Origin of the sequence: Paenibacillus sp. FSL R10-2782, from assembly GCF_038592985.1 — a bacterium.
Classification (GTDB): Bacteria; Bacillota; Bacilli; order Paenibacillales; family Paenibacillaceae; genus Paenibacillus; species Paenibacillus terrae_C.
Window position 1 is genome coordinate 3,632,463 of record NZ_CP151951.1, and the last position, 230,686, is coordinate 3,863,148.

Sequence of the window (230,686 nt, forward strand, 5' to 3'; positions counted from 1 at the left end):
GCTCGGCAAACGGGCCGGATTAGACCGAAGCCCCCGCGCCCATTTTCAGCAAAAACATCTCCAGCCCCAGCACCTTGTCAACAATCCCGGTTTTCATACGGTAATCCAGCTCGCCTAAGTCGTAGAGAAGCTGTCGCAGCTGCTCAGGACGGAATCTCCGAGCCTGCTCACCGGCAACTTTCACCCCATATGGATGCAAACTAAGCTGACTTGCAATTTGCTGCTGGGAATAGCTTTGACCCATCAGTTCCTTGACCTGCAACATAATACGGAACTGTCGTGTGACCAAAGCTGCAATCTTGATCGGTTCCTCTTTTTGCTTAAGCAACTCATAAAAAATACTAAGCGCCTTATCCAGCCGCAAATTAGCCAAATCCTCGACCATCGCAAACACATTTTGTTCCGTACTACGAGGCACAAGCGATTCAATATCTGCAGTAGAGATGGTACCCTGCGCTCCCGCATACAGGCACAGCTTGTCTATCTCGGCAGCCAGTGATTGCAGCCCGGTCCCCGTATATTGAATGAGACTTTCAGCAGCTCCCGCCGCCAATTGGACTTCTCTTTCCGCTGCACGCTTATGAATCCATGCCACCAGATCATCTCCACCCAACGGAGTGAAGGCAATAACCGAGGCGTCACTTTTCAGCCTTTTAACAATCTTTTTCCGTTCATCCAGCTTTTCAGCCTGAACCGTAAAAATGATAATGCTATAGTCAGCCGGATTATCCATATAAGTCAGCAACGCTTCAATGCGGTGCTCCATCTTACCGCCATCCTTGCCTGCCGCAAATACACTGGTGTCCCGTACAATAATCAGCTTTTTTGGCACCAAAAAAGGCGCAGTCTCGGCTTCTTCCACGACTACCTCAATCGGCGTCTCGGTCAGATCGTAGGGAATAATGGCAAAGTCACGATGCTCCTCTTCCACCACTTTTTCCTTAAGCATATCGACAAACTGCTTCATTTGATATTTTTCGCTGCCGTAAAGCAAATACACTGGCGAAATATCGCCTTTGCGAATAGCCTTAGCGGCTGTTTTTGCATCCATTCACCGTACCCCCCATTCATTGATCGTACCCGACATCTGGTCGGAAGGCAAGTCATTATACAAACGAAAGGACCCTGCCAATAGGCAAGATCCCTTCACCACCATCTATATCAACACGGAAGCAGAAAGCTCTAGAAACTTTCGGCCGTCGGGATAAGACGTCGGTTCATACAATCTATTCTTTGCTTTTAAAAATGTGCCATCTTCATAGCAATTATTTGCCGGAACTACGCGGAACGGTATACGTATATTTACTTGCTGTACCATCCTGCTCCGTCTCATATATGAAGGTTTGGCTGTCTTCTGACCAGCTTCCTTTGACCCATGCGCCCTTCAGGGTACGTACTTCCAGCGTTGTCCGGTCTACACCATTTTCAGAAAGCTTATATACTTTCAGCTTTTTGCCCTCAATAACCACCGCATAGCTGCCATCAGGTGAATTAAGCTGATCTGTAGATGTCGCTTGGGCGCTAAAGGTGGAAGGATTACTGCTGTCCGGAGAGATCATCAAATTCGATGAAAGTCCTTCATTGCGTACTGGGTTTTGCGACACGGAGGGCTGTTGATCATTAGAAGCTGTATTGCTGCCCATATCCTCTGTCGTAGTCCCCAAATCCTTGGTAACCCCTTTGGAGGTCGTGTCTTTCGACGTATCATTTGAAACAATCCGATTCTGCATCATCATATCCTGATTGGCAGACGATGACGAATCATTAGTAGCCGTGCTGTTGTCATTACTGTCTTCAGTAGTGTCCGTACCCGCTATAGGTGCTTTTTCTACTTTTGGTTCTCCTTGCTGTTCAGGGGCAATCGTTTGTTGCTCGGATTTTCCCTGCTTTAACTGTTTGTCATCAGACTTAGGAGCATCCGCAGCAGAATCTTGCCCGACAGATTTTTCTTTTGACGTCTGTCGATCCTGATGGGAAGGATGCCCTGCTGGCATATGCTTCGTTGAATCTTGTTCACCCGTCCGTGGATCTTCATTTTGTGCAGCATTCTGTTTGGAAGGGTTCTTTTCAGCATCCGCACTGTTCACATCCAGTTTGCTCGGATCAGATTGCTCCCCTGTGAATGGCTGGGTTACGTTCGCTCCCTGATCCTGCTCTAACGGCTGCTTGGTCGAATCGGAGCCAATAGCTGCATCGCTGCCTCCGCTTCCATTCACCGTACTTGGAACTTCTGTCTGTTCCTGCTGACTCATCACTCCAGGCGATTGGGAATTAAGCAAGCCATCCGCATCCTGCACCGTTTTCGGTTCAAAATTGAATATCACAATGCCCAGTACTACAGCAGCGGCAGCCACGCCCATCGCGGCCCGCCCGCTCATCCGGTTCCACCAAGGAATAGGCTGGGTGCGCTGTCTTGGCCCCGGTCCAGGATCGGCAGCTACAGGCTGCATCTCCTGAAGCGCGCTTCCCTGCTCCTCACGTGCGCGGTCAATGGCATCTAGCTGAGGCATGATGGAATCCACCAGGCTGAACGCCGGGGAAACCGCAGGCAATTCCTCCAGCTCGCGGGAGAGCGTCTGAAGAATATGAAATTTTTCCGCACAGTCCGGGCAAGTCGCAATATGGTTCATTAATTGGGACGTCTCTTCTTCGCCCAGCTCATGATCCACATAACGCTGCATCCAATCCATCACCTCTTCCCCACACTTCATCCTGATACACCACCTTTCTGATATTCCTGAAGTAGCCCTTGCAATTGCTGTCTTGCACGATACAAGTATGACTTGACCGTATTAAGCGGCAAATCCAGAGAGTCGGCAATCTCGTTATAAGAGAAATCCTGCAGATATCTCAATACGATCACCGTCCGGTGGTGCTCTGGAAGCTGCTGTATAGCCTCACGAACATCCTGTGCCAAGTAAGATGTCAGGACCTCGGCCTCCACATTTTGGGGATCGTTGAATATCATGTCGTGCTCGTCAATGGATACCGAGGGCTTCGTCCTCCTGAATTTATCGATACATATGTTCGTTACAATACGTTGAACCCAGGTTTTGAACTGCGCCTTTTCCTCATAAGAGTTAATTTTGGAATAAATCCGTATGAGAGCTTCTTGTGAAGCATCCATGGCGTCCTGTTCATTGTTTAAAATGTAATATGCCGTACGGTACACATGCTGTTCTATCTCTCTTAATAGGGTAATGAGAGCGTCGCGATCGCCCGATTGAGCGGCTCGAATGAGTCCCTGCTCTACCACAAAGGATCCCCCTCTCCCTGCAATATTACAGACGTTTCCCCTTTGCAAATTGTTGCAGGATAGACGTCTGACGATAATTTTATTTTTTATAGTGTAAAAAATGTTACCAAAAAGCCCATTTTCCCCATTATAGCCTCCCTTAGAATAACAGAAAAAGGGAAGGTCGTCACCTTCCTTAGTCCTTACTCACAAAATCTGCTGGAATCTGTCGAATTGAACTTGCATATTGTTACTTCTTGGAAATCAGGAAATCCGATATGAGCTCTAACTGGTAATTCAGAGCAATCGGGTCCTGAAAATAAAAGTCGTCAATCGAATACTGATAAATTTTCCCTGCTTTAACAGAAGGAATATTTTTCCATACGCTTTTAGATTCAATATCTTTCCCCTGCTCTACTCCATCCCCCCTAATCCCCAGCATCAGGTAATCTGCATCGCCCAGCATCTCTGGTAAAGCCTCCATGGAAATACTGGCCCAGCCCTGTTTGAACGCCACCTTTTCTACCTTCGCCGGGGCATGAAGTCCCAACTCATCGTAAAGTACGGCTCCTCCCCGTCCATAGGACTTGCCATAGAGATATAATTCTTTGCCTGTTATCTCAAAAATAGCAATTTTTTTATCTGATTCAATAACATCAGACAAGGCCTGTTTCTTCTCAGCAATCCTGGACGCAAAATCAGCCAGGCATTTCTTCGCTTCCTGCTCCTTGTTCAACACCTTGCCCAATTCCATCAAACGGTCCTTATAATTATATGTACCATATGGAATAAATACAGTAGGCGCTATTTTTTTTAGATTTTCATAAGCTTTCTCATCATAGGTAATGATCAGATCCGGATTCAGGGTGGTCACCTTTTCAAGGGACAGTGCGGAGCTATTACCGATATTTTCAACACCATTTAAGTATTTTTTATAGTATGGAGCATCGAATACAGTGTCTGGAGCCCCTACAGGTGTAATCCCAAGTGCAAGAACATCGCCTACATAGTCGCCGACCGCTACAACGACACGCTGTGGATGTTCAGGAATAGTGACTGTACCTTTATCGCTTTCATATGTACGTGTGGCAATTTCATTTCCAGTAGATGCAGTTTTGGAATCAGCCGTTGTCCCATTATCCGTTGCCATTCCTCCTCCATTCGTAGCGCATGCGCTCAGTACCAGCATTAATGAAATAATCAACAGGCAAGCCAAAGTTCGGAATTTTAAATAGTTCACAATAGTCCTCTCATTAATAATGATTCTCATTTTCAATACTATTAGATTCTATCAAAGCTCTTAGGTTATGTCCATGCAGGTTGTGTTAATAGCAAAAAGCCCACTCCTTAGAGTGAGCATATGTTTTAGTGTTTTACCTGAGTCGCTCTTGTGCTTATTGATCCAAAGTGTCCAATTGGGCATCAGCATATCGGCTGCCATGCACCTTATTTTTGGGACTCACGGCTTCGATGAGAGCTAAATCTTCTGTGGTCAGTTCAACATCCACGGATGTTGCATTTTCCTCCAAATATTTTACACGTTTGGTTCCTGGAATTGGCAATGCGCCATTCGCTATGGTCCATGCTAATGCTAATTGGGAAGGAGTGCAATTCTTCTCTTGGGCAACTTCTTTAATCTTATCGACAAGATCAACATTTTTCTGGAAATTATCACCTTGGAAGCGCGGCATATATCTGCGAACATCACTAGCTTCAAGATCCTCAAATTTACGCAACTCGCCGGAAATAAAGCCTCTGCTCAAAGGGCTGTAACCCACAAGCGTGATTCCCAATTCTTTTATCACAGGCAGGATTTCATCCTCAATCTCCCGACTCCACAGAGAATATTCGGTTTGTAAAGCAGAGATGGGATGTACCGCATGTGCGCGACGAACTGTAGCAGCAGATGCCTCTGACAAGCCGAGATAACGAACTTTCCCGGTCTTTACAAGCTCAGCCATAGCCCCTACGGTTTCCTCAATAGGAACATTCGGATCTACCCGGTGCTGGTAATAAAGATCAATATAGTCCACACCTAACCGACGAAGACTTTCGTCTGCTGCCTTTTTTACATAATCCGGATGACCATTAATGCCTTCAAAATTAGGGCCAAAAGCAAACTTTGTAGCAATAACGGCTTGTTCCCTGCGGCCTTTTAAAGCTCGTCCCAGTAGCTCCTCATTATGTCCATTACCATATACATCCGCAGTATCCAGCAAGGTGACACCTAACTCTAAAGCGCGATGAATCGTCCGAATCGATTCGTCATCATTAGTTTCACCGTATATTCCAGGAGACATGCCCATTAAACCCAAACCAAGAGATGAAACGACCAAATCACTATTGCCCAGGTTACGTGTTTTCATGTAGTTGACCTCTCTTCCAAATCTTCATTTTTTAACTTCGAGATTCATCATAGCACATCAAAAAACACAATTCAAACAAAATATACGTTTTTTGTCTATATAGTTTTTGGGGTGTATAATATATATTCCATTATGGATATCAGTTATAATAAAGCAGGATTGGAGGCTAATGATGTGACCGACGATAGCAAGGTAATAGATAAAAAAAACGAGACATGCATTAAACTCAGCATGAAGCTGGCTCCCTATGTAAAAAAACACGGATTTCAGACATTACGTATGGATGAAATCGCAAAAATTATGGATATAAGTAGAGCAACCTTATATAAATACTTTTCAACGAAAGAAGAAGTTATAGAATACGTTGTGAACAATTTTATTGAGTTTATCAACGAATTGGTTATGGATTCATTGGATACAGATCAATTGTACGGGACTCGGTTTCAGCAGCTTTTTGAAAAATCAATTTTACTTGCTGTATATATTACAGACATTTTTTTAAATGAACTGGAGCACATATATCCTGAGAAGTATGATCGCTTAAGGATAGCGTTGCAGTTCCAAGAACAGCAATTGTTAGAATTTTATGAAGAGGGCATACAAAAAGGGGTGTTCAACCAAGTCAATGGCAAACTATTAATATTGCAGGATGAGCTATTGCGGTCCATGACTGATATTAAATACTTAATGTTAAACCACTTGACGATTTATCAGGTCTTGTATGACTTCTACCAATTAAAAAAGGTTCAATTATTTAAGCCTGAGAAAATTCAAAGCGTAGATGACGCATCGATGATACCTAGAATTGAGCATCTGGCCCAAAAAATCTCCAAGGAACTATACTAAATTCATTGAGAATTAGGTCCATTCCGGTCAAGTTAAAAGCAGGCTGCCACAGCGCCTGCTTGTTTGTATTTGAGAATTTTTCAAACTCTTCATTTTTTGTGCCGCACACTCAATTTGCCTTGGTGCGCACGGATTTGCACCTCTCCCATCGTATCTGTCCGATATATAGCAGAATCAACCGCCGATAAACGACCCAATACCGCTTCATTTGGATGCCCATACGTGTTGCTCGCTCCGACTGAAATGACGGATACCTTCGGTCGCCAGTAGGATAACCATTCTTCCGAGGTGGAATGCTTGCTACCGTGATGTGCTATTTTCATGACGTCTACCACTTGCCTTACAGCCACCGTTTCCCCTTTTGCTTCGGTATGGAATGGAGAATGAGTTAACTCGGAGAGCAACAACGATTCTGCTGCATCATCCATATCTCCTGTGAACAAAAAGGAAGCCCCCTCCATCTCCAATATCATTGCAACGGAATAATGATTTTGTTCCTTCACAACGGGCAAACTTCCGGTTTCGTCCTCCTGCAACGGAAGCGGATGAATAAAGCGGATTTTCGTATCCTGATCCGGTCTCCACTCCATACCATAATGCGCACCGTACAGCTTGACCTGCTTGTTTACAGCCGTGTTCAATAGCTTGCGGAAAGGTGCCTTGTCTGTCAGGGTGCCGTTCAAAACCAAGGCCGATACTGGAATCTGGTCAAGCACAGCCTGCAATCCCCCAGCGTGGTCATGATCTCCATGCGTTAAAATGACAGCATCCAGCCGATGTACACCGCGCTGCTTCAATAAGGGCACAATCGTATCCTCACCTACCTCGTAGGGGTCTTTTCGCTTACGCCAAGCATTTTTTCCTGTCGTAAAATCCATCGTGCCCCCACCATCCACCAAAATGTGTTTACCACTCGGCGTTGTAATCAAAATGCTGTCGCCTTGGCCCACATCCAGGTATTGAACCATTCCCGTATTCCCATCACCTGGAGTTATATAACCTATACACAGAATGCCAAGCCAGGCAATACCGCTTACGGCCAGCGCCAAATGACTATAACCATTCCACTGTCGACGTGCATATTTGCCTGCTCCTTCAGGCTCACGCTCTGTCTGCAATATAGCTGCCCACTCCGCAGATGCCGCTAATCCTGTATGTATGGGTGATGGCATGGGGACGGATGTGCTTTGTCCCACCAAATTGCGTCCGGCTGAAAGCCTCCCCTTGTCCTTATCCAGCGCTACCTCCAAGCCCAGAGATTCATCTGTTCGCCTTCGAGATATCATCCATGTTCTGAGCCAGTACAGAATACTGTACAAAGCAGCATAATACGCTATGACCCACAGAATGGAGGAAGACGGCCAAATACTCACATAAGCGTCATCCACGTTCATCCATTTTACAAGCCAAAAGGTCAGCTCGTTCAGCTGCTCTGCTGGCCATGCCAGGATACGTCCCCCGTCCTTCCATAGAAAGGCGATTCCCATCGCCACCGTACCCAGTGGAAGCACGATATACGTAATAAGTGGAACAAGCACAAAATTAGCCGCAAACGATAGCAGCGAAAACTGATTAAAGTAGAAGACTGTCATCGGAAACGAAACAAGCTGTGCTGTGATCGTAATCGCAATTTCGCCGCCGATCAGAAGAGGCCATTTGGCGAAAAACGGCTTCATCAGCGGCATATAAATGAGCAGTCCGGCTGTTACCAGAAAAGAAAGCTGAAAACTGACACTAAGCAGGTAATACGGATTCCAAAGCAACATCAATAACGCAGACACACTTAAAATGCTAAGTCCGTCCTTAAGCATTCCCCGTCTGGCTGCAAACAGGCCGATCATAGCCATTATCCCCGCCCTCACAACAGAGGGAGAAGCACCTGTCAGCAGTACATAAGCCGGAATAAGCACCATCACGACCGTAAGAGACGTCTCACGACTCACTCGCAATAGCTTGAACAAATACAGTAGTGTAGCTGCATATACCGCCACATGCATACCGGATATCGCTAAAATATGCGTTAATCCAAGCTGCGTAAATTCGTTATACGTTGCCGGGTCCAGCTCATCCGTAACTCCTAGTACAAGTCCTTTCATGTATCCTGCGTGATGAAGAGAACCAAATGCCGATTCCATCCGTTGCCCTAATTGCTCCCTAAGCTGATCATTCCACCTGAACAAGGTGTAACGGTTCCACTGCGAAGCTTGCTGCTTCTGTAGCGAAGCGGCCCCATTCCCTTTGAAAAGCCAGTGAATCTCCTGTGTATGCAGGTATTCATTGTAATCAAAGCCGCCAAAGTTCCCCGCTTTTGCAGGAGCCTTTAAGCTGCCACGCAGTTGAACTGCATCTCCACGCTGCCATCCTGCCGCCAGTTGCTGTTCCTGTTTGGCAGCCAGCTTGATGTGTACGATAACCTGTTCAGAAATAGCTTCGCTCTTTCCAACCCCGCCCTGAAAAGTGTCACTTTGAGAATCACTTCCCATATTGCTTATTGCAGTAACCCTCATCTCAAACTGTGCCCGGTCACCGTCTACCTGCACCTCGGAAGCGATAAATCCCGAAGCTTGAACAGGCATATCTTCCAGCTTGGAAACCGATACATGAAGGGCATCGGGAATGTGGCTCACATTATGGGTATCATGCCAAGCCCAATGGAATCCACCCCCGCTCAAGGCAAGCCATAGCAACACTACGTGCCGGACTGGAATTTTCATCAATAGAGCTATAAGAGGAAAAATCAGCGTGACACCCGCCCAGAGCAACAGAAGCATACTTCCAGAATACAAACAAGCTCCTGCACTTCCCGTAATCCAGCATACAGTAAGGGTCAAGATAGGTCTGCTTAAAACAAGTTTGGCTTGAATACAACCACCTCCCGGTAGCAAAATACTGTTCTGTGTCCAAACAGCAAAACAAAAAGAACCCCTGACAAAATAGCATTCGTCAGAGGTTCTTCCTCGGTTACTCTTAAATTCATCAAGTCTTAATTCATACATTTTAATTCATAACATCCATCAGCGTTTCTTTCGGTGGATGATAGTTATCCAGCATACGAAAGGCAATCCCTTTTTGCTCCATCATGCCACGAACCTTGTCGGCATCCTTTGGGTAAGGTCGGTGGTATACGATTTCCACAATGCCGCTGTTCGCCAGCATGTTGGCACACGTCCAGCACGGCTGGTCGGTCACATATACTGAGGACCCCTCACGATCAATGCGGTCGGTGAACAGCAGCAAGTTCTGCTCCGCATGAATCGTGCGGATACAGCGCTGCTTCTTAATCATTTCCTCCCGCCCCTCGCGATGCACGACCTCGTATTCCTCCGAAATCATACAGCCTGCCTCAGAGCAATCAGGTACCCCGGATGGTGCACCATTATAGGCTGTGCCCAAAAGCTTTTTGCCTTGTACAAGTACGGCTCCAACATGACGCCGCGAGCAGCGCGAACGGGTGGATACCATATAAGCGATATCCATAAAATAGGTGTCCCAGTCCTTGCGTACATCTGCACTCATATCCATCTCTCCCGTAAAAACAAGTTACAACGTAATATATCCGCTTAGCTATTCTGATAGCCTGCACATCGTCCACTTATGTAATTATAAGCTGACATAAGGCTTCATTTTCGCTAACATTTTCGCGCCAATGCCCTTCACATGATCCAAATCGCTCACACGTCTGAACGGCCCGTGCTGATTACGATAGTTTAAGATCGCTTCGGCCTTTTTAGCCCCAACCCCTGGCAGTTCCATTAACTCGGCAGCAGTCGCCGTATTAATGTTCACCTTTTTTTCACCGGAAGCGGATGAAGCAACCGGATCGCCTGCTGTATTCGACCTGTTCGTCGTGGCATTCGAGCTTTCAACGCCAGTAACGGAAGTAACGGAACTAGAATCCATCACCTCAGACTGCTTTATGGTACTGGAGCTTTCGCTTCCATCGACCGATGCACCAGCAGAATCCTGTACAGCATCACGCTTCACATGGCCAGCTCCTTCGCCACCCGAAATGCGTTCAGCTTTGCCTGAGGCTTCGGCTACAGCACTCTTTCCCTGAGTCTGGCCGCTATTGCTTCGTGACTCATTTTGCTCCGGCTCTACCGCTAAAGCCTGCTCCACCTTATGATTAAGCACCTGCCACTCTTCTTCCGGCTCTGGACGCTGCCCACCAGCAAACAGAATAAGCCCACTACCGATTAGGGAAAGCACTATTGCCGTTCCAGTCCATACGCGGTTCATTTCCATTTTGTCCCCTTCTCCACATAGATTTTAGGGAAAGTGAGCCACTCAATACAGCGTCTCAATCGAACAGAGCAAGCCTGTCCTATTCCCGTTAACCGGAGGATGTAAACAACCTCCATACGGTCTCGCTGTGAGCCATTTTCCAAAGAGAGGTACGACCTAGGGCACAATCTAACATGCTCAGACATAAAATTCGTCATGTCGGCCAAGACCGGGTGCATACACTAAGAAGAATGACAGCGTCTATACCGCAAAGTATGAAAGGAGGACGTTGAACGATGAAAGTTGGATTTATCGGGACTGGCAGCATGGGAAGTCTGCTGATTGAATCTTTTATTCATTCCAACGCACTTAAACCACAGCAAATATCAGCAAGCAATCGAACGTATTCCAAGGTAGCCGAGCTGGCCCGTCGTTATCCAGGATTACATGCAGCCCAAAGCAACCGTGAGACGGCAGCGGATAGCGATATCCTGTTTATCTGCGTGAAGCCGCTGGAATCAAAAGCCGTAACGGATGAAATACGCAACGCCATTACAGAAGAGCAAATCGTCGTTTCTATTACAAGTCCGGTACAGATACGCATCTTGGAGCATTCACTGAAAGCCAAAGTGTCCAAAATTATTCCTAGCATTACCCACCAGGTAGGCAGCGGAGCCTCACTATGCATCCATGGCAGCCGGATTACAGAGGAGGATCGCTCCCTTCTGGAAGAGCTTATGTCCCACATTAGCAGGCCGATTCGGGTTAAGGAATCCCATACGCGTATTACGTCGGATTTTTCCAGCTGTGGCCCTGCTTTCTTGGCCTTTTTTATGGATCAGTGGATTCATGCTGCGGTTCAGGCCACGGGTATAGACCGTACGGAGCTATGTGCCCTTGCTGGTGAAATGATTATTGGCACAGGTAAGCTGCTTACAGAGGGCGGAATGACACCAGCCGAGTTGCAGGCGAGGGTAGCAGTTCCCGGAGGTATTACCGCTGAAGCCCTCGCACTGCTGGACATCAGCCTGCACAGCGTCTTTCCAGAGCTGATACAGGCCACGCACAACAAGTACGAGGAGGACATGCAAAAGATAGATGCCTCCTTTGGCTTAAAGCCGATTAACCCGCAACAATATTGACCAGTTTGCCCGGTACTGCAATCACCTTGCGGACCGATTTACCGGCAAGCGCCTGCTGAACGTTGTCCAGCGACAGAGCGAACGCCTCCATCGCTTTGGTGTCAAGGTCCTTGGCTATCGTCGCACGCTGCACGATTTTACCGTTCACCTGCACCACAATTTCCACTTCGGCATCCACCGTCCATGTTTCATCATAAGCAGGCCAAGCCGCGTAAGTAATGCTTTCGTTGTGTCCCAGCAACTGCCACAGTTCCTCGGCCAAATGCGGTGCAAGCGGCGACAGCATCTGCACGAAGTTTTCCATTGCTGCACGCGGCAGACGGTCTGCTTTGTATGCATCGTTGGTGAAAATCATCAGTTGGCTGATCGCCGTATTGAAGCGCAGCGCATCCAGATCCTCGGTTACTTTTTTAAGCGTTTTATGCCAGGTCCGATTGAGCTCATCACTGCCGCCTTCATTTGTAATTTTATCGTTCAGGCTACCATCCTCGGAAACGAACAGACGCCATACACGGGACAGAAAACGATGCGCTCCCTCAACCCCGTTTTCGCTCCATGGCTTAGTCGCCTCCAGTGGCCCCATAAACATCTCATAAATACGCAACGTATCAGCGCCAAATGTATTCACAATATCGTCAGGGTTGATGACATTACCGCGTGATTTACTCATTTTTTCATTATTGTTGCCTAGAATCATACCCTGGTTGACCAGTTTGTAGAAAGGCTCTTTTGTTTCTACAACGCCGATATCATACAGCACCTTGTGCCAGAAACGGGCATACAGCAAGTGAAGAACCGCATGTTCCGCACCACCGATGTACAGATCCACAGGCAACCATTCACGCTGCTTCTCCTTGGATACAGGCTCTTTATCATTGTGCGGATCAATATAGCGCAGGTAATACCAGCAGCTTCCCGCCCATTGTGGCATGGTGTTTGTCTCGCGTCGTGCTTTCAAGCCCGTCTCGGGATCAATAGTTTCTACCCAATCCGTCGCATTCGCCAACGGGGACTCCCCTGTGCCTGAAGGCTTGATGTTATCCATTTCCGGCAGTACGAGCGGCAACTGATCCTCGGGAACTGTTTTGATCGTTCCATCTTCCAGATGAATCACCGGAATCGGCTCGCCCCAATAGCGTTGACGGCTGAACAGCCAGTCGCGCAAGCGGTACGTCACTTTTCCTTGCCCCTTACCCTCGGCTTCCAACCATTCAATCATCTTCGGAATGGCTTCCTCATTCGTAAGTCCATTCAGCGGACCTGAATTGACGTGCGGACCATCCTCGGTGTATGGCTCTTTAGCCACGTCCCCACCTTGGACAACCTCAATGATATTCAGCCCGAATTGCTTCGCAAATTCCCAGTCACGTGTGTCGTGACCTGGTACAGCCATGATCGCGCCTGTTCCGTAGCCAGCCAGCACATAGTCGGCGATCCAGATCGGCAGCTTTTCACCGTTCACCGGATTCACTGCATAAGCGCCTGTGAAGACACCCGTTTTATCCTTTGCCAAATCCGTGCGCTCCAGATCGCTTTTACGGGCAGCTTGTTCACGGTATTGATTTACGGCAGCCTTTTGCTCAGGTGTAGTGATAACATCCACCAATTCCTGCTCAGGAGCCAGCACACAGTAGCTTGCGCCGAACAGCGTATCCGGGCGGGTTGTAAATACCGTCAATTGCTTGTCATGGCCTTCAATTGGAAAATGAACCTCTGCCCCGGTAGACTTGCCAATCCAGTTCCGCTGCATATCCTTAATGCTTTCGGACCAATCCAGCTCCTCCAAATCGTCCAGCAGACGGTCCGCATATTCCGTAATTTTCAGCATCCATTGACGCATTGGTTTGCGGATAACCGGATGACCGCCACGCTCACTCTTGCCGTCAATAACTTCTTCATTGGCCAGCACCGTTCCCAATGCAGGACACCAGTTCACAGGCACTTCAGCTACATAAGCAAGACCGCGCTTGTACAGCTGGATGAAAATCCACTGTGTCCATTTGTAGTAATCGGGGTCTGTTGTGCTGATTTCACGATCCCAGTCGTATGAAAAGCCAAGCGATTTGATTTGACGGCGGAAGTTATTCACATTTTTCACCGTAATTTCACGTGGATGCTCTCCCGTATCCAGCGCATGTTGCTCGGCAGGCAGACCGAAGGCGTCCCAACCCATCGGATGCAGTACGTTGTAGCCGCGCATTCTTTTATAGCGTGAAACAATATCCGTTGCCGTGTAGCCTTCTGGGTGGCCTACATGCAGACCAGCTCCTGACGGGTACGGGAACATATCCAAAGCATAAAACTTCGGCTTACCCTGCTCTTCCCCGGTACGGAACGTTTTGTTCTCATCCCAATATTTCTGCCATTTTGGTTCAATACTTTGCGGTTGATAGCCGTGCTTCGGCTGTGTGTCTGTCATTATCAATTCCTCCTCAAACGGTATGCAACAAAAAAACCTCTGCATCCCGTAGCGTGTCAGCGCTAGGGACGAGAGGTTATATTCCCGTGGTACCACCCTAGTTAGCAGAAAGCGTTCTTCGCCTTCTACTCCCTTTGCACCTGATAACGGAGGTGATCCGATGCGGGTTAATAACAGGGTACAAGCACCTGTATAGGGCATTCCTGCGTTGGGCGCATATCTCCGAGGCGAGTTCACTTTGCACTGTCAACCGGCTTGCACCATCCGCCGGCTCTCTACATGTCCAGACAAAACTACTATTCCTCATCAGCGATTGTTTAACCGTTAATAATGGCACTATTATATTGAAAACCGCGAAAAAAGTCAAATAAGGACTGCATTTGGTGCTAAACACCAACTTCATTCGTTTGCTACATGACACACGGAGGCAAATGTTTTATAATTAGCCGAGCCAGATTGAGATGAGATGAGTTGAGAAAGGTGAGCTGAGACATGGCACAAATTAAAATTTACGGAATAAAAGAAGCCCTGAATCCGATCAAGGAGCAACTTTCAGATGTGATTCATTCCGCTGTGGTGGATGCGTTCCAATATCCCCCCGACAAAAGGTTTCATCGTTTTTTCCCTATGAATCAGGAAGACTTCGTATTTGCCCACGATCGCTCGGAGGCATACACCATTATTGAAATTAGTGTGTTTGAAGGCAGAACAACAGAGGCTAAAAAGCACCTCATCCAGCTGCTATTCCAAAAAATTAACGATTTAGGCATTGCCCCGCACGATCTTGAAATTACTATATTTGAGACGCCGAAACAGAATTGGGGCATTCGCGGTGTACCAGGTGATGAACTTCAACTGAACTATAAAGTAAATATATAATTTCGAAGCTCTTATGCAAAAAGACGCCTTTCATGTCATCATGAAAAGCGTCTTTCTTTTTCCTATATTAGCCTGATAAAGCTTCATTATTTTACAGCAACATAAAATAGTCTCGCTGCATCATCTACTGCTTCTACCCATTCAAAGTCCGCATATACCTTCACATCGCGAAAACCGGCTTTGGACAGTTCCGTTTTCATCCAGTCCGGGTCATAGGCACGTTGCACATGAATTTCCTCGAACCGCTGGTATACATCGCGCCCTTCATTTTCTGCTCTCGCAAAAATGCTGAGATGATGCTCAATTTCAGAGCGTGGAGCATCCAACGCACAAGTCCAGATATATGAAATGGAGCGCTCATCCAGTACAAAGGGCTGCTCTTCATCATAACGCACAAACGTCTGGGGATGATGTACATCGAACAGAAAGGTTCCGCCAGGCTTAAGACCGGCATACGTTCTGCGAAAAGTAGCAGCAATGTCCTCTTCCTCCAGCAAATAATTCAGACAATCGCAAAAAGAAATGACAGAATCCACAGGCTCCGGTAAATTCCATTCCCGCATATCCTGCTCTATCCAGCGAATGCTCCCCTCACGGAACAAACGCTGGCCTTGCGTAGTTGTTTCCATTTTGCGACGGGCTACCGCCAGCATATCTGAAGACAAGTCGATGCCAGCCACCTCGAAGCCCGAGTTGACCAGTGGAATCGTAATGGAGCCCGTCCCACAGCCCAGCTCTGCCACCGTATGCGGCATACCATGCTGATCCCAGGCCTGCCGAGCAAAACGCAGCCAGTCCGGGTACGGCATGTCCTGCATCAGCTCATCATACACATAGGCAAACTTCCGGTAAGAAGCCATTTTTTATTCCCCATTCCCGTCCTTCGGTTCAGGCATTTTCTCCACCAAGTAGGTCCAATTTTCCTTTTGTGTAACCAGTCCTTCCTTCATCAGCTTGCCCATCGCACGCTTGAAGGCGGATTTACTGATACCGAACCGTTGCTTAATAATATCCGGCGGCGTTGCGTCGGAATAAGGCATACCGCCACCCGGACGCTCTTTCAGAAAGGCAATGAGACGATCTGCATCCTCATCACGGCCCACTTCCTTGCGTGGCGACATCGCCAGATTCACCCGACCGTCTTCACGAACCAGTGTGACCCGTACCTTCACCTCTTCACCCAAACGAAGCATCCGGTTGCGTTCCGAGGAATGAATCATGCCAATCGCGCCAAAACCAAGCACGCCACCGTCCACCAGGACAAACGTACCCATCTGGAGCGGCTTGTACACCGTCGCCTGCACCCACGTATTGAGCCATGAATCAGGTGCATGGAAGGACAATGGAGCCAGTTCCTGCTCACCCGCCAGCTTAGCCCGCAACCTGCCCTGCTTATCATGCTCCATAATAGCATAGACGTAGTCACCCACCTGAGGGTGCAAATCCCGGTTCTCAGGCAACTCACGAATCGGCAGCAGCAATTGACGCCCCAATCCCATTTCCAAAAAACAACCCAGACGCGGATGCACATCCGCCACCTGAAGTTTGGCCAGTTCGCCCAGCGAGAGGAACGGCTTTTTCATAGTAGCGGCCAAACGGTCCTCTGTATCGTGAAAAATAAATACTTCCAGCCGTTCTCCAACCTCGATCTCACGTGTCAGCTCGGTATAATGAAGCAACACATCCTGATCGCCGACTGTGAGAAAGTAGCCGAAGGGGGATACCTCACGATCTACCATAATCGTGACATAAGTACCAGCAATCAGATTCATACCTTCTCCACAACCTTAGCGTCCGACCAAAGTCTTTCAATGTTATAATATTCACGCTCGTCGCGATGGAAGACATGCACTACGACATCTCCCAAGTCCATCAGAACCCAGCGACCCGAATCCATTCCTTCGATCCCTTTGATTGTTGTACCTTCATCATGAGCGCGTTTGCGAATTTCCGTCACAATCGCCTGTACCTGAGTATCCGAATTACCGTGGCAGATAACAAAGTAATCCGCTACAAGGGATACGCCCCGCAAGTCAAGGGCTACAATATTCATGGCCTTCTTATCTTCAGCGGCCTCAACCGTAATTTGCATTAATTTCTCATTAGTTATGGTCATTCATGAACCTCCGATTTTCTCTGTTTAAGTTGTTGGATCAGATCATTTCGCGACAGTACCGTCAACGGAAAAATAACCTTTTGCTTCTCCAGCAGCAGTGAAATCGTGGAATCAAATCCAGCGACAAGACCCTGCTCCAAACTTTTTTTCGCCTGTTTGCGGATATGATCTACCCCTGGGAAATCTCTTCCCGGCTCGATATAATCAGCGAGACACACGACTTTGTCTAGCAAACTCATGCCTACACGTCCTGAGGTATGCCAGCGAATGGCACTCCGTATTTCAGAGTCTTCCACCCCATAGTCTCTCGCTGCAACGCAATATCCTACCTCAGAATGCCACAGTTGCTTGTCATGTTGCAAAAGCTCTTGGTCACATTCGGGATGACTGCGAATCACTTCCTCCATCTGCTGAACGGGCCAATATTTCGCTACATCATGCAAAATAGCCGCTAATTCGGCCTTATCCGGGTCCGCGCCATACCGCTTGGCAAGCTCCACGGAGGTATGCATGACACCTAGTGTGTGCTTCCAGCGTTTTTCAGGCATTTGACCAGATACGGCCTCCATCAATTGCTCACGGCTGTACTTCATACAAACCGCCCCTTGTAATGTAATCATGCACACGATCAGGCACAAGATAGCGAATGGTGCGCCCTTCCGCAACACGTTCCCGAATATCCGTCGAGGAAATATCCACCACCGGCATATCCGCCAGCAGCACCTTGTTTTGCAAATAATGCGGCAGTTCATTCAGCGCAAGCTGGAAACCGGGACGCCGGACACCGATAAAACAAATCCGGTGCGCCAGCTCCTCAATCCCCTGCCAATGAGGTAAGTAATTCACCATATCCGCGCCAATGATAAAATAAAAATCAACAGCAGGATGCAGTTCCTGAAGCTTTTTGATCGTGTCAATAGTATAAGATACCCCGCCGCGAAGCACTTCAATATCCAACACTTCAAAAGCAGGATGGCCTGCCACCGCTTCACTCGTCATCTCCAGCCGCTCCGTGCCGCTCGCCCCCGCCTGATGCTTGTGCGGAGGGATATGGGAAGGCATGAACCATACATGGTCCAGCGCATAGGCATCCCTTGCCGCTTCTCCAGCCAGCAGATGTCCAATATGAATCGGGTCAAATGTACCGCCCATAATACCGATTTTCATAGTTTTCTCCCCGCTTGCTTATCCTCTAGGCAGTTCGATTTGCTTGTTATCACGGGATTCCTTGTACAAAATAATCGTGCTCCCGATGAGCTGCACAAGCTCGGAACCTGTTTCCGTAGCCAGCTCTTCCGCAATTTCATGCTTGTCATCCAAACAGTTGTTCAAAATCTGCACCTTCATTAGCTCGCGCTTTTCAATCGCATCGTTAATGTGGCGCATAAGATGCTCGTTCGTACCGTTTTTTCCTACTTGAAAAACCGGGTCCAGATGATGTGCCATCGAGCGCAAATACCTTTTTTGTTTACCTGTTAACATGTATAATTAACTCCTTCATAACCACATATGCCATGCGGCAATTCCATAATTTTAATGTAAAATCCGACTTACGACAGGCTTCTCAGCACCGCCGCTCTCATTTCGTCTACAGCAGGAGCTACGCCCATAAAATACTCAAAAGCCACCGCTCCCTGATACACGAACATGCCCAAGCCTCCATGCACGGTGCAGCCGCGCTGTTCACGGCTTTCGCGTAAAAATCTCGTTTCCAGCGGGTTGTAGATCAAATCACTCACAATGATTCCTTGCGGAATCAGACTCGTTTCCAGTGGAAGCTCATCGGATAGAGGAGACATTCCTACCGAGGTCGTATTGATCAGCACATCCACCGATGCAAGCACGCTCTCCGCTTCATCGTTAGAATAGCCCGTCACAGGGATCGCTTCCGTCGTCCACTCCAATGCCAGTTGCTCTGCCTTATCGCGTGTCCGATTCAGAATAATGACTGATTCGGGCTGTTCCTCCAGTAAAGCATGAATCACACCTCTGGCAGCACCTCCAGCTCCGAGGACTGCAATTTTTGTGCCTTTCAACTTAACCGAAGTCTCTTCTTTGAGCGAGCGTACGTAGCCGATCCCGTCCGTATTGTAACCCTTGAGCCGTCCGTTGTCGTTCACAATCGTGTTAACAGCACCGATGAGTCTGGCCCCTTCATCAATCTCATCCAAATATTTCATAACTTCAACTTTATGAGGAATCGTCACATTGACTCCGCGGAAATGCAGAGCACGAATCCCCTTCATGGCGTCCTCCAGCTGTTCCGGCTTAACATGAAGAGGAACAAAATCCCCCTCTATCCCCGCAGCCTTTAAAGCTACTTTATGCATGAGAGGCGATTTGGAGTGCTTGATCGGATCACCCAATACGCCCAATAATACAAGATCTTGTTCAGTCACTCCAGACTCCCCGCTGCTCATCGTTGTTCTCCCCCATATTGCAAAATATTAGGCTGCACAAATACATGAACGGCGGCAGGAACCTGAATATGTTCCTTGCCGCCCTATCACATGGTTTAACATCCGTTAAATCAACGAAGGCCGTAAAAGGACACGGATTCCCCGAGGAGCATGAACCGCTACCAAAGCCCCGTTCTCACTATTGACCCTGATCCATCCCAAACCAGAGATATAAATATCCGATTGAGATTTACGGGGAACGCGGAACTCATGTCTTGTCCATTCCGGCATCTCTGCCAACTGATCACGTGTCGGCGGTGACAGCAGTTCTCCGGCATGATCTTCGAACAGTTGATCCGCCCGCTCCAGCTTGGTGCGATGAATTTTAAGGCCGCCATTGATGTAGCATGTGAACGATTGGTGTTGCCCCTCTACAAAATCAAACCGTGCCATCCCACCGAAAAACAGCGTTTGTCCGGGATCTAGCTGATAAGCAGCTGGTTTCAGCGGCTTGTCCGGCATAATAGCGCCCAAATCCTGCCGGGACACGATTTCACTGAAACGCCAAGGATACACAATACCCGGTGTATCAATAATATGCTTGCCGTCGTCAAGCGGAATATTCACCATATCCAGCGTCGTTCCCGGGTAACGGGATGTTGTTAACTCCTGCTCCATATCGCTATGATCACGGATCAAGCGGTTAATGAGCGTGGATTTACCAACATTTGTTGCACCGACCACATACACATCCCGATTGCCGCGCAACTCGGATACTACATCCAGCAGACGATCAAAGCCTTGATTTTTTTTGGCCGAGCACAGAACGATATCTGCCGTGCGAAGTCCTTGCTCCTTAGCCTGCTTTTGCACCCAGTTGAGGACCTTGTTCCAGTTCGTTACCTTAGGCAACAAATCCGTCTTGTTCACAGCCAGTACAACCGGATTAGATCCTACGAAACGTTGCAAGCCGGAAATCAGACTGCCTTCAAAGTCGAAAATGTCCACAATGTGGATGACGAGTGCGTCCTTGTCCCCAATTTGGCTGAGCAGTTTCAGGAACTCATCCTGATCCACAGCTACCGAAGACGTTTCATTATAATTTTTAATCCGGAAACAACGCTGACAGATGACAGGCTCGCGTGTAAGCAATTTTTCAGGAATATATCCCGGAAGCTCCGGGCTAGTGGTCTGCATCGTGATACCGCACCCACTACATTTGACGGCAGTTCCGCCGTCAGGTCTTTCAGTCATTCTTCTTTTCCTCCTCAAGCCATAAGCCTTTCTTACGTAACCTTGTGAGCGCAATTCGCTCCAACCGCCGATTAAAGCGGGTCATGATTCCTTCATCATGGATGGATATGGGCAGCACCAGCACCGTGTGCAATCCCAGTCGGTTACCACCCAATACATCCGTCAACATTTGGTCCCCGACCATAATAGTCTCTTCCGGGGTAAGTCCCATCATACGGATGGCTCTGCGGAAGGACGAGTTGGAGGGCTTCCGTGCGGCATGTATAAATTCAATGTCCAAAGGCGTAGCGAACACAGATACACGTGCCATATTATTGTTGGACACGATGACAAGCTTAAAACCCGCCTGTTTGACCTTTTCAAACCAGGCCACCAGTTCGGGAGTCGCATTCGGAGCTTTTGCACCAACCAGCGTATTATCCAGATCCGTAATAATGCCGCGATATCCTTGAGCATGCAATCCTTCAAGATCAATATCAAAGACGGTATTCACCCGCAATTTGGGCATCAGCATTTCAAACAACGTCGGTCACCTCAGTTTCATACGACAAACTATACCATATTAATAGGGGTTAGTAAAAAGCTATCCACAACAAACGGACAGCTTTTTACAGAGCATATGATGAAGATTATAAATCGGCAGCTTTCGAGCCGAGTAAAAACGGTTTAGCCTTCGTCCTTCTAATCCGAAACGGTTTTTCGTTCGCTTCATTCGGTATGCCTTCTGGACTAACCTTTCTTATGCAACAGGGCCGCTTGCTGGCGGACCTTGCGCCAATCCTCGGCAGTTACCGAGGAAGGACTGTAGCGCGCTTGTTCAAACAGCTCCAGCAGTAGATGCAGAATTGGAGCGCGTTCCGGTGATTCAACTGACCATCTGCCGACCGATTCCCTCAGCGTCTCGTGGCTAGTACGGGCAAACCCCTTACTGCGCATGTACCGTAGCCAGCGCTCGGTTTCGACGATCACCTTTTCGTCCGGGGTCAACGGCTTTCCTTTACGCAGACGCAGCAGATAAAAATGAATATCTGCCCGATTACGCCATACGATATAAGCGCCCCACAGTACGATAACAGCCACTGCCGACACTATAATTACCGGATGAATCCTCGTCCCTTCCTCTGGATTGGCCTGCGGCGTCTGTGCAGACTGTTCCGACTCAGGCTGATCCTTCACTTCCGGAGTATCAGGCGTCTTCGAATCCTCCTGTTCCGTAAGCAACGGCATATCAAAGCCTGGTGTAGCTTCTACAGGAACCCATCCGTATTCACCCAGATACACTTCGGCCCAGGAATGTGCATCCGCATTGGTAACGGAGTAGGATGACATATTTTCATTATCATCGCCCGTCGTTGCATCATCCGAAAACGTCTGCTGACCTGGTGCATATCCTTTGACCCAACGCGCCGGAACACCGACGGAACGAGCCATCATAACCAGCGAAGTGGAATAATAATCGCAATAGCCTTCCCTAATCTCGAACAGAAAGGCATCCACAAAATCCTTGCTTTTTTTGCGGGAAAGATCCGGGTTGTTCGTATATGCATAATTTCGCTGTAAATATTGCTGTAGCAGTCCGACCTTTTCATAAGGCGTTTTGGCTGATGATGTTACATTTTGAGCCAAATCACGCACTCGCTTCGGCAGCTCATTAGGGATTTGCAAATAGGCTTCCTGCTTATTCTTTCCATACAGCTCATTAAACGTTTTTGTGCGAAGTTCTTTCTCCGGGATTACAGGCACATGTGACACCAGAGTATACGTTTTGGGATAAGTAGTTCTTCTGGAGGATGAACTCCATAGCAGTTCTGCCTGTTCCGGTTTCCAACGTAATCCGTCTGCCCGCGAGTCTCTGTCCACCGATTGAACACGATGTACCGAATAGGCACCGAACAAAACGGGGTAGCTCTGATCATTTTGCATCGTAATGGTCTGAACGACCTGCTCAGTGGAATGCCGCGTTTCTTGTGTATTTTCCAGCTCTGCCGTCATTGGCACATCATTCAGCGTTTGGTCGTCATTGTCTGCATCACTCCAGCCCGTACCGGAATACGTTCGCTTAGTCTCGCCCCGCCAATAGCTTCGCTGGTTCGTCGTGATGGTCATTACGGGAGAGTAGTCAAAATTAAATCCCCCACCCAGTCGATTATCCTGCCGACTATAGCCCGATGCTGTACTCATCCGCTGATTCATAGCCCCGGCTCCATTGTTAATACCAACGGTAGATGAGCTATTTCGCTGGGTCCAAGCCGTATAAGGATCCGTTAAGGTCGGCTGTATCTCTGGCATATTCACGCCAGCCATAATAATCAAAGCAAAAATGACCGCAATATTCGCTGCAATTTTGTACGGGTAACGGCGAATGTGCTTCCACCCTTGAGGATAGTGCTGTCGAAAATACTGCAAATGCTCAGTCACCAGCCAACCCATACCCGCAAACACCATCCAAGCGACTTCTTCCCATAGCACGGTTGGCGTGAACGAATCAAGCACTGCCAGCGCGGCAATATTAATGCCTACAAACACCAGAATGCGCTGCTTCGTCGTAACGATGAGTGGTAACATCTCAATGACTAGCCAAGCAATCAATGAAAACCAAATATACGGAGACATATTAGATATAAATTGATCCAGACGGTTTGCAAATCCCCCGAAAGGAATAATAATCGAGTAGGACACGAGCGTCCGGTACAAAATAAAAAATAACGTGGCCGCCTTGACGATAAATTCAATCCAAGGCCGAAGCGGCAGCAAGATTTTCACCAGAGCCAGCATCGTAACCGTCGCCAGTACAAGCGTTCTCGTCTCTTCAAGCCACAGGACTGAAGCAAAGGACACCCATTGCATGACAATAATAATAATCCATAAAAATGTAAAAGCCGCAGCCCAGGAGCCCTTCAGCGATTGAAGCCAGTTCTTCATAGCGTCCCTCCCCCCATTCTAGCTGGAAGCTCTTCAAGACTCGGAACATGATAACCCTGAATGCCTCTTGTACGAAGCATGCTCATCCATTCTTGGGCCTGTCCCTCACTTGATTCTTCTCCGATATAAATGTGGCACGGGGTCATCCCCCGTGTATCGGCCCAACGAAGAAGCTCCAACGCCTGATGATCCTTCAACGGACTAATCAGCACAAAATAGCAGCCTTGTGGAAATTGCCGAACACTGCTTTCTACAGCCGTCATAAGACTGCCTTGGGAAGTGGTGTGTATGTCTACCAAATGATGCATCATCCGTTGCCGTTCCATCATCTGCTCACTGGGCTGAAAAACAGTGCCTGTCTCCCCTGCCGTACAAAGACCTACCCCCATCCGCTCCCTTCCACCATATTCCAGCAATGAAGCGATTGAGGATACGGCCAGTTCAAACTGATTGGCATTTACATAATGCTTTGTGTGTATGTCCAGTACTAGCATCGTTTTCGGAACCGTCTCATGCTCAAATTCCTTAGATTTCCAGCTGCCTGTACGTGCGGTCGCATTCCAATGGATACGTGAAAAACGGTCCCCGTATACATAGTCCCGCACTCCGTTAATTTGCGTCGTTTCGCGCCGTGTTCGAGTCTGGACGGTCTGTGGGCCGGACATACGCGAGCGGCGGTCATTTAACTGCCAATAGGGAATGAATACCGTGCGGGGCAGTACCCGAAATTCACCAGGTGCGCTTAATCTGCCTTTATGCTCCAACAGACCGAAGATATCCTCGCTCACACACTCGGTTTCCGCAAAATAATAGCTTCCCCGCTCTAACGCAGGAGTCTGAAAGGCAAGCTGTCCGCTTCCTTTCATGCTGGGGATTACGCTGTCCTCAAACGACCAGGATTCGCCTGTATGACGCTTGAGCACCTCACGAACGATGATATACGGTAACGGCAGAAAGCCGGGAAGGCTCAAGCTCAGCTTTACATGCACCTGATCTCCGGCATGCAGTAGCTCCCCAAACTCTGAGCCTTGCGAAAGCTGCCTTGAACCCTGAACGCGGCGTACCCCGCTCAGCCCGACGATCCATAAATAAATACCCAGCAGCGTAACCATGGACAACAGCATAACTGACGTCTTGCCACCCTGAAACAACAGATATAGCAGACATACCACCCATATAGCCATCAGAAGCCAGATGCGGCCTGACAGCCGAAGGAGCCTGCGCTTCCTTTTAACCATCTTCATTCCTTATGGACGCTCCATTCGCACGGGTACGTTCACCTGCCGAAGGACAGCCTGAAGGACAGACTGGGCGTTGGAGCTGTCGAGACGCACCTCGGGACGAAGCAGCAAACGATGCGCCAGCACATAAGGCGCCAATATTTTCACATCATCAGGAAGCACGTAATCACGATTTTCCAGAAAAGCGTACGCCTTGGTGGCCATTACAAATGCAAGCGCTGCCCGCGGGCTGGCTCCCAGCAGTACCGAAGGATGCTCTCTCGTCGCACGGACGATATCAAGTAAATAGGACGTAACTGCTTCGTCCATATAAATTTCTCTGATTTCCTGCTGGATCGCAGCAATCTGTTCCATATGGGCTACCGCCTCTAGCCGATCTGCCGGCTGACCCTCCTGATGACGAAGCAGCATGTTTCGCTCAGTCTCCATATCGGGATAACCGAGACTGATTTTGAGCATAAAACGATCGAGCTGCGCTTCCGGCAGCATATAAGTCCCTTCAAAATCAATCGGATTTTGCGTAGCACACAGCATAAAAGGATGAGGCAGCATGTGCGTTTCTCCATCCACGGTTACACTGCGCTCCTCCATCACTTCCAGCAAAGCCGATTGGGTTTTCGTCGTGGCCCGGTTAATTTCATCTGCCAGTAAAATATGGGTCATCACGGGACCCGGACGGAAATAAAAGCGCTCATCCCGTGGATGAAATATGGAAACCCCTGTAATATCACTGGGGAGAATATCAGGATTACATTGAACACGGCGGTAATCACCGCGCATGGATTTGGCAAGAGCCTTGATCATTTGCGTTTTTCCCGTACCCGGAACGTCCTCGATCAGAATGTGCCCACCCGCCAGCATAGTCGTTAGCAGTAATTTTATTTCAAAGGATTTACCTAATATGCATGATTCCAGATTAGAACGGATTGCAGATACAATCTGCACAGATTTTTGACGCACGGGCATAGCCTGTAAACCTCCTAGATAGCAACATGTTTCCTATTATTGTACATGAAGGAGGGCATAGAGTACACTTGAGTCCTTTTCCAGATGTTCGAGCCAGCGCTACAGTTTGGCAGCATTTTGTATGCAGACATATAAAAAAGCCCTTCGGTCATTCAGATCCGAAGGGCTGATTTTTTATGCTTGTTCAAAGGTATGTTTTAATCTATAATGTGTTGCTTTTATGTGGTTATCCTTTTGGACGCACGACCAAGGCCGCCAAAAAGGAGAAAATAATCGCCGAGGAAATCCCTGCACTTGTCACACTAAAAATCCCTGTAATGACACCTAGCCATCCATCCTTTTCCAGCTCAGTCAATGCGCCGTGTACTAGTGAATTACCAAAACTTGTAATTGGAATGGTCGCACCCGCTCCTGCAAATTTAATTAGCGGATCATATATGCCCACAGCATCCGCAATCGCACCTGCCACCACCAACGTGCTCATCGTATGTGCCGGGGTCATTTTAATGACATCCATCATCAACTGGCCCACGACACAAATGGCACCGCCGACTAAAAAAGCCCATAGATATATCATATTGTTCCTCCCGCTTCGAAAGCTACAGCATGTGCAATGCAGGGAATACTTTCCCCTTGCTGTGCGGACAAAGGAGATAACAACGCTCCGGTCGCCACGACCAGTACCTTCTGAAGTTCTCCCTTTTCGATCCGCTTCAACAGATGTCCATAAGTTACAACAGCCGAGCATCCGCAACCACTGCCGCCTGCAATGACTTGCTTTTGCTTGTTCAGATCGTAAATCAGTAAACCACAATCATTAAATTCGGTCTGATTCATATCAATGCCTTGCTTTTTTAGCAGTTCCTTGGTAATCGGCAACCCTACCGAGGCCAAGTCCCCCGTTACAATGAGGTCATAATAGCCAGGGCCCCGACCCGTATCTCGAAAATGAGATAACAAGGTGTCCGCCGCCGCTGGAGCCATCGCCCCTCCCATGTTAAAAGGGTCTTTAATACCCATATCCATTACACGCCCAATGGTAGCGCAATCCACCACCGTACCTGACTTGGCATGTCCCACAACTACGGCGCCGGAGCCTGTGACGGTATACTGAGCCGTTGGCGGCTTCTGCGATCCATATTCCGTAGGATATCGGAACTGCCTTTCCACCGTACAGTTATGGCTTGTCGTACCCGCCATTACATAATCGCCCGCCTCTGAATCCACAATAAGCGCGGCTAAGGCCAGACTTTCCATCGACGTAGAGCAGGCTCCGAAAACACCCAAATAAGGAATCGCGAGCTTGCGCGCTGAAAAGGAGCTACTGATAATTTGATTCATCAGATCACCACTGATAAAAAACTGTACTTCCTCTTTGTTCAAATTGGCATTGATTAACGCCAGCTCTGTAGAGTGCTCGAACAATCTGCGTTCCGCTTTTTCCCATGTTTTTTCGTTAATTTCGAGATTGTCATAAATATAGTCAAAATCCGTGGACAACGGCCCCTCTCCTTCATCCGGGCCAACAACGGTTGCACTTCCCACGATACGCGGCCTGGATTCAAACTTCCAGGTTTGTCCTCCCTGTCTTCTCATAGGTGGTTGCCTCCCACTCCAAGAATGGCGTAGATGACACCCACAACGAATGCGGCAACAACCCCGAATACGATAACCGACCCTGCCAGCTTGAACATATTCGCGCCTACACCGAGCACCAGCCCCTCAGAACGATGCTCCAGTGCAGCCGAACACATCGAGTTGGCAAAGCCTGTAATCGGTACAGCGGTTCCCGCTCCCGCCCATTGGGCAAACTTGTCGTACACCCCGAAGCAGGTCAATATGACCGCCAGCAGGATCATCATGGATGAGGTCGGCGGTGCCGCCTCCTTGGCCGAAATGTGCATCCCTGCCATGAAGGCTTCCTGAATTGCCTGACCAATCACACAGATGCCGCCTCCAACCAGAAAAGCCCGCACACAGTTGGCAAAAACTTTTCTGGATGGTTCGTGCTTTTTGGAAATACTTTGATAGTCCTTCTCATTTATGGACAGCGGCGGCGTATTGGTACGAAAACCGCTTTGCCCTGATTTAGCTGGCATCATTCACCACCCCTTGTTCGTAAGTACCGCACTTTGCGGTTCGGATTCATGTGTCCTTATCATTATTAGCTTTATGGGGAATTGTTATGTCAGGAAAATGATATCGTGGACATTCCGTACAAATCCATTCATACTGGATGGATGACGACCACTGGTTAATTAATAAGGAGTGAGGTACATCATGGAATCAAAAACATTAGAACTGTTTAAAAACTTAACGGAGTTTCCTTCCATTCCCGGACACGAGCGAGAGCTGCGGGCATGGGTTAAAGAACGGATATCCGGTTATACGGACGAAATCGTGCAAGATCGTTTGGGTAGCCTTTTCGGCGTGCTGCGCGGGGAAGAGAACGGGCCACGTATAATGGTAGCAGGCCATCTGGATGAAGTCGGATTTATCGTTAATGGCATTACGGAAAATGGCATGATTCGTTTTCAGCCGGTTGGAGGCTGGTGGAGTCAGGCCATCATGTCACAGCGTCTTCAGGTACTGACTCCGAATGGTCCGGTGATCGGTGTCGTTGGCTCAGTCTCGCCCCATTTGCTGGATGAATCACAACGCAGCAAGCCTATGGACATCAAGCATATGTATCTGGATATCGGCGTGGACAGCCGTCAGGAGGCGCAAGATCTGGGCATCGTGCCGGGAACAGCCATTGCGCCGATTTGTGATTTTACTCCTCTGGCAAATCCGAAAAAAATCATGGCTAAAGCGTGGGATAACCGCTATGGTGTAGGCTTGGCTATTGAGCTGCTTGAAGCGTTACATAAGGAAAAGGACAAGCTGCCTAATACGCTGTATGCTGGGGCTACCGTTCAGGAGGAAGTAGGACTGCGCGGCGCTCGCACGGCAGCCAACCTGATTCAGCCAGACGTTTTCTTTGCACTAGATTGCAGTGCGGCCAACGATATGGGCGGCGATCCGAACGCTTATGGACATTTGGGTAAAGGCGCGCTGCTGCGGGTTTTTGATCCGGGTATGATTACCCATCGCGGGATTGTGGAATACGTGCAGGATATGGCGGAAACGCACAAGATCAAGTATCAGTATTTCATCTCCACAGGTGGAACAGATGCAGGTCAAGTCCATTTGAGCGGAATTGGAGTGCCATCCACCGTCATTGGCATTTGCGGACGATACATCCACACTTCCTCCTCCATTATTCACACTGACGATTACGATGCAGCCAAAGAGCTGATCATCAAGCTGGTGCAAAACTTGGATCGCACGACGCTAAATACGATAATTGAACGAGCTTAAGGTTTCTCAGAAAATTACAATCTATTAAAAACAGTCAAAACAGGTTATACATGTTTTGACTGTTTTTTTGATTTATTAGAGTTACAACATAGAACGCTTCATATCAAATGCTTATAACGAAGCAAGGCAATGATAACAAGTATAGCCGTCAAGGCAATGCAGATATTCTCTACCTGCTTCCCTTTGCGCGTTCCGGTACTCATCAGCCTAAATCGCAGCTTCCATTTGAACGGTGGCAATGGTTTAATCCCGTTATTCGTCAAGGAATCTGCCAACAAATGCAGCAGATACGCCAAACCGCCAGCCAGCCATATGCTGTCACCGTGCAGACGAGTTGTACCATACAGCAACGCAGCCCATGCGACTGTTCCGTACACCGTATGTGTCAATCCCCGGTGCGGGACAAGCGTACAGATAATCAGCAGGCATCCGGCAATGTAATTCCACGGCGCATATGCTTCCCCATACCAGGCCAAGCCAATCCCAAGCAAAAAAATAATAACCTTTCGCATGGATCGTGAAGGCATAAAGGAAGCGCTGATCATCAGCAAAGCCAGAACAAGATTCCACGGCGGCGGAGCCAGACGGGTGAAAAATACCCAGCCCGCAGCCCCAATCATCAGGAGCTGTACGAGTCTGAGCATTTTGGTAGGCAACGCACGACTCACGAGCATGGAGTTAGGCTCGTCAATATCCGGCAGCAGTGAACCGACTACAGCGGCAGCCACGGCAGCCGGAGTCACTTCGTATCCGTTCAAGGCTAATACCGACAGGGAGGCCCCGGTTCCAATAATCAAATGGGCTCTTCCCATCATGATGCATAACATCCTTTCTTTGCAGCATACAGCAGAGTTCGACATCACTCTATTTGAATCAGCATGATTCGATTGTATACGACAAACAAAAGGAGAACAATAGTTCGCTTATTCTATTTAAAGGATATCGGTCAAAAGTCCTGGTCAAAAATTCGCCTTAGAGTATTTTTTGGAACAAAGCGATAACTTCCTCTTTGGTTGGCTGAAACGGATTACCGGGCGCACACGCATCCTTCATGGCATTGTCGGCTAACAGATTCAGGTCCGGGTCCGTTACTCCCAGCTCAGACAAGCGTTTTGGGATTCCGACCTCCTGCGCCAGCCCACGGATGGCATCCACGACAAATTCAGCACACTCCTCATCCGTTCGCCCTCTGACCGAGAATCCAATCGCTTGAGCGATAGGTCTGAATTTACGAGGAACATGCTTCGCATTGGCCTCCTGTACATAGGGCAGCAGCATCGCATTACACACCCCATGAGGAAGATCATACACACCTCCAAGCTGATGAGCCATCGCATGCACATATCCCAACCCCGCATTGTTGAAGGCCAGCCCTCCCAGAAAAACAGCATACACAAGCTTTTCCCGAGCCTCAATATTTTGACCGTTCTCCACAGCATCAGGCAAATAACGGAATATCAGTTCGACAGCAGCCAGGGCAGTGGCATCGGTGACTGGATAAGCTCCCGGGGTAACCAGCGCCTCAATCGCATGAGTAAGCGCATCCATACCTGTCGCAGCAGTTAATTCGGCTGGCTTACCCACCATTAATTCGGGGTCATTTACAGAGATGGAAGCCAGGCTGTTTTTATCAACCATGACCATTTTGACCTTACGCTTCTCATCCGTAATGACATAGTTAATGGTGACCTCGCTGGAGGTGCCCGCCGTTGTATTCACTGCCACAATAGGAACGGACGGTCGTTTGGATTTGTGAACGCCTTCATATTCTGAAATATGTCCTCCATTGGTGACAATGATGCCAATGGCTTTGGCCGCATCCTGAGGCGACCCACCACCTACCGAGACGAGAACATCACATCCGTTATCCTGAAACACCTTGACTCCTTCGTGAACATTGTTACAGGTAGGGTTAGGTTGCACACCATCATATACAATATATGGAACTCCATGCTGCTCCAAAACAGCAATAACCCGGTCGGTGATCCCATTTCGACGCAGCCATTTATCCGTCACGATAAGCGCTTTCATAAATCCTCTCTCTTGCAACATCGGTCCCAGATCTCTAAGACATCCAATCCCCATCAAGTTCACTGGCGGTACATAAAAGATATTTCTCCCCATTCGTAAACCCCTCCTCTGTGTTAATCGTTCTCCAGTCATCTCTGCTATCTATTATCATGCATCTTCCTGATTCTACCATCAGATTGAGCAGACATCTGCGAAAAAAAGCACAGTTCTGCAATTCCCATAAAAACACGCAATAAGGCCTAGAAGCATGTTGACAAACTTATGCATTATTTTCTTTTTGCCTCAAAAGCCTATTGTACTATTTGAAATATTATGTAATATAGTGTTTATATTTACTATATGAATCTATTAAATGAACAAGGAGGAAATAATTATGCAAAAAAGCTCTGCGATTCGCAAGTTCAAAACGGTTGGTCTGGCATCATTGCTAAGTCTTGTTTTGTTCGCTCTCCCCGCTTCTGCTGCTTGGAATGATACATACACAGGTTATGCCACCTATACCGGATCTGGCTACTCAGGAGGAGCATTGCTGCTTGATCCAATCCCTTCCGATGCAAAAATTACGGCTCTTAACCGCACACAACTGAATTATAGCGGAATCAAAGCCGCATTGGCAGGAGCATATCTGGAAGTCCAAGGCCCCAAAGGGAAAACAACCGTCTATGTAACCGATCTTTATCCTGAAGGTCCAAGTGGCGCGCTCGACCTGTCCCCAAATGCTTTTAGCCAAGTTGGCAACCCAATTGATGGAAAAATCAATATCTCATGGAAAGTCGTCAAAGCCCCAGTTACTGGAAACGTCTCCTACCGCATTAAAGAAGGCAGCAGCCGGTGGTGGGCAGCTATTCAGGTACGCAATCATAAATATCCTGTCTTAAAACTGGAAGTCCAACAGAATGGACAGTGGACCAATCTCGAAAAACAGGACTACAACCACTTTCTGGGTACTAACTTAGGGAACCAGCCTCTTAAAATCCGGATTACAGACATTCGCGGTGTGGTGCTGAACGATACCCTCCCGGCTCTAGCAGAAAATGGAACGGGCGATGCCTATATTGTTAAAGGTAATGTGCAATTCCCTGACTGATTGCAGGTATCTTCTCACAGCTTGAGTCCTGTCAGGCACAAATAGGTGCTTCCTACCTATGTGCTGTCCAACTTGAGACAGGCTTTATGTAATCCCCAGGCTGGGAACCGACGCAAGCGATTTTGCGTATCGGGTTCCTGGCCTTTTTACGAAAAAGTCATTATTTTTCATAAAAAATTAGTTTGTTCACTGTCCTGTTCACAGGAAGGCACGTATAATGAATACATATTAGGGTGTATTTTGGCTATATGCACATAGACAGGAGACCTGCCCACATGAGCAATTTCAAAAAGCATCACAAGCTTCACAGCAAATTGATGATCAGTATCACGTTATGTATTACGCTGACGTTGCTGGTATCTACCACAGTGTATTATTTTTATTATATTCGGGTGGAGAAGGAGCAAGCATTCGAAGCCAATCATAGCAGCCTGGCACTGAGAAGCAGAGAGGTCATTAACATGACATCTATCGCCCAATCGTTGGCCTTCCAAATGTACCGCAGCAGCACTCTGACCAAGTTGTTGTATTATCCCAAACCCAATGTATATGATGTAACCGCTGCCATGTCTGAGCTGAACAATTATCTCAATTCTATGCCGTACATTGAATCCATCTATGTGTATAATCCGAAAAGCGACACCTTCTATATTGCATCCTCACGGGGGCAAAACGGGTTATATAGCAAAAGTGAACTGGCTGACACGGATATTATACGCGTGCTGGATCATTATCAGGATTATAAGCCATTTACACCTATTCCACGCACCTATCCGCTGCTGTCTGCGTCAGACTCCATGGCCGGAGCAGAGCAAGACAGCACAGAAATTGCCGCCTATACGTATTTATGCTACGACGCAATCAACTCGAACGAAGCGATGAATTCGGCTGTGATCGTCAATGTATCTGCGACTTGGATGAACAAGGAAATGGCGACGAATCCGAACTCAGGTGGAACAGCTTATATTTTGGACGATCAAGGCAGACTTTTATCCGGCGCGACACTGGCAGACGAAGCATTGAACGAAAAAGAACAGCTGTGGCTGCACACCCGAGTCAAAAAGCAGGAAACAGGATATTTTGTAGAAGATTTTCACAGTAAAAGATCACTCATTTCCTATACCTCCCAAGACGGATTGGGTTGGCAGTATATTAGTGTCACCCCGTATGAAAGCGTTGTCAAAATGGCGAGTGTTATCCGTAATGCCATGCTGCTGATTGCCGCCATCATTGCATTAGCAGGGTTCGTGGCTTCCTGGCTGCTGTCCAGAATGCTGTATACCCCCATTGGACAGATCGTTGTCCATATGAATTCATTAGAATCAGAGAAACGAAACAGCATGTATACGATCCGGCAAAACATTTTACAGAATATTATTCGGGGGGTTCAATTGCTTCCTGCCGGCGAGGAGCCGGAGCGGCTGCGTGAGCTTGGAATCACCTTCCAGTTCGACAAAGACTATCGGCTGGTGCTGCTGCGTATAGATGAATATGCCCGGTGGCAAAGCGAACGCGGTCCGGACCTGCTGCCCTATAAGTTTGCCATGATGAATATTGCTTCTGAAATATGCGGGCAGACGTACCAGGTGGAAGCCGTGGATATCGACGAAGACAGTGTCCTGTTGCTGCTCAACATTCTTGATCCTGCGGAGTATACGGATACCGTGCTGCTGGAAACCTTATTGCGCCAGATACGTGAAGCTTGCTTTGAATACTTGAAGTTAAGTGTATCTCTGACCTATAGTGCCATCGCAAGCCAGCCAGAACGGCTGCATCTGTTGTACCGTCAGGTACAGGAAGCGTCCATGCACCGATTTTTTCAAGGGTACGGCTGTATTATTGATGCGCAGAACACAATGAACTCAAATACTCAAAATGCCTACGTATATCCGTCGGATAAAGAGAAAAAATTGCTCGACGCGCTGTTATCTGGTCATACGGAGGAAGCTCATGGCATGTTCAAGGACTTGCTGATGCACATGGAAAAATATTCATTTTCCGTCGGACAGGCGGCTATATCCCGGCTGATGATGAGTGTGAATCATGCCATTCAGCATATGAGTGAGCGTAATGGATTTGCTGCCGGATCTATCCCTGAATTGCCATCCGCAGATCAGTTGGAGACGGCCCCGGAGCTTATCGAACAATATCAATTGGTCTTTGATCATGTCCGCTCCAACCTATCGGAAAAACGAAACACGAAACAAGAGCGGCTAGTACGGCAAATTAATGAGCGAATAGAGCAAGCCTATGCTGATCCGGATTTTTGCCTCAACCAGATCGCTGAAGAGCTGGATATGTCACCGATCTATGTCAGCAGACTATACAAGCAACAAACCATGTCTACCATCGTAGACGTCATTCAACAGCTACGCATTCGCAAAGCCTGCGAGCTGCTGGAGCAAACCGACTGGTCTGTAGCTGACGTGGCAGAACAAACCGGATTTGCGAGCAGCTCTTATTTTCACCGCATGTTCAAGCGTAGCATGGGCGTGACGCCTACAGATTTTCGTCGTTCCAAAACGAACGCGCAATAAGCAGGGCTATAGTCAGATGTCTTATGCGATTGCTCCGAGAACGGAACGTTGATGCCACAAAAAATAGACTGACACTAAAAAAGCAAGCCTCCAACTTCCTGGAGACCTGCTTTTATTTTTATCCCAACTGTTAAAATCTCTTTGCCTTGCTCAATTACTTAATACCTTTCTCCTTCACGTAGGTTTCCCATTGCTTGGTATATTCCGTCTGGATTTTCTCCAGGCCAGCCTGATTTGCTTTTTGCAAGAAGGTCTGCAAGCCTTGATCCACATTATCAATCAGTCCAGCTTGGAGCGGATAAAGATATTGCTTCTCAACCTGCTCCAAAGCCGCCTTTTCAGCCTGATAGGTTGTATAATCCTCGGCAAAGCCAGTGAACAGGTCAGGCTTCTGAATTTTATCCAGATCAGCAAAAATCTGCTTCACACGGTCAAAGCTTGAATCAAACAGCATGTATTCCGGGTTACGCCAAGCCCAACCGTTCATGCCTTCCCGTGGAAAACCGTTCGTGCTGGACGTACCTACCATTTGATAGTACCCGTCTTTGACTTCATAGTTTTTGCCTTCAATCCCGTATTGAGTGAGCAGATTATAACGTTTGTCCGTCACAAGCTTTTCATAAAAGGCCAGTGCCCGCGCAGGGTTAGGGCTACTTTTTGGAATCGCAAAGCCGTTATGAATCGGATGAACCGGAGTCGCATAACCCGTCGTCAGCGGGAAAGGATAGTAATCCAGCTTCCAATCAGGGTGAGCAGATTTGATCTTAATGACCATATCATTAAACCGGTTTGGATTGTCACCAAAAATACTCGCTGCTTTACCCGAAGTCACCTGATCCTGTAGCGTATCCTTTACATTCAGTACATTTTTAGGGATGAATCCTTTATCGGCCCAGCGTTTGTAAGTGTTCAGCTCTTCTTTTTGCTCATCTGACCCCCAATACTTGTAAACCTCTGTCGGCTTCTCATATTTAATGCCGATGCCATAAGGCAAAGCCCCTACACTCTTGGTTACCAATTCGGAATAGCGATCATGCAGGTTTCCTTTAATATCACTATTCAGCGAGATCGGTTTCATATTAGGCTCATGCTGACGGATACCTTCCATGTAAGCCTCGTAGCTCTTTATATCCGTAGGTTTAGGCAGATTATATTTCTCACGCAAATCCTCACGCCACACAAAACCGTCGGTCACATATTCTTTAAACGTGCTAGGAACGGTATAAATTTTGCCCCCGATTTTAACGCTATCCCACATACTTTGAGGCACAAATTTTTGCAGGGCAGGCGCAGCCTTCGGCAGCAGATCGTCAAGCGGCAGGAATGCGCCTTTCTTGGCGTAGGCCTGATACTGCGTCCAATCTGCAGTGAAGATCAGGTCAATCGGCTGGCCTGAAGAGAGCAGCAGCTTATACTTCTGATCCCAGTCCGTCCACGTCGTGTAGTTGAATTTGACGGTGGCATTCAGATCTTTTTCCGCCAATTTATTAATCTCTGCTTCAATGGCGGGCATATCCTTCGGAGCATCACCCAGCATATAAAATTGTAGCTGTACCTTCTGGGATTTGTCATCCGTTCCATCTGCTTTTTGTGCACTGCTTCCGCCACCGCCTCCACACCCGGCTAATAGCCCCATGATGACCATAACTGCAATCAGGATGGACATGCGTTGCTTTCTTTTCTTTGTAAATGTCATGTGAATCCTCCTTTTGAAGTGGTTGCTGGTTTAAAGCCATCTATCTTTTAAAAGCCTGGAGAGTGGACGAAAATCATTCGCTTGTACTCAGCCGCGCCTTTAAAATTTGTAGGAAACAAACATTACTGCCTTTAAATAAAACGCTTACAAAAAATGCTTTCAGAATGGCACAACGTCAGCACGCCATGCCATCTTAGCTGATGATCGTCTGCTTTAGCCTTTAACAGCACCAATGGTCAAGCCCTTGACGAAATAACGCTGAATGAACGGGTACAGCAGTAAAATCGGCCCGGTGACCACGATCGCCATTGCCATTTTGGTCGATTCGGTCGGCATATCGTTGGAGAGCGAAACGCCAGTACCTGCCCCCATTTGCGCGATAAATTGCATCGAGTTGATTACATTATACAGATAATATTGCAGCTGGTATTTATGTGGATCATTAATAAAGAGTGAGGACGAGAACCAGTCATTCCAGTATGCCAAGGCCAGAAACAAGCCTACGGTGGCAATGCCCGGGGTAGACAAAGGCAGCACAATCCGATAGTAGATTTTAAAATCACCCGCACCGTCAATTTTAGCAGACTCAAACAGCTCTTCCGGCATGGACGAACGAATGAAGTTTTTCATCAAAATGATCAGAAAAGGAGTCATCAGCCCCGGGAAAATAAGCACCGTATACGTATCGAGCAGTCCTAAATACTTCGTCAGCATAATGTACCAGGGTACCAAGCCGCCCCCGAACAACGTTGTAAAGTAAATATAGAACGAAAACGCGTTCCGGTATTTAAAATCTTTACGCGCCAGCACATATCCCGCCATCGTCATTAGGAACAGGCCCAACGTCGTACCTACTACAGTTGTAAAAATGGTCACCCCGTACGCTCTCAGCACCTCCTCAGGAAAGGTGAACACCGTCCGGTATCCTTCCAGCGAAAATTCCTGTGGAATAAAATGATATCCATCTCTGATAATCGACTCGTTACTGGTCAATGATGCCGAAATAATAAGTAGAAATGGTAGCAAACAAGCAATAGAAGCAATAATGATTATCGCATAAGAGAGAATTTGAAAAATTCGGGTGTATACATCCTCTTTGATCGCCATCCGTTTGGGTCCTCCTTTCTAGAACAGAGCATATTCGTCGTTCAGCTTGCGGATAATATAGTTCACAGTCATGATCAGTATAAAGCCGAACAAAGACTGGTACACGCCTGCCGCCGAAGCCATACCGACATCAAAGGTTACTTTCAGTGAACGGTACACATACGTGTCCAAAATATCCGTCGTATTGTACAGCACCCCATTGTTGCCGATTAATTGATAGAAGAGATCGAACTGTCCCTTCATAATACTGCCGAGCGCGAACAGCAGCAGCACGACGAACGTCGATTTGAGCATTGGCACGGTAATGTACCAGATCCGTTGAAAAATGTTGGCCCCGTCCATTTTCGCCGCCTCATAATACTCGTCGCTAATGCCTGTAATGGCCGCCAGATAAATCACCATACTGTAGCCGAGGTTTTTCCACAGGTAGAACAGGATAATCAGGAAAATCCATACCCACGGTTGGTTGTATACATCCACACGTTCACCGCCGATTTGCACTAGCAGCGTATTCAGAAAGCCGTTATCATAATTAAATATGTTATACACGATAACGCTTAGAATAACGAAAGAAACAAAATAAGGCAGGAACATCACAGATTGAGCGATCTTTTTAAAGTAACGCCCCCGCAGCTCGTTCAGCAAAATAGCAAGAACAATCGCTATCACATTGCCAAATAAAATAAATGCTGCGTTGTATCCGACCGTATTCAGGGTCAGCTTGGTCAACGTGCCGGATTGCCATAGAAATTGAAAATTCTGTAGTCCGACAAACTTGGCATCGAACAAGCTGGTATTGAAGTCAAACTGGGTAAATGCATAATAGATCCCCACCATAGGAATGTAAGAATTAATGAAGAAAAAGATCAGGGTCGGCAGCAGCATTAAAAATAATATCCGATTACGGATCAATTCATAGAAAAATCCGTTTTTCCTGCCGCTCGCCAGCCTCCTCCCGTTCAGGCGGGAATCTGTCGTGAGCATAGCGGAACTCTTAGGCACAGGCTGATTCAATGTGAGTCACTCCCCCTCTGTATACGTTACCAACAGCATGTTTTGCAGTCCGCCGTCGTATGACCTTATTTTATGTAAGCGCATTCAAAATGAAAAGTGAAGCCTTGCGTACTTCATGAACAAAGGAGTGTCCTAAGGAGTGAACAATTCGGATATTTGTGAAGTATTGTGTGATATAAGGCGCCTGATAGGCACCCAAGCCCCGCTTACAAAGCATAATTAAACGTTTGGGGTTGCCCTTCACTATCATGTAGCTCGAAGCACAGTTCACCGTCATTTTTGTTCTGACCGATAAACTTGATGCCATCTTCCCTGATCCTGTCAGTTGCTCAGGAGCTAATTGAAGCAACTCATACACCAAAAACGACTGATGGGCTTTAAGATTAAATAACATTAAAAAGCCCTCATCATTCGATCTGGCAAGAATAAATTCCTCGCCCATGCCTTCCACCGCAAAACTGTCCTTCAAACGACCAGAAAGCTTCCCCATATTCCATGTTTCTTTTACAGAGCCATTAGCGTCAATCAGACGAACGGTCTGTCCATCGTTCATGACTGCTTTACCATTATAAAGCTTGATATTGTTGGCATTAAAATTCCAATAATGAGCCTTTGCCTGACGAAGTACCTTTCCTTTCTGGACGAACAGCGTATAAAAATCGTCATTAACCATGGGCTCCCCATACGCTTGCCATACCGTAACCAAATCTGCATCCTCCGTAACCTTGGTCGAAATGATTTTCGTCATGCCAAAATAATCTTCTTTCAATTTGATATTTGTTGGACTGAGCGCGCGGATACGGCCGCCATCCTCTTTACGGTACAATACTCCGCTGCTTGCATCCAGCAAATAGCCTTTACTTTCCCCCGATTCCCCAACCAACTGAGGATAGCTTATTGCCATTCGTTCGTTTTTCTTCCATTCCAGCTTGCCTCCGACCACATCACTGATAAATGCCAAAGGGACATACAGCGTTCCGCGAATGTTACTGGCTGAAACGGTGTAAATAACCTTCTTGTTATGTACAAAGCCTATAAATGAATGGCTCTCCTTTGGGAAATGACATTATATTTCCGTTAAAATAAACACGGATACTTGCAGTCTCCTGTCCTTGCTTCACGGGTGCAGCACCCCCGGTCCGTTCCATTCTTCCTAAAAATTCGCTGTACAGGTGTTAAAATCCTCTAAAAAGGACCCTGCTACCTGCGCAGAGTCCTTACTTGTACCATACCTATTTTCAAGCTTGCTGTACTACTCTCGCTCTGCGATTCACCAAATAAATGCTAAGCCCGATTAATACCAGACCGATCAGCAAGAAAGCCGTAATCGCTTCGCGCAGCAGCAAGGAGCTGACAAACACCGAGATAACAGGCACCAAAAACGTATAAGACGCGACTTTGCTCGCATCCCCCGAGTTAACCAGTGTGAAATACAGCAGCCAAGACAGCGAAATACCCAACACGATGCCGAATACCAGCCCTGACACATAAGGAAAATTCCATACGATGTCTGACCAGCTTTCCGTCACTGTTCCGGCTCCCGTCAACACGATGCCTCCCAGCGTACATTGAAATGCGACCAGCCACAGCGAATCCACGCGCTGGTTTACCTTTTTCACGTAGACGGTGCCCAATGCCCAACTCACGGCTGTAATAATAGCGATAACTACACCTGCCACAGCCACATGCCCCGAAAATCCTCCGACACTTACAGCCGCCACACCCAGAAATCCGATGACCAATCCAGTCACCTTAAGCCCGGACATCGCTTCACCCAGCCACATCCATGCAAAAATGCCGACCAAAACTGGCTGGAGATATACCAGAACAGAAAACAGGCCGGATGGTACGTACATCAGCCCTACCGTTTGCAGACCATAAAACAGTACCACGTTAAAAACACTCGAAATTGCATAGACCCGCCAGTTCTCTTTCCAACGGATACGTTTCCATCTCGGCAGTAAAATCGCTCCTAACAGCAGACCTCCCAGCAACGTGCGCAACCCTGCAAACAAAAGTGGAGGCGTAAACTGCAACGCTACTTTATAAATGGGCCAAGATATGCCCCACAATACAACCAACAGCGCGATCATCATGATCCGCTTGGCTGTCGTTAACTCTCCCATGCTGCTTTCGCTCCTCTATAAAAAAAATGACTAGACCTTATATTTTACGCCTATAGGACAACTTTATCAAACAAAAAATATGCATGGGAAAGCACAACTCCAGACAGAGGAATCCTGTCATTTGCCTATGTTACAATATACCAAACCAAAAAGAAAAATAGAGATTAAAGGATAGGAGGATGTCTGCACTTGATTTATATCATCAAATTTTTATACAGCTTCGTGCTGCCTCCCGGTTTGTTTATCCTCGTGATGGCAGGGCTTGTAATCTGGCTGTGGAAGCGTGCGCGTAAACCTGCTGTCATTCTACTCGTTGTCACACTGCTGCTGTATGGTTCCTCTACCAATTGGGCCGGAGATTTGCTAATCAGCAGTCTGGAAAAGCAGTATCCGCAGCCTCGTACCGTTCAAGGCGATGTCATCGTCGTGCTTGGCGGCGGAGCTACAGAGGGAACACCCGACATCAACGGACAGGGTAATCTGCTTGGGTCAGCGGCCAATCGCCTGCTCACTGCGGCACGGTTACATGAAGCAACGGGCTTACCTATTCTGTTTTCCGGTGGACAGGTATTTGGCGACAGTGGCAACGAAGCGAATATTGCCCAAAGACAGCTTCTGGAACTCGGTATTCCCGCAAAAGATATTCTGATCGAAAACCGTTCCCTGAACACGCAGCAAAATGCCGTGTATACGTCCCAAATTTTGAAGCAGCATCAGCTCACCAAACCCATTTTGGTGACCTCTGCCTTCCATATGCCACGTGCGGCGGTGGAATTTCAGCGTGCAGGCATGCAGGCTGTACCTTATCCGACGGACTATCTGGCAAGTGAACATCCTTCACTATATGCCGCCAAGCTCTCCCCGTCTGCCGGAGCCATGGCTACTACTGGAACTGCCCTCAAGGAATATCTGGGGCTCCTTGCTTTGAAGCTTAAATAATGTGACGTATATCTAGCGTGTAGACCTTCATCACAAACAAGCGCCTTGGCAGCTCGCAGATGTAAACCTGTAAGCTGCCAAGGCGCTTGATTTTACCATGAGTCTTTCTTTCATGAGTATCGTAAGAGTTCAAAGTCCGTATTTTATCCCGACTCGCATGTCTTCCAACCCACTACATATCCCCGTGCAAGAAAATTTCCGACAATTGTTCCTCCGAAATCACCTTAAAGCCTTCCTTTTTCAACAAAGCCGAGGTTACGCCGTTACCTGCTATTTTCCGGTTTTCAAATGACCCGTTATAGATGGCGGCTGATCCGCAAGACGGACTGTTTTCTTTTAAAATAATGAGCGTAGCGTTAATCTCTTTAGCTATGTTCAGAGCTTCGTATGCACCTTTAATGTACATCTCACTGACATCGTTGCCCGAGGACTCAACCACCTTGGCTGTACCGTTCAGTACATCTTCCCCCGTCCCGCCCACAATTTCAGCAGGCGGTCTCGGCGTCATAAAGCCTCCCAACAGCTCAGGACAGATGGCCACAACCTTCTTTTCCTCAACCAACTTCTGAATATGTACGTCCAAGCTATCCGTCCCGTTATACCGGACCTTCATCCCTGCCAAACACGAACTTACCAAAATCATCTGCTTCCACCTCATATCATTGCTTTTCACAACTTAAGTGAATCAATGTCATAATACCCTCAGTAGCTTTAATAAAGAGTACATATAGATCAAAATGGTTTGATTTGTCTATATGAAGTATACATTTCGTTGGCTTAATCATTTATGAACTGGATTCAAGTAGTTTAAGTATAATCAAATTTTCTCATATAGTCATCGTACGAAAAATAAAACTTCCTTCTTCCATATCAATAATGTCGCTTCTTCTACCGTATGACATAAAAAATGAAGAAAGCGAGGCCGTCCCGTAAATAGGGATAACCTCACTCGATTTAAGATTGCCAAAACTGTTCTTTCTGTACCAACATAATGAACGTCTAATTTCTAGACCTCACTAATTCACTATAAATTTAACCCGCGTTCCATCCGGATAATCTTCCACTTGATGACTTACCCATGATCCTGCGCCACGATTATCACTAGGGCTTATATAACGAATGTCTGCCCCTGCCCCTCCCTCTGCACACATCGCCATCGGCCACTCGTCACGGTCATATCCTTTTTTGGTCGGATATCCCTTTAAGGACTCTCTGCGATTTTCCTCGGCCCCGTCTCGGTCAATCGTACAAACCGAAGAATGCCCGGTTGCAATTGCATCCTTAATATGCGCCCCGGTTTCCGGATAGCGAGAGGTTGGGAAGTTCAAGGTATACTCTGCTGCTGCCCTCTGCATGTTCACTACAGGTTCTGCATAAGCACTTTGCATGGATAAAATGGCAGCCAGCAAAAAAACAATAAGCCCTCTTATCATTGCACACCTCCATATTCTGTTATTTGTCTATAGAATACGATTTGAAATGTAGAGGTGTGTTAAATAAATTACAGCCCTAAATTGTTGCAAAACAGTTTTCGGAGTACAGGCACGGATGGGCACCTGCCCACATACAATAAACAGATCACAAGCCCGGTAAGTACCGTAGGCCGGCAAGTTCGCAACTACCTCAGGAGGTGTCACCCGTGCCCGGACTATTTAGCGCTATCGCTCTGTTCATCAAGGAATTGACGCTACTCGTCTCTTATGTGAAAAACAACGCCTTTCCGCAGCCATTGACTGAGAAAGAGGAAGCCCGACACCTAAAGCTGTTTGCCGAAGGCAATGCGCAATCCCGCAACACACTAATTGAGCATAATCTGCGGCTGGTGGCTCATATTGTGAAAAAGTTTGATAACACCGGTGAAGATTTGGAGGACCTCATATCCATCGGCACCATCGGACTGATCAAAGCCATTGAAAGCTTTCAGACCGGGAAAGGCACCAAATTAGCAACGTTTGCGGCCCGGTGTATTGAAAACGAAATTTTAATGCATCTTCGCTCATTGAAAAAAACACGTAAAGACGTATCTCTCCATGATCCTATTGGGACAGACAAAGAGGGCAACGAAATTACTTTAATTGATATCCTCGGCACCGAGGCGGACGATATTGTGGATAAGGTACAGCTCAAAATAGAGAAGAGTAAAATCTATCGCAACCTGGATATTTTGGATGAGCGTGAAAAAGAAGTGGTTATTGGTCGATTTGGCCTGGAAGCCGGAGGAGAAGAACGTACACAGCGGGAAATTGCCAGAGAGTTGGGGATTTCTCGTTCGTATGTATCCCGCATTGAGAAGCGTGCGTTAATGAAGCTGTACCATGAATTTTACAAGCAGAAGGGGTAATGAGCTCCGCTTCAATAATAACTATTTTGATATGTATTTTCATTTTAAACGCCAATAAAAGCCTGTAGTGGTTTTCTACACTACAGGCTAAAAATGCTTGATATTATTGGGTATTTTTACTTCGTCAGGACAAGCTCCTCCATTAGTTGGCTCTCTGAAATTGAATTTATTTTCCTACATACTCATCTAAAAAGCGATCTACTCTTTTGAAATATTCAGTGGGGTAATGGTTGATGGCATCGATGTGCTCCGTATTTTGCGGGTACCATACTTCTGCTTTTGGGTTATCTTTTAAGGACTCGTAAATAATTTCTGTATTTTTATAACTAATTTGCTGATCTCCAGTACCATGAATGAGCATAACTGGCTTGTCTTGCATCTTTTTTACCGCATCCATAGGAGATATGGAATCAAGATCAACCTTAAAGGCCCAATTTGCCATCCATGTCGATGTATAACTGAATGGAAACGCTGGTAAACCTGAAAAGAAGGGCAAACCCTCTCTCAGAAATAGACCAGCATTACGAAAAGGACTATCCGCAATTACGGCTTTAATGTCATCACTTTCACTTGCGGCTAGCAAAGAAGTAGCAGCACCCATTGAAAAGCCGATAACTCCAATGTTATCACCCGTATGTTCTCTGGATTTTAAATAGCTTACAGCTCCTAGCAAATCGTATTTTTCATTGAGGCCCAATGTAATCAAATCACCATCGGATTTACCTTGCGAGCTGAGGTCAAATGCCAATACATTGTAGCCCTTCGGAACGAAATGCTCTACTAACTTTGGGGTCCGCCCTTTGACTAAACGATTGCTCGTATATCCATGGACGACAATAATCGTCTTATTACTTGCTTTACCAGAAAGACCACTTGCAGGGAAGAAGGAACCTCTAATCGTATTATCATTTTTCAAACTCTTGAACTCGACCTCTTCGTAAGGAGTTTTATTGATATTCAATTCGTAGCTGACATTAGTGTCTCTAGGATGGTGCAACAAGGTGTCTACTACTTTATAAGATATAAAAAATACAAGAGCCATCACAAGCAAAAGCACGATCCCTAGGCTCCATAAAATTTTCTTCCGTTTTTTCACACGAACGTTAAATGTCAGATCAGGTTGTAATGATGTTTGACTCATTCAGACTCCTCCAGTTTTTCTTTAGGTTGTATGGGTGCGAACAAATAAAAGGCATGCCTCTTCAGATTTTCCCACTCGGGATGATGAATAATACTTTCTCCAAGAGTTAAGCCCACTCCATTAAAGAAAGAGATATAGGCACGAGAGATCATTGCTGGAGAAAAGCTTTTGTTGAATTCGCCCATTAACTGTCCCTTGGCATAGACGCATTCGATCGCATCTGTCATTACCTTTGTACTTTCAAGGACCTTCTGTGTAAGTTCAGGGAATCTTATTCGTTGTCCTAAGACAGATTGAACAAGCCGCAATTCATTTGTATATAAGTAGATATGGTTGAATTGTTCTGCCACCATGTTCTTAATCAATACGCCCGGCGTCCCCTCTTGTTGTAGACAAGCAAGCGATTTCGCCTGAATATCAGCAAGCGGCTCAAGGACAGCTGCGTAGTATAAAGCTTCTTTGCTAGGGAAATATTGAAAAATGGTTCCAGGAGTCACCCCCACACTCTGCGCAATAATAGCCGTTGTGGTATTCGAATAGCCACTTTCTGCGAACAGGATAACAGCTTCTTCTAGGATACGTTTACGCCGCTCCAGTCTTTTTTCTTCATTGATGGGTCTTGCCAAATGTATTCCCCTCTCTTTAAGCTAAACTTTCGTTAATTAATTAAATGATCAGTTATTTAATTAATAATATATCTTAAATTACGACTTATAGCAAGAGTGAATTTACTTACGAGCAGGATGAACCTCAACATATAAAAACAAGCCGGAGTGCTGCCCAACATGCGCCTCCGGCTTGTTTTTATCAGGTTATTTTGGATGAGTACATGTTCCGCCTTCCTTAACGGTGAAGATTTGGAGGACCTCATATCCTTCGTTACCATCGGGGATTACGCGTTCGTATGTGTCTCGCATTGAAAAGCGTGCGTTTAAGCACAAATATATGAACTGCATTAGGGTCCCAATAGGGGCCTTTTTCGTAATTATATCGCTTAAACTCTATCATAAAACCATGTAAACAATTGTTCCTTTTTAATGTTAGGAATACGCGGGGGTTGCTTATATTGTATGTGTCGTCATCAACAGCATTCTAGCAATAACTGTATATACAGCCTTGCGCTCATTTGCGAATTGAGGCAATCCAGTGCTTTATCTAACCCGGGTTTACTTCCGTCCATTTGAAGCTATGTAGACGACAATCTCTACCTGTTGAAGAGTATTGGTGTGTTTTTTCTGACAGTCGCAATATGTATTTTAGTATAAGGGAATACATTTATTGAGAGATTCATATCAATATACAATAATAATTTCAACAATGAATCCATTTCATAAATGATTAAGCCAACGAAATGCATACTACATATAGACAAACTAAACCATTTTGATCTATATGTACTCTTTATTAAAGCTACTGAGGGGTATTATGATATTGATTCCAATATTAAATAATTTAACTAATGGGGGAAATGCAACATGACAAAATTTAGTCAGAATCCAAACGATTATTCTTTTTCAATTGATCCTGTCGTTATAGCAGAAGAAAATGTTTCAACTAATGGTGATTCCAAAAATACTTTTCCAAAAAATATTTTAGTTGATAATAATCTTTCTTGGGAAAGCAGCTTGAGCGGTAGAGGTGGAGAAATTGTATTCAAATTAGATGAAGGCAAAACGATTAATGATATCCTCTTGGCTCAGCCAACCTTTAAAGCTTTTATCCTAACGTTTTCTCTTCATGGTTCTAACGACGGAGAAAACTGGTTTAGATTAGGTGCAGTAGAAGCAGTGCCAACTACTGCAAAAACGACTTATCAATTTAACAATGAGATTCCTTTTCAATATTATAAAATAACTGTACTTTCATCTGGCCTGAATAATACAACAACCTATTATGGTGTACGATATATTCAGTTAAGAACCGCTTCAATCAATGGCGTTCCAGCCTACAGAAATTCCAATTTAAATCCCGCTATTGCGGAATAAAAATCAATGTGAGCATACTGCATCAATTCCTATATGCACATATACAAAAGAGGGGCTGGCTAATGCCACCCCCTTCTTTTTATTGAATTTTTTGAATCATGTTATAAATCATTTCAGCCGCTTCGGCGCGTGTGATTTCCTGTTTTGCACGGAAGCTTCCATCTGGATATCCTTGTACTAAATTAATTTCGGTTAGACCCAGTACATCTTCTCTGGCCCATTCCACAATTTGAGAGGCATCTGAGTAGATGTTGCTTTCTTGTTGTGGCGTAGCCTTGATAACGTTGTTCACCATTTTAGCCGCCTGCTCCCGGTTAATAACGCGATCTGGAGCAAATACCTTATTACTAAATCCACGAGCGACCTGGTCTTTAATCGCTGTTTTTAGTAGATCAACATACCACGCTGATGGATTGATATCCTCGAAGCTTAAAGCCATATCCGTTTCGAGCGGTAATTTCAGGGAACGGACGAGCATCGAAGTGAACTCCATACGTGTTACAGGTCTGCTCGGCTCAAAAAGGGTTTGGGTCATACCCTTCACTACCCCCAAATCTGCAAGGGCATTAATCTTATCTTTGTTAAATGCCCGTTCAATGTCACTAAAGCGATTGGGCTTCGTTTCGACTGAAGGTGCTTGAACGATCGCTGTTTCAGTCAACTCCTCTACATCGGGCTGAATCGGCTTGATGATCCCCCCACCTCCTGCTCCACCGCCTGAGGCTGAGGCTTCAGTATTCCCTGTTGTTTTACCGTTGGCTTGTTTTGCAATGGTACGCTTTCCTTGGCTGTTTTCTGCCCATAGCTGAACTGCATACGATTGTTTCTCTTTAAGTTGACTCCAAATAAAGCTTCGATCCTTACCACGATATAATTCTGCTTGCCCTTCACTGGTGAGTACGAAAATATCATTTTTGTGTTCTGATTCCCAGTGGATCATAAACTCGCTATTCGTCGTCTCCGTTTTCGAAAACGCAAATTCTGGAGACGGTAACGTTTCTACCTCGCCTTCTGTCTGTTTACCTTCACCGCTTGTGTTAACCGGTTTGACCGTAATACGATACACCGTAGAGCTATCCAAACCATCTACTTTAAAATTAGAGTTTACTGTATGACCGATAAGCAGCCCATTTTGGTATACATGGTAGGTATCCGCACCAGGAGCTTCTTTCCACGTCACTACCAGATCGGTATCTGTTACATCTTTAAATGTCAGCTCATGATCTGGTATTTGACCTGGCAGCGCACGATACGTAAATGGAGTCCACTCACCTGCGCCCGTTGTATTGACAGCTTGAATGCCGAACGAGTACATCGTACCGGGTTGGATACCTGAAAGCTTGATACTAGTATCCTTGGTATTCACGATTTCACCAGTATCTTTCCGAATTACAGCATATTGATAAGCATTTTTGCTTTCATCCCAGTTCAGCAAAATCTGGCCATTCCCTAGCTCTGTGACTTTGACGTTTTGCACTTGAGGTGGAAGCGTGAGCAGCTCTTCCCGCACAGGCTGACTGAACCCACTACCATTACCGCTGCTCACCTGAAAATCGTATTTCTTTCCACCCTCTAATCCGGATACGACTACACGTGGTTCCGTGCTGTAATAATCCTGGCTATTGATTGATACTTTATATTTGGTCGCCCCATCGACTGGGTCCCAAACAATCGCGGCATCATGTTCCCGAACCTCTACCGCTATAAGTCGTACAACCGATGCGGGTAGTGTTAATTCGTTGATAGTTGTATCTTCACCTATACCACTTCGATTGTAGGCCCGGATTCGAATATTTGCATTCCTACCTGCGGGCAATCCATCAAAAGTATAGGCATGGCTTCCCCGGGGAAGCCGCACATCTGGCTCATCATTAACATTCAAGATGTATCCGTCAGCCCCCTGCACATCTTGCCAACCTACACTGACAGAATATACATCATTCTCCACACTCGCCAGCGTAGTTACCCGATCAGGTAATGTGATGACCCTCAAATGAGCATCATCTCCAAGGCCGGTTGCATTTTCAGCGGAAATGGAATAATCATACTCCGTTCCTGCCTGAAGTCCGTGATCAGCGAATTCAGTATACACATCCTTATAAACAGCTGCTTTGTCCCGCTCCAGAGCATAGTATGTCGCTGTAATTACACGATCCCATTTTAAGTCGATTCCATCGTCCTTCACGGTTACATTTTGGAATCCGCTTGGGCTATCTGGCAGGCTTAAAAAAGACACATGCTTGGCCGCACCCTCACCACTGGCATTCATTGCTGATACCGAAACATCGTAAAATTCACCCGGTTTCATCCCCGTAATTGGATTATACACATCCTGTGTAACAGTATCCTTAAATATGACTTCCCCCGTACTAACATCCATTGCTGTAATCTTATAGCTGTCAGCTGAAAGCACTGGCGTAAAATCAGCCATGATTTGTGCTGAAGTACGAGACATGGTTCGTAATCGGATCTGATCCGGGGCATCAGGTAACGTTAGCACACGAACTCGATTGGAATAAGCATTGCCTCCCACGTGATTACTGGAACGCACTTCATATTCGTATGGACGCCCTCCCTGTAGCCCTTTGTTTGTAAAAGAATTTGTCGGATGCGTAACATCCCAAATCTCATTCGTCGTTAAATTTCGGACGGTATAGACGTAACCATCATCAAGGCCCGATGGAAGAGTCCATTGCAGATCGACCTCTGTATTTCGTACGGATGACGCAGAAAGCTCAGCCGGCTGAGGTTGCTTCTGAATGCGAAGTGCTCTGCTGACCGTTTCAGAAATGTTACCCGCCTGATCTTTAACCTTGGCATGAACATACCATTCACCTTCATTTGAAAGGTTAATCTGAATTCCTGTATCAGCAGCTGTATCCCAATGTTCGGGTACATCAGGGCTGTTCGTGATTTTATACTGCATCGTCGCTGGTTCGATCCCCGAATGTTGGTCCGCATATCGTATCCCCACTTGGATGCTCGTATCCTTCCATTCACGCGAATCCGGTGTGAGCTGGATCGTCGGGGGTTCCAAATCAATGTAAGATGTTGCGGACACTGGATCACTCCGATTTCCAGCTGCATCCACAGCTTGAGCAGTCACTTTGACGATGCCAGAATTATTTAATACTCCCGATGAACCAGGAACATAATGGCCAGAGCCCATTTGATATTCGTAATGTACTGCTGAAATATCCGTTCCACCCGAAATAGCAAATTGTACTGGCTTATTGGTGTATCGGGTGGGCATCGTCACCTCGGAGAACGTAACTTCCGGGGGCGTTGGCCTAGTTCGATCAATCATGACCGATTGAGTCACGATTGGACTAGACACGTCCAGATTATTGATCGTCCGTGCTGATAGTTCGTACAGCCCTTCCGCGTTTAATGTAAAAACGCCATTGTATGTCTGCCACTCCCCTGCTGAACTCAAACGATACTGCGTCATCTTGATTCCATTTACAGGATCACTTCCTGAATCAATGGCAATATTCACATTGTTGATCGTTGGGCCCGCCTCGCTAGCTCGGATAGCAGGAGCAGTCGGACCCTTTTTATCAATAGTGACTTCCTTGCTTACTTCTTGGCTCACATTACCCACGTTGTCTATGGAGCGGGCATAAACCGTGCTTTTGCCATCTTGATTAACATGGAATGCTCCACCATAGTCTTGCCAACCTCGATTGACAACGCCCGTCACGCGAAATTGTGTATGGGCCAGCCCAGAATAGTCGTCCGCTCCTGGCTGCAATGTAATGGTATAGTCATTACTGTTGCCCGTTGCACTTATGATCGGTGGCGTCGGCGGCATTTGGTCTATCCTGACATTCCCGGAAGAAAGACCACTGTACTGGTTGTTCACGTCTACAGTCCGGGCATAGATTGTATTTACACCATGATCATATACAGTAAAGGGTCCTGTGTACTGTTGAAATGCTCCACCATTTAGGCTGTATTCATAGTATTTTAGCCCTTCAGGTGCCACATCCCCATTGATCCAAACCGTTACAGGTCCTTTGGTCCACCCCGTACTTGCTTGGCCCTCAGCCCCTGCATTAATCTGGGGTGATTTAGGCATCAAGTCTGATTTGGGAATGACACGGACTCCAAACCTGGATATTTCAGTACTTGTCTGCTGGTTAGTACCCATAGCTCTAAAATACCGAATATCTTTTAACGTAATAGAGTCTGTGATCTCTACCCATTTCCCTTGATAAGAGCTACTGGCATAAAATTTTGTGACATCGGTCCATGTATATAAATTCGTTCCATTAGGCTGCCAACTGTTACCCGCTGCTGCATTAGATACATATATATCAGTATGGTAAGACCCTTCGATATAAACAAAAATCTTATAATCTGATGTCTTAATAGATCTTCCAATATCAACAAAACGTTCTGTCGGCTGCACCACACCCTCACACTTATATCTTGCCGAGCCCATGCCGCTATAAACTTCAGTTGCTCCTATTCCATTTCCTGACCATAACCCCCAACTGTCACCCCCACCAGGTAAATTATTTTGGCAAAAAGGTCCTCCGATGATCTCTTGGGTAGCAGCTGATACCCTCTCTGGAAATATAGGGAGGGCGGTTAACATGATCATTACAGCTAAAAATCCATATACCCACTTGCTATATTTCCTTACCTTTCGCTTATTTTTTGGATACATACATTTCTCCCTTGCTTTATTTTATTTTCAAAGAGTTGTACAAACTCGTTTCGGCTAAAATAGAAAAAGCACCCCAAACGAAGGCGGTTAAGCCTAAGTTTGAGGTGCTTCCTCAAAGTAACGAGTATGTTTTGAAGTTATTATACTTCGTTCTAAACGTAATGTAAACAGCACGACATCATTTAAAATTCATAAATTCTTGTATTTCACATTATTCCACATCTCGGGGTCAGCCTCGAAGCCTTAATTAACGTGAACGCCCAAGTTCCGAAAAAAGGCGCGCAAGTTCTGACTGTAAGAGTCCTGCATAGCGGAAGATTCCTTAAGAATATTTTGCATACTGTTCATAAAAGCGGAAGCTGAAGTCGTATCAGCCTTGTCAAACCGGTTCTCTATTCGCGTGTTATTTAGCAACTCCGCAATCTCTCCTGTACGTTCCTTATATTTCTCAATCCATTTGGGGTTTTGAGGAGCCTTTTGTGCAAAATCTATCAACTGACTCAGTCCATTCCCTCCACCTTTAATGTCATTGATGAATGCAGTATATTTTTGGGGGTCAGCCTGCTTCATCAATTCCGACATTTTGACGTAATCCTCAGGGGCACCTATCGGACGGTCTATTGGAGTCGTGTAACTAATATCTCCAGTCTCTGGATCAATTGAACGTGTCAAAGCAATAGCAGCTATTTGGTTCATAGTTTCCAAAAACTCTTTGGCCTTGTCACCTTCCATATAGTGGTCTGCAATATACTTGGATTGGGAAACTCCCATCTCCAGTAGCACGGTTCGCTGGCTCTCATCTGTTACTGTTCCATTGACGATAAAATTGGATTCAATCATACTGTACACCGCATTGGACACTTCTTCTGGCTGACCTTCTAAAACTCGGTTTAATGCATCGTTGATCTGGGTTGTTCCGAAATACTTAGCAGACTGTGATACAATAGCTCCTTCAGCCAGTTGCCTACCAGTTTCGCTAATCTCTACGGAGTCTTGAATAACCAATTCGGAGCGTTTTCCTTCATAAAGCTGGGGGGATTGGGCTTGCTTAGCTTCCACATTTATCCGCAAGCTACTAGTATTAATAACGGCTCGTTGCATTCTAAGGGGCTCAAAATTCATTTGATTTCCTCCTGTCATTTGGTAACAGGCACTCTAAGTCGTATGTATAATGTAATGTGACCCTGTTTCTATATATATCGGACAAAGCACATATGGAATGAATACATGCTTTGTCCTAAAAATGAACAAATATTAAAGCAGTTAATCAACCGCCATAAATACTGTAAGCGAAGTGATATACAATATCTGTGTCTATAATCGAAGTTCCTCTAACCTGAGCAGCTACCCCTGAGAGATCAAAATAGTGTGTAAAACTGATTGCTCCGGACAAGTATTCCGCAATACTTCCAGTTGAATGAGGCAGGGAAACGGTAACACTAAAGGCCCCATTCTGATCCGTATATGCTGTGCCTGTACGAGTGCGATTGCCGCTGCCTTCAGTCCAGTTCTGATTCAACCATGTCATATCAACAGGCGCATTTGCAACAGGATAATTATCAGTTGTAGTAACGACACCCTTCACAGTAAAATCACTGGTTCCAGTAACACGGTAATGACGACCGTAAGAATAGGTTGGGTAATCATTAGGGCCATTTTTAGAAGAGTCGTAACCGTTAATTACAATTTTTCCAGCCCGAAGCACCGGTTTAAGTGTTAGTGTATACAAATGGTCAGCTGAGTACTGATTGGTTGTGTATACTCGTACATAGTAGGTTCCAGTATTTAAAGAAACATTGTGATTCGTTTGCGGGAGAAGCACCATCTGGTTGCCGCTGAGAGCTCCATAAACTTCCGCTTTGTAACCGTAGCTTTCCGAGGTACTATCCAGCTTTACATTTAATGCATCATAATTGCGGCTCGCAGGGATCGTGATTTGATACCAGTCGTTATCAATGCCTGAATGGATGGAACGTGAGTTAAGGGAAGATCCACCCGTACTAAAGGTAAAGTTATAAGCATGAAAAGCGCTCTCATCCGGCTCATATGCATCGTAGCTGGAACTTGTATCGACAGTTAGATAGAAAGGAGCATTAATGCTAGAGCCCTTCTTCGCATGAACTGCAATCGCATAAGCCTTTTCCGATCCGATAGCATTGCGCGCTCCTACGTTTTCGGGAAGTGATGCAGCCCCCTGTTCATAATTGTTAAAATAAGTACCGTAGGTAGAAGCGTCTATTGGATTGGGGTTGATGTCACCTGTCGTCATATCAAACTCGTATAAGTACAAGTCATAGTCAAGCTGTGCTGAAAATGGTCCGTCCAGCTGAGCCTGCAACAATTCGCCAGGCTGCAAATAGATCGGATATAAAAATTGTGTACCTCCCTCTTCCGTAATCGTACCGGAATACGTAGCAGAAGAAGCTGTGGCTGCCGCTGGGCTTGCTTTCAGCGAAGGAACAGTTTCTTTTTTCAATGAGGGTGTCTCTGGTGTCTTGAAGTTGAGATCTTCCTTCATGGCATATACCGAAGAAGTAATACTGTCAGGCTTGTCTGCCCGCATTAGCTGCTTAATGACGCTTTCATTTGCAGTTGTTAGCTGAACATCGGACTCCGCCTTAATCGCTTGGTCCGATACCCCATCTGTGCTTTGACTCGCATTCGCAGTCAACCCAAAAGCAAACAGGAGCATCGCGCTTAGCATAACTGCAATAGCCTTTTTGAACCTCTTCATACTGAAATCCCCTCTCAAATGGTTTAAGGAATTCCCGCTATTCCCCAGATAAACCAGGGTAACTTCTAGGCTGTATGGCTCTATCATAAAACACTTCTGGTTCTAATGGAAGATACTGTGCAAAAAAACATAAAGAGCCGCCTTTTTCGAAAATGGAAAGCCTCAGCAAGCCATTGCGAAAAAAAGCGACTCTTATGTATTACTCTACTACGTTAAAAAATGATTAATTTCTAATACTGTAAGCAAAAAGATAAATAATATCCGTTGCACTAATCGAGGTGCCGTCGACCTGAGCCGCTACCCCTGTAAGATCATAATAGTGTGTAGAACCAATGTCACTCAAATATTCTACATTTCTTCCTGTAGATTGTGGAAGGGATAGTGTCACACTGAATCTCCCGTAATCGTTCGTATACGTAGAAGCCGTTCTGGTACGATTACCGCTGCCCTCGCTCCAGTTCTGATCCAGCCAAGCGACAGTGACAGGCGCATTAGGAACCAGTTGACCATCCGTTGTTTTAACGACACCATTCACGATCAGGTTGCTGCCTCCGTTAATACGATAATGACGACCGTATGAGTAAGTTGGATAGTCATAATAGCCATTGGAGTTAAAGCTCGTAATTTCGATTTTACCAGCCTTGAGTACCGGTTTCATGGTTAGTGTATACAAATGGTCGGCTGAATACTGACTTGTGGTGTACACTCGCACATAGTAGGTTCCTGTATTCAGGGAAACGTTGTGATTCGTTTGCGGAAGAAGCACCATTTGGTTGCCAGTGAGCACCCCATAAACTTCCGCTTTATAGCCGTAGCTCTCCGAGGTACTATCCAGCCTTACATTTACAGCATCATAATTACGACCTGCTGGGATCGTGATTTGATACCAATCGTTATCTATTCCGGAATGGATGGAGCGTGAGTTAATTGAAGAACCTCCGTTGTTAATTGTAAAATTATAAGCATGAAAGGCGCTCTCATCCGGCTCATATGCATCATATTTGGAGCTTGTAGCCACAGTCAGATAGAAAAGATCATTAATACTTGACCCCTTCTTGGCATGGACTGCAATCGCATAAGCCTTTTCAGATCCAGTCGTGTTGCGGGCTCCTACATTTTCGGGAAGTGATGCAGACCCTTGCTCATAATTGTTAAAATAAGTACCGTAGATGGAATTGTCAATGGCATTGGGATTAATGTCACCTGTCGTCATATCAAACTCATATAAGTACAAGTCATAGTCAAGCTGTGCTGAAAACGGTCCGTCTAATTGAGCCTGCAACAATTCACCGGGCTGCAAGTAGATTGGATATAAAAACTGCGTACCTCCCTCTTCCGTAATCGTACCGGAATATGTAGCGGAGGACGCTGTAGCTGTGGCATTCGCTGATACTGACTTTGGACTTGCTTTCAGCGAAGGGGTAACTTTCTTTTTCAAAACAGATTTCTGTGGCGTTTGCAAGTTGATATTTTCCGTAATGGCATACACCGAATCTGTAATGCTTGCGGGCTTGTCTGCCCGTGTTAAATCTTTAATGACGCTTTCTTTTTCAGTTGTTAGCTGAAAACTGGACTCCGCTTTAATCGCCTGTTCCGTTTTACCCTCTGTGCTTTGACTCGCGTTCGCAGTCATCCCGAAAGAAAGCAGGAGCACCGTGCTTAGCAACAGCGAAGTTGCCTTTCTGAACCTGTTCATACTAAAAAATCCCCTCTCGAATGTTTTACTAAATTTCCGCTATTCCCCAGATACATCTGGAAAACTTCTATGCTGTCTATCCTCTATCATAAAGCAATTCTGGTTCTAATGGAAGATACTTCTTCAAATATTCTTATTTGTAATCCGTGATAATTTTGTCACCGCTTTTGGAACTATGCCTGAGGCAGTGGACAGAGCACTGGAAATCCTTGTCTACTTTTTTATCCTAAAAATCACGACGAATAAGGCTACCCTAATTAAAAGGGAGCCTTTTTTTGAGTTTCAAGCTAAAAAACTTGAACACATATCTTGAGCGCACATAATGTACCTTTCGTAAAACACGTAAAAAGTTATTGTGAGCGCTGTGCTTTAATATCGCATTCATGTAGAGTGCGACCCAAAGGAGAGATATACAGATGAACAGACTAGCAAAGATTTCAATCCACGCACTCATATAGAGTGCGACAGTGCAAAGATATTAACTGCTACAGTCAACAGTATATTTCAATCCACGCACTCATATAGAGTGCGACGAAATAAAAGCCAAAATAGCCCTAGACTGGGCAATTTCAATCCACGCACTCATATAGAGTGCGACAGTAATCTTATGTCCTATCTTCCTAGCTACTACATTTCAATCCACGCACTCATATAGAGTGCGACTCGAAAAACTGTGATTGCCCAAGAATCCCCCACTTCAGGATTTCAATCCACGCACTCATATAGAGTGCGACCTCTACGATCCTAGCTGTCTCTTCTGGATCTCCAGAATTTCAATCCACGCACTCATATAGAGTGCGACTCCTATGTTACCGCGAAACGTGCATCTGAAAAGCTGATTTCAATCCACGCACTCATATAGAGTGCGACGTTGACCGGATTCATGGTCAACACCACATTTCGCAATTTCAATCCACGCACTCATATAGAGTGCGACCTCACCAGCAGCCCCCAAGGCATCTACACTTAAACAAATTTCAATCCACGCACTCATATAGAGTGCGACAAAATACCTCAAGCAGATCGACGCAGCCAAGACAGGATTTCAATCCACGCACTCATATAGAGTGCGACTTTTGATTAAACCCGTGACTTTAGTTTTGTGAATAATTTCAATCCACGCACTCATATAGAGTGCGACGCCATAAAATCACCCCAATACCCGTATATGTGGTATTTCAATCCACGCACTCATATAGAGTGCGACAGCGAAAATGCAGTAATTCATACCCTAACGATATCAATTCCACACATTATCGTAAAAACTGATGCCAAATAAGCTTGAATCAACTATTGACTTTTAAGGTTAAATAGCCATCCCAACACTTTTCGACAAATTTCGAGGTGCGAAGGACCCGGGATTTTCATGTGCGCTTGGGGTTCGCACCGAAGCGCCTTCTATATGATACCCTATTTTTAATGAGTAGATCAATCAACTTAGTTTCGACACTATTTTACCATAAAAACCCTATCATTCTCTTATTTATACGATATAATAAAAGATATGGATAGTTCTTTTAGACTACAGTCACATCGAATTACCCATAACATACATAAAAAGGGGAATACAGATGAAAAAACTTAGCGTATTTATGTTAGTATTATGTTGCTTTTCTATTTTGGCAGCCTGCTCTACTGATCCTGTTAAAAAAGATTTAATTACGTATATCAATGATGGAATGCTTCCCTTGGCACAAGATGAAACAGCAGTAACTGACAAGTATGAGGCCGTGACTAAAGATGATAACGCAGATGATCTAACACTATATAATACTTTAAATGATGAAATCATCCCGGAATACAGCAAATTTGTCGATAAAGTAGAAGCTGTAAAAACGGAAACTCCTGAGGTAAGAGCCGTTCACGAAATCTACATCAAGGCCGTTAATATCCAAAATGAAGCCATGATTACGATGGTAGATGCGTTGGATAAACAGGATCTGAACTTAGTCAATGAAAGTAACGCCAAGCTCAGCGAGGGTAGAAAGCTAATCAGAGATTTTCAAGAACAACTCAACACACTTGCCAAAAAGCATGATGTGGAAATGAACAAGAATTAAGATTTAAAGCTCCCATCAGGGGAGCTTTTTCTATATCTCTTAGGAATACTCGAAGCAAATGACCGCTTTACCCAATTCTCTATCATAAAATAAATAGGCAGAATCCGCCCCGAACACTTGAAAATAATATCCGGTAATGGAACCCGATATAGGTAAACGTCTCGCCATTGGCACGTTTAGGTACATGAAGCAAGTTCGTCTGTTCGAACTAGAACAACTCTTAGATAGATTCACCATATTCCTTTATATAGCTTTGGGGCTCTTCGGACTGAAATGCGATATCATCCAATATACTGTTTACTTCAGGAAAACTCACTCCCCTACCACTGGATTTCTTTTCCTCAAAATCGCGGATGAGTTCTTCTACGGACTCTTTGGCATCAACTCTTTTTTCTTTTGCTGAATATCCACCTTATATATATGTCCTCCTCATATGATGTATGGTCTATACCCATTTCATTGAATGGTAACAAACGGGTTTGAAGTTCGCTATAAGTGGGCCGTCTACTTTCTGTTGTGTTGGTTCAATGCGATTAAGATGGTGACAATTAATCCGATCAACGCAACCAGCAGCGTACCGAACATCATCATTAATGTCAAAGCATCTTTAACCTCCACGGCCCTCACATCCTTTGCAGGAGACTAGCCAACTGCCCACCCAAGCCATTTTGTCGTCAGCGTTGCAACTACACCTATGGTTTGTTATGTACGGGCATACATTTCCTCTTCTACTCTTTCAATCGCTTGAATCAACGTCATGTGAGGGTCCTCATGCTTATACTGAATGGCCTGTTCGCCTGTACCGCCAGCATCACACCATTCCCAGTACATATGCACATCTACGGATTCCAGAAAATATACAGATAAGGCTTCGACCGGATTCATAGCATACATCGCCATAAAGGCTTCATTCGAGAGTTGCTTATAACGCAGGTATTCGTCTTTCATCAGGTAGAGCAGATGTTGGATTGCCTGTTCATTCACATTGATGATACGACGGATGAACGCATTGCGTCTTTCAACGGTATTCAGTATGATTTGCATAGCATGACGAATCTGCACAGCTTCAGGACTGATTTTGAGCAGGTGAATTAAATCATTAGTGGTTAAATTAGGGTTCCAGGGAGCTGGCTCAATAATCCGTGTCCATGCATCGTTATACCCTCTTTCAAAAACCTCAATCGCGTCCGAAACATTGACACCGATGGTTTGCCATTTCCGATGAAGTGCATCCACAATATGATAATAGTGTAGCTCTGCTGCTTCCTGCTCTCCCTTTTCCTGCTCCCACACCTGATTCATGCGTACAATATCCTTGATCCCTTGCACATTCGCTTTCCGTTTTTCAGTCACAGGTATCATCCTCCATTGAAATTCTGGTAAAATAGCAATAGCAAAGCTAAGGGTATGTTCGTTACATCCCTTTGGGTTGGTATTATATTCGCATTAGCGAATAAATCGTATATGCATTATATTATTCGCATAAATGAATAATGTCAATGAGTTTTTAGGAGGTTTCTTTTTCTTGCTAAAATTAAATATAAGGCTTAAAGAAGTGTTAAAAGACCGAAATATGACGCAAATGCAACTTTCTGAAAAATCAGGTGTTAATCAAGCAAGAATCTCACAGCTTTGTAAAAATGGAAGACAAGAAGTAAACTTGCTTATGCTTGAAAAGATCGCCTATGCTTTGGAGATCAAGGACATTTCCGTGCTAATGCAGTTTGAAGAAACGGAATAGCGTGGTTTATGCATGTTAAGCGTAGGAATAGATTAAGGAGTCTGTTTTAAAACGGGCTTCTTTTTTGGTGTTCAGCTTTTTAGGGTGGTAGTCCAAGCAGTTCCACGACTATAAAAAAGTTAGTTCATCAAGATGAGTCCATTGGCATTTTAACCAACACAAAAAAGGCTTGCCAAGTTCAAAGGCAAACCTTTTTTATGTTTCAAAGAAACATGAGGAACGTCATAGCTGTGCTACATGTGGGGTATGAGAAATACGTGTTTTCAATTCATGCTCCTACATAAGGAGCGACATGGGTCAAAGATGCAGCTTTCATGCGTTTAGCGATTATTTCAATCCACGCTCCTACATAAGGAGCGACTGGATGGTTTGGCGACTATGAGGTGCCGCTATGAGTATTTCAATCCACGCTCCTACATAAGGAGCGACAGCACGCGTTACAAAGCCTTACCCAGCAAGGCTTTGTAAAAGCTTTTTCGCAAATCTCTTTTTAACGTAGCAATAAATGTTGAAACCACACCCCAAAATCGCTGAATCCCTTGTCTGGCGCGGGGTGCGAATGTTCCGGGGATTTCATGTGCACTTGGGGTTCGCACTCAAGCCTATGAAACCCATGCCTTGTTCTGTTATAAATTCTTTTTCAACTCCTGATCCTTTTGTTGCTCACTCAAATGCTGTAGTTCCTTGCTGTCATACAATAGACTCAGTTGGGGCTCGAAATTATCACCTTGTAAATCAAGCAAAATTTCTGTATCTTCTGTCTCCCATGCTGCCTGATAATGCAATTCACCTGTCGCTACAGCCATTCCCCATTGGCTTGGTGTATCCTTGTATAACTCTCCCTTCCAAAGGGTATCATCACTGCTAGGCTTGCCGTATTTCTCCGTTAGGCTCTTTTTTAAGTCATTATAATTCTCAATATAATCATTCTTATTCGTATGTTTTTCTGTAACTAAATAACCTGCACGAACCAATTGATCATCCACAAAAAAGTACATGAGTCCGCTTTCCAGTCCCAATATCTTGGAATAATAGGCAATCGACTCTTGATCTTCTTCCTCAACCTTCATATCTTCAGATGCCTTTACTTGCTCTTTACTCATCCCCCAGCCTACGTTGCGAAATGATATTTTACCTTGATATCCCTTATTTTCAGTCGCTACCGTCTCATGTACAGTTGAACTGTCAGAGCCTCCTGATGCATTTGAACTTGTAGCACTCTCTGTACTTGTGGTACCGCTCTTGGAAGTAGTACAGCCCGATAGAACGACTCCTGCTACGCATAAACATAACAATACCTTTTTCATAAACTGACCCCTTTACCGAATATATACCAAAACTCTACCATGTCTTTGGTAATGGGTCTATAGTAATGATCATACAAACCATTTTTCAGCTATCTATTCCCCAACCATTACGTTATAATGATCTCAACTATTTTATTCCGATATGAAAAGGATGATATATATGAGTCAAGTTCCTGCCTCGATTCCCCGTCCGTTGGTCAGGACTAATCAATGGGTGATTGTGCTGTCTGTGGTCTTTACCTGGATTACAGGGGCGTATGGGGTGTTAGCTATTCCGCTGGTTGCGGGGTTGCTCGGTGTGCTTTTCAACTTCAATCCGGTGATGCGGGTAGCCAAGCTGTTTTTAAAGAAAAGCCCTTCCTCATATGTGCAGGAAGACCGGGGACAGCAAAGATTTAATCAACTCCTTGCCGTCTTTTTTCTGCTGGTGGCTCTGGCAGGATTTACGTTCCAATGGAGTGTTGTCGCTTATGTGTTCTCGGCGATGGTGCTGGTTGCGGCATTGGTGGCTATTCTGGGCTTTTGTGTCGGATGCTTTATTCTCTACCAATGGTCCCAATATCAATATCGGAGAAGAAATCACGTATAGATTGCCTCCCCTTCATCCTATTTTGCAACAATCGTATCCTCAAACACAAAAACAGAGATAGCTATATCTTCTTCCACCTTAATATCTGAAAAGAGGTGCAGCAGTCGGGAATCCATGTATTCCTCCAGTTCTTTGTTGAACTGTACGGGATAGATTTTCTGAACCATTTTGGTTCGGGCTGCATGCACCATCTCTTTCCCGGCAACCTCTTGTGCCAGAAACTTTTCAGAAGGGGTTAAATTACCGTACAGCATCGTGATGGCCATGTTATCTACAAAGGTTGTATGTATGCGTTCCGGGCCTTTTCCAAATAGCTCTTTACGTACTTTTCGAATAATTTCGTTAAAACCCGTTTCCTTTCTCATATCGCACCGCTCTCCTAAATCTACTAAAATCCTTGTTACTATTTCCATCATAACTGATTTCTCTCATATAAAACAGAGATTGAACGAAAGTGATTTTTGGAACATGCTTTGTGATATATGCCAAACATAAGAAAATAAAACACAGCCTGCCCCATCGGCAGACTGCGTAGGTTTCATACTCTATAGCGGGCTAATCCTTCACCAATCGGTTTGAAAGCATCAACATGATAAAAGAGAACAGAATGATGACGGCCACCCAGCTCCAGGAGAGTGCCATATTTCCGGCCTCGGACGCGGTGTAAATCGCCGTAGACAGGGTTTGGGTCTGTTCGGGAATATTACCCGCAAGCATCAGCGTAGCGCCAAATTCTCCTAATCCCCGGGCAAATCCAAGAATGTATCCCGAGATGAGCGGGCGATAGGCAAGAGGCATTGTAATGTAGCGAAATACTTGCCATTCGTTGGCACCTTGGGCACGTGCAGCCTGCTCTACCTCGGGATCGACGGCTTCAAAACCTGCCTTGATCGTCCGATAAGCCAGTGGAAAAGCCACAATTACAGAAGCCACCACCGCAGCTCCCCACGTAAATACAATCGTCTGCTGGAACAGGCTTTCGAAGGCTATACCGATCCAGCTTTTCCTCCCCAGCAAGATGAGCAAAATAAAGCCAACGACTGTGGGGGGCAAAACAAGTGGAAGAAGTAAGACCGTCTCGATCACGCTGGTTCCCCTCCGCAGCTTGCAGTTCGCCATCATCCGAGCCACCACAGTAGCTAACAGAAATACAAAGATGCTGGCGACGACGGCTACTTTGACGGATACGATAACCGGAGGAAGAAAAGCTGACCAATCCAACGGGACCCCCTCCTTTATAGATGGATGCTATTTTCCAGTCGTTTCTGTAGGAGCTGAAAATCCGTCCTTGCTGAATACGCCCATCGCTTCATCCGTACGCAGAAAATCGAGAAACTCACCAGCTTCCTTGCTGTGTTTCGTTGCTTTTACAATACCTTCCGGGTACAGAATCGGAGCATGAAGTTCCTCAGGCACTTCCAGTGCAACGACTGCTTTATCCGAAGATTTGGCATCCGTCAGGTAGACGAGTCCCGCATCGGCGTTGCCTGTTTCTACATAGTTTAATACCTGTCTTACGTCCTTGGCGAATACCAGCTTCGACTCCAGCTTGTCCCATAGTCCGGCCTTCGTCAGCGCTTCTTTGGAATACTGTCCAGCAGGAACGGTAGTTGGCTCCCCGACAGCTACTTTCAGAAAGGATGGGCTTGTCAGATCATGGAGTGTAATATTTTTGTTATCCGTGCTTTTCGACTTATCCTGTGGAACAACCACAACCAGTTTATTTTGGAGTAGTACACTATCCTTTTCTATTAAAGAAGCATCGGTCAATGCCTTCATTTGCTTCATACCTGCCGAAATAAATACGTCAGCGGGTGCGCCTTGCTCAATCTGTTTTTGCAATGTGCCAGATGAAGCATAGTTAAAGGTAAGTTTGATATCTGGATGCTGCTTTTCATACTGGTCCTTGAGCGTGTTGAGGCTATCTTGAAGACTCGCAGCGGCAGATACGATGATCTCCGTTTTTGGTGCAGATTGTGTCGACTGTACAGCAGCCGAAGACGAGCAACCAGCCAGCACCCATGCCAACAATCCAACCAACGTGAATATGTAGCCAAATTTCATTTTCAACTTACTCTTCCCCTGTCCTATAAATTCCGAAATGGGTATAACGATGTACACCTCATAACGGTTCAACTCTATTGGGTCAGCCCAAATATTTGTGAACAATAGATCTCGCCTCGGCGATGTCCTTCGTGCCATGGATCAGAACGCGTCCATCCTGAAATAGAACCAACCGATGCGCTCCAATCACAACGGATACCAGATATGGATTATGTTCTACTCTGCCTCCCTGGCGTGACAATAGACGTGCCGCTTCATTCAGATCGCGCACAGCACCGGAGGCCGGGCGGATTTGAACCGTATCACGTCCACACAAAACAGCCGACTTGGATTGATGCTCCGATTGTAAAAAAGGATACACCGGATGCTCGCCGCACGTTGGGCAGTCGGCTTTCTTCATCGCGCTGATCTGGATCGCCTGATGCTGATTGTTCCACAGATCAAAGGAAGTCAGTTTGCCTTGCAGCGCTGAGTCGTCCCCGGTGAGGAGCTTCAGTGCTTCGGCGCTTTGGTAGGCTGCCACCATCTGTACAGCCGGGCTAATCACACCGACCGTGTCGCAGGTCGCGCCGCCTAGCGGTACGGTTCCGAGCAGGCAATGCAGGCACGGTGTCTGTCCCGGCACGATGGTAAAGGTCGTCCCGTAACTCCCCACACAAGCCCCATAAATCCAGGGAATTTGGTGCTTGACCGCGTAATCGTTAATGAGCAGACGTGTATCAAAATTGTCGGTGGCATCTACGATGAGGTCCACACCTGCTGCGATATCGTCGATTTCTTCCAGTGATATGTCCCGAATTAGCGCGCGAATGTCCACGTCTGAATTGACTTGCTGCAATCGCTTCTGCGCTGCAATCGCCTTCGGCATATGATCACGAGCGTCCGCTTCATCATAGAGCTGTTGGCGTTGCAAATTGCTCCAATCTACATAATCTCGATCCACCAGCGTCAGCCGTCCGATGCCCGCTCGCACCAGCATGTCCGCATTGGCGGTACCCAGTGCTCCAGCCCCAATGATAAGCACGTGCTTGCTGCGGATATTTCGCTGTCCTGCTGGCCCAATTTTCGTAAACAACTCTTGCCTTGAATATCGGGCATGAGACGCGTGGGGCTGCGCTTCTACATCGGCATTCATGTTCTGATCCTTCTTCATTTCAGACATCGTTGTTTTACGCCCCATAAGGGTTCCAACCTCCTAGCTGATGCCCCTTCCATTCCGAGCCGTCCTCCCACACTTCCTTTTTCCAGATCGGCACGATTTGCTTCAAGCGTTCAATCGCATGGCGGCTGGCTTCGTAGCAAGTATCGCGGTGTGCAGAAGAAACAGCAATCACAACGCTCGTCTCTCCAATCCTCACCGTACCAAGCCGATGTGTAATCGCCGTACGTGTAGACGGCCAACGCTCTGCGATCTCGTCACCAATCTGCTTCATCGTGTTCATCGCCATCGGGACATACGCCTCATATTCCAGCAACACAGTACGCTGACCTTGTGTATATTCCCGAGTCGTTCCATTAAAGGTCAGGGAAGCTCCATGGGATGGGTCCTGCACCTTCGCGGTCACCTCATCAGCATCAATCGGATCGTACGTGATCGCAAACAAGCCACATGGCGAAATGACCGTTTCCATCCCTGGTGCGGATTGAAGAAGCGTGATTGTATCTGATGAACGGACGATTTCCTCTGGAGAAGCCAGTTTTTTATTATTCGTAAAAAAAGAACCTTGCAGCAGTGAAGCCGCTTCCGAATATTGCTCATTCAAGCTTTTTCGAATGTCTGCAACAGTCACCGTTTCCTGCGGAAGCTCCAGCGTGATCACGGATTGACCAAGCTGCTCCGCCATACCCGCGAATAGTTGAATACGGTATTGCATATGCATTTGACCCCCTTTGCACCTATCCTATCAAACTCGCTTAGCCTGTATCGAATTTACCCTCCTGAAACCGGGGGAATGATGGCAATTTCGTCAACTATACTCACCAGATCCTCCGGTGCGGCATAAGCCTGGTTTTTGGCAACAAAAGAACCCCGCAACTGCGCGGCTACTTCTGGAAAGCGCTCGGATAGCAGGTCTTTTAACGCGGCAATAGTCATCGTTTCCTGATCGGTGGGTACTGTGATAATAGGCCCTCCCATCTGCTCCGCAAGACCGGCAAATACTTGAATATGATATTTCATTTAAATGTTCACCCCCAGAAATGTTCACACTATATTTTAGATTCAACCAATTCCTCAATCCGCTGGGGATGCGTATATACATTCAGAGAATGATTTCGTATAAAGCCTACCGTAGTAATGCCCAGATCCTCAGCCAATTCAAGCGCAAGCTCTGTCGGAGCCGACTTGGACAACACTACTTCACAGCCAATCTTGGCGACCTTCAACAAAATTTCAGACGAAATGCGCCCGCTGAACACAATAATTTTATCTTGTAACACAATATCATGCTTGAGGCAATATCCATAGATTTTATCCAGCGCATTGTGGCGGCCAATATCCATTCTCGACAGGATGATTCCGTCCTTGTCGCACAGTGCGGCATTATGGACGCCTCCGGTCTCCTGAAACGTGTGCGCCGAATTTTGCATCAAGTTCATCAGGCGGAAGCAGTCGTCAAAAGACAGCATGACATGGGTGTCGTTCATTCTTTTTGCCACTTTGGCATCGTTCATAAAGTAGAAGCCCTGTCTACTTTTCCCACAGCAGGAGGTAATGTACCGTTTGGAATGAAAGTTTTGATAGAACTCATTCATCCGACGGGTTTTAATATGAACAAAGCCTTCTTTTTCCTGAACCCAAATATCTTCAATATCATCATACTGTTGAATGACACCTTCCGAGGCCAAAAAGCCTACTGCCATATCCTCCACATACTCCGGTGTACAAACCATGGTGGCAAATTCCTGCTGATTGATTTTGATCGTCACCGGATGCTCCGTCACCACAGTGTCCTCATCACGCTTGATTTGACCGTCACGATAACGGAGAATCTGGCGTTTGATCTCAGCCGGCTTTTCCATGTGCTCCACTCCCTTGTTTCTGGCAGGCTGGCTTTTCGGTTACCCGCCGATGTGTGACATTTCAATTTTGGATGCTAATTGCTGCGTATGGTTCAGCCGTTCCTCCGAATAGCGGTCTGTACGCCCTCTCCACACACGCTCAATGTAAGCCCTTATCTCATCATCGGACTGCTCAGAACGCAGCATCCCGCGCAGCTCGTACCCTTGAGAAGCAAATAAGCATGTATATAAGGAGCCTTCAGCGGAAATTCTGGCCCGTGTACAGGTGGAGCAAAAGGCATCCGTAACGGACGAAATAATGCCAATTTCCCCTTCGCCGTCCTGATACCTGTAACGCGTCGCTACCTCGCCTTTGTAGTGGGGCGGGACAGGCTCCAGCGGCATTTGCTTATGGATGGCTTCGATGATCTGCTGCTTGGAGACGACCTGATCCAATTTCCAGCCATTGGTGTTACCTACATCCATAAACTCAACAAACCGCAAAATATGTTTTTTCTTTTGAAAATAGTCGGCCATGGGCACAATATCCTGATCGTTGAAGCCCTTTTGTACGACCATATTGATTTTTACCTGCATCCCCGCTTGTGCTGCCGCATCAATACCATCCAGCACGGCTTGCACGCTGCTTCTTCCCCCGTTCATCCGGCGGAAGCGATCATCATCAAGCGAATCCAGACTGACCGTCACTCTCTTCAACCCTGCCTCTCGAAGCGCCGCTGCATATTTAGGAAGAAACACGCCGTTCGTCGTCATAGCCATATCTTCAACTCCTTCGAGTTGAGTTAACGAATGAATGAGCGAAGCCAAGTCCTTTCTTAGCAACGGCTCGCCGCCCGTAATGCGCAGCTTGGTAACCCCCAGAGAGACAAAAATACGGGAAAGCCGGGTAATTTCCTCAAAGGTCAATATTTTTTCTTTTGGCAAAAACGGATAGTCATGGCCAAAGATTTCTTCCGGCATACAATACCGGCACCGAAAATTACACCGGTCTATGACGGATATTCTCAAGTCCCGTAACGGACGATTCCATTGATCATCACTCCGGTTCGCCATCCCGCTCACCTCAATCCGTCTTCATTAATAAAACCCTTTAAACTCTATATTGATTCAGTATAAAATGAACTTGAAAATTCACATCAAAAGCGGAGCAAACGGAATGGTGCTGGACAAGCGATAGCGGTCGCCTGAAAGCTTTCCGGAGGAAAGCTCGCATCGTAAGCATAAACTGTCCTCCAGATTTCCACCATTGTTCGTTCATTCAGGAAATCTGGGGGCAACAGCGATGGGAAGCATCATCCGTTTGTGTAGTGGCACCGTGTGAACTTCAATTCATTTTATCCAGAACCAAAAAACCGACATCACAACAAATCCTTCGCCATCGAACACATCGAAGAATCTGCTAAATGCCGGTTAATTTATCTACATCAGGATTCTACGAATCCTCACATCATGTGATATAGAAAAATCAAACTAACAAGCGCTGCGACAAATAAAATATACGCGATTCCCCACGCACACTCCATTCACGAATGCTCTGCAATAGATTACATTCTTATTGTTAGCAATCCTCGAACGTTTGTCAATGATTTTTCGTTTCTCGAACGATAATCATTATCAATTAAAAATTTTAATAATGTACCGTTGAACTATCTTAAATTTTACGTTATAGTTACACCTGATGACATGCAGAAAATGACATATTCAGGTTATTGATATACAGGCGGTGTGTACCGTTTGTTATTAATACATACGCATATGGCGGATTGGCCTCCAGGACCTAGAGCTTGGTCACTACTCCACCATAAACACAAGTGCTTCCTCCCGAGCACTTGTGTTTATGGTGGAGTTTTTTTATTTCTAATTTTTACATTTCAAATCTGAAAGGAGCCTGAACCGTGATTCATAGTACGATCAAAATTACATTAAACGGACAGGAACTGAAAACCAAAGACAGCACAACGATTCTTGAAGTCATTAACGAAAATAATATCGCCCATCCCCAACTATGTTATGTTCCCGAGGTCGATCCGATCCGCACCTGTGATACCTGCATCGTGGAGGTCAACGGCAAGCTCGTTCGCTCCTGCTCGACACTTGCTGCGGACGGAATGAATATTCAATTAAACTCGGACCGCGCCAAAGCAGCCCAAACAGAAGCCATGGATCGGTTGCTGGAAAATCACCTCCTCTACTGCACCGTATGTGATAACAACAATGGTAATTGTTCCTTGCATAATACGGCAGAGCTTATGGAAATTGAGCATCAAAAATATCCATATCAGCCCAAGGTTGGTCCGACGGAAGTCGATATGTCCCATCCGTTTTACCGATATGACCCAAATCAGTGTATTGCCTGCGGCCAATGCGTAGAGGTATGTCAAAACCTTCAGGTCAATGAAACCCTCTCTCTCGACTGGGAAGCTGAACGCCCTCGCGTCATTTGGGATGATGGTGTTGCGATTAACGATTCCTCGTGCGTCAGCTGCGGTCAGTGTGTAACGGTCTGTCCTTGTAATGCCTTGATGGAGAAATCCATGCTGGGTGAAGCCGGCTTCATGAGCGGCATGGAGAAGGACTTGTTAAATCCGATGATAGATTTAATTAAGGAAGTGGAGCCAGGCTATAGCGGTATTTTTGCCATATCCGAAGCAGAAGCAGCCATGCGTGAAACCCGTACGAAAAAAACTAAAACCGTCTGCACCTTTTGCGGCGTAGGTTGCAGCTTTGAGGTTTGGACCAAGGGTCGCAAAATTTTGAAGGTACAGCCTACCTCTGAAGGACCTGTGAACGGCATCTCGACCTGCGTTAAAGGGAAATTCGGCTGGGATTTTGTGAACAGTGATCAACGTTTGACCACCCCTTTAATTCGTCAAGGTGACGAATTTGTGGAGGCGACCTGGGAAGAAGCACTAAGCCTGATGGCCAGCAAAATGGGTGCTATTAAAGAAACACACGGCGGCGAGGCGCTCGGCTTTATTTCCTCGTCCAAATTTACGAATGAAGAAAACTATCTGATGCAAAAGTTGGCGCGTCAGGTATTCCAAACGAATAATGTCGATAACTGTTCACGGTACTGCCAATCCCCCGCCTCATGGGGGCTGCAACACACCGGAGGCATTGGCGGCGACAGCGGTACGATTAAAGACATTGCCAAAGCAGGTCTGGTCATGCTGGTCGGCTGTGCGCCGGGAGAAGGACATCCGGTGCTGGCTACCCGTATTAAACGTGCGCATAAGCTGCACGGTCAAAAGCTGATCGCGGTCGATCTGCGCAAGCATGAAATGGCGGATCGTGCGGACCTGTTCATTCGTCCGAAGCAAGGTACAGATTATGTATGGTTATCCGCTGTAACCAAGTACATCATTGATCAAAACTGGCATGACGCAACATTCATTGAAGAACATGTAAACTTTTATCCCGAATATTTGAAGTTGCTGGAGAACTTTACATTGGAATTTGCAGAGCAGGAAACGGGCATTTCCAAAGAGACGCTGATTGAGGTAGCGACTATGGTCCATGAAGCCAATGGCACTGCCATTTGCTGGGGCATGGGTGTGACGCAAAACATCGCAGGCTCCTACACCTCTATTGCGATTGCCAACCTGCTGCTGGTGACCGGAAACTTTATGCGTCCAGGTGCAGGCGCGTATCCGCTTCGCGGACATAACAATGTTCAGGGTGCTGCTGACATGGGCACGATGCCGGATATTTTCCCGGGTTATCAGCCTGTCACCAACGATGACATTCGTGCCAAGTTCGAAGCGGCCTACGGGGTACACATTCCGGGCCAACGCGGACTGGACAATATCCAAATGCTGGAGGCCATTGAAACAGGTGAGCTAAAAGCGATGTATATCGCCGGAGAAGAAATGGCGTGGGTGGATGCGGACTCCAACCATACACAGGAAATGCTGGCGAACCTGGATTTCCTCGTCGTTCAGGATGTATTCCTGAGCAAAACAGCAGAATTCGCAGATGTCATTTTGCCCGCCGTACCTTCGCTCGAAAAAGACGGTACCTTTACGAACACCGAACGTCGCGTGCAGCGTTTATATGAGGCGCTCAAGCCTGTAGGAGACAGCAAACCGGACTGGTGGATTTTCAGCCAATTTGCCAAGCACATGGGATTTGATTGGAGCTACAGCCATCCAAGTGAAATTTTTGAGGAAATGGCGTCACTCACTCCATTTTTCTCCCAGTGTAATTATGACGTATTGGAAGGCTGGAACAGCTTCCACTGGGGATCGCCGGATGGCAGCAACACGCCGCTTTTACACACCAACGGCTTTAACTTCCCGGATAAAAAGGCACGTCTCGGTCTTTTCGAATATGTACCGCCTAAACAATATCCGGCTGAGTTCGATCTGACCTTAAACAACGGCAGACTGCTCGAACAATTCCATGAAGGAAATCTGACGACCAAATCACCGGGTATCCAGCTCAAGCTTCCAAGCGTATTTGTGGAGGTATCGCCGGAATTGGCCAAGGAACGCGGAATCAAGGACGGATCTCTGGTTCGACTGGAATCGCCATATGGTGCCGTGAAGCTGCGTGTTCTCATCACCGACCGGATGCAGGGAACCGATATCTACGTACCTATGCACTCCAGCAGCCATGACAGCGCCGTGAACCTGTTAACTGGTGGAGCATTCGATGTAATCACCAACACACCGGCTTATAAGCAAAACAAGGTACGAATGCACATTTTGGAGGTCGATGGTCAAAATCCGCTGCCACGTATCAACCCGCGCTATAAACAGCGTCATCCGCAAAATGGGGTTGAAGTGGAGCGGAAATGGAATCGTCCCGGTTACGTCGATCTGGTGGATCAAAAATAAAGGAGGTCAGACTCATGGCTAAGCCTATTTCAATCATACGAAAGCGTGTGTTGACAGAAGAAGAACGGCAAAAGCAATCGCTGGATCAGCTTACTGCTGATCTGGCAGACAACGGGGCCGCATTGCAGAAGACGCTCGAAATTGTGCGTGAGCTGCACGATAGCGGTCTTCTCGAAGCGGCTCAGTCTATGCTGAAAGCCAAGGAAAGCATCGCTAAAATTGCTGTAGGACAAGCGACGCGCAAGCCTGTGACGAACATCATCAACAATCTGATGGGAGCAGTCGGCATGCTGTCCGAGGTAGACCCCGAGCTAATGAAAAAGCTGGTGGGCAGCGTCACTTCAGGCCTGAACGAAGCCGAAGAGCATCTAAAACAGAACAAAAAGACCCGCCTGCGCGATCTCATGAAGGCTATGAATGATCCGGATGTAAACCGGGCGATGGGTTTTGGCATTCATTTTCTCAAAGGGCTGGGAAAAAGCTTGTCCGATAAGTAGCTGAATATAGCGTGGAGGTGGATACAGAGTTGCAAGATTATATTCGACGCTATCAGCAGGAGGACGATCAGGAATGCCTTCAGCTATTGCTGGAGCATTGTTGGCCATATGTGGAGACTTTGATTGGGGAGCTTGCCACAACAACGGAAATGAATGAAGACACGGTCAGGGAGCTTCGGCAAAAAGGAAAGACACGCTTCCCTGATATCATTAGTAAATACCAGTTGGAGGTCCTGCTTCCACTCCAAACATTCCTTTATAATACGTATCGGTTTTACTTTCGACAGGTGCTTAACGGCCAAGGGTAACAACAGTAAAAGAGAGCTGACCCACCGCAAACGGGTGTCAGCTCTTTTCATGTTCCCTTGATGCTTTGCCTACAATCGAACCTCCCTGCCTCGTCTCTCCGTCAAAAATTGCAACAGCCAAATACCATAATTGATAAAAACCAGCGTAAAGCTAATGACCGAAAACAGCGGAATTGTATGTAAAATGGTAGCATAAACGATCCAAATCAGCAGGATCACCAGCAGACAAACACGAAGGATTGCGTTGCTGTCTGTTTCCTTATGGAATAGCAACGTTTTCACTTTCATAGTATGATCGTTACGATGAAGCAAATGAGCGAAAATTAGGATATGGAGAATCAGATGAACAGCAAAAGCAATGAAGGCAAAAACGATACCCGTGGCAAATAGACCCAAGCCATTTTCCAAATCAGAAGATTCATGTGCCAACTCCGGCAACTGCCACATCCAGTACAACATGAACCCATGACAGGAAGCCAACGCAACGAGCATTGAAAATACATATAAAAATACTTTACTGACAGCAGTCTCCGTGTTCAATGTATGCTTCCTCCGTCTCAACCAACTTTTACTAGATTACACCACTCCAAAGCTATCACGCAAATTGGAAAGGCGAAAAAGGCTATTCGGACGCATACCGAACAACCTTTCTGAGGCTACAGCACTTTATAAAGTAACGCTATGATCTGCCTTTTATTTTTTGTCCACCTGCAAAAGCGTCACCATTCTGAGAGAAACAGCATCTTTTAATTGCTCCTCTGCGATGACCTTGAGTTTAAGCAAACTGGCAATCTTCGAAGTATCCGGTTTGGAAAACAAGCGCCATAGCTGCGGATCAGGCAGCGAATCATACAGCTTGGTATGATCGTATTCTTTGCGGTGCTGCTGCACAATTTTCACCCGGTAGCTGCCAATTTCCCATTCTGCCACTCCCTGCTGCGCACAATGAGCTGTAATGTCATTACGTAAATCAGTCAGTTCGCCTTCTATTTCTTTTTGCTTCTGCTTTAACTGATAGTAGCGACGCACCTTGTTCTCCAATTCCATCACGCTCCTCTGCTTACATATGTATGTTTGCGGAAGCGCTTTAGGACAAGTTTGTGGTGTCAGTATATGAGTTAGTTTCTGCAAAAGCATTTCCCGGGTAATGGAGAGGCTCAGAAAATGATCTGGAATAAGTCGATCCGGGATCATCCGAGCTTTATTTAGGCACATTCGCGCCAGGATTTACAGGCCCGGCTCCCCTGGATTCTCCTTTGCGTTTAACATAATTGGACCAGTAAGCTGTCAAAATGGGCACCAATATAGAGGTAACGATGACCGAAGCAGCTACTAACGCAGTTGCTGATTGCGCTACAGGCAGGAACTCTGGCTTCATATTCGCAACAATGACCGGATTGGCCACCGCCGCACCTGCCGTACTGGAGGCTGCAAGTCCTGCTGTACCGTTGCCACCGCCGATATATTTGTCCGCCAGGATCAGCGGAATGCCTGTAATAATAATGACGCCGATGCCCAATATAATACCAAGCAAGCCGGTTTGAACAATCACACTCAGATCGATGGAACAGCCCAGTGCAAAACCGAAAAATGGAATAAGCGCATGCGTGGCGCTACCAAAATATTTACGAAAATCATGATCCAGATTCCCCAGTATGAACCCGACCAGAAATGGTAATACCGCCCCCACAAAAGCCTGCGGCTCAAAAACAGCCAGTCCGGTACTGCCCAAAATGAGCATGGTCACTAACGGACCCGATTCCAAGGACATCAGCACGAATGCCCCTGCCTCTTCCTTGGAACCATATTGCTGCATAATGGAGGCGTATAGCCCACCATTCGTCATATCCATGGAGGAAATCAGCGCCAATACCGACAGTCCGGCAAAAAGCCCGCTTTCCACGCCACCGACGGGCAGCAGTTTAGACGCAATGATCGCCACCACCCAAGCGACTGCAATTTTAGTCAATACGAGTGTACCTGACTTACGCAATACGGTACCTGTAGCTCGTACATCAATCGAAGCACCCATACAAAAAAACCACACCGCCAAAATCGGTACTGTCCCAGTCATTAGCCCCTTGGTGAACGATCCAAAGTAATCCCCGGCCCAAGGCATAAAAGTATGAACCAATGCGCCTATAAACAGCGGCACCAGCATAATGCCCCCTGGAATTTTATCAATGTTTTGTTTGATTTTCATAACTTCATTCAACCCTTTCGTTTTTGCCAGCGCAAAAACAAGGCCGTTTTACTTGCGGCTCAAGCCTAGTTCGGGAATCAGTCTTGCGAAGGTGTCATGGCTTTCCTTCAACTGTCGTGCGAATGCTTCTGCATCCTTAACACGTAGCCCCAATCCATGCCTACGCATTTCTTCCCTGAATTCCTCATCTTTCGTCCCCTTGATCAGTGCGTCCGCCAGGGTTTGAGCAATCTCATCCGGCGTATCCTTGGGCACAGCCAGCCCTCTCCAAGTCCCGATAAAATGTACACGCAGCCCAGTAGCCTGCTGTAACGTCGGTACATTTGGAAACGCTTCCGAAACGGTGTCTGCCTGTATCGCCAGTATGCGCAGCTTCCCTTGGTCCACATCCTTTTTCACTTCCGCAGGACTGACCGGCACAGCATCCACGAAGCCGCTCAGCAACGCTGATACGGCTGGCCCTGCCCCCTCATAGGGGATATGGGTAAAGCGGACTCCGCTTTTTTGCTCCAGCATCGCAGCAGCGAGGTGCCAGATGCTACCCGTGCCTGCATTGCCCATTTTCAGCTTGCCGGGATGAGCATGAGCGTCCTCCAGAAATGCTTCGGCCGTCGTCCAGGGCGCATCCGCTCTAACCGTGATGGCAGAAGGGTCCATATTGGTTTGGACCAGAGGTTTAAAGCGCTCATAGGTGAGGGGCAGCAGTCCCAGATGTGGCAATGTGGTCAGCTCCGCAACCAGATAGGTTACAGTGTAGCCGTCCGCCTGCGCCTCAGCCCCTTCCATCAGTCCGACCGAACCGCCTCCACCCGTCCGGTTAACGACGATGATCGGCTGACCGAGATGCTTTTCGGCGGCTTTCGCTAATGCTCTTGCCGTGATATCCGTCCCGCCACCCGCCGCATATGGAACGACGAGGGTAATAGGCTTCACAGGAAATGCACCATTGTGGTCATGCAAGGCGTGTTGATCCACATATTCACTGATACTCAAGGCAGAAAGAAAAGCCACTCCCGCCGCAACCAGCACATATTTTTGCCATGGCTTGTTCTTCATTACGCTTCCTCTTTTCCGAAAAATGAACTGGGCCAGTCACGCACCCGTTTTCACCCCCAGACGTTTTCAGCCATGATTTTTGCGTTTACATGAAGTCAATGTACCGCAACGCAGGGGGGACAGCTATCGCTTAATCTTCGAATTTATCTTCCAAATCCCCAAAATGCCGACCTTTTGGCGGATCTGCATATCCATTGGAACATTTGCTTATTTCCCTAAATTTCCCAGGGGTCACCTGTTTATGCTTCCGAAATACACGGATAAAGCTGTTCTCATTCCGGTAGCCGACCTGATCAGCAATCTCTGCGATTTTCAGATGTGTTTCGCGCAATAGAACGCACGCCTTTTTCATTCGCAAACCAGTTAAGTAATCGTACACGGTACTGCCTGTCTCTTCCTTGAACATACTGCTCACCGATGACACGCTCATATGAACCTGATCTGCAATTTCCTGAAGCCCAATATTTAAATGCAAATGATGTTCCATATAATCCATCATCTCCTGTACACGTACAAACTCCTTGGACCGTCTGTGTCCAGAGAGTTTTTCTCCGATATCATCCACAATCGAAAACAATTGCTTCTCCAGATCTGGAAGATCAAGCGTCAGAATCTGGTTCCAGTGGTAATCGACCAGTTGATCCGGCGGCGTCACACTATGAGTCATGCACCATTTCAGCAATTTCCCCATCAGCTCATGAACAGACAAGTACACCTGCACCGGGGAGGTCCTGTGAAGACGAAGTTCTTCTCCCCATTGGCTGATCAGCTTTATACTTGCTCCGGCTTCCTGTGACTCTAGGGCACGAATGATTTCCACATTCCGGTTTCCCACCGCTGATGAGACGTGGGCGCCCTCCCCCATGCGGTCCGTACTCATATGCGAACGTCCATATCCCTCATACAAACGCAAACCAAGGGCTTCTCTCCCTGTTACAAAAGACTGACGTGCCTCATAGATATCCGAAAATACATGACCGATTCCTATAGAAATAGTGAGGGGAAGATGCTCACCTACAACCTGAATCAGCCTGTCTGCGCTTTTGCGAAGCAGAGCACTTTCTTTGACATTGGCTTTGGCATCGGCACCAGTCTCAATCCTAGTCCCATCTACAGCTTCATCCTCGCGCTCACTGAACTGTAGGAGTACAACGAACCCGCTTTGCTCCTCTGGCGCGCTTACCGCCTTCCAGTGAGGTTCAAGCCATTCCAGCAAAATATTGTTCAGCGCATATTTGAGCAGCATTTTATCCTCCACTGGAAAGCTTGCTGCCCAAGTAGAATACCGATCGATCGACACGATCATCACAGCCAAAGAGCTTCCGTCCCAATCGGAAAAATACTGCTCCCATTTCATGCGCATTTCCTGTATGCCCATTCTACGCTGGATGACATCTTCAATATATTTGGAACGTAGCTCCGGTAGGCTTCGTTCCACCACCAATGATTTGCGATGAAACTCTCCAACCAGCTTGCCAATGACCGACTCCAGATCATACAGTCCACCTTGACGCGTTCCTTTGTAGCCTAAATTCAGCAGGCTATTAATTCTTTTCATAGGGCGAAATGCGGCATAATTGTAATAATAGACCGCTGAGCAACCCGCCAGTATAGAAATAAAGGCCAACCACAGCATCATGTTGCGGGCCAGCTTAACATGCTTCAGCAGCTTGTCCATAGGGACAAGTGATACCAGACGCCAGCCCGTCACATCGGAAAAAGTCTGGTTCGCCATATACTCCATCCCCCCTACCACCACATAAGCATAGGGGCTCACATCCAATTCTTGCAAAACCCTGTCCATTTCGTTTAAGGGCACTGAAGATTTTAACTTGGGATAGATCAACTCCCCCTCCAGATCGTACACAAATTGCGAGTTGGATAAATGAATATACAGCTTGGAGAAAAAACGGTCATAATCCAGATTGACCAGCACTGCACCAATAACCCGTCCATCCTTTACCACGGGTCTAGCCAGCGAAAGCAGTTCTACTGTTCCATTTTCATGATTTGCGCCGTACCATCTTCGCTTAATCAGTAATGGCTTCCTTTGAATGTCCCGAATCCAGGGAACCCAAGTCGTATCCGGCGCTTGGTCCCAATCGGGCAAGTAGCCGTATTCGCTGGATACGAGAGCGTGATTTTCAAAAGAAATAACTTCAGCCGAATGAATCTCTTCATGTGAAGAAAGGGCTTTCAAGTATTTTTGAAGCCGTTTGATGACGGAAGCGTTGGATAGCGATTTTTCATCCGTTTGCAAACGTGCAAATGCCTCAACATCCCGGGAATAGGCCGCATCCAGCGCCTTATTATCGGACTCACGAAATGCCCTATTAGTCACATCCAGATTAATTTGCAGCAGTTCTATGTTTGGTGTGTTTAATTCAGTATCTAAGCCCTTGCGGTATCCCGAATACGATAGCAAGCCGATTACACTAATAATGAGTGATACGCTTAGTGTGAGCAGCAGAATCAGCCTTGCCTGTTTATTTTTCAGGATCAATCGAAGCTTTAATCGTAGCATTCCCGTAACTTCATCCTTCCGGACTTCGTTTTCCATGATCTCTTGCCAACAACGTATGGGCTAACATATACTCCCTAAATCTATTTGACGCAGGATGTGGAATTTCCTGCCTATTAACTCTACGGAGAGCAATAAAAGTTGGCTATTATTGTCAATAATTTGACACTTTTTACAAAAAAGAAGAAGCCTCCCTTCGTGGGTAAGACTTCTTCTATGGGTTTATCCTATATTCATCATCTAGCCAATAAATGTGTTAGTTTCATGTTACTTAGCCCGTTTTTTCCACCTGAAAGCGATTCAGCTCCCGTTGCATCTCCTCACGAATCTGACGAAGCTCTTTCACCTTCTCAGCCGATTCCTCAAAGGAACGCTTCTGCTCCACGGTAGAGGCGGTAATTTCTTCACTGCCTGCGGCGGATTGCTGGGTAATCGCGCTGATGTTCTCAATGGCTTGCTGTACCTGTACACTCAGTTCCCGAGATACATTCATATCCACCGACAGCTTGCTGACTTGGCTGGCAATTTGCTGAACTTTGCCGCTAATCTCAGTGAACGATTCCCCGGTAGACGAAGTTGCCTTCTCCTGCTCACGGAACAGCTCCTGACTTTGTGTCACAGAGGTCTTCACCTTATTCATTGCCTGCGTAATGCCCTCGACAGCGGTATAAATTTGCTTCACAGCCGACTCCGATTGATTCGCCAGTTTTTTGACTTCATTGGCAACGACAGCAAAGCCTTTTCCAGCCTCACCCGCGCGCGCAGCCTCAATTGAAGCGTTCAAGGACAGCAGCGACGTCTGACTGGCAATCTCGGATACATAGCCGGTCATGGTTGTAATCTCGGCTGCATTGGACTCCAGCTCCTTGACCGTCTGTTCCACCTCGGACATCGCTGAACGATTTTCGGCTACAATGCGTAGCTGATCGCTCATCACACGTGTACCTTGCTCAATGACACGCAATGCGTCTTCGCTATATGTAGAGGACTGCTTGGTCTCCAACAAATTCGCTTCAAACTTCTGCTGCATCTCATCCACAACGCCAACGGTGGTCGACAGATCCTCGGCAATCTTTTGACTACCAATCGCCAGTTCCTCTGTTGAGGTGCTAACTTGCGTCACGATTTCCTTCATGGCCTCATTATGCTGGTCAATATCCCGAGCCATCAGATCAACACGATTCCCCGACTGGTCAATAGAGAGCACAATGTTACGCAAGTTCCCGATCATGAACCGGAACGATTCATTGAGCTCGTCCAGCTCATCACGTCCCTTCGTTTGTGCGAGCTGCACCGTCAAATTCCCATCGGCAATTTGCTTCGCGGCATCCGTCAACTTGCGGGTTCTGAGGGCAAGTTGCCTGGATGTATATGTATTATATATCCCCACCGCCACCAGAAGCAGAACAGCACCTGCCAAGGCCAATTGCCAAGTAAAGCGGATACTCTTGGTCAATTCCTCTGTATATTCGTCATAACGCGCCTTCGTTAGAATATCCAGCATGAACACATCGTTCTGGATACCCTGTACACGCATCGCATTACGTTTGGATTCAGGGCTACTTCCCGTGCTCATCGCTTTATCCGTCGCAACCTTCAATTCGCTGAATTTTGTTTTAACGGTATTCAGGCGTTTTTGCTGCGCTTCGGTCTGCATCATGCCTTGCGAAAGCAAAGTGATTGTTTTTTCCGCCTGACCCATTTGGTTTTGCACATCCGTTTTATTGCTCTCTGTCATGGAAGAAGAGTAGTTTTGCAGCGCCTGTCCTGACTGAATCAAATAAGCATTGAGCTGCTGTACATTCAGCATAGCTGGAACGAGACTACTGCTTTGCGAGTTGATACGGATCAATTGAAAAATAATATAGGCCACTAAAGCCAGGCATGCGATCAGGGAAACCATCGCGTTAAGCACCAGTTTACCTTGCAGTTTCATCAGGAATCATCCTCCGTTTTACGAAAATTTATTGGGTGGGCACAGTAAGACTGCCGGACTTGACCTTTGCCTTCAAGTCATCCAGCAACTTTTGCTGATCCGGGTTCAATGTCAAAACACGAATAGGCGCCAAACCGATGCCTTCTTTCGCAAGACCGAACACCATATTCTGGTCCGTAAATTTTCTTTGATGATCTGCAAAGCTTTTGACTGCCGTGTAAATGGCGACATCCACATTTTTAATCATGGAGGTTACTACTGCTTTTTCCGCAATGAAAAACTGGTCGCTGTCGACCCCGATTGCGAACTTTTCCTGCTTTTGTGCCTCCTGTAACGCGCCTACACCTGTAAGACCCGCCGCCGCATAGATCACATCAATTCGATCCTGATTGATCATATCGCGTGCAATCTCCGTGCCCAGCTCCGGCTTGCCGAAATCTCCCGCATACGTAGCAGTAACCTGTGCATCAGGCTTAACAGAGCGAACCCCTTCCCGATATCCGGCCTCAAACTTTTTCAACAGCGGAGACTCCACTCCCCCAATAAAACCCACCTGATCGGTTCGGCTCGCCATTCCTGCAACGACCCCTGCCAAAAAGCTGCCCTCTTCTTCTTTAAAAGTAATGGAAGCCACATTCGGTAAATCGGATTTTTCATCTACAATTACAAATTTAATATCCGGATATTTTTTCGCAACGGTTTCCAAACTTTCTTTCACCATGTACCCCAGCCCGATAATCAAATCGGATTTTTCTTGAACAAGCTGTTCAAAAGCAGCATCATATGTTTTGGTCTCGGAAATTTCCCGATATTCAAAAACGATTTTCCCCTCATCCCGCGCCTTGACCAAGCCCCGAAAAGCCGCGTCACTGTAAGATTGGTCACCCAGACCAATATCTGACAATACTATTCCCACCTTAATCGGCTGCGCCTTGGTTTGTGCTACTGGCTGCCCGCATGCACACAGCAGTAAAGCAAAAATGGTGACAATGGGAACCCACCTCAATGTTAATAACTGAACCTGTTTCTTCATGACATATCACCTCAGCATAATTTGCAAATCCCCAACATCTTTATATCGGTTATAAAGTCTTTTTTTTTCATAAGATTTTCTGTAAATTCATTGTAATGGGAAAGTATAATGGGGTAATCCTTTCAGGACGCCATAAGTACCTGCCTCATATTAAAAATAAAGGGACTGACTACCAGGCTTTCATCTCGTCGCCCGGTAATTCAGTCCCTTTTATCATTTGCTCCTGCTCCATTTGGAGGCAATCACGTCGGTTTTGCTTTCTATTAGATCCATGACCTCCTCACGGCGTTTAGCCTTGAACCAATCAATCATGTCCACCAAGTCGTTGCGGTCCAATAGCTTAACTCCGTTGACAGAAGCGAGTGTTTTACAAGATTCCGTGTAGCGCCCGGAAGTGATGACGACAGACTTGTCAGCCGCATAATAACGCATGGAGGTATAAATTTCCTGCACAGCACCCAAACCGACCGGATTTTGTACAGCATAACGCTTGGCCTGAATCACAACTCTGACCCCTTCACGGTCTGTAAACACCAGATCCGCTCCAAAATCCCGGCTACTGGTCGTTTTGTAGATGTCCTTATAGCCGAGCGCAGATAACAACCGTTGCAGATAAAGCTCAAATTCTGAGCCATCCTCCATGCGGTCTATATCCTGAATCCCGATTTTTCGCGGGTCCAGATCACGTAAAATCCGATTTCTGCGCCGACGTATCAGTCCTCGGATGATGAGTACAAGTAACAGTAGTAGTACAATGAATCCTATTCCTAATTCCTTATATGCCGATAATTGCTCCAGCAGCATTCCTCTTCCCCTTTTCTACAATAGGCGTGCAGCGGTCGGTGTATTCCTTAGCAGGGCATTCCACATCTCACGCTGACACCGTGTTACACAAGGACAGCCCCGCCGGATTCGACGGGGCTGTCTTCATTTTGCCTCAAAGCTGCATTCTAAACTCCGCACTATTATTCCCTATTCAGCAGCGACTCTCCGGCAATACCCGGCTGAGTCATTTGATACGGGTCCAAAATAATGTCCAGCTCTTCCTCAGTCAGTACATTATACAACAGACACAACTCGCGTACCGATTTGCCAGTTGTAATCGCCTCACGGGCGATGCGTGATACGACCTCATATCCGAGGTGGGGATTGAGCGCGGTAATAATACCTACGCTGTTTTCAACATATTCACGACACCGCTCCACGTTCGCTTCAATTCCGTCCACACAATGAATGCGGAAGACATGAAAGCCCTGCTTCATAATTTCCAGCGATTGCAGCAGGTTGTAGACAAGCACAGGCTCCATCACATTCAACTCTAGCTGACCAGACTCGGAAGCCAGACAGATCGTATGATCATTCCCAATGACCTGAAAAGCAATCTGGTTGATGACCTCACACATTACCGGATTTACTTTACCCGGCATAATGGATGAACCCGGCTGACGGGCGGGCAGGCTCAGCTCTCCGAGACCAGCACGCGGCCCTGAGGCCATCAGACGGATGTCATTTGCCACTTTGGACATGTTCATCATGCAAATTTTTAACGCAGCAGACACTTCCGTATAGGCATCTGTGTTTTGAGTGGCATCGACGAGATTTTCGTCAGCCTCCACAGGGAAACCACTTACTTCCGCCAGCACCTCAGCGACACGCTGAATATAACGGCGATCCGCGTTCAAGCCCGTGCCAACTGCAGTTGCGCCCATATTGACTGTCAGCAAATGCTGCTTCGTAGCACGGACACGTCCAATATCACGCCCCAACACACGTGCATAAGCCTGAAACTCCTGTCCCAGACGGATCGGTACTGCATCCTGCAAGTGGGTTCGTCCCATTTTAATCACACTGTCAAACTCTTTTGCCTTACGGGAGAACGCCTCCTGAAGCTCGCTCATCGTGATCAACAGCTTGTCAATCATACTTAGAACAGCCAAATGGACTGCCGTAGGAAAAGCATCGTTTGTCGATTGTGCCATGTTGACATGGTTGTTGGGACTGATCTCCTGATAATCTCCACGCTGCTTGCCGATTAGCTCCAGCGCCCTGTTCGCAATCACTTCATTTGTATTCATATTAATGGACGTGCCTGCGCCGCCCTGAATCGGATCGACGATGAAATGGTCGTGCAACTGCCCTTGAATAACCTCGTCAGCTGCCTGAATAATGGCCTCCGCCTTGGGACGATGCAAGCGGGTCAGCTCCATGTTTACCGTTGCTGCGGCCTTTTTGACGATCGCCATGGCTTTAATCAGCTCAGGATGCAGCCGTTGACCGGTAATTGGAAAATTCTCCTTTGCCCTCAGTGTTTGCACACCGTAATAGGCGTCTGACGGCACTTCCTTGGTACCTAGAAAATCATGCTCCAGCCTCATATTCTTCGATTCCTCCGCTATATATACTTCGATCTTCAATCCAGACCAGCCGAATTGGCATCATGAGAACCTTTAGACGGTCTCCATTTCATTATACGTTCTCATTCCCTTACTTTTCCAGTCAAATAGTTAAAAAAGCAAATATAATTGTATAACAAGCTATTATTACCTGAATATATCCCCGTTATTCGTCAAATACTCAGCAACGGCTCAGGTACGGATTGAGTGGTTTGTAATAGAATCGGGTAGCGTGCAGGTGACCGTCAGCCGATTGGGCATACCCTGGAATCACGCCTGCTTCCACAAATCCGATAGATTCATATAGCTTATTGGAAGGATCACCTACCCGCGTATCCAGCACCAGTAGCGTTCTGCTCTGACGTAGCGCCTCCTCTTCTGCAGCCTGCATCAGTTGACGTGCAATCCCAAGCCTGCGCCCGGACGGATGCACCATAAGCTTCGCAATTTCCGCACGATGAGCGGCGTTGGCCTTTGTAGCCAGATGAAGCTGCACAGTCCCCACAGGCACGCCGTCCTTCTCCGCAATCCACAGAACTACACCGTCCTGAAGGACACTATTCCAATAAGCTACTGCTTCCTGATAAGCCAATGGCGGTAAAAATCCTATGGAGGCACCGTCCGCCACTACGTCGATCAACAACCGGGTCAGCGTATCTGTCAGTGCTTCGTTCAGAGCTTGAACAGGATAGACTGCTATTTCATTAGACATGGTGATTCCTCCCCGGTGATATTTGATAACAATAAGGAGCAAACCATCCTTTAAGGATCGCTTACTTTCCACGGTGTTACTTTAATTTCTGTATGTCTAGCTTTTGCTATATTCCCCTGCTACTTCTCCAACAAAAGATAACTTAACTACCGCAGGAAGTCAATCAATCTAACATTCCAATCATTATACTACCGTTCCCAATTCAGCTTATCCAGAGTTCGAGATAATACAGCCGCTGCTTCTGCCCTCGTCACCGATGCAGTTGGAGCAAAACGGCCTTTCCCGTCTCCCTCCATAATGCCTATGTTGGACAAAGTATTGACAGCCGGAACTGCCCATGTAGAAATGGCTTGTGCATCCGATAATGACGTTGAGACACTTCCTGCCGCTGTATCTTCCGCAGTCCCGGCGAAGTGCAGGACTCGCTCTACCATCACAGCCAGCTCCTCCCTCGATACCGAGGCATCAGGTTTGAAGCTGCCGTCTGCATAGCCATTGATCAGTCCAGCAGAGGCTGCGGTACGCACAGAACCCGCATACCACGATTCCGATTGTACATCGTCAAAGCCCGTCACCATGCGATCTGAATGCTCCAGTCCAAGCGTACGAACCAGCATCGCAGCCAGCTCCGAGCGTTGTACCTGACCATTCGGCACAAAGCGCACGTTCGATAAGCCCATCTCACCAGTCTCATTCGCGGTGGACGTTGATTGATTTGCCCCTGCCACAATCAGACGAGTTGCCAAGCGTGTAATGTCCTGCTGCGCCCAATGACCGGAAATATCGCTGAACGACCTGCTTACATTAGCTCCCCCGCCATCCAGCACGACATAGGTTCCTCCCGAACGTCCATACACAGTCAGTTCCTCACCAGAAGCGGTAAACGGAACCGGATGATAGGACAACTGTCCGACTTGGTTGGTGGATACCTTCACTACAGCAAGTTGACCCATGTCTACCGTTGCGGGAACACGTAGAAGATAACGTTCATACCCTTTACCGGAATTATCGCCACTTGCCAACGACTGCTTGCGTCCATCTTCGCTTCGTAACTCCGCCACAACATCAACAGCTCGCACCAGCTTGCGCTCTGCCGGAATATCTGTGCGATTAGCCAATCCTTCGTTCGGCGTAACCGTAAAGCTCAAGGAAATCTGTTGTACAGGCACCTGCCAGGTGTCAGCCAGCTTTTGAACAGACAAACGACCTGTTGTTACTTCATAGCCTCCCTGTGGCGTTTCTACTCGCAGGGTGTGAATACGGTCATTCAAAACAGCACCCAAAGCATCTCCGTTTAGATTCACTTCGAATAGCTTAGCATCCGTTTGCTCTCCTGCACGGATGACGAGCGTACCGTTCGCCCCGTTCCGAATCGCATTTTGTATGTCAGCGGCTGGTACCTGTGCGACTGCTCTTTTCAGTCCGTTTTGCTCTGTTACTATGGACTTGGCTTGCACCACATTAACGCCAGATGAACCGTTACCATTCTGCCCGCTATTCGCAGTCTCACCCTGTCCGTTATTCGTCGTTCCACTCGCGTTACCGCTACTATGGTTCCCAGTGTTATTGCTGCCATTACTCTCCTGCTGATCATCATCTTTATTCCGACCACTCCCGCCCTCTGTTGGCGGTTCCACTGTTTGGCGTGGCAAGTCAATTTGAGCAACCAATGGATCATGATCACTTACCCGCCCGTCCGCCGCGCTAAAATCCGCATTGATATGAACAATATCCAGCACGGATGATTTACTTATGGACGGACTGACCAGCAAATGATCCAGTGTTTGCGAATTCCCCTCATAAATATACGAATATCGCTCCTTCTCATCCAGCTTATCTACCAAATTCGTCAATTCCTGTCCCCGGACCAAAGCGAGCGTTTCGGAAAATTGAAAATCATTTAAATCTCCCAATACGACGATATTCGCCTGATGGTTTTGAGCCAGCACCGACTTCACAAAACCATTCACAATCGTTGCAATCTTCGCCCGCTGTATTTCGCTGCTTCGTACGGGTGGCTGAATCCCTCCGAATGGTGCTTGATCGCCCCCCTTGGAATTAAAATGGTTCGCAATCACAATCACCTGCTGACCGTCAAACTCAAATTCAGCGGCCAACGGCTTGCGTGAGTATTCAAATGCCGCATTCAGCGGATCAATACGACCGGGATTGAGCGAAAGCCCCTGCTCTCCATAGGTCACTGATGTAACCGAATTTCCCTTCGACTTATCCGTCAGCGTGACACGTTGCGGATTGTAGAGAAATCCGACCCGGATATTGCCGCCGGGAGCGCCGCCATCCTTATTATTTTCAGGTGCTATATCTGTAAAAGCATACTCCGGCCCTCCATGAGCACGAATCGCCTCAATCAACACCCGAAAGCTTTCTGAAGCATCTGTGGTGCCGTCATCCTTCTCACCGTTGTTGTCCTGAACCTCCAACAGCCCTACGATATCCGGGTGGTTCAAATTCACGGCGATGGCCTGTCCGAGCTGGTCAATTCGTTTTCCGTCACCGGGATCGAAATTTTCCACATTAAAGGAAGCGACCGTCAGCTTACGGTCATCCTGTACCAGACGTGTGTAGGCTGGCTGGAGACCCCCTGACACAATATCCGGCAGACGCTCCGGCAACAGCTTGAAATTGCTGAAGCTATAGCTCACAATTCCCGTGATGGGACCCGCAAAACGATCCCCTGTTTTCAACGGAACCGCAGGTTTGGCGTCGATCAAAATCCGCTGCGGATTCAGACTTTCTTCGGTCAGCATCAAGCCGCCTGCTTCGGTCAATACCTCGCCTGTGTTCGTCCCGTTGTCAATCCTGACCGGAATTTCATAACCATAAGGGCCGATGACTCGTGCATCCTTCAACTCTACACGCATGGCCTCCAGACTTTCAAAAAAGTCCAAACCATCCTCCTCTGGATCAAACACCGTCATTCCGTCATTATCCACAACAGATGTTGGCATCACACGCCCCTCTTTTCCAAGCAAAATCGGAGACGGCAGTGGACGGTCCTTGGCGATCACCGAAACTGAAGAAGCTACAATTTCCGTGGTCGTCAGGTCGACTGGCTTGCTGGCATAGGTTCTTTCTGTATATTCTTTCACAGAGCCGCTTACCCACACCTCATCCCCAACCTGCACACCGCTGCCGAGCTTGTACACTAAAATGGCCTCGGATGTTTTTTCATCCTGATCCACCTTATCGTCCGCCTCCTGGATAAAGAAGCTGCTTCCTTTCACCATCGTTACAATTCCTTCGACATCCGTTACCTTTTTCCCCTCATAAGGTGAACGATGGGCTGATCCCTGTATATCATGGATACGGAGCTTATCCGGCACATAGACATCTGCGTATACACTGGCCCCCACAGTCGTGGGTGATGATTGCACCTCCGTTTCTACTATAGGCGCTGGTTCGGCTGAAGCTTTTCCATCGGACAGTAGCCCCGGACCTCCACCCGACAGCACCAGTGCCGCACTGAGCCATGCTATTCCAAACCTTTTTAATTTCCTGGATAACGTTACTGCTATGTATTCTTGTTTCATCAAAAGACACACTCCTCCCAATTTTAGATATGATCACGCTTACAATATATATTCCATGTTTAAACATACCATAAATTAGTCAAACCAGTACCTGAATTATGTAAAATGAATGGTTCCCACCGTAGCATAATGAGATCAAATTATTGTAAACTTGTTCTAATACAGAAAAAGGTGGCACACACGCTATGGAGCACTTGCTTAACGATCAGGTTAAAAACATTCAAATCAGCGGCATTCGCAAGATTGCCAATAAAGTTGCCGCATTGCCCGGAACCCTGTCCTTAACAATTGGGCAGCCGGATTTCCCTACCCCTCCGCATATTATGGAAGCTGCCCACCAGGCGATTAACGAAGGACGCACCTCCTATACGCCTAATCCGGGACTGCCCGAGCTGCGGGAAGCGGCAGCGGCGTTTGTATCCCATAAATACGGACTGAATTACCGTGGACAGGATGAGGTTATCGTAACGAACGGAGCCAGCGAAGCGCTGGATATTGCCCTGCGTACCATTTTGTCACCTGGTGACGAGGTCATTTTGCCTGTGCCCATCTACCCCGGATATGAGCCATTGATTCGCTTGTCAGGTGGCGTACCCGTGCTGGCTGACACCCGCAACAGCGGCTTTAAGCTGACCGCAGAGGTGCTGGAGCCTTATTTGACCGAACGGACGAAAGCCGTCATCCTCGGATATCCTTCGAACCCAACCGGACGAGTGATGAGCCGCGAAGAGCTGAAAGCCGTCGCAGATTTGCTGAGGGACCGCGAGCTGTTTATCATTTCAGATGAAATATATAGCGAACTGATTTACGATGCACCACACGTGTCTATTGCAGCCCTTCCGGGCATGCAAGAGCGTACCATCGTCATCAACGGCTTATCCAAATCGCACTCCATGACGGGCTGGCGTATTGGTTTCACACTTGCACCTGCTGCAATTACACAGCACATGGTCAAGGTTCATCAATACAACGTGACCTGTGCCAGTTCGATTAGCCAATATGCTGCGCTGGAAGCCTTGACCGTCGGTGTCGACGATGCACTTCCGATGCGCGAGGAATACCGCAAGCGCCGTGATTATGTGCACGGAAGGCTAACCGACATGGGCATTCCGCTTGAAAAGCCGGAGGGGGCCTTTTATCTTTTTCCTTCCATCGCCCATTTTGGCTTAAGCTCAATGGATTTCACCGTAAAGCTGCTGGAAGAGCATGGAGTGGCTGTTGTGCCGGGAGATGCCTTTTCCTCCTATGGCGAAGGATACATTCGGTTGTCCTATGCTTACGGACAGGATGTGCTGGAGCAGGGATTGGATAAAATAGAGGGGTTTGTTAAAGGAATTGTGGGGAGTTAAGGTGGAAGGAGGCTTCGCGGGCCATTTGATCTTCCGATCGCTGTTGCTGAGGGGATTCTTGGATTGTATAAAACATTTAGTGGTAAGAATCCCTCAGCAAAGGCGAACGCTACCGCTTCTCCAGATTCAAATGGCCCGCTTCGCTACTACCCGCCTTAAAGTCACCAAATTCCTTTGAGCATGTGGGGCGCAGGGGAAAAGAAGTACCCCTCTCACCGCTTTGCACGGTGAGTAAACATAAAACAGGCCCTTGAACCACCTGTACAGGTGGTTCAAGGGCCTGTTCGTTCACCTACTACTCCCACATCGGCGTGGGATTCATTCGTGTGCTTTAAGCACGGCGCAGCGGAGGGGACGGAATGGTGCTGGACAAGCGTAAGCGGTCGCTTTTGTCCCCAGATTTCCCCCTAAACCCAGGCTTCATTCCGGAAATCCGGGGGCGGTGGCGATGGGAAGCACCATCCGCCCCCGCAGCGTCCTTTAAAGCTCAAACCTGAATCTACGCGCCCCCACCACTCTCTTACTTTAAATGCATTTTGAATTGCAGGAACAATTCATTGTAATGAGCCAGCATCCGCTTGCCGAGGTTGTCGTAGACCTCCAGCTTATCTGTAATCTCAGATGGAGGATAGAAGCGCTCGTCACCGGATATATCCTCTGGCAACAGCTTTTTTCCATCCGCGTTTGGTGTGGAGTAGCCTACAAACTCGGCATTTTGGGCGGCTACATCGGGCTGCATCATGAAATTGATGAACTTATGGGCCGCTTCCACATGGGTAGCGGTTTTCGGAATAACCATGTTATCAAACCACAGGTTGGAGCCTTCATCCGGCACGATGTAGTCCAGCTTGTCGTTCTGGTCCATGATTTCGGACGCATCGCCGGACCACACAACACCGGCAGCAGCCTCCTCGTTAGCCAGCAGCATTTTAATCTCATCACCAACAACGGCCTTGACATTGGGCGCTAATTTCTCCAGCTTCGCTAAAGCTTGCTGCAAATGCGCCTCATTCGTATCGTTCAAGGAATAGTTGAGACTGTTCAGCGACATACCCACGACTTCCCTCGCACCATCGACCAGCAGGAGGTTGTTACGCAGCTTTGGATTCCACAGACCGTCCCAGCTATGAAAATCAATGCCCTTCGTTAGCTCCGGGTTGAACACAATCCCAACCGTACCCCAAAAATACGGCACAGAGTATTGGTTTTTCGGGTCAAACGAAAGGTTCAGAAAATGAGCATCCACATGCTTCAAATTCGGCAGCTTGCTGTGGTCCAAAGGGAGCAACAGGTGCTCCTGCTTCATTTTAGCCAGAGCATACTCCGAAGGAACCGCTACATCAAACGATGTTCCTCCCTGCTCAATTTTCGTCAGCATCGCCTCGTTGGAGTCGAACGTCTGATAAATGACGGTAATCCCCGTCTCCTTCTGGAACCTTGCCAGCAGATCAGGGTCGATATAGTCTCCCCAGTTGTAGACCGTCAGCGTATTGCCACCGGAATAGCCTTGACTGGAATTGAGCCAGGCCGCCACCCCCATCAGACCGAACGAGATGATAAAAATCGACAGAAACACGCGCACAAGCGACTTCATCTAGGTACCCCCATTTCCGCCGCAGGCTCCTTTTTCCCATTCCGGTTCGCCTTGCGCATAATAAAGTAATAACCCACCACCAACAGCACGGTAAACAGGAAAATGAGCGTGGACAGCGCATTAATAGACAGGGAAACCCCTTGGCGGGCACGCGAGTAAATTTCCACCGATAAGGTAGAATAGCCGCTGCCTGTCACAAAAAAGGTCACCGCAAAATCGTCCAGCGAGTACGTTAACGCCATAAAGAAGCCTGCGTAAATCCCCGGCTTGATAAAAGGTAAAATCACCTTGGTCAGCACATCCATCCGACTGGCACCCAAATCCCGGGCCGCATCCACCAGTGATGGACTCATTTCCTGAAGCCGTGGCAAAATCATAATGACGGCAATCGGCACACTAAATGCAATATGGGACAACAACACCGAGTAAAAGCCCAGCTTGATCTCCACCATCGTGAACAAAATGAGGAAGGATGCGCCAATAATGACGTCCGGATTCACGATCAGCACATTGTTGAGCGACAACAGTGTATTTTTAACCCGACGGTTCTGCATCTGGTGAATAGCCAACGCTCCCATGATGCCAATAATCGTAGCCAGCGCAGACGATAACAACGCAATAACCAAGGTGTTAATGACAATGATGATCAAGCGGGTGTCGGCAAACACCTCTTTGTAGTATTGGAGCGTAAACCCTTCAAATTGGTGCATCGTCCCACCACTATTGAACGAATAATACATCAAGTACAAAATAGGTGCATACAACACAAGAAAGACGAGCACCAAATAAATATTCCCGAATCGGTTTTTATTTGCCATGCCGCACCCTCCGTTTCGCTCCCGAGGTAATCAGCATAAGAATCCCCATCGCCAAAATCAGGAACACCGCTACCGTAGAGCCCATGCCCCAATCCTGTGTGACCAGAAAATGCTGCTCAATCGCCGTCCCTAATGTAATGACACGGTTGCCCGCAATCAGACGGGTAATCATAAACAGCGATAGCGCCGGGATGAATACCGCCATACACCCGGATCGCACACCAGATAGCGTTAATGGGAAAATAACCCGGCGAAACGCCGTCCACTTGGAAGCGCCCAGATCACGCGCGGCATCCAGCAGTGAAGGATTCAACCCTTCCAGCGCATTATAGATGGGCAAAATCATAAACGGCACAAAAATATAAACCGATACAAACACAAAGCTGGAGCTGGTAAACAATAATTGCTGACCACCCCATCCGACCAAGCCCAACACAGCATTCACCGGACCATAAGTACCAAAAATCCCGATAAAAGCATATGTTTTAAGCAATAGGTTAATCCATGTCGGCAAAATAATGAGCAATAGCCACAGTTGCTTATGCTTGGTTCGGGTCAGCAAATACGCAGCCGGATAAGCGACGAGCAGCGAAAATACCGTAATCAAGAACGCATACCAAAATGAGCTAAACGTCATGCTCAAATAGACAGGGGTCAGAAATTGAGCATAGTTGCTGAACGTGAAATGACCGTCTACATCAAATAGCGAATAGTAAAATACAAGCACGACCGGGGCTGCTACGAACAGCACAATCCATAAATAGTAAGGCAGCAGATACGCTGCTCTTGTATTACCGGACATGCTGCTCCACCTCTTCATAGGCTTCCAGACGGCGATCAAATTCTTCCTCTGTTTCCCCGAACCGCATCACATGGATCGCTTCCGGGTCAAAATGGAGGCCGATTTCACTGCCCAGCTCCGCCTTTTTGGTAGAATGCACCAGCCACTCCTGACCTGAATCATCATAGCAGCTAATTTCATAGTGAACACCACGGAACAACTGGGTATCCACCTTTACTCGCAGCTTACCCTCTGTAACGGTTGTAATCTCCAAATCCTCGGGTCGAATGACAATTTCAATCGCTTCATTCGGGCGTAATCCTCCATCGACACATTCAAACTGCCGACCGTTAAACTCCACCTGATAATCCGCAATCATGCGTCCTGGAACAATGTTGGATTCCCCGATAAAATCGGCAACAAACCGATTGATCGGCTCATCATAAATATCATTCGGCGTACCGCTCTGCTCAATCTTCCCTTTGTTCATGACAAAAATCTCGTCCGACATCGCCAGCGCTTCCTCCTGATCATGCGTAACGAAAATAAAGGTGATCCCAAGACGCTGCTGCATTTCACGCAAAATATACTGCATTTCTGTTCGCAGCTTTAAATCCAGTGCAGACAGCGGCTCATCCAGCAGCAGAACGTCCGGCTCATTGACAATGGCCCGTGCAATGGCGACACGCTGGCGTTGCCCTCCGGACATTTCAGAAATTTCCCGTTCGTCGTAGCCCTCCAGATTGACAAAGGACAATGCCTGCGCAACCTTCTCCTGAATGGTCTTATTGTTCATCTTTTTGATCCGCAAACCGAAAGCCACATTTTCAAACACATTCAGATGTGGAAATAAGGCATAGTCCTGAAATACCGTATTAACCTGCCGTTCATTGGCCGGAACACGATTAATCAGCTTGTCATTCAAATAAATCGAGCCTTCCGTCGGCTCTGCAAAACCCGCAATCATACGCAAAATTGTCGTTTTACCGCAGCCGGAGGGCCCCAGCAGCGTATAGAATTTGCCTCGTTCAATCTCAAAGCTGACATCAGCCAGCACCGGTGGATCGTTGTCATATTGCTTGGTCACCCGTTCGAATCGGATGATGGTTTGCTCTCCCATAACACCCTCCCTCAACATTCGACTTCATTCCATTTCATTCACTTCATTAAACCTATTTATTCAGAACCTATCATTGAACCTTGAGATTTCCATGTAAAATAGTCTGTCAATACACGAATCGCCACACCAATGGCTTCCTCTGCAGGCTCCAGCTTGGCATGATGCAAACCATAAGGCGTATCAACGCCAAGCCAGAACATCAGACCCGGAATCCGCTCCAGAAAATATCCAAAATCCTCTCCGGTCATCGCTTCCGCGCATTCAATGAGCTGTACATCCTGCCGTTCACGGACCCAGTTCATAAATTCCTCTGTCACCTTGGCTTCATTGAACACTTGCAAGTAATTTGAGCCATAATGAATTTCTGCATGGCATTCAAACCCAGCTTCAACACCGCGCACCAGCGCTTCAATCCGTGATTTAACCAGTGTCATCGTATCGGCTGACAACGTTCGGATCGTACCCTCCAGACGGGCTGTTTCCGCAATAATGTTCTGCTTCGTACCGCCGCTGACCTTGCCAATCGTAATGACTGCTGAATCCAGCGGATTCACATTACGTGCTACAACTGTTTGCAATTGTCCAACCAACTGACAGGCCGCCACCACCATATCATTAGCCTTGTGCGGATATGCCGCATGTCCGCCTGTGCCCTTCAAGTCGATGAAAAGCTCCGACGTATTGGCAAATAGGATGCCCGGGCGAGTCGCAATCGTGCCAACAGGATATTCGGGTGCAACATGCAGCGCGACAATTTCATCTGGTAGCCAGTCTGCCAATTCTGCGCTGTCGCGCATCGGCAACGCTCCGCCCGGTCCTTCCTCGGCAGGCTGAAACAATACAACCAGGTCATCCTTGATCGGGTGGTTTGCAAAGTGAGAAACAATACCCAATCCAATCGTCATATGTAAATCGTGACCGCAAGCATGCATGTAGCCGGGATGGGTCGAACGAAATTCATAGCCCGTCTCCTCCACAATTGGCAAACCATCCATATCGCAGCGATATCCATAGCGGCGCGCAGGAGCCGTTCCATGAATCAACACCAGTACGCCAGTACGCCATGTACGAATATCCAGATGCTCCTGAGGGAGCGTTGCCAAATAACTCAGCAGATACTGCTGCGTTTTAAATTCCTCAAAGCCAGGCTCGGGAATTTGATGCAAATCCCTTCGTATTTGAACAAAAGAACGATAATCGACCGTACTCATTCCGCTAATCCGCCTCCTTTTCCTAACTTATCAGGTTTATCAGACAAAAGAACAAAAGGACAAAAGCCCGGCGCAGCCGCCGAGCCTTGTCCGTTGTGCTTCGTCCTTAAATTGTGCTGTCAATGCATCATGCCACTGACAAGGAATCGTTCACCTTTAGTACATTTAAAACTCTTTTTCAGTCTTACAGAACGCGCAGGTCCTTCAAGATTTCAGTTTTTGATTTGGTCTTATCGTCGACCTGTTTGATCACGCGTGCAGGTGTACCGGCAACTACGGAGTATTCAGGTACATCTTCGGTTACGACAGCTCCGGCTGCAACGACTGCACCTTTACCGATTCGCACGCCTTCCAATACGACTGCATTCGCACCGATCAATACATCGTCTTCTACCACAACAGGCTGTGCAGATGGAGGTTCAATAACACCCGCTAGGACCACGCCTGCACCGATGTGACACATGTTACCTACTTTAACACGGCCGCCCAGTACAGCATTCATATCAATCATTGTGCCTTCACCAATGGTGACACCGATGTTAATGACTGCACCCATCATAATGACTGCGTTATTACCGATACCAACCATATCGCGAATATACGCGCCTGGCTCGATGCGGGCATTGATGCCTTTCAGATCGAGCATAGGCACTGCGGAATTGCGGCGGTCGTTTTCCACCACATAGTCTTCTTCATTAGCATTAACACTGTCCAGAACAGGCTTGATGTCGGCCCAATCGCCAAATACAACGCCGCTGTCTCCGGAAATAAAAGCTTGAACATTCTCACCGAATGATGCGGAAGCCAAAGCCCCCTTTACATATACTTTAACAGGTGTCTTTTTCTTGCTGTTTTTAATCACGTTGATGACTTCTTGTGTGTTCATTTCGATGGACATAGTAAATCGAACAACTCCTTCATCGCTTCATACGACTTCGCAAGCCGGAATAATCTTATTCTCTCATCCTTTATAGCACAAAAGTACAGGTCTCGCAATTATGGATTCGGGTTACTTGTTCGCTTGTAGGCTGTCCAGCGATGTATATATGAAGGATTCGAAGCCCTCGGCAGACTCACCCTGAGGAATGTTTACCTTCACGATGAAGCCGCCAGTTTTATTTTCTACTACAATATATTGGCGTGTGACCTTCGAACCGTTCGCTTGCAGGAACAAACGGCTGCTGGTCAGAGCTTGAGGCACTTTGGCTTTATCTATTTTCACCGCTTTACCGATGGAAGCCAGATCCTTTTCGCCTTCTTTTTGAAGCTCGTCCAGATTAACATCGGAAGGCAGCTTCGTAATTTCAGCGTAATAGTTATCATCTACAGCCAAGGCTACGCGGTTTTGATCAGGAAACAGGGACATAGGGTCAAACACATACAGTGAATAACCCTCTCCTTTTGCCAATGTAGCTGTCTGCTTTTCTTTTTTTCCTTCAAGGCTAAGCTCAAAAGCTTGCGTTTTCGGGCGTTCACCCCCTACTGCTTGACCGGAGCTGCCGTTTTGCGTGCTGCCTGTTGAAGTTTCTGTTTTTTCAATTTTCGTCAAAATCAGTTGCTTGGCAACCGCGTCGCCTTCCACTGCTTTTTCGTTGTATTCAAATGCGACTGAATCGCCTTCCTCAAGTCCGGCCACCACCGTGTCCAGTCCGTCACCCAGTTGGAAAGATTGGGCTTCGCCATTGGTTTCAATTTCAACCGTGTGCGGGTCAGCGGCTCCGTTGTACACGCCTGTTCCCTTTTTGGCCTCCGACTCGGCGATCGGCTCCGGTTTCACTTGTGGCTGTTGCGTTTGCGGTTGGTCTGCCCCTTGAGGTGCGGTATTATTGGTTTGCGGTTTCGTTCCACAGGCTGACAGAGCCAGCACTGACACTACAGTTAACAGTATGATTGATAATGTGTTGCGTTTTTTCATAAAATCCACCTCCACTATGATAGACGAGTTTGTGCGGCAAAAGTTCTACGCAGCTCCATACTAAAATCCTTCTTCCTGCATCGCTTTTTATATTCCACGCAGATGTCAGGTACGGTATAATGGGCTGTATTAAACCTAATTTTCGAGATACCGATGGAAGGAATCGTACATGTATTATTCCTCTTCCGTACTGGATGGAGCTGTCACATGAATCAAGCGCACAAACCGTCATTTTCCTTTGAATTATTGTACATCATAGGTATTATCGCTATTTCGTTCTCCTCGATCTTCGTAAGATGGTCTGAAGCCGAGGTGTCCGTCATCGCTATGTACCGCTTGTACCTAACCAATCTCGTCATGCTGCCTCTGGTCTGGAAATACCGTACCGAGCTATTCAGCCTGAGCCGCAAGCAATGGATGCTGATCCTCTGGTCCGGTATTGCACTAGGGCTGCACTTCTTGCTCTGGATGGGCTCGCTGCGACTGACCACAGTTGCAAGCTCTACCGTTATTATGACACTGGAGCCGATCCTTGTCATGCTCGGTTCTTTTTTGTTTTTCCGTACAGGCACAAACCGCGCTATGCTCATCGGAATGGGCCTGGCTTTTGTTGGCTCGCTGGCGATCGGAGCCGGAGATTTTCATGCCTCGGGACAAGCCCTGCTCGGAGATGCACTGTCCTTCTTGGGTATGGTAGCCGTCTCTATCCATATGCTGATGGGCAAGCATTTGCGCGAGCATTTGAGCGCCTTTGTGTATAACTTTTGGGTATTCGCCATCGCGGCCACATCGCTTGCGCTGTATAATATGGTCAACGCCATTCCTTTTACCGGATATGCACCACGGGAATGGGGATTGTTCCTGTTGCTCGCCATAGTGCCCACACTGTTCGGCCATTACCTGTTTAACTGGCTGCTCAAATACATTAACGCCACAGCGGTGTCGATGGCAGTACTCGGCGAACCCGTTATTTCTTCCTTGCTAGCCTGGGTGTTGCTGGGAGAAAAACTTTCTGTTTTACAATTTGGCGCAGGCTTCTTCATCCTGTTCGGGGTATGGATTTTTATCCGATACGGAACAGATTTCAAGAAGCAAGTCGTCCACCAAAGTGAATTGCCCGACAACGAGCTTCCCCTTAAGACAGGTTCTTAACTTATTTACCCCATTTTCATGCATGGTACTCAATTGAATAATCTTAATGATAAAAAGGAAAGGCGGAATCCCTTATGAAATCCATCGTATCCAAACGCTGGCTGTTAGCTAGACTATATGAGCCAGATATCATCATCGCCGACTGCCGCTCCCTGCTCGGACAAGCCGGAGCGGGACGAACTCAATTTAATGAAGATCATATTCCAGGAGCTGTTCACTTCGATCTGGAGGAAGACCTCACCGCTCCTCTGGGGGAGCACGGCGGACGCCATCCTTTGCCCGATGCTGACACACTTGCCGCGCGCCTGAGTCGCGCCGGAATCAATGCAGCTTCACGCATCATTGCCTACGACGATCAAGGCGGCATGATGGCCTCCCGCTTCTGGTGGCTGCTGCGTTACTTGGGTCATAAGCAGGTGTATGTGCTGGAAGAAGGCTACAGCTCCTGGAAGGAAGCGAAGTTCCCGGTCACGGCAGACCAGCCGATTCGCATTCCCTCGACCTTTGTAGCGAAGGTACAGCCGCAAATGCTCGCAAGTATGGAAGAAGTGCGACGTGTTTCCGCAGGCTCGCTTCCTGTCGGCTCCTATACATTGATCGACTCAAGAGAGCGTCCGCGCTACCTTGGGTTGGAAGAGCCTATAGATACAGCAGCAGGGCATATCCCCGGTGCAGTGAATTTCTTTTGGAAAGAGGTATTGGACGAAAAAGGTATATTTAAAAATGTGGAACAACTGGAAAAGCACTTTGCCAGCCTTGACCGGAATGCAGAAATTACCGTGTATTGCGGTTCTGGCGTATCCGCCTGCCCGAATGTGCTGGCCTTAAATGAGGCAGGATTTAGTAAGGTGCGGTTATATCCAGGAAGCTGGAGCGATTGGATTTCTTACAGTGAGAATTCTATTGCGACTGGGGAAGAGTAGAAGCGGAAAGATGCATAGCAGTATGTAAAGTCTGAATACATCACCAAGCGGTTTGTATACCTTGGTGGTGTATTTTTTATGGTTCAAAAGGAGTCTGTAAAATAGATTTTGTAAACTCCCCAAACCATTAAAATGGTAATCAAAGAAAGGTTAAGGAGCGAACATGGGACTTTGGACGAAACAGCAACTGAGAGCGTAGCTCGTGTCAGTTAACTATACTAGAAAAATCAATACTATGAATACTAATCATAGTACACAACGCAGGGAAAACCGTTGAAATTGTTACTTTGTTGACGGGATAACTTAACTCTGTAAACAACGTATTCAACGAAGTGGTGTCTTTACTATGAGCAGGTATCGGATAACCTAGCTAGGTATACCGTGCCCTATGGGCATCGGCATACCTGTTTGCCGTGAGGCTCATTGTCAGAACGAATACGTTGTTTACATATCTCCATTGAAGGAAGCCTTTCATTCATGCTTGGTTAAAAAGCATTCAGATACTTTTCCGTTTATAAAGCAGGTTATCTGTCTTTTGACTTTCGGTAGAGGGAACACTCTCGCTTTTTCGACAAAAGTAACGGATGAGTAGCTTTTCAGCTCAAGGAAAAGACTTGGGTCGTCACTGTTCGGATTTCTTACTTTCCAGTGGTAGATCCATACTTTGTTTGGCGGATTGTTGCCGTTCTTAATAGGACAAAGCAATCTTCCGTTTTTGACTTCCCGTCCTGCCGGGAATGCGGATGACGGAGTTACTTTAAATTTGACAGCTACGCATGATCCCGCTGGAATACTGGGCGAGGGGAGCGCCCCGGTGCAGCGTTCGGTCTGATCGCTTTGTCTGAAAGGGGTCTTACGAATTTCGATAGGCGTGGCCGTAATAAGTTGGCGGAAAAGATGCCCCGTTTTCCTGTTGATGTTGTAGTGCAGTATCGTCACTTGTCCGTTAAACGTTCTCGAATCTAAACGAGCGGGAGAAACCAACACTCCGTCATGGACGGTAGCGGGTGCACCCATCGTTGTAAAATACAAGATACCGACACAATCTCCGGCTTTGATTATAGCCAATTGTTCCACCCCATTACCCGTATGATAATGTAATGTATGCAAATTGAAACGAAAGTCTTGTGCTTATGCCATCCCCTATGACGAGTAAGATCGATAAAGTCAAAATGCCCTTTTTCCCTAGTCCGGTAGGCAGGTGCCGTTGCGTGGTTTATCCCGATTCCATACCGTAAATGCAAATATAGGAAAGGGATGTAATGATGAAAATGAGCGTAAAAGCGGGGACGAAGGCAGCCGTAATGTCGTTGTTCCAAGCATCCAAGAGACGATTGCTTGCCAACGTTCGAAAGCTGAAAAATCCGAATGAGTACACATTTGTTTTTATGGGTGACAGCTGAGCGGGAGACGGTCAGACGAGTAATACCATTTTCGGATTAGCTCTTTCCGCAGTCCGTGCTCTGAAAACAAAACCTTTATTCATTATGCATAGCGGAGATGCCGTATTTACGGGTACTACTAAAGAATTTAAAACGGGAGGAACCTACACCGATAAACTTCCTGTGAAGAGCCTCCTGCAACTAATCCTGGACCCGAATAGAGGCGTGCCCGATATCCCATTTTTTATCGTACCGGGCAATCACGATCAAACCGGACTCAATGGTCCTCTAACCAAATTCAGAACGTTTATTGGTCCTACTCGTTTCGGTTTCAGCCTTCCCAGAATCAAAACGACGATCATCGGCCTGAATAATATTCAGCAATTGGGCCTGGACAAAAATAAACAGCCGATCTACGGGTTTCCCCCAACGGAATTAGCTTTTCTAAAAAAGAAACACGCTTTCGATTCATTGAAGTTTCAGGGGACTCACTATGTATTATCTGGAGGAGCAGGCGCTCCGCTCGTTAAACAAGGATTTTTGAAAGGAACACGAACCCCTATATTCCACATAGTGGAATTCAAAGTGAAAAACGGAGTTATAGTATAACGCCGAGTCATTCCTATTGGGTTTACGGCTTAAACACACTAAAAAACGGACCTCTATGTAAACATACGTGTTGGCAGATAATAAAATTGAGAAAAATGTAATTAACCGGCCTGGATTTCTGATGGTATGGGAGGGAGAGGGTTTAGTAAAGCACGAACCATTGAAACCCCGTTTTCTTGCTTTTTCCGTTACGGCTGTTGCGTGTCGTTTTGGCTTGGACTTCATGTTTCTCATAGCCCAGATGGGTATCCAGCTCGGCCTCCAACACCTCTTGCAAAGTTTCAGCAAATAACCCTTTTAAAGCCTTCTGTGCATCTTGAGCCGTCACTCTTTAGCAGGAGCAGTTGGATTTCATACAGTGAGAATTCTATTGCGACTGGGGAAGAGTAGAAGGCTTAAGCAGATATACAGTATGTAATTTGGAGTACATCGCTCATGTAACGATGTACTCCTTTGCGTTGTGCTCAGGAGTATCGAGGTCAACACGGAGTCAACGAATGGGGGTGAACGTACTTACAAAACGGTAATGTTGATTTGGGAAGCTTTGTATTCTACATTCTGGCCCCCACCTTTTGAAAGTTGAAAGACACTGTGATTTTGCTCGTGGTCCGGACGACCACCATCGTCATGCTGGAGCTGTATGTTGTCCTACAGTACCTCACGTACATGCGATTCCACTTGATTCACAACCTCACGCGCGAGAAACAGCGAGAACATCCCTCGAATGGTCCTAAAATCGGGAGAGTCGGCAAGGGTCTAATTCACTTCTTGATTCCCGATCGACTATTTCACTTGCAGCCAGATGCGCAATCAGCGGCGCCAGCGTAATCGCAGAATGCATCACCGCCAGATAAAGTCCCTTTATGTGATCTTGGAAGCCCACGATCGGATAGCCGTCTTCAGGCATGGGTCTCATCCCGACCTTTATGCTTTCCAGTTCCAGTTGATTCCCGTCCTTCAGACTGCGACGCAACGTGTCGAACGCTCGCTTACCGACCGCCTCTGGTCCGTTTTCCTCCGACTCGTCGATATAATCTTCCGCAGCCAGCAGCGTATAATCCGTCAGTTGACGCGCTTCAAATTGCGCATTTGAGATTAATGTACGTATCAGTTTATTTGCAGTTTTCATCCGAATCAGAATGGAAGGCGACGACGTTACCGGCACGTGACAACCTAACGGGTTGCAAAGTTCAGGTATGCCTGTACCTGCGGCCAATACCACGACATCCGACTCCAGAAAACCCTTGGACGTATGGACGCCGACCAGGCGGGAATCTTCTTGCTGCAGCTGTGTAACGTTGGTACCGAACTGAACCTTTGCTCCGTACTCCCGCGCTTTGCTCAACAACAGCTCCGTTAACCCTATGGGGTCTACAGCACCTTCTTCGCTGACAAACATCGCTTCATCCGGATATTCCTTCAGATTCGGCTCCAATGCCTCAAGCTGCTCCCGGTTTAATTTTTGAAAGTGGAGTTGCTCCCTTAGGGGCGGAGTGCCCCAAGTCAGCGCTCCATGCCAATGTATTTTCAGTTCGGACAGCTCTTGCTGAAGCGCATGATATTCTTCCAAAGCTGCATCGTACAAATGCCAGTATTCGGGAGCCACCCTATGAGTCGTATGTATCCAGGCAAAAGATTTATCTGTGACTTCACGCGCCGCGGCGGAGTGTCGTTCAATAACGGTTACATCTTGATTTCGTTTGGCCAGATGATAGGCCAGGGACGCCCCAACAATCCCTGCGCCAATAATCACAATTTTTTGTTTATTCAATAATGACTCCTCCTTTGTCACCCTATTGTAACATAGGCGTCATGATAATCAGACGTTATAACATATGAGGGCAGCTGGAGCGACTGGATCAGTTATGATGAGAATCCGGTGGCTACCGGGGAAGAGGTTTAAGTTTCGGTTTATAGGGAGCACAAAAAAATCGATTGACAGAAATGCCGCCTGTAATAACTTCAGGCGGCATTTTGCTTTGAAATTTTAAGTATGTCTACTCGTCAAGTAATGCTCTAAACGGGATTTTGTTGCTAGATGAGGCATATAAATCATGATTCGCTGATCTGGTTCATTTGGAAATTGAAGGGTAACATGCTCAAATTCAATAACTCCAAAAGCGGGGTGCAAAAGCCTCTTGTAGCCGTCAAGGGAGCTTGGTACTTCATGATACTGCCACATCCTTGTAAAATCAGCACTTGTCCTCTTCAGATCTTCGATTAAATTGTCGAATGAATCATCGTTCAGATAGCGTGCTCTTGACGTTCTAAACTCGGCAATCATTCTCCGTGAGACACTTTCCCAATCCTCCGAGCCTTCTTTCCACACAGGATCGGTAAATTGGCGCCACATCAAATTATAATCATGCGGAGGCGATAACCTATTAATCGTAAATACAGCATCTGCCGCTTTATTCCAAGCTAGAAAATCCCACTTTTTCCCGATTACATAGGCCGGATTAGGATTCAATTCATTCAGCATGTCCTGAATGGATGGGCTGATTTTCTCCTCAATAATAGTCGATTGAGGAGGCAGCGATTCTCCAGCAAGCAGAAAGAGATGTCTTCGCTCATTGGGTGTCAGCTTGAGCGCCGAAGCCAAGCTTTCCAGTACACCTACCGACGGACGGATATCGCGACCTTGCTCAAGGCGCGTATACCATGAGAGTCCTATGTTGACGATCCCAGCAACTTCTTCTCGCCGCAAGCCTCGTGTGCGGCGACGATTGCCAGGCAAAAGGCCGACATCAAGGGGGGAGAGAGAGGAACGTAAATCTCGTAAGAAATTACCTAGCGCTAAACGGCGCTCACTGTCGTTCAAGTAAAGCCCCCCTTATCCTATCACTTGCAAACCCACCATCAAGCAGGTTCTCGTGACCATTTAATAGTCAAAGTATACTTAAGGCAGTTGATGAGATCAACAATTCTAGGCAAGGAGAATGAATATGACAACCATTGCAGGACAAATGTTGGCAAGCAAGGTAGTGATGATTACAGGTGCGGGGCGAGGCATTGGAGCTGAGGCAGCAAGGCTGTTTGTACAACAAGGAGCTTCTGTAATGCTCGTTGCAAGAACAGATTCTGAGTTGCGCAAAGTCAGGGATGAAATTGTGACGTCGGGCGGAGATGCTGCATATTTCACAGCCGATCTGTCAGATGTAAGCAACGTTGAAGAAGCTGTTCAAGCTACAGTGGAACGATATGGTCGTCTTGATGCTGCTTTTAATAACGCAGGCGTCGGAGTCACTATATCATCGCTGGTGGATGAAAGAGAAGAAGACTTCGACCTGATTCAGTCAGTAAATTATAAAGGAGTCTGGCTGTGCATGAAAGCCCAGATTAAGGCTATGATGGAGACTTCAGGATCAGGCTCTATTGTTAACACCAGCAGCGTTGGTAGTCTGAAGGGAAATCCGGGATTGGGAGCGTACGGGGCATCTAAACGAGCGGTAAACAGTCTGACTCAAACGGCTGCGGTCGAATATGGGCCAGCGGGTATCCGTGTCAATGCAATTGCTCCGGGAACCACGATGACGGATATGATTCAGCAGTGGGTTTCTATTAACCCCGAAATCATTGAACAAATTAGTGCTAAGACACCTCTTCGACGTCCGGCTGAACCTGTTGAGATTGCTAACGCAGCCGCTTGGTTGCTTAGTGATTATTCCTCTTTCGTTACCGGGGTAGTTTTGCCTGTAGACGGTGGACTTAGTGTATAAATGAGCATTGATATGCTCAAGTGTGATAATGAGAGCAGGTAGAGTAAGCCACCCTCAACAGTTATCCACAACTGGAGCGACTGGATCAGTTATGAGGAGAATCGGGTGGCTACTGGAGAGGAATAGGCACTCTCAACGGATACACAGGTTCTAAAGCAAATAAACTGCCCAAGCAACTATAGCTCATGGCAGTTTTATTTGCTTTGTTTGAAAATCAACAAGGAATCAACTTGAGCTTAGTGAGAATGGTATCTTGAAATTGCAACCTTCTACAGAACTCCAAAGCTGACTTTTTTCTATGTTCTATTGGTTTGCCCCGATTGCATATAACGTTCCTGTATTCATGACGTCCGACAAAGTCGGATGTGTCTAGCTGCTCTCGCTTCCCTGAAATTCCTCGGCCAAACCAAGAGCATAGCCCGATGCGTGAATATTATGTTAGATGATGTATCGGCCTTCTTTGAGTTGCCTACAAATATCCTCTATTAAGCAAAGAACATCAAGCACTTTCTATACTCGATGTTCTTCTATCCATTGTTCAATATTCTCTTCTTTAATTGTTCCTTCTACCGTTTTTAATCCTAATTCAATTAGTTCTTTCTGTTCATATTTTATTGACAATCCATTTAAACGTAATAAAAATAAAATTGTCGCTACACCTATACGTTTATTCCCGTCAATAAATCCATGATTCTTTATTAACGCGTATCCAATTACAGATATTTTCCTTATCGTACCTTCGTAAAGCTCCTGTCCATCGAAGGTTGCTTCTGCTTTTCGTAATGCACTTTCAATCATTCCATGATCCCAACCGAACCACCTGTTGCCTTTACAATCTTAGTATGGAATTGAATAATTTGTTCTAAACTGATATTCTTCATTTGGCTAATTCCCTAAGTGCTTCAGCGTTTTCATTTATAATATCGTCCATTAGTGACTCCATTTGCTGATTACTTCGGTTCTTTAGAAATTCGATAAAATCAATCACACATACCTCCTGCACTTCTTTGTTTTCATTATACACCAAAGCATGATGGGACTTAACATTCGCCTTTAATGTTTTTATGGAGTTGCCGTTATTTCAGCTAACGTTTCTGTATTCATGAACCCATAGGGTTGTCTGCTGAAATGCCTCTCCGAAATTCATCTCGCAGACCAAGGCTCCGAAGGAGCCGTGCTTGAATTTATGTTATAGGATGTCAGTGCCTTCCCGAATTAGCTCACCATATTTCAAAAATCTATCTTATGAATTTTATAATGGTTATATATTTCATCATCTATTTCTATCTCTCCGACAAACTTAAAATCACTTTTTTGAATAACTCTATTCGATGCACCATTCTCTAGTAATACAATTGCATTTAATTCTTTGATCTCCGTGTTATCAAATAAATACTGAATTATTCCCTGAACTGCTTGAGTCGTATATCCCTTACTTCTATGGTCTTTTGAAATACCATACATGATTTCTCTGTTTGGTGCTGGAAGATCGTCTTTTATTCCTGAACAACACCAGCCAATAAATTTTCCGGTTTCTTTAAGTACGATCCCTAGCCTCAGTCTAAGATCACCAACATCCAGTCCTTCTTCGACAAGTTTAAGAAATTGATTGTTTTCTGGTATTTCATAATTCTTCAGCCAGTCTAGTCTGACTTCTTTTTCAACATTCCAACCTGGTAAGAACTCATAAATCTCCGGTTGCCATGTAAGTACTTGTAATTGATCTAAATCTTCTAATTGATATTCGCGAAGGATAATGTCTTTACATTCTATTGACAGGCTGTACGGGTTCTTTTCAGAGTGCATATAAATTCTCCTTTGTTTGTATTGATATTACGATGATTCGCAGTGATTTCCTATAACGTTTCTGTATTCACGATATTGATCTTCTTAGATAGTTCCCATCTTAGGAAGATCAACGTGTACGGCTGCTTCCACATCTCCGAAATCCTCCTGCCGGACCAAGAGCCGAATAGCCCAAAGCGTGAATATTATGTTATATGAGTTACACGCCTCCCTGCAATAAAATCACCAAGGTTCTTTAATTCATGTTTCTTTCCGAACAATTAATAATTCATCCGCCTGGAGATTCGAGAAAAATATTGACTCGTCGATAATTTGATAATAATTCATATTTCCTTTATTTATTATTGCAGCATCAAACATCCATATATTATCCAAGTCGTTCTGTATTAACGCTTCCCAAGGACGGCCATCAGTTGCTTCATTAGTAAAATACACACTAGATTGATTAGATAAATGTGATAATATTTTAATTAACTTCCAAATCACTAAACTATATTCTTCTCTTAATGCGTAATCAAAATAATATTGTACGATCTCCTCTGGCCAAAGGAAAAGGCTAACTTCAAGCCAAGGTTGTTGCAATTCTTTGATGCTTTTTGAAGTCCAGCCCATAACAAAAGGACGAATGTGTATAAGTTGTCCAGCGATCATAAGTTCTTTTGTTTCTTCTCCTCCATTCACACACACATAGCCATCCTCATCTATCTCCCATCCTAGTCCACTAAAAACAGAAATTATTTCAGCGTCTTTAATCCCACAATCATTTAATGTGATTATAAAGTCAAGCATGAGCTCTTTTATATTACTTTGATCGCACTTTATATTAGGTTTGGACTTGAGAATATTTTGGCATCTCATTCCCTCATTTCATCATTGCGTGTATTTCAACTAACATCTAATCTATGTACTTCGTAAGTACTGCACCTTCAAGTGAGTATCTGAACTACATATATGATAACTCACTCAGTTCCACTTGCGAAGAAAAAATTGATGAAAAAGGAATATTAAGCAGAGAGCTCAAGCTTCCATATCCACGTGATCCAGCAGGCTCTGAATACGCTGGATATTTTTCGTGCTGGCATGCTTATAGCGCTGCGTTATAATTACTACTAAATTAAGCGTTGAGTTTTTACTCTCCCCTACCTCTACGTTACAAAAAAAGAAGTTACATGGCCTAGTCTCGGACTAGTTCAGTAACTCCCTTTTCCAACTCTATTTCAATAGGTAGATTTATTATTCTTTTACCGCCCCGATCACGATCCCGGTCACAAAATAACGTTGCAGAAACGGATACACGAGCAGGATCGGCAGTGCACTGATAAAGATTTGCGAGGCCCGAATGGTTCGCTGGGACAGATTGGCGACGACTTCCGGGTCGAGCTTGGACATGTCGGCCTGAACGATAATCGTCTGCATAAATGTCGCCAGCGGAAGCTTTTCTGAATCTCGAATATAGATGATCCCATCAAAATAAGAGTTCCAATGTTCGACCATCATGAATAGGGAAACCGTGGCAACGACGGGTATGGAGACGGGCAAATATATTTTGATAAAAGTCTGCAAATGCCCTGCCCCATCAATAAAAGCGGCTTCCTCCAGATCCTTGGGTACGGTACGGAAGAAATTAAGCAGCAGAATAATGTTAAATACCGCAACCAATCCAGGCAGAATCAATGCCAGCAATGTATTCATCAGTCCAAGCTTCAGAATCAGAATGTAGCCCGGAATGAGACCACCGCTGAATAACATGGTGATGACAAAATACCAAAGGTAAACATTGCGTGCACGGAAGACTCGCGCCTCCTTGGAGAGCGCATACGCTGCAATCGTATTTACCACTAACGCAAGTCCCGTTCCAAGTACCGTCCGCTCCACAGACACCCACAAGGAGGAGAGGAAATTGGCATTATCAAACGTCTTGGCATAGGCTTCAAGCGTAAAACCAATCGGCCAGAACGTAACCAGTCCAGCATTGGCAGGTGCGGATGCGCTAAGAGATACCATGAGCAAGTGATATAAAGGCAGCAAGCAGAGCAGTGAAAGGATGGTCAGGAACACATTATTGAATATGCTGAAAACTTGATAAGGAATCGTTTTATGGTACATCGGCTCGTCATCCTTTCTAGAAAATTCTGTACCCCGCGAATCGGTAGGCCAGTCGGTATGAGATCACGATCAGGATTAAGCTAATAACCGATTTAAATAAATTCACGGCGGTAGCGAAGCTGAACTGCCCACTAAGCAGACCTTCCCTGTACACAAAGGTATCGATGATATCCGCTTGCTGATAGATTAATGGACTATATAAGTTAAAGATCTGATCGAAGTTTGCATTGAGCACATTGCCTAGTGCCAGGGTTGCGATCACGATCCCAATCGGAATAAGCGCCGGGATGGTAATATACATCGTCTGCTTCCAGCGCCCCGCCCCATCCACTTCAGCCGCTTCATAGAGTGACGGATTAATACCGGACAGTGCCGCCAGGAAAATGATCGTGTTGAAGCCAAACTCCTTCCAGACATCACTTGCAATGATCGTAAAGCGGAACCAGTTGCCATCCCCAAGGAAGAAAATCGGCTTGATGCCGAATACAGAGGAAAGGAATTGATTGATGATCCCTGTCTGGGCCAGAATATCGATCAGAATGCCTGATAGCGTAACCCAAGACAAAAAATGCGGAAGATACACGAGCGTTTGAATGGTTCTTTTGAGCGCCATCTTCCTGACCTCATTCAGCAATAAGGCGAAGATAAATGGAATAATCAGGTTCATTACCATTTTGGAACAGGCAAAAAACAGCGTATTCCACGTAATTTGCAGGAAATAATCATTCTCCCACATGTACCTGAAATGCTTCAGTCCGACCCATTCAGAATTGAAAAAACCCAGTGCAGGTTTATAGTCTTGAAATGCCATAAGAATCCCGGACATCGGAATATACGAAAAAATAAAAATCATAATGGCCGCCGGCAACACCATCAAGTGGAGAATCCATGGTTGTTTATAGACTTTCTTTTTTCTTCTATTCGGCTTGCTCCCACTGTTTGCCTGCGGCACCCGGTTAGCCTCCATATTAGCCTCCATAGCGCCCTCCTGTTCCCAAAAAAGTTTTTGTGTGTAATGGGAATCTCTGCTATAAATAGTATCAGGCACTCCTCAGGTCTGACTATATAACATTGTTAGGCTGGATATGGTTTTGTTAGGAATATCGATTGAAGGAGGCTTTTATGAATATATGGAAGCGCTTTATATTATTCCAAGGAACGGCTCGATCCCGGTTTAGTCTGTTTGCCAAAATAAACGGCTTAATCGTGGTTTTGTTCATCCCCATTATTATCATGTATACCTACTCGAACAATGTCACCTACGATGTCGTAAGCAAAGAGCTTCAAATATCCAATACCAAACAGCTCACGTTTTTATCCAGTCAGATCGATTCCCGCATTAATCAGATGATGGATTTCAGTCTTATTCTCTCTAGAGATCCCAATGTCAGAGCATTCAATGGTTTGAACATGTGGGATGATCTTTATGACCAGATGCAGACCCGATATGTCATTCAGGAAAAGATGATGCTTCAATCCGGAGTCACCGATATATGGCCCACCCGATATGCTGTGTATTCACAGCAGAACCAAGATGTCATCGCCAACTACAACAGATCATCAGGTTATGATGAGAATTACCTAAAAAGAAATATGAGTGGCCAATGGACATATGGTGATCATGGTGCGGAATCTCAAGAAGAGCTTCAATCCTTTTACTGGTTCTTTACTGATTCCTTGTCCCAGCCGGGGATGTTGACGGGAAGCAATCTGGTGATTGAAGCCAGCTTCAGTTACGAGAACATTCAGAACATGCTGGATACGTACAAGAAAGGTGGACAAGGCGATCCCTTCTTTTATCACAAAGGGAATTCGCCCATTCTGAACCGCAGTGCAGACAAGCAGCTATCCGAAGAACTCATTCGTTATCTGGATACTCACTCCTCGGAGGACACTACACAGGATGTCGTGAAGCTGAATGGGAAGAACTATCTGGTCAGTTCTGTAAAGTCTTCATATTTGGATTGGCATTTAGTAGATGTGGTCCCACTCTATCAGATCCTGCAACCCATTTCACTCAGTCGGAACCTGTTCTATCTCTCTATGATTCTGCTATTTGTTGTGGGCATTTCCGCTTCCATACTACTGTACAGAAACGTTCAATATCCGATCAAAAAGCTGATTCAGGGCTTACGGCGTGTGGAGTGGGGAGACTACTCCGTACGTCTGCATAGCAAGAATCAGAATGAGTTCTCATTTCTGTTTCAACGATTTAATGATATGTCTCATCAAATTCAAGATCTGATCGAGAATGTATTTCATGAAAAGATCAGAGCCCGGGAAGCTACGCTGAAGCAGCTGCAGGCGCAGATCAATCCCCATTTTCTGTATAACTGCCTTGGCTATATCATCAATATGGCCCAGATGAAGGATGAAGAAGCGGTCATCTCTATGGCTTATAACTTAAGTGCGTACTATCGCTATACCACCCGAGTGGAACGAGAAACGTCTTCTTTGAAGGAAGAAATCAAGCTGCTCGTCAACTATTTGGATATCCAAAAGCTGCGCAATGGGAGAATTGAATATCATATCGATATCCCTGAGCATATGCTTAGCCAGTCTGTTCCACGTTTAATGCTTCAACCGATTGTGGAAAATTCGGTCATTCACGGTGTAACGAAGTCATACTCATCTGGTGAAATTCGAATTAGCGGGGGAAGCTCGGACGGTTTCTGCAAAATTTACATTGATGACGACGGACCCGGCCTGAGCCCGGATCAGTTGGAAGCTCTGAATCGTAAAATGCAGCAGCCGCTGCAGGGGGAAATGGGCTGTGGTCTCTGGAATACGAACCAGCGGATCATGCATCTGTTCGGCAATCAGTCACGCCTTATTTTCAAGCCGTCCCCGCTCGGCGGATTCCGAACAGAGATCATCTGGGAGATTCCAACAGAGGAAGAAAATCATAACGATATAAGTTGAACTAAACATTTACACGATAACGGAGAGGGCAGATCTGGAGAAGCGAAGCGTTCGCCAAAAAGCTTTCTGAAAGAAAGCTACATCGGAAACATAGGCTTATCCCCGGATTTCCCCTTTTGTAAGGGATTCAAAAAATCTAGGGATAACAGCGATCAGAAGATGGTTCTGACCGCGCAGTGGTTCCGTGTAAAATCATTCGTTCAACTTATATACACAAACCAACAAGGAGACAAATAAGATGCAGATGATCATCGTAGACGATGAAGCACACTGGGTAGATAACCTTTCCATGACCAAACCCTGGCACACTCTGGGGATTGAACATGTGCATAAAGCTTACTCAGCACATGAAGCACTACAAATTATTGATACGCACCCCATTGATATTGTGATCTCGGATATTCAGATGCCCGAAATGACAGGGATTGAACTGATCGAACGGATCAGAGTCCGTGACAAAAAAATAAAGTGTATTCTTTTATCCGGATATTCCGAATTCGATTTCGCCAAAAAAGCCATCCAGTACGAGGCCGTTGATTACTTGCTGAAACCACCGACTGACGATGAATTGATGGGCGCCGTTCAAAAGGCTATTGATCAATTAAACACAGAATGGGAGCTCATAAGCTCACTTAAACGAACCCAGTTTACCCTTCGGGAGAATCTGCCCCATTTACGTGGTCGACTGCTCCTTGAGGCCTTACAGGGACATCGATTCGCAGCCGGCGAATGGGAACGGAAACTTGCGAATTACGATCTGCCCTTCCACGCCGGAGATTACGCGTTAATGCTTGTACGTATGGAAGAAGAATTTAGGCACTATGACAACAACGATCAAACCTTGATCGAATATGCAGTCATCAATATGGCTGAAGAGATTATGGGTGAGTTTATGGAAGTTTGGGGCGTGAAGGAGGAACATGGATATCTGGTGTTTCTGCTTCAACTTAAAGAGAACGATACCGACATTGGAAAAGAAACTATACTGGAGAAGCTTTCTGTGCAGCTTCAGTCTAAGGTCAAGCAGTTCCTGAAGGGTTCCCTCTCCATCGTCATCACCGAGTGGTTCCCGTTTCCAAAACAGCTACATGACCGCTTTCGGCAGGCCTCGGCTTATTTCCGGCAAATTGTCGGAGATGAGCGCGAATTCGTGATGCGGGTCAGTGACGTGGAAGCGCCCGCAGCGCAAGGCCCCCTGGATGTCCTGTATACTCCGCCCTCTTTCATTCATCTGTTGGAAAGCGGGCAATGGGATGCCGCAGAAGAAAAAATAGTAGCCGTCTGTGAGGAACTGGATGAGAAATGGTCGGAATCGTGGGAGCATTGTATGGAGGCAGGTTTTTTAATTACGGCTTCTTTCACCAATCTCGCACACCGAAATAGGCTTACTCTGGCTACCTTAATGGGTAGCGATATGGAGTGGCTGCAGAGCGGGAAAGCTTTCTCCACCATCAGTAAACTGCGAAAATGGTCGCTTAGTGTGCTCGGCAAACTCAAGGAAGGCACGTCAAACGAAATCAAAGACATACGTTCCGAGTATGTGAGAAAGATTCAGGATTTTACGGATAAAAACCTGCATCTAGATGTTTCCCTCCGTGTACTGGCCGACCATGTCAATCTGCATCCGACCCATTTGTCCAAGATTTATAAGATTGAAACTGGTGAAGGCATAAGTGATTATATCTCGCGCCTGCGCATGGATCGTGCCTGTCACAAGCTGAAAATGACCACCAAAAAAGTATATGAAATCAGCATGGAGATTGGATATATGGATCCTGCTTATTTTATCAAGGTGTTCAAACGCCAGTTTGGGGTCACGCCGCAGGAGTACAGAGACCATCATAAATAGCATGATAGAGTCCTATCGAAACTAAAAAACTCATATAGATGCCATCCCCGCCGACTTGATACAGTTACACTTGTAAAGATCATACACCGTAGGGGGATTGAAGAATGATCAAATTCAAAGCATGGTGGTCGCTGCTCATGGTCATCGCTCTTATCACAATTACAGCCTGTGGCAGTGGCGAAACATCCAATGAGAATGCCACGAACGATAATACGCTGGCGGCGGTCGGTTCACCCGAAGCAGAAGCTGCTTTTGCAAAAGGGAAATACGATCCACCCATTGAGTTCAGTTCGGTGTTGATGCCGAAGAAATACGTTCAAGGGGACACCAAAGAAAATAACGTTCACGATCGGTGGATGCTGGAAACGCTGGGCATGAAGCATAAAGATACCTGGTATCCAGCCAATGATGATCAATACAAACAAAAGCTTCAGTTGGCCATTGCCTCTGGCGAGAAGCTGCCTGATTTCGTTTCGGTACCCACCAATGCGGTATTGACCAATCAACTTATTGATTCCGGTCAATTCATTGCCATCAATGAGTTGTTCGACAAGTATGCAAATAAAATTCTGAAAGACCACGCGGCAGCGCATCCGGAGCTATGGTACCCTTTCACCAAGGACGGCAAGAAATACAATATGCCGATCCTAGAATACACAGATAATGACGACACGCTGCTGTGGTTCAGAGAAGATTGGATGGAAAAGCTGAATCTGGAAGCTCCCAAAACCATCGCGGATCTTGAAAATATCATGGATAAATTCAAGAACGAGAACCCGGATGGCTTAGCACCTAATGAAGTTTTTCCACTCGCAATTTCCTTGAAAAATAATACAAACACCTGGATGGGCTCACTCGATTGGTTATTCGGAGCATACGGTACGGTTCAGGAGCAGTGGAACAAAGACGCCCATGGCAATCTGGAGTACGGCTCCATTAATCCCGGTGCAAAGCAGGCACTCGTGAAGCTTAGTGAATGGATGGAAAAAGGCTATATTCATACCGACTCCGCCCTGTGGGATGAAGGTAAATCTGCGGAGAGCTGGACGAAAGGCGCCGCAGGCATTCTGCCCGGAGCCAACTGGATTCCAGACTGGCCAGCCCCCGATCTGTTGAAGAATGTGCCTGGAGCGAAAATTAAAGCTTATCCGGTTCCAACAGGTCCAGATGGACTCATCGGTACGAAATGGCAGAACGCCGGCGTCAACGCCAGTATTATGATTAACAAGGACGCGAAGCATCCTGAAGCCATTTTCCTGTACTATAACTATCTGCTCGATAACCTGGCTAACCCGGCCGCTGGCAGTGAATATGAATACGGCTTCGCCAAAGGCTACGATTGGGACATCGTGGACGGAGAACCGACCAGTGATAAAAAAAAGATTAAAGACTTCTCCAATGAGTTCCCTTTCCTGACAGGCCCGGCACGTATCCCGAATCTGTACATGAAGACACTCGTTAAACTGGCTGATGGGAAAACGCCAGAAACCCCTTATGAGAAACAAATGGCCGAGTTCCGCAAACCCGAAAACTGGGCCGCAGCCAAGGTAGTCATGTCACAATTAGACATTCGCAAGCAAAACTACTTCACCGGTGCTGCGACACCAACGATGGTATCCAAATGGAACCTGCTTCGCCAGTCCGAAATGGAAACCTTCAACAAAATCATCTACGGCAAGCTGCCGATCGATGCCTTTGACCAATTTGTAGCCAATTGGAAATCCAATGGCGGTGACCAGATTACGCAAGAAGTGAATGATTGGTTCAAGTCAGTGTCTGGGAAATAAGGGATAAAAATAAGAAACAAATATAAAAAGCCGAAGCGTGTGTTTTTGTCGTTTCGGCTTGCTTTGGTTTAGTTTAAGATCGCTACGCTTGATGGGCATTCGGCCTTTCGCTTTCGCCTTCTGTCCCTATAGACTGACTCAGCAAGGAAACCGTGAGCGGAATGCTATCCTGTAATCCTTGTAAGTATAATCTTTTCACTTGTATTAGTAGAAATTTTATAAACTCTTTTACCACCACCCCCTTCAATTAAGGCGGAGTGGATCGGTTACACTCTTCTAGACAGAAAAATTGTGGTCTAATATAGTAGACTACAGACCAACCTAGAAGGAGCAAATGGACGATGACTAAAAAAGAAAGACGTACCTTTAGCGCTGAATTTAAAGCACAAATGGTTCAACTCTATCAGAGTGGTAAACCGCGAAAGGATATCATTCAAGAGTATGATTTGAATCCTTCATCGTTAGATAAATGGGTGAAACAGAGTTCCACATCTGGATCCTTCAAAGAGAAAGACAACCGAACTCCAGAGGAATTAGAACTGATCGAGCTTCGAAAACAGAACAAGCAACTGCTCATGGAGAATGACATTTTAAAGCAAGCCGCGCTGATCATGGGACGAAAGTAAATGTCATTCGCCAGAATAAACATAAATACTCGGTATCAGCAATGTGCGACGTCCTAAAGCTCCCTAGAAGCACCTATTATTATGAAGAAAACAAAGTGGAAGTGACATCGGAGGATGAGCTTCCCTCCCTGATTATGGACATTTTTCAAAGCAGCCGACAAAACTATGGTACGCGTAAGATAAAAAAAGAGTTGCACCAACAAGGCTTTACGGTATCCAGGCGGAGAATAGGACGAATCATGAAAGAATATGGGCTGGTTTCCTCGTATACGATCGCTCAGTACAAGCCTCATCCCACGAAATGCAATGAAGCCAAGCAAGCGAATGTATTGGACCGGAAATTTGAGCAAGAGCAGGCGTTATCTGTCGTCGTAAGCGATCTGACGTACGTTAGAGTAGGTTCATATTGGAATTACGTATGCTTCTTTGTGGATCTGTTTAACCGCGAAATTATCGGTTACAGTGCGGGGGCACACAAGGATGCCAAGCTGGTTTACCGTGCTTTGGCTTCGATTAAGGGCAACCTGAATGACATTCAGCTCTTCCACACGGACCGAGGCAATGAATTCAAGAATAAGCTCATCGACGATGCGCTGGAGGCTTTTCAGATTGAGCGTTCCTTAAGCATGAAAGGCTGCCCCTATGACAACGCCGTTGCGGAAGCCACGTTTAAAATGTTCAAAACGGAGTTTGTGAAGAAACGTCATTTTGAAAGTCTAGCTGAGTTAACCACAGAATTACATGACTATGTGCACTGGTTCAACCATATTCGGATTCACGGTTCTCTGGAGTACTTGAGTCCGGCTGAGTTCAAACAGAGGCACCATAAAAAAGTTGTCTAGTTTAGTGTTGACAATCCAGTCTTTTGGACGAAGTTTATTGGATCCTCATCGAGTTTACCCAATATTATTTATTCTTTCATAAATTGATTTTTCAAGAACATACATCTCATCTTCTTCAGTAACAAAATCAATAAATACTTCTGTAATAATATTTTTCATTTTTAGTAGACGGTTCCTTATGTCTTGTTGCATTTGTTCGTCTGTGTTAATACCCAACAGTTGCTCTAACAGAAGTATGCTAGTAAATATAGAAAGTATAATTGTATCGTGAGATTTGCCCCGATGGTGAGGATTAAATTTGTCGTTACTTATGTAATGCTTAAAAACTAATATGTTTGGATGAGTAAATCTCGATAGTTTTTCATACAATTTATCAAATATTAAAATATCCTCTTTATAAGGACTTGCAGTGGCCATTGAATAATTAGAGATATGACCTATATATTGTTGCCCAGTTACTTTATCAACGATAGTCCTCTTATCAAACTTACCATTACTATGGGTTAAATATTCGTGAGTTCCTTCTTCCATACCGATTCTTGCTGCCACTAAATCATCTAATCTTTCGGGATATCGTAAAACATATATTATGTTAAGATAGTTTTCATAAACCGATCTTAACAAATTGAGCGAATCTTCAATCAGTCCGGCTTTTAATTGAACTTGAATAGATTTAAAGGTCTTAAACGATTTCGTGACACAAAACATAATAAAATCATTGTGAGTGAGCTTTATGCCCTCAATATTGCCATACTTTGCGATGATCATTCCAAACAAGTAGAGTGCAGATTCAAATTCTACCAGTAAACCATTTTTCTCACTTTCTGATACAGCTTCTTCAAATTGAAGTTCCTCATTCAAATCATAATACTCTGCCAAGGCACTACGCCATTCACTTAACTCTACATCAGTTAGATTCCCTTCATATTCTTTGACTACTAATCTGCCAGTCTTCTTATAGGCATGAATAAATGCTGGGTCTGTATTTATTTCTTCTAATAATTTCACCGTCATTTTTTCAACTTCATATTCATCCATTGGTGATACATATTGATCATAGAAGAAAAGGTCTTCGTCCTTTGGTTCTCTACCATATATCTCAACAAATCTGTTTTTATGTTCCTCCATAGCTGCAATCATATCTGGATCTTTGATTGGTATTGAACGTTTATAAATGCCATCATCATCTAAAATCCAACTGAAATTTTTATTTATACAACATTTTTTAAATTTCTTTTTACTTCCACATGGACATTCAGAATTTCGTGAAGGTATTTTTTTCATATTTTCTCTCCTCAATAAATTTCGTCAACGTTCCTGTATTCATAAACCCCGAAGGGTTGTCTGCTGAAATGCTTTCCTGAAATCCTTCTCGCAGACCAAGGCTCCAAAGGAGCCGCTGCTTGAATATTATGTTATACGACGGACTCGCTTTTCGAATCTGCCTTCAATATAGGTTTTCTTCAGGAACATATTCAATCAAATCCGATAATTTGCAGTTAAATGTATCGCATAGCTTGAACAAGGTTTCCAGCTTTGTTGTTTCCATATTCGTTTCCCTATACAGCTTGTTGATTGAATTCCGACTTAATCCCGATTTCGCCATCAATTCTGTTATATCATCTATTCGATGTTCTGCCATGAGTTCCCTTATATTACACTTGATTACGGCCTCCATTATTCTATCTTATCTCCCATATCAGTAATCATCAACGAAAAGCAAAGATTTAACTCTACAAAGTTATATAATAACTCTATAAAGTTAATAAAAAGAGGAACAACATATGATTAATGCATTAGAATCATTGACAGAACCACTTATAAGAATACGTTTAGAATTACTCTTTGCTGAGCTTCTGGAGTACCATACGGAGTACAATCAGCTTTCTTCGGAGACAGATCGATACTTTAGAACGCTTCGCGAAGCGTTACCCGATCAACTTCAACATACGGTTTTTCTGTACGAAGATGCTCAAATTTCTCTCCAATCCATCTTAGAAAGAAGCATCTACATACAAGGTTTCAAAGACGCTCTACAACTCTTTAGTGAATTGAAAAATTCTAACATCTAGAGGATCATATGATCCTCTTTCCTATTGTTTTTGATTCTGTCGTATAACGTTCCCGTATTCACGACGTCCCACCGACTAACTCCGCTGTGCAGTTAGTTGGTGCGGATGTGTCTTGAAATACTTCCTTGCTGCTAAAACGCCTCGTCAAATCAACATAAAACTTCTACCGCCGAGGGCGAATACCCGATGCGTGAATATTGTGTTATACGGCGATTCGGACTTCTCCGACATCACACCACCAGTATTGTTTTATGTACTGCAAATAATTAGAATATAGACATATAGAATAGAAAGGACTGATTTCTATTAAAAGTTTAATCGAAATCTATTTACACGATATATTAAACCCTCAACTTGTTAATCTTGGCGCAAATACAGTTTCAATCGCTAAGGTTAAAAATGATATCCGTAATAGATTAATATCAATCATTAGTCGTTGGAATCAACAAGAATTTCGAAAAACAATTCTACTAATAGGCTTAGAGGAAGCTCACTTCTATCAGCCTGAAGCTGATTTGAGTATCAAGTCTTTAGTTGTAGTAGCTATACGAAATAGTCTGATTGAAGATATGAAAAGTACAATACATGCAGCTAAAAAACTAGGGTTATCCAAACAGATTATTGATGACAGTACAATAAAAATTATTACTTATGATGCAATAAGATACTTCAGTGAATATGAGCTAAATCAAATAACCATTAACTTTACTTCACAAGAAGAAACATCTGACCCTTACTTCCACTTAAAAGAAAGATATCCGATTGCTTGGGAAGCAATGAAACATCTTAGCCAGTGTGCTAATTATATACAATATCCATCTCTTGAATGTGCTCCACCTAAATCAATAGTTACAATTAATCCCAATGAAAAATCAAGAACAATGACAGAAGTTCAAAGCGGAATTGATCCTAAAATTGATAATCAATTACAACAACTTCTTAATTTTGTTATTTCAGGCGGACAGCCTTTCTTCTATTGTGATTGCTTTAAAATGATAAGCAGGAATCCTGATAAGCTATTCAAAGTTATTGATATAGTATTGTCTTCAAACGCGCCTGTAGTAACTACTAATTATTATATAAGTAATGGATATGTCGCAAAGCGCTCAAAATTACTTCGTCCTGCACATGACACAGATGAGATCTTAATAAAACTTAAAGATACTTCTGGTTTGAGAAAATCACATTTAGAGATTTTAAAAATAATGAAAACTTCTATGGATAGCTAATGCTATATATTCCGAATTGTCGTATAACGTTTCTGTATTCACGACGCCCCACCGACATAAGGACCCATCAGGATTCGGTCGCTATGCGCTTAGTTGATGCGGATGTGTCCGCCTGATTTCGCTTCCCTGCCGATCACTTCGGGCAGACCGAGGAGCCGTATGCTTCGATGCGTGTATATAATGTTATACGACGTACTAACCCTCTATGAACTACGTGAAAGATATTTGGATTTTACTTTTTTCCATATTTTCAGCATCGAGCTATTACTCCTTTTGTTTTCTTTTTTTACTGAAGCAAATAATATCTTTGTGAACGAAAATAAAACTATCGACATTAATAAAGTTAATAGAGCAAAAGGTGTACTTAACCATTGAGATATTTCTTTACTAGGAAATTTTTGAATATACTCATTCCAAATAGAGATGTATAGATATAAACCAGCAAGAGCAAAAATGAACGTGGATAAATTGTGTGTTAGTATAAAAAACTCAATTATTATCTTAAAAAATATATTCTTCTTGTTTAAACTTCTAAATTGCAAATGGTCTTCGTAAATAATATCATGGGCTTCCCAGAATTCATTCTCTATACTGACATAGAAGTTATTTAAGTTATCAAAAAAAGTTTTTTCACTAACTCTTCCTGGATTATTCAAGTATTCAAAATAATTAATTTCCAATTTAAAAAATGCTTCCAAGTTATAACTTGTACCGATATACCTGATTTTAGTTTCATCTTCTTGATAATGCTCGAAAAATTCAGCTAAGAGATTGTTTTTCCTTTCTTGCTCTTTTTCACTAATTATTTTTTTCAATCTTATAAACATATGAGAATATACTTCGTGATAACTTTGTGATAATTCTTTTAAATAAACCTCCCTTTTTTTAGCTCGATAATTGAACTGGTATCCAACAAACGCTGTTATTATTGCCAAAATTACTACAGGTAATTGTAATCCCAAAAAGCTCATTTTTTTCAATCCTTTATTTGTTAGTATGTCGTATAACGTCTCTGTATTCACGAACCCAAGAGGATTAAGTGACCGTTGGGAACGGGTCGTAAGACTTAGCCTCGCAGGAGTTGTCCGGCTGAATCTACCCTCGGCACTTCTACATCGGTCCGGACCAAGGGCGTAAGCCCGCAGCGTGAATACGGTGTTATATGAGGGGATGACTTCTTGAGCTACTTACTAATTGTCCTTAATTCATCTATCATTCTTTCTTTTACTTGATCTAATTGAGTTTTTGTTTTATTTATTGGTTCTAACCATCCAAATCCATCATTCTTATACCTTGGAAATACATGCATGTGATAATGATCTAAATCATTAAATATTCCACCGTTTTGAATTATTGATATTCCATTTGGTTGATATATTGCTTTAAGTGCTTTAGAAATGATTACTGATGCACTCATGATGGAACTTAATGTTATCTCATCAATCTCTTCAAGATCTTTAAAACGTCTCTTCGTCAAGATCAAGGTATGCCCTTCATTAAGTGGATCAATATCTAAAATACAGGTAATGAATTTATCTTCATAAACAACATTTGTTTCAACTAATTAATTAGCAAGTTTGCAACCTAAACAAATCATGATTTAGATCCTTTCGTCATTAAAAATGTACTTCATCACTTTCATATAACGTTTCTGTATTCATGAACCCGAAGGGTTGTCTGCTGAAATGCTTTCCTGAAATCCTTCTCGCAGACCAAGGCTCCAAAGGAGCCGCTGCTTGAATATTATGTTAAGTGAAGTTCTATTCTTCCCTGATTAAGCTACTAAACATCTGCCAACTTCTTTAACGTAGGAGCTCAAAGTTCTCTAAATCAACATTGAATTTACCCTTTATTAATATATCTAACCCTAGTAATCCGTTAATGTTATGATATCTAAATGAAGTAAAGTCTATTGGGGTATCCCTTAAGATATATTCTCCTACCTGTATTCCCTCTATCGTTTTGGTAAATGCATGTTCTTTACCTCCGATTCCATAACTGGTTATAATATCATCTTCTAAGCCGACTCGAATTCCAATATCATCCACTTCATCCTGAGAAATCAATGTATGACTTGCTCCTGTATCAATAACTACATTATTTATTATTTTCTTCTGTCCATTATAATGAATCGTTATTTCCGTAAATAATAATCCATCTTTATACTCAATTTTCATTTATAGATATCTCCTTAGACCAACATTCTTCCTAACTTTCACTATAACCCGATCCTTAGAAGTATGATAAATCAAGGTCTTCTCTTTGCTATTCAATAATTCTTTTGTTGCTTCTTCATCACTCACAGGGCCAATTACAGCAACATCATCTATGAATTCTTGACTATCTCTCTCTTCAGAATGAATAATTTCGAACTTCACAAATTGATTCGGAAAGATCTGTTGTACTTCTTGCCACTTCACGATTAATCCCTCCAAACGTTTTTGATTGTATTATATCATTTATTTGGTCTAATGGTTTTCAATAGAATTTCACTTAACGTTTCCGTATTCACGATGTCCGCGAAGGCGGATGTGTCCGGCTGCCTCTGCTTCCCCGAAATTCTTCTGCCGGACCGAGGGCGTATGCCCGATACGTGAATATTATGTTATATGCAGTAAGGTGCCATCCTTGAGATACTTTCAGCCTTATTCCTATAGATTATTAATTTCGTTCAAAATATGAGGTATCTCTTCAAACGATTTTATCCAGATCACGTTCAGACCTAATTCAGTTGCATCCTGTTCTTCTAAGAAGTAAGCAAGAGTATCTACTTCCTCTTTGGATTGATTATAGATAATTGGTAGTTTCTTGATTATGTAGTGATTAAGTAATTTATCTGGATTCTTTCTTATAGAAACGTCTAACAATCGTCTCATATTAGGGTCAGTCAAACTTAAACCAATAAATAGACAAGTATTCTGGTTTAATTTGTTAAGTTGTATAAGGTTTGACCAACTGAAAGGTTCAATAAATTGACTATGATAGGAATCCTCACTAAAAACTATTTTCGACTCGTGAGGAATGTCCCCGAATCGTGGGAGATATCCATGAACATGATAGATGGGTATTTCATCTGATTTATGTTTAATACCCTCACAATATATTGGTTGGTTTTTGATATTATTATTATTCAAATTCTCTTCAATAAGAGAATCAAAATTAAAAGTAATAATTGAATCCAGTGATCGCTTATCTCTTTGAGGTCTTGCTAAATTTGTAATTGCATCAATTGTATCATTTAACGTAATATCACCCGAGTATAACGCTCTCCGTACTTCATCCTGAAATTCATTCCCCAAGTTATTTTTCAGGTATTTTCCAATAATTAGATTTGAATATTTAACATTGAAATCACTAGTGTTCTCAAAGTTGATATTTATATTATGATTGTTAGAAATCCTTTTCATCATTGCTTCCAATAGTTTATTTAGTAGTATGTTCCATGTTGGTACCCCCGCACTCACTGATATTCCAGCTCCACAAACCAATGTTAATCTTCCTTCAGATAAAGATCTTGCTAATATTTTTTTATCTTCAGTGTGAGCTTTCTCATAAAATTTATCATTATCGAGTGTAGATTGGTTGTTCTTCTTTTCTTCAGATAACCCACTAAGTAGTTCTCTTATTCCTTCATCAAAATTATTAGTTAGATTTATATACTTATAATTTGACAAATAACTTGGAACACTACTTTTGTCAATTACTATCGGCACAATCTTCCTATCTTCTCTTGAGAGGTCACCTAAGACCATCGCAGAAAACTCTCGAAATGTCCATTTAGAATTTAATGAACTATTACTTAAAATCATTATTATTGCATCTGCATCCTTAATGCCCTTATTAATTTTTTCTATAATGTTATCTCCAACGGCTATTTTCCATATAGCCATCCAAATATCATGGCCAGCATTCCTTAAAATGTCCCCAATTGAAACAGCAATTTCTTTGTCATTATGACTGTAACTAATAAAAACTTTCATCATAGCACCTGCCTACTTTTTTTATTCTGCACTTATTGCATATAACGTCTTATTTACGAACTTCCGAAAGAATGCTCTCTTCGTCATATTCACGAACTTCGTGAATCCTGCACTTTTCTCCTTATTCTCGCACTTTATGCACTTCAATCCTCCAGCCCGCCCATCCGATCCAACGGACTTTGAATCCGCCCAATGTCCCGTCTGCTCACATGTGTATACCGCTCCGTCGTTCGGACACTCTGATGCCCTAGCAGTTCCTGAATATGGCGAAGATCAATCCCATTCTCCAGCAAGTGGGTCGCAAAGGAATGCCTTAGCGAATGGATACTCACCTGTTTGCGAATGTCCGCTTCAGCCAGCGCTTTTTCAAACACTTTCTGCGCTGAACGTTCCGTCAGGTGGCGGCCTTCCCTCTGCCCTGGAAACAGCCAGTCTTCTGGCCGCTCCACCCCTATGTACTGCTCGACCACCGCAAAAGCCGCTTCGGAGAGTAGCGTTTGCCGATCCTTCCTGCCCTTTCCCTGACGGACTTTCAGCACTTTCCGTTCATGGTCGCAGTCTTCAGGACGCAACCTCATCACTTCGCTTACCCGCAGCCCGGATGTATACGTCAGGTACAGAATAGCCTTATGCTTTCGATTTTTCACTACTTTCAACAGACGCATGACCTCATTCAGGGACAGCACATCCGGTAGTTTACTCTCCTTTTTCGGACGAACATAGGCGGAGGATTTGGGCTGCTTTAGCACATGGCGAAAATAAAATTTCAACGCACTGATCGCTTGGTTAACATAAGCGTGCGAAAGACCTTTTTCGAGCAGCACCAGCGCATATTTTTGCACCACCGCATCATTTATGCTTGCTTCGGTCCCTTGCAATCCGGCAAAAAAGCGTTCCGTTTGCGATATGTATGCTTTTATCGTCTTGCTGCTGTACCCCCTTGCTACCAATGCATCGCGCAATTCTTGCCGCTGATCCGGATTCCATTCACCTCGTTCCGAAGAAGAGGGAACCGCATTAGCCTGCGTGTCCCGTCGATCCAGCCATTCCCGGATGTACGGTAGTTCTTTATTCAAGCGCTCGTCGTACTCGAACTTACAACTCCGATACGCTTCCAACAGGCTTTCTACAGCCGAGATACTGTACGGAATCGCCCAGATTTTTTCGTCTGGAACCCATTTCCTGCCTGGTATGGATCGAATCCCTTCCCGCTCCTTGACTCCGTATCGCTCCAAGCGTACGCTGATCGTTTTTTCATCCCGATAAAGTAGGTTTATCTTCATCTCACTTGCCTCCTTAGTATATCAGCCGTTCAAAAAATTGGAAATCTAATTTTGCACAAAAAAAGGGACTTAAGATGGATATTCATCTTAAGTCCCTGATTCTTTCAGAGTAAATTATTGATCCATTAAGTCCAATTTACATTATCATAAAATGTCTTACCTTTATTTGTCCAGTTCCTCCGTCACATCATCCCATAGCACTGCCGCCACCTTCTCCAACAGATACTCCAGCTTCAGGTTCAGTAGCTATCCAATTGGAACTCGCTCTACTCCCCACATAAACAAAAGATGAGCCTGATTATTTGTTTCTCATTTGTTAATACAATAAGGATAAGCCGTTAAAAAGCGCATTTTGTCGCCATTTTTTTCAGATAGACCGCTTGTATTACAATCATATATAAAGAACAACGAATTATATTTGCCATCTATTTTACTCAAATCATGTAATAGTGGAGATAAAAAAGAATCAACAAAGGAAACATCTTTTATACCATTATCTGCCCCATCCATCAGAAAAACTCCTTCAGCAAAATCTTCGTCAAAATCATCTATTTCATGGTCATTTAAAAAATCGCTAAAAACATCCTCATTCTCATCTTCCGGGTATTTAATCTCAACATATTCAAATAACTCATCATCAGAGGCAAAGTGACCGTACCAGACGGACACCATATTTTTTTCAAAGCAATTCATATCTTCACCCCGCTAAATTTCAGTTTATACGTTTAATCTATTTGTATCCCGCACCAGCTACCATGCCCTCTACCCCACAACAGCTGTTGAAGCTAAAAAGCCCGCGCTGATCGCGGGCTTTGCTGAATATTTAGTCAAAATCATGCCTAATAGACTTGTTACTCAACCTTGAACTGTCTTAATTCGTCTTGAAGCTTATTGGACAATTGACTTAATTGCTTGGATAGTTCAGCAACCTGCTCGATGCTGTCCGATTGTTCCTGTGTGCTGGCGCTCACCTCTTCAGTTGAAGCGGAATTCTCCTCCGTGGTGGAAGAGATGATCTCCAGCGCCTGCAAAATCTCATCTTTATGCTTGTGGACTTTGGAGGTATTGTTGCTAATCTGGATCATTCGCAATTTCAAATCTTCCAAATCCTTGTTAATGCTAAAGAATACTTGCTTGGTGTTATCCACCGATCTAGCATTTTCTTCTGCAATTTTCAGACCATGAGCCGTATGCTCAACCGATACACTTGTTTTTTCTTCAATCACACGTACCTTCTTGTAGATTTCCTGTGTCGCCAGTGCCGTCTGCTCAGCCAGCTTGCGAACCTCCCCGGCAACAACGGCAAACCCTTTGCCCTGTTCTCCTGCGCGTGCAGCTTCAATGGAAGCATTGAGCGCCAGCAGGTTGGTCTGTGTTGCAATTTGATTGACCGTGTCCACAATACCCGAAATTTCATGACGGCTCAGATCAATCTCCTGAATAATAGACGACATCGCTTGTGTGGAATTGTGATTTTCTTCCGCCCATTTGGATAACTGATCAACTACAGTCAGCCCCAGTCCGCTTTGTTCGACAGAGACTTGCACCATCGATTCTATGGCTTTGGCATCATAGACAATTTCGTCAATCTGGCCGGACAATGCCCCAGTTTTTTGTAAAATGTTCTCTGTTTCAATGGACTGGTAGTTCGTCGCATTGGCAATCTCATTAACTGCTGTCGCAGTATCGTTCATCGTTACCGCGGTTCTGGAAGAAATGGATTGCAAATCTTGAGAAGACTGATTCAAGACCTGAGCCGAGCTACCCACCATTTGGAGCATTCCTTGAATTTTTTGAACCATATGGTAAACTCCTTGAGAAATTTGCCCGATTTCGTTGTTGGAATGCGTATCAAACTGAACGGTTAAATCTCCATTTTCAATCAGCTTGATTTTTGCCAGCAATTTCGGTATTGATCTCAACAGATAACGGAGAGTTATATAACAAATCACAACCAGCAGGATTGTAGCTGCGGCAAATCCGCCAATGGTAAGCCAGGTAAAGGCTTTTAATTCTGAGAGCACCTCTCGTTGAGAAATAGTTAATCCCACGGACCACCCGGTATCTTTACTGGTTGCATACCCGATATAACGACGTTCTCCATTATCATTAAACAGTTGTACTCCAGACTCGCCGGAAATCATTTTCTTTCCGACCTCCCCAGGCTCACCTGGGATTTCGTTAATCTTTTCTTTCAGCACTTTAGTCTGATCGGGGTGATACAAAATATCACCTGTTTTGGATGCAAGAATTGAATAACCAGTGCTTCCGAGCGAATAGCTTTGCATAAGGGCAGGGATATCTTTGAAGGCAATATCAGCTGCGGCAAATCCAATTAATTGGTTACTGTTATCTTTGATCGGATAGAAAATACCCATGAGCACACTACCCGTAGCGACATCAATATAGGGATCCGAGTAGTATAAACCGTTTGCTTCAACAGCTGGCTTGAAGAACGGGCGTTTTTGGATATCGTAATCCGGTTTGGAAGCAGCACCATCATTCTGAAGAAAGAAGCCTTTGCCAGATATTCCTGCAATCCAGGCATCGGCAAAAGATGGCTCTGCCTTTACAATGGCTGCCAGAGTCGCTTCTGTTTCCGCAGCATATGGAGAAGTTTTCACCATTTCTGACGATTGAGTTGTTTCTATGTATTGCTGAAAAAGGTTGTTCGTTGACATTTGTTTGACAAGCGATCCCTTTTCCTTAAACAACGCATCGAACTGGCTGACGATGGCCTGCGTCTTGGTCTGAAGCATGGCCTCTTGCTGCTTGATAAGTATGCTTTGCGTGCTTGCAAACATAAATGTCCCCAAGGTTGCAAAGACGACAACGATAATGACTAACAACACAATCGCTAATGTGTTCGCAATGCTGGATGATCTGAATACGCGCTTTTTAATATTTTGTGACATGCTGCCATCTCCCCAAGGAATATTGAGCGAAAAGCTCTTAGATAATATGTCGGAAGTTTGCAGTTGTTTGAATAGGTTTTTAGTATACACAATTTAAAGTTTTGAAAGCTGATCACCTTCGGCAATGTCCCTGCCCCAGACTCCAACGCGAATTAGACAGCACCAAACATTTGATTGCATACTCTTATTCTCAATTCTCTGTATGCGCCTTACCCTGCTAATCTCTGCACTTGCCATAACAACAGCGCAAAGAGCCTGCGTCGGACGCAGACTCTCTTATTAATGAATTATAAGAACACACGTTTTCACGCACTTAGAGCGATCCAGCGATCAATACGTAAACTTCCATCCTCAGACATTAACCCAACTGCATCGTTGTGATACAAGTATCATTGTTCTCATATGTAGAGAATTCAGTTTCTGCCCTTTTTCCTTCATGATTCACGCTAATCCGGTATGTCTTATCCCTAGGCAGCCATAGATCAATAAAGCCATTGGATTGCGACTGCATGGCCACATTCTCCATGATGACATTCCCCTCGGAGTCGTGGACCGTAACACTGAACTCTCCATTTTTTATTTCACCCTGGCAGCCAGTTAGACTATGAGTTGCACAAGGGTGGGTCTGTTCCATATATGGCGCAATCGAAAGAAAAAACTCGTTGTCAGGCAAATCATAAGTCATGGTTTGGGTATCGTCCCCTGTGACAATCAACTGACTGGAATTAATGGAAGCAGACTGGGCTGTTGCTTTGCCTGCACTGAGATCATGCACCAATTGCCTGATATTTGTCTTCCCCTGGTTGTCCGCCCCTTCTCTCTGAATATTTCCTGCAAGCAGGTACGTCCCCAATGCGGCAACAACCAACCCTGAAGCGACCAAGATCCCTTTTTTCATCTGGAGTTCATCTCCTCGTCCGTTTTGTATTATTATAAGGGAGAACGCATCGTAATGGGCAAAATGCAGTGCTGAAGTCACCAGATATTCACATATCTGAATTGTGGTTCTGACATATTTGTATACCTATCCCTGTGTTAATAAATTCCTTTTGTACAAGAGAGGTGGGCCTTATATGATCTATATTGCATTGCTGCGGGGCATTAATGTGGGTGGCAACAACAAGATTAATATGAAAAAGCTCAAGGAAACGTTTGAGAAGGCAGGCATGAGCCATGTGACGACTTACATCAACTCCGGAAACATCATTTTTTCCAGTGAAGTTCAATCCAACGAGGAGCTGTCGCTCCAGCTGGAGCAGGCGATTCTTGAGGATTTTAGCTTACCGATCCGGGTTATCGTTCGCAATATGGCGGAAATCCAGGCCATTATGAAGGCATTGCCGGAGGAATGGTCTAATGATACTCAGATGAAAAGTGATGTATTGTTTCTGTGGGATGAAATTAACGATATTTCCGTTATGGAGAAACTTCCTTTGAAGCCGGGAATAGGCAGTATAATGTATACGCCTGGGGCCATTCTGTTTTCTGTCAGCAGAGAACATGTCACAAAAAGCGGGATGACCAAACTGGTCGGCTCCAGTCTGTATCAGAATATGACGGTGCGGAATGTGAACACGACCCGGCAGATTTATAAGCTGATGCAAACGGCTGAGCAGGAAGAGTTACGTGCTTTAGACTCCTGATTCAAGCCTCCGAGAGTCAACCGTAGAGGATAAAATCAAAAAGGGAGCCTGCTTACGGCTCCCCGGACTGACTTCGTTACATTTTAAAACCGTCAACCAGTTCATTTAATCGGGCAGCGATTTCCTTCACCTGATCAGATTGTTGCGCCACTTCAAGCGACCTTTCCGTCGATGAAACCATGTTCTCAGCAATGTGCTGGGTAGATACGGCAGACTGTTCGCTGGCTGTTGCAATCTCATGGATAGCCCTCACCATGGTTTGAATCGTTGCGTTCACCTGCTTAGAGGTGGCATTCAAATCATTGACTGTATTCGTATGCTCAACTACATCATTGTAATATTGTTCTGCCGTGTCCTCAAGCAGCTGATAATCCTTGCTCACCTGCCCTTGCAGGAAGTGTAGCAATTCTTCAGCATTGGTCGTCAAATGGGCTACAGATTGCACAACCTCTTGAGTAACACTCTGAATTTGGTCTACCGCCTGCTTGGAGCCATCTGCTAGCTTGCGAATCTCGTTAGCCACAACCGCAAATCCCCGCCCTGACTCACCGGCACGAGCCGCTTCAATGGAGGCATTTAGAGCCAGCAAATTGGTTTGCGCCGTAATTTCCAGAATAGACTGGGAGAGTATACGAATTTGGTCTACCGCCTTGGCTTGTTCCAGCGCTTCCGTCATCTTTTCACTAGCCTTCCGGTAAATCTCCTTGGACGCTTTATTGGACTCACTAGCCTCATGCTTCAACGCTTCGGCCCTTAGGCTTGTAGCATAGGCAGACTGAGCTTTTTCCTGAGTTTTAATCGAAATGTACTCTGCCGCCTGTTGCATTTCATCCGCGGAATGATTCATGTTTTCTGTATATGCCGAGGTCTCCTCCATCGCTGCTGACAGTTGTTCGACCGTAGCCGATACGTCCCTAATCCGCTCATTGAGATCAGTCATATTATGATTCGTCTGATCACTTAGCTGATTAATTTGGCGAGATTCATTGATAACCCCCGTAATAACCATTGAGGTCGAATCCGTCATTTGTTGAATGGCACGTGCAATGACAGCGATTTCGTTATTACCCTTGAGCAGGGTCGGATCAAGGGCTGCCGTTAAATTTCCTTGGGTAACCGCTTCACAGTATTTCGTAATGGTGCTCATTCGGGAACGGATATTCCGAATGGCCGAAAAGGAGATCATACTAAGAACAGCCAGCACTAGAGCCAGAATCACGATCAAAACAACTGTGCGCATTTTAATTTCATTTTGCGTATTTTGATATAGGTTGGCCGATTGTTCATTGTTGTAATCGGAAATATCGGTCAGTATCTTAACAATTGCCGTACTGGATGTATTAATCCGGCCTCTCTCTTCCTTGTCATACGTTCCGGTATTTTTTTTGACTGCCATAATCTGCTCAATATTCTGATAATAGGTGTCTATGCTGCCTCTTAATTCCTTGTACAATTTCTGTTCCTTCGGATCCAGATTCTTTTGCGAGAATTTATTTAACCCTGATGTAACGCTGTCTTTTCCCTTCTGTACCTGCTTATATTGTTTATCTGTGTACTCCTCATTATCGAGTACCTTGGTATAGTTGGCCCGCATGTTATAAAAATCACTTTTTACCTCCAGAATATTCGTTTGGTGTTGGAAACGATCCATATACAAAATACCTTGGCCCTCTTTTGCTTGATACATGCCGAAAACCCCTACCAACGATATAATGAGCAAACCAGCCAAGCTGATTAAGATCATGGAAACCATCGTTGTCGTGACCTTTAAATCTCTAAATCCTTTTACTTTTTTAGTGCTGTCTGATAGTTTTGTACTCATCAAAACTCCTCCAGTCGTCTATGTATAATAGATCACGTTGCTCCCATAATCACTATCCCCTAAACAATACGAAATTAAGAGATTACACCGTGATGATATATATATCGGAAGAAAGCGTTTAATATTGTAATAAAAATAACAATCCTGCTAAAATAAAGTATATTCATTCAAGGATAGTGAGCTTGAGGTTGAGAGTGAGATTGAGATTGGTAAATCAGGATTTTGCAAAATTCGATTCCAGTCGCTCCGAAGTGCAATATATAGACGAACTAGACCATTTCGATTTATATATTGTTCATGGGAAGCCGCTTATTGGATTTTTGCAAACTCCTCAAATATGACTATTATTTTAGGTGCTCAAGTATTAAGGTGCTACATAGGGATGCCTATTTTGTTGGCCATAGATTGGGATGTGTTTCCAAAAAATACCCCATCGCTTCTATTGAGCAATGGGGTACGCACCTTTTTAACGGTCCCGGTTAACCATATAATTCATTAAATGCTTCAGAAAAGCGATATTGCGGGGTATCTCTTTCAGCGCTTCCATAGCAAGGCAATAATGCTCCCACATTTCTTTACTGGCACCCTCCTGACCCAGGGTGGACATGAAATTCGAATTGTTGTTCTCAAAATCCTTGCCAACAGGTTTTCCCAGTAAGAGCAGATCTCCCTCCACATCAAGCAAATCATCTTTAATCTGAAAGAAAATCCCCGCATGATAAGCGAATTTCTTCAAAGCGGCAATTTCCGGCCCCTTGACCTGTGCGAGCATGGCAGGCATCACCAGACAAGCCTCAAATGCCACTCCGGTTTTGTAAAAGCACACCATATTCAACTGCTCCAGTGTCAATTGTTTTCCTTTGGAATCCAGATCCATCGCCTGTCCCATACACATATCTTCTGCCTTTTGAGCTGAGTATTGTATCAAAGCAAGTACATTCTCGGCATTGAACTGGCTAAGTGACGATTGTTCCCCAATCGCCTTCTGGATCAGATACAATCCGGTTAATTCCGCGGTAGCGCTATTGTGTACCTGATGCAAGGTTTGACGTCCTCTGCGGGTAGACGCATTATCCTGAGAAGGCAGATCATCGAAGATCAGGGATGCGGTATGCATATACTCCAATGATCTCAGAAGTGGTACGATTGCCGATGCGTTCAGTCCATATTCGTTCACACCCATCACCCAAGTCAATATAGGCCGTATTCGCTCCCATCCCCTTCGAGACTGTAATTTGCTGCATCAATAAGCTGTTCCTTCATCGCCTGAATCCCTTGAGGCTTGGTAATTTTCAGTTGGTTGTTAATCTGATGGCGGACTGTTTGGATCGTATTGAAAAAGTCCTTCTTTTCTCTGGAATCGTTTTTCAGACTGGTAATCATCTGGTCCCGAAGCAGTTTATCGAAGAAATCTACATCGTCCGCTTTTCGCACCATCTCTTGGATAAGTCGATTGAATTCTGGAATTCCGGATGCAAAAATCTCCATCATTTCGTTATACTTTTCTGTACCCACACGTTCTTTATAACGTTTGAGTCCATTCATGGCACGATCCAGTATCACCTCACAGGCCATGGCATCGGAATCATACACGTTATGGATCAAATAAGAGATGACTGCCCAGTACAATTCAAAGGGGTTGATAAGATCCGAACGCTGATCATGATATTTTAAATAGTAGGTATAGGGTGTTACCGCACCGTCTCTCATATCGTCAACCATATCTGCCAAAATCATCAGCCAACTGGTTATAGATACCATAAAAGAATGTTCGTTGCTCAAAGCCCTCATCCTCAGGAGCACCAATCACGGAACGGACGATCAATCGGGAAGAAGAAGATTTTAAAATGACAGGTATATAAAGCTCTTCATTGGTGTAATTAGCACGCGTTAGGTTCTTGAGACGGTCGATATCCTGAGAGTGGAAAAAAACATAGGACTGCTCGAAAAGTGTTTGCTGTGTGTCCGGCCGCTGATGTTCCTTAATGTACTCAAAAGCATTCGATAGCTCCGAATGCATGTATTGAATCAACTTCATGTTATTTCCGGTCCACTCGCCCAACTCAGGCACAGCTCCAGTGAGAAGCGCGGTACGTATCATACGGGAGTATTGTTCTTTCTCTTGAACGGTCAAAACCTGGGAATCGAGCAGATCGTCAATGAAAGGATAGGTTAGACCATAGGAATAACCAAGCCTGATGGCTTCATCCAGCCTGCAAGCGCGTTCCGCAGGTGATACTTTATCGTCCATTTCTTCTATCACATGCAGAATAACCCCGATTATGATCTTAATCAGTTTGCGCTGGGCTTGCTCGGCATCCATTTCTTTTGGAATATGGGAGGATACAGACCTAAGCTTGTTGATCACCCAGATTGTGGCGGTTTCTATGCCTTCCTTCTGCGCCCACCGATACACCCCGGCCAAATTCATAAATTCGGGCTGGTCTCCCTCGTTTGCATTGGTGGATTGAATCAAGTGTTTCTTTATGTCAGCAATGACACGCTTAATCCGGGTCTGTGTGTCAATAGAATTCAGAGCTTTGCCTAAATCCCTCATATAAATATAGGAGACGCTTCGATCCAGGTAATCATCCAATTTGCCTGTATAATTCAGCCATTGAATGTATCTATGATAATCCCGAGTATCAGGCTTTTTATTTCCCCGCGAAAAGAAGGATAGCCATGAAGGATGATGAATATGATTCCTTTTCCACATTTGTATATCTTCTGTCAGCGTAGTCACATAAGTCTTGTCTACGACCTGTGCATAAAGTGATGCAAAATACTGAACCGCCTTCTGCTCAGCCACCTGATACCCTGTATTGGCATGATTTATAAATTTCTCATTCATACGATGCGTTACCTCAACTTCTATTTTTGTTAAACATGGTTGCATTTCTTCCCTGACGGGAATGGGGCGGATCATGTTTTTATCTTTATACGGGAAAGAATCTGTGAGGTTACGAAATTATCCTGCTGCTTACCGAAATACACTTATTGGCTTCATCAAGCAGATGTACCTTTACTGACTGGTCTGATACCGTTCGAATTATATAGTATAATCGATTTTAAACCGTCTGTTGTTCTGCTTACCTAGTTATATTATGAATGTTATGAATAGGAGGTTGTGTGATTAATATGTGAAGGTCACTCATAAGGGCCTGAATTCCAAATAGATGGAGCCTATGACTGCCTTGGGAAGCTTAGTCGATGTAACAAGAGCAGAATGTACTGCTACGCATGTGTTAACTTATATTATTTCGAGGTGTTTTTATGGAGTGGCTGGAAACGATCAGATTATGGAACCAAACGCCGAGCCGGATTTGATTATACTGCCGGATTATCACGACAAAGCAACCTATGGACAGTACCAAAAAATTGCCCCAACTATTGCAGTAGCTTGGGGTGGTGATCCAGACGTGGTGAATACATTGCGGACGTTTGGCGACATTATGAATCGGAACACAGAAGCAGAATCCTGGATTTCCAAGTTTGAGAAAAAATTGCAGGGCATTCGGGCACAAACTCACATCCCTATTAAAGCAGATACTACCGCGATATCTTTCATTATTCACAAGGGAGAGGTACTGCTTGGAGGGGAGGGCGGTACGCTCGGAAAATTGATCTACCAAGATTTCGGTTTCCAAATGCCTGAGCAATTCAAACCCTATGCCGATGGCGGAACTGCTCTTTCCATGGAAGCTCTGGTTCATCGTCCGGCTGACTATTTCTTCACTCAAATGACAGATCAAGAGTTGAAGCAAACCATGCAGCTGTTCAGCGAGCCCGTGTATCAAACGATTCCCGCTGTGAAAAATAATCACATTATTAATGTTTCCCGTGATAAATGGAACTATGGCCCCTACCTGGTGGATGAGGCTGTCGATTCGTTGATCGAACAAATATCACAAATTCAGCCATAGGAATATACGAGCCAATAGCGAGAAGTCCAATACCATGGGCAGCTCGCTATTGGCTATGCTGCTCCCATGCAACATGGGTTATAAGAGCTCATTGTTTCTTTTTTCTTCTCTCATATCGAATATATAACTCATGAGTCGCTTCTAACCAACTCCTCCTGAATCCAGCTTCCTTTAGTAGACAGTTGCAGCAAATCGGCAGAGACCTGCTTGACCTGCTCTTGTAGCACATGTGGCTGATCCGTTCCTTCTAGGAAGCGACTCAAAAAATGAAGAAATACATCTACCTTCCTGAGCAGCATCAATACAGGCAACGCATCAATCTCAGTGCGGGACAGATGAACTCGACGGCAAAAGCCCCGGCAAAATTCCCGAACGGCCTGCGTCTCCTCCGGTTGTCCCAAAAAACCTGATAAGATGACCGCTGGTTCCATGGCCCGAACGTCTAGCGTACAAAATTCAAAATCAAGCAGTGCAGTCACCTGGCTATGATCGGAATCCTTTACTAACAAATTGGAAGCGTTCAAGTCCCCATGCACAAGCTGATGCGGCAATTCTTCCAATGCATGAAGCGAATCTGTAATCTCTTCATATACTTTTCCTATCCATCGCAGCTCGTCATGCAGAGCTTTCAGAGGCTCAGGCGGATTTAGGCAAACCTCTCGAACGATCTCTTGGTTGCACAATGGATAGGATTGCTGCAAGGCGTAATACGGTCGATAGACTGGAGTCAGTTCAAGCTTGAATGTCGCAAGCACAGCAGATAACACCCCCGTAACCTCGCCAAAAGAATAGGCAAAGCTTGAATCCTGCTCCAATGGTGATTTGCCTTCGATGTATTCGAAAAGACAGACATATTTGCCGCCTTCCATCTCAAGCTGAACGACGGTCTCTCCCGTTACCGTTCGCATTGGCATCGGTACCCTGAATGACAGAGAATGCTTACTTAGCGCCTGCAAAACCGTATGCTCAAATTCGATTTTGTCCCTGTCCCTATGGGTATCGTAAACACGCAGCACCCCGCTTCGCCTAGCGCTCTTTACAAAATAAGTCGTATTATTCCATCCCCCGGTTCGTTTCTGCAGTGTTCCGTTCCACTCCGGCCAGTGCCGTCTTAGTATTGCTTCCAATGATGTATCCTCCCTCTTGCCGGAAATAAAGGCATCCAGCAACCTATCATTTCATCAGCCTTGAGCTTATGAATTTGCAGCTATTATAACAAATATAGACGCCCGTTAGAATTGGACATCTATTACATCATAAAACAGTCATAGCGGTTATATGATCCTTCATTTCCTCAACTGTTTGTTGCGGATATTTTGCGGGGTAGCACCATATGCCGTTTTAAATTTTTTACAGAAAAATGATATCCAACCTGCTTAAATATCATTGCTAAGCTAAAATTTGCTTATCCCTATCTTCCTAGTCAAATTTTTGCTCAACTTTCTTTCCATCTCTCCGCATCCTTACCGCCAATATGAACTATTTATTTAACCTTCTGAGCTACAGGCTCTCTATTACCTTTTCCTTTTCTTACTCTCAACATAATGATAGCCATAACAGCTACCAAAACCGCTATGAGAGCAAAGGGAATGTATTTGTCTACCCGGTACAGGGTGGTCGTCAAAATAGGAGCAATGATCGCAGAAATGCCCTGAACAGCAGCCACTAAACCAGCGGCTCCCCCCTGCTGTTCTTTACTGACAGCAAGAGAAGCACCAGCCATAAATCCAGGCATCAGTAAGCCCGTACCTATACCAAACATAAAGAATGCTAAATAGTAGACTACCAAGCTGGTTGACATGAGAAATAACAGCATACCAGCAATAAGGAACAGAGAACCGAGCAAAATCATCGGCTTGGGTTGCCATTTAAGCCATTTCATCTGAACGATCTGTACGATTAACATGGCTGCCCCCGAAAACATCAGCCCAAAGGAAACGACTCTTGCTGTTTCTTCAGATGAAAGGCCTAATTGATCTTGAAAATAAAACCCGCCTATAACCTGGATAGTCACAATACTAATCATCGTAACCAAACCTGCAAACAAATACATCCGTAGTCCAGACTGAAATGGGTTAATCCGAGCCGGCTTTTGCTGAATAACAGGTTTTGCAGCGGGAATCGCCAGCAGAGCCACTACAAATGCAACAGCGGCAATCACGATCCCAAAATACAAGGGCCATAACAGCCCTATTAAAGTAAAGGTACCTGCAATAGCGGGCCCAAATACCAGTCCAAGCCCATTGGCTGCGCTAATGATAGCCATCCCAGTACCTCGATCTTCTCCCTCCGTCACATCTCCCATATAGGCTTGGGAAGATGACAATACCGCCGGGATAAACCCGCCTATCAAACCGCGTGTAATAATCAGCAGGACTAATAACAGCCACCCGCTGAGCCATCCATTTAACCCGCCAAAAAGAGTAAGCGTAAACAGCAAGCAACTTACACACATCCCTATGAACCCAATCAGGATTACAGGTTTGCGTCCTTTTGCATCACTCAGATTTCCCCATACTGGAGCCATTAAGGCCATGGTAATGGAACCTAGCGAAATGATTAACCCGGAATGACTTTCCCTTAATCCTAATTCACGAATAAGGGACGGCATAATTGGAGCAATGAGCATGAGCCCTAGCATAGCCACAAATACACTAAAAAAGATGCTCCCTTTTATTCTATTCATCCTCGTACACTCCTCTGTTATAGATTCTCTCTATGCAGAAGTATACGAGTCATAGCACAACCCTACTGCCTATATACGGATTATTCTACGGTTAAACGGATTTTTATTTTAAAATACTTTCTTTATGGATGATGGCTTCACTCCGTATTCGCGGAAAAATTGCTCTGAAAATGCACTCACATTACTGTATCCTACAGCCATCGCAGCTTCTGTCACATTACTTTCTTGATTGCGCAGCAGCTTCATTGCATAATCGAGACGAATTTGTCGCAAATAATCAAATACAGTGGTTCCAAAGCAGGCTTTAAACCCCTTTTTTAATTTAAAATCGTTAAGACCCACCTTTTTGGATAATGTGATCAGTGAGGGAGGATCAATCATGCTCGATTCAAGTACCTGTCGCGCCATATGCAGCTTTCTGACATCTTCTCTGGACAAGCCTTCGGGCATAGGGGTTAAATCAAATAGTTGAATCATCAGCCTGTTCAAAATTTCTAATGCGGCTGCTTCCATTAGCAGAGGGGATCTATGCTCATTTTTCAGGTCTTTTATCAAATGCTCAATCATCGCTATAATTCTATGATCCAGATCGAAACCAAAATGATTAAATACGCCCCCTTTGAGAATTTGATTAAAATCAATAACCAGCTTCCGATGAGCGACCAACTGTGAAGCCGCATAATTAAACAACGAAACAGGGATGCCCAGTGCAAATGATGTATATTGCTCATTAAACGGAGGATAAAACCAGGCTTTGAAATCCTGCAGAAAAATAAGTGCCCCTTGCCCCTTCGGGAGTGTATAATCCAGACCAGCCACATCCACATGACGTTGACCGGACAGCGCAAACTGTAGTTCAATCATTTGCCCGTTGAAAGCAAAGCTGGTAGGGTACGGCTCGTGATATTGAATATTCGAATACACAATTTCAATTCCGCTGTAAGTTGTAACGCGGTTAATCTGTCCATGCCCCGCTTCCGGTAAAATCATATAGGTATGTTCGTTCTGCTGCTGAAACGGATTTTTTTCCAAATAGTGCTGGTATATTAATGATAATGAATTTGAATCCACAAGCGTTCACCTCAAATGTATTCATTCGTACTGATCCTATAAATGAGAATCATTATCATTAATCTTAGCTGAATATGAACAGTTTGACCAGACTTATTGGAGTAAGCTTGTACGCTCCCCCTATTCTTATCCCTCCACATCACTAATATCCTGTCCTTTTATAATAAAAGGCGGGTCCCTTTAGCTAGCTCTTAGCGAGACTTGCTGAATGAGTGACCCAGTTTCTCCCGCCACTCTTGGAAGCATACAGAGCTAAATCTGCTTTATGAACAATCGATTGCTCAGTATCCTCTTGTGTAACCGTGGCCACACCAATACTCACAGTAATCGTATACTCTCCCCAATCCATGGAGGCGGTCGTGGAGCGATATCTCTCTGCTGTAAGAATGGCCTCCTCTTGATTGTTGTCTGGAAGAATAATTACGAACTTCTCGCCTCCATACCGGGCGACAATGTCTATATCCCGTGACATGGATTGCAGTAATTCAGCCAGATTAGTGAGCACCAGGTCGCCGACCGAATGACCATAAGTATCGTTAATACTTTTGAAACGTTCAATATCAATGATAAGCAGCGAAAAAGATAATCCAGTCTCTTGAAAGGATGCGAGGCCAGCTAGTAATTTATCCTGAAAATATCTTCTATTTTTAAGCCCGGTTAGCGGGTCGGTTGATGCCATCGCTTCAAGTTGAAGATTGATCCTCACCAACTCCCGCTGTTTGAATTCATATTCTTCGTGCAACGAAAACAATAAAATTAAATCTTTCGAAGAGTATTATGATACTGCACTGTTAAACAAACATTACTCATAATGACTGACTATTTGAAAAAGTCCCGGCCTGTGATCTACATTTCCATTACGGAATGCACAATTTTACAGACCGAGACTTTTTTCATTCTTTATTCTGCGTTAACATCATCCGTGATTTTTTCTACTAGCCCTCTCAAGCCGTGGTTGGTTACATTTAATTGATCAATAACATTCATAAATTCCGTTACAAGCTTGGCTTGCTCTTGGGAGGAAACCGCAATCTGCGTGATCTCCTGTTCCATGTTATATACCGACTGTCTGACGGCTTGCAAGGACTGTTCAATCCGTCCGGTTGCTTCCTTCGTACCTGTAGACATTTTGCGGATTTCTGTAGCGACAACGCCAAAACCCGCTCCTGCCTCACCCACCCGGGCTGCTTCAATTGCTGCATTTAATCCAAGCAAGTTTGTCTGCTCTGAAATTTCCTTAATGTAGCCGGCCACTTCTGTCACATTACCGGAATCTTCGACCGCCTTTTTCGTATTGCTCAAGATTTCTTCGGCCGTCGCACTAAGCTCCTCCGATTGGGCCGCCACATGCTGAATCCCTTCAACTAGCTTGCTTGTTACTTCCTCGGCTTGAGTCATCAACTTTTTCAATTGATCTTGATTATCCATACTATAGGTGATACACATCACTGCCTCAATCTCATTCTGTTCATTCTTAATCGGATGAAAGTAAGAATCAGCGGCGATTCCAAAAACTTCAGCAGCATAACGCTCTCTGGTCTTTTCACCACCCACTAACTTTTTGAAATTTCTGTGGTCGTCAGGAAGAGGGTCGCCTGCTTTGAAGTCATACACTAAACTTTTACCTGATTGAAAGAACAGAAACTTTTCACTATCCATTACAGAAATTGAAACATCTTGTCGTGCAGCGTCCCTGATAAACGGCATAGCGGCCAAAACAGCTTCAACTTGATTCATAATATGTATCCACTTCCTTTTATTTTGATACATGCTCTATCCTTTATTTCGACATTTTTACCCAATGTGTTTAGTCAATTTAAAATTACAATTCATTTCCTTCATACGTATACCATGTTCATTTTCTTTCAGGTAGTCTCATATAAGTCATCGTTGTCGAGAATTTTCGCATGTTTTCTGTTACTACTGGAAAAAAGGTTTGTTGAGGCTATATTCAAATAGCGCGTACCAATGGAGCTTCGGCACGCGCTGGTTGTATATATTTTCAAGACCCGTTTTTGGGTTCTCTCCACTCGCTATTCAGACGTTAAGGTTTAATCCAACTGCTCTCCATTCGTTTCTATTACGTTCTTATACCAATAAAAGCTCTTCTTTCTGGATCTGGAAAGTGTACCGTAGCCTTCATTGTCCTTATCAACGTAAATGAAGCCATAACGCTTTTTCATTTCACCGGTTCCTGCACTTACCAGATCAATACATCCCCACGGAGTATAGCCTATCAAGTCTACTCCATCAGCAATGGCTTCTTTCATTTGCTCAATGTGTTGTTTCAGATAATCAATTCGATAATCATCGTTAATTGAACCGTCTTCTTCCACTGTATCTACGGCACCGAGACCATTTTCAACAACCATTAATGGGATTTCATATCGGTTATAAATGTTATTGAGGGACCATCTTAATCCCTGTGGATCGATTTGCCAGTCCCAAGCACTTGCTTTCAAATGAGGATTCTTTAATCCCATGGATAAATTCCCTCCCACCTTCTCCTGGTTGGGATCGGCACTGACACAGGTAGATGAATAATAACTGAAGGTATAGAAATCCACACAGCCTTCTTTAAGGATATTCTCATCATTTTCTTGCATGGCGATATCAATATTATTTTCTTTAAAATATCGCTTGGCAAATCCGGGATAAGCTCCTCTTACTTGAACATCTGGACACAGGAAATTGCTCAAGTTATCCTTTTGTTGGGCCAGCAGAATATCATCAGGATGACATGTAAGTGGATACGAACACATATAAGCAATCATACAGCCGATTTTAAAGTCCTTGTTGATTGCATGACCCAGCTTTACTGCCTTTGCGCTGGCAATAAATTGATGGTGCAGAGCTTGATACAGAACCTGCTCATCTTTCACTGTAGCATGGGCAAGCTCTCCATTTCCCTCCGGCATCATAGCCCCAGCCATGAACGCGCCAAAAGACAAGGTTAAGATATTGATTTCATTAAAGGTTAACCAGTATTTCACGACATCTTTGTATCTGTTAAAAAGCACTTCACAATATCTCACATAAAAATCGACCACTCTGCGATCTGACCAACCATTATATTTTTGGGTTAAATGAAACGGTGCCTCATAATGTGAGATCGTAACCAAAGGCTCAATATTGTACTTTTTCAATTCTGCAAATACGCGATCATAGAACTGTAAGCCTTGCTCATTCGGTTCTGTATCATCTCCGTTAGGAAATATTCTTGACCAGGCAATGGACATTCTAAAGACTCTGAATCCCATTTCCGCAAATAAGCGGATATCCTCTTGATAGCGGTGGAAAAAATCAATAGCCTCGTGACTTGGATAGTTCACTCCTTCCTCCAGTATAGGCGTAATTCTTCGTGAAGTCGTATGCGTTCCGGCTGTAATCACATCAGCGGTGCTTAGTCCCTTGCCATCTACATTATATCCACCTTCAAATTGGTTGGCAGCCGTAGCCCCTCCCCATAAAAATCCTTGTGGAAATTCCTTAGTTATATTTTTCATTCTTCAATTCCTTCCCAAGATTTATTTAGGATTAGACCACGACAGTCAATAAATCCTCTTGAAAATCAATCGAATTCTTCTCCGTTTCAATAACATCCAGGTAATTCGATGTATTAGCCACGATGACAGGCGTGGTCAGAACATAACCTGCCTCTTTGATCGCTTCCATATCAAACTCCATGAGCAGCTGACCTTTTTTAACAGCATCCCCCTGTTTTACTTTAGGATAAAAGTGCTTACCTTTTAATTTGACCGTATCCTTGCCTACATGGATGAGGACCTCAACACCGTGATCGCTTGTAATTCCGATCGCATGACCTGACGAAAATAATGATGTTAATACGCCGTCTACAGGTGAAACGACCTTGCCTTCGGAAGGCTCAATGGCAACCCCTTTGCCCAGAGCACCTGTCGAAAAGGCTTCGTCTGTTACTTCAGATAAAGGTTTGATTTCACCTTTTAACGGACTAATCACAGTCTCTTGTTTTACTAAAACTTCTTTGGCTGCTCCTGTTGTACTATCTACCTTTTTACCTTCTTTCACTTCATCATCTTGAAATCTACTAAAGAACATAAGCAAGAACCCTAATACAAAACTTACCAGGATACCAATAACCGCTCCATAAAATCCGCTGTCAATTCCTTCCGGACTGATATAGCTCGGGATGGCGAAAACACCCAGTCCACCAATGATATAACCTTTAGTGCCCATCATTCCTATAATACCGCCACCTACTGCAGCCGCTATACAGCTTAAAATAAATGGCTTCTTACGTGGTAATGTAATCCCGTAAATCGCTGGTTCTGTAACACCAAAAATCCCCGAGATGACAGCTGGAATGGAAAGTGATCTCAGCTTTACATTTTTGGTTTTAAATAGAATCGCCAGTACAACACCCGTCTGAGCAAAGGAAGCTCCAAGCGTCGCAGCAAGGATCGGATCAAATTTGAGCACTGCCAAGTTGTTAAGCGCGATCGGAACAAGTCCCCAGTGTAATCCAAAGATAACAAATACTTGCCAGAAAGCACCCATGAGTATACCTTCAATAATTGGACTTAAGTTATACACAAAGAGAGTGCCTGCGCCAAGCAGTTGGCCTGCCCATGTCGAGAGAGGTCCAATTGCGATCAGTGCTAATGGAACAATAACTAACAAGGTGAAAAATGGAACCAAAAATGTTCTAACTACGCTAGGGATAATCTTTTTAAAGAAGTTTTCTATTTTTGAGCCTACATAGGTGGATATGATAATCGGAAGAACGGTTGACGCATAGCTCATCAGAATGACCGGAATACCCAAAAATGTTATATACACAGGTGATTCAAATATGGTTCCGCTAAATAAAGTGTACAGTGGCTTCCCCGTTGATGTTATAGCACTGAATGTTGGATAAACAAGAGATGCGCCTATGGCCATACCTATAAAAATGTTGGCATTGAACTTTTTGGCCGACGTATAACCCAGGAAAATAGGGAAGAAGTAAAATAAACAATCTCCTAAGGCATTGAGAATTTGATAGGTACCTGATGTTTTGGTAAGCCAGCCTAAAGCTATAAATAAGGCAGTGAAGCCCTTAATCATACCTGTGGCACTCAAGACACCGAGCGTTGGTGTAAATACACCTGAAATCGTATCAATAAATCTATTGAACAAACTCACTTTTTCATCTGATGCCTCTTCTGAAGACGCTGCCGAGAAACCGCCTACAGCAGTAACTTCAGCGTAAACCTCCGGTACATGGTTACCTATAACAACCTGGTATTGTCCACCGCTTTTTACTACTGTAACAACACCATCCATGTTTTTCAAAACCTCTGTATTAGCCTTGCTTTCATCTTTTAGTTTGAAACGCAAACGTGTTATACAATGAGTTAGACTATTCACATTTTCTTTGCCGCCGACATTTTTGATAATGTCTTTTGCTAATGTCTCATACTTCATCGTAACTTCCCCTTTATTTCTATTTGATATTTGGCATTTTGCATTCATCTCAAGAGCGTTCCAGCAATATTATAGACTGCCTATATTGTGCCTTTGAGGGAATTGAACTATTCAAAATAATGGTATTTATAAAAAAAGACGAAACCAAATAGATCAAATTCGATCTAGGTTGGTTTCGCCTGCTTTACCAGTAACAATCCAAGAATTATTCAATTTTGTCTTTGGGTCAAACGCTGAATATGAATCGTTATATACAGCTTTTCCTCATCTGACAATACCGTGTTCAAGTATTTTTCGATCTTAAGCATACAGCCGTAAGCCTTTTTATACTTGGCTTTCACTTGCCTCCACAAAAAATCGTCTTCCAGTTCTGTCTTTTCTTTTTTATTTAATCGCTGAAAGAAGAATCTTAAATGTGTAATAAATCGTTCATAACTGATTGAGTGTTCATCTATGGTGTTATTATAAGAGTATTTAATAATATTTAAGATATCCTGTATTTTTTGAGTTTGCTGAGCAACATCTGCTACCTTATTGTAGGAGCTGTTTACTTGAGCATTTATTAAATGAAGGGCTATATTGCCTGCTTCATCTTCTGACAAGCGTTTGCCTGTTTCGTCTTCAATGAACTCCAGTGCTTTTAATCCAACCCCAAATTCTTTGGGATAAAATTTTTTAATTTCCCAGATTAACGGATTTGCATTTTTAAGCCCTACATCAAACATTTTAAATGCATTGTTCATGTGGTCTGTAAGCGAAACATATATATAATCGCTCAATTGTGCCTCTAATATGCTTTTTCCATATTCAATGATGTCATAGCATAACGAAACATATTCTGAAGGAACATCCTCTAGCAATAATTTAAATTTCTCTGAAGCATCCTTCTGTTTAAGCACAAAGACCTTTTCAATTAAATGCTCTTCTACTTGTTCTCCCGCACTCTTTTTGAACGCAATACCTCGACCCATAACAACAAATTCATCCCTTTTTGAATCTTTGGCTATTATGGCGTTATTATTAAATATTTTCGTTATGATCATCTAACTGCCCCCTTATCCCACAAAAATTTAAAAAAGGATTTAGTTGCTGGGCGAAATTTCAGATAGGTCACAAGACGGTAATAGCCGATCAAACCTTCGTCATAAATCAAATTAAAATGTAGTTGATTTACAATTTTGTGTTATGAAAACGCATTCAAATCAAGAGACAAAAGCCTTACGTTTTCCCTGAATGATCTTGAGTGCTCTCAAACCGATCTGATATTCCGTTTTGTAAATGGATATAGTCGGTTAGCCACGCCTATGACATCATTTCTCGGATGTCGATTCGTTGGTCGACGTCATCATCTTTGTTGTTCAGCACTTGTAAGGCTTTGTATCACTCACCTTTCTGCGTTATGCCTGGGCCAGATATTCATATCGTGCGGGATATCACAAATCTTGTATTTCTAAAAGAAAAGGCAAAACCCAACACATGGAAATATTAATTCCATGCCTCGGGTTTTGCCTTTTCAGTAACAATCCCAACATCATAATAACATCTTATTTAAGTTTTGCCAACAAAAATGTTTGCGCTTTCTTTTTTGGGGTATTTACAACAAGTAGACCCTGTTTTATTGGTATAAAATGTCATCCTCCAATGTAGGACATGCTAATCTTTTTTCTATTTTTTGCTGTCTGTTCAGTACGTTCATCGGAATACCGATCTGTGCGTTGTTCCCATACTGAAGTAATCACAGCAAGCAGCTCTTCGTCATTTGTCCCGTTACGAAGCATCTGACGTAGATCAAATCCGCCTGAAGCAAACAAGCACGTATAAAACTTGCCATCGGACGATAAGCGGGCACGTGTGCAGGACGAGCAAAATGATTCAGAAACTGAAGTAATAAAGCCAACCTGCGCGTCGCTGTCTTTATAACGATAACGCTTTGCCACTTCTCCAAAGTAATTTTGGTTCATCGGCTCCAACTCGTACGTATTCTTAAGTCGTTCAACAATTTCTTTTTTTGTTATTACCTTGTCGAAGCTCCAGCCAGTATCGTTACCTACATCCATAAACTCAATAAAACGAAGGGTTATTCCCTGCTCCTTGAAATAAGCAGCCATCGGCAAAATTTCAGAATCATTAATACCTTTTTGAACCACCATATTGACCTTGATTTCAAAGCCTATTTCCCTTGCATATTCGATCTGCTTTAAAATAAAACCAGGCTTAATGCCCCGCCCATTCAACCGCCCAAACAGCTCGGGGTCCAGAGCATCTACACTGACATTAAGCCGTCGTAGCCCCGCTTCATAGAGACGATTAGCCTGTTGGCCTAGCAGCAAACCGTTGGTGGTCAAGCCGATATCTTCCACTCCGTCAATGGACAGAATTTGGGAAACAAGGTCAGGTAGGTTCCGACGCATTAATGGTTCGCCGCCTGTGAGTCGGATTTTTTTTACTCCCAGGCACACAAAGAGCTTCGCCAGTCGGTGAATCTCTTCAAACGACAGACATTCACTTTTGGGAAGAAAGGCAAAATCGTCGCCGAAGATTTCTTTGGGCATACAGTAGGAACAGCGGAAATTGCAGCGGTCCGTAACAGATATACGTAAATCACGAATTGACCGCCGCAATTGGTCTTTCAGTGGATGTGAATTCATGTGGCCGCCTCCTTTTCTAGTGTCTAGGATCGTTATCTTTAGCCGCCGCTGACTGGGGGAATGAAGGCTGCAACGTCTCCATCCTGTAATACATCCGTAGACAAGGCGTACTCCTCATTTAGCGCAATTCGTACAGACTTGATCGGCATATCTGGATATTGATCTGTTATCCAATTGGATAAATCACCCACAGTTTGGCCCCCCAAATCTACCAATTCCTCTGTTTTTCCCGTCACCTCACGGAGTCCCGCAAAATAGTACAGCTTAATCATGACTGATCTCCCCCCGGATTTTTCTTTTGATCTCCGACCCACTGCGTTCCATCTTCCCAAATCTCTCGTTTCCAAATAGGAACTATTTCTTTGATTCGTTCAATCGCGTATTCATTCGCCTCATACGCATCCGAACGATGAGGTGAAGAAACGGCAATGACAACGGCGATATCACCGATTTGAAGCTCGCCAATGCGGTGCGCGATTGCCACTCGTGTCCCTTCCCATTTCTGTTCGATTTCGCAGCCAATCTCCGTGAGCTTTTTTTGGGCCATAGGGACATAGGCCTCATAAGCAAGGTATAAGGTCCGTACGCCTTGAGTCCATTCTCGTACGTGCCCTGTAAAAACAGTCACCGCTCCTGCTTCCGGCCTTAGGACATAATCCGCATAAGCCTGCGGGAGAATGGGCTCCGTCACGATTTCAAATACACTCATCATTTCCACCTTCCAGCCATCGGACAGGCCACTCTCCTGTGACAGACTCTTTTAAATATTTCTGCTTTTTGTATCTACATCTCGTTTAACCAAACAGCTTATGATATAGTTTTTGACCGTTGGTAACACTTCGTACACCGTGTATGAAAAGCCTTCCGTTTTTGAATAAAATCATTCGATGCTTAAAAGCATAAAATTCAACGAAATAAGGAGTTCTTTTTACACGATCTGCTATAAGCCTGCCCATTTTCTCTGCATCATCGAGCGTGATCGGACGATGGGGGTCTGGAAGAACCTGTACCACATCCCGTCCGCACAGAGCAGCATACGCCGAGCGACGTGATGCTGTCAGTGCAGGAAACGTAGGATATTCTCCACAGGTTGGACAATCTTGATTACGGATGCGGGAAATCCCTATGTCCATCTGCGTGTTCTCCCATAGATCAAATAGATAAACCTTGCGGCGCATCTTATCACGTCTGCCGCTCAGCCACTTCATGGCTTCTGCACATTGGAGGGCGGCTGTCACCTGGACTGCGGGCGAGATGATTCCAGCCGTATCGCAGGTCTGATTGATCGCAGGCAACGATGGCAGAAGGCAGCGTAAACAAGCTGACTCGCCCGGCACGAATGGAAAAACAACGCCTGTGCTTCCAACACAGGCTCCGTAAATCCATGGAATTCCTGCCTTCAGTGCAGCATCGTTGATAAGCAGACGAGTTTCGAAATTGTCCGTAGCATCCATCAGCAATATACTTTTGCTGGCAAGTTCTTGAACAAGCTCGGCATCCAGATTATCGAGGTATGTGTACAACCGTACGTCTTCACGTATGGCCTTCAACCTTCTTTCGGCTGCCATGACCTTAGGCTGCATTTCCGCGGCGTCCTGCTCCGTGAACAGCTGCTGACGTTGCAGGTTCGACAGCTCCACATAATCCCGGTCAACCAGATGAAGCTCCCCAACGCCCGCTCTTACCAATGTTTCGGCAATGGCGGAACCCAGTGCCCCGCAACCGATAATGGTGACGACAGCAGCGGACAGATTACGCTGCCCTTCGCCGCCAATGGGTCTAAATAAGATCTGTCTTGAATAACGTTCATTCATTAGAATGTACCCCTTGATAATACAGCCATATGACGAGGATCAGGCTAGCCAGCGCCACTTGGGAGAGTAACATGAACCCAATGGAATATTGGCCAGTAACGGCATGAATCGTCGACAACAAGATTGGAGGGAAAAAGCCACCGAGACCGCCCATCATGGATACAATTCCGTTAACTATACCCGCTTGTTTATTAAAATAAAATGGAACTAGCTTGAAAATGACACCGTTCCCCACTCCAGCACATACAGCGATCGCCAAGCAGCCTACTGTATAAAGGGTGATTCCTGGTGAAAAAGCCAAAAGAATCGCAGCGACTGTATAAATAGAAAACGTACCTACCAGCAGGAACAGGGGCTGAAACCGATCCGCCAGCCAGCCACCGATGGGGCGGAAGAATGTGGCAATTGCAATGAAGCCTGCTGTACGCATCCCTGCATCCACTTTAGCCAGCTCAAAATTCGATACCAGGAAATTCGGCAAGTACACCGTGAACGCTACAAATGAGCCAAATGTAATAAAATAAAAGAGCGAGAAAAACCAAAGCTTTTCATTTTTGTAAACCCCTTTAATCTGTTCCATAATGGGCGTCATTACTTTAGCTTCATGACGGTCCCCTAAGAAGAAATTCAAAACGATAAAAACAAGCAGCAGAATGAGATACAGCTTCACTGTAGAGGCCCAGCCAATTTGGGTAGCCACAATAGGGGCCGAGAAGGTAGTAACGGCTGTTCCCAAATTTCCTATACCATACATTCCATTTACAAACCCATGCTTTTCCTTTGGATAATACTTCGGTAGCGAAGTCACCCCAACCGAGAACACAGCTCCTCCAATCCCAAGGAACAAGCCACCGATAATTAAATCCATCATCGTAGAAGCTTCACTGATATAGTAGACGGGAAACAAAAGCAAAATAAAGCTAACGAGAAAAACGATTCTTGCTCCGAAAATGTTGGCATAATAACCCAACGGAATGCGCAGAATCGATCCAAGCACAACCGGAATCGCTGTGACTATGGCCAATTTTCCGGGTGGAATAGCAATATCCTCCGTAATGAACGGCATAAGAGAAGAAATGATAACCCATACCATGAATCCAAGAATCAAGTTCATTGTTTGTAACGGCAACTGCATTTTTCTAATCATTTAACTCACCTTTTCAACGTTTTTCTGTCGAATTATTGATTTGAATTTTCTGTCCCCATTGTAGCCGCTAGCCGATCTGTTCGAATATAGGGGACTCCCCTTTACCTGACAGGGGAGTCCCTGAAAATAAAAAAAATCGCTTCTATATGAAGCGACTTGGTCTGTTCAAGAGATTTTTTCATAAAATGTTCTTCTTCATCGGCTAAAAATCCAGCATTTTTTTCTTTAATGCATATTGGACCAGCTCAGGCCGACTTTTTAAGTTCAACTTCTCCATGATTTTCGCTTTGTTCGCTTCAACCGTCTTGACAGAAATGAACAGCTTTTCCGCAACTTCCTTGTTACCGTAACCTTTTGCGACCAGAGGCAGAATCTCCAGTTCCCGCTTGGACAGGATCTCATAAGGATCTTCTGATTGTGACGTCGTATCTTTTTTGATGAACTCACGAACGAGAGAAGTGGCCATTTTAGGATGGATATAGGTCCCGCCCCCATGAATGGTCCGTATGGCAAGCAATAGCTCCTCATCCGGTGCATTTTTCAAAACATATCCCGAAGCACCATTCTTCAAAATATGAAATAGATATTCTTCATCGTCATGCATAGTCAGAATCAGAATTTTAGTGTCGGGGTGGTCCTCTTTAATCTTGCCTGTGGCGATTAATCCACTTTCGCCTGGCGGCATACTGAGATCCATAATTAGAATATCCGGTCGATATTTGGCCACCATCGTATACGCTTCAATTCCGTCTGCCGCCGTTCCGACAACCTCCATATCCGATTGGAAGTTGAGAATCATGGAAAATCCACTTCGTACAATCGCATGGTCATCCGCTAGCACAATTTTGATCAAGTCTCTTTTCCTCCTCATGTCCAATCGGAATTTGTAAAAAGACTTTGGTTCCTCGACCAACATTTGAAAGGACGCCAAAACTTCCGCTTACCAGCTCCGCCCGCTCCTGCATGCCATATAAGCCAAGTCCCGTTCCAATAGGCTTGCTCCCCTTTTCAAAGCCAATTCCATCATCCTCTACAGTCAAACGAAGCGTATGATCGTGCTCAGACAAAGAAACTTTAACCATGTCTACCTGGGCATACTTCAAGGCATTGAGAACAGCCTCCTGGCAGACGCGGTAAATGACAGTTTCCTTTTCACTTCCATACCGCTTTTGGGGAAGATCGGACACAAACTCAACCACAAGACCAAAGCTTTGCTCGATCCGCTTGAAGTGGGAACGGAATGCCGCTTCAAGCCCAAAATCATCAAGTGTGGCGGGGCGTAGTTCCACAGACAGGTTGCGGATATCATCCAGCAATCGCGTCATGGATGCTTCGGTCTGCTTCATATTTTTTAGGAGCTGTTCATCATTCGTCATGTATTTTAACACCCGTAGTTCAACAACCGCGCTCATCAATTCCTGGGCGACGCTGTCGTGCAGTTCCCTGGAAAGCCGTTTACGCTCATTTTCCTGCGCTTCAATGACATGCTTCATCATTTTGTTTTGATACAATTTTTCCTGCGTCTGCAATTGCGGGGTCAAATCTCTCAACATCAACACACGTGTTCCATGTTCAGAATCAATGGTATGAAAAGAAGCGGCATAGGGAACCATTCCGTTGCTCTTCGTTTCCAGATACACCTGAAAAGAAGCGAAATCCTTGGATTCTGGCATATTGAAATAACAATCAAGGCAGGTACGAGGCTCTGTGTCGCTTGTATAGCCTCTGCATGTTCCGCATAAAGCCTTGTCCTTCCCTTCATAGAGTTGAATGAGGACGTCATCGCCCACAATCTCCTCAGCCGCCGGGTTCATAGCCAGGGTATTCCCTTGCCTATCAAAAAAGAAAATGGCTTCCGTACTGTTCTCAAACAACTTCACCATTAGCGCACTCAAAGAGCCAGTCCCTACAGACAATGTCAATCACATCACTTCCTTCCCGTTCAACTCTCCAATTCCCCTATGCGCCAAGGCTTCCAAATCACGCATAATGGCTTCGGTCATCAGCTGTTCTTCCCGAAATCCACCAAGCAGTACGCCCGCGACGCGAGCATCATGCCATAAGGGAACAGCCCCGAGACTCTTGAGCTTCTCGGATTGAACGATCGGGTAGTTAAACAGGCTGTCTGCCCCCACATATTGATAAACAGATGGAATGAAAACGGATTTCCCGGTTTTAAATACGACTCCTGCTATGCCCTTTCCGGATTGCAGCACAATCCGCTTAAAGCGATCATTTAAATTACCGGCTGCATTTTTCCATTTAATTACGTATTGATATTCGGCCGGTTCAACAAGAGCAAGCGCCATGAAATCATAACCGAAATGTTCGCGTATTCGCTCAAGCTCCCTTTGATAATCCATCCTATTATTCATCACTCTCTCCTAATAGAATTAGGAAAGAAGGCAGAGCCCGCTTTCCTAATTCTATTTATGTCTTCTGTAAAGAATATAACTTCTGCGCACATAATTCAACGGAACACTCCACACATGTACAAGCCGGGTAAACGGCCAGAATGCAAAAATCGCAAAGCCCATAAGTATATGAAGCTTGAAAGACATCGGTACGTCTCTCATCAGTGTCGGGTCAACACGGAATATAAATAAACCGCGGAACCAGATCGAGATCGTCTCCCGATAATCAAATTCCGGCTGTACCGCATTCGTCACGAGAGTGGCGAACATCCCCATGCATACAATGACCAAAAGCAATACGTTTACAATCAAGTCAGACGCTGTACTTAAACGGCGTACACTGCGTATTGTAAAACGACGAGAGGTAAGAATCAACATACCGAGGAACGTCATCGCTCCAAATAATCCACCAACATAAACTGCTCCAATATGATACAGATGATCGTTTACACCCAGTGCATGCATCCAGGTTTTTGGTATGCCCAGACCGGATACATGACCCATAATAACCGGGATAATACCCAGGTGGAATAAGAGACTTCCGACCATCAATTGTTTTTTTTCAATAAACTCACTTGATTTTGCTGTCCAATTGAACTGGTCGTTTCTATAGCGGAAAATATGCCCTACAATAAAGACCACCACGCACATATAAGGGAAAATAACCCATAAAAACTGCTCTAGCATCATCATTGCGCGGCTGCCTCCTGTTCTACGCAAGCTTTAAGCGTTTCGCGCAGTCCCTTCACCAAATGAAAATACGGGCTTTCCATTTTTTCCAGCGCTTTAAGCAAATGATAGGTGCCGTCTTCCAGGATCGCGATTGGCATGCGGAAGTTTTCTGTCGTCTTTGGATCTTGCGCCCATTCGGCGGCATACAGAAATTCACACATGAGCGGAAGGTAATCTGGCAGCTCGCCATCTGGCATTTCAAGTCCGTACATCTCATATAGTACCTTTAACTTGACCAGCATTTGTCCCCGTTCTTTTGCATCTTCGAATTTAAAGTAAGTCATATATAGTGCACAATTTTTTTGGAAATCAAAGGTTTCTGTATACATTTCCTGAATCTCTTCCATACTGAACTCTTGCATAAGGGACCAGTAGGTGTTCGCAATCGTATATGCCGGATGGTTTGGATCAAAGGATGCTTCCAGAAAAGCCGGATGAAAATCCAGCTTTTCCGGGTACATGAGTTGCTGGGCGAAAAACTCGAATGATGGCTTGCATTCATACAGCTTCGCTACATTAATCACGCCAAATACCCCCGTAGAAATTTTCTTCATACATTTCTTTTCCAGTTTTCAAAGGCTCTTCCATCCCCATTGAACTTGCCAGACTACAGCCGTCACAGCCAGAGCCTGAACCCATGTTCCCCATGGTATCACCATAACCAGCAGATCCTTGAGCACGGTATGCATTAGAATATCCTTCTTTATGCGACGTCGGAATGACGAAACGGTCCTCATACTTGGCAATCGCCAGAAGCCGGTACATCTGCTCGGTCTGCAACGATGTCATGCCGATACGTTCAAGACGGCTTTCATCGAAAGGTTGTCTTGTGGACTGGGCACGCATATAGGAGCGCATCATAGCCATCCGTTGCAGGGATTCCTTCACCGTCTGCGTGTCGCCCGCCGTCAGCATATTGGCAAGGTACTGAATGGGGGTGCGCATCTCTTCGATGGCCGGAAAGATCATGTCCGGATTCTCGATCGAGTCTTTCCCTTCAAAGTAATTCATAATTGGACTAAGCGGTGGCACATACCAGACCATCGGCAGCGTGCGATATTCCGGATGGAGCGGGAATGCCAGCTTGTACTCAATAGCAAGCTTGTAGACCGGCGAGTTCTGCGCTGCTTCAATCCAGTCCTCCGAGATGCCGTCTTTTCTCGCCTGAGCAATCACTGCCGGATCGTTTGGATCCATAAACAAGTCACACTGCGCTTTATAAAGGTCTTTCTCATCCTGCGTAGAAGCGGCCTCAAGTACCCGATCTGCATCATACAGCAGAACGCCGAGGTAACGAATTCGTCCTGTACATGTCTCGGAACAGACCGTCGGCAGACCGGCTTCCACACGCGGGAAACAGAAGGTACATTTTTCCGCTTTGTTCGTCTGCCAGTTAAAGTACACTTTTTTGTATGGACAGCCCGTCATGCAATACCGCCAGCCGCGGCAGGCTTCCTGATCCACGAGCACGATTCCGTCCTCGTCCCGTTTGTACATGGCACCCGAAGGACATGACGCGACACAGCTCGGATTTAGACAATGTTCGCAAAGCCGTGGGAGATAAACCATGAACGACTTCTCAAAGTTAAATTTAATCTCTTCTTCGATTTTCTGAATATTTGGGTCAAGCGGACCGGTTACATGCGCACCCGCCAGGTCGTCTTCCCAGTTTGGACCCCATTCCAAATCCATTTTTTCACCCGTTACCGCAGAATGCGCGCGTGCCACAGGTGAATGCTTCTGCTCGCCGGCATGGGTCAGATGCTCGTAATTGTAAGTCCATGGCTCATAATAATCTTTCATTTCCGGCATGTCTGGATTGTAAAAAATCTTACCCAGCGCTATCTTGGACAGCTTGTTGCCTGACTTCAGTTCCAGTTTCCCTTTGCGGAGCTTCCAGCCGCCTTTATAAAGTTCCTGGTCTTCCCATCGCTTCGGATAACCGATACCAGGTTTGGTTTCCACATTGTTGAACCACATATATTCCGCACCTTTGCGGTTCGTCCAGGTTGTTTTGCATGTCACGCTGCACGTATGGCAGCCGATACATTTATCCAGGTTCATGACCATGGCAATTTGAGCTTTAATCTTCAAGCCAGTTAACCTCCTTCATTTTACGTACCGCAACGTACACATCACGCTGGTTGCCGATCGGGCCATAATAGTTGAATCCATAACTAAGCTGAGCATATCCACCGACCATCTGGGTTGGTTTGAGATGAATTCTTGTTGGTGCGTTATGACTACCGCCGCGTGTATCCGTGATTTCGGAGCCTGGCACTTGAATGTGCTTATCCTGAGCATGGTACATGAACATCGTTCCTCTTGGCATCCGGTGGCTGACAACGGTCCGGGCGGTTACGACGCCATTACGGTTGTATACCTCTACCCAGTCATTGTCGGCAAGACCGTGCGCCTCTGCGTCTTCGTTGTTGATCCACACGGTAGGACCTCCGCGAAACAGTGTAAGCATGTGCTGGTTATCCTGGTAGGTGGAGTGAATATTCCATTTACCATGCGGAGTCAGATAACGAAGCACGAGTGAATCTTGTCCGCCTTTTATTTCCCGATCGCGCGGGCCGAACACCATCGGCGGCAGAGTCGGTTTGTAGATCGGCAATGATTCCCCAAACTGTTGGAAAATCTCATGATCAATATAGAAATGCTGTCTTCCTGTCAACGTACGAAACGGAACAAGGCGTTCAATATTCGTTGTAAATGGTGAATAGCGACGTCCTTTCTTGTTCGATCCAGTGAATACCGGTGTCGGTATAACCTCACGCGGCTGTACCGTGATACTTTGGAAAGTGATCTTTTCCGCTGCCCGGTCGGCCGAGATGTCTTTGAGTTCAACACCGTGAAGCTCTTCTGCCTGCTCATAAGCCTTTTGCGAGACCTGTCCATTGGTCGCAGATGAAAGGTGAAGAATAGTATTGGCCACTTGACGAGCTGTCTGGATTTTAGGCAAACCATCTTTAATGGAATCATCGTAATAAACTCCGTTCAGCCTTTTCAATTCCTCATATTCGTCCGCTACGGAGAAGCTGACGCCATGCGCACCTGTTTTCCCGGTAGTCAAATTCGGACCGAGTGATATATATTTATCGTGAATTTTAGTATAGTCGCGTTCGATAATGCTGAAATTCGGCATGGTTTTACCCGGAGTCGCTTCAATTTCGCCCTTCGTCCAGTCCTTTACAAGACCCATCGGCTGCGAAATCTCGCCCATACTGTCGTGTGAGAGCGGCGCGGTCACAAGGTCTTTATATATTCCCGGTAGGTACTCTTTCGCCATATCGGAAAAGACCTCGGAAAGCTGGCGGTAAATATCCCAGTCTGCGCGGGATTCCCACAGTGGATTAACCGCCGGGTTAAACGGATGTACGAAAGGATGCATGTCTGTTGACGACAAGTCTGTTTTTTCGTACCAGGTTGCCGCCGGAAGTACGATGTCCGCGTACAATGGGGTTGTTGTCATCCGGAAATCAAGTGCAACCATCAGATCAAGCTTTCCTTCCACATCTTCCCGCCAGACGATTTCCTCGGGTTTCTGTTCCTCGTTCGGCCGAGCAAGCAGGGCGTCGGATGCTCCGAGTAAATGTTTCATGAAATACTCTTGTCCCTTCGCCGAACTGGAAATCAGGTTTGACCGCCAAACAAAGAGCGAACGCGGGAAGTTCTCAGCTGCCCCAGGATCTTCCACGGCGAAGCGTGTCTTACGTGATTTGATCTCTTCCACAGAGTGATTGATTATGTCCTCGTTGGACTTCTTGCCTAATTGCGCCGCCTCTTCGGCGAACAGCAGACTGTTTTTATTAAACTGTGGATAAGAAGGTAGCCAACCCAGACGCGCTGCGAGCACGTTGTAGTCTGCTGGGTGCCGGTAACTGACATCCCCACCAGTCGGTGACTTCAAGGTGTCTGTGCCACTTTCTTCATAACGCCACTGCTCCGTTGCAAAATAGAAAAATGATGTAGCATTTTGCAGTCTAGCCGACCCTTGCCAGTCTTTTGCAAAGGCAACCGTTGACCAGCCTTCGATTGGGCGGAGCTTTTCTTGACCAACATAATGCGCCCAGCCTCCACCGTTTACGCCTTGGGAAGCAGTCAACATGACCAGGTTCAAGATAGACCGATAGATCGTGTCACTATTGAACCAGTGATTGATACCCGCACCCATAATAATCATGGAGCGCCCTTTAGTATCGATAGCATTTTGAGCAAACTCCCGAGCAATCTGCACCACAACAGATGCCTTCACGCCTGTGATCTTCTCCTGCCAGGCAGGGGTATAATGCGAAGCTGCATCGTAATAATCTTTGGCGTTATGAGGGCTGTCACTGCGCGCGACACCGTACTGGCTCATCATCAGATCGTACACGGTTGCAACGTAACGCTCCGAACCATCTGCCAGGCGCACTTTTTTGGCCGGAATTACACGTTTGAACGTTCCATTACCAGCGTTATCAAAATAAGGGAATACGACTTCTTCCCATTGCTCGCCATGACCTTCCACAGTGAGCGCAGGCTCTACCCTTGTTCCGTCTTCACGTTCCAGGATCAGGTTCCATTTCTTATCCTGTTCCCAACGCTGTCCCATCGTACCGTTCGGGACCAGCATTTCCCCTGCCACTTCGTCATATATGACCGGCTTCCAGTCCGCATGCTGCGAAACATCCCCAAGGTCACTCGCCCGTAGAAAACGCCCACCTTTCCAGGCTCCTTCGTGTGGATCAAGCAGAATCATGAACGGCATATCCGTATATTGTTTGGCATAGTTAATGAACATTGGTTCTTGGCGTTCTTTGTAGAACTCATCCAGAATGACATGTGTCATAGCCTGAGCCACGGCAGCATCTGTACCCGGATTCGGTGCAAGCCAATTGTCAGCGAACTTCACATTCTCCGCCAAGTCGGGAGCCACCGATACGACCTTTGTCCCCTTATAACGTACCTCCGTCATAAAATGAGCGTCCGGCGTCCGGGTAAGCGGTACGTTTGATCCCCACATGATCAGGTAACCCGCGTTGTACCAGTCAGAAGATTCCGGCACGTCCGTCTGCTCACCCCAAATTTGAGGAGATGCAGGCGGAAGGTCGGCATACCAGTCATAAAAACTCAACATCTGCCCACCGAGCAGCGAAATGAACCGGGCTCCCGAAGCGTAGCTTATCATTGACATCGCCGGGATTGGCGTAAAGCCCGCGATGCGGTCGGGACCATACTTACGAATGGTATAGATGAGTTGCGCCGAGATCAGACGCAGGACATCATCCCAGCCGACACGGACATGTCCACCTTTTCCGCGAGCCGATTTGTAGAGCTTGGCTTTCTCAGGGTCTTCTACGATGCTTGCCCATGCGTCTACTGGATTCGTATGCTCCTTAATGGCGGCTAACCAAAGCCGCAATAACTTACCGCGCATATAAGGGTATTTCACGCGTAATGGACTGTATTCATACCAGGAAAATGTAGCGCCACGCGGGCATCCGCGCGGCTCAAATTCCGGCATGTCAACGCCGCAGGAAGGATAATCAATTTGCTGATTCTCCCAGGTGATGATGCCGTTTTTAACAAAAACCTTCCAGCTACAGGAGCCAGTACAGTTGACTCCGTGCGTCGTCCGAACCACTTTGTCGTGAGACCAACGCTGACGGTACACGTTTTCCCATTCTCTATTTTTTTCCTCAAGGATTGACCAATTTCCGGAATAGCTTTCGATCGGTTTAAAAAAGTTGAGGTTGTATTTTTTTTTCATCGATGACCAACACTCCTTTTCAGAATGAAAAACCCTAAAGCAGATTCAAGAGAAGATTCATTCAGTTACTCTCATTATGTAATTCATCCATGTTTGTTCCCATTAGGGAATGTCCTATAGCGCTACAGGAAATCCCTCGTTCTATAAAAAGATACAAAAAAGCCTCCCACTAATAGAGGGAAGCTTCTATGAAGGCGGACCAGTTTTTGCAATCGCACTTTTTGGCCGTGATTAATCTTTCTTTTGACCAGTTAATGAGAGCATGATAAAGGAAATGAAGATCATCGAGCATACCCAGGCCCAGGCCATAGGAAGATAACCAGAATCCACCGCAATATAAATGGCAGTCGGAATCATTTGTGTTTTACCCGGAATATTCCCGGCAATCATCAGCGTAGCACCAAATTCGCCCAGACCGCGGGCAAAGCCGAGTACAAAAGCGGCTTTAAAAGAAGGAAAAATTTCAACGAACGTTTTTCCTTTAAATGATCCTAATCGAGATATCCACCAGGCCGCAACCAAGCTTACTACGATAACCAACACACTCGATAACAGCGCAACCTGCAACGATAATTGGATAGGAGACCAATATTCATTCCAATCCAGGTCCTGCATGATCACTTCGGTATGGAAAATCCATACTTAGCCATGATATCCAAAGACTCTTGCGTTTGTAGGTACGCATAAAAGTCTTCAGCATCTCGGCTATGTTTTGAAGCTTTAACAATTCCGATTGGATATTCAACAGGTGAATAAGCTTTAGGATCAACCTCAAAGGGAATTGTGCTTCCTGTGCGTAGCTGCCAGCAGGAACACTTTCAGGAATACCGATCGCCACTTTCTTCACTTCTTCTATTGTTAAATCTGTTATGCTACCGATATTCATTGTTCCGTACCGCATCCTGAAAATTATAAAACGATGAAAAAAGTCAAAAATAAAAAAATGCTATTTTAATAAATTTTTGCATTTTGTTTGACTCCTCCATGTTAGTTCATCATTATGTGATGGGTTTCGTTATTGCTGTGCCTGTCTCGTACGTTCGACTAGTGTACAATTTTCAAGAAGAATATGATTAAAAATGTCCGCTTCCAGATTTTCGAACCGCTTCAATACGAGCCGGTGCGTACCACAAGCCTCCTGCAGCGGCTCAAAACCGTTTGTGATCAAGCGCAGTTCCTTCAGTAATTCCACCACTGCTTGATGTTCATCTTGCAACTTGGATAAATACGGATTTAGTGCGTCTGCCCGCTCAACTGTCGATTCCTGTAAAAACGCTTGAATCATCGGAAACACAAGGTTTTCCTCATTTTGAATATGTTCCGATAATTCCTGTTTAAGCAAGGTGAACAGTTCATTAACTCGCTTTAGATGCGGATAACGTTCGCCGTGAACCCGCGTTAGTTTGGTTACATACGGCGTGAGCGCCGATAGTTCTTCGCTAGGCTTTGTATGATACTCTTCCTGGATATAGGCGATTAGTTCTTTTGGTTCGAGTGAAGAAGGTCGCATTTGCTTTTGCTGTGCCTGACTTTTCTCCACTTCATGCACCTGCGCCAGCAGTTCACCAGCGTGGAGACCTCGATTGGCAGCTGCTTCACGGAGCGATATTTTCCCACCACAGCAGAAGTCAATCCGCAGTTTACGGAACAAATCTCCTGTTTTTGGTACTTCTTTCACAATGTCCGCTACCCATGTTTCTTCCGTTAACTGGCTCATCATCCATTCCCCCATCTTACTTCGGTTTTATGGTCCACTTTCATTCTACGTCTCCCTTAGAGCTGAACCAATCAGGGCATCCCCTCTTTCACAAGAGGAAATAGCCTGATTATAAAAAATCTGAAAGCAACTGTTCAGCCGCTTCTTTGCCTTGAGCGATACAATCCGGAATTCCAACGCCTCCATAACCAGCACCGCATAGAAATACATTCGGTAAGTGCTGTGAAAAGTCATGTCTCACCCTCGCCATATGCTCTTTGTGTCCAATCGGATATTGCGGCATCGATTGATTACACCGACTGACTTCGGTCAGTTCTGGTTCAGCTTCGAGCCCCATTAAATCTTTCAGGTCTTTGCGCGCCGCAACCACAAGTTCATCGTCTGTCATCTGAACCCACTCCTGTGCACCTGCATGTCCGATATAGGTTCGTAAGAGGGTATATCCTTCAGGAGCAGTATGGCTCCACTTTGTCGAAGAACATGTACATGCCGTAATCATTTTGCCTTCTTTGCGTGGTACCAGAAATCCTGTTCCCTCAAAAGCAAGATTAAGATCTGTATTTTTATAAGCAAGGGCAATATTGGCTACAGAAACATAGTTAATCTTGTTTAACCAGCTAGCGCTTGCAACACCGGAGAATAATTTAGCCGCCTCAAAGGCTGGAACAGCGCAGATCACTGCATCAGCATCTATTTTTTGTCCATGTTCTAAAATGACCTGATAACCGCTTTCTTTCCTTACTTCAACTACACCTTGTCCCATAACAAAACGTACGGTATCCAGTCTTTCCTTTAGCCGCTCCACGATTGTAGATAATCCTGACCGATAAGAAAGAAACATACTTTTCTTAGCGATATCCGGCAGTTTTTTTTGTACAGCCGACTTTCTTCCCGCCCCTTTAGACATACCTTTAATCAGACTTCCATGCTTTTGTTCCATCTGCTTAAATTGAGGGAAGGTTGACATCAGGCTAAGAGAATGTGTATCGCCAGCGTAAATTCCAGACAGTAGAGGTTCTGTAATCTGCTCCAGAACTTCTTTGCCGAGGCGCCTCTTGATAAAATCACCTAGAGATTCGTCCGCATCACCTTTCTTCGCCGGGATGATTAAATCCAAGGCTGCCCGTGCTTTCCCCAGCGGAGAGATAAGTCCCGTCCGAATGAAAGGGGTGAGCTTCGTTGGAATGCCCAGAATGAAGCCCATCGGCATCGTGTGAAGCTTGCCCTTATGCAAAATACAGGCAGATTTGGCCTTTGGGTTTGTCGACACCAGCTCTGCTTCCAGTCCCAACTCCATGGTCAGATCCAATATAGCCGTCTTTCTGGCCAAGAAAGCATCCGGTCCTTTTTCGATCATAAAATCGTTTTGGCGAACGGTTTGCAACTTTCCTCCCAGACGGTCGCTTTTCTCCACCAGTGTAATCTCCACCTCAAGCTGTCTATCCTCAGCCAGCTTTTTCACATAAAAGGCAGCACTTAAACCGCTTATTCCTCCACCCAGAATGACAACTCTTTTCGCATTTTTATTCATGAAAACACGTTTCCTCCCCAATCCCAGGTACATACGCACAATAAGGATCACTTTCCAAATAGTCTCCTGTTATTGCAAAAGCCCTTGCTCTGGAGCCCCCACAGACTGTCTTGAATTCACAGACGCCGCATTTACCTTTAAGTAGAGACTTATTTCTAAGACTGGTCATGATTGGAGAGCTGCGATAGATATCAACCAGGTTGTCCTTTCGTACATTTCCACATGAAAGAGGCAGAAAACCGCTTGGGTACACTTCGCCAATATGACTGATAAAAAGAAATCCATCCCCATCGTTTACTCCTTTAGGCGCACGTCCTAAAACATCTGCCCTCTTTTGTTTATCCACCTCACCACTCTTACCTGCTCTGTGCTTTTCCTGTAGTACAACCCTTCGGTAGTGGGGAGCTTCTGTAGCCTTTACGCCGTACGGCATCTGTTGCTGTATGTGATACAGCCACTTCATTACGGCTTCATGCTCATCAGGAGTAATCATATCTTTCTCCATGCCACGCCCGGTTGGAACAAGGAAAAATAAGCTCCATAGCACAGCCTGCATTTCCTTTACCCTTTCTGCAATTTGCTCCAGATCATGAAGATTGTACCGGGACACCGTAGTGTTCACTTGAATAGGGATGTCCAGTTCCTTCAAATAACCAATTCCTCGCATGGTCGTATCGTAAGAACCCGGAGTACCCCGAAAATGATCGTGAATGTCTGCGCATGAACCGTCAAGACTAAAAGCCCACCGTGATAACCCAACTTTCTTTGCTTTTTCTACCGCTGCTCGTGTCACTTTAGGGGTGGCACTGGGGGTCATTGAAACCGACAGCTTTTTCTCTTCAATTGCATATTGAGCCAATTCAAATAGATCAGGACGCATTAAAGGATCTCCGCCTGTGAATACAACAAGCGGATGATTCATTTCAGCGATTTGATCCATCAGTTTTTTACCCTCTTCTAATGTCAGTTGGCGAGGGTCAGGTTTGTACTGAGCTTCCGCTCTACAGTGAAGGCATTTTAAAGCACAAGCTCGTGTCACCTCCCAGATGACTATAAACGGGTCAATATGATAATCTCGCGGCGTTTTCAAAGATATCATTGATGTCTCTCCTTTTTAGAAGTATAAAAACAGCACACATACATAGAGCATCATTGAAAATCCAATTTCCGCCATGCCAACTTCTTTTGCCTGTAATCCGAGTTTAGGAAGCCATATGGCTCGTATCAACAAAATAAAAAAAGGAACAAACAGGGGGAACTTTAACCAAGCGGAAAACAACATAATCACCACATGATATATGATGGAAGCATAATAATAACGTATATTTTTTCGTTCACGAATGATCGTTTTGACATACAAAGCGGTTCCAATAAAGTAGGACACCAAAAGCAAGAATAGCTCTGTTGCTACTCTCCAATTGTTTCCTTCCCCCATATAAATAACGGGATATATAAAAGAACAAAACAGTAGAATCGCAATAATGTCATTTAGTAAAGCACGTTCATTTTTCGTTTTTGCAAAATAAATATTAGCCATAAAAAAAAGCAGTAGCAGAACTCCATACCAGATCAACGCAGGCTCAAACCATACAAGAGAAATTAAAAAAGGAAGTAATATCACTCCGTATACAACGGCGGGTTTACGGTATCTTTCACTGTTGCCTGTTTTGATCCATTGGAGAACAGGAAAACTGAATAAGTAGATAAAAAACCAGCACACAAATAGTGGTATATGAATAAGCTCCCCTTGAGAAGCCGCTAAACCGAATAAAAATGGAAGAATGAGCATTGCCCAAGCCCCATGTTGATTGGGTATGTATCTGCTCATCCCCTTCAAAATCTTGATCCTTTTTTCACAATCTTTTTTATATTTGTTATTTCGGTTAATCGACTCATCATCCATTCCCCCAAGATTGAATTTTTTCATCTAATTTCATTCTAAGTATTATATGAAATTGAACCAATTAGGGAGTTCCCTTTTCCATAGGGGGGAATAGCCTAACCGGAAAAACAACGCTGTTTTCTTATGCTATACTGTACTCAAAAAAGGGAACAAGGAAAGGATGAACTGTTATGGGAGGACCATCTTTGCGTCAACTGCATGCTCATCATGCCATTCATCAAGGTGGGCTATCTGGTGCTCTAGATAAGACGAGAGAAGTAGAGGAATTGCTCAAAGCAAAAGAATTCAAGGTGGCGCGCCAGGCTGCCGACCACTTGATCGAATATTGGGAAACGCGCATTCTCAGCCATGCTGATGCAGAAGAGGAAGGATTCTATCAGGAAAAAGTCGAGAAAAAACCGGAGCTGCAGGAAGCCGTCGTCAAACTTACACGGGATCATGATCTGCTTCGAATCATTGTAAAAGAGCTCAAAGCCGGGATCCGTGAAGAAGGGCTTACGCCTGAAGTTCTTCAGCAGTTCCACGCGCTTCTGGTTGTCAATGCCATTCATAGCCGGGAAGAAGAACGTCTGTTGTTTGAGGAACTGTCATGATCAAGATGTGGCGTAATTATTCACTTTCTCTATAAAACGTGCCGAAGAAATAGTCCAGCTCGACAAGGCGCTCCGTAAATGAACCTTTTTCGTGGAAAGACTATGCAAAAATGCTGTTGCCACCCGCTCTTTTGTAATCTCTCCCTTATGCGTCCAAACATCCCCACCAACCAACATAAAGAGCAGGGTTTTGGTGTGTTCTATGTATGATCGCTATTCATCTTTATATTTAAAAGCAATTGCCGTATTTCCTGATCGGGAATCAAAATAAGAGGAGATTTCCCCCCAATTCAGTTCGTATTCCGTGTGTAACAAACGATTATGCTCCCTTTGCCGCTTCCTCTCCCCTTCCTCAGTCCAATTATCCCACGAAGTTGGAAATTAATCGCCAAGGTTTGGTCGAGGGCATCACCATACTCCTCAGGGATGTCTTCACCATCCCAAACCGGATATTCATTCTCTTTAGCTCGGGGAATAGCGGGAACGCCTTGATTTGCATAAATGCCGGACCAAAATCTTTTTCAACCAAATTCTCCAGTGCTGCATACTCACGGATACACATATACCCTTCCATGTCCTCGTGGTCCAATACATCGGGAGACAGGAAGAGCGTCAACAGCTTGACGCTGCGCATAGCTTGAGGGACAAAGGGCAAGGCAGGCAAATGTTTTTCTATAAGGTTTAGGAAGTTCTTCTTTTAGCCAACTTTCCTTTGTTCCTTTCCAGATTTCAAAAAGAGTAACCTCATTTGAATTATCAATATCATCTGAAAGAACGGCACTTACAAAAGCTGGTTCATGTTCCATCGCTCTCATATTAGCAGATAATAGTTCTTTGAATCCTTCCTTTTTTTCACTTTTAATTTTAAATCTTATATAGAGTATTACGTTTTCTTTATTATTACTCATAAATATCCTTTAACTTAATAAGTTTAAACTTATCATTAAATAAATCAACAAAGCTTATGACTGAGACAAAATTCCTTTAACAAACAATGAGACACTGTGCTTGTAGAACTCTTCCTCGGTGACGAGTTGGGACTGATATTGCCGGTGAATTAGCTCGCTCATCTGAAATCCGTAGCACATCGAGAGAAAAGACATGGCGGCAAGACGCTCATCCTGTCTGGCTATAACTTTTTTCTTCTGCAGGCGTTCAAAATATTCAACCAGCAAGGAGTGCAGCTTCACCGGCGGATCGGCCAGCACTCTGTCCAATTCGGGTAGCATTCCTTTGTCGCGGATACCAATCAAAATGATGTCCGCATTTTTATGGAAAAACAAACGGTACTGCTGACTTACATTCAGCAGATCGACTTCCGGATTATCGGTCGCGTCCTCTTTTAACAGCTTCTCAAATTGCGGGATATCTGAATGTCTTTCAATGATGGCTTCCAATATGCCTTGCTTGCTTCCAAATTGCCGGAAAATCGTAGATTCATTGACTTTAGCTTCCGTTGCAATGGCTTTGGTGCTTACTCCCCGATAGCCCTTCTTTTTGATGAGCCGTGTCGCGGCTTCAATGATTCTGTCTGATGTTTGCATTGTATTTCTCCTTTTGCATATGTTAAACCTATTCTACTACAAGTTTTACTATGCAGCAGGGTCGGGGTTCATCATTTTCATAAACGTTTATTTAAGGCAAATCGCTTCTTTTTTCCCAGCGGCTTGGTTCCGTAATCTTGACATGATCAGGCACCAATTGCATGAGCGTGCCTAATTTATCAAATGTAATCTGGATTCGGTCAGAGGGCAACAGCCATTGTTCGGTCTCGATTGCGCAGCAATCCGGTATCGTCCCCATTCCTATAATCGTGCCCGGGAGCGGCGTGAAAACTTTGAGAACCTCCTCCATCACTTTTGCAGGGTGTGCAGAATACTCGGATGTGCTTCCCTTCCAGTGCAGTCTCTCCCCGATGCGTACATCCACATCCAGTGCCAGCGGGTTGTCGATTTCATCCGGCGTAACCAGAAATGGTCCTATTCCTTTGCTGCGATCAAAATCTTTGCAGCGCGTCGGTCCGATCAGCGCCTGGAAATCCGGCCACTGCACATCGCGGACAGTACTGTCGTTAAAAATAACATAACCTGCAATGCAGTTCCCCTTCCCTGTAACAAAGGCCAGCTCCGGCTCGATATCCAGGTAGGAAGAGTACGAAGGCCAATGAATCGTATCCCCATCGCCAATTAATGCATTATGGTTACACTTGTAATAACTGAAAGTTACTTTATTCGGATCTTTCTGGAATTTTTCAGCAATTTTTCGTTTAAGCTCTTCTCTTTCCGGCCCTGTATATTCTCTTTGCAACAGATTTACGCCAGCATTTCTCAGATGTCTTGGCGTCAGCCCGAAATCGATAAGCGCAGCCGGATTCGGAACCGGCGGCAGCAGTTTTACCGCTGCAATCGGGCAGATTTCATTTTCATTGAATTGATGCGACTGTTCGACAGCATATTGCATCAATTCCTTAGCGGCATCATAACTTGTCGGCAAATAATGAAGATAGCTGTCTATACTTTCAAGACTGTCAATGAATGTTCCCTGCTTTTTCATGATTGCGGCAAAAGACACGACAAATTTCTCGTTAATTACAAGCCCAAACAAAGGTTCCTGGGATGTCTTGGTTTGAAAGGTTACTAGCTTCATGTTGCAACTCCTCCATCCATGTAGTGTGATGTTGTTCTGTTACTATCATAAAGCATAGAACAAATGCATGCAAGTACTTGCTTGCGTTTTGTTTTCCATTCTCTATAATAAAGACATAGCCAGTATGCCTTACCCCAAAAACATATACACAAAGGAGAATTTTTATGAAGTATGGACGTATTATACAAAAGCCTCGCGTTAAATTTTTTGAAGTCGCAGATGGCGTCTTTGCCGGTATTTCGCCGTATCGCGGGATCAGTTGGGCCAATGCCGGGTTCATCAACAAGGGTGAAGGGCTGGTGTATGACACGTTCTTCGATTTGTTCCATGCACGGGAAATGCGGAAGGCTTTTATGGAAGTAAGCAACGGCGGCTCTCCCGCATATGTGGTGAACTCGCACTATAACAGCGACCATGCCTGGGGAAACAAAGTGTTTGAAGATGCTTGCATTATTATGCACAAGGAAGCGTCCAGAGAGCGTCTCACCGAAAATATCGCCTGGATGGACAGCGTCATTAGAAGAGGAAAGAATTCTCCGGAATCGACTTCGGGCGAGCGGTTTTTTGCAGCGGAATTTGAAGGATTCGACCTGGAAGGCGTAGAATGGGTGCTCCCGAATATTGAGATAAAGGACGATATCAACATCCGTCTTGGAGATACGGAAGTTATGATTTACAACGTAGCTCCGGCCCACTCGGACAGTGACTTGCTGCTGTGGATGCCAAAAGAAAAAGTGCTGTTCGCCGGCGATGTCGTGTTTAACGGTTGTACGGCATACAGCGAAGAGGGAACCCTCAATTGGGTTAAAGTGCTTGATCGCATTATTGATGAAATTAAACCCGAAATCGTTGTTCCAGGACATGGCGCCATCTGCGGCCTGGACTTCGTGAAGGAGCAGAGAGACTACCTCCTGAATCTGATCAGCGAGTTCAACAAGCATTACAATGGCGAAATTGATTCCTTGTCCCTGACCAAGCAAATTGATATTTCCCGCTTTCTTCATTGGATTCAGCCAGAACGCTTGTATGTTACAGTGGATATCCTATTGAAAAGCAAACGAGGGTTACCACCCCTTCCAATTTGGAACGAGGTGCCTGCTAAGCTGGAAGACATGAAAGCTTTTTTGACCGGAAAATATGGCAATCAGATCAAGCCATGGGACCCTATGAGTGTTTGGCAAGAATAGTGCATGCAAGCCGTTATCAAGGGCGTATTGTACGGCATCGCTGCAGCATTGCCTGTCTTTCGCAAGCGGGGTTCCGGGCATTTCGTCAATATTGCTTCTACAGCGTGACATAAAACGGTACCGAGCCAGTCCGTTTATTTTGCCACGAAATTTTGCCGTCCTCGCCATCTCCGAGGGTTTGCGGCAGGAAGCCGGTGATAAGGTCCGGGTAACGATCATTTCACCCGGTTTTGTTCGGACGAATTTCGCTGAAGGGGTGCCGAATCTAGAGGTGAGGGCCCTGCTCGAAGAATCTCGTGACAAGTTCGCGTTGCCGTCAGAGACGATTGCCCGTGCCATAGCGTACGCAATCGAGCAGCCAGCTGACGTTGATGTGAACGAGATCGTGATTCGCCCCACATCTCAAGCGTAAGGTAACAGGGGATGATGTAAAGAAGGTCGAAATTCGTAATAACAGTCCCGATGAAGCGTGTATACATCGGGACTTTTTTCATTAAGCTTCATGATCCCCGTATTCTCGCCTACGAAATGCCCCCGCTAGTAAGCAGTGTATCGCACAATTGACGGATGTACCTGACTGGGGGGAGCCCAAACATACGGGCGTATTCGCGGCTAAAATGGGAGGGACTTTCGTAGCCGATCTGAATTGCCGCCTCGGCCGCTTTTGTCGTTTCGGTTAAAGGGCAGCCCCGCTTTGGCTGGCTTTTTTACATGCCCATAATGAGAGTGAAAAATAAGAATTTCGGATCATCACTACTCCTACCTTTCTCCCTTATTGTTCCTCATAAACTCGTACAAACGACTTATTTTCGGTTTAAATCCCTTCCTTTTTTTGCTAACGCCCACTAGATTCACTAAAATATAAGTAATCATTTTAATCATCCGAGGTGGACATCATGGCTAAAATTATGGTTCCTTCTGAGAAACTGGAGGCAGTTTCCAGGCAGTTCGTACAGGCACGCGAGTTGGGCGCACAAATTTGCGGACAACTGTCACAGCATATTCAAATGCTGGAAAGCAGCTGGGCAGGAACGACACAGCAGCGCTTTTATCAGGATTTTCATAAGGCACGAGGGCAAATGGATGCTTTCACTCAAACCGTCGGCTAAGTTAGCACAGAGCTGCGTTCTATTGCGGTAAAATTCAAGGAAACAGATACGCAAGCAGACACGGGGATTTGCAAAGAAAATCATAACGGACAGATAGGCAACAATGAGAGAGCCACTTCCGGAAAAAAAGCGCTCCTGAATATACTATAGCTTGGCTCTATCGTATGCAGCTACAAGAGCCACAACCACTGCTGCCGAGTTGGCCGCAGCCAAGTCAAGATTGGAATTAAAGGAACCCGCCGCTTCTGCTCCGGCAAGATCAGACAGAGAACGAACAGCCAGAAACGGGACACCAAACTGATACGCTGTCTGGACGACCGCGGTCCCTTCCATATCCGTCACCTTGGCTTCAGGAAACTGGCTGCGAATAAAATGAGCCCGCTCAGCCTGGTAGATAAAGGAGTCTGCCGTCGTAATCAAGCCAGTAACGATCTGCCCCTCAATCTTGGTCTCTACCAGCGTTTCTGTCGCAAAATCAAGCAGCGCTTGCTCGACCGGATAACTTGCCGGCATCTGCGGCACCTGCCCATATGTATAGCCGAACGCCGTTCCATCCACATCGCTGTAAGTTAGCTCGGTCGCCACTACGACATCCCCAACACGGAGCGCTGGATCAAGCCCGCCAGCAGACCCGGTATTAATGACAAGTTCCGGGTTAAAGCGCTCAATCAGCAGCGCTGTAGTCAAGGCCGCGTTCGCTTTGCCAATTCCCGATTGCAGCAAAACAACTTCCTTGCCCTGAAGACGACCTGTATAAAAAATTCCATTTGCGATCCGGGTCATGCTTATCCCTTCGATCTGCGCTTTCAAACCTGCTATTTCTTCTTCCATGGCTCCGATAATGGCTATACTCACAGTTCGTTTCTCGCTCCCTCCATGAATTCCCTGCATTTTAGTTTATTTTTTAAAAATGCCCGTTGCGGCGATTCTCTGCACCGCCTCCAGCAGCCGTTCTTCACTATTCACCAGACTCACCCTCACATAGGAAGCCCCGGCCCGACCAAAGCCTTCGCCGGGAGCCACTGCAACATGCGCCTCGTCTAATAAAAAATCCACAAAAGAAGCGGAGGTATAGCCCTCAGGCACCTTGAACCAGGCAAAAAAAGACCCTTTGGGCACGGCTACGTCCCAGCCAATACCACGCAACGCCGCAATGAGAACATCGCGCCCGCCACCGCTCATATAATGCCGCCAGCTCCCGCACCAGCTCCTGCGAACCCAGTAATGCCACAGCACCCGCATCCTGCACCGCTCCAAAAACAGTGCTGTAAGCATGTGTATGATAATGCTTGAGCGCACCGATAACAGACGCGTTTCCAACAGCAAAGCCGAAGCGCCCTTCAAAGCACTGATGATATGGGCCAGTGTCGGCTGATTCGGGTTCCGGCTACCAAATTGGTTACATCTACTTGCTTTTGTACAGGTTCACTTTGTCGTCCATTGCGCTAAAATAGTTGTCAGGCAGCGCCTTGACGAGATCAGAGGATGAAAAAATCACGTTCATCTCTACCTTTTATCCATAAGATACAGGCTGACAGTGTCAGCCCGCAGAAGACAATAACCCCATATTATTTAAAATAACTTGGCAGCTTATAGCCTTCATAAACCGGATTCGATTTGATGTACTTTTGGAATTCCTCCGAATGATACCCCTCAATGATGTCTTTGACGAATGGCTTGTCCTTGTTCTTGCTATCCACAGCGACCACGTTCGTGAATGGGTCTGTCATATTTTCAAGCTGTAATGCCGAGGTCAGCTTCATTCCATTCGAAACGGCAAAGTTCCCCTGAATAGCGGCAAAATCAACATCCTCCAGTGCGCGCGGTCCCTGTGCTGGGTCGGTAGCCACAAATTGCAAATGATGCGGATTAGAGGTAATGTCGTTCACCGATGTTTGCAGTGGATCAATATTATCCTTTAACGTAATCCAGCCCACTTCCTTTAAAATATCGAGCGCACGCAACATATTGACTGGCTCGTTCGGCAGGTTGATTTGAGCACCGCTGCTGACTTCGTCAAGACTGGTATGCTTGCTGCAGTTCAATCAAATTCCAAGTAATCCTATGTGTTTATAAATATTACAATGATATTTTAATAGTTGTCAACAACATTTAATAACACATCTTCTGCATAATAAAAAAACTGCTTTTCGCAGCATGAAAAAAGACGCTCCCTTTTCGGAAGCGCCTTTCAACTGTACTATTTACTTCGCCAGATTTAGCTTGGCATCCTTGATATCATACAACGTTCCTTTGTTGCTATCTACGAGCTTTTTCATTTGTTTATTGGCCAGTCCGCTTGCAGAAACTATCGCATTAAAAGTAACGCCATTTTTCTGTAATTGCTCGTTTATTTCGTCCACTGAAAAACGGGCTTTACCCAGCGCTGTATTTTTATCGTGAACAGGTGCATCTGTAATGAATATGATGGTTTTGGCATTAGAGCTTTTGGAAAATTTACTTACAGCCAGCTGAATGGCCTCCAGCCCAGATTCATTCAGATCCCCGCCAGCAGAAGGACGTAACGTATTCAAATTCCCTTTAAACTTGCTCTTATCCGCTGTAAAATCAAAATACTCCAAATCTTTATCTGCTGTTAAATTAATGTCCCGAAATGCAACAACGGCAAATTGGGAGCCGGATGGAACCGAATCAACAAAACCCTTAACCTTCTGTCTTACATAATCCAGCGTTCCTGTCATACTACTCGTAACATCAATAACGAATACGATATCAGAAGATTTGGTGATGGTACTGGATATATTGTTCAGTATGGCAGGCTTCGATTGTGGCTCAGTGTTGGCCTCGTCTTCCTCCATTAATTGTTCACTTTCATTTGTTGTTAAAACCTGCTGCTGGGCAAGAAAGATCACAACACTCTGAGCGGCAATATTCCACTTTACCTTGGCTCCCAGGGCCTCACTTACAAAGCGAATAGGAACCATCACTTTGCCGTTAATTAATCTCGGCGCTGCATTGAGACGCACTAACTTACCATTGATATAGGCATCTCTGGAGCCTACGGTTAACTTGATCGTTGTATTCCCTTTGGTTGCGGTAACGGTCTTCGTAGCACCATCCCATTTCACCTTTGCTCCAAGCGCCTCAAAAACAGCACGAAACGGCACCAGCATGCTTCCGCTAATCGAAGTCGCAGGCTGCTCATATTGTTGCTGCTTCCCATCAATAAACACCAAAACCTGAGCCTTGTTATTATTTACGGGAATAAACTGGGGGACAGAAGCTGCCGAATTCCCAGACTGATCCATCATTTTAATATAAAAGTAGTAGCCGCCCGTAGACAAGTTCAGGTTATTCAAAGAATAGCTAAACGTTGTTTCCGGATCGAACTGAATGCGTTTAACCAATTGTTCTTCCGAATTTTTCACCATAACGTAGGAAGTGTACGTGGGCTGAATATTTTTCATCTTCAAACGAGCTGTAAACGACGTACCAGAAGAGTTGATTGCAAATGTACCCGGAAAATTTTCTCCAGATGGGATAGACAAAGGAATCTCGGGTGATTCATCTACAGCTTGATCTTCTTTAGACTCGATAACGGGCTGCGTTACTTTCGGCTCATCAACAGATGGAGTAGCCTCTGGCTCACTAACCGTTGGAGTTAATTTAGGTTCGTCTGCGGATTGAGCCACCTTCGGCTCTTCTACAGGCTGCGTCGTCTCGATGATATCAGATATATTATAATAAAAATAAATTTTCGCTCCATCAGAAGGGGCTTGTGCCTTATCCTTAATCGTTACCGTCTTATTCACATAATCTACCATCAATTTAGAAGCAGGAATACTCGTCTCATATCCAACAGATTGGTTAATGATTAAGTTAACTTTAGCCCCCTGCTTAATGGTATGGTTCGTCGTTATTTTAAAAGTACGATTCTCACCATTCCCTTCCGCAAGTGCTACCCCGGCCATATTTCCTTGAGTCCATTCCATGCCTGAACTTATAGGAATTACGATATAAAGTTCTGTCCCGGGCTCAGGTGCTTTTTTTGTTTCGGGAATGATGATTGCAGCGTTGGCATAGTCAACGATATAATCCGTAGAAGGAATCTCCATCAGATTTTGATATAGTCGAACAGGGGTATTCGATGGAATTGGATTACCACCATTAAATTGAAAAACACGCCTTGAACCATTACCATCCTCAAGTATAAATACGAGATCATTCCACTTTCTTGATGCTGAATCCGTGTCTGCATGTGCTCTTTCTGTTCCTACAGCAAACAAACCCATGAGCATCGTAGAAAACATAAATAAAAATATAATCCTTCTGAACTTCATCCTTATTTCCCCTTTGAATCTTTCTTTTTGGTAAATCATAGCATAGAGTTAGATGAAGTTCATTCCATCTGATGACAATTATGGATATGGAACCTTACTTTTTTTCAAGCTGTTGTTCCATATTCTTATGTAGCTCCCTGAATTGATTCTCATGCTGCAGTAGCCATTCCTTTCTCCATAAGCCCCCCGCATAACCCGTTAATTTCTGGTTGGAACCAATAGTTCGGTGGCATGGAATCACGATACTCAGCTTGTTTTTCCCATTGGCGCTGCCTACAGCCCTAATGGCTTTTTCTTTTCCAATCGAAAGGGCAATGTCTTTATAGGCCGCCGTTTCACCGTATCCCGATCAGAGAACATGATAGAACGGCCAGCTTCATCTGTGCCCATATTTCTATCTCTCCAATCGGGGACGCATAATTCAATACATATTGCCTGCTCATAAAAGGATAACAACCTCCTGTGTCTATAGATCTACAGCATCTATTCACCTGTTCAGCTTCCTGTATTCACTAGGGGAACACTGCTTCAAACAGCGAAATGCCTTATAAAAATTCGAAGGACTTTGAAAGCCCGTCTCATAGCAAATCTCAAGATTGGCACGCTCCGTGCTTTTAAGCAGATAAGCTGCTTTATCCACTCTTATTTTTTCCAGATAGGTACGCGGGGTTTCTGAGGTTTCCTGTTTAAAGATTCGATCCAGATAAAAGGGACTTACTCCAGCATAATCCGCAATATTCTGCAATACCAGCCTTTCCTTATAGTGATTGACCAGAAAGGTAACCACAGTCTGGACAAGCCTGATATACGGTGAATGATCCATATGAGGCTGACATCTTTTGCAGGCACGAAACCCCGCCTTTTCCACTGTGTCGATGTCATCATAAAACTCAACATTTACTTTTTTCGGCTTTTTGGATCGACAGGAAGGTCGGCAGTATATTCGGGTTGTTTTCACCGCGGTAAAAAACAACCCATCATATTTACGATCACACGCCATAATTTTCTCCCACATTTCTTCAAAAGAAAGATTGATTTCAGCCATGATCGAATATTCTGTCCTTTCTATAGTTCATCCTCACGCATATAAATGTGAAGTATCTTGTAGCCCTATCAACTGCTCGGCATTCTTTTGCAAAGCAACCATGATATGATCCGAAAATGCATTGCCAAAGCTAAACCGTTTAACTCCCAACTGCTGAAGCTTACTGACATTCGTCAGACCCGGCAAGGATAAAAGATTAAGCGGAGCATGTACCTGATGTACCACTTCCCTGATCTCCTCGTCAACCTTCAACCCCGGAACAAAAATTCCGCTCGCTCCACTCTCCACATACGCATTTGCTCGTTCGATCGTTTCCAAAAGCGGGGTATCCTTCTGCAAATATGTATCCGTTCTTGCATTTATAAAAAAATCGTTAAATCCATGAGCATCCAGTGCCGCTCTAATCTTGGACAGAAGGTTACTATGCAGAACCACTTCTCGAAGTCCCTTTTGCTGTTTTAATGAATCTTCAATATTAATCCCTGCAACTCCGACATCTGCTGTCCTTAAAACATGCTCTACAATCGTTACTGTGTCCTCCGCATACCCTGCCTCAATGTCTGCCGACACCGGAATCTGGACATGATCTGCAATCGTGCGAATAATTTTTAGATGCTGGTCAAAATCAATAAGCTCCCCGTCGGACAATCCAAGCGTATTCGCAATCCCCCAGCTCGTCGTACCAATTGCCTGAAAGCCTGCCTTCTCCAAAGCCACGGCAGATAACAAGTCCCACGCATTCCCCAAAAACAACAGCTCTTCTGATGTATGAAGTGCTTTAAATTGCTGCATTTTATTCATAAATATAGCCTCCTGATCAGTGATGTAACTCATTTTATCAAGAGGCTGTATTGGTTTCGTCCTCATTCTTGCGCTTATGGTCTGTGGGAATCTATTTGCTTCGAATCCACTAAGCAAATTGAAAATATTTTCGACGTTCTGTCTTCGGAGAATGCGGAGCATCTTATGAGAATAGCTCAAAAAATGCTGGCTTAGAGCGGAAAAGACTGCCCGGGAAGCTCGAAACTTGCAAACTCCTGAAACAGTCTTGTAAAATGTTCCTTAAGTCGAAAGGAAGGTCGTCAGCTCAAACGATAGCCGGATGGAAGTCTGCTATTACTTCGGATATTACGGATTTGCTGCAACGTCAAACGCTGATTGGTAGAGATAAGAGATTCTACATCATTTCCACGAATCAGATCATCCAGGTCAGCGAAGCGGTGATTGCCTCTAAAGACTTGAAAAAGGAACATATGTTCTGTATAATCTAGCTTAGCACATTGTACAATCCTGAACTAACGGAGATGCGGACATGGACACTAAATTTATTGAGGAACTGCGCGAGATTAGCAGAAATGACAAGCGGAGATCCGAATTTCTCATCAAGGGTATGAAGGAAACACTTCAGGAAAGAAAAGAAAAAAACTTTATCGAAAGATGGATTTGGCGTCAAAAAAACAAGAAGCGTATAGCGCGGAAGTTCAAATCCTGATAGATTAAAAGGCTTTCTCTCTAACTGTTAGCAGTCTTCATCCAATCAAGTTTATAAGGATTTATCGAGGCTGGTAAAATTACCGAAATTCAATTTGAGTAATAGTCCGACTAGAGGAGATATTGCTGCTAAGTTTAAGAGGGACTCCAAACCTTCTCCATGGCCGGGTCCCCTCTTTTCTACTTACCTATAAACCTTATTCCGTAACACTCGCTTGCCTTTGAACTAAGGATCTCCGTGAAAGTAAATACGTAGCCACAATGGCGATAGCGACCCCTGCTGCTCCAAACCAAGTGATGGAAGCCAGCGAAACCTGACTTACAACCACGCCACCAATTCCGGCCCCGGCTGCCATTGCAAGCTGCATCGTAGACTGATTAAGACTCAGCATCACGCCAGAGGACTCTGGTACGAGAGTGACCAGATTATATTGTTGAGTCGGTCCCGATGTCCAGGCTGCGAACGACCAAAGGATCAGTATAGCGAATACGGCAATCAGGGAGTGGGCTGCTAAGGGAAGCAGGAGCAACGACATCATATGCAGCATCATGCCTCCCAATAATGTAAAGGGAATGCCCTTTTTATCCGCACTGTATCCACCGATTTTCGACCCGATCAAACTGGCAATCCCAAAGACGAGTAATACGATGCTTAGCATATCCTCGCCTACACCTGAGACATCCAGCAAGTATGGGGAAATGTAAGTATACACTAGGGAATAACCCCCCAGCCAAAAGAAGGTAATGCCTAATCCCAAAGCGACTTCGGGCTTTTTGAGAAGAGCAAACTGTTGCAGTAAGGGAACGGGTTTATCTCCTTTTATACGTGGAATCGTCATAGCGATAACAATCAGGGCGATGATCCCTGTCAATGCGATGCCGAGAAATACAGCCTTCCATCCATACGCGGAAGATATCATTCTGCCAAGTGGAATGCCGATAATAAGCGAGGCTGTAAAACCCATAGTGACCGTAGCAATGGAACTGGCCTGCTTGCCGGCTGGAGCCATTTTTGCTGCAATGCTCAATGCCGTAACTACGACCATCCCCGCCCCGAGAGCCATGAGAATACGTGCTGCAATAAACATGCCAAAACCCGGCAAAACAAAGGATAGCAGATTGGCAACTACGAACAATCCGAGAGAATACAGGAGCAGTTTACGTCTGTCCATTTTAGCAGTAACTGCCATCAGAATCGGCGTGCCAATTGCGTAGGCAAGGGAGAACACTGTAATTAACTGACCTGCGGCAGCCACCGTAATTCCCATTGTAGTTGCAATTTGATCCAGAATTCCTGAGATAATATATTCAGATGTGCCTACCAAAAAACTGATTATTGCCAAAATGTATACTTTCCATATGCTCTGCATTTTATATAACGCCTCTTTTCTATTATATTTTTATATTTTTACAAATATCGAAATTAAGACTAAAAAAAATTATGTCATCAAGTATGGGGCATATTTCTTCGCTATTTCAACATCCAGGCTGTAATAAATAAAGGTTCCCTCTTTACGGAACGTCAGTAGTCCAGATTCTGCCATTTTCTTCAGGTGATGCGATAACGTTGAAATTGCAACACTGTTCAGCTTCTCACCCAGAACACAGCAGCACTGGTCACTTTCCTCTTTCAGTAAAAATGCTATTTTGAGGCGAGTCGGTTCTCCAAGCGCTTTATATATTTTTACAGCTTGCTGCATGTCTGTAGCATCTCTCACCCTGTTCAGCCCCCTTCTGCTTCCAGTCTTAATTTCGATGTTTGTCGAAATAAAATTATCATAAACGTTTATAAAAGTAAACCACTTATTTTTAAAACCCTACTTTTCACACTCTGCTGCTGTAAATACGGTCTTTCTGATTACACCATAAAATAATCCCCTATCCACAAGGGATGGAGGATAAGTCACAAGGAAGGCTCTTGCTAGCACAATGCGGTTGCGTCCAGCAGCGTGCAGTACAAGCTACAGAAACGGACACAATACTTCGTGACATGACTAAACCTCCCGTTTTCAGAAAACTAAAATTCCCTCTGCTCAGTCACGCCCAACCGTAGGCTTGCGGATCACAGACACGCTCGATTCCCTGACGATCAGACGAGGCTCGAATTGCACACGCTCGTAATCGCCCGGTGTTTGTTCCTGAATCCGCTTGAGCAGCAGCTCCGCTGCCAATCGGGCCACCTCTTCTCCCATAATGGAAACAGAGCTGATCTGCGGCGTCGTTACCGTAGCCCATAAATTGTTATCAATGCCGACCACAGCAACTTCTTCCGGCACCTTTACACCCAAAGCCTTAAATCGATTCACAATTCCTATTGCTACCATATCGTTAACCGCATAAATGGCATCCGGCATGTGTTTCAAGCTGTAAAAATAATCGGCTGCACGCAGCCCTGTTTCAAAAGAGAAATCATCGCCAAAATAAACAAGTGAAGGGTCCACATGCTGGAGAGACTGTTCATAAGCGAAGTACCTTTCCTCGATTTTATCCTTCGCAGCACCTGCGTATGCAATTCTCGTTCTCCCGATTTTAAGCAAATGCTCCATCACAAGCCGCCCCTCTTGTCGGGCCAAACTGACGATATCGGCTTTAACGTCTTCGCCCAGCTTTTTGCCATAGTTAATGATGGACACCGGAACGCTGGCTTTGTTGATCAGATCGACCAGCATTTTGGGATACGCCAGCGGCATAATAATTAGCCCGTCCACATGCAGCTTCTTGACTTCACGTACCGTTTCAAGCTCCATTCTCGCGTTCCCGGCGGTATTAATTTGCACGACACGGTAACCATGCTGCTTGGCGGCCTGCTCCACAGACCAAGCGATCTCGGGAATAATCGCATTACGAATATCCGGCACAGCCAGCGCAATTTGGAATGTCTGCCGCACCTTCAGGCTCTGAGCCGAGGTGTTGGGCGTAAAGCCCATTTCTTCAATCACTTGCAAAATCAATGCTTTCGTTCTCGGGCTGATGCCCTCACTATCGTTAATAGCCCTGGAGACAGTTGCAATACCGACCCCTGCTCGCTTGGCTACATCCTCTATGGTTACTTTTTTTTGATCTGGCACGCCCAAAATCCTTTCACGGTCGGAATCGTTTTCTGACTTTAAAAAACAAAGTATATTGATATTATACCATAGAATGAGTATCTAAAAATTGAAGTAGTTTTCTCCTCATCGCCGCTTCACTAAAAAAAATTATAAAATCTCTTTATTCAAAGCGATAAGCCAAATATAGCACTGTAGTAACAAGTGATTATATTCACACAAAAATCAAGTGCTTTTTGTATGAATTTGGTTTGACAATGTGTAAAAATTGTGACATATTATTTTTCGGAAACGTTTCCTAATTCATTCGCTTTTATAGCAATTACAGATCATATATTCGTCAAGGAGATGACAGACATGCAAGCATTGAGATGGCATGGAGTAAAAGATTTACGTTTGGAAAACATTGAGCAGCCCGCCGCTCTGGCAGGAAAAGTAAAAATCAAAGTAGAATGGTGTGGCATTTGCGGAAGTGATCTTCATGAATATGTAGCAGGACCTATTTTCATTCCTCAAGATGCTACTCATCCTTTGACTGGAGAAAAAGCACCGATCGTAATGGGACATGAATTCTCTGGACAAGTCGTCGAAATCGGCGAAGGTGTAACCAAGATCCAGGTTGGCGACCGTGTTGTCGTAGAGCCGGTTTTTGCGTGTGGAAAATGTAATGCATGTAAACAGGGCAGCTATAATCTGTGCGATAAAATGGGCTTCCTCGGTCTCGCAGGCGGCGGCGGTGGATTTTCTGAATATGTCGCAGCTGATGAGCATATGGTACACAAAATTCCAGAAAGCGTATCTTTCGAGCAAGGCGCTTTGGTAGAGCCTTCGGCTGTTGCTTTGTATGCTGTTCGTCAAAGCCAGCTGAAAGTCGGCGACAAAGCCGTAGTATTTGGCGCTGGTCCTATCGGATTGCTGGTTATTGAAGCTTTGAAGGCTTCTGGAGCATCTGAGATTTATGCAGTAGAGCTTTCCGAGGAACGTAAAGCTAAAGCTGAAGAGCTGGGTGCTATCGTGATTGATCCTAAGACATATGATGTTGTGCAAGAGCTGCACAAACGGACTCACGGCGGCGTAGATGTAGCCTATGAAGTCACTGGAGTTCCTCCTGTGCTGACTCAAGCTATTGAATCCACTAAAATCAGCGGACAAATCATGATCGTCAGCATTTTTGAAAAAGAAGCTCCGATCAAACCGAATAATATTGTCATGAAGGAACGCAATATGACCGGCATTATCGGCTACCGTGATGTATTCCCGGCTGTCATCAGCTTGATGGAAAAAGGATATTTCCCTGCTGACAAACTCGTTACCAAACGTATTAAGCTCGAAGAAGTGATTGAGCAAGGTTTTGAAGGTCTGCTGAAAGAAAAAAATCAGGTAAAAATCCTGGTATCTCCAAAAGCCTAATTTAGAATGAAAAATCAGATGTCTGCCATATGCAGGCATCTTTTATTATAGAATCGGACAGCAAGTCAAGAGTACATATCATCTTCTACTATGTCTACCATGAGACAAAAATTCCTGCTCGAAATAAGGCGAATAAACGATTTCCATGGTACAATTTGTATAAATATAATGATTTTGAAATACATAGGGGGTAGACAGCATGAGTGGTTCAAAAATGGTATTAAGTACAGGAGCTAATGCACCTTTGGGTTCAGAAGAAATAGTGAGGGTAAAAATTACATGGGAGCATGCGCCAGCCGAGCTGGATGTTAGCTGTTTTATGGTAGGCCAAGATAGTAAAGTCGCTTCGGATGACTATTTCATTTTTTACAATCAACCAGCAGATCCGCACAGCCATATACGTTTAGAGCGCCCCAATAACAAAACCGCTGAATTCACTGTAGCCTTAACGGCTTTGCAAGGAACTGGAGTTGATAAATGTGTATTTGCCGCCACTCTGGATGGTCCAGGTACTTTTGCCGATGTGATTGGCTGCACATTGACCGTTCAGGGAAGGCAGGTACATATCGCCTATAGCATTACCGAGGCCAGCAAAGAAACGTCACTCGTATTCGCTGAAATATACCGCCATACGTCAGGCTTCAAGCTTCGCGCAGTTGGGCGTGGCTTCAACGGAGGCCTGAAACCGCTTGCCGAGGCTCATGGCGTCACCGTGGAAGAAGAGGAGCCGTCAGCAGCACCGACGAATACTGTGAATGCCAAAGCGGAGGCAAATGCTTCCCTTCCCGGTAGCGGAAAAATCAATTTACTTAAGCAGAGTGTGCAAATTTCATTGAAAAAGAAACAGATAGACCATGAAAAAGCACGAGTAGCGGTTGTATTAGACGCTTCTGGTTCCATGGGGAAGCTGTACTCACTGGGAACCGTGCAAAAAGCCTTCGAACGTGTGTTGGCTGTAGCCGCCTGCATGGATGATGATGGTGAAATGGACGTATGGTTTTTTGCAGACAAAGCCCAACGCGCTCCAAGCGTCACGGAACGAGATTACGAGAATTACGTAAAACGAACTTTCCCAGAACCTGGATATGGGAAAATAGGATTAGGTAACAATGAGCCTGAAGTGATGACGGATATCATTTTAAAATATACAGAAGAAGTACCTAATGAAACAATCCCAACCTACATTATCTTTTTCAGTGATGGCGGCGTGTATGAAACGAAAAAAATATCAAAGTTGCTGATCAAGTACTCGAAAACTCCGATTTTCTGGCAATTCGTCGGACTCGGTAATGCCGATTATGGAGTCCTTCAAAAGTTGGATAATCTGCGCGGTCGCGTAGTGGATAATGCAGATTTTTTTGCCTTGGATGACATCGACTCCGTGACAGACGCAGAATTGTACGACCGTCTGCTAAACGAATTTCCTGGTTGGCTTAAGCAAGTGCGGGCCAAAGGAATATTGCGGAGCTAATCCTTCACCACCATGCGATACCCCTGCATGGTCACTTATATATCCGCTGAGAGTAGCAATAAAAGGCAGAATGACCACTGATAGAGCAATCGTCAGCGCCATTATTCTGCCTCTTAACTGCTCTTCTACACATTTCTCTTCAGTATCCCCCCCCCATTTTTGTCATAGTAGAATAATATAAGGTTAATTCCTTGCCAAATCCTATTTCTTTCATTTCCTAATTGGATATTTTCATGTAGTATAAACCTAATTGAAGCAACCCTGTTTGGGCTTGCTGAAGATCGACTTGATGAAGGAGGATTTCGGATTGAAATCAAATGAAGCCACTTTGCACAAAAAGCTGCTCCCTAGGCATATTACCTTTATGGCTATGGGTGGAGTTATCGGGACCGGTATTTTTAAAGGAAGTACCGAAACGATCAGCTTGGCGGGGCCTGGAGTTATTTTATCCTATGTCTTCGCGGGACTTCTGCTCTTGGTCGTCATGGGCGCGATCGCCGAGATGGCTACCGTCTATCCCAACATGAATATGAAGGATTTTATTCGCAAAGCTTTTGGAGAACGGCTTTCCTTCATCATCGGCTGGTTGTATTGCTTCATGTGGCTGGCCGTCTGCATCATTGAGGTTATCGCAGCGGGAAGCTTCCTCCAATACTGGTTACCGGGTGTTCCCTTATGGGTACTCAGTTTAGCAAGTGCGGCCTTCATTATTGTGGTCAACATGCTAAGTGTCGGTGGTTTCGGGGAACTGGAATTTTGGCTTGCAGGTATTAAAATTGCCATGATTATCATCTTTATTGCATTGGGCGGCTGTATCCTGTTCGGCATCATCCCAACTGAAACTCCGCCTTATCTGAGCAATTACTTACAGCATGGCGGATTTCTCCCCAATGGCTGGCTGGCTATTTTCTCAGCGCTGCTGGTGGTTACCTTTTCCTACGGAGGCTCTGAGCTGATTGGCCTGACGTTAACAGAAACAGAGAATCCAGAAAAGGTACTTCCAAAGGTGGTTAAAAACTTTATTTTTCGCGTTGTGTTGTTCTATACGCTGCCGATTCTCATCATTTGCGGCTTGATTCCCTGGAATCAACTGGATGCGAATACCAGCCCGTTCGTACAGGTGCTATCTTCGGCAGGACTTCAAGGCTCGGCCCATGTCATGAACTTCATTTTGATTACCGCCGTACTGTCTGCCGCCAATTCGGGGATTTATGGGGCTACACGTATGCTGCATTCGCTGGCAGTCAATGGGGAAGGTCCTAAATCGCTTGCCCGCGTATCCTCGAATGGGGTTCCGGTGAATAGTCTCAAATTGTGCGCCGTGATCCTGGTTGTCGGTTCGATGGTTGCTTATATCGCTCAGGACGGACTGTTCCGTATTCTGATGGCAGTACCGGGCTTTGTCGTTTTGCTCGTCTGGAGCTGTATTTGCCTGTCCCAGTTGAAGCTGCGCAAATCTTATCCGGTGGAGCCAAGCTTCAAAATATGGGGATTTCCTTATATCACAGCGATAACAGTCGGATGCCTGTGGGTGATTGCGTTCCTGTTCTTGCTTGATCCGCAAAATCGGATCAGTATCAGCGTATGCGTGGCTTTCATGGCGTTCCTGATCATTTGGTCTTTGGTGAAGTTCCGGGGAAAGCAGGCATAAACAGCTCATGATTCAAACGTATTTGTTTCCTGTTTCTTATGCCTTTCTTGCCTTTCCTTTTGCCGCGTTGCTGTTTACGCTGCCTTTTCTAATCGTACAATACCGCAGGCATGGTTATATCCATAAAATGAGGGCATTGCTACTTTACCTGTTGCTTTTATACTTGATGAACGCCTTCTTTTTGGTGATTCTACCGCTTCCGGCATCGCGTCATAATACGGCGTTAACCGGAGGCGCATTGCAGCTCATGCCCTTGCAGTTCATTCACGACATTATCAGGGAGACATCCGTCTCTCCCTCCCAACCCTCCAGCTATCTGCATTTGCTGAAGGAACGCGCTTTTCTCCAGGTCGTTTTTAACGTTCTTATGACTGTGCCTTTCGGTATGTTCTTACGTTATTATTTCCGTGCGCGGTGGGGATGGTGTCTGATTCTGTCCTTTGGCCTTTCCCTCTTCTTTGAGGTGACACAGCTAACAGGACTGTACGGATTTTTTGACCACGCGTATCGTGTGTTTGATGTGGACGATCTGATGGCAAATACATTGGGCGGCATGCTGGGCTTTCTTTTGGGCGAGTGGTTTTCGCGTTTCCTCCCGCGTCTGGAGCATCTGGACAAGCATTTGGACATCACAACCAAGCGGGTATCCTATACCAGACGGGGCGTAGCCTTTTTCGTCGATTCCATTATCTGGACAGGTCTGCTCGGTGTTATGGAATACCTCCGTGTGCCCGTCGCCTTCTGGGTATCCAGTGGAGTATACTTCATGCTGATACCTTACCTGACGAATGGACGAACCCCAGGTAAATGGCTGGTGCGGATACATCTTGCGGGGGCAGGAAAACGTATTTCCCTGTGGGAGCTGCTAAAGCGCTACAGCCTCTTGTACTGGTTGTATTTTGGCATTAATTACGTACTGGGTGGACCCGTACTTTGGCCTCAAGTCCCTCCATGGGCGAGTGTTCTGATCAGCCTGATGCTGTTGGTCATCAACGGATGGTTCTTTTTTCATCTGGTTATACGCCTGTTCAGAAAGGGGCCGTTATTTTATGAGGAGCTTAGCCATACTACCCACCGAATTACATGGCCCAATCGACTTCGCCCCCCTCAGTCTGACACCACTGACCCTACTGATGGGTCGGAAAGTTAAATTTTATTGCACCCAAGCAGCACAAAAACAGGCGAAGCAAAGGATTGTTCCTTTGTTCGCCTGTTTTTTCTATATTGCGTATAGATGATAACTCGTTTCTTTTATTTCCACTGTGCAACTTGGTCAATCGGCAGACGAGTGGATGGATGGCCTTCATTGATACCTTTACCCATGGAAATGAGCATGACCGGTACATAACGATCTTTTTCAAGACCAAAGGCTTCAGCGATTCTGCTCTTGTCATAGCCACCGATTGCATTGGTGTCATAACCGTGAGCGCGTGCTACCAGCATGAGCTGCATGGATACCAGACCACCGTCGATCAGAACGGTTTCTTTGTTTATAACAGGATCAAGCGCTGCAAAATGGGCTGCCACTTTCTCCTGCTGCATTTCTTTAATATCTTTTGGCATATAGCCCAATTCTACAGCTTCTCCGAAAATTTGCTCGAAATTATCAAAGTTGTTCAAATCTCCGAACACGGCAATCACTGCCGAAGATGTCTCGACTTGGCGTTGATTAAAGCTGGCGAGCGGTGCCAAGGTTGCTTTACCTTCCGGGCTGTCAATCACAAGAAAGCGCCAAGGTTGCAGGTTAATGGACGATGGAGCGCGTGTCGCTTCAGTCAAAATCTCTGTCATTTCTTCGCGGCTAATTTTTACGGACGGATCGTATACTTTTACAGAACGTCGGCCCAATGCAATTTCTTTAAAATCATTTGTTTTGACAATATTGGATGTGTTCGTATTACTCATTCAAATCTCTCCCACTATAAATTAATATTTTCTCATGTTTTCTCACTCGTTCTTCGGTTTTCAGCCATTGACATATCGAGCACTGGAGAAGTCATGTAAGGATGTCATTATTTTCTGGAAGAGCCGGTGGCAGGAATAGAGGTTGGGACATTTTTCCCAATCTATGGATCAACTTCTATGATCGAACCTGGGATATCCACTCCTGACTCTTGACGGCTTACCCTCCCATGTCACGCGGGGTCTTTGCCCTTATGAAAATGGTAAAGTATTGGTGCAGTGCCTTAAACTCCGCATTCTTCGCCACCATGGGCATCACGGCCCGAAACAGTAGCGCTTTTAGCCTTGCGCGTCCTCGTTTGGTTATACTGGATTTTCCTTTTTTCTTCCCCGAGCTGTTCTCTTTGAGATTCAGTCCGGCCAGCCGTATAGTCTTCTTCTGACATTAGCGATCAGATAATAATTTTCCTCCGAAACCAATGTTTTCACTTTCGCTTTCCTTAATCAAAACAATAAAAGCCGACTCGGGTACATTCATTATGGTTGAAGCTGATGTGGTAAGTTCAGTGACCAACGATCTTTTTTGTTCTTTATTTAATTTGCCTGCTTCAATAGTAATTACTGGCATGTAAATTCCTCCTTGTTTCCCCTATGGGTATAATGTAATTGGGGTCAGTCCATATCGGACATATGACCATTCATAACTTGCAGCATATCGGCTAGCTGGTGCCGCTGGGTCTCGTCGAAGCTTTGGAGCAGCCGATCCACAAACTGTGAGCGTTCCTGTTTAAAAGTAACAATGCGCTCCCGCCCATAATCGGTCAGGCTAACCAGCGTAACTCTGTTGTCCTCCGGCTTGGTTCGTCGTGTGACCATCGCTATCGCTTCAAGCTGCTTCAAATGGCGGGTTACGGCTGCACCGTCGATGCCAACCTCTTTTTGCAGCAAGGTCTGGCTGATCTCATCCACCTGATACAACTTGCACAACAGCTGTAATCTGGATGCGCTGATTCCTGCACAACGCTCAAACTTGGAGCTAATCTGCTTGTTCAACAGCAACAGCGCTTCAAAAATATAGTCAGCCTCGGGTGATGTTTGGGTGATAGCAATCTCTCCTCCCTTAAGCCAGGTCACTGGGCATGACAATTCAACCTTTGATCCATCAATCATTGAGCTATCAAGTAATATACATCCTCCTTGAAAATAAATCAAGTCCCTGTGAAAAATAAAGTGACTCTTATCAAATAAAAGCTGAGCAACCCCGCAAGGGACTACTCAGCTTCTTCTTATATAACTTACTTATGTGATAGCTCATACAACACTCATACGATAGCAGATCAGGAGAGCCATACAGACAACGCTGTACAGGTTTTCTTGCCCTCTCCAGCCTGTTTGTAGTATCCCCGGTTAAATGATCCCGTGAGACAGCATAGCGTCAGCCACACGGACAAATCCGGCAATGTTCGCCCCTACAACCAGATTCCCAGGCACGCCGTATTCCTCAGCCGCCTTCACACTGTTCGCATAGATATTCTTCATAATATCATGCAGCTTGGTGTCCACTTCCTCAAAGGTCCATGACAGGCGCATGCTATTCTGTGACATTTCGAGCGCAGAAACCGCAACTCCGCCTGCATTGGCCGCTTTGGCTGGTCCAAACAGAACCCCATTGTCCAAAAATACTTCAATAGCCTGCAGCGTAGATGGCATATTCGCACCTTCACCCACAGCTTTTACGCCATTGCTTACCAGCAATTGTGCTGCTTGTTCGTCAATTTCGTTCTGTGTGGCACATGGTAGTGCGATATCGCATGGAATTGACCAGATACCGGAACAGCCCTCTGTATATATTGCGCCTGGACGCTCTTTGGTATACTCGCTAATGCGCAGACGATTTACTTCTTTAAGCTGCTTCACCAAATTCAGATCAATGCCGTCCGGATCATAGATGTAGCCATTCGAGTCACTACAGGCAACGACTGTAGCGCCAAGCTGCTGTGCTTTTTCAATCGCATAAATGGATACATTCCCCGAACCCGACACGACCACACGTTTACCCTCAAAGGATAAGCCTTGCGCATACAGCATTTCATTTACAAAATACACGCAACCATATCCAGTCGCTTCTGTACGTGTAAGACTGCCTCCGTAATGAATTCCTTTACCTGTGAGGACGCCACCTTCATGTCCCCCGCGAATCCGTTTGTACTGCCCGAACATGTAGCCAATCTCACGCCCGCCTACACCAATATCCCCTGCCGGAACGTCGGTATCCGGGCCAATATATTTATACAGCTCAGTCATAAAGCTTTGTGTAAAGCGCATAACTTCGTTATCTGACTTCCCTTTGGGATCAAAATCGGAGCCGCCTTTGCCGCCGCCAATTGGAAGACCTGTCAGCGCATTTTTGAAAATTTGCTCAAAGCCCAAAAATTTGACAATTCCCAGATACACCGACGGATGAAAACGGATTCCGCCTTTATAAGGACCGATGGCACTATTAAATTGCACCCGGAAGCCACGATTGACCTGTACGTTCCCTGCGTCGTCTACCCAAGGCACACGGAAGGTAATGACCCGTTCTGGCTCCACAAGCCGTTCCAAAAGCCCCTGCTGCATATACTTGGGATGCTTGGCCAGTACCGGAACCAGAGAATCCAATATTTCCTTGACGGCTTGATGAAATTCATTCTCATGAGGATTGCGCGCGATAACCTTCTCAAAAACGGACTGCACATATTCGGCTGCTGCCTGTTGACTCTGCTCTGAACGGATAATGGTCACTTTTCTAAAACACTCCTTTATATTTGACTCCTTCTACCAGAGAACGGAACGGATTCATTCCGAATTCTTGAGAGTAGGGTTTTATGTATTCATAAAATTTAGTTAACTATACATGATTTTTTATAAAAATACATCTAATTTGCTCATAAAAAAATTTTGGCCCCTTCATCAAATATCTCTATGAATCTATCATTCCTTGTCATATTACCAAGCCGAAATTCCTTGTTATACGGGGATTTTCACGATGAAACGAGGTATTTATACCTTACTCCACATGGTACAATAATGTGAACAGAATGAAATTTACATCTATAATCCAGAATGACGTTACATGGCTAGTTTATCCAAAAGTATGAAAATGATTAAAAAGAAGGCTACACACGGAGCATAGCCTTCTTGGGGTTCAATCGTATCATGATGTCCTGGCACCCGTTCTTAGCGTGATTGTCTTCTATACATAGAAGGCTTCAAGCTGACGCACAATTTCCGCCTCGTCATGCTCTACCACCTGCTGGTGCTGCGATTTAGAGAACAATTGCTCAATCTGCACCGGGAACTCCTGCTTAATGTCCACCAGACGGATCGCTTCATCGAATTTGGCAGGGTGCGCTGTTGCAAAGGTCACACATACTTCTCCATCGCCATTATACTCTTCATACGCGGCGATACCGCAAGCCGTATGCGGGTCCAGCAAATAGTCATATTCGGCTTTGTATTTGCTAATCAGTTCCAGACACTTTTCATTCGAAGCGCCAAGGGCTTCAAAATCCTGCTGTACCCGTTTCAAAGCCTCTGCACTGATCACAATCCGTCCCTCGGTTTTGAGAGTGTTCATGTATTCAGATACCTTCGCTGCATCTTCTCCAAGGAAGTAGTACAGATATCTTTCGAAATTGCTCGCCACCTGAATGTCCATGGAAGGACTATACGTGCTTTTGAAGCCGCCTGGTTTGTATTCACCTGTCTTCACGAAGCGCTCCAAAATATTATTTTCATTCGTCGCAATGATCAGCTTATGAATCGGCAAGCCCATTTTCTTCGCAAGAAAGCCGGAAAAGATGTTGCCAAAGTTACCAGATGGCACGCTGATATTAATCTTCTTCGTACCCGCAGTCTCCTGTGCCCGGAAATAAGCATAGAAGTAATATACAGTTTGCGCCAAAATACGCACAAAGTTAATCGAGTTAATCGCCCGCAGATGATGCTTGCCTTTGAAATCCAGATCGGCAAACAGGTCCTTAATGACCTTCTGACAATCGTCAAAGTTCCCTTTTACGGACAGGTTCAGTACATTTTTATCGTCAACGGTCGTCATTTGCAGCTCTTGTACCTTGCTCACCTTTTGGTGTGGGTGCAAAATACAGATTTTAATGCCTTCCTTGCCACGCACGCCCTGAATCGCTGCCGCCCCGGTATCGCCCGAGGTCGCACCCAAAATATGAATGATCTCATTCTGCTTCTTGGACACGTAGGAATAAAATTCACCCATAAATTGCAGCGCCACATCCTTGAACGCAAACGTCGGTCCGTGGAACAGCTCCAAAATATAGAGGGAATCGTTGATCTTCTTCACTGGCGTGACTTCCGGGTGACGGAAGCTCGCATAACTGCGCTCCACCAGTCCCTCCAAATCTTCACGAGGAATTTCATCATTGATATACAGCGCAAAAACTTCCAGCAGCAGCTCTCTGTAGTTCAATGTAGCCCATTGCTCCAGCGTAGCTGCCGACACGGTCGGAATCTGCTCCGGTACCATCAGACCCCCATCGTCAGCTAACCCCATGAGCACGGTATCAATAAATCCCTTGGCTTCTACTCGACCTCTAGTGCTTATATATCTCATATCCATCCCCCAATAAAAATTCAATTCGAAAACCTATTTTCGAATATATTATTGTCTATAATACCCTGTCGCGGTGCTGTAACCAAGCCTTTTTTTCATATTTTAAATACTTTCTCCTACTTTACCATACCCCGATGCATCAGGCATCTGTAATACGCAGGCAAATCGAACGTCAGAATCAGACAGTGAGTCTGGAAAGGAGCCGGCTGCTCCCGTAATTATGACCCTGAAATGGAGAGTGCAGCCAGCTTGAGCGAAGGTGAGGTACAGCTTCCCGTAAAACGCAAATCGTTGCCAACCTCTTCAATCTGCTGCAACACGTCAAAGAAATTACCGGACACCGTAATCTGATTGACTGCTCTGACCACCTGCCCCTGTTCAATCCAGTATCCCAGACAAGCCAGCGAAAAATTACCGGACGCTGTATTCGTACCTGCATGCAGTCCTTGCAGCTCGACGATCATCAAGCCGCGATCCGTCTTGCGAATCATGTCCTCCAAAGTAGAAGAACCGGGAGCCACATACAGATTATGATAAGACACACCGATTTTACCGTTATAGCTTCCCTTGGAAGCATTAGAGGTACTCTGCACCCCAGCCTTGCGGGCCGTCTTGCGATTATGGAAATACGTCCGTAGTTCGCCGTCCTTGATGATCTCATTACGATGCGTTGCGCTGCCTTCGGCATCAAACGTACTGCCTGCGGGAACGTTCTCCATCAGCGGATCATCGACCAGTGTGACATTGGCGTTTGCCACCTTCTGACCCAATTTTCCAACCAACCGCGAAAAGCCTTTATCTACCGACTCTGCTGAAAATACCGACGTATACGCAGCCAGCAATTGCGCTGCTGCATCATGACGGAAAATGACCGGATAGTTATCCGATTGAATCGTGTGAGCACCCAGCTTGGAAACAGCCTCTTTTACGGCTTTATGCGCCACATCTGCAATATTGATTTCTTCCACACTCCGCAGGGAATAATCATGCCAGCCCCCGGTAACCGTCTCGTCATTTTCTTGGGCAATCACGTAGACATAAGCGGTCGCCAGACTTTTGCGGCGATGACAGTGCAGCCCCTTCGTGTTCACAATCAGAACTTCATTTTCACGAATGCTGACCGAGCAGTGTCGAGCCATTACAATCCGTGGATCTGCGGCAAGCGCTGTACGCTCCATCTCCATTGCAGCCTCAATGAGAATTTCAGGAGCCGTGTCAGCTAACGCGGCGGCATGGGCAGGCTGCTCAGGGTAGCTTGCAGAGCCTTCAAACAGTTCATCCTGTTCCTCGCTCTCCAATATGTCCGCGTTGCTGCGAGCTTCCTCCAATAAAAAGTCGATCACGTCCGGCTCCAGCTTCTCCGTAGAGGCATAGCCCATTTTCCCGTCAATGACACCCCGGAAGGAAAGTCCACCGTTCTCGACGATGGTATATTGATCAATTTCTCCCTTCAGTACCTTTACCGAGGTAGAACGTCCATTTACATAGTAGATTTCCATATCCGCGTAGCCGATTTCCCGACCTTTTGTGAACAGCGCTTCTTGAAATTGCTGAATATTCATCGCCTATTCCCCCTTCCGTCCGCCGACGGTCATTTCGGACACTCGAATCGTCGGCTGTCCGCAGTTGACCGGAAGACTTCCGCTGACCGAGCCGCACATCCCCTGACCATGATCCAGATTGTTGCCGACCATATCAATATTTTGCAGTGTTTCAATCCCTTTTCCGATCAGTGTTGCACCTTTGACCGGCTCGGCAATTTTACCGTTACGAATCATGTACGCCTCTTCAACCGCAAAATTAAACTCGCTCGTCGAGGTATTCACCGAACCGCCGCCCAGCGATTTGGCATAGATCCCGTACTCCGTATTCGCAATGATCTCTTCACGGGTCGAATCTCCGTTCGCAATAAACGTATTGTTCATACGGGAAGCAGGCGCGAATTTATAGGATTGTCTTCGTCCTGACCCCGTCGCAGGCACACCCATCTGGCGCGAGCCCATGCGGTCGATCAGATATCCTTTTAAAATGCCGTTCTCGATCAGTACGTTGCGCTGTGTCGGCGCTCCTTCATCATCTATATTGAGCGAGCCCCACGCGTTCTGAATGGTTCCATCATCCACAGCCGTGACGAGCGGTGAAGCCACCTGCTGCCCGATCTTATTCGCAAACACGGACGTTCCATGCGCCACCGCCGTAGATTCCAGCCCATGACCACACGCCTCGTGGAAAAGAACCCCGCCGAAGCCGTTCTCAATCACGACGGGCAGTCTGCCGCTAGGCGCGTATCCCGCTGTTACCATTGTGGTCGCAATACGGGCCGCGTCTCTCGCATTTTCTTCGATATTCAGGCTCTCCAGGAATTCAGTCCCCGCATACGCCCCCGGCCCGCGGAAACCGGATTGTCTATGCTCCCCTGCGGTCGCAATCGCGCTTATTCTCATGCGTGTATACGTACGGGTATCCTCCACCAGCAGCCCATTGCTATTGGCGATCAGCACGTTCTGGATCGAGTTGCTAATGCCAATGGAGGTTTGCGTAATGGAAGGATCGTATTGGCTTGCCGCCTCATGCGCACGTCTCATCATGTCGATCTTGGCGCGTTTCTGTGATCCGTCAGGAATGATGGAAATCGGATGGTGATTAGAGATCGTGTGGGGATGGAGTGTGATCGGTTGTGTACCTGGCGCTCCACCTCCGCGAATGGCCTTGGCGGCCGATTTGGCTAGTCGAATCAGGCTCTGCTCGCTCATATCACTGGTGTAGGCGTACACCGAAAAATGCTCCTTCATAATCCGAATGCCAATCCCAAAATCCCTGCCTGACAGCGCCGTATCCACGACTCCCCCGGTCATACCCAGTTGTCCATTGGTACGGTCCTCGACGAACACCTCTGCAAAATCCCCGCCCGTCTCCAGCGCGGCTTGCAGCATATCCTGAATCTGTGTTGGATGTATCATCACGTTCCTCCTCGTTTTTTGCATTTTTGCATTATAGAAATAGTGCGGTTAAGCATCGTGATCTGCGGGTTCATGGTCATTTCCCATAACTTTACTATACATGATGTTGGGAGTGGGTGTAACTATGTGAGCGGCGGTGTGTTTGGGTGGAGTGAAGATTTATGCGGGGGGATTGAGGGAGAAATGAGAAAACCCGAGTAGACCGTGAAGGGTCATGTCGGGTTATTTGAGCATTTTGATTACTGGCTGGATTGAGCAAGTACATGCATGTAAGGCCGCTACGTGGACGGACCATTCTTCCGATCGCTGTTGCCCCCAGATTTTTTTTGATTATATTCTAATGGTAAAAATCCGGGTTCAAAAGCGAACGCTCCGCTTCTTCAGAACGATTCCGTCCCCTCCGCTACTATGCTTGGGGTTGCTTCATTTTGTTGGCCAAAATACTTTTTTTCAAACGTACTTTAAATAATTCCCTACGCAAATCCAGTTCCATGATATGAAGATGATCGGCCGCCTCTTTGACCGTTTCCATGTGCAGTACGCTTGCCTTTTGAGAAATAATAGCAAGCGCATCCAAAATGAGCTTTGTGCATGTTTTAAGTCTCTCTATGTGTTCGTCTTCCTGTTGTACCAAGCTCTCATATTGTTCGGCTGTATTTTCAGAAGGCTTCGTATGTTCCTCCCCCTTAGGCTGTTTCCGTTGAGTATCCAAAGCTATCATCTCCTTTTATTCAAAGTGTAGCAAAGGATGATGTCGGATGTGGTACGTGGATACGTATCAATGGTAGGAAAATAATAGTGGACTAGATGAATTAATTTTGGAAAATGTAGGACTAAAAATATCGGAAGACAATACAATAAACTTATTATATATAGCAAAAATAAAAAACAATGGAAAAGATACATTTATGATCAGAGAATAGCATATTTATTCAAAAATCGAAGAATAGAATCATTTATGAATTCAGGCTTTTCCCTAAGCATATGGGGTCGATGACTACAATACGGTGCAATCAGATAGCGTGAGTCTTTGACAAGAGAGCATAAATCCTTTAGCTGCTCTTCTGTAACGAACTCATCATGTTCGCCAGCAATAAAAAACGCCGGACATGTAATGCTGCTTAACTGTTCTCGTGTCAGTTGAGGATAAAGACGCCAATCCTTTGCGCTCTGACGCATAAACTCTTGCCAATTTCCCCGATGTGCCTCCTCATGCCGTTCCATCATTTGATGAATCATTTCGTAACGTCCGTTTTCAATGAGCCACTCTGGTTCAAATTCGTTAGCTCCTTCAGGACATGCCCATCCACTACAGCCTATGGTCGTAAGGGTTGCGAACTTTTGAGGATGCTTCGCTGCACAATACAAAGCAACATTTCCCCCACAGCTGTACCCAATTAGATGTGCCTTTGGAATATGTAATTTTTCCAAAAAATCAATAACGTCTTCTGCTAATTGAGGGGTACTCCACTCCAGACTATCGCATTTCGTTCTACCATGCCCTCTGTGATCGGGGAAATAACATGTATACTTCTGTTGAAAATCAAGTAATTGAGATGAAAAAGCTAGAATTCCCCTTGAATAATGGCTATGCAAAAATATTATAGGTTCCCCTATACCCAATTTTCCGTAGTACATTTCTAAATCCTCAAACTGTATGTATGGCATTTGATCCTCTCCTTTTCTACAAGGTTATTACTTATGTAAAAGTAATGCTATGTTCAATTGTTAAGTGAACTATGTATATCACTAAGCGTATTATTGATTGCAAATTACGCTCAGCATGCCTTTAAATTAAAATAATAATCCATCCTCTCCTTTCCAGAAATACACATAGTAAATACCCCAACGAATGGGCCATTCTGTAAACTAACTCTCTCTTTTAACCGATAAATACATATGCTGGATTTAGGAAAGGAGACACCTATGGAAAATATCGTGACGTACGGTCATATCGAAATTATGCCTTATGAATTCGTTCGCCTTCATGAGCTTAAAATCTTAAAAACAGTCAATGACCATGCCCGAATGATCTGTACAGGCATCATCTCGGAGAAAAAGCGCGAGCTGTATGTACGTGCTTCAGATGAAGAAACTCAGGTCAAAGCTTTTGTTACAGACCAAAATGGCAATCGACAGCCCCTTTTTCGAGGCATTGCCCTGGATGTGGAGGAAAAAGTCGTTCACGGCGTTCATTACCTGACCGTCGAAGCCATTTCTCATACCTATGAGCTAGATATTAAGCGGCATCAGCGTTCTTTCCAGAACCCCAAGCTCACCTATACGGGTCTGATCGAAACTATTGTATCGGACTACTCCAAAGCCGAAGCCATGGATGTGGTGTCCCACAAGAAGCCCATCGGTACCTTTATCATGCAATATGATGAAACCGACTGGCAATTTTTGAAACGGATGGCTTCCCACTTCTACTCTCCACTCATTCCTGCGGTGGGCTATGGGGTACCAAAGTTTTATTTTGGCCTGCCTATGGGCCTGAGCAAAGGAGAAATACACTCCACCAATTATAAAGTCACCAAACGGGTCGCGGATTTCCAAACTGCCTCTGAAAACCATATTCCCGGCGTACGCGATGCTGATTTTATCCAATATGAGGTCGAGACAGAGAAGCTGCTGGAGCCTGGCTATGAAGTGACCTTCCAAGGCCATAAGCTGATCGTAGCTGAGGTGCTAACGGAGATGAAGGATGGAGTGCTGACCCATACCGCCAAGCTGTCGCCACGAAGCGGCTTACGTCCTATTAAAGACTACAATCGCTCCATTATCGGTGCTTCCATTCATGGCAAGGTACGGAGCGTTCGTGGGGACAAGGTCCGCGCCCAGCTCGATATGGACGATCAGCAAGACCCGAACACGGATTACTGGTTTCCCTATTCTACCATTTATGCATCTGCGGATAACACGGGCTGGTATTGTATGCCTGAGGACGGGGACAGTATTCGTATTTATTTCCCAAGTTATAAGGAGGAAGAAGGATACGCGATCAGCTCGGTTAAAAGAGAACCGCAGCCTTCCGCTGGAAAATCTTCTGCCGCTACTGGACATGCGACTGCTGCTGCTTCGTCTGCCGGAGCAAAGTCTTCTTCTGCAATGTCCGCAGCAGCTCCTGCGCCTGATCGAATGGCTGACCCTGCCATTAAGACACTACGAACCAAATACGGCAAAGAAATCATGCTCGCCCCCGATCAAATCGTCATCTCCGGCAACGGCATGTCCATTGTCATTAACGATAAAACGGGCATTGATATTGTAAGCGGAAAAAATGTGAGTATTAGCGCGGCCTCCGATATCGTTATGAGTTCCGGCAACATCCAGCTTTCTGCCGGAAAAATCGAGCTATCCGGTAAAGGCAATACCATTACGCTGGATGATAAAACGACCTTCTCCGGTACGGAAATCAAGATGAACTAACGGGAGGGGTAGTAGATGGATAAACAAGCGGCGCTACACCATTTTAAGGAGCATTATTTTACACCCTTGCTGGAATTACAGCTAGACACGCTGGAGAACAGGTTTCATCGTTGTCAGGATCAGCTCATTTCCGACTTCCAGAAATCGTTCAGGGATTTATGTATACACATTTTGAGCATGCAGCACCAAGGCCAAAAAGAACCGATTGGATATATCCACTACTCGTTCTTGCGCACTCAGATGCTGGAGCAAACCTACCTATATATGGTCGAGGCTTATTCTGCTGAATGGTACGAAGATGATTCCGATTGCAAGCTAACCTATGACGCTTCATGGGCTTACGCACCTATGAGTACCATGTTGGAAGCCTTGGAGCAGGAGCGAAAAATATATATGGGGGCGATCACTTCCGTGGACGTTGAACGACTGATGCTGGAATCCGCTCCCTTTTTCCACCAGTTTGTGAGCTCACTCCTGCGCTTAGGGTTGGCAGAAGCCGTTCAAATGCCTGAGTATCTCGCTATTCATAAAGCTGATCGTTTAGCCATCCGAACGGGCGAGTACAAGGATATCAGCGAGAATCTATATGTCGAAGATCAGGAAGCGCTAGTTCCAGATAATGTGAGCGAACAATTGATGCAATCCAGCGAAGAAGAACCCTATGTTTACGAAAACCTAAAGCTGCTCTCTCTTCCCCACCTTCACCTGATCCAAAAGGATTTGCGCTATAACGATTTTAGCCACAGTGACTTACGGGAAAGCCAGTTTCACACCTGCATATTGATCGGGAGCATCTGGCAACGAGCGAATTTGGAAGGAGGCAGCTTTCAGGGGTGCCTACTGACCGACACGGATTTTAGATATAGCGATTTGAGAGGTGCTAGCTTCAACCGTGCCAGCGGACAGCCGCATCGGGAACATGGAGCTCGGGTGCCGGGGCTAGGTGGACTGCGTTTTGAACACGCCAATCTGGATGGAGCCGATTTTACGGATGTACATTCGTTTGAACATGCGTATTTTGAGGGGGCTTCGATGCAAGGAACCCTTGTCCCGCGAAGATACCAACAGCATTGGAAGCTGAATGAAGCACAGCGTCAATCCATCGTATGGACAGAGTAAGGAGAAATGTGTATGCGCCATTATTATGTGCTGGTCGACGATCATCGTATTTCGCGCCAGATCGAACCTGTAAATACGGTTCTTTTTAAAACACCATTTGTTGGCATGCCCCCGGCTCAGGTTTTAGATGTTCATGCGACAGAAGATGCCGAGTATACAGACTGGCTGCCGTTCTCAGCCTCACAACCGCTATTTTCCGATCCGATGAAGCGGATTCTGGAGCTATATAATTCACAAGCCCGTTTTAAACAGTTGTATATCGTGAACCGGGAACCTGGCCGCCAGGAATTATATTGGATTTCATCTGTTCCCTCTGTGGATGGTATTTCAGAGCAGACTGAATTTTATCCGCACGATCAAACGCTGAAACGCCTTGTGCTGGATAGTCAAAAGGTGAAAGAGCACCATTTTTTTCGACTGTCCAACGTGAAGGAACCTTATTTCATCGTTAGCTTGGAGGCTGCTGAAAGCTTGCTTCGTCGAAGTTTGAGTGGTTTTCGGCTACAGAAGCTAGAACTCTTATAAGGAGGTTCAATCTTGACGGAGCATTGGGATGAATTTTTTTTGAAGCTGCATTATCAACAAACGTTGAAAGAGCAGTTAAGCGGGGCGGAGAACGATGAAAGCTGGATGCTGGTATCTATTGAAGAAGCGATAAAGGGAATTTTGAAGGGCTCACTAACCCTTCCGGATGAACAGGAAATCCGGTTTCAAGCCCTTCCTGTCTTCGAGGATCAACTTACCCTATCCCTGCCGGATTCTCTCATTCCAGAAGCTCGTGCCAGGCAGACGATAGACCCGTCGAAAAGCTTCGTCGTTCAAGACAAGCTGGGCGGAATCCTGTTCGGACTGCACCAAAGTGGGCAAGATCTGGACCCCACGCAGATAGAAATCTATCAACAACAGATGATTGAGCAAACGAGTCGTGTACAACCGAGTATGAAGCTCGTGGATGAAAAGGCTCTTTCTATTGAAGATACTATCATCGGCTGCTATGAAGCTATTTTTCTAGTTTCCCCCTCCCCTTATTATCAGATTGCCTTTGTGCGTTCCTGGCATGGCAAGGCTGTGATCGGGAGCTGCCACTTTAAGCTGGAGGATGCCCCCTTATGGGTTCCCTTAACCTATGCCATGCTGCACACCGCGACATGGTCGGAACTTTCTTAAATGTTTACCTTTTATCCAAGGAGGTGCTTATATGTTTTTACCCCTACTTATCAAGGCACTGGCCCAAGGTGCGCTCAGCGGGGAGCATTCCTATGTGGTCAGAGGAGCCAAGTTACAGTGTAGTCAAGGTACAGACCCGGGTGTGCTCAATACGATGTACAGCCACGGCGTCTACATTAAAGATAAACCCGTCCTGAGCGTAGAAGATGCCATTTGTGGAGCGAATATTAGCAAAATCAATGCTTTTGGTCTGTGTAAATTGAAGCAGGGTCTTCCCTGTGAACCGGAAATTGCGTTTGGGTCCAAGTGGACAGGCGGAAAAGAGGATGTGTTGATCGAGGGTGCCCCTGCCCTGCTCAGTAATTCGACCTTAATGTGTAGCTGCACAGGTGTAACAGACGCGATATCCTCCTTTTTTGCTGGAGGCAGCACGGACAATTCCGCTACGGGATCGGGTGGTGGAGGCATCATTTCCATTACAGATGACGGACAGGATGGCTGATTTTATCAAGCAAGGAGAGTAAGGGATGAGCATCGTAGCGAAAGACCGCTTTACCTATCAGCACTTACATGTCACTTGGCCCTATGGCAAGCTGCGTCTTACGCACGTCCACATGAGTCATGAGCTGGGAGAACATGCCAGACTGGTGATCACAGGCAGCTTGGAAGCCCATCAGGCAGATACGATTATTACTAAAGCAAGCAGCGACGATAAGATCGAACTCTGGTATTCGGATGCCAAGGAACGGAAACACCCCTTATTTATGGGGCAATTGTACTGCGTAGATGTACAGCACCTGCATCAAGAGATCGTGGTGAATCTCGACGTCATTTCTCATAGTTTCAAACTGGATACGCAGCTCAAAAACCGTTCTTTTCAACACATCCATCAAAAGTATGTAGACATTGTAGATGCGGTACTGGCCGATTATAAAGGCTCGGACAAGATTGATGAGGCTTTTGAGAAAAAAGCGACAGACCAGTTCATCATGCAGTATCAGGAGACGGATTGGACCTTTTTAAAACGGTTAGCTTCGCATGTAGGTGCCCTTCTCGTTCCTAATATCGTTTCACACCATGCGCAAATTTGGATCGGTATCCCGCAGGCACGGCAGCATATTCAATTGAAAGAGGTTCCTTTTACGCTACAGCGCAAGATTGCTCCCTATCTGGATCAGGAGGCGAACGGCTGGAAATCGGCTGCCATCGGGGATTACACCCGATATACCTTTGAATGGGATCAGATGCTGCAACTGGGAGACGAAGTCAAGCGCAATCACGAAACCTACGTCATCACCAAGCGTGAAGGCCAATTGATTCGTGGCTTGATGACCTGGTCGTATGAGTGCGCCCTGTCGGCGGGCTTGATGGTCCCTAAAATATACAATCGAACCATCATTGGTGCCGCTATTGAAGGAAAAATACTGGAGGTCAGCCGTAATCAGGTTAGACTACATTTGGATATGGACGATCAGCAGAATCCCAAAGATGCCCAATGGTTCCCCTATTCTGCCGAAGGTAATCAGGTCTGGTATCTCATGCCGGAAAAAGGCGCACAGGTGAAGCTGTATTTTCCAAGTGCAGACGAAGATGATGCGATGGTCATTCAATCCGTGCGGACGAAACCAACTAGCGTTGCGACCCCTTCCTCACACGCCGCTCAAGGTGCCGTGGTCGAATCACCTGCAGCACGTCATAGCCGTAAAACAGCCGACCCCGGGGTGAAATCTTTTGCAAATCCGCAGGGAAAAGAAATATCCTTGGGCAACTCCGAGCTGTCGATGAGTGCTCAGGAAGGATCGCTGTACATTTCCATGAATGCCCATCATGGCGTGAGCCTGAACAGTACTCAGCATGTTCAGATTCAAGCTACAGGCAGCCTTCGTCTTTCAGCAGGAAGCATCCTCCTGAAAGGAACCAACGGCTTACACCTGAATACAACCACCGATACGCTGGATTTGGAACAGGAAGTCAACAGCGTGAGCGCTGAAATCCAGCTTCAAGCTTCCCTCCATCAATACTACCCTGAGCCGCTGTTGTCTGATTTTGAGAAGCAGGTCGCTGAAAAGGGAATCCAAAGTGTGCTCGGAGCACGCGTGAAGGAAAATGTAGGTGCCACGCTCAAGGGAGAATGGGATGCGGGAGTAGAATTTGTAGCAGGTGTATGGGATATGGTGGTCGATGTAGCAGATATGGGAGTCATGGTGGCTACTCCTTTCGTCATGCCGGGTAACGTCACCGGGAAAGGCTTTCTGGAGCGTAATGAGACACTTGAAGGAATTAAGCATGCAGGAGAATATATTGCGGAAACGGTCACTTTTCAAAAGTCAGGGAACGAACTTCTGAATGACGGGAAAAAGGCTTGGGATGGTTTTACAGAACCTCTTGTGAAAAAGTGGAACAATTTTATTCCAAACCCGCTGACAGACACGAAGCAAGAAAGTTATGATGCAGGGTATGACAGCATAAAAGCTGTAGAGCGTGGAGTGGATGTCATTACAATCGTCAAGGGAGGAGCCAAACTCACTAAGAATTTAGGAAAGCTAGGCAAAGAAGAAGCCTCCTTCTCTAAAGGAATCAAGGGTGCGGAAGAAAAGAACGGTGGAAAAGGTGGAGCGCCGGGATTATTCGGGGATGCTGCGAAAGCCGACTCTGCTCTAGCAAAGGCAGGAGATGGAAAATTCAAAACGAACGCCCTCCGCCTTCCGACCAATTTCGAATCCTTGGGTAGTTACTTGCAAAGTGTAGCCCGAAAGATGAATATCCGTATAACTAAAAGATCACCCATCTTTGCAACGGCTGGAGGTCATTATAAGTTTTATGATCTGGGTCCTGATGTCCCTCATTCCAAAGCGGGTGCGAAGGTTTCGCCTGAGAGACAAAAACAAATGGATGCGTTAGAATCAGGAGAGTATACGGGTAAGGGTAATAAGGGGACGGGTGAAGCTGCTAAGTCTGTTATAGAGAAAGAGAAATGGCTTGAGAGTCTACAAAACACAGAAAACTTCAAACAAGGGACTAAAGAAAATGGATTAAACCATATTTTTGATGGTGAAATACTCAAAAATGGAAATGCCAATGGTTTTCATTATGAAGGAATGCCAAATAGTAACGGTAAAATTGTCGGAAATATTGACCCACCTAATGAGTTTGGTGTCTATCAAGCCAATATTGAAATTAATGAAGTATTAAAAGGACCTAAATCCACATTTTTTCCAAAGGAATGGACACCACAACAGGTGATAGAATCAGTAAATGAAGCTTTTAATAATAAAGTAATTATAAAAAACAATAAATATATAGGGAAAACAAGCACGGGAATGGAAATAGAGTTTATTTTAAGAAATGATAAGATAATTTCAGCTTATCCAGTATATTGAATTGGAGGGTGTTCGAATAATGATTAAATATAAATATAAACTGAAATATATGGACGAATTCAATATAGTTGTATTGGATTTTGACGAAGAAAAATCACTGGAGTTCGCAAATATGATAAGTGATCCCTTAGGATCTGATATACCTTGGAGATTTAAAGATTTGAAAATTGATATTGATAATTATGTTGATTTATTAAGGGGAAATATACCCGAATATAGACATGGAGGAAATGCATCAAGCGTTATATCCTATAGAGACTATACAATAATTGAAGATCCATTTTATGATGAGGAAGAAGATGAAATTGAGCCGATCTGTAAATTAGAGACAGTTGAATTTGTGAAAATTGTATTAGTATGGGCTTATGAAACTTATAAATATAAAAGCGAGAGGGGGGTGATTGCTCGAGAGGAGGCAGACATGGTTATGAAATGGATTGAACAAAAAATGATAGAAGTTAAGAGTATAGAAAATAACGAATAAACATAACTAACACTGAGAAGCTTATTCCTATTAGAGTCATAAAGAGGAATAGGCTTTTCAATATACCTACAGTCTTTATAATATTGAAACATTACATAAATTTTGATTTGGGTAACGTAGACGGATACGGACTAAGATCGTTTTCTCCTTAGGGGACGGGTGAGGCTGCTCAGAGGCAAACAAAGAGATTTCCTACTAAATTAATTGATCCAACAGCGGATAAACATATTATTGATAAAGTAGCCGAAGCAAGAGGTGGATTATCTAATAGATACAAAGAAGACGGTAATTTTGCTTATGCTGAAGTAAATGTTACAGGTGTTGATAAGACAGACTATTATGCGCATAGCGGAATTCATGACTCAACCAAAAAGATTCCTGGAACTGGGGAGTTTTCATTCAAGCCTGGAGAGCCAATATTTAAGGCAACTGAAGCTCCTGATAAAGCAGGAAATACTTACTTGAGGGATGGAGATACAGAGTATAAAATTTTAAATGATCTAGCAAAGAGAATAGGCGATAATCCAAATGCAACAGGAAAAATTAAATTATTTACCGAAAAGGACACGTGTGGTAGTTGTAATAAAATTATTCAACAATTTGATGAAAAGTATCCTAATATCACAATTGAAGTTGTTCATAATGGTGATGTCCCTATTCCACCTAAGACTTCAAAATAATTTTTCGGAGGTTTCTATAAAATGGCTCATAGTTATGAAGAGTACTCAGAATATATAAATGAGACGTATTATGAATATAAAGAAGAGGAAAAAATGAGTAATAAGGAGGCGATTGCAAGAACATTTAATGAATATGATATGTCAATGAAAAAAAGTGAGACAGATAAAGCAGTTATTAGTGTAATAATTGCAGAAATTTTAGTTTCTCATTTGAGAATACTAAACACTTTCAAAGATTATATGGTGGAAACGTTATCTGAACTAAATTTTAAATTAATTGAACAAGAGAATAAATTAACACGGGAACACTACATCGATTTACTCTCTCGTAAGGAGCAAGTACTTGAACAATTAGAAAATAAACCTTTGGATTATTATCCGAGGGTATGTTGGTACTATGAAGAATTGACAGACGAAGTTAATAAATTTTTTAATCAAATCAACACAGGTAACATAAATAAGGATGAAATAGTTGCTAGCGTATTTCAACGTTTTGAGCGAGATTGGAAGAATACACTAAGTGAAAAAATAATCGTGTATACCACACTAGCTGAAAATCTGCTAAAACTTGATTACACGAAGACAGAAGGATTACAGAGAATTAAACAGGAATTACAACTATTCAATGTGGAAGATGTTCGTGAAGAGCAACTAATTGAAGAGGAAAAGAAGAAGCTAGCAATTCGAATTGATAACGTACTAGCTCAACTAAACAATGTTAAATAAACGTATAGGTTAGTAGTCGTAAAAAATCGATTTATTACAACAAGATCATAGAATACAATCAACAAACCAAGCATAAAAAACTTGACAAAATGCTTGATAAACTTTCAAAGGCTTATTCCAACTTGAATTTTTAGTAGGAATGAGCTTTTTTGCATGCCCAAAATTAAAGGAGGAAGAGAACAATCCTTATTTCCTAGACGGAAAACAATGACTTGCTATCCTTCCCCATCAGAGTTACAGTACACACACTTTTCGTTACTTGCAGAGTGTAGCCCGAAAGATGAATATCCGTATAACTAAAAGATCACCAATCCTCGCAACGGCTGGAGGTCATTATAAGTTTCATGATCTGGGTCCTGATGTCCCGCGTTCCAAAGCGGATGCAAAAATTTCGCCTGAGAGACAAAAACAGATTGATGCGTTAGAATCTGGAGAGTACTCGGGTAAGAGCACTAAGGGGACGGGTGAAAATAGATTACCTAATCAGACAATAGATAGCTTATATGAGAAAACTCAAAATGTTAGAGGTAATTTTAATAGAGAAATAGAAAAAATAAGAAATTCTGACGAATACAAAAATCTGTCAAAAACACAGAGAGATAAACTTGATAGAAAACTAAGAAAGCTAAGTAGTGGAAATGTCGCAGTGGCAGATGTAAGTATTCCTGGTATTAAAAAAGAATTTCAAGCACACAGTCAGATTCATTCCTCTGATAGTGTTGGTAGTAGTGTTGGTAGTAATGTTGGAGATTTTAGTTATTCCAAAGTTGATAAGTCATTGGAATCCTATGTTGATGATGAATTTCCACGATTTAATGACACGGAGGCAAAGATTCTTGAAGATATTGCTTCTCAAATAAAAGACCCTAATGTTAAAGGGCAAATAGATTTGTTTACAGAACTAGATGCGTGTCAAAGTTATTCCAATTTAATTATGGAATTTAGACGTAAATTCCCAAATATTTATTTAAATGTATATTCTAAAAATATGAGATAAGGACTGATTATATGAACATGACAAGTTATGAATCAATAAAATCATCTATAGTGTTAGACTTTGAGGAATATATTGAAGAAGAAGGTTTAAATGTGGCGCAGGTTTCAGCAAAAACATTGGAAGAAGATTGGAGAATAGTAAACGATAGTTTGTTTACTAAAACATTATATTTTGTTTCTATTGCAATTGAGAGTTTTAAATATAAAGAAATTGCTGATTTTATATATTCTAAACTGGATAGTTATCTGGAAAACACTAGATTTGAAGAGCATATAGATAAATATGACATTGAAAAGCTGTTGCAAGACATTCAAATTTGTAAAAAATTAATTAATAAAAGTGAATACAAAATCAGGGAAACAAGCGATTCTACTAAATCAAGAGTAGAATACATCTTAGGTTTAAAAGCTGATTAATTTTAGTGTTATATAGGTGGTTGCTATGAACCATAATCATGTGGGGGCTACCCAGTGCCGAATGAATCCATCATACAACCGATAACAAATCTAACCCATGTAATACCCGTATAAAGATTTCGTCATTTCGTTTGTACACACATCGATGCTTGAATTTCATACCCTAAATAACGCTATTTCGTTACATCAAACAGGTCAATTATGGTCAGATACTACCATGATTGACCTGTTTTTTGTTATGTCTTGGTACTAGTGCCGCTTGGTATTAAAATAGCACTGGAAGCTTGGATATTTCGTTCCGTATATATTTGATTCCCCTTTAATGATAGCTTGTTTATACATGCTATAAAGAAATTGGGTTATTAAACAATGACTTGCCATCCCTCCCCATAAGCATCATAGATATCAACTCTCTTTCTACTACGGTCCATGAACATCAGCGTTCTAGTTGTAGTAATCATGCTTTTTACACTTATATACGTATACAGAATCATTCATGTATTTCCTTCAACTCAAGCTAGACTCGCATAAAAATGCACCCCCTAGCATACATCGGACAAACCAAGAGGTTTATTCCAATGTCTACTCTAAGGGATGCAATTCAAATCCGGCAGGGGAATTTGTTTTACCCTTTTACCGACCCGGCTGCGATTCCTGCAACAATCCGGTCACTCATGATGAGGAATACCAGCAAAATGGGCAAAATGCTGATCATCAACGTAGCCCCGATAGCTCCCCAATCTGTCGTATATTGTCCAATAAAGTTCTGAACGCCAACAGTCAACGTTTTGTTTTCGTCCGAGCTAATGAACGTATTGACGAAAATAAATTCATTCCAGTTGTAGATCATGTTAATAATGGATGTCGTCGCCATGACTGGGGTCGTCATGGGCAGCACAATCCGGAAGAACATCCGGTTGACAGAGCAGCCGTCCATAACCGCTGCTTCTTCCACTTCCCGCGGCAGGGCGTAATAGAATCCCAGCAAGATCATCATCGTTGTCGGCAGGTTAAAAGCAACATACGACAGGATGATGGACAGCGGCGTATCGGTCAGATGCAGCTTGAGAAACATACTGAACAACGGAATCAAGGTGGCATGGACCGGAATCATCAGTCCGACCATAAAGAGTCCGAGGACCAACTGGCTTCCTTTCCAGCGCATACGTGTAATCGCAAATGTTACAAAACTAGCCAGCAGCACCGTCAGTGCCACAGATATGACCGTAACCAACACACTATTGAAAAAATACCGCCCGATATTGCCGCTGGTCCACACATTCACATAGTTTTCCCAATGCGGCTGGGACGGGAGTGCAAACGGCGGAAGATTAAACACTTCCTGATTATTTTTAAGCGAGAAAAGCATCAGCCACAGCAGCGGTAAAAGCTGCGTCACCGCCAAGATGATCAAAAGTGTATACAAAGCGGCATAACCGACCCGAGTTAACATTCTGCCGCGGGTAGCGACTCCAAGCGGATAGCTGGCGGCTGCCTGGGTTTTCATATCCGTTCCTCCCTCTTCCTGTCCTTTGTTATCCACTCTATCTATTCACATAACCGTATTATGAATACTGGATTGTGTCGCCAGAAGCGGTAGCCTTGCGAATCAGCCACGTAGCGACCAGACAGATGAACAGCAGAGCAAAGGCTGTAGCGCTTCCATATCCAAAATCAAAGCTGCGGAACGCCTGATGGTACATGTAAGAAGCCATCACTTCACTGGCTCCGTTCGGCCCACCGTCAGTCATGACGTAGATGAGGTCAAAATATTTGAGCGAGCCGACAATGGACAATATAATCGTAACGTTAATCACCTCGCGCAGCAGAGGCAATTTGATACGAGTGGCAATTTGCCAGGCACTGGCTCCGTCGATCCGAGCAGCCTCCACCAGTGTTTCGGGAATGTTTTTCAGCCCGGCATAATAAATCAGAATATAAAAGCCTGCATATTGCCAAATAATCGGGATGAACAGGGCAGGCAGCACCAAAGACGGATTAGCCAGCCATTCAGGCGGGTTGTGCACTCCGACCGACGTCAGTAAGGAATTCAGCACTCCATTCGTCGGATGATATATTTTGAGCCACAATTGCGCTATAGCTACAGAAGACAGTAGCATTGGAATCAGATAAATTTTTCGCAGCAGATTCGCTCCCTTGATTTTCCCTGACAAAATCATCGCAATGACCAGATAACCGATCAGACTGACGCCTGAAAACAAGGCCAGCAACAGCGAGTGCCAAGCACTTTGCCAGAACGCCGTGTCTGTGAACAAATGCTGATAGTTGTCCAGCCCTACGAAAGTCATAGAGCCTATGCCATTCCACTGATTCAGGCCGTAATAGGCGGTGAGCACAATGGGCACATAAATCACAGTGAGTAACAGCAGCAGGGAAGGCAACACATACAGAGCAATGACAAGCTTATTGGACATGACCTTTTCCACGACCGGACCTCCTTAGGTGGTCAATTTCAATTTCCTTTCTCGATGGCAGCCTTATGCTGGTCAGCAAATTGTTGCGGTGTAACCGCTTTGCCAAACAACGCCTGAATCATATTCAAATGTACCTGTGCCGCATTCGGCTTCATCTGTACATCGGCGAACAATGTAATGCTGCTGGCTTGATTCAGCTCATTCAGCAAATCGACATATAGCTTGGGCAAGCTTCCTTTGGAGGTGTCCACTTTCGTCGCAGGAATAACTCCCGCCTGCGTTACCGATTGCTCCCCCCACTTGACTACGAAATATTCAACGAAAGCTTTGGCCTCTTCTTTCACCTTGGAATTTTCAGAAACGAACAAGCCTACTCCCGGTCCTCCGACCCAGCTATTCACGTTGCCCTTGCCGCCTGCAACCATCGGAAATTTAAAAAAGCCAATCTGATCCTTAAATGCTTGCGGGATAGCGGGATTGGTCGTAAAATTAGGCAATTCCCAAGTACCCATTAAATACATAGCCGCCTTGTCGTTCATAAATTCGGATTTTCCTTCATCATTGGACAAGCCGTTAAATCCTTTGTTAAAGGCATTCATATCCACGAGCGTCTGAATTTCAGATGCCGCCTGAATTAAACCAGGGTCATCGAACGAGCCTGAGCCGTCAATCGCCTTTTTCAGTGTATCGTTACCCGCTATACGGTCCGCCAGATACAAATACCAGAGCGAGCCAGTCCAGCGGTCTTTATTGCCCAATGCAATCGGTGCAACTCCATGATCCGCAAGTGTTTTCACAACCTGCTTAAATTCGTCATATGTCGTAGGCACTTTCAGGTTGTATTTTTGAAATATGGCTTTGTTGTAGTAAATGGGTGAAATGTTCAATTCAATCGGAAGCGCATACGTTTTTCCGTCCAGCGCATAGGCTTCGGTCGTTCCCGGTACGAATTTGTCCTTTAGCTTGGAGCCATTCAACAGGTCATCCATTGGCGTAAATAATCCGCCTTTAACGTAAGGCTCCATAAAGCCCGCTGCCCAGGTGATGCCGATATCCGGCAATTCATTGGAAGCCGACAGCACTTTGAGCTTGTTTTTGTATTGTTCATTTTCCAGCACTTCCTGCTGAATGATGACATTCGGATGATCCTTTTGGTATTGATCTATAATTTGGGTCACAAGCTTGCTCTGCTGTGCCGAGCTTCCCTCTGGCCACAGGTGCATCATTTTGAGCGTAATCTTCCCGCCTTCTCCATTGGAACCCCCTTTGCCATCCTTACCAACACCACAACCGGATAGCACCAGCATCAATGATAGCATCAGGGTCAACCCAGCAACCCATTTCCGATGTGAGCGCTTACGTAAACCATACTCGTTGGACATCGTTAGACCTCCGTTTTTGTAATTTAATTTTTTTGTAACCGTTATCATTTGTAAGTTTAGCACTCCATTCCAGCTTCCAACAGGGTACGCTGATTGGTTATAATTCCACTTTTATTGGGTTATGAGCTGCCTATGCTGTCAGTGAATATCCTCTGGCCCTGTACGCATCTGCTGCCTGTAGCGGCTGGGACTTACCCCCTCGGTCGCTTTGAACACTTTAATAAAATATTTATCTGTCCGGTAGCCTGAACGCTCTCCGATTTGCGCAATCGTCAACTGGCTATGCAGCAGCAGCTCCTTGGCCCGTTGGATCCGCAGCCGATGCAGATATTCGCTGAAGGACAAACCGATTTGCTCCTTGAACAAAACACTGAAATAGCTGGCATTCAGGTGTACATGCGCGGCAGTCTGCGCCATCGTAACGGATTCGTGAAGGTGCTCCGCCATATAGATAAAGGCACGCCGTATCGGATCACTAAGAGTAGCCGCTTGGAGGTCAAGCTCTAGCAGAACAGGGTCAGCCAGCTTTTCGAGCTTCTCATACCGCTGTCTTTCCTCCTCCAGCCGGAGCGCTTCATCTACCGCTTTCAGCAACTCCTGCTTATCAATCGGTTTGAGCAAATAATTGACAGCTCCCAGGCGAAGAGCCTGCTGGACATAATCAAACTCTGCATAGCCCGAGATGACAATGATCGCCGGCCGGCGTGAATCCCGTTCCAGGGAACGGATTAAATCCAGTCCGCTGAATTCTGGCAACCGGACATCTGTAATCAGCAAATGAACCGTTTCCGCCCGCAGCATCTGTAATGCTTGCAAACCATCTGCCGCTGTCACAATTCTGTATTTTCCGGCGGCCCATTGCTCCAGTGTCTGGTGTATCCCCTGACGTGTTCTCTGTTCATCGTCTACAATGACAATGGTTTTGGATGAAGCATTCATTCCTACCGCCCTCCATATTCATCAGGAATTTCAAAAGCGACCACGGTTCCTTCCTGCGCAGCACTATGTATCAGCACTCCGTCCGTTGGATCAGATACACTACCATAATAGAGGGCAAGCCTGCGCTGCACATTAACCAGTCCGATACCTGTCCCCTTGCTCTGGCAGGCGGCCCCCCCTGCCAGCGCTGCACGCACAGCCGCAAGCTCCTCCGGTGTCATGCCAGGTCCATCATCTATGACCGCGATCTTGGTCCAACCCGGTTTTACTGCAGGAGTGACACGGACTTCAACACGGCCGTTGCCAATGCGATTTTCGACGCCATGCAAAATGGCGTTCTCCAGAATCGGCTGGATCAGCAGCTTAGGAAGCGGAATTGAGGCCGACTCAGCAGGCATATGAATTTGCCAGCTCAGACGTTCACCCAGACGCATCTCCATGAGTTCCAGATAACGGCGAACTTGTGCCATTTCTTCCCCGAGTGTCACCCAAGAGTCATGGTGAGCCGGTTCAATAATATAACGAAACAGCCGTGACATGGACACCATTAGCCCGGCAAGCTCCTCCTCTCCTTTTTCCTGTAGCGACCAGTTGAAGGCATCCAGCGTATTAAAAAGAAAATGCGGGTTGATCTGTGCCTGCAGCGCTTTAAGCTCGGTTTGGCTTTGCAAAACCTCCTTCTCGCAAATGACACGGATCAATTCATTAATGTCAACAATCATCGTGTTGTACTCTACATTCAATTCCCGCAGTTCGACCGCTGATGCCGGTTCTGGATTCAGGGTCAATGCCCCTTGCCGTGAACGACGCATCGCCTGAATCAAATGGCCTATCGGTCTGGTAATCAACGTAGACAGCATAAAGGACATGAACAGGAATAACACGGCACCAAGGGAGGCGGAGATGATAAGCGTAGTCCGTAAAACTGTAATTCCGTCTGTGACGACGCTAACCGGAATCAGGATTAGCAGCGACCAGCCGGTTCGCTCGGATTGCTGAATCGCCTTCACATATTCCCGCTCTCCAATATGAACCGTCTGTGTCTTGCTGTGCAATATAGCTGACAAATCCGTCTGGTTCAAGGGTTCACCCGACAGCAGCTGGCCCTGACGATCTACAAGCAGCATGGTTTCATCCGCTTCTTCATTGACCGCTGACGCATCATTCAACCTGAAATAACTGCGCTCCATGCGGGTAATCAGATATCCTCCACGCGAAAACCAGCGATCCACCAGGCTCACCTGCCGAATCGCCAGCAGCGACCGGGAGTCCTCGGGATCAATGCCGATCCAGACTAATCTTCCTTTCATCTGATTCGCTTCCCGGATGTCCGTCTGTCCGATGCGGTCCACCAGACTGCCCTCTCTAATCGGAAACAACATCTTCCCTTCGGCGGTATACAGCTCCAGCGAGCCGACACTCGGCATATAAGCCTGATAGCTATGCATCATTTGCAGTAGTGATTGACGCTGCCGAAAAGACACCTTCCCCCCGTTGCGCTCCTCCAGTAAAATATGCTGAACAGACGGATGATTCGCCACCTGCTCCGTCAGGCTGTCCATCTGGCCGATCAATGCATCCAGCCTACCGCTTGCTTGTACCGCGGTCTGACCAATATGCCGCTCGGCACTGTTTTTCAACAGGTGAGAGACATTGAGGTAAATGAACGCCCCCGCCACACTCATCATAATGAGCATTACCAATATAAAGCCGATAAAAATCTGATTACGTAACGTGTTTAAAGGTTGGAACCTTGAACGCATATGCCTTCTCCCCCTGGACCATCGCAGCAAAATGGGTAATGATAACGTTTTCTATTTCTCTATTCTATCGCATCGCTCCCCTTTGTTGTCGTATTATTAGCAGAGATTAATCAAAATGGACAGGAATGAATATGAAATAGAAAGGTTGTAGGGTAATTGAGAAAATGAGGATACTCCCTGGAACCATTACGTTCGATAACACAAGCAATAATATTTTTAGCCGCAGGCAGTTATACATATTAAGAAATTCCATATTTTTTAGGTTTATTTGCTACACTGTAGTAGCATGAAGTTATAAAATTGTGGGAGGTTTATATGCCACGATAAGACATTCTGAGTGGAGATTGTTTATCGTACTGAAAGATATGGAAGATTCTAAAGCCTATAAAGTCTTCACATTTATTCACCTTCCTCTTTACACAATAATACTATCTTTACTTTTCAGCCAATATCAGACAATTATTTTTTGGATCCTAGATTTATTTTTAATCATCCATGCAATCCTGCACCTATTTTTTGAAAAGCACCCCCGTAATGGATTTAAGAATACGTTCTCTAGATCAATTATTTATCCAATGGGAATTCTTGCGGTAATTCATTTATTATTACTATTTATGATGGAGTGAATGCGAACACAAAATGTTTGAAGTTATTACTCTAACGGGAAACGTTAAGATTAGTTTAATAATCACGTGACCGCCTATACCTAATGGCGATCATATTTTTGTTCAAGAATCAACAAAGTACGATAACAAACCCAACAACAAAAAAGAGGGGCTCGCTGCCCCTCATTACCAATTCCGCCAATTCATTATACTTCCGCACTAAATCGACATGTGTTGAGATGACTGGGAGTGCAGGCTAGTAAAGGAATTGTTTTTTTATTATAATCGATCATCAAACATTAATTGTATTTGAATACCGAACGGGTCTTCAATAATACCGTATGCTGTACTGAACACATTATTAGATAATGGAACAATAATTTTCACTCGATCATCTGTAATTAAGCTATTATAAAAATGCTCTATTTCTTCCAAGTCAGCACTTTGAATACATAATGAAGTGTTATTACCAACTGTATATTCTTCACTGCTATTCAGTGTATCTTCTGCTACCATTATTTTTGTACTTCCGATTAATAAGACAGAGTGAGAAATATAATTCTTATTTTCATCAGTAAGCTGGATGGAGCTGTCACGTTTTGCTAGGTCTTGATAGGTAACAAGTAACAATTCCTCTGCGTTAAAATGGTTTTTGTAGAAATGTATAGCTTCTTTTGCCTTTCCGTTCATTGATAAGAAAATAGCTATTTCTAATGTTCTGCTCATGCTACCAATCTCCTTTTATATCATGATTTTAGGCAAATATCTTATACATTTGATATATTCCCTTAAACTCATTATCATATATAAAGGTATCAAAATATGACACCTTTATTAGGAGATTTATTATGAAGAAATCAGAAAGATTAAATGACATGATAAGATACTTAAACAGTCGAGAGTTCTTTAATTTACAAGACCTGATGGATAAATACAATATTTCAAAAAGTACGGCGCTGCGTGATATTAGCTCATTGGAACAGTTAGGTATGCCTATTTTTTCGGAGCATGGCAGACATGGACGATATGGTATCTTAAAAAACAGATTGTTATCCCCTATTATTTTTACTATGGATGAAGTGTATGCTCTGTACTTTGCCATGTTGACGCTAGAATCTTATCAATCAACGCCATTTCATTTAAGTGTTAATAAACTAAATGAAAAGTTTGAAAACTGTCTTTCTAAACTACAAATCGAGCAGATTCATAAAATGAAAAAAGTCCTACAATTTGAAATATATCAGCATCATAATAGGAGTCGTTTTTTAGATCAAATTCTAAAAAGCATTCTTAATGAGAGTAACTGCAAGATTCAATATTTAAAAAATAACCAGAAAAAAAGTTACCATGTTCAATTTTTCAAAATTTCCGCTAAGTTTGGTCAATGGTATGCTACTGGAATAGAGTTAAATACGGATAAATATAGAGTTTTCAGATGCGATCGAATAACCTTTATAGAAGAAGAGCAAATCAAATCTCACTTTTCAATAGATGAACTCATTACTCTTTCATTAGAAATGTATCAATCTGAGAAGAGTATTGACTTTGAAGTAGAGATTCTAGAGCAAGCAAAGGATATTTTTTATAAAGAACATTATCCTTCTATGAACATAGAACATTGTCATAAAACAGTCATTAAAGGATTCTATAATCCAGGAGAAGAGGAGTTTATAGCCAACTATTTTATGAGATACGGTAATTCTGTTAGATCAGTGAAGCCTGAATCATTAAAGCAAGCTATTCAAGATAGAGTAGCGAATCTCTTAAATCACTATCACAAATTATAAAATACCATCGATACTGATGGACAAATGCCACTGTAGAAGGTTGAACTAATCGGATGAATTCCTCCTCTACCTGAAGTTTTCTGCATATTCATGCAGAAAAGCGTCTAGCTTGCGGGGCTCTCTACCGAGCAAGTGCTTTACAATGTCCGTTGGTCTTTCCGGAACCACCGTAGACATAGTTTGAATTTCCACAACGTGGTTCGCAAGCCAAGGAGGCATATGCCCGTGCTCGATGAGATTGCGGAGTAGTGTTTGGGGCTCCATATTGATATAGCGTATCGGCCGATCAAGCAGGATGGATAGTTTACTCGCGATCTGAGGATAGCTAAAAATATCCGAACCGGTAAGCGTATAGATTTGGCCAGATACCTCTCGGTTGGTCAGAACTTCTACGGCAACATCTGCGATATCGCGACAGTCAATGAAGTTGCAGGGTGAATCGCCCATGCAGCCGAAAAAAGCATTTTGGGTTGTGACCGTTGGTGCAAAACGCAATAAGTTTTGCATGAACGCATAGGGGCGTAACACGGTGTTGGTGACACCCGATTCGCTAAGGATTTTCTCGATTTCGTAATGCCAGCCCGCCACTGCTACTGGAGAGCTCTTCTCAAAGGCAGGGCTGGATATCTTTACGATGTGCTTAATGCCAGCTTTGACGGCAATCTGAATAATCGAAGTTTCTAATTCAATTTGTTGTGGACTATTGGACATTGCAAGAAAGAGCTGGTTAGCTCCTGCAAAGGCGTGGCGCAACGATTCTGGGTCGGAAGCATCTACCGACGCGACCTCGATCGTCGACCGGCCTTTATCCCCGATCTGAACACGCAACTTATCAGGCTCTCTGCTCAGCGCCCTGGCGGGCACGCCAAGATCTATCAAACGTTTCAAAAGCGCACTACCTATCGTACCTGTTGCTCCAATAATAACTATCATCTTTTATCTTCTCCTTTAAATAAAAAATTTGTTGTAACAGCAAGACGCCACCGCCATATCACGATCGTGCTTGCTATGAGTCCAGATAACGGGAAATCGATCCAAACACGATCCACCCAGGTCAAGTAATCTCTCGGAATAATAATTCCCAGTAAATCAGATGTCACCCATGCGGCGAATAGGCCCAACAAAGCTCCCGCCAACGCAAACATTCCTACCACAACCAAGCGAGGTGCGCTAATGATCCACTGTTTACTGCCTCCTCGGCTACACAGCCACAGGCCAAGAATTAAAGCCACCAAGGCCGATGTTCCGCCGATTGTGGTCAAGGCCCCTATTTGGAGCCCTTTGTCATTAGAGACCAATCCCCCGATACCTGCCATAATGGCAGGAGCAACATAGGCCATTACAACTTCACGCCACAGTACAAAAGTCTTTGCTCTAGAACCAGCACCCTTGATGCCGTAAACACCCTCTGTCTGATTCGGATAGTTTATCTTGTTCATTTAGTTGCATCCATCCTCTTTTCTTTTAAATGGTTCAGCAATGATTTTAGCTCTATATAATTAGGGAACTAACTATATAAGAATGAAAATAGGCTAGGTTCACTAGCCCGTTCTACTCATTACTGATGTGATCCTTTGATCCGCCTGGTTCCTCCGTAAGTGCTGAGATGCCTTGTGTAACTCGGCCGAGCAGCTCAAGAAATACGCTTCGCTCCTCGATACTGAGTGAACCCACCATGGCTTCCAGCCGCGCAAAATGTTCGTGAGCCATTTCACGGAGCTTCTTCGCTCCTTGCTCTGTCAATTTAACCGCTTTCTGACGGCCATCAACTGAACTTGATCGACGGGAAACGAAGCCATCTCGCTCAAGAGTATTGATAAGACCAGTCACTGTAGCACGTGTTACACCTAGATGCTCTGCCAATTGCGAGGGCAACACTTCTCCTTCGTTATCTTCAAGATCAGCTAATAAACGGTACCTCCCTGTAGATAAACCAAATCTGGAGAAATGAACCTCCGAAGCATGACCAAGCTTGGCTCCCGCTGACATCAGCCTGGACGCGACAAGCACAGCCTGTGCATCTACGTCTAGATTATAACGATCAATCTGACGCTGGGATTGTACAAGCGAGGGAATAGCATTAATGTCTTTTATTACTTTATCATCGTTGTTCATGTTTTTAGTATGGATCCTAATTACTTTTGTGTCAACACATTTTTTACAGAGTCGTCCACACCCCCAACAAACAAGCCAAGAAACTATTAATAAGAGCATTCCTTATTTATATGAATTTTATGAACTTGTTTGAAGGAATATTTGAACATAAAATGGAATTGTAATCGGTTACAAATATACTCAAATAAAGGAGGAAGCAAAAACATGAAGAAAAAAGGGATGAAAAAGACATTTTTCGTCATTGCCTCCCTCGTAATGAGCTTTTCACTATGTGGCTATACTCCCGCTTCGGCAGATGCAGCCAGTGTGAAAGGATATTACCACACCGCAGGAAGCAAGATTGTTGACGAATCCGGGAAAGAGGCGGCTTTTAACGGCCTGAACTGGTTCGGTCTGGAAACCTCTAATTACACCTTGCATGGACTGTGGAGCCGTTCAATGGGCGACATGCTGGATCAGGTGAAGAAAGAAGGCTACAATCTGATCCGTCTGCCTTACAGTAATCAGTTGTTCGATTCTGGCTCCCATCCAGACAGTATTGATTATTACAAAAATCCTGACCTGGTAGGATTGACTCCGATTCAAATTATGGACAAGGTGATCGAAAAAGCTGGACAACGCGGTATTCAGATTATCCTTGACCGTCACCGTCCAGACTCAGGTGGACAATCCGAGCTGTGGTACACGTCCCAGTACCCTGAGACTCGCTGGATCAGTGACTGGAAAATGTTAGCTGAACGTTATAAAAACAATCCTACCGTCATCGGTGCAGATCTGCACAACGAGCCACACGGTCAGGCAAGCTGGGGGACCGGCAATATCTCCACAGACTGGCGTCTGGCGGCACAGCGCGCTGGGAATGCGATTCTGTCCGTGAATCCGAATTGGCTGATTCTCGTCGAAGGTGTGGACCACAATGTACAAGGCAACAATAGCCAATACTGGTGGGGTGGCAATCTGACAGGTGTAGCCAACTACCCTGTTGTTCTGGATGTACCGAACCGCGTCGTATATTCTCCGCATGATTACGGCCCCGGTGTGTCTTCGCAGCCATGGTTCAACGACCCGAACTTCCCGTCCAACCTGCCAGCCATCTGGGATCAAACCTGGGGCTACATCAGCAAGCAAAACATAGCTCCGGTGCTGGTCGGTGAATTTGGCGGTCGTAATGTCGATATGTCCTCAACTGAAGGTAAATGGCAAAATGCACTCGTAGACTATATTCGTGCCAACAACCTGTACTTTACTTACTGGTCCCTGAATCCGAATAGCGGCGACACAGGCGGGCTGCTGCTGGACGACTGGGTTACCTGGAATCGTCCAAAACAGGATATGCTGAGCCGGATTATGAAGCCTGTCATCTTCGCAGCGGAGCAAGCGACAGCAACCGCCGAATAAGCCTGTCATCCATGCATCGCAGGTGTATGATAGCAGCCCATCTTTCAAAAGCTTATTCCCACTCAAGAGATGAGTCAGGAATAAGCTTTTTTTTACATAGAATCTGATTTTTTATTATTAAACATATTATTCTATTGTTTATAATGTTTAGGTATGAATTTACAGTATTCAAATACATTTTCATTGTTATAAATCTCAAAAACTAATTCTTTTGCTTGTTATTCAATTCATATAAAGCTCTATTATCAAGTTGATCAGCTTGGCGAGTTGTTTCAGGTAAACGGTATCGAGGAGAAATCTTTAATATCCATTCACAGGCTGTAGCTAGTGATATTCGATGACCAATAGAAACAAAGATCGGTTTGATATGATTCTGTGTTCTAAGAACACTCCCAATTTCCTCATCACTATCGACAAGAGGAGAACGCTCTCCCCTCATTTTTCAGCCCCAACAACAAGATCGTACAACACAGCCAAACAAAAACAACTTGCCATCCCAATCGTTCGTACAACAAAAAACCGTTGCCCGGTTGATGATGCAGAGCGTGCAATCCTGCACACTTACCATTCAACTGGAGACGGTTATTTGTCGGTACTCTAACTTTGCAGATAATTCCTCATATGGGCGACCGCTATTTCAGCCATTTCCGACCCTTTTATCGACTATCACAAAGACGTTGAAGTGACTTTGAAGCAGACTGACTATCAGGTTGGCCCGAATTTGTACAAAATAGGCCTCCCCATAAATAACGGGGTACGTATTGCAGGATACTTAAGCTTCCGTCAGCCGCCGACTGCCATGGAGCGCTCTCCTGATAGCCTCGACCGCTCCGATCGCGCCCGCTTCGTTGCCGAGTGCCGCCTTGCGAATGTCCACAGCAACAGGACTTAATGCGCAGACACGTTCGGCCAATTCGCCAGCATATTCCGCATTTTTCTCCACAACGCCGCCACCCAGCACAACAAGCTGTGGATTAAGCGTGATGGTCAAGTTGGCGATGGCAACGGCCATCAGATGATAAGCCCGGTCCAACACGTGGGCCGCGAGCTGACTGCCCTCTGCAGCCGCCGCGAAGACATGCTTTGCCGTGACCGGACCGCCAGCCGCCTGCAACGCGAGAACCGGACACAGCTCCCCTTCTTCCAGACAACGCGCCGCCTGTAGCCCGATACCAGTACCGGAAGCTTGGTTCTCCAACGCTCCAAACCTCTCCAAGATGCCGCTTGGCCCTACAGCCAACGCCCCTCGGTCCGGCTCAATCACCAAATAACCAATCTCCCCGGCGGAGAAGGCCGCTCCTCTATAGATCTGCCCATTCAGGTACAACGCACCGCCGATGCCAGTGCCGACCGTGATCATTACAAAATGCTCACAGCCAGCCGCTGCACCCTTGCACTGCTCCCCAAGCGCCGCCATGTTCACATCATTGTCCAGCACCACGATTCCTTCATAGTTGTGCGCAATCCACGGGCGAATATCCTCTGCCGCCCAGTCCAATGCAGGTGCGCTGGACAGAATGCCTGTCTGCTCGTTCATCACTCCCGGCAAGCCGATACCCACTCCAGCCAGTTTGGAAAGTTTGGTTCCATGGGCTTGGCAAAATTGCCCCAGCTCGGCAAACAGCCATTCCATAAAGCTTTTCGGGTCCCTGCTCAGCTGCGTATCGAGCTTGCGTTTGCCGCGAATGCTCCCGTCCTCGCTGGATAGGCAAAACATGGTCTTGGTGCCGCCGACATCAATTCCCGCGATCCAGGCGGTGGATGCGCCCAGTTCAACATCGGAAGTCATCCATGATCCCTCCATTCCAGCGTGGTGCCATCCATTATGATGGTTCCGATGGCGGTACCATACACATAGGACACCTCGACCCGCTGAAGCGCAGGATCGATCTCGTACGCAGTCAGGCGGAGCGGCTCGCCGTTATCGGCCGAATCCTCCGGCAGACACACCGTAAGGATGCCTGTTTTTCCTGAAAAAGCGGCTTGTGCCTGTAACACAGGCGTCTCCGCCTTGGAGCCGTATACTTTCGATACCCAGCCCTGCTGTTCGCTGACCGTGAGGCGCCCTTCCGTCAACCCGGCTGTTGTCCAGTGTATAGCGAGCTTGACAGAAGAGCCTGGATAAACCAAGGAAGCGGAAGCACCCAGACTACCCGTCTTGCCCGCTAACAGTTCTACTACAGCTTCCGGGTGTAAATGAAACCGTTGCTCCATTTCATGCTCCGCTTCGGCTTCCAGCCAATCTGCTAACAGCATGATCGGAACCTCCGCACCGAGCAACACCCATCTACGATGTGTTACTGGATCGGGCAAACGAGTATAACCGTCATGGGAAGCATCGATGAAGTGATAACGGCTGTTGCTCTCCCAGCGGTATGTCTTCACTTGGGCCGCAGGCGTGCCCCATTGCTGCGTGGACACATACGGCGTCTGATCCTCACCGTCCACCGTGATCGTATTATGCGCCCGCGTGCTTTTGAAATAATGGCGCCACTCCCCTTCTTCGTAGGTGTATCGTCCGGTATCGGTGAAAAAAAGCTGCTGCTTCCACATCCATTCCAGATTCAGCGCATCGGCATGACCATGCGCACCGCCCATAGCGGCGGCATCAAAAAACAAATACTGTTGCTCATCCCGCATCACATAGTACCCGGTCTGTGGAAATGCCCGGCTCTCCGTTGAAGGCTTGTAAGCAGCCTGAAGCCGCATATAACGTTCGTATTTCTCCGCTCCCAGCAGCCACAGGCTTTCCGAACTATCCGCCCCCCGGCAGATCAGTTCGTCATCTTCGAGAATCGCGCCCAACAGCGTCAACCGCTGCCGCCCATCGCCAACCCAGTCGGAGTCGCCGACTCCGGTAGATTGTTGGTCTGGCCGGATAAGCGCCTCCGTGAATGCTGTCATTTTGCGAAGTTGCTCGCCGAACCATTCCGAGAAGGGATAACCGGACAGCCGGCCCAGTAAATAGGGGGTGCCGAACATTTCGATGCTGGCATTGTGATAATGGGTCGTAAGCTCAATCTGCACCCCTTCGGGGCCAACCTGATGCAGCAGGCAAAGCTCCAGCCGCTCGGACGCCAACTGCCGCCAATACGGCGCACGCGGATGCCAATGATAGAATGTGGCGATCATGAACAGACCTTGCATATGCATAATAGCATGATTAATTTCGGTACTGCCCAGATACCGGGTGAGGAACTCCGCATGTTCTTCCAGCCCCTGTAAAAATTCGGCGTGAAACGATTCCGTCAGTAGTGGGCTGTCCTCCATATATTTGTAGGCAGATATCCAGGACTGCACGCGCAAGCCGGTTTCCAGCAGCCGCCAAGGACCAAGCTTCTGGAAGAAAACGGCTTCTTCATAGGACGAATCGACTGGAACCGGGTTCTGCTTCCGCCAACCGCGATAATGGTTGATAAACGCAGAGACGTACTGCGTATTGCCATTCATCAGGTATGCTTTGCCCAAATCCGTCATATGCCAATGCCGATTCATTCCCCAGGTGAACTCCGGGTCCTTGGAGGGATTATACAGCCAGTCCACCGGATCACCCATTAGAATCCAGCGGCTCAAGTCATGGGTGTAAGGCACGATAAATTCATTGACCACGGCATGATCGGCAATAGCAATCGACGCTTCGGCTTCGCCGGGAAAATGACGTGCATAATATGCCGCAGTCCTGCGCAATTCAAGCTGCGACAGGTAATAGTCGTTCATTGCTGATCCTCAAGGAAATCTTCGCGGAACGGATTGAATACATCCAGAATGACGGAGTCTTCCAGCGCCTTCACGCCATGCAGAACGTTATAACCCGCGTAGAAGCTATCTCCTGCCTTGAGAATGCGCGTCTCGTCGCCGACCCGAACCTCGAAGCTTCCTTTTACAATATAGCTGACCTGCTCATGCTTATCGTGAGAATGGATTACTCCGACTCCACCCTTACGAAAGGTGACCTCCACCATCATCAGTGTTCCACCCATACCGAGGATTTTGCGGGAGCTGCTGTCGTCAATGACATGCGTTTTTGCTTCCCCATTTTCAATAATCATGCTTTCCTACCCCTTTCAGATAAAATACGCGGCCGAACGCTTGGGGATCGGCCGCGGGACAGCCACAGGTTATTCTTCTGTGGACAATTTGCCCTGTAGCTTGGCAGCATCAAAATTGGGATCAGCGACAATATTGGTAGTGCCGGATGCTCTTAATTTTTCCAGAGATGTGTTATACCTGGTATCCAAATCCTTAATTATAGCGTCCACATCACCGCCGGTGAATACAAATACGTTAAAGGCTTCTGCCCATTTCATGCCCTCCAGAGAGCTCTCTGTAATTATACTTGGATTAGCTGGATAAATGGCGTCAACCCGTTTTGGTAGGAATCCTTCAATGCCCGGAATACTCGGCTTCTTGCCTGAGCTCAACACGGCTGGGATTAAGGAGATTCCATAGCCCTTTTCATAGTATTCACTTTGCAATTCCTTGCTGTACACGTACTCCATAAACTTCCAGGCTGCTTCCTTATGGGCAGAATCGGCGCTGATACCGATGTAGGAACCGCCGATAATTTGCGATGCCCCTTTAATGGTTCCGTCAATAGACGGCACAGGAACCGCCCCCCAGTTTTCAGTGGTCGGGAACTGGTCCTTGTACACTCCAGGTTCAGCCGAGTGGTTAATATACATTCCGATTTTACCTTGGGCAAATTGAGCGCGCAGCGGATCGATATCCAGATTCTCCACTCCCGGCAGCATACTGCCGTCTTCTTTCATTTGCCGCAGCGCCAAAGCGATCTCCTTGTACATGCTAAAATCAAACTGGCCTGTTTTGTAATTGTAACCGTCGATGCCTGTGTTGTTGCTTACGCCTGCAATCGTATTCGCTGCTCGCCAAAAGCCGTTTCCGCTCTTGAACGGGCTGGCAAAGCCGTAAATACCTTCGCTTTTGCCAACCTCTGTAATCTTTTTGGCCGCAACCACCATGTCGGCCAGTGTTTTGGGAGGAGTAGCGATGCCTGCTTTCTTAAAGATATCTTTATTATAAATCAGTCTCCAGATTTGCCCGGTGTTGGGCAAGGTAAATATCTTGCCGTCGATGGTGTTCTTATTCTCGATCAGGCTGTCTTTGAAGGTCGCCTTCATCTCGTCGCTCATATAGGAGTTGATCGGGGCCAGATAGCCTTTCTTGTAATAGGTCTGGAAATCGTTGACTTGCAGTACGTCCGGAGCCTGCTTGCTGGCAAACGAGATGTCTACCGCCTGCGGATAATTATCACCCATAACGTTCATTTCTACTTCAATATTATCTCGATTCGTCTGGTTAAACTTGTCAACCTTTGCTTTCATAAAATCGGCATCATGGCGGTCAGGCGTCCAGTAAATGATTTTGGTTTTCGCTCCCGTAGTTCCTTTGGAATCGGCCGGAGCGTCATTATTGCCGCTGTCCGATGAACAGCCGCCCAGACTCAAGGCCAGGACTGTGCTCAATGTTAGGATAATCCACTTCTTAACCATCGTTATGCCCCCTTTTGTTTTTCCAGACAACCTCTGCGGTTACCCGTTAACGTAATCATAGTGGTTCCGTTTTCACGGGAGTGAGGGACATTTTAACTTTGTATGGGGGAAAAAATGATTGTCCCCGGCTTCCTGTTCATTTCAAATACATCTGCCTGAAACTAGTGGGCGTCATGCCGCAATACTTTTTAAACAGGCCGCTAAAATACGGACGGTCCTCATATCCGAGCATCAGTGAAATTTCCTGCACCTGCACCCCTGCAATCAGCAGTTCCTTCGCTCTTTCCATTCTCATCTTAGTAATATATTGAATCAGGGTCATGCCCGTCTCCTTCTTGAAGGCGTTTGCAAAATAACTTGGGCTTAAATGAACCGCCCGGGCGCAATTGTGAAGCGTTAAATTCTCCTGGAGATGCAGGCGGATGTATTCCCTGGCCCGATGGATTGCTTGCGTAACATCCCTGAGCCGCTTTTTCTCCACAAATTCACAGCCCTTACTGCTGAAATGATTGATATAGCTCTTCCAGCCGCCGAAGGTCAACGAACGGTTCTCCTCCAGCGCTGTTAAGTCAGCCTCCAACTGGATGCGTTCTTCCTCGGTGATCTCATCACAAAATGCCCGGTACATGGCGAAAGCGAGCCCTGACAATAAGCGGATCATAGCCAGTGGCTCCGGGAATTTGTGGGACAATGTCCATTGATGGAAAATGTCGTCAATCATAAGGTGACAGCTCGTTTTATTTCCGCATCTCAGCGCATACAGCAATTCCTTTTCCTTCTCCACAGGGTAGTCTGGAGCTGCAAAATCCTCCTGCGCCAGTTCCGTATACCGAAATACACAATTGCCCTCGCTGTAAAAACGGTAAGCCAGCGCTTTGGCGGCATGCACAAACGCTGTATGAATTTCTTTCGGTCCCCGGGCCATCGTGCCCAGGCCAATCGAAACGGTTTTTTTGCTGAATTTCTCCACATTCTCCCGGCAAAGTTCCAGCAGCTCTGAAGTTCCCATCCCATCTGGCGGATTAAAGATGGCTGCCAGCCGCTGCTTGCTCTCATGCAGCACAACACCCCGGGTATGGCAATTCAGCGTCTCGTCCAAAATATTTTTGATCGCGAAGGGAATGATTTCGTTGTCGTCAAGATGCAGGGTGTAGCCATATTCCGTATAGCAGTCCATCTCGATGGCCATGACCATTAGTGTACCAGCATCCAGATTAATATTGAGATCGCTCCAACGGCTATCGCTTAGGCGTCCACCTGTTTCCTGCCGAAGCAGACTGGTTAAATAATCCTGGCGGAGCTGTAAATGGCTGGCGTCCATTTTTTGCTCCAACTGCTTGAGCTGCTCCGACTTGGTCCGTTCAGATTCGATCACCTTTTTCACTTTCAAGACTGCTTCTAGAATTTCCGGCGAGGTGAACGGTTTTAGCAAATAATCAGAAGCGCCAAGCTTAATCGCTTCGTGAGCATAGCTAAAATCGGAATAACCGCTAATAAAAATAAACTTGGCACGTAAACGTTGGTCATAAGCGCGCCTCATCAGCTCTAAACCGTTAAGCTTCGGCATCCGGATATCACTGATGACGATATCTGGATCCTTCTCCAGCAGAAGAGTCCAACCACGCTCGCCATCACCTGCGGTACCCACAACCTCAATATGGTGATCCGACCATGGAATGGTCGCAGAGATTCCTTTTACAACGGCTTGAATATCATCCATAACACACATCGTCAAATGATCCATACTGACCTCCTACATGAACGGGATTGTGATGGTAACGGTCGTCTCGATGTCAGGAATACTCCTGAACGTAATGGATGCCGACTCTCCGTAATGCAGGCTGAGCCTGCTGCGAAGGTTGGAGAGCGCATAACCCTTGCGGCCCGCATCATGCTCGTATACAGCCTTTTCCATCTGCCCGGCATCCATTCCGCAGCCGTTGTCAGTCACTTGTAGCAGCAGGAACTCGCCTTGGCCGTACACTTTGATGAAGATATTGCCAAGAGCGGCCTTGTCTCGAAACCCATGCAGGATGGAGTTCTCCACCAGTGGCTGAAGTAGTATTTTCAGCATTGGAATGGAAAGATATGATGGATTTTCAACATGAATCGAATACGTAAATAGGTCCTCATAACATTTTTGCTGCAATTGCAAATACTGTTCGACATGTTTAATTTCCTGTTTCAAGGTAGTGATATCGTTCCCGTTGTTCAGTCCTAGCCGGAACAACAGCGACAAGGAGACAATCATCTCACTGACATCTTTTTTCTCACCGCTCTCACTTTTCCAAAAAATAGTATTCAACGTGTTATACAAAAAATGAGGGTCAACCTGCGCCTGAAGCGCCTTAACCTCAGATTTACGCTTGTCCTGCTCCGAAGTCCGCACCTCCTGAATTAGCAACTGAATCTGATCCAGCATCCGGTTAAATGTATGACCAACAGTGCTCACCTCATCCTCATATCTGCTGTTAAACCGCACATTCAGATCATTGTATTCCACCTCGGCCATCAAGCTTTGCAGTTTATGAAGCGGTTTCAATAAAGCGGAGGCCAACAGATTGGACAAGATAAGCGCAAGCACAATGCATAACAGCATAATCAAAATGATCAGCCAGCGGATCTTGTTCAGCGGATACAGCAGGTCGGCCTTGGACTGGATGCTGACCATCACCCAATCCTCATTCATGGACAGTGTGTTGTAATTGACCAGCAATTCTTCTCCCTTGGCATTCGTATAATGGAAATCCCCTTCTCCTCCCCTGCTGAAATGGTCGATAAACTCCCGTTCTGTATTAAAATCATACTGCCGGGCTTCGGGCTGGATCACCATCGTTCCATCCTTTTGTAGCAAAAAAAGCTGAACCTGATTATTCATCAGATCCTGCTCCAGAATGGCCCGCATAGCTTGCTCTCTCATGTTCACAACCATGTATACATTCGGAATATAATGATTGTCCAGCACAGTCGGCTTTAGCAGCAACGACAGCACATTACCTTTCCATTGAAACAGCTCATTGCGATGGGCTCCCAGCCACAAGGTATTCCAGCCTGTCTGCTTCGTATAGGCTCCATATTCTTCTGAAAAGTGCTTCGTCCGGTCGGGAAAATCTTTGGTGGAGAAGAAATCACCGATTGGCGTGTTCAGATAAGCCGTATCAATCAAGGGTTCCACCAGCTTCAACTGGGCAAGCGAAGTTTGTAGCAGGGACAGATTCTGATAATAGTTGACGGCGTTATTGTTACGCACATCCTTCATCACCTGATTGAACGTTTCATTCAGCATAAAGGAATAAGACGAAACTACAATATGCCTGAGATGTTCATCCATCACCTGCACCGATTTATTCAAAATTCCCTGCTTAAGCTGCAAGGCATTGCGCTCGATGCTTCGAGCGGCAAAGAGATAGGAGCAGATACCCGTCACGCTGATGCACAATATGGCCAGGAAAATAAATAGCAGTTGAATTCTTTTCTTCAAAGAAAGCTTGTAGAAATTGAAACTCATTGGCACCACTCCTTGAAGCCCATTGTATCAATAGAACCCCAGTTACTCTACCCCTTGACAGCACCGGCAGTAACTTGCATAAACGATTTACTGGCGAACACATAGACCACCAGAAGCGGCAGAATGGATAGACAGGCGCCAGCCATCATCAGTTGAACCTCCGCGGCGGCTCCGATACCGTACCGAAGATTAGCCAATCCTACTGGGAGCGTCTGCAATTCCGGATTACTCATCGTGAACACCAGTGGCAAAATATACTCATTCCATGAGCCCTGGAAGGCTGAGAGCCCGGCAACGGCAAGCGCAGGCCGCAGCAACGGGAGCACAATCCGCCAATACACCGAATAAAAGTTGCAGCCGTCAATCATCGCTGCCTCGTCAAGATCCTTGGGAATACCTCTGAAGAATCCTATCAGCATGAAATAACAGGTGGCATGTGCGCTGACCAGTATAATGATGATGCCCCACAGCGTCTTGTTCAGACCAAGCATGACCATCAAGTCAAATTGCGGACGCAGCACCACAGCCCCGATGGAGATAAACAGAGTAGATGCCATGAGCAGGGAGTATGCCTTTTTGCCGATAAAATGTACCCGGCTCACTGCATAGGCGGACATGGACGCGACCAGCAGAATACCGATTGTCGTAGCAACGCTTACAAAAATACTGTTCAGGGTAAAGCGGGAGAAATGGGCGTTTTCCCAGGCCTGGACATAGTTGGAAAAGTGCCAGCTTTGTGGCCAGATGGTTGCACTGCTCGTCAGCTCCTGATTCGTCTTGAACGAGCCGAGTACCACGATGACAATCGGGAATATCGCTAGAATGGCCGTCGTGAGCAGGAACACCCAGAGCACTGTCTTGCCAGTCCAGCGTGCCAGCTTCGGGGATAAGGTATGGTTGGTATGAGTATGATTCATTCTGTTTTCCTCCTGCCTGCTTCTAGTAAATATCATTCAGCTTCTTGGAAATACGGAAGTAAATGAACGTAACTCCCCCTACAAGCAACGCGGTAGTGAAACCGACCGCACTACCGTAACCCAATTGCTGGAGTGACTGGCTTTCAGCCGACACCGGAAACAACAGCTTGAACAGATACAGATACATTACCTCTGTTTTTCCGTAAGGGCCACCTTCGGTCAGCACCATGATGCTCTCATAGCCCTTGAGGGAGATGGTAATAGCCAGCATGATGATCATCTGCATAACAGGTCCCAGCATCGGAATCGTCACATACCTAAGCTTCTGGAACTCATTAGCGCCATCAAGCGAAGCCGCTTCGTAAAGGTCGTTCGGAATGCCTTGAAGACCAGCGAGGAACAGTAGCATGTAGTTGCCCACAGCGCCCCAGATGGCGATGATAATGGTGGTCAGCATGGCTTGATCGGCACCAAGCCAGTTAATAGGGGCAGAGACAAGGTGATACTTGAGCAGCAGTTGGTTCAAAATTCCGTTGTAGGAGTTGAAGATAATAAAAAAGACGATGGCCATCACCGAGGCGCTGAAAATCGTGGGCACATAATAAATCGCCCGCAGCAAGGAACGCCCTTTTAACTTACGATTCAAAATAATAGCCAAAACCAGAGACATTGGAATGGTGATGAGCAGCTTGCCGAGAGCGTAAATCCCGGTATTTCCGACAGAGGACCAGAATTGATGGTCACGCAGAACTCGTGCAAAATTATCGAGGCCAATAAAAACTGGCGTCCCGAAGCCCTGATAATCATAGAACATATAGCGAAGTGCCCAAAGCAGAGGATAAATGCCAAACACAAGGGTCAGAAACAAGCTCGGGAATACAAACACATAGGCGTGTACTTTTTTCAGTTTCATCGAATGCCCCCCTAGAATCTTTAATTTGATTATAGAGGGAACGAAAAACAGGACGGGATAGGGAATTCAACTATTCAAAGGGGAGAATGTTACTTTCGCCGGATCATTTCCCAGATGTAGCCCTGTCGGACGTACCAAAAACAGCCCCTCTTTCACTTCAAAGAGAGGCTGTTAGGCTACACCCTATTCAATTAACCAATCTACTCCGATGCAGCTCTCAGCTTTTGATGATCCTGTCCCCACTGATTCATTAAATCCAGCAATGGAATCAGGCGATCCCTTCATCATGAAAACTTAGCTCATGCTTCGTCCTAGCTGCTCGACCTTGCTCAACCCATCGTTGCGCTGCTGATCTGATAATTTATTCATGAGATCAATGGTAGTAGAACGCACCGGTTTGACACCGCATAAATGCAGCGTGGAATCCTTCATCATTCGATGCCCAGGCTGTCCCTGGAAAAATCGGTAATACCAGTGCGGGCCATCCATCGTTGTGATGAGGCGGGCCGTTCTGCCTTTTAAGAGCTTGTCAGGCACGGATTTCCCTTTTTGATACTTAAACGCAAATCCTGGCATAAAGGTACGATCAATGAAACCCTTCATTAATGCGGGCAAGCTGCCCCACCAGATCGGAAAGACGAAAACGAGATGCTCTGCCCACTTAATGGATTCCTGAGCCATGATCAAATCCGGCTCCAGCGGCAATTTATTGCGATAACCACCGAGTAAATTAGGATTAAAGTCCAACGCAGACAACTGCAATAAACGCACCTCTGCCCCCGCAGCTTCCGCTCCTTTTACATAAGATTGAGCCAGCGCTTCTCCATAACTGCCAGCGACCGGATTTCCTTGAATAACCAATATCTTTTTAGACATTCGAGCCACTTCCTACCCTCATATTTTATTTTTTAGTTAGAAAACACTAACTTTATATTTAAAAAGAAAAGGTCACTACTGACCTTGACTTAATAAAGCGGTTAAACGTTCCTTGACCTCCGTTGCAAACGGAATAAGCTGCGGC

The 230,686-nt window shown here is 45.5% G+C and carries 204 protein-coding genes, 9 pseudogenes, 1 CRISPR repeat array and 1 other annotated feature (1 of these 215 running past the window's edge); of the genes and pseudogenes, 52 read left to right on the plus strand and 161 right to left on the minus strand.

The window, feature by feature from the left end; translation table 11 throughout:
• Positions 1 to 19: 19 nt before the first annotated feature.
• The 5 genes from holA to NST83_RS16440 form a co-directional block, all read right to left on the minus strand.
• On the minus strand, positions 20 to 1,051 hold the full coding sequence (gene holA / locus NST83_RS16420) for a DNA polymerase III subunit delta (protein WP_342414942.1): 1,032 nt from the start codon (positions 1,049 to 1,051) through the stop codon (positions 20 to 22).
• A gap of 214 nt (positions 1,052 to 1,265) precedes the next feature.
• Entirely contained in the window at positions 1,266 to 2,711 is a 1,446-nt protein-coding gene (locus NST83_RS16425; RefSeq protein WP_342414943.1) for a zf-HC2 domain-containing protein, read from the minus strand.
• On the minus strand, positions 2,708 to 3,256 hold the full coding sequence (locus NST83_RS16430; RefSeq protein WP_014282534.1) for a sigma-70 family RNA polymerase sigma factor: 549 nt from the start codon (positions 3,254 to 3,256) through the stop codon (positions 2,708 to 2,710). Before NST83_RS16430 ends, NST83_RS16425 begins: the two co-directional genes overlap by 4 nt.
• 229 nt (positions 3,257 to 3,485) lie before the next feature.
• Positions 3,486 to 4,475: an iron-hydroxamate ABC transporter substrate-binding protein gene (locus tag NST83_RS16435; protein ID WP_342414944.1), complete on the minus strand. Its 990-nt coding sequence runs from the start codon at positions 4,473 to 4,475 to the stop codon at positions 3,486 to 3,488.
• Between the two features lie 154 nt (positions 4,476 to 4,629).
• A complete protein-coding gene (locus NST83_RS16440) occupies positions 4,630 to 5,601 on the minus strand; it encodes an aldo/keto reductase (RefSeq protein ID WP_283652565.1) in 972 nt (323 codons plus the stop codon).
• 174 nt (positions 5,602 to 5,775) lie between these two features.
• Between NST83_RS16440 and NST83_RS16445 the strand changes: the two genes are divergently transcribed.
• Positions 5,776 to 6,447 (plus strand): TetR/AcrR family transcriptional regulator, encoded by a 672-nt coding sequence (locus NST83_RS16445; RefSeq protein WP_283652566.1) that lies wholly within the window; start codon positions 5,776 to 5,778, stop codon positions 6,445 to 6,447.
• 89 nt (positions 6,448 to 6,536) lie between these two features.
• Here the strand turns inward: NST83_RS16445 and NST83_RS16450 are convergent, their stop codons facing one another.
• The 3 genes from NST83_RS16450 to NST83_RS16460 all read right to left on the minus strand — a co-directional run bounded on the left by NST83_RS16450 (position 6,537) and on the right by NST83_RS16460 (position 10,686).
• Positions 6,537 to 9,212, minus strand: coding sequence for a ComEC/Rec2 family competence protein (locus tag NST83_RS16450; protein WP_342417974.1), 2,676 nt, complete (start codon positions 9,210 to 9,212; stop codon positions 6,537 to 6,539).
• 232 nt (positions 9,213 to 9,444) lie between these two features.
• A complete protein-coding gene (locus NST83_RS16455) occupies positions 9,445 to 9,963 on the minus strand; it encodes a dCMP deaminase family protein (protein ID WP_137061846.1) in 519 nt (172 codons plus the stop codon).
• An 84-nt stretch (positions 9,964 to 10,047) separates the two neighbouring features.
• The gene (locus NST83_RS16460) at positions 10,048 to 10,686 is read right to left on the minus strand and encodes a ComEA family DNA-binding protein (RefSeq protein WP_342414945.1); all 639 of its coding nucleotides are present in this window, start codon (positions 10,684 to 10,686) and stop codon (positions 10,048 to 10,050) included.
• 281 nt (positions 10,687 to 10,967) lie between these two features.
• Between NST83_RS16460 and comER the strand changes: the two genes are divergently transcribed.
• Positions 10,968 to 11,813: a late competence protein ComER gene (gene comER / locus NST83_RS16465; RefSeq protein WP_342414946.1), complete on the plus strand. Its 846-nt coding sequence runs from the start codon at positions 10,968 to 10,970 to the stop codon at positions 11,811 to 11,813.
• On the opposite strand, the gene leuS is transcribed toward comER, so the two are convergent.
• Positions 11,794 to 14,232, minus strand: a complete 2,439-nt coding sequence (gene leuS / locus NST83_RS16470) for a leucine--tRNA ligase (protein WP_342414947.1) — start codon at positions 14,230 to 14,232, stop codon at positions 11,794 to 11,796. The genes comER and leuS overlap by 20 nt on opposite strands.
• Positions 14,233 to 14,293: 61 nt before the next feature.
• Positions 14,294 to 14,551, minus strand: a binding site (T-box leader).
• A gap of 173 nt (positions 14,552 to 14,724) precedes the next feature.
• On the opposite strand from leuS, the gene NST83_RS16475 reads away from it, so the two are divergent.
• Positions 14,725 to 15,111 (plus strand): tautomerase family protein, encoded by a 387-nt coding sequence (locus NST83_RS16475; protein WP_137061842.1) that lies wholly within the window; start codon positions 14,725 to 14,727, stop codon positions 15,109 to 15,111.
• An 86-nt stretch (positions 15,112 to 15,197) separates the two neighbouring features.
• Here the strand turns inward: NST83_RS16475 and NST83_RS16480 are convergent, their stop codons facing one another.
• From NST83_RS16480 to spoVAC, 16 genes are all read right to left on the minus strand, one after another.
• On the minus strand, positions 15,198 to 15,971 hold the full coding sequence (locus tag NST83_RS16480) for a class I SAM-dependent methyltransferase (RefSeq protein ID WP_137061841.1): 774 nt from the start codon (positions 15,969 to 15,971) through the stop codon (positions 15,198 to 15,200).
• A 3-nt stretch (positions 15,972 to 15,974) separates the two neighbouring features.
• On the minus strand, positions 15,975 to 16,883 hold the full coding sequence (locus tag NST83_RS16485; RefSeq protein ID WP_014282544.1) for a S1-like domain-containing RNA-binding protein: 909 nt from the start codon (positions 16,881 to 16,883) through the stop codon (positions 15,975 to 15,977).
• Positions 16,880 to 17,227 carry a ribosome silencing factor gene (rsfS, locus tag NST83_RS16490; protein ID WP_025682016.1) on the minus strand — a complete coding sequence of 116 codons (348 nt, stop codon included), beginning with the start codon at positions 17,225 to 17,227 and terminating at the stop codon, positions 16,880 to 16,882. The genes NST83_RS16485 and rsfS overlap by 4 nt, the downstream gene beginning before the upstream one ends.
• Positions 17,224 to 17,820 (minus strand): bis(5'-nucleosyl)-tetraphosphatase (symmetrical) YqeK, encoded by a 597-nt coding sequence (gene yqeK, locus NST83_RS16495; RefSeq protein ID WP_342414948.1) that lies wholly within the window; start codon positions 17,818 to 17,820, stop codon positions 17,224 to 17,226. Before yqeK ends, rsfS begins: the two co-directional genes overlap by 4 nt.
• Complete coding sequence (nadD, locus tag NST83_RS16500) at positions 17,804 to 18,394, minus strand: nicotinate-nucleotide adenylyltransferase (protein ID WP_342414949.1); 591 nt, start codon at positions 18,392 to 18,394, stop codon at positions 17,804 to 17,806. Before nadD ends, yqeK begins: the two co-directional genes overlap by 17 nt.
• Before the next feature lie 18 nt (positions 18,395 to 18,412).
• Positions 18,413 to 18,709, minus strand: coding sequence for a ribosome assembly RNA-binding protein YhbY (gene yhbY, locus NST83_RS16505; RefSeq protein WP_014282548.1), 297 nt, complete (start codon positions 18,707 to 18,709; stop codon positions 18,413 to 18,415).
• A 68-nt stretch (positions 18,710 to 18,777) separates the two neighbouring features.
• A complete protein-coding gene (aroE, locus tag NST83_RS16510) occupies positions 18,778 to 19,647 on the minus strand; it encodes a shikimate dehydrogenase (protein WP_342414950.1) in 870 nt (289 codons plus the stop codon).
• A gap of 105 nt (positions 19,648 to 19,752) precedes the next feature.
• Complete coding sequence (gene yqeH, locus NST83_RS16515; protein ID WP_342414951.1) at positions 19,753 to 20,880, minus strand: ribosome biogenesis GTPase YqeH; 1,128 nt, start codon at positions 20,878 to 20,880, stop codon at positions 19,753 to 19,755.
• Positions 20,873 to 21,403, minus strand: coding sequence for a YqeG family HAD IIIA-type phosphatase (locus NST83_RS16520; RefSeq protein ID WP_137061836.1), 531 nt, complete (start codon positions 21,401 to 21,403; stop codon positions 20,873 to 20,875). Before NST83_RS16520 ends, yqeH begins: the two co-directional genes overlap by 8 nt.
• A gap of 60 nt (positions 21,404 to 21,463) precedes the next feature.
• A complete protein-coding gene (locus tag NST83_RS16525) occupies positions 21,464 to 21,592 on the minus strand; it encodes a hypothetical protein (protein ID WP_342414952.1) in 129 nt (42 codons plus the stop codon).
• A gap of 17 nt (positions 21,593 to 21,609) precedes the next feature.
• Positions 21,610 to 23,802 carry a transglutaminase domain-containing protein gene (locus NST83_RS16530; protein ID WP_342414953.1) on the minus strand — a complete coding sequence of 731 codons (2,193 nt, stop codon included), beginning with the start codon at positions 23,800 to 23,802 and terminating at the stop codon, positions 21,610 to 21,612.
• Complete coding sequence (locus tag NST83_RS16535; RefSeq protein ID WP_342414954.1) at positions 23,799 to 25,046, minus strand: DUF58 domain-containing protein; 1,248 nt, start codon at positions 25,044 to 25,046, stop codon at positions 23,799 to 23,801. The genes NST83_RS16530 and NST83_RS16535 overlap by 4 nt, the downstream gene beginning before the upstream one ends.
• 3 nt (positions 25,047 to 25,049) lie before the next feature.
• The gene (locus NST83_RS16540; RefSeq protein ID WP_137061833.1) at positions 25,050 to 26,009 is read right to left on the minus strand and encodes a MoxR family ATPase; all 960 of its coding nucleotides are present in this window, start codon (positions 26,007 to 26,009) and stop codon (positions 25,050 to 25,052) included.
• A gap of 226 nt (positions 26,010 to 26,235) precedes the next feature.
• On the minus strand, positions 26,236 to 26,586 hold the full coding sequence (gene spoVAE, locus NST83_RS16545) for a stage V sporulation protein AE (RefSeq protein ID WP_014282555.1): 351 nt from the start codon (positions 26,584 to 26,586) through the stop codon (positions 26,236 to 26,238).
• Positions 26,583 to 27,605 (minus strand): stage V sporulation protein AD, encoded by a 1,023-nt coding sequence (gene spoVAD, locus NST83_RS16550; RefSeq protein WP_342414955.1) that lies wholly within the window; start codon positions 27,603 to 27,605, stop codon positions 26,583 to 26,585. The genes spoVAE and spoVAD overlap by 4 nt, the downstream gene beginning before the upstream one ends.
• Positions 27,602 to 28,108, minus strand: a complete 507-nt coding sequence (gene spoVAC, locus NST83_RS16555; protein ID WP_044645136.1) for a stage V sporulation protein AC — start codon at positions 28,106 to 28,108, stop codon at positions 27,602 to 27,604. The genes spoVAD and spoVAC overlap by 4 nt, the downstream gene beginning before the upstream one ends.
• A gap of 181 nt (positions 28,109 to 28,289) precedes the next feature.
• Between spoVAC and NST83_RS16560 the strand changes: the two genes are divergently transcribed.
• Positions 28,290 to 29,369, plus strand: a complete 1,080-nt coding sequence (locus NST83_RS16560) for a M42 family metallopeptidase (RefSeq protein ID WP_342414956.1) — start codon at positions 28,290 to 28,292, stop codon at positions 29,367 to 29,369.
• 98 nt (positions 29,370 to 29,467) lie between these two features.
• Here the strand turns inward: NST83_RS16560 and NST83_RS16565 are convergent, their stop codons facing one another.
• Positions 29,468 to 30,184, minus strand: coding sequence for a metal-dependent hydrolase (locus NST83_RS16565; RefSeq protein ID WP_137061830.1), 717 nt, complete (start codon positions 30,182 to 30,184; stop codon positions 29,468 to 29,470).
• Between the two features lie 157 nt (positions 30,185 to 30,341).
• Complete coding sequence (locus tag NST83_RS16570) at positions 30,342 to 31,493, minus strand: iron-containing alcohol dehydrogenase (protein ID WP_137061829.1); 1,152 nt, start codon at positions 31,491 to 31,493, stop codon at positions 30,342 to 30,344.
• Between the two features lie 280 nt (positions 31,494 to 31,773).
• On the opposite strand from NST83_RS16570, the gene NST83_RS16575 reads away from it, so the two are divergent.
• Positions 31,774 to 32,487, plus strand: coding sequence for an expansin EXLX1 family cellulose-binding protein (locus tag NST83_RS16575; RefSeq protein WP_342414957.1), 714 nt, complete (start codon positions 31,774 to 31,776; stop codon positions 32,485 to 32,487).
• Positions 32,488 to 32,762: 275 nt separating this feature from the next.
• Positions 32,763 to 35,024 carry an AraC family transcriptional regulator gene (locus NST83_RS16580; protein WP_342414958.1) on the plus strand — a complete coding sequence of 754 codons (2,262 nt, stop codon included), beginning with the start codon at positions 32,763 to 32,765 and terminating at the stop codon, positions 35,022 to 35,024.
• Between the two features lie 154 nt (positions 35,025 to 35,178).
• On the opposite strand, the gene NST83_RS16585 is transcribed toward NST83_RS16580, so the two are convergent.
• The 5 genes from NST83_RS16585 to NST83_RS16605 all read right to left on the minus strand — a co-directional run bounded on the left by NST83_RS16585 (position 35,179) and on the right by NST83_RS16605 (position 40,967).
• Positions 35,179 to 36,720: an extracellular solute-binding protein gene (locus tag NST83_RS16585; protein WP_342414959.1), complete on the minus strand. Its 1,542-nt coding sequence runs from the start codon at positions 36,718 to 36,720 to the stop codon at positions 35,179 to 35,181.
• Between the two features lie 213 nt (positions 36,721 to 36,933).
• Entirely contained in the window at positions 36,934 to 37,827 is an 894-nt protein-coding gene (locus NST83_RS16590) for a carbohydrate ABC transporter permease (RefSeq protein WP_044645143.1), read from the minus strand.
• An 18-nt stretch (positions 37,828 to 37,845) separates the two neighbouring features.
• Positions 37,846 to 38,841 carry an ABC transporter permease subunit gene (locus NST83_RS16595; protein WP_342414960.1) on the minus strand — a complete coding sequence of 332 codons (996 nt, stop codon included), beginning with the start codon at positions 38,839 to 38,841 and terminating at the stop codon, positions 37,846 to 37,848.
• Positions 38,842 to 38,911: 70 nt separating this feature from the next.
• Positions 38,912 to 39,802: a hypothetical protein gene (locus NST83_RS16600; protein ID WP_342414961.1), complete on the minus strand. Its 891-nt coding sequence runs from the start codon at positions 39,800 to 39,802 to the stop codon at positions 38,912 to 38,914.
• Positions 39,803 to 40,079: 277 nt separating this feature from the next.
• Positions 40,080 to 40,967 (minus strand): DMT family transporter, encoded by an 888-nt coding sequence (locus NST83_RS16605; protein ID WP_342414962.1) that lies wholly within the window; start codon positions 40,965 to 40,967, stop codon positions 40,080 to 40,082.
• Positions 40,968 to 41,156: 189 nt separating this feature from the next.
• On the opposite strand from NST83_RS16605, the gene NST83_RS16610 reads away from it, so the two are divergent.
• Positions 41,157 to 41,906, plus strand: a complete 750-nt coding sequence (locus NST83_RS16610) for a YdcF family protein (RefSeq protein ID WP_342414963.1) — start codon at positions 41,157 to 41,159, stop codon at positions 41,904 to 41,906.
• 172 nt (positions 41,907 to 42,078) lie between these two features.
• On the opposite strand, the gene NST83_RS16615 is transcribed toward NST83_RS16610, so the two are convergent.
• Both NST83_RS16615 and NST83_RS16620 read right to left on the minus strand, forming a co-directional pair.
• Entirely contained in the window at positions 42,079 to 42,549 is a 471-nt protein-coding gene (locus tag NST83_RS16615) for a DUF523 domain-containing protein (RefSeq protein ID WP_342414964.1), read from the minus strand.
• 373 nt (positions 42,550 to 42,922) lie between these two features.
• Entirely contained in the window at positions 42,923 to 43,294 is a 372-nt protein-coding gene (locus NST83_RS16620; RefSeq protein ID WP_342417975.1) for a NucA/NucB deoxyribonuclease domain-containing protein, read from the minus strand.
• Positions 43,295 to 43,545: 251 nt separating this feature from the next.
• On the opposite strand from NST83_RS16620, the gene sigK reads away from it, so the two are divergent.
• Positions 43,546 to 44,247, plus strand: a complete 702-nt coding sequence (gene sigK / locus NST83_RS16625) for an RNA polymerase sporulation sigma factor SigK (protein ID WP_014282571.1) — start codon at positions 43,546 to 43,548, stop codon at positions 44,245 to 44,247.
• Positions 44,248 to 44,413: 166 nt separating this feature from the next.
• Here sigK and NST83_RS16630 read toward each other — a convergent pair whose 3' ends face one another.
• Both NST83_RS16630 and NST83_RS16635 read right to left on the minus strand, forming a co-directional pair.
• Positions 44,414 to 45,388 carry an alpha/beta hydrolase gene (locus tag NST83_RS16630; RefSeq protein WP_342414965.1) on the minus strand — a complete coding sequence of 325 codons (975 nt, stop codon included), beginning with the start codon at positions 45,386 to 45,388 and terminating at the stop codon, positions 44,414 to 44,416.
• Positions 45,385 to 46,014 carry a TetR/AcrR family transcriptional regulator gene (locus NST83_RS16635; RefSeq protein WP_342414966.1) on the minus strand — a complete coding sequence of 210 codons (630 nt, stop codon included), beginning with the start codon at positions 46,012 to 46,014 and terminating at the stop codon, positions 45,385 to 45,387. Before NST83_RS16635 ends, NST83_RS16630 begins: the two co-directional genes overlap by 4 nt.
• A gap of 849 nt (positions 46,015 to 46,863) precedes the next feature.
• Here NST83_RS16635 and NST83_RS16640 point away from each other — a divergent pair.
• On the plus strand, positions 46,864 to 47,373 hold the full coding sequence (locus tag NST83_RS16640; protein WP_342414967.1) for a discoidin domain-containing protein: 510 nt from the start codon (positions 46,864 to 46,866) through the stop codon (positions 47,371 to 47,373).
• A 79-nt stretch (positions 47,374 to 47,452) separates the two neighbouring features.
• Here NST83_RS16640 and NST83_RS16645 read toward each other — a convergent pair whose 3' ends face one another.
• From NST83_RS16645 to NST83_RS16660, 4 genes are all read right to left on the minus strand, one after another.
• Positions 47,453 to 52,048, minus strand: a complete 4,596-nt coding sequence (locus NST83_RS16645; RefSeq protein WP_342414968.1) for a fibronectin type III domain-containing protein — start codon at positions 52,046 to 52,048, stop codon at positions 47,453 to 47,455.
• Between the two features lie 243 nt (positions 52,049 to 52,291).
• Positions 52,292 to 53,170, minus strand: a complete 879-nt coding sequence (locus NST83_RS16650) for a hypothetical protein (RefSeq protein ID WP_342414969.1) — start codon at positions 53,168 to 53,170, stop codon at positions 52,292 to 52,294.
• Between the two features lie 145 nt (positions 53,171 to 53,315).
• Complete coding sequence (locus NST83_RS16655) at positions 53,316 to 54,782, minus strand: hypothetical protein (RefSeq protein ID WP_342414970.1); 1,467 nt, start codon at positions 54,780 to 54,782, stop codon at positions 53,316 to 53,318.
• Between the two features lie 223 nt (positions 54,783 to 55,005).
• A complete protein-coding gene (locus NST83_RS16660; RefSeq protein ID WP_342414971.1) occupies positions 55,006 to 56,478 on the minus strand; it encodes a hypothetical protein in 1,473 nt (490 codons plus the stop codon).
• A gap of 365 nt (positions 56,479 to 56,843) precedes the next feature.
• A CRISPR array of direct repeats spans positions 56,844 to 57,685; the repeat unit is 32 nt; unit sequence ATTTCAATCCACGCACTCATATAGAGTGCGAC.
• 364 nt (positions 57,686 to 58,049) lie between these two features.
• Between NST83_RS16660 and NST83_RS16665 the strand changes: the two genes are divergently transcribed.
• Positions 58,050 to 58,538 carry a hypothetical protein gene (locus NST83_RS16665; protein ID WP_342414972.1) on the plus strand — a complete coding sequence of 163 codons (489 nt, stop codon included), beginning with the start codon at positions 58,050 to 58,052 and terminating at the stop codon, positions 58,536 to 58,538.
• Between the two features lie 504 nt (positions 58,539 to 59,042).
• Here NST83_RS16665 and NST83_RS16670 read toward each other — a convergent pair.
• Positions 59,043 to 59,156 (minus strand): putative holin-like toxin, encoded by a 114-nt coding sequence (locus NST83_RS16670; RefSeq protein ID WP_223264084.1) that lies wholly within the window; start codon positions 59,154 to 59,156, stop codon positions 59,043 to 59,045.
• Between the two features lie 84 nt (positions 59,157 to 59,240).
• Positions 59,241 to 59,891: a hypothetical protein gene (locus NST83_RS16675; protein ID WP_342414973.1), complete on the minus strand. Its 651-nt coding sequence runs from the start codon at positions 59,889 to 59,891 to the stop codon at positions 59,241 to 59,243.
• A gap of 172 nt (positions 59,892 to 60,063) precedes the next feature.
• On the opposite strand from NST83_RS16675, the gene NST83_RS16680 reads away from it, so the two are divergent.
• Complete coding sequence (locus NST83_RS16680) at positions 60,064 to 60,279, plus strand: helix-turn-helix transcriptional regulator (RefSeq protein ID WP_342414974.1); 216 nt, start codon at positions 60,064 to 60,066, stop codon at positions 60,277 to 60,279.
• A gap of 626 nt (positions 60,280 to 60,905) precedes the next feature.
• Here NST83_RS16680 and NST83_RS16685 read toward each other — a convergent pair.
• On the minus strand, positions 60,906 to 61,586 hold the full coding sequence (locus tag NST83_RS16685; protein WP_342414975.1) for a hypothetical protein: 681 nt from the start codon (positions 61,584 to 61,586) through the stop codon (positions 60,906 to 60,908).
• A 160-nt stretch (positions 61,587 to 61,746) separates the two neighbouring features.
• Here NST83_RS16685 and NST83_RS16690 point away from each other — a divergent pair, with 160 nt between their 5' ends.
• A complete protein-coding gene (locus NST83_RS16690; RefSeq protein WP_342414976.1) occupies positions 61,747 to 62,175 on the plus strand; it encodes a DUF4395 domain-containing protein in 429 nt (142 codons plus the stop codon).
• A gap of 17 nt (positions 62,176 to 62,192) precedes the next feature.
• On the opposite strand, the gene NST83_RS16695 is transcribed toward NST83_RS16690, so the two are convergent.
• The 8 genes from NST83_RS16695 to moaA (NST83_RS16730) all read right to left on the minus strand — a co-directional run bounded on the left by NST83_RS16695 (position 62,193) and on the right by moaA (NST83_RS16730) (position 68,313).
• Positions 62,193 to 62,540: a DUF2294 domain-containing protein gene (locus NST83_RS16695; RefSeq protein ID WP_137061802.1), complete on the minus strand. Its 348-nt coding sequence runs from the start codon at positions 62,538 to 62,540 to the stop codon at positions 62,193 to 62,195.
• A gap of 190 nt (positions 62,541 to 62,730) precedes the next feature.
• Positions 62,731 to 63,396 carry a molybdate ABC transporter permease subunit gene (gene modB / locus NST83_RS16700; protein WP_137061801.1) on the minus strand — a complete coding sequence of 222 codons (666 nt, stop codon included), beginning with the start codon at positions 63,394 to 63,396 and terminating at the stop codon, positions 62,731 to 62,733.
• A gap of 27 nt (positions 63,397 to 63,423) precedes the next feature.
• On the minus strand, positions 63,424 to 64,245 hold the full coding sequence (gene modA / locus NST83_RS16705; protein WP_137061800.1) for a molybdate ABC transporter substrate-binding protein: 822 nt from the start codon (positions 64,243 to 64,245) through the stop codon (positions 63,424 to 63,426).
• Between the two features lie 76 nt (positions 64,246 to 64,321).
• On the minus strand, positions 64,322 to 65,392 hold the full coding sequence (locus tag NST83_RS16710; RefSeq protein ID WP_342417976.1) for a thiazole biosynthesis adenylyltransferase ThiF: 1,071 nt from the start codon (positions 65,390 to 65,392) through the stop codon (positions 64,322 to 64,324).
• Positions 65,393 to 65,408: 16 nt separating this feature from the next.
• The gene (locus NST83_RS16715; RefSeq protein ID WP_342414977.1) at positions 65,409 to 66,113 is read right to left on the minus strand and encodes a molybdenum cofactor biosynthesis protein MoaE; all 705 of its coding nucleotides are present in this window, start codon (positions 66,111 to 66,113) and stop codon (positions 65,409 to 65,411) included.
• Positions 66,114 to 66,169: 56 nt separating this feature from the next.
• On the minus strand, positions 66,170 to 66,418 hold the full coding sequence (locus NST83_RS16720; protein ID WP_137061798.1) for a MoaD/ThiS family protein: 249 nt from the start codon (positions 66,416 to 66,418) through the stop codon (positions 66,170 to 66,172).
• A gap of 29 nt (positions 66,419 to 66,447) precedes the next feature.
• Complete coding sequence (gene fdhD, locus NST83_RS16725; protein WP_137061797.1) at positions 66,448 to 67,260, minus strand: formate dehydrogenase accessory sulfurtransferase FdhD; 813 nt, start codon at positions 67,258 to 67,260, stop codon at positions 66,448 to 66,450.
• 39 nt (positions 67,261 to 67,299) lie between these two features.
• Complete coding sequence (gene moaA / locus NST83_RS16730) at positions 67,300 to 68,313, minus strand: GTP 3',8-cyclase MoaA (RefSeq protein ID WP_342414978.1); 1,014 nt, start codon at positions 68,311 to 68,313, stop codon at positions 67,300 to 67,302.
• An 842-nt stretch (positions 68,314 to 69,155) separates the two neighbouring features.
• Between moaA (NST83_RS16730) and fdhF the strand changes: the two genes are divergently transcribed.
• From fdhF to NST83_RS16745, 3 genes are read left to right on the plus strand one after another with little or no spacing between them, the layout of a single operon-like run.
• Entirely contained in the window at positions 69,156 to 72,098 is a 2,943-nt protein-coding gene (gene fdhF, locus NST83_RS16735) for a formate dehydrogenase subunit alpha (protein WP_342414979.1), read from the plus strand.
• A gap of 14 nt (positions 72,099 to 72,112) precedes the next feature.
• Entirely contained in the window at positions 72,113 to 72,595 is a 483-nt protein-coding gene (locus NST83_RS16740) for a DUF1641 domain-containing protein (protein ID WP_342414980.1), read from the plus strand.
• Between the two features lie 29 nt (positions 72,596 to 72,624).
• The gene (locus NST83_RS16745; protein ID WP_342414981.1) at positions 72,625 to 72,903 is read left to right on the plus strand and encodes a hypothetical protein; all 279 of its coding nucleotides are present in this window, start codon (positions 72,625 to 72,627) and stop codon (positions 72,901 to 72,903) included.
• A gap of 69 nt (positions 72,904 to 72,972) precedes the next feature.
• Here NST83_RS16745 and NST83_RS16750 read toward each other — a convergent pair whose 3' ends face one another.
• From NST83_RS16750 to NST83_RS16800, 11 genes are all read right to left on the minus strand, one after another.
• Complete coding sequence (locus NST83_RS16750) at positions 72,973 to 73,443, minus strand: hypothetical protein (protein WP_342414982.1); 471 nt, start codon at positions 73,441 to 73,443, stop codon at positions 72,973 to 72,975.
• Positions 73,444 to 73,596: 153 nt separating this feature from the next.
• Positions 73,597 to 73,950: a hypothetical protein gene (locus NST83_RS16755; protein ID WP_342414983.1), complete on the minus strand. Its 354-nt coding sequence runs from the start codon at positions 73,948 to 73,950 to the stop codon at positions 73,597 to 73,599.
• Between the two features lie 154 nt (positions 73,951 to 74,104).
• A complete protein-coding gene (gene kdgT, locus NST83_RS16760; protein ID WP_342414984.1) occupies positions 74,105 to 75,106 on the minus strand; it encodes a 2-keto-3-deoxygluconate transporter in 1,002 nt (333 codons plus the stop codon).
• Positions 75,107 to 75,154: 48 nt separating this feature from the next.
• On the minus strand, positions 75,155 to 76,162 hold the full coding sequence (locus tag NST83_RS16765) for a tripartite tricarboxylate transporter substrate binding protein (RefSeq protein WP_342414985.1): 1,008 nt from the start codon (positions 76,160 to 76,162) through the stop codon (positions 75,155 to 75,157).
• 130 nt (positions 76,163 to 76,292) lie between these two features.
• On the minus strand, positions 76,293 to 78,722 hold the full coding sequence (locus NST83_RS16770) for an AraC family transcriptional regulator (RefSeq protein ID WP_342414986.1): 2,430 nt from the start codon (positions 78,720 to 78,722) through the stop codon (positions 76,293 to 76,295).
• 232 nt (positions 78,723 to 78,954) lie between these two features.
• The gene (locus tag NST83_RS16775) at positions 78,955 to 80,619 is read right to left on the minus strand and encodes a HAMP domain-containing methyl-accepting chemotaxis protein (RefSeq protein ID WP_342414987.1); all 1,665 of its coding nucleotides are present in this window, start codon (positions 80,617 to 80,619) and stop codon (positions 78,955 to 78,957) included.
• Between the two features lie 28 nt (positions 80,620 to 80,647).
• The gene (locus NST83_RS16780) at positions 80,648 to 81,652 is read right to left on the minus strand and encodes a BMP family ABC transporter substrate-binding protein (RefSeq protein ID WP_342414988.1); all 1,005 of its coding nucleotides are present in this window, start codon (positions 81,650 to 81,652) and stop codon (positions 80,648 to 80,650) included.
• A 213-nt stretch (positions 81,653 to 81,865) separates the two neighbouring features.
• Positions 81,866 to 82,456: a restriction endonuclease gene (locus tag NST83_RS16785; RefSeq protein WP_342414989.1), complete on the minus strand. Its 591-nt coding sequence runs from the start codon at positions 82,454 to 82,456 to the stop codon at positions 81,866 to 81,868.
• Between the two features lie 161 nt (positions 82,457 to 82,617).
• On the minus strand, positions 82,618 to 84,027 hold the full coding sequence (gene aspA, locus NST83_RS16790; protein ID WP_137062247.1) for an aspartate ammonia-lyase: 1,410 nt from the start codon (positions 84,025 to 84,027) through the stop codon (positions 82,618 to 82,620).
• Positions 84,028 to 84,226: 199 nt separating this feature from the next.
• On the minus strand, positions 84,227 to 84,757 hold the full coding sequence (locus NST83_RS16795) for a GNAT family N-acetyltransferase (protein WP_342414990.1): 531 nt from the start codon (positions 84,755 to 84,757) through the stop codon (positions 84,227 to 84,229).
• A 188-nt stretch (positions 84,758 to 84,945) separates the two neighbouring features.
• On the minus strand, positions 84,946 to 88,308 hold the full coding sequence (locus tag NST83_RS16800; RefSeq protein ID WP_342417977.1) for an S-layer homology domain-containing protein: 3,363 nt from the start codon (positions 88,306 to 88,308) through the stop codon (positions 84,946 to 84,948).
• A 185-nt stretch (positions 88,309 to 88,493) separates the two neighbouring features.
• Between NST83_RS16800 and NST83_RS16805 the strand changes: the two genes are divergently transcribed.
• Entirely contained in the window at positions 88,494 to 89,657 is a 1,164-nt protein-coding gene (locus tag NST83_RS16805) for an aminotransferase A (RefSeq protein WP_342414991.1), read from the plus strand.
• A gap of 520 nt (positions 89,658 to 90,177) precedes the next feature.
• On the opposite strand, the gene NST83_RS16810 is transcribed toward NST83_RS16805, so the two are convergent.
• The 7 genes from NST83_RS16810 to NST83_RS16840 form a co-directional block, all read right to left on the minus strand.
• Complete coding sequence (locus NST83_RS16810) at positions 90,178 to 91,251, minus strand: ABC transporter substrate-binding protein (RefSeq protein ID WP_342414992.1); 1,074 nt, start codon at positions 91,249 to 91,251, stop codon at positions 90,178 to 90,180.
• Positions 91,248 to 92,069, minus strand: coding sequence for an ABC transporter permease (locus NST83_RS16815; protein ID WP_342414993.1), 822 nt, complete (start codon positions 92,067 to 92,069; stop codon positions 91,248 to 91,250). The genes NST83_RS16810 and NST83_RS16815 overlap by 4 nt, the downstream gene beginning before the upstream one ends.
• A complete protein-coding gene (locus tag NST83_RS16820) occupies positions 92,059 to 92,871 on the minus strand; it encodes an ABC transporter permease (RefSeq protein WP_342414994.1) in 813 nt (270 codons plus the stop codon). The genes NST83_RS16815 and NST83_RS16820 overlap by 11 nt, the downstream gene beginning before the upstream one ends.
• Positions 92,861 to 93,970, minus strand: coding sequence for an ABC transporter ATP-binding protein (locus tag NST83_RS16825; RefSeq protein ID WP_137061779.1), 1,110 nt, complete (start codon positions 93,968 to 93,970; stop codon positions 92,861 to 92,863). Before NST83_RS16825 ends, NST83_RS16820 begins: the two co-directional genes overlap by 11 nt.
• 56 nt (positions 93,971 to 94,026) lie before the next feature.
• Positions 94,027 to 95,181, minus strand: coding sequence for an N-acetyldiaminopimelate deacetylase (locus NST83_RS16830; RefSeq protein WP_342414995.1), 1,155 nt, complete (start codon positions 95,179 to 95,181; stop codon positions 94,027 to 94,029).
• A gap of 184 nt (positions 95,182 to 95,365) precedes the next feature.
• Positions 95,366 to 96,079, minus strand: a complete 714-nt coding sequence (dapD, locus tag NST83_RS16835) for a 2,3,4,5-tetrahydropyridine-2,6-dicarboxylate N-acetyltransferase (RefSeq protein WP_137061777.1) — start codon at positions 96,077 to 96,079, stop codon at positions 95,366 to 95,368.
• A 111-nt stretch (positions 96,080 to 96,190) separates the two neighbouring features.
• Positions 96,191 to 97,096, minus strand: a complete 906-nt coding sequence (locus tag NST83_RS16840) for a hypothetical protein (RefSeq protein ID WP_342414996.1) — start codon at positions 97,094 to 97,096, stop codon at positions 96,191 to 96,193.
• Between the two features lie 207 nt (positions 97,097 to 97,303).
• On the opposite strand from NST83_RS16840, the gene NST83_RS16845 reads away from it, so the two are divergent.
• Positions 97,304 to 98,248 (plus strand): DMT family transporter, encoded by a 945-nt coding sequence (locus tag NST83_RS16845; protein ID WP_342414997.1) that lies wholly within the window; start codon positions 97,304 to 97,306, stop codon positions 98,246 to 98,248.
• A gap of 74 nt (positions 98,249 to 98,322) precedes the next feature.
• Entirely contained in the window at positions 98,323 to 99,171 is an 849-nt protein-coding gene (locus NST83_RS16850; protein WP_137061774.1) for a sulfurtransferase, read from the plus strand.
• 471 nt (positions 99,172 to 99,642) lie between these two features.
• On the opposite strand, the gene NST83_RS16855 is transcribed toward NST83_RS16850, so the two are convergent.
• Positions 99,643 to 100,239, minus strand: coding sequence for a hypothetical protein (locus tag NST83_RS16855; protein WP_342414998.1), 597 nt, complete (start codon positions 100,237 to 100,239; stop codon positions 99,643 to 99,645).
• Positions 100,240 to 100,433: 194 nt separating this feature from the next.
• On the opposite strand from NST83_RS16855, the gene NST83_RS16860 reads away from it, so the two are divergent.
• Positions 100,434 to 100,574, plus strand: coding sequence for a hypothetical protein (locus NST83_RS16860; RefSeq protein WP_342414999.1), 141 nt, complete (start codon positions 100,434 to 100,436; stop codon positions 100,572 to 100,574).
• Positions 100,575 to 101,334: 760 nt separating this feature from the next.
• On the opposite strand, the pseudogene NST83_RS16865 reads toward NST83_RS16860, so the two are convergent.
• The 3 genes and pseudogenes from NST83_RS16865 to NST83_RS16875 form a co-directional block, all read right to left on the minus strand.
• Positions 101,335 to 101,490, minus strand: a pseudogene (locus NST83_RS16865) (transposase); the annotation flags it as partial.
• A gap of 402 nt (positions 101,491 to 101,892) precedes the next feature.
• The gene (locus NST83_RS16870; protein ID WP_342415000.1) at positions 101,893 to 102,933 is read right to left on the minus strand and encodes an FAD-dependent oxidoreductase; all 1,041 of its coding nucleotides are present in this window, start codon (positions 102,931 to 102,933) and stop codon (positions 101,893 to 101,895) included.
• A gap of 216 nt (positions 102,934 to 103,149) precedes the next feature.
• The gene (locus NST83_RS16875; protein ID WP_342415001.1) at positions 103,150 to 103,983 is read right to left on the minus strand and encodes a helix-turn-helix transcriptional regulator; all 834 of its coding nucleotides are present in this window, start codon (positions 103,981 to 103,983) and stop codon (positions 103,150 to 103,152) included.
• Positions 103,984 to 104,107: 124 nt separating this feature from the next.
• Here NST83_RS16875 and NST83_RS16880 point away from each other — a divergent pair, with 124 nt between their 5' ends.
• Positions 104,108 to 104,881 carry an SDR family oxidoreductase gene (locus NST83_RS16880; protein ID WP_342415002.1) on the plus strand — a complete coding sequence of 258 codons (774 nt, stop codon included), beginning with the start codon at positions 104,108 to 104,110 and terminating at the stop codon, positions 104,879 to 104,881.
• A gap of 510 nt (positions 104,882 to 105,391) precedes the next feature.
• Here the strand turns inward: NST83_RS16880 and NST83_RS16885 are convergent.
• From NST83_RS16885 to NST83_RS16905, 5 genes are all read right to left on the minus strand, one after another.
• The gene (locus NST83_RS16885; RefSeq protein WP_342415003.1) at positions 105,392 to 105,679 is read right to left on the minus strand and encodes a type II toxin-antitoxin system death-on-curing family toxin; all 288 of its coding nucleotides are present in this window, start codon (positions 105,677 to 105,679) and stop codon (positions 105,392 to 105,394) included.
• 432 nt (positions 105,680 to 106,111) lie between these two features.
• Complete coding sequence (locus tag NST83_RS16890; RefSeq protein ID WP_342415004.1) at positions 106,112 to 106,687, minus strand: GNAT family N-acetyltransferase; 576 nt, start codon at positions 106,685 to 106,687, stop codon at positions 106,112 to 106,114.
• Between the two features lie 240 nt (positions 106,688 to 106,927).
• Positions 106,928 to 107,545 carry a hypothetical protein gene (locus NST83_RS16895; RefSeq protein ID WP_342415005.1) on the minus strand — a complete coding sequence of 206 codons (618 nt, stop codon included), beginning with the start codon at positions 107,543 to 107,545 and terminating at the stop codon, positions 106,928 to 106,930.
• Positions 107,546 to 107,920: 375 nt separating this feature from the next.
• Positions 107,921 to 108,793, minus strand: coding sequence for a carbohydrate ABC transporter permease (locus NST83_RS16900; RefSeq protein ID WP_342415006.1), 873 nt, complete (start codon positions 108,791 to 108,793; stop codon positions 107,921 to 107,923).
• Positions 108,794 to 108,809: 16 nt separating this feature from the next.
• Positions 108,810 to 109,760 (minus strand): ABC transporter permease subunit, encoded by a 951-nt coding sequence (locus tag NST83_RS16905; RefSeq protein ID WP_137062246.1) that lies wholly within the window; start codon positions 109,758 to 109,760, stop codon positions 108,810 to 108,812.
• A gap of 155 nt (positions 109,761 to 109,915) precedes the next feature.
• Between NST83_RS16905 and NST83_RS16910 the strand changes: the two genes are divergently transcribed.
• The 4 genes from NST83_RS16910 to NST83_RS16925 all read left to right on the plus strand — a co-directional run bounded on the left by NST83_RS16910 (position 109,916) and on the right by NST83_RS16925 (position 116,819).
• Positions 109,916 to 111,715 carry a histidine kinase gene (locus NST83_RS16910; RefSeq protein ID WP_342415007.1) on the plus strand — a complete coding sequence of 600 codons (1,800 nt, stop codon included), beginning with the start codon at positions 109,916 to 109,918 and terminating at the stop codon, positions 111,713 to 111,715.
• A gap of 238 nt (positions 111,716 to 111,953) precedes the next feature.
• Positions 111,954 to 113,564: a response regulator gene (locus NST83_RS16915; protein ID WP_342415008.1), complete on the plus strand. Its 1,611-nt coding sequence runs from the start codon at positions 111,954 to 111,956 to the stop codon at positions 113,562 to 113,564.
• A gap of 104 nt (positions 113,565 to 113,668) precedes the next feature.
• Positions 113,669 to 115,351, plus strand: coding sequence for an ABC transporter substrate-binding protein (locus tag NST83_RS16920; protein WP_342415009.1), 1,683 nt, complete (start codon positions 113,669 to 113,671; stop codon positions 115,349 to 115,351).
• A 341-nt stretch (positions 115,352 to 115,692) separates the two neighbouring features.
• Positions 115,693 to 116,819 (plus strand): IS3 family transposase gene (locus tag NST83_RS16925; RefSeq protein ID WP_342415010.1). Its coding sequence is split into 2 segments (ribosomal slippage): positions 115,693 to 115,942 and positions 115,942 to 116,819, totalling 1,128 coding nucleotides; the frame shifts between segments, so codons are not numbered across the junction.
• A 54-nt stretch (positions 116,820 to 116,873) separates the two neighbouring features.
• On the opposite strand, the gene NST83_RS16930 is transcribed toward NST83_RS16925, so the two are convergent.
• Entirely contained in the window at positions 116,874 to 118,103 is a 1,230-nt protein-coding gene (locus NST83_RS16930) for a DUF5677 domain-containing protein (protein WP_342415011.1), read from the minus strand.
• A gap of 163 nt (positions 118,104 to 118,266) precedes the next feature.
• Positions 118,267 to 118,497, minus strand: coding sequence for a helix-turn-helix transcriptional regulator (locus NST83_RS16935; protein ID WP_342415012.1), 231 nt, complete (start codon positions 118,495 to 118,497; stop codon positions 118,267 to 118,269).
• A 106-nt stretch (positions 118,498 to 118,603) separates the two neighbouring features.
• Between NST83_RS16935 and NST83_RS16940 the strand changes: the two genes are divergently transcribed.
• Together NST83_RS16940 and NST83_RS16945 are read left to right on the plus strand one after the other, a co-directional pair.
• Entirely contained in the window at positions 118,604 to 118,891 is a 288-nt protein-coding gene (locus tag NST83_RS16940; RefSeq protein WP_007431381.1) for a DUF6809 family protein, read from the plus strand.
• 515 nt (positions 118,892 to 119,406) lie between these two features.
• A complete protein-coding gene (locus NST83_RS16945) occupies positions 119,407 to 120,120 on the plus strand; it encodes a hypothetical protein (RefSeq protein ID WP_023989606.1) in 714 nt (237 codons plus the stop codon).
• A gap of 203 nt (positions 120,121 to 120,323) precedes the next feature.
• Here the strand turns inward: NST83_RS16945 and NST83_RS16950 are convergent, their stop codons facing one another.
• The 9 genes and pseudogenes from NST83_RS16950 to NST83_RS16990 all read right to left on the minus strand — a co-directional run bounded on the left by NST83_RS16950 (position 120,324) and on the right by NST83_RS16990 (position 129,196).
• Positions 120,324 to 121,091, minus strand: coding sequence for a hypothetical protein (locus NST83_RS16950; protein WP_342415013.1), 768 nt, complete (start codon positions 121,089 to 121,091; stop codon positions 120,324 to 120,326).
• A gap of 212 nt (positions 121,092 to 121,303) precedes the next feature.
• Positions 121,304 to 121,666: pseudogene (locus NST83_RS16955) on the minus strand (HIT family protein); the annotation flags it as partial.
• 256 nt (positions 121,667 to 121,922) lie between these two features.
• Positions 121,923 to 122,297 (minus strand): retropepsin-like aspartic protease, encoded by a 375-nt coding sequence (locus tag NST83_RS16960; protein WP_342415014.1) that lies wholly within the window; start codon positions 122,295 to 122,297, stop codon positions 121,923 to 121,925.
• The gene (locus tag NST83_RS16965; RefSeq protein WP_342415015.1) at positions 122,298 to 122,540 is read right to left on the minus strand and encodes a hypothetical protein; all 243 of its coding nucleotides are present in this window, start codon (positions 122,538 to 122,540) and stop codon (positions 122,298 to 122,300) included.
• A gap of 231 nt (positions 122,541 to 122,771) precedes the next feature.
• Positions 122,772 to 124,103 carry a TIR domain-containing protein gene (locus NST83_RS16970; protein ID WP_342415016.1) on the minus strand — a complete coding sequence of 444 codons (1,332 nt, stop codon included), beginning with the start codon at positions 124,101 to 124,103 and terminating at the stop codon, positions 122,772 to 122,774.
• 140 nt (positions 124,104 to 124,243) lie between these two features.
• Complete coding sequence (locus NST83_RS16975) at positions 124,244 to 125,383, minus strand: tyrosine-type recombinase/integrase (protein WP_342415017.1); 1,140 nt, start codon at positions 125,381 to 125,383, stop codon at positions 124,244 to 124,246.
• A gap of 309 nt (positions 125,384 to 125,692) precedes the next feature.
• The gene (locus NST83_RS16980; protein WP_149093863.1) at positions 125,693 to 126,076 is read right to left on the minus strand and encodes an immunity 22 family protein; all 384 of its coding nucleotides are present in this window, start codon (positions 126,074 to 126,076) and stop codon (positions 125,693 to 125,695) included.
• A gap of 158 nt (positions 126,077 to 126,234) precedes the next feature.
• Positions 126,235 to 128,298: a methyl-accepting chemotaxis protein gene (locus NST83_RS16985; protein ID WP_342415018.1), complete on the minus strand. Its 2,064-nt coding sequence runs from the start codon at positions 128,296 to 128,298 to the stop codon at positions 126,235 to 126,237.
• Positions 128,299 to 128,656: 358 nt separating this feature from the next.
• The gene (locus NST83_RS16990; RefSeq protein WP_342415019.1) at positions 128,657 to 129,196 is read right to left on the minus strand and encodes a CueP family metal-binding protein; all 540 of its coding nucleotides are present in this window, start codon (positions 129,194 to 129,196) and stop codon (positions 128,657 to 128,659) included.
• A 175-nt stretch (positions 129,197 to 129,371) separates the two neighbouring features.
• Between NST83_RS16990 and NST83_RS16995 the strand changes: the two genes are divergently transcribed.
• Complete coding sequence (locus NST83_RS16995; RefSeq protein WP_342415020.1) at positions 129,372 to 129,941, plus strand: DUF1697 domain-containing protein; 570 nt, start codon at positions 129,372 to 129,374, stop codon at positions 129,939 to 129,941.
• 76 nt (positions 129,942 to 130,017) lie between these two features.
• Here the strand turns inward: NST83_RS16995 and NST83_RS17000 are convergent, their stop codons facing one another.
• Positions 130,018 to 131,763: a methyl-accepting chemotaxis protein gene (locus NST83_RS17000; protein WP_342415021.1), complete on the minus strand. Its 1,746-nt coding sequence runs from the start codon at positions 131,761 to 131,763 to the stop codon at positions 130,018 to 130,020.
• A gap of 466 nt (positions 131,764 to 132,229) precedes the next feature.
• Positions 132,230 to 134,614, minus strand: a pseudogene (locus tag NST83_RS17005) (polyprenyl synthetase family protein).
• 427 nt (positions 134,615 to 135,041) lie between these two features.
• Here NST83_RS17005 and NST83_RS17010 point away from each other — a divergent pair.
• The gene (locus NST83_RS17010; protein ID WP_342415022.1) at positions 135,042 to 135,686 is read left to right on the plus strand and encodes an ABC transporter substrate-binding protein; all 645 of its coding nucleotides are present in this window, start codon (positions 135,042 to 135,044) and stop codon (positions 135,684 to 135,686) included.
• 128 nt (positions 135,687 to 135,814) lie between these two features.
• Here the strand turns inward: NST83_RS17010 and NST83_RS17015 are convergent, their stop codons facing one another.
• From NST83_RS17015 to NST83_RS17140, 26 genes and pseudogenes are all read right to left on the minus strand, one after another.
• On the minus strand, positions 135,815 to 136,813 hold the full coding sequence (locus NST83_RS17015) for a phosphotransferase (protein WP_342415023.1): 999 nt from the start codon (positions 136,811 to 136,813) through the stop codon (positions 135,815 to 135,817).
• Positions 136,814 to 137,169: 356 nt separating this feature from the next.
• Entirely contained in the window at positions 137,170 to 138,372 is a 1,203-nt protein-coding gene (locus NST83_RS17020) for an MFS transporter (RefSeq protein ID WP_342415024.1), read from the minus strand.
• 108 nt (positions 138,373 to 138,480) lie between these two features.
• Positions 138,481 to 139,443 (minus strand): AraC family transcriptional regulator, encoded by a 963-nt coding sequence (locus NST83_RS17025; protein ID WP_342415025.1) that lies wholly within the window; start codon positions 139,441 to 139,443, stop codon positions 138,481 to 138,483.
• A gap of 184 nt (positions 139,444 to 139,627) precedes the next feature.
• A complete protein-coding gene (locus NST83_RS17030) occupies positions 139,628 to 140,149 on the minus strand; it encodes a GGDEF domain-containing protein (RefSeq protein ID WP_342415026.1) in 522 nt (173 codons plus the stop codon).
• Between the two features lie 194 nt (positions 140,150 to 140,343).
• Positions 140,344 to 141,180: a methyl-accepting chemotaxis protein gene (locus NST83_RS17035; RefSeq protein WP_342415027.1), complete on the minus strand. Its 837-nt coding sequence runs from the start codon at positions 141,178 to 141,180 to the stop codon at positions 140,344 to 140,346.
• 314 nt (positions 141,181 to 141,494) lie between these two features.
• Positions 141,495 to 142,949: a 6-phospho-beta-glucosidase gene (locus NST83_RS17040; protein ID WP_342415028.1), complete on the minus strand. Its 1,455-nt coding sequence runs from the start codon at positions 142,947 to 142,949 to the stop codon at positions 141,495 to 141,497.
• 31 nt (positions 142,950 to 142,980) lie between these two features.
• Positions 142,981 to 144,891 carry a beta-glucoside-specific PTS transporter subunit IIABC gene (locus NST83_RS17045; RefSeq protein WP_342415029.1) on the minus strand — a complete coding sequence of 637 codons (1,911 nt, stop codon included), beginning with the start codon at positions 144,889 to 144,891 and terminating at the stop codon, positions 142,981 to 142,983.
• Between the two features lie 209 nt (positions 144,892 to 145,100).
• On the minus strand, positions 145,101 to 145,934 hold the full coding sequence (locus NST83_RS17050) for a PRD domain-containing protein (RefSeq protein WP_283652725.1): 834 nt from the start codon (positions 145,932 to 145,934) through the stop codon (positions 145,101 to 145,103).
• Between the two features lie 588 nt (positions 145,935 to 146,522).
• On the minus strand, positions 146,523 to 147,539 hold the full coding sequence (gene moaA, locus NST83_RS17055) for a GTP 3',8-cyclase MoaA (protein ID WP_342415030.1): 1,017 nt from the start codon (positions 147,537 to 147,539) through the stop codon (positions 146,523 to 146,525).
• 38 nt (positions 147,540 to 147,577) lie between these two features.
• Complete coding sequence (locus NST83_RS17060; protein WP_342415031.1) at positions 147,578 to 147,811, minus strand: MoaD/ThiS family protein; 234 nt, start codon at positions 147,809 to 147,811, stop codon at positions 147,578 to 147,580.
• The gene (locus tag NST83_RS17065) at positions 147,808 to 148,248 is read right to left on the minus strand and encodes a molybdenum cofactor biosynthesis protein MoaE (protein WP_342417978.1); all 441 of its coding nucleotides are present in this window, start codon (positions 148,246 to 148,248) and stop codon (positions 147,808 to 147,810) included. The genes NST83_RS17060 and NST83_RS17065 overlap by 4 nt, the downstream gene beginning before the upstream one ends.
• 85 nt (positions 148,249 to 148,333) lie before the next feature.
• Positions 148,334 to 149,353, minus strand: a complete 1,020-nt coding sequence (locus tag NST83_RS17070) for a ThiF family adenylyltransferase (RefSeq protein ID WP_342415032.1) — start codon at positions 149,351 to 149,353, stop codon at positions 148,334 to 148,336.
• Positions 149,346 to 150,500, minus strand: coding sequence for a nitrate/nitrite transporter (locus NST83_RS17075; RefSeq protein ID WP_342415033.1), 1,155 nt, complete (start codon positions 150,498 to 150,500; stop codon positions 149,346 to 149,348). The genes NST83_RS17070 and NST83_RS17075 overlap by 8 nt, the downstream gene beginning before the upstream one ends.
• A 202-nt stretch (positions 150,501 to 150,702) precedes the next feature.
• Positions 150,703 to 151,350, minus strand: coding sequence for a response regulator transcription factor (locus tag NST83_RS17080; protein WP_342417979.1), 648 nt, complete (start codon positions 151,348 to 151,350; stop codon positions 150,703 to 150,705).
• Positions 151,328 to 152,422: an ATP-binding protein gene (locus NST83_RS17085; protein WP_342415034.1), complete on the minus strand. Its 1,095-nt coding sequence runs from the start codon at positions 152,420 to 152,422 to the stop codon at positions 151,328 to 151,330. The genes NST83_RS17080 and NST83_RS17085 overlap by 23 nt, the downstream gene beginning before the upstream one ends.
• The gene (locus NST83_RS17090; RefSeq protein ID WP_342415035.1) at positions 152,423 to 152,875 is read right to left on the minus strand and encodes a GAF domain-containing protein; all 453 of its coding nucleotides are present in this window, start codon (positions 152,873 to 152,875) and stop codon (positions 152,423 to 152,425) included.
• Positions 152,876 to 152,926: 51 nt separating this feature from the next.
• A complete protein-coding gene (gene narI, locus NST83_RS17095; protein WP_342417980.1) occupies positions 152,927 to 153,604 on the minus strand; it encodes a respiratory nitrate reductase subunit gamma in 678 nt (225 codons plus the stop codon).
• On the minus strand, positions 153,604 to 154,170 hold the full coding sequence (gene narJ / locus NST83_RS17100; RefSeq protein ID WP_342417981.1) for a nitrate reductase molybdenum cofactor assembly chaperone: 567 nt from the start codon (positions 154,168 to 154,170) through the stop codon (positions 153,604 to 153,606). The genes narI and narJ overlap by 1 nt, the downstream gene beginning before the upstream one ends.
• Positions 154,163 to 155,740, minus strand: coding sequence for a nitrate reductase subunit beta (gene narH, locus NST83_RS17105; protein ID WP_342415036.1), 1,578 nt, complete (start codon positions 155,738 to 155,740; stop codon positions 154,163 to 154,165). Before narH ends, narJ begins: the two co-directional genes overlap by 8 nt.
• Complete coding sequence (locus tag NST83_RS17110) at positions 155,730 to 159,404, minus strand: nitrate reductase subunit alpha (RefSeq protein WP_342415037.1); 3,675 nt, start codon at positions 159,402 to 159,404, stop codon at positions 155,730 to 155,732. The genes narH and NST83_RS17110 overlap by 11 nt, the downstream gene beginning before the upstream one ends.
• Before the next feature lie 231 nt (positions 159,405 to 159,635).
• Complete coding sequence (locus NST83_RS17115) at positions 159,636 to 160,025, minus strand: hypothetical protein (protein ID WP_342415038.1); 390 nt, start codon at positions 160,023 to 160,025, stop codon at positions 159,636 to 159,638.
• Positions 160,022 to 160,296: pseudogene (locus NST83_RS17120) on the minus strand (substrate-binding domain-containing protein); the annotation flags it as partial. The pseudogene NST83_RS17120 and the gene NST83_RS17115, both read right to left, overlap by 4 nt.
• Before the next feature lie 123 nt (positions 160,297 to 160,419).
• On the minus strand, positions 160,420 to 161,121 hold the full coding sequence (gene ric / locus NST83_RS17125; RefSeq protein WP_342417982.1) for an iron-sulfur cluster repair di-iron protein: 702 nt from the start codon (positions 161,119 to 161,121) through the stop codon (positions 160,420 to 160,422).
• A gap of 109 nt (positions 161,122 to 161,230) precedes the next feature.
• Positions 161,231 to 162,652 carry a protoporphyrinogen oxidase gene (gene hemG, locus NST83_RS17130; RefSeq protein ID WP_342415039.1) on the minus strand — a complete coding sequence of 474 codons (1,422 nt, stop codon included), beginning with the start codon at positions 162,650 to 162,652 and terminating at the stop codon, positions 161,231 to 161,233.
• Complete coding sequence (locus NST83_RS17135) at positions 162,645 to 163,751, minus strand: TIGR04053 family radical SAM/SPASM domain-containing protein (protein ID WP_342415040.1); 1,107 nt, start codon at positions 163,749 to 163,751, stop codon at positions 162,645 to 162,647. Before NST83_RS17135 ends, hemG begins: the two co-directional genes overlap by 8 nt.
• Positions 163,752 to 163,766: 15 nt before the next feature.
• On the minus strand, positions 163,767 to 164,555 hold the full coding sequence (locus NST83_RS17140; RefSeq protein WP_342417983.1) for a YwiC-like family protein: 789 nt from the start codon (positions 164,553 to 164,555) through the stop codon (positions 163,767 to 163,769).
• 170 nt (positions 164,556 to 164,725) lie between these two features.
• Here NST83_RS17140 and NST83_RS17145 point away from each other — a divergent pair, with 170 nt between their 5' ends.
• Positions 164,726 to 165,148: a hypothetical protein gene (locus tag NST83_RS17145; protein ID WP_342415041.1), complete on the plus strand. Its 423-nt coding sequence runs from the start codon at positions 164,726 to 164,728 to the stop codon at positions 165,146 to 165,148.
• Between the two features lie 548 nt (positions 165,149 to 165,696).
• On the opposite strand, the gene NST83_RS17150 is transcribed toward NST83_RS17145, so the two are convergent.
• The 3 genes from NST83_RS17150 to NST83_RS17160 form a co-directional block, all read right to left on the minus strand.
• Positions 165,697 to 166,056, minus strand: coding sequence for an antibiotic biosynthesis monooxygenase (locus tag NST83_RS17150; protein ID WP_342415042.1), 360 nt, complete (start codon positions 166,054 to 166,056; stop codon positions 165,697 to 165,699).
• Between the two features lie 54 nt (positions 166,057 to 166,110).
• Positions 166,111 to 166,692 carry a TetR/AcrR family transcriptional regulator gene (locus NST83_RS17155; protein ID WP_220025090.1) on the minus strand — a complete coding sequence of 194 codons (582 nt, stop codon included), beginning with the start codon at positions 166,690 to 166,692 and terminating at the stop codon, positions 166,111 to 166,113.
• 91 nt (positions 166,693 to 166,783) lie between these two features.
• Entirely contained in the window at positions 166,784 to 167,794 is a 1,011-nt protein-coding gene (locus NST83_RS17160; RefSeq protein ID WP_342415043.1) for a fumarylacetoacetate hydrolase family protein, read from the minus strand.
• A 164-nt stretch (positions 167,795 to 167,958) separates the two neighbouring features.
• Between NST83_RS17160 and NST83_RS17165 the strand changes: the two genes are divergently transcribed.
• Complete coding sequence (locus tag NST83_RS17165) at positions 167,959 to 168,981, plus strand: MBL fold metallo-hydrolase (RefSeq protein ID WP_342415044.1); 1,023 nt, start codon at positions 167,959 to 167,961, stop codon at positions 168,979 to 168,981.
• A gap of 15 nt (positions 168,982 to 168,996) precedes the next feature.
• Positions 168,997 to 169,393: pseudogene (locus NST83_RS17170) on the plus strand (SDR family NAD(P)-dependent oxidoreductase); the annotation flags it as partial.
• Positions 169,394 to 169,502: 109 nt separating this feature from the next.
• Here NST83_RS17170 and NST83_RS17175 read toward each other — a convergent pair.
• Positions 169,503 to 169,661: pseudogene (locus tag NST83_RS17175) on the minus strand (helix-turn-helix domain-containing protein); the annotation flags it as partial.
• Between the two features lie 216 nt (positions 169,662 to 169,877).
• Here NST83_RS17175 and NST83_RS17180 point away from each other — a divergent pair.
• Positions 169,878 to 170,090 (plus strand): WXG100 family type VII secretion target, encoded by a 213-nt coding sequence (locus tag NST83_RS17180; protein WP_342415045.1) that lies wholly within the window; start codon positions 169,878 to 169,880, stop codon positions 170,088 to 170,090.
• A 144-nt stretch (positions 170,091 to 170,234) separates the two neighbouring features.
• Here the strand turns inward: NST83_RS17180 and NST83_RS17185 are convergent, their stop codons facing one another.
• The 7 genes and pseudogenes from NST83_RS17185 to NST83_RS17215 all read right to left on the minus strand — a co-directional run bounded on the left by NST83_RS17185 (position 170,235) and on the right by NST83_RS17215 (position 176,237).
• Positions 170,235 to 170,945: a 5'-methylthioadenosine/adenosylhomocysteine nucleosidase gene (locus tag NST83_RS17185; protein ID WP_342415046.1), complete on the minus strand. Its 711-nt coding sequence runs from the start codon at positions 170,943 to 170,945 to the stop codon at positions 170,235 to 170,237.
• A gap of 42 nt (positions 170,946 to 170,987) precedes the next feature.
• A pseudogene (locus NST83_RS17190) lies at positions 170,988 to 171,426 on the minus strand (aminotransferase class I/II-fold pyridoxal phosphate-dependent enzyme); the annotation flags it as partial.
• A 232-nt stretch (positions 171,427 to 171,658) separates the two neighbouring features.
• Positions 171,659 to 172,135 (minus strand): MetQ/NlpA family ABC transporter substrate-binding protein, encoded by a 477-nt coding sequence (locus tag NST83_RS17195; protein WP_342415047.1) that lies wholly within the window; start codon positions 172,133 to 172,135, stop codon positions 171,659 to 171,661.
• 159 nt (positions 172,136 to 172,294) lie between these two features.
• Entirely contained in the window at positions 172,295 to 174,391 is a 2,097-nt protein-coding gene (locus tag NST83_RS17200; protein WP_342415048.1) for a stalk domain-containing protein, read from the minus strand.
• A 94-nt stretch (positions 174,392 to 174,485) separates the two neighbouring features.
• The gene (locus tag NST83_RS17205; protein ID WP_342417984.1) at positions 174,486 to 174,707 is read right to left on the minus strand and encodes an MGMT family protein; all 222 of its coding nucleotides are present in this window, start codon (positions 174,705 to 174,707) and stop codon (positions 174,486 to 174,488) included.
• Between the two features lie 171 nt (positions 174,708 to 174,878).
• Complete coding sequence (locus tag NST83_RS17210) at positions 174,879 to 175,436, minus strand: Ada metal-binding domain-containing protein (protein WP_342415049.1); 558 nt, start codon at positions 175,434 to 175,436, stop codon at positions 174,879 to 174,881.
• A 33-nt stretch (positions 175,437 to 175,469) separates the two neighbouring features.
• Positions 175,470 to 176,237: an isocitrate lyase/phosphoenolpyruvate mutase family protein gene (locus NST83_RS17215; protein ID WP_342415050.1), complete on the minus strand. Its 768-nt coding sequence runs from the start codon at positions 176,235 to 176,237 to the stop codon at positions 175,470 to 175,472.
• A 254-nt stretch (positions 176,238 to 176,491) separates the two neighbouring features.
• Here NST83_RS17215 and NST83_RS17220 point away from each other — a divergent pair, with 254 nt between their 5' ends.
• Positions 176,492 to 176,707, plus strand: a complete 216-nt coding sequence (locus NST83_RS17220; protein WP_342418047.1) for a hypothetical protein — start codon at positions 176,492 to 176,494, stop codon at positions 176,705 to 176,707.
• Between the two features lie 41 nt (positions 176,708 to 176,748).
• A complete protein-coding gene (locus tag NST83_RS17225) occupies positions 176,749 to 176,928 on the plus strand; it encodes a hypothetical protein (RefSeq protein WP_342415051.1) in 180 nt (59 codons plus the stop codon).
• 196 nt (positions 176,929 to 177,124) lie between these two features.
• Here NST83_RS17225 and NST83_RS17230 read toward each other — a convergent pair whose 3' ends face one another.
• The 3 genes from NST83_RS17230 to NST83_RS17240 all read right to left on the minus strand — a co-directional run bounded on the left by NST83_RS17230 (position 177,125) and on the right by NST83_RS17240 (position 179,995).
• On the minus strand, positions 177,125 to 178,297 hold the full coding sequence (locus NST83_RS17230) for an MFS transporter (protein ID WP_342415052.1): 1,173 nt from the start codon (positions 178,295 to 178,297) through the stop codon (positions 177,125 to 177,127).
• Positions 178,298 to 178,366: 69 nt separating this feature from the next.
• Positions 178,367 to 178,645 carry a metalloregulator ArsR/SmtB family transcription factor gene (locus tag NST83_RS17235; protein ID WP_342415053.1) on the minus strand — a complete coding sequence of 93 codons (279 nt, stop codon included), beginning with the start codon at positions 178,643 to 178,645 and terminating at the stop codon, positions 178,367 to 178,369.
• A gap of 315 nt (positions 178,646 to 178,960) precedes the next feature.
• A complete protein-coding gene (locus NST83_RS17240; RefSeq protein WP_044648962.1) occupies positions 178,961 to 179,995 on the minus strand; it encodes a LacI family DNA-binding transcriptional regulator in 1,035 nt (344 codons plus the stop codon).
• Between the two features lie 336 nt (positions 179,996 to 180,331).
• On the opposite strand from NST83_RS17240, the gene NST83_RS17245 reads away from it, so the two are divergent.
• The 4 genes from NST83_RS17245 (at position 180,332) to NST83_RS17260 (ending at position 185,656) form a co-directional block, all read left to right on the plus strand.
• Positions 180,332 to 181,384 (plus strand): 2,3-butanediol dehydrogenase, encoded by a 1,053-nt coding sequence (locus tag NST83_RS17245; RefSeq protein WP_342415054.1) that lies wholly within the window; start codon positions 180,332 to 180,334, stop codon positions 181,382 to 181,384.
• 199 nt (positions 181,385 to 181,583) lie between these two features.
• Positions 181,584 to 182,855, plus strand: a complete 1,272-nt coding sequence (locus NST83_RS17250; RefSeq protein WP_342415055.1) for a VWA domain-containing protein — start codon at positions 181,584 to 181,586, stop codon at positions 182,853 to 182,855.
• 307 nt (positions 182,856 to 183,162) lie between these two features.
• Positions 183,163 to 184,506, plus strand: coding sequence for an amino acid permease (locus NST83_RS17255; protein ID WP_342415056.1), 1,344 nt, complete (start codon positions 183,163 to 183,165; stop codon positions 184,504 to 184,506).
• Between the two features lie 7 nt (positions 184,507 to 184,513).
• Positions 184,514 to 185,656, plus strand: a complete 1,143-nt coding sequence (locus tag NST83_RS17260) for a VanZ family protein (protein WP_342415057.1) — start codon at positions 184,514 to 184,516, stop codon at positions 185,654 to 185,656.
• A gap of 101 nt (positions 185,657 to 185,757) precedes the next feature.
• On the opposite strand, the gene NST83_RS17265 is transcribed toward NST83_RS17260, so the two are convergent.
• The 10 genes and pseudogenes from NST83_RS17265 to NST83_RS17310 all read right to left on the minus strand — a co-directional run bounded on the left by NST83_RS17265 (position 185,758) and on the right by NST83_RS17310 (position 195,663).
• Positions 185,758 to 186,411: a nitroreductase family protein gene (locus NST83_RS17265; protein WP_342415058.1), complete on the minus strand. Its 654-nt coding sequence runs from the start codon at positions 186,409 to 186,411 to the stop codon at positions 185,758 to 185,760.
• A 217-nt stretch (positions 186,412 to 186,628) separates the two neighbouring features.
• Positions 186,629 to 186,847, minus strand: a pseudogene (locus tag NST83_RS17270) (transposase); the annotation flags it as partial.
• Between the two features lie 6 nt (positions 186,848 to 186,853).
• Positions 186,854 to 187,036, minus strand: a complete 183-nt coding sequence (dmpI, locus tag NST83_RS17275; RefSeq protein ID WP_044648957.1) for a 4-oxalocrotonate tautomerase DmpI — start codon at positions 187,034 to 187,036, stop codon at positions 186,854 to 186,856.
• Between the two features lie 44 nt (positions 187,037 to 187,080).
• Positions 187,081 to 187,578, minus strand: a complete 498-nt coding sequence (locus NST83_RS17280; RefSeq protein WP_342415059.1) for a MarR family transcriptional regulator — start codon at positions 187,576 to 187,578, stop codon at positions 187,081 to 187,083.
• Positions 187,579 to 187,815: 237 nt separating this feature from the next.
• A complete protein-coding gene (gdhA, locus tag NST83_RS17285) occupies positions 187,816 to 189,192 on the minus strand; it encodes an NADP-specific glutamate dehydrogenase (RefSeq protein ID WP_342415060.1) in 1,377 nt (458 codons plus the stop codon).
• 451 nt (positions 189,193 to 189,643) lie between these two features.
• Positions 189,644 to 191,035, minus strand: a complete 1,392-nt coding sequence (thrC, locus tag NST83_RS17290) for a threonine synthase (RefSeq protein WP_342415061.1) — start codon at positions 191,033 to 191,035, stop codon at positions 189,644 to 189,646.
• A gap of 218 nt (positions 191,036 to 191,253) precedes the next feature.
• On the minus strand, positions 191,254 to 192,597 hold the full coding sequence (locus tag NST83_RS17295) for a TldD/PmbA family protein (protein ID WP_342415062.1): 1,344 nt from the start codon (positions 192,595 to 192,597) through the stop codon (positions 191,254 to 191,256).
• A 3-nt stretch (positions 192,598 to 192,600) separates the two neighbouring features.
• Complete coding sequence (locus tag NST83_RS17300; RefSeq protein WP_342415063.1) at positions 192,601 to 193,995, minus strand: TldD/PmbA family protein; 1,395 nt, start codon at positions 193,993 to 193,995, stop codon at positions 192,601 to 192,603.
• Positions 193,996 to 194,401: 406 nt separating this feature from the next.
• Positions 194,402 to 194,707: a hypothetical protein gene (locus NST83_RS17305; protein WP_342415064.1), complete on the minus strand. Its 306-nt coding sequence runs from the start codon at positions 194,705 to 194,707 to the stop codon at positions 194,402 to 194,404.
• A gap of 200 nt (positions 194,708 to 194,907) precedes the next feature.
• The gene (locus NST83_RS17310; RefSeq protein ID WP_342415065.1) at positions 194,908 to 195,663 is read right to left on the minus strand and encodes an alpha/beta hydrolase; all 756 of its coding nucleotides are present in this window, start codon (positions 195,661 to 195,663) and stop codon (positions 194,908 to 194,910) included.
• 258 nt (positions 195,664 to 195,921) lie between these two features.
• Between NST83_RS17310 and NST83_RS17315 the strand changes: the two genes are divergently transcribed.
• From NST83_RS17315 to NST83_RS17365, 11 genes are all read left to right on the plus strand, one after another.
• On the plus strand, positions 195,922 to 197,424 hold the full coding sequence (locus NST83_RS17315; protein ID WP_342415066.1) for a hypothetical protein: 1,503 nt from the start codon (positions 195,922 to 195,924) through the stop codon (positions 197,422 to 197,424).
• Between the two features lie 15 nt (positions 197,425 to 197,439).
• Positions 197,440 to 198,543 carry a pentapeptide repeat-containing protein gene (locus tag NST83_RS17320; RefSeq protein ID WP_342415067.1) on the plus strand — a complete coding sequence of 368 codons (1,104 nt, stop codon included), beginning with the start codon at positions 197,440 to 197,442 and terminating at the stop codon, positions 198,541 to 198,543.
• A gap of 12 nt (positions 198,544 to 198,555) precedes the next feature.
• Entirely contained in the window at positions 198,556 to 199,068 is a 513-nt protein-coding gene (locus tag NST83_RS17325; RefSeq protein ID WP_342415068.1) for a hypothetical protein, read from the plus strand.
• Between the two features lie 12 nt (positions 199,069 to 199,080).
• Positions 199,081 to 199,710, plus strand: a complete 630-nt coding sequence (locus tag NST83_RS17330; RefSeq protein WP_342415069.1) for a hypothetical protein — start codon at positions 199,081 to 199,083, stop codon at positions 199,708 to 199,710.
• Between the two features lie 31 nt (positions 199,711 to 199,741).
• Positions 199,742 to 200,212 carry a DUF4280 domain-containing protein gene (locus NST83_RS17335; RefSeq protein WP_342415070.1) on the plus strand — a complete coding sequence of 157 codons (471 nt, stop codon included), beginning with the start codon at positions 199,742 to 199,744 and terminating at the stop codon, positions 200,210 to 200,212.
• Positions 200,213 to 200,237: 25 nt separating this feature from the next.
• Positions 200,238 to 203,090 carry an EndoU domain-containing protein gene (locus NST83_RS17340; protein WP_342415071.1) on the plus strand — a complete coding sequence of 951 codons (2,853 nt, stop codon included), beginning with the start codon at positions 200,238 to 200,240 and terminating at the stop codon, positions 203,088 to 203,090.
• Positions 203,091 to 203,109: 19 nt separating this feature from the next.
• Positions 203,110 to 203,574 (plus strand): hypothetical protein, encoded by a 465-nt coding sequence (locus tag NST83_RS17345; protein ID WP_342415072.1) that lies wholly within the window; start codon positions 203,110 to 203,112, stop codon positions 203,572 to 203,574.
• Between the two features lie 230 nt (positions 203,575 to 203,804).
• Positions 203,805 to 204,254, plus strand: coding sequence for a deaminase domain-containing protein (locus NST83_RS17350; protein WP_342417985.1), 450 nt, complete (start codon positions 203,805 to 203,807; stop codon positions 204,252 to 204,254).
• A 21-nt stretch (positions 204,255 to 204,275) separates the two neighbouring features.
• Complete coding sequence (locus tag NST83_RS17355; protein ID WP_342415073.1) at positions 204,276 to 204,980, plus strand: Imm3 family immunity protein; 705 nt, start codon at positions 204,276 to 204,278, stop codon at positions 204,978 to 204,980.
• Positions 204,981 to 205,260: 280 nt separating this feature from the next.
• Positions 205,261 to 205,977, plus strand: a complete 717-nt coding sequence (locus NST83_RS17360) for a deaminase domain-containing protein (protein WP_342415074.1) — start codon at positions 205,261 to 205,263, stop codon at positions 205,975 to 205,977.
• An 11-nt stretch (positions 205,978 to 205,988) separates the two neighbouring features.
• Positions 205,989 to 206,393 (plus strand): hypothetical protein, encoded by a 405-nt coding sequence (locus NST83_RS17365; RefSeq protein WP_342415075.1) that lies wholly within the window; start codon positions 205,989 to 205,991, stop codon positions 206,391 to 206,393.
• A gap of 625 nt (positions 206,394 to 207,018) precedes the next feature.
• Here the strand turns inward: NST83_RS17365 and NST83_RS17370 are convergent.
• From NST83_RS17370 to NST83_RS17390, 5 genes are all read right to left on the minus strand, one after another.
• Positions 207,019 to 207,900 carry a carbohydrate ABC transporter permease gene (locus NST83_RS17370; RefSeq protein ID WP_137063910.1) on the minus strand — a complete coding sequence of 294 codons (882 nt, stop codon included), beginning with the start codon at positions 207,898 to 207,900 and terminating at the stop codon, positions 207,019 to 207,021.
• A 58-nt stretch (positions 207,901 to 207,958) separates the two neighbouring features.
• On the minus strand, positions 207,959 to 208,840 hold the full coding sequence (locus NST83_RS17375; RefSeq protein WP_137063911.1) for a sugar ABC transporter permease: 882 nt from the start codon (positions 208,838 to 208,840) through the stop codon (positions 207,959 to 207,961).
• Positions 208,841 to 208,866: 26 nt separating this feature from the next.
• Positions 208,867 to 210,210 (minus strand): extracellular solute-binding protein, encoded by a 1,344-nt coding sequence (locus tag NST83_RS17380; protein WP_342415076.1) that lies wholly within the window; start codon positions 210,208 to 210,210, stop codon positions 208,867 to 208,869.
• A gap of 138 nt (positions 210,211 to 210,348) precedes the next feature.
• Positions 210,349 to 211,149 carry a response regulator gene (locus NST83_RS17385; protein WP_342415077.1) on the minus strand — a complete coding sequence of 267 codons (801 nt, stop codon included), beginning with the start codon at positions 211,147 to 211,149 and terminating at the stop codon, positions 210,349 to 210,351.
• 2 nt (positions 211,150 to 211,151) lie between these two features.
• The gene (locus tag NST83_RS17390; protein WP_342415078.1) at positions 211,152 to 212,912 is read right to left on the minus strand and encodes a sensor histidine kinase; all 1,761 of its coding nucleotides are present in this window, start codon (positions 212,910 to 212,912) and stop codon (positions 211,152 to 211,154) included.
• Positions 212,913 to 213,214: 302 nt separating this feature from the next.
• Here NST83_RS17390 and NST83_RS17395 point away from each other — a divergent pair, with 302 nt between their 5' ends.
• A complete protein-coding gene (locus NST83_RS17395; RefSeq protein WP_342415079.1) occupies positions 213,215 to 213,538 on the plus strand; it encodes a DUF6713 family protein in 324 nt (107 codons plus the stop codon).
• Positions 213,539 to 213,796: 258 nt separating this feature from the next.
• Here the strand turns inward: NST83_RS17395 and NST83_RS17400 are convergent, their stop codons facing one another.
• Entirely contained in the window at positions 213,797 to 214,243 is a 447-nt protein-coding gene (locus tag NST83_RS17400) for a VOC family protein (protein ID WP_342415080.1), read from the minus strand.
• A 122-nt stretch (positions 214,244 to 214,365) separates the two neighbouring features.
• Here NST83_RS17400 and NST83_RS17405 point away from each other — a divergent pair, with 122 nt between their 5' ends.
• Positions 214,366 to 215,304, plus strand: a complete 939-nt coding sequence (locus NST83_RS17405) for a WYL domain-containing protein (RefSeq protein ID WP_342415081.1) — start codon at positions 214,366 to 214,368, stop codon at positions 215,302 to 215,304.
• A gap of 66 nt (positions 215,305 to 215,370) precedes the next feature.
• Here the strand turns inward: NST83_RS17405 and NST83_RS17410 are convergent, their stop codons facing one another.
• The 3 genes from NST83_RS17410 to NST83_RS17420 form a co-directional block, all read right to left on the minus strand.
• Positions 215,371 to 216,237 (minus strand): SDR family oxidoreductase, encoded by an 867-nt coding sequence (locus NST83_RS17410; RefSeq protein ID WP_342415082.1) that lies wholly within the window; start codon positions 216,235 to 216,237, stop codon positions 215,371 to 215,373.
• Entirely contained in the window at positions 216,234 to 216,743 is a 510-nt protein-coding gene (locus NST83_RS17415) for a hypothetical protein (RefSeq protein WP_342415083.1), read from the minus strand. The genes NST83_RS17410 and NST83_RS17415 overlap by 4 nt, the downstream gene beginning before the upstream one ends.
• 112 nt (positions 216,744 to 216,855) lie before the next feature.
• Complete coding sequence (locus NST83_RS17420; RefSeq protein ID WP_137063918.1) at positions 216,856 to 217,419, minus strand: MarR family transcriptional regulator; 564 nt, start codon at positions 217,417 to 217,419, stop codon at positions 216,856 to 216,858.
• A 204-nt stretch (positions 217,420 to 217,623) separates the two neighbouring features.
• On the opposite strand from NST83_RS17420, the gene NST83_RS17425 reads away from it, so the two are divergent.
• On the plus strand, positions 217,624 to 218,817 hold the full coding sequence (locus NST83_RS17425) for a glycoside hydrolase family 5 protein (RefSeq protein ID WP_137063919.1): 1,194 nt from the start codon (positions 217,624 to 217,626) through the stop codon (positions 218,815 to 218,817).
• Positions 218,818 to 219,019: 202 nt separating this feature from the next.
• Here NST83_RS17425 and NST83_RS17430 read toward each other — a convergent pair.
• The 11 genes and pseudogenes from NST83_RS17430 to NST83_RS17480 form a co-directional block, all read right to left on the minus strand.
• Positions 219,020 to 219,256 (minus strand): annotated as a pseudogene (locus tag NST83_RS17430) (endonuclease V); the annotation flags it as partial.
• 333 nt (positions 219,257 to 219,589) lie between these two features.
• Positions 219,590 to 220,606, minus strand: a complete 1,017-nt coding sequence (locus NST83_RS17435; RefSeq protein ID WP_342415084.1) for an ROK family protein — start codon at positions 220,604 to 220,606, stop codon at positions 219,590 to 219,592.
• Entirely contained in the window at positions 220,603 to 222,534 is a 1,932-nt protein-coding gene (locus NST83_RS17440; RefSeq protein ID WP_342415085.1) for an alginate lyase family protein, read from the minus strand. The genes NST83_RS17435 and NST83_RS17440 overlap by 4 nt, the downstream gene beginning before the upstream one ends.
• Entirely contained in the window at positions 222,531 to 222,866 is a 336-nt protein-coding gene (locus NST83_RS17445; protein ID WP_137063922.1) for a cupin domain-containing protein, read from the minus strand. Before NST83_RS17445 ends, NST83_RS17440 begins: the two co-directional genes overlap by 4 nt.
• A 69-nt stretch (positions 222,867 to 222,935) precedes the next feature.
• The gene (locus NST83_RS17450) at positions 222,936 to 224,327 is read right to left on the minus strand and encodes a sugar ABC transporter substrate-binding protein (protein WP_342415086.1); all 1,392 of its coding nucleotides are present in this window, start codon (positions 224,325 to 224,327) and stop codon (positions 222,936 to 222,938) included.
• Positions 224,328 to 224,463: 136 nt separating this feature from the next.
• Positions 224,464 to 226,071 carry a helix-turn-helix domain-containing protein gene (locus tag NST83_RS17455; protein ID WP_342415087.1) on the minus strand — a complete coding sequence of 536 codons (1,608 nt, stop codon included), beginning with the start codon at positions 226,069 to 226,071 and terminating at the stop codon, positions 224,464 to 224,466.
• 9 nt (positions 226,072 to 226,080) lie between these two features.
• On the minus strand, positions 226,081 to 227,835 hold the full coding sequence (locus NST83_RS17460) for a histidine kinase (protein ID WP_342415088.1): 1,755 nt from the start codon (positions 227,833 to 227,835) through the stop codon (positions 226,081 to 226,083).
• Positions 227,836 to 227,882: 47 nt separating this feature from the next.
• Entirely contained in the window at positions 227,883 to 228,752 is an 870-nt protein-coding gene (locus NST83_RS17465; protein WP_137063926.1) for a carbohydrate ABC transporter permease, read from the minus strand.
• 22 nt (positions 228,753 to 228,774) lie between these two features.
• Positions 228,775 to 229,665, minus strand: a complete 891-nt coding sequence (locus NST83_RS17470) for a sugar ABC transporter permease (RefSeq protein WP_137063927.1) — start codon at positions 229,663 to 229,665, stop codon at positions 228,775 to 228,777.
• Between the two features lie 294 nt (positions 229,666 to 229,959).
• Complete coding sequence (locus NST83_RS17475; RefSeq protein WP_342415089.1) at positions 229,960 to 230,541, minus strand: NAD(P)H-dependent oxidoreductase; 582 nt, start codon at positions 230,539 to 230,541, stop codon at positions 229,960 to 229,962.
• Positions 230,542 to 230,616: 75 nt separating this feature from the next.
• Positions 230,617 to 230,686: the end of a TetR/AcrR family transcriptional regulator gene (locus NST83_RS17480; protein ID WP_342415090.1), read on the minus strand. The gene runs 515 nt beyond the window's last position; only the last 70 of its 585 coding nucleotides appear in the window; its start codon lies off the right edge, out of view; it ends in the stop codon at positions 230,617 to 230,619.

What these genes read in the sequence shown, in the direction of transcription:
- NST83_RS17425 (WP_137063919.1), top strand. Translation starts at nt 217,624, where the DNA reads ATGAAGAAAAAAGGGATGAAAAAGACATTTTTCGTCATTGCCTCCCTC.
- NST83_RS17390 (WP_342415078.1), bottom strand. Translation starts at nt 212,912, where the DNA reads ATGCGTTCAAGGTTCCAACCTTTAAACACGTTACGTAATCAGATTTTT.
- NST83_RS17200 (WP_342415048.1), bottom strand. Translation starts at nt 174,391, where the DNA reads ATGAAGTTCAGAAGGATTATATTTTTATTTATGTTTTCTACGATGCTC.
- NST83_RS17225 (WP_342415051.1), top strand. Translation starts at nt 176,749, where the DNA reads ATGGACACTAAATTTATTGAGGAACTGCGCGAGATTAGCAGAAATGAC.
- NST83_RS16995 (WP_342415020.1), top strand. Translation starts at nt 129,372, where the DNA reads ATGATCTATATTGCATTGCTGCGGGGCATTAATGTGGGTGGCAACAAC.
- NST83_RS16480 (WP_137061841.1), bottom strand. Translation starts at nt 15,971, where the DNA reads ATGGCTTCTTACCGGAAGTTTGCCTATGTGTATGATGAGCTGATGCAG.
- NST83_RS17165 (WP_342415044.1), top strand. Translation starts at nt 167,959, where the DNA reads ATGAAGTATGGACGTATTATACAAAAGCCTCGCGTTAAATTTTTTGAA.
- NST83_RS16640 (WP_342414967.1), top strand. Translation starts at nt 46,864, where the DNA reads ATGACAAAATTTAGTCAGAATCCAAACGATTATTCTTTTTCAATTGAT.
- aspA (WP_137062247.1), bottom strand. Translation starts at nt 84,027, where the DNA reads ATGAGGCTGGAGCATGATTTTCTAGGTACCAAGGAAGTGCCGTCAGAC.
- NST83_RS17210 (WP_342415049.1), bottom strand. Translation starts at nt 175,436, where the DNA reads ATGGCTGAAATCAATCTTTCTTTTGAAGAAATGTGGGAGAAAATTATG.
- NST83_RS17280 (WP_342415059.1), bottom strand. Translation starts at nt 187,578, where the DNA reads ATGATTGATGGATCAAAGGTTGAATTGTCATGCCCAGTGACCTGGCTT.
- fdhD (WP_137061797.1), bottom strand. Translation starts at nt 67,260, where the DNA reads ATGGAAAAGCCGGCTGAGATCAAACGCCAGATTCTCCGTTATCGTGAC.
- dmpI (WP_044648957.1), bottom strand. Translation starts at nt 187,036, where the DNA reads ATGCCAGTAATTACTATTGAAGCAGGCAAATTAAATAAAGAACAAAAA.
- NST83_RS17365 (WP_342415075.1), top strand. Translation starts at nt 205,989, where the DNA reads ATGAACATGACAAGTTATGAATCAATAAAATCATCTATAGTGTTAGAC.
- NST83_RS16425 (WP_342414943.1), bottom strand. Translation starts at nt 2,711, where the DNA reads ATGAAGTGTGGGGAAGAGGTGATGGATTGGATGCAGCGTTATGTGGAT.
- NST83_RS16460 (WP_342414945.1), bottom strand. Translation starts at nt 10,686, where the DNA reads ATGAACCGCGTATGGACTGGAACGGCAATAGTGCTTTCCCTAATCGGT.
- NST83_RS16900 (WP_342415006.1), bottom strand. Translation starts at nt 108,793, where the DNA reads ATGTACCATAAAACGATTCCTTATCAAGTTTTCAGCATATTCAATAAT.
- NST83_RS16825 (WP_137061779.1), bottom strand. Translation starts at nt 93,970, where the DNA reads ATGGGAGAGCAAACCATCATCCGATTCGAACGGGTGACCAAGCAATAT.
- NST83_RS16970 (WP_342415016.1), bottom strand. Translation starts at nt 124,103, where the DNA reads ATGATGAAAGTTTTTATTAGTTACAGTCATAATGACAAAGAAATTGCT.
- NST83_RS16990 (WP_342415019.1), bottom strand. Translation starts at nt 129,196, where the DNA reads ATGAAAAAAGGGATCTTGGTCGCTTCAGGGTTGGTTGTTGCCGCATTG.
- NST83_RS17265 (WP_342415058.1), bottom strand. Translation starts at nt 186,411, where the DNA reads ATGAGTAATACGAACACATCCAATATTGTCAAAACAAATGATTTTAAA.
- NST83_RS16690 (WP_342414976.1), top strand. Translation starts at nt 61,747, where the DNA reads ATGAGTCAAGTTCCTGCCTCGATTCCCCGTCCGTTGGTCAGGACTAAT.
- NST83_RS17465 (WP_137063926.1), bottom strand. Translation starts at nt 228,752, where the DNA reads ATGAATCATACTCATACCAACCATACCTTATCCCCGAAGCTGGCACGC.
- thrC (WP_342415061.1), bottom strand. Translation starts at nt 191,035, where the DNA reads ATGAGATATATAAGCACTAGAGGTCGAGTAGAAGCCAAGGGATTTATT.
- NST83_RS16645 (WP_342414968.1), bottom strand. Translation starts at nt 52,048, where the DNA reads ATGTATCCAAAAAATAAGCGAAAGGTAAGGAAATATAGCAAGTGGGTA.
- NST83_RS16885 (WP_342415003.1), bottom strand. Translation starts at nt 105,679, where the DNA reads ATGATTGAAAGTGCATTACGAAAAGCAGAAGCAACCTTCGATGGACAG.
- NST83_RS17460 (WP_342415088.1), bottom strand. Translation starts at nt 227,835, where the DNA reads ATGAGTTTCAATTTCTACAAGCTTTCTTTGAAGAAAAGAATTCAACTG.
- NST83_RS17040 (WP_342415028.1), bottom strand. Translation starts at nt 142,949, where the DNA reads ATGAAAAATATAACTAAGGAATTTCCACAAGGATTTTTATGGGGAGGG.
- NST83_RS17220 (WP_342418047.1), top strand. Translation starts at nt 176,492, where the DNA reads ATGTTCCTTAAGTCGAAAGGAAGGTCGTCAGCTCAAACGATAGCCGGA.
- NST83_RS17090 (WP_342415035.1), bottom strand. Translation starts at nt 152,875, where the DNA reads ATGAATAATAGGATGGATTATCAAAGGGAGCTTGAGCGAATACGCGAA.
- NST83_RS17045 (WP_342415029.1), bottom strand. Translation starts at nt 144,891, where the DNA reads ATGAAGTATGAGACATTAGCAAAAGACATTATCAAAAATGTCGGCGGC.
- NST83_RS16605 (WP_342414962.1), bottom strand. Translation starts at nt 40,967, where the DNA reads ATGGGAGAGTTAACGACAGCCAAGCGGATCATGATGATCGCGCTGTTG.
- spoVAC (WP_044645136.1), bottom strand. Translation starts at nt 28,108, where the DNA reads ATGCCAGCTAAATCAGGGCAAAGCGGTTTTCGTACCAATACGCCGCCG.
- ric (WP_342417982.1), bottom strand. Translation starts at nt 161,121, where the DNA reads ATGAGCCAGTTAACGGAAGAAACATGGGTAGCGGACATTGTGAAAGAA.
- NST83_RS17110 (WP_342415037.1), bottom strand. Translation starts at nt 159,404, where the DNA reads ATGAAAAAAAAATACAACCTCAACTTTTTTAAACCGATCGAAAGCTAT.
- NST83_RS16660 (WP_342414971.1), bottom strand. Translation starts at nt 56,478, where the DNA reads ATGAACAGGTTCAGAAAGGCAACTTCGCTGTTGCTAAGCACGGTGCTC.
- NST83_RS16455 (WP_137061846.1), bottom strand. Translation starts at nt 9,963, where the DNA reads ATGAGTGCAGATGTACGCAAGGACTGGGACACCTATTTTATGGATATC.
- spoVAE (WP_014282555.1), bottom strand. Translation starts at nt 26,586, where the DNA reads ATGATATATCTATGGGCTTTTTTAGTCGGCGGTGCCATTTGTGTCGTG.
- NST83_RS16920 (WP_342415009.1), top strand. Translation starts at nt 113,669, where the DNA reads ATGATCAAATTCAAAGCATGGTGGTCGCTGCTCATGGTCATCGCTCTT.
- rsfS (WP_025682016.1), bottom strand. Translation starts at nt 17,227, where the DNA reads ATGACCATAACTAATGAGAAATTAATGCAAATTACGGTTGAGGCCGCT.
- NST83_RS16810 (WP_342414992.1), bottom strand. Translation starts at nt 91,251, where the DNA reads ATGAAGTCGCTTGTGCGCGTGTTTCTGTCGATTTTTATCATCTCGTTC.
- NST83_RS17155 (WP_220025090.1), bottom strand. Translation starts at nt 166,692, where the DNA reads ATGCAAACATCAGACAGAATCATTGAAGCCGCGACACGGCTCATCAAA.
- NST83_RS16655 (WP_342414970.1), bottom strand. Translation starts at nt 54,782, where the DNA reads ATGAAGAGGTTCAAAAAGGCTATTGCAGTTATGCTAAGCGCGATGCTC.
- NST83_RS16850 (WP_137061774.1), top strand. Translation starts at nt 98,323, where the DNA reads ATGAAATCCATCGTATCCAAACGCTGGCTGTTAGCTAGACTATATGAG.
- NST83_RS17385 (WP_342415077.1), bottom strand. Translation starts at nt 211,149, where the DNA reads ATGAATGCTTCATCCAAAACCATTGTCATTGTAGACGATGAACAGAGA.
- NST83_RS16940 (WP_007431381.1), top strand. Translation starts at nt 118,604, where the DNA reads ATGATTAATGCATTAGAATCATTGACAGAACCACTTATAAGAATACGT.
- NST83_RS16800 (WP_342417977.1), bottom strand. Translation starts at nt 88,308, where the DNA reads ATGAAACAAGAATACATAGCAGTAACGTTATCCAGGAAATTAAAAAGG.
- NST83_RS16565 (WP_137061830.1), bottom strand. Translation starts at nt 30,184, where the DNA reads ATGATGGGAAGAGCCCATTTGATTATTGGAACCGGGGCCTCCCTGTCG.
- NST83_RS16525 (WP_342414952.1), bottom strand. Translation starts at nt 21,592, where the DNA reads ATGAAGCGAACGAAAAACCGTTTCGGATTAGAAGGACGAAGGCTAAAC.
- NST83_RS16905 (WP_137062246.1), bottom strand. Translation starts at nt 109,760, where the DNA reads ATGGAGGCTAACCGGGTGCCGCAGGCAAACAGTGGGAGCAAGCCGAAT.
- NST83_RS16935 (WP_342415012.1), bottom strand. Translation starts at nt 118,497, where the DNA reads ATGGAGGCCGTAATCAAGTGTAATATAAGGGAACTCATGGCAGAACAT.
- NST83_RS17380 (WP_342415076.1), bottom strand. Translation starts at nt 210,210, where the DNA reads ATGTCCAACGAGTATGGTTTACGTAAGCGCTCACATCGGAAATGGGTT.
- NST83_RS17060 (WP_342415031.1), bottom strand. Translation starts at nt 147,811, where the DNA reads ATGATTAAGCTGTACTATTTTGCGGGACTCCGTGAGGTGACGGGAAAA.
- NST83_RS16980 (WP_149093863.1), bottom strand. Translation starts at nt 126,076, where the DNA reads ATGAATTGCTTTGAAAAAAATATGGTGTCCGTCTGGTACGGTCACTTT.
- NST83_RS16485 (WP_014282544.1), bottom strand. Translation starts at nt 16,883, where the DNA reads ATGAATCTGATTGCTGGTACTTATGTCACGATTATGGTAGATCGTGAG.
- NST83_RS17215 (WP_342415050.1), bottom strand. Translation starts at nt 176,237, where the DNA reads ATGAATAAAATGCAGCAATTTAAAGCACTTCATACATCAGAAGAGCTG.
- NST83_RS16710 (WP_342417976.1), bottom strand. Translation starts at nt 65,392, where the DNA reads ATGAAGAAGGATCAGAACATGAATGCCGATGTAGAAGCGCAGCCCCAC.
- NST83_RS16740 (WP_342414980.1), top strand. Translation starts at nt 72,113, where the DNA reads ATGGCTAAGCCTATTTCAATCATACGAAAGCGTGTGTTGACAGAAGAA.
- leuS (WP_342414947.1), bottom strand. Translation starts at nt 14,232, where the DNA reads ATGACAGACACACAGCCGAAGCACGGCTATCAACCGCAAAGTATTGAA.
- moaA (WP_342415030.1), bottom strand. Translation starts at nt 147,539, where the DNA reads ATGAATTCACATCCACTGAAAGACCAATTGCGGCGGTCAATTCGTGAT.
- NST83_RS16795 (WP_342414990.1), bottom strand. Translation starts at nt 84,757, where the DNA reads ATGTCTAATGAAATAGCAGTCTATCCTGTTCAAGCTCTGAACGAAGCA.
- dapD (WP_137061777.1), bottom strand. Translation starts at nt 96,079, where the DNA reads ATGTCCATCGAAATGAACACACAAGAAGTCATCAACGTGATTAAAAAC.
- aroE (WP_342414950.1), bottom strand. Translation starts at nt 19,647, where the DNA reads ATGAGCAGCGGGGAGTCTGGAGTGACTGAACAAGATCTTGTATTATTG.
- NST83_RS16540 (WP_137061833.1), bottom strand. Translation starts at nt 26,009, where the DNA reads ATGCCCGTGCGTCAAAAATCTGTGCAGATTGTATCTGCAATCCGTTCT.
- NST83_RS16585 (WP_342414959.1), bottom strand. Translation starts at nt 36,720, where the DNA reads ATGACATTTACAAAGAAAAGAAAGCAACGCATGTCCATCCTGATTGCA.
- NST83_RS17345 (WP_342415072.1), top strand. Translation starts at nt 203,110, where the DNA reads ATGATTAAATATAAATATAAACTGAAATATATGGACGAATTCAATATA.
- NST83_RS17035 (WP_342415027.1), bottom strand. Translation starts at nt 141,180, where the DNA reads ATGAATCAAGTTGAAGCTGTTTTGGCCGCTATGCCGTTTATCAGGGAC.
- NST83_RS16930 (WP_342415011.1), bottom strand. Translation starts at nt 118,103, where the DNA reads ATGAAAAAAATACCTTCACGAAATTCTGAATGTCCATGTGGAAGTAAA.
- NST83_RS16845 (WP_342414997.1), top strand. Translation starts at nt 97,304, where the DNA reads ATGAATCAAGCGCACAAACCGTCATTTTCCTTTGAATTATTGTACATC.
- NST83_RS16780 (WP_342414988.1), bottom strand. Translation starts at nt 81,652, where the DNA reads ATGAAGAAACAGGTTCAGTTATTAACATTGAGGTGGGTTCCCATTGTC.
- NST83_RS16715 (WP_342414977.1), bottom strand. Translation starts at nt 66,113, where the DNA reads ATGCAATACCGTATTCAACTATTCGCGGGTATGGCGGAGCAGCTTGGT.
- NST83_RS16580 (WP_342414958.1), top strand. Translation starts at nt 32,763, where the DNA reads ATGAGCAATTTCAAAAAGCATCACAAGCTTCACAGCAAATTGATGATC.
- NST83_RS17335 (WP_342415070.1), top strand. Translation starts at nt 199,742, where the DNA reads ATGTTTTTACCCCTACTTATCAAGGCACTGGCCCAAGGTGCGCTCAGC.
- NST83_RS16535 (WP_342414954.1), bottom strand. Translation starts at nt 25,046, where the DNA reads ATGAAGATGGTTAAAAGGAAGCGCAGGCTCCTTCGGCTGTCAGGCCGC.
- NST83_RS17410 (WP_342415082.1), bottom strand. Translation starts at nt 216,237, where the DNA reads ATGATAGTTATTATTGGAGCAACAGGTACGATAGGTAGTGCGCTTTTG.
- NST83_RS17145 (WP_342415041.1), top strand. Translation starts at nt 164,726, where the DNA reads ATGGGAGGACCATCTTTGCGTCAACTGCATGCTCATCATGCCATTCAT.
- NST83_RS16590 (WP_044645143.1), bottom strand. Translation starts at nt 37,827, where the DNA reads ATGGCGATCAAAGAGGATGTATACACCCGAATTTTTCAAATTCTCTCT.
- NST83_RS17310 (WP_342415065.1), bottom strand. Translation starts at nt 195,663, where the DNA reads ATGCCATACATACAGTTTGAGGATTTAGAAATGTACTACGGAAAATTG.
- NST83_RS17400 (WP_342415080.1), bottom strand. Translation starts at nt 214,243, where the DNA reads ATGAGCAGAACATTAGAAATAGCTATTTTCTTATCAATGAACGGAAAG.
- NST83_RS16765 (WP_342414985.1), bottom strand. Translation starts at nt 76,162, where the DNA reads ATGAAGAACAAGCCATGGCAAAAATATGTGCTGGTTGCGGCGGGAGTG.
- NST83_RS17435 (WP_342415084.1), bottom strand. Translation starts at nt 220,606, where the DNA reads ATGACTTCCGATGTTGAACTGGGCGCATCCACCGCCTGGATCGCGGGA.
- yqeK (WP_342414948.1), bottom strand. Translation starts at nt 17,820, where the DNA reads ATGAAGTACAGCCGTGAGCAATTGATGGAGGCCGTATCTGGTCAAATG.
- NST83_RS17415 (WP_342415083.1), bottom strand. Translation starts at nt 216,743, where the DNA reads ATGAACAAGATAAACTATCCGAATCAGACAGAGGGTGTTTACGGCATC.
- NST83_RS17475 (WP_342415089.1), bottom strand. Translation starts at nt 230,541, where the DNA reads ATGTCTAAAAAGATATTGGTTATTCAAGGAAATCCGGTCGCTGGCAGT.
- NST83_RS16975 (WP_342415017.1), bottom strand. Translation starts at nt 125,383, where the DNA reads ATGAAGATAAACCTACTTTATCGGGATGAAAAAACGATCAGCGTACGC.
- NST83_RS16755 (WP_342414983.1), bottom strand. Translation starts at nt 73,950, where the DNA reads ATGGAATTGGAGAACAAGGTGCGTCGCTACTATCAGTTAAAGCAGAAG.
- NST83_RS17140 (WP_342417983.1), bottom strand. Translation starts at nt 164,555, where the DNA reads ATGGATGATGAGTCGATTAACCGAAATAACAAATATAAAAAAGATTGT.
- NST83_RS16475 (WP_137061842.1), top strand. Translation starts at nt 14,725, where the DNA reads ATGGCACAAATTAAAATTTACGGAATAAAAGAAGCCCTGAATCCGATC.
- NST83_RS16830 (WP_342414995.1), bottom strand. Translation starts at nt 95,181, where the DNA reads ATGAGTACGGTCGATTATCGTTCTTTTGTTCAAATACGAAGGGATTTG.
- NST83_RS17420 (WP_137063918.1), bottom strand. Translation starts at nt 217,419, where the DNA reads ATGAACAACGATGATAAAGTAATAAAAGACATTAATGCTATTCCCTCG.
- NST83_RS16685 (WP_342414975.1), bottom strand. Translation starts at nt 61,586, where the DNA reads ATGAAAAAGGTATTGTTATGTTTATGCGTAGCAGGAGTCGTTCTATCG.
- NST83_RS17230 (WP_342415052.1), bottom strand. Translation starts at nt 178,297, where the DNA reads ATGCAGAGCATATGGAAAGTATACATTTTGGCAATAATCAGTTTTTTG.
- NST83_RS16815 (WP_342414993.1), bottom strand. Translation starts at nt 92,069, where the DNA reads ATGGCAAATAAAAACCGATTCGGGAATATTTATTTGGTGCTCGTCTTT.
- hemG (WP_342415039.1), bottom strand. Translation starts at nt 162,652, where the DNA reads ATGAATAAAAATGCGAAAAGAGTTGTCATTCTGGGTGGAGGAATAAGC.
- NST83_RS16720 (WP_137061798.1), bottom strand. Translation starts at nt 66,418, where the DNA reads ATGAAATATCATATTCAAGTATTTGCCGGTCTTGCGGAGCAGATGGGA.
- NST83_RS17245 (WP_342415054.1), top strand. Translation starts at nt 180,332, where the DNA reads ATGCAAGCATTGAGATGGCATGGAGTAAAAGATTTACGTTTGGAAAAC.
- NST83_RS17150 (WP_342415042.1), bottom strand. Translation starts at nt 166,056, where the DNA reads ATGAGTAATAATAAAGAAAACGTAATACTCTATATAAGATTTAAAATT.
- NST83_RS17340 (WP_342415071.1), top strand. Translation starts at nt 200,238, where the DNA reads ATGAGCATCGTAGCGAAAGACCGCTTTACCTATCAGCACTTACATGTC.
- narI (WP_342417980.1), bottom strand. Translation starts at nt 153,604, where the DNA reads ATGATGCTAGAGCAGTTTTTATGGGTTATTTTCCCTTATATGTGCGTG.
- NST83_RS16695 (WP_137061802.1), bottom strand. Translation starts at nt 62,540, where the DNA reads ATGAGAAAGGAAACGGGTTTTAACGAAATTATTCGAAAAGTACGTAAA.
- NST83_RS17050 (WP_283652725.1), bottom strand. Translation starts at nt 145,934, where the DNA reads ATGATCATAACGAAAATATTTAATAATAACGCCATAATAGCCAAAGAT.
- NST83_RS16775 (WP_342414987.1), bottom strand. Translation starts at nt 80,619, where the DNA reads ATGAAACTGCAAGGTAAACTGGTGCTTAACGCGATGGTTTCCCTGATC.
- NST83_RS16985 (WP_342415018.1), bottom strand. Translation starts at nt 128,298, where the DNA reads ATGTCACAAAATATTAAAAAGCGCGTATTCAGATCATCCAGCATTGCG.
- NST83_RS16880 (WP_342415002.1), top strand. Translation starts at nt 104,108, where the DNA reads ATGACAACCATTGCAGGACAAATGTTGGCAAGCAAGGTAGTGATGATT.
- NST83_RS16630 (WP_342414965.1), bottom strand. Translation starts at nt 45,388, where the DNA reads ATGAGTCAAACATCATTACAACCTGATCTGACATTTAACGTTCGTGTG.
- NST83_RS17075 (WP_342415033.1), bottom strand. Translation starts at nt 150,500, where the DNA reads ATGATTAGAAAAATGCAGTTGCCGTTACAAACAATGAACTTGATTCTT.
- NST83_RS17135 (WP_342415040.1), bottom strand. Translation starts at nt 163,751, where the DNA reads ATGATATCTTTGAAAACGCCGCGAGATTATCATATTGACCCGTTTATA.
- comER (WP_342414946.1), top strand. Translation starts at nt 10,968, where the DNA reads ATGAAAGTTGGATTTATCGGGACTGGCAGCATGGGAAGTCTGCTGATT.
- NST83_RS17070 (WP_342415032.1), bottom strand. Translation starts at nt 149,353, where the DNA reads ATGAATGAACGTTATTCAAGACAGATCTTATTTAGACCCATTGGCGGC.
- NST83_RS16650 (WP_342414969.1), bottom strand. Translation starts at nt 53,170, where the DNA reads ATGAATTTTGAGCCCCTTAGAATGCAACGAGCCGTTATTAATACTAGT.
- NST83_RS16890 (WP_342415004.1), bottom strand. Translation starts at nt 106,687, where the DNA reads ATGCACTCTGAAAAGAACCCGTACAGCCTGTCAATAGAATGTAAAGAC.
- NST83_RS17180 (WP_342415045.1), top strand. Translation starts at nt 169,878, where the DNA reads ATGGCTAAAATTATGGTTCCTTCTGAGAAACTGGAGGCAGTTTCCAGG.
- NST83_RS17250 (WP_342415055.1), top strand. Translation starts at nt 181,584, where the DNA reads ATGAGTGGTTCAAAAATGGTATTAAGTACAGGAGCTAATGCACCTTTG.
- NST83_RS17360 (WP_342415074.1), top strand. Translation starts at nt 205,261, where the DNA reads ATGAATATCCGTATAACTAAAAGATCACCAATCCTCGCAACGGCTGGA.
- NST83_RS16910 (WP_342415007.1), top strand. Translation starts at nt 109,916, where the DNA reads ATGAATATATGGAAGCGCTTTATATTATTCCAAGGAACGGCTCGATCC.
- NST83_RS16440 (WP_283652565.1), bottom strand. Translation starts at nt 5,601, where the DNA reads ATGAAAACACGTAACCTGGGCAATAGTGATTTGGTCGTTTCATCTCTT.
- NST83_RS17455 (WP_342415087.1), bottom strand. Translation starts at nt 226,071, where the DNA reads ATGGATCATTTGACGATGTGTGTTATGGATGATATTCAAGCCGTTGTA.
- NST83_RS17325 (WP_342415068.1), top strand. Translation starts at nt 198,556, where the DNA reads ATGCGCCATTATTATGTGCTGGTCGACGATCATCGTATTTCGCGCCAG.
- moaA (WP_342414978.1), bottom strand. Translation starts at nt 68,313, where the DNA reads ATGGCGAACCGGAGTGATGATCAATGGAATCGTCCGTTACGGGACTTG.
- yqeH (WP_342414951.1), bottom strand. Translation starts at nt 20,880, where the DNA reads ATGACTGAAAGACCTGACGGCGGAACTGCCGTCAAATGTAGTGGGTGC.
- NST83_RS16615 (WP_342414964.1), bottom strand. Translation starts at nt 42,549, where the DNA reads ATGATTTTGGTAAGTTCGTGTTTGGCAGGGATGAAGGTCCGGTATAAC.
- NST83_RS16560 (WP_342414956.1), top strand. Translation starts at nt 28,290, where the DNA reads ATGGAATCAAAAACATTAGAACTGTTTAAAAACTTAACGGAGTTTCCT.
- NST83_RS16805 (WP_342414991.1), top strand. Translation starts at nt 88,494, where the DNA reads ATGGAGCACTTGCTTAACGATCAGGTTAAAAACATTCAAATCAGCGGC.
- kdgT (WP_342414984.1), bottom strand. Translation starts at nt 75,106, where the DNA reads ATGAAAATCAAACAAAACATTGATAAAATTCCAGGGGGCATTATGCTG.
- NST83_RS17300 (WP_342415063.1), bottom strand. Translation starts at nt 193,995, where the DNA reads ATGATACATCCAACACAGATTCAGGATATGCTGCAAGCCGCGCTGGAG.
- NST83_RS17320 (WP_342415067.1), top strand. Translation starts at nt 197,440, where the DNA reads ATGGATAAACAAGCGGCGCTACACCATTTTAAGGAGCATTATTTTACA.
- NST83_RS17355 (WP_342415073.1), top strand. Translation starts at nt 204,276, where the DNA reads ATGGCTCATAGTTATGAAGAGTACTCAGAATATATAAATGAGACGTAT.
- NST83_RS17470 (WP_137063927.1), bottom strand. Translation starts at nt 229,665, where the DNA reads ATGAAACTGAAAAAAGTACACGCCTATGTGTTTGTATTCCCGAGCTTG.
- NST83_RS16785 (WP_342414989.1), bottom strand. Translation starts at nt 82,456, where the DNA reads ATGCTGCTGGAGCAATTATCGGCATATAAGGAATTAGGAATAGGATTC.
- NST83_RS17000 (WP_342415021.1), bottom strand. Translation starts at nt 131,763, where the DNA reads ATGAGTACAAAACTATCAGACAGCACTAAAAAAGTAAAAGGATTTAGA.
- yhbY (WP_014282548.1), bottom strand. Translation starts at nt 18,709, where the DNA reads ATGTTAACAGGTAAACAAAAAAGGTATTTGCGCTCGATGGCACATCAT.
- NST83_RS17260 (WP_342415057.1), top strand. Translation starts at nt 184,514, where the DNA reads ATGATTCAAACGTATTTGTTTCCTGTTTCTTATGCCTTTCTTGCCTTT.
- NST83_RS16840 (WP_342414996.1), bottom strand. Translation starts at nt 97,096, where the DNA reads ATGAAAAAACGCAACACATTATCAATCATACTGTTAACTGTAGTGTCA.
- holA (WP_342414942.1), bottom strand. Translation starts at nt 1,051, where the DNA reads ATGGATGCAAAAACAGCCGCTAAGGCTATTCGCAAAGGCGATATTTCG.
- NST83_RS16770 (WP_342414986.1), bottom strand. Translation starts at nt 78,722, where the DNA reads ATGGAAAACGAAGTCCGGAAGGATGAAGTTACGGGAATGCTACGATTA.
- nadD (WP_342414949.1), bottom strand. Translation starts at nt 18,394, where the DNA reads ATGAAAATCGGTATTATGGGCGGTACATTTGACCCGATTCATATTGGA.
- NST83_RS17440 (WP_342415085.1), bottom strand. Translation starts at nt 222,534, where the DNA reads ATGAACGACTATTACCTGTCGCAGCTTGAATTGCGCAGGACTGCGGCA.
- NST83_RS17020 (WP_342415024.1), bottom strand. Translation starts at nt 138,372, where the DNA reads ATGAATAGAATAAAAGGGAGCATCTTTTTTAGTGTATTTGTGGCTATG.
- spoVAD (WP_342414955.1), bottom strand. Translation starts at nt 27,605, where the DNA reads ATGAGAAGACAGGGAGGACAAACCTGGAAGTTTGAATCCAGGCCGCGT.
- NST83_RS17450 (WP_342415086.1), bottom strand. Translation starts at nt 224,327, where the DNA reads ATGGTTAAGAAGTGGATTATCCTAACATTGAGCACAGTCCTGGCCTTG.
- NST83_RS16960 (WP_342415014.1), bottom strand. Translation starts at nt 122,297, where the DNA reads ATGAAAATTGAGTATAAAGATGGATTATTATTTACGGAAATAACGATT.
- NST83_RS16620 (WP_342417975.1), bottom strand. Translation starts at nt 43,294, where the DNA reads ATGCAAAGTGCTTATGCAGAACCTGTAGTGAACATGCAGAGGGCAGCA.
- NST83_RS17315 (WP_342415066.1), top strand. Translation starts at nt 195,922, where the DNA reads ATGGAAAATATCGTGACGTACGGTCATATCGAAATTATGCCTTATGAA.
- NST83_RS16575 (WP_342414957.1), top strand. Translation starts at nt 31,774, where the DNA reads ATGCAAAAAAGCTCTGCGATTCGCAAGTTCAAAACGGTTGGTCTGGCA.
- NST83_RS17065 (WP_342417978.1), bottom strand. Translation starts at nt 148,248, where the DNA reads ATGAGTGTATTTGAAATCGTGACGGAGCCCATTCTCCCGCAGGCTTAT.
- NST83_RS16950 (WP_342415013.1), bottom strand. Translation starts at nt 121,091, where the DNA reads ATGAGCTTTTTGGGATTACAATTACCTGTAGTAATTTTGGCAATAATA.
- NST83_RS17445 (WP_137063922.1), bottom strand. Translation starts at nt 222,866, where the DNA reads ATGATTATTGAAAATGGGGAAGCAAAAACGCATGTCATTGACGACAGC.
- NST83_RS16665 (WP_342414972.1), top strand. Translation starts at nt 58,050, where the DNA reads ATGAAAAAACTTAGCGTATTTATGTTAGTATTATGTTGCTTTTCTATT.
- NST83_RS17160 (WP_342415043.1), bottom strand. Translation starts at nt 167,794, where the DNA reads ATGAAGCTAGTAACCTTTCAAACCAAGACATCCCAGGAACCTTTGTTT.
- NST83_RS16915 (WP_342415008.1), top strand. Translation starts at nt 111,954, where the DNA reads ATGCAGATGATCATCGTAGACGATGAAGCACACTGGGTAGATAACCTT.
- NST83_RS16860 (WP_342414999.1), top strand. Translation starts at nt 100,434, where the DNA reads ATGATGAAAATGAGCGTAAAAGCGGGGACGAAGGCAGCCGTAATGTCG.
- NST83_RS16530 (WP_342414953.1), bottom strand. Translation starts at nt 23,802, where the DNA reads ATGAAGAACTGGCTTCAATCGCTGAAGGGCTCCTGGGCTGCGGCTTTT.
- NST83_RS17405 (WP_342415081.1), top strand. Translation starts at nt 214,366, where the DNA reads ATGAAGAAATCAGAAAGATTAAATGACATGATAAGATACTTAAACAGT.
- NST83_RS16895 (WP_342415005.1), bottom strand. Translation starts at nt 107,545, where the DNA reads ATGAGATGCCAAAATATTCTCAAGTCCAAACCTAATATAAAGTGCGAT.
- NST83_RS17370 (WP_137063910.1), bottom strand. Translation starts at nt 207,900, where the DNA reads ATGAAAACCCAGGCAGCCGCCAGCTATCCGCTTGGAGTCGCTACCCGC.
- NST83_RS16570 (WP_137061829.1), bottom strand. Translation starts at nt 31,493, where the DNA reads ATGGGGAGAAATATCTTTTATGTACCGCCAGTGAACTTGATGGGGATT.
- NST83_RS16820 (WP_342414994.1), bottom strand. Translation starts at nt 92,871, where the DNA reads ATGTCCGGTAATACAAGAGCAGCGTATCTGCTGCCTTACTATTTATGG.
- NST83_RS17295 (WP_342415062.1), bottom strand. Translation starts at nt 192,597, where the DNA reads ATGAATATTCAGCAATTTCAAGAAGCGCTGTTCACAAAAGGTCGGGAA.